Origin of the sequence: Gracilibacillus lacisalsi DSM 19029 (genome assembly GCF_000377765.1) — a bacterium.
Lineage (GTDB): Bacteria > Bacillota > Bacilli > Bacillales > Amphibacillaceae > Gracilibacillus > Gracilibacillus lacisalsi.
The window spans coordinates 57672-288357 of sequence record NZ_KB898665.1 but is presented as its reverse complement, the minus strand read 5'-3'; the positions used below and the strand labels follow the sequence as shown (position 1 = coordinate 288357).

The window sequence follows — 230686 nt, the reverse complement described above, 5'->3', positions numbered from 1 at the left end:
GCCCGTCAATTAATGTTTGATGAAAAGTATGATCAAAACAAAGCGATCATTATGGAGCCGATTGAAGAATTTCAACAAATGATGAATCAACGAGCACAAAACGAAACAACGAGCTCGGAACAAATATTGAATATTTACTTATATGTGACATATAGTCTAATTTTTCTCATGTTTTTATTAGTAATTGCGACGTTTTTTATTTTATTCAAAAAAATACGTCCGTTAACCGAAATTTCTCATTATATGCAACGTTTAGCTAGTAATGAAGGAGACTTAACGGTAAGGTTACCAGTGAAAAGTAAAGATGAAATAGGCATTATATCACGTTCTTTTAATCAAATGATGGAGAATATGCAATCGCTAATAATAAGCATAAATCGAACAATACAGGATACTACAAATGAGTCTCTTGTATTAAATGATAAGACGCGAGAAGTAACAAATAGTACTGCTGAGATCTCATCAGCGATCCAACAAGTAGCTGAAGGATCACAGACCCAGGAAGAAAGTGCAGAGCAAACAGCGAAAGCAACAGAGGAAATGTCAATTGGGGTACAAGATATAGCAAATAGCATGCAATCAGTGAAGGAGTCGTCTAATGTTACAACGGAAGCTGCTATGAGTGGTAACCAATTGATCACTCAAGCGAATCAACAAATGAACGCCATTAATGATATGGTCATCGAATCAACGAAAGTAACCAATTCACTGGGTGAGAGATCACAAGAAATTAGCAATATCATTAATCTTATTCAAGAGATAGCTGAACAAACCAATTTATTAGCATTAAATGCAGCAATTGAGGCTGCAAGAGCTGGAGAACATGGAAAAGGTTTTGCTGTAGTGGCAGATGAGGTAAGAAAATTGGCGGAGCAAACGAATGAGGCAACATTAAATGTTACGTCATTAATTACATCTATTCAAAAAGATTCCCAATCATCTGTTCAATCAATGAATACCATTGAGAAAGAAGTGTCTGAAGGATTGCACGTCATGGAACAAACAGGAGCTTCTTTCCAAGATATTTTAGAAGCTATAAAAGGTGTTTCAAAGCAAGTTGAGGAAGTTTATTCTACTTCAGAGCAAATTTCTGCTAGTACAGAAGAAGTATCAGCATCAGCAGAAGAGATGGCGGGCATTGTTAGTGAATCAGCTAATTATGCAAATAAAGTGTCAGAACAATCGGTAAAACAGCAAGACGTAGTAGAAGAAATGAAGCAAGCGATCCAATCGCAGACTAGTCAATTATCCAATTTAAAACAGCAAATAGCTCAATTTAGAGTTTAGACATTTTCTAATTGGCTAATCGATTGGATTTAGATCACATAGGAGTTGAATCCTGACATAACACAAAATAATCAGCTATTATCGATTTAATGATAATAGCTGATTGATACTCTTAGTCTTTCCAAAGTATATAAAGAAGAAAAAACATGACAATATCTAATCTTGCTTCAAATGCGAATTCAAGTAGCCCTGCTTGTAACACAGGAACCTTCGTAAGGAAAAGTGCAGCGACTATAATGACTAATAGTGGAATAGCTGCCTTTTTTACATAATAATTAAAAACGAATAATACCCCACATATTAATTCTGTAATACCTACAATTAAAACCGCTGCTTGAGGGTACGGTACACCGTAATTAGAAAATGGACCGGTAAAATCAGCAACTACTAATTTCATTAAAGCAGAAGCGATAAATACATAGCCAACAACATATCTAATAAGTTGATAGGATGAAATATTTCTTGGCATAAAAAGCCTCCTTAGTCGTTGATAATCTATATATATGCATGAAAGGAGACAAGCTATGCAAAGAAATTCTTAGGGCAATTTATCAGGATTCACGGTGAGATATATTTCATGAACCTTGTTGTTACTAATATAAAAACTCATGATACTCTGAAGTGCTCCATTCATATAAATCACAATTGCCGGCTGACCATTAACATTCTTAATATCGAGATAAAAGTCTTCTGGAGCTTTTTTGGTTATGCCGTATAATAATGCCAATACGTTGGATAGTGATACAACGGGACGAATAGCAGCATGGACTTTGCCTCCTCCATCAGAATATAGCGTAACATCTTCCGAGATCAGTTCTAATAAGGTATCCATATTCTCTGTTTGAAATGCTTGGATAAAACGGGTGATAATAGATTTGTTTTTCTCATAGTTTAGGCTTTCATCTTCTATGAGTGAGATTTTTTGCTTTGCTCGACTGAAAATTTTCCTGCAGTTTGCTTCCTTCTTTGCAATAACGTTTGCAATTTCTGCGTACGGAAAGCCAAATATTTCTTTTAGAAGAAGGACAGCTCTTTCATCTGGTGTTAAATGTTCCATCATTCGTAAATAAGCAATACTTAACCCTTCTTTTTGTAGCACTACTTCTGTTGGATCAAAGTCAGATGATGGCTCTAGCAATAGAGGCTCGGGGTTCCATGGCCCCACGTATTGCTCTCGTTTATACCGGGCAGATTTCAGTAGATCAAGACAGCGGTTCGTCATCATTTTGCAGAGATATGCTTTCTTATTTTCTATCTCCTGTTCTGTTATTTCGAACGCTTTTAAAAAAGTTTCTTGCACTATATCTTCAGTTTCTGATACGGAACCTAATAATCGATACCCTAATGAAAATAATAATGGTTTAAATTGTTGATAATCTTCATTACTAATTTGCATTATATCATCCCATTTTCTTTTTTTATTATTTCATCAGCTGCTTGTTTCCCACTGCTGATTGCTCCTTCTGACAAAATCGAGTTAGCAGAAGCCCAATCTCCTGCAATGTACAAGCCAGGGATATCCGTTTCAGAACGTTTAAGCTTTTGTTCATCCCCTACCTGAGGTAAGCGTTGGTTTACTGTAATGTTAGGGAGAATGCGTTTGGTTTTCACATATTGCTGCCACCCAGGCTGTAGTTGTTCTAAAAATTGTTCCAGCTCGTTTTTTACCTCTTTCCCATCTATATGCACATTAGGAGAGTGATATTTAAACACATGAAGAATCGTACTTTTTCCATCATCAGAGAGTTGAGCATCATTTGAATGTACAGAATAATAGAGAGGGTTAGTGACTCCCATAGCGAACGATAACTTTGGATTAGGAAGCTGGGTTAAAGCGACATCTAAAGTTGCTCCCTTTACAGGTGTTATTTGGGTAAAAAAACGATGCTGAAGATGATCATCTAGCATGTTATGAAGTTCTTGAGGGTGAGTGGTACAAATCACCTTGTTTGCGAGTATTTCCTCATCATTAGACAAGATTAATGTATGATGATCAACTGATGGGACGATATGTTTTACCACAGAGTTTGACTGTACCTGAATACCTGAAATAACCGCTTGATTGTGGAGCTGATCAATCATCGTCTGCCAACCACCATCTAGATATAGTACGCCGCTCATGCCCACTTTTAAATGGGATACGATTAATTTAGCGCTCACTTTATCAGGTGCATGACAATAAGTCGTAAGTCTCGCTAATAAATAAAGTAATGACACTACTTTTTGCGATGATGTTATTTGTTTAACCCATTGTTGGAATGTGAGGTCTGCTAAATGTTCGGTATTCACTCTATTTACTTTCATCAAAGCGCTGATCCATTCCAAACGATCTTTCCAATTAAGAAATTTTGTAGAAAATAGCCCTGAAGGTGTCAAAGGTGCAACATATTCCGTATTATTTTCGATTATAAAGCCAGTTAATTTCGGTGATTTACCATTAAGACTAATACCTAATTCTTCGAGAATAGGTTTCGCTTTTCCTTTTTTATAAAGAGCATGGGGGCCAAGATTAAAATATTGGCGTTTTACCTTATCTGTTTTTGCCCTTCCACCAACATGCTTACCTCTTTCTAATAGTAATATCGACAAATTCTTTTTAGCTAGATAATTAGCTGCAACATAACCTGCTAACCCCGCACCAATAATGACTACATCCCATTTTTTAGTCATAAGATAGCCTCCTTTTGTTATTTCATAACTCAAGACGAGGGATGTAGCTTATTTGTGACAGAACATCAATGAAAAAAATAGTTGGATGAAATAAACAGATCCATTTCACCAAACAGGGAAATGGATCTGTCTATACGATGCTGTATTGTTTTAAATCGATTTAATCGCTTCTTCAACGGGAGTATTACCTGTCACAACTTGAAATCTCTTGCCGATCGTTGAGTCATTGTTCAAGCTAGCTACAATTACTCTGGCAATGTCTTCTCGCGGAACTTGTCCTCTTTCTACTTTTTCAGCTAGTTGTACTTGGTTTTTGCCCGGCTCATTAGTTAGTCCACCAGGGTGAATGATTGTATAATCTAAATCAGTGGCAGTCAGCCATTCATCCGCATAATGTTTTGCCACTACGTATGGCGCAAAACCTTCTGGAGCTGATTGGATTGCTTCACGACTCGTATCGAAAGAACTGATCATAACATATCGTTTCACATTAGCTTGTTTTGCTGCTTCAATTGTTTTAACAGCACCATCTAGATCGATCATAAGGGTTTTGTCTTTGCCAGTATGTGGGCCAGATCCTGCTGTAAATACAATCGCATCTACTCCTTCAGCAGCCTTAGCGATTACATCAATATCATCTTCCAGATCTACAATCGTCACTTCAGCACCTAAATCTTGAAAGTAAGCGGCTTGTTCTTCTTTTCGAATCACTGCTTTTGCTTCCAAATTGTCATCTTCTTGTATGAATTTTACAAGATGTTTTCCTATCTGACCATTTGCACCTACAACTAATACTTTCATGTACTTCACCCTTTCCAACTTTTCTATATTTTCCATTTTAAAGGTTAAAGGAAGAAAAGTTAAATAATTGATTTATGCCCCTCTGGACACCTCCTGTTTCTAGTATGGATTACTTATTACAAATTCATTAGTGCTATAGACAAGACGTTTATGACATTATTCTTACTTTTTTTCCAACCTTAAATAGTTTATAATTAATAGAAGATAGTAGATATTTAAATAATTTTAATATACTGGCAATAGTTGGATTGGGAAGAAAAGGTTTATTCCTGAATAATGCCTTACTTTTTGTTATATCAAAGCAGGAGAGCCTACTCTTTTTTTTGCAGATAAGAAAGGAAGGTTTTAATGAGCGACATACAGAAAAAATCAGATGTTATCTTAATTGGTGCCGGAGTTATGAGCGCGACTTTAGGATCAATTCTGAAAGAGTTAGCACCAGACTGGGATATTAAAGTATTTGAGAAGCTCGATAAAGCAGGTGAAGAAAGCTCTAACGAATGGAATAACGCGGGTACAGGTCATGCCGCATTGTGCGAGCTTAACTATACAAAGGAAAAGGCAGATGGGTCAATCGACACTACTAAAGCTGTAAAAGTGAATGAACAGTTTCAAGTATCGAGACAGTTTTGGTCTTATCTAGTTAAAAGTAATCTGATTGAGAACCCACAAGATTTTATCATGCCAATTCCTCATATGAGTTTAGTTCAAGGGGAAGAGAATGTGGCCTTTTTGCAAAAACGTTTTGAAGCGTTATCAAATATTCCACTCTTTCAAGATATGGAATATTCTGATGACCCAGAAAAACTGAAGAAATGGATTCCACTTATAATGGAAGACCGTACACAAGATCAACCAATTGCAGCAACCAAAATTGACTCAGGAACGGACGTTAATTTCGGTGCTTTAACACGTAAATTGTTCGATCACTTAGAAGAAACGGACGTGGAAGTGAATTATAAGCATAGTGTGAAAGATATTAAACGAACCAGTGATGGCTCCTGGGAAGTAAAAGTGCATGATCTGGATAACGATAAACTAGAATTTCATACTGCAAAATTCATTTTTATTGGTGGTGGGGGCGGAAGTCTACCTTTACTACAAAAAACTGGCATTCCCGAGTCCAAAAATATTGGAGGATTCCCGGTAAGCGGTCTGTTTATGGTATGTAACAATCCTGAAATCGTAGAAAAGCATCATGGAAAAGTATATGGCAAAGCTAAAGTTGGTGCTCCGCCCATGTCTGTCCCACATCTTGATACCAGGTTTATCGATAACAAAAAATCATTACTGTTCGGACCATATGCCGGTTTCTCACCAAAATTTCTAAAAACCGGTTCCAATTTCGACTTGTTTGGTTCAGTCAAACCGAGTAATGTCTTAACCATGTTATCGGCAGGGGCAAAAGAGCTGGCATTAACGAAATATCTGATCCAACAAGTGTTGTCATCGAAAGAACAGCGCATGGCAGAATTGCGTGAATTTATTCCGAATGCTAAAAGCGAGGACTGGGACATAGTTGTAGCTGGTCAACGTGTGCAAGTTATTAAAGACACCGAAGCAGGCGGTAAAGGAACACTACAATTTGGAACAGAAGTTGTTAGTGCTCAAGATGGATCGATAGCCGCATTGCTCGGTGCATCTCCAGGAGCTTCTACCGCAGTACAAGTTATGCTAGAAGTGTTGGAGAGATGTTTCCCGCAACATACAAAAGAATGGGAACCGAAAATAAAAGAAATGGTTCCATCTTATGGTGTGTCGTTAGCAGAAAATCCTGAAATGTTCCGGAAAATTCATACGGAAACCGAAGAGACACTTGGGTTAACCGTCAATGGCCCGATTAGCGGTGCAAAATCAAAAAGTAGTTAATTGAACATATTGAATGCCGGCTTCTTATGGAGATCACCGGCATTTTTCTTTTGCATAAATAAATTCGTAAAAGTTGCCAGAGAACTAGCCGAAGTTGCCAGTAAATCACAAAACTTGCCAGAAAACTTAGCGGACTACGCGAATAAATCAAAGGGGACTGATGCTATAGCATCAGTCCCTCATTTCATTTACGCTTTTCTTCTCTTATTATAGATGAGGAAGGCTCCACCAACGAATAGGATAATGAATCCCGCTAATAAATAATTAAATGTGCTAGTAGCGGTATCAGGCAATTCATTTCCTTCATATTCCCCAGATTTTTCATTGTTCCCGTTAGTCTCCTCTTCTTCTTCTATCTCAAATACGGCAAATGTACTGAAGTGATCCGTTTCGGCTGTCACTATCCCATCTTTGTATTCTCCACCGATGAGTTCCCATTCTTCCGTATCGGGGTTCCAGTAGAACAATTTTACTTTGTTAGGATCTTTTACTTTGTCCTGATTAACTTTTAATGAAAGGGTAACCTTCGAATCAAACTGACTTATTTCTTCGTCACCTTGGAAAATGGTAAAGTCATAGACTGCACTTAACGCATCTTCTATATCTTTCATTTTTTTAATTTCTAAATCTACAGCTTGATCTCCATTATTAAATATGGAGGCTGGCAATTGGATGGTTACATCTTTCATGTTAATAGTGATGATAGTATTTTGTTGCTTTAACTGTTTCACTTGTTCACTAGTAAATGAAACAGTGATGGAAGAGTCATGATTTCTTAGGTTGATGACTAATTCATCTTCTTGTTTTAATTTGTTAATATCGTCATCTTTAATCGTTGCTTGTTTATCTTCGACTATTGGTTTGGTTACGATTTGTTTTGGTTTTTCAGGTTTTGGATCATCTGAACCTGGATTTTCCGGATCACCTGGTTCTTCTGGTTGCGGTTCCTCTGGATCAGGTGTAGATCCTCTTGAATCTTCTAGTGTTAAAATACCGAACACGGATGTATCCTGATATCCGGCTCCAGTTGTGTCGTTCCATGTTGCAGCACTTTCTCGCGCACCATCTCTTGCATCATTAATTTGTACGTCAAAACCAATGTCTGTATTGTCAGAAGGAGAAATTGTTTTAAACGGTATTTTTACTTCTACCGTGTAGCCATTATCAGAAACATTAGTTGCAGATTCAAATCCGTCAGCAATACTTTCTGGATTGAAGGAGGTTTCATTGTTAAAGTTGACTCGATATTGTCCGTCATCATCTTGATAAAATGATGTCTTTGCGTTGTTTTCGTCAACGAATACTTCAATGGAGTCTTGCTCCCATGCATTTTCGTTTGTATCGTCAAGGTTCGAGTCACTAACTTGAATTAATACATACAGGTTTTCGTCATCCCATAATGTCTTAGCTGTTCCGTTTGCTCCTTGCCAAGCCATTTGATAGCGATTAACTGGTAACTCTGTTGCATCGCTCCAAACCTCGTCTATAGAACCATCGATTTCAGGAGTTCCAAATGAAGCTGTGGACTGCTTTGCTTCTGTCTCCTCAAGCTCATGTTCCTCAATAAATGTATCAGGGTCGATGACAGCATAGTATGCTGGTTTTGCTTGCAAGTCTTTATGAAACAATAATGGGCTTTGTTCAGCTCTCCAGCTTGTCGCATCGTTCAGCCCCCAGAATGTAACACGTGAGATATGTTCAGCATGTTCTTTATAAATTTGGAACAATTGTGCATATAGATAACCTTGGGCAATGGCTTGTTGCTCAGTTAGCTCATTGTCGCTGCCAGCTGTAATATCAAGCTCTGTCACACCAACTTCCACACCAAGAGAGATAAACTTCTCCATGGAGCGTCTTACATTTTCCGGATTAGTATTTAAATTGTAGTGCCCTTGCATGCCAACACCATCAATAAGTAGTTCGCCATCATTTTCTGCAGCATATTCCTCATTAATTTCTTTCACCATCTGGTAAATGGCTTCTGCTTTGTTTTGGTTATCATCATTGTAATCATTGTAATAAAGCTTGATATCCCAGCCATTTTCATCGATGACTTCTTTTGCTGCACGGAAGGATTGTTCTACGTAATCCTCTCCAATCGCATGATACCAACCTGATTGACGTAAAGATGCTTTCCAATCAGATGGGTTTGGCGGATTATCAATCATTGCTTCATTGACAACGTCCCAAGAAATAACGTCATCCCCGAAGTGTTCCACTGTTGTTTGGACATGGTTTCTTAAATTTTCAAGTGCTTCTTCACGACTTAGTGGATCACCATCTTCATCGGAATGTAACCATTCTTCTGATTGTTGGTGCCAGACAAGCACGTGACCATGTACATCAAAGCCTTCTTCTAATGCTCTTCCTACAAGTGCATCTTCTGCTTCGAAGTCAAATTCTCGATCATCGTTATAAGCATAACCTGGTTTCATGGCATTTTCTGCTGTAACGAGATTATGATGCATTTGCAGCAGTTCAAGTCTAGTGCCTTCGAATTCTCCGGAAGAAACCGCATTTCCAATTAAGAAATCATCTTCGTATACATCTTTAATTGGCGTTAAGTCTTTTTCCACTTCTACATCGTCAGAACCTGTTGGCTCAAATGTTATATCATCGATGTAGAATGAAGCTGAACTATTGTTGGAACTTTCTATATAGATGGATAAAAATTCATCCCCAATACTATCATAGCGATAAGTTCCTTCTAAGTGCACCCAGCCGTCTTCTGTTGTAATTGTTTCGCCGTGTAGGTTGTTGTAATTCGCTCCATCTCCCTCACCAACTTGAGTAGACAATTGTAACTGAGAGCTATCCGGTGAGATCAACTTAACCCAAGCAGAAATTCGGTATTCTTTACCTTGGTCTACAAACTCTTCTACACGTAAGGAAGGGCCATGCCAATTTTCAGATCGGTTTTCCACTTTTAACGCGAAAGCTCCGTCATCCGTATGGTTCGCTTCATCGGTTACGGTTAGAACTTCTTCTCCACCTCTAGCTTCAAAACCGCCAGTAGTCTCGTCTTCAAATGTAATAGGTGTGAACTCTTTGGCAGGTGGTCTATCTGCATCTGGCTCATCATTATCATCTGATGATTGTTCCGTAATAACAATTTCACCAACATAAAACGGAACAGTCGCACCATCAGCATTAGATTGAACTCTTAAGCTTGTATCTGCTTCAGTATTAACCGTGAATTGTTCATTCAATGTGAAGCTTTCCCCGGCAACGAAATCAATATTGGATAGCCAAGTATAACTATCGACAGTAGAAAGAACTGCTTGTGCCCCGTCAGGAATAGCTTCGTCACGATCAACATAACCAGTGACAGTAGCTGTATATGTCTTGCCATCTTCTAAACCAAGTTCGTCAAAAGTAAAGTCTACTGCATCGTAATCATTACTACGGTTGCTTACGTATAAAGCAGTACCATCATCATTGCCCTCAAATGCTTTATCTGTCACGGTAGTAAGACTAGCTCCGCCAGATTGTTTTGCTAGACCTTGTCCATCTGCAAAGGATTCCTGGTAAACAATTTCTTCTGGCTGTTCGTCTGATTCTTCAGCAGGGGCTAGTGGCGGACCACCAATCCAATTAGCAATTTCCTCTAAAGTCGTATCCATCATGACATAATGACGCCCCATTGCATAATCTCCATCATTAGGATAGCCTACTTTAAATGCATACTTCATGCCTTGTTCTTCATTTGCTTTTTTTGCCTTGTCGTTATAGCTACCATATGGATAAGCCATAAGTGTCGGATCTTGACCGGTAATACTTTTTAGGTAAATGTTAGCTTCAGCAATTTGATGTTCAGCATCTTCTGTTGTGATCGTACTGTTACTACCAACACCATTTCCCCATAGAGCATCACTGTGATCCAAGGTATGGTTTTGAATACTCACATTAGGTTTATCCACTAAACTAAGTAATTGCTCTTCAGACATGCTGTAGTCGCCATCGATCCAATCGGAGACAACAAATAGAACCGAATTCATATTAAAACTGTCTAGGATGGGAAGTGCGTTGGTGATAAAATCTGGAGTTGCATCATCAAAGGTTAATAAAATGGGATTTGCAGGAGCATCCTCTTCTCCTTCCATGATGCGAACATATTGCTCTGCGGTGAGTGTATTATAACCGTTGTCATGGAGATATCTCATCGTCTGTTCAAACTTATCAATGCTAGTGTCCGTCCATTCTTTAGTAGGATTTTCAACGACACGGTGATAGAGAAGAACTGGAATATCCTCAGTCGTTGCCGCTTCTGTAACCGGTGTAATCCAACCAGATGGAATGACCAAAATCGTTACGAGAAATAATGAAATAAATCTTTTAAAATTCCTGTTCATATTTTGAATTCCTCCATATTTAAAAATTTGTCTCAAAAATAAAACGCTTACAAAACAGTAGTCAACCTCCTTTCCAATTCATATTGTAACTGGATAATGGAAAACCTTTAACCACAAAAGTTAAAGGAAATACTTTAAAAATTAAACATCTTTTTATGGGATTTAGTAGAATTTTCCCATAAATATCATGGGAAAATTGGAAATAATTAATAATATTGTTGTTCTCCGTAAAACCTTTGGTATACTAATAGAAAAGTACCATTTATAGGTAGTTTATATTACCAGAAAGTACTAATGATATATACCATATTGTGAGCAGAAGGAATAATAATAGTTTAAGAGAGGGGGGATCAATGGTGGCTAGCGAAAAGATTTTAATAGTTGATGATGATGCGGATATGCGTAACATATTGGAATTGTATTTGACAGAAAACGGCTACCAAGTGTTATCTGCAGAAGACGGTTTGGAAGCTTTGGCAATGGTTAAGCGAGAAACACCAGATTTAATAATTTTAGACGTAATGATGCCTAAATTAGACGGATATGAGCTTTGCCAGGAAATAAAGAAAATAATAGATATACCTATTATTTTCCTTAGCTCCAAACAAGATGATATGGATAAAATTTTAGGATTAGGTGTTGGCGGTGATGATTTTATTGAGAAAACAACCAGTTCACCAGTTTTAATCGCTAAAATAAAGGCGCATTTACGCCGGTATCGGAAGCTGGCCCATTCTGATAAACAAAATGAAACCATGGAAAAAAAATCTAATATAATTGAGTACCCAGGCTTAGAGATTAATCTTGACAGCGCTGTTGTGAAGTTAACTAACAAAACATTGCGGTTATCGGCAAAGGAGTTTCAGATTTTATGTTTGTTAGCGCAAAATCCTGAAAGAGTATTTAGTGTAGAAAAAATATTTGAGTTAATCTGGGATGAAACCAGTTTAGGAGATTATCGGACAGTTATGGTACATATTAGTAATCTAAGAAAGAAGTTAGAAACGAATACTAATCAACCTAAGTATATTGAAACAGTCCGCGGAATTGGTTATAAATTTAATCGAATCGAAGAACACCACGATATTAAATCGCCTTAATCGGACATCTTCTTTTCTTTTAAGAATTGTTGGACCTGTTGTACAGTATATCCCTTTTGTTTGGCGAAAATAAGTAATACCAACCATTCCTTATCTAACTCCTGTTTATTCTGATGATTTTTTGTCTTTGTATTTTGCAAATGTATTCCCCCTTTCTTACTCGTCATCCAAATTATAAGGATCGAGTTTAAAAAAGAGCTAAAGTCTGGTTAAAATTAACTTAAAATTTTGAAAATAGGATGATAGATGATGAAGAAATTATCGAGTTATCAACTGCAGGATACGGTTATTGCTTCAAAGTCATGGTTTTTATATAAAGCAGTTTCAAGTCTCAATGAGGAACAAGTTTTGATCAAGATTATCCCTAATAAAGTAGATCCCCAATCAAAAGCTGAATTAATTCATGAGTATTATACGCTATCTGATTCAGAGCTTTATGGAGTTCTTAAACCAGTAGCCTTAGAGAAAAGTAAGGAACAACCTTATGTGGTGATGGAGTATTTTGAAGGACAACCTTTAACAGAATGGTTAAGAAATAATCAAATATTTGATATCAGCACATTTCTAAAGATCGCGATTAAATTAACGACTATTCTTGGATCTGTTCATCAAAACAATATTATTCATAAATCGATTCAACCAGATCATATTTTATACGACCCAGATAGCGATCAATTAAAATTAACAGGCTTTCACCAATCGACTATGCTCACTAAAGAAATGCCCCAAGCTGACATAACACCATATCAGATCGAAAAAGTTAGTTATGTATCTCCAGAGCAAACAGGTAGAATGAATCGACCAATTGATTACCGTTCCGATTTATATTCGTTAGGTATTTTGTTCTATCAAATAGCAACCGGTCGTGTTCCATTTCAAGCGAAGGACCCGGTAGAAGTGATTCATGCACATCTGGCGCAAGCGGCGCTCCACCCTCACGAAGTAAATCCTACAATACCTGAAATCATCTCTCAGATCATCATGAAGCTACTTGCTAAAATGCCGGAACAGAGGTATCAAAGTACTTACGGATTAAAAAAAGATTTAGAAAAATGTTCTCATGCTTTTTATTCAAATAATCACTTAGGGTTATTTTCATTAGGAGAGCATGATGCTAGTCCGATGCTGGAGAAGCCAAATAAACTTTATGGCAGAGATCGTGAACTGGAGGAGTTGATCAGCAAGTTTGAGCATGTTCAGCATGGAAAGCCTGCACTAGTATTACTCCCAGGTCCATCTGGAATAGGCAAGACGGCCTTGGTTCATAAACTTCATCGACCATTATTAAACAAACAAGGATATTTTATTTCGGGTAAGTTTGTTCAATATCAGAAGCATATTCCTTATGCACCGATTATTGAAGCTTTTCGGTCGTTAATAAGGCAAATCTTATCGGAGGATGCGGAAAGTATTCAAAGGTGGAGAGCTAAACTGGATCATTCATTGGCTAATAATGCTTGGGTAATCGCGAATTTTATCCCGGAAATTGAATGGTTGATAGGGAAGCAGGAAGAAGGATCTGAACTACCACCGCAAGGCGTCCATAACCGTTTTATGTTAGCGGTCAGAAAGTTTGTTGAGGTGTTTGCTACTGATAAACATCCACTTGTATTGTTTATTGATGATTTACAATGGGCAGATAGTGCGACGATTGATTTAATGAAGCATCTTCTAACAAATCCAGACAGAAGAAATTTACTGATTATTGGTGCTTATCGTGATAATGAAGTGTCAGTTGGGCATCCTTTTGAAGTGTTTATCAATCAAATCAATCAAACAGAAGTACATGTATCTACAATTCCTGTTCATCCCTTAGCAAAGGTCCATATCGAACAATGGATAGAGGAAATCCTTTCACTTGAAGCAATAGATGCGGAACCATTGGTTGAGTTAATTCATCGTGTTACAAAAGGAAATCCTTTTTTTATCATTCAGTTATTACAATTGCTAAATCAAGAAAAAATGATTCATTTTGATTTAAGTACAGCGACTTGGCAGATTAACCTTACCACATTGAAAGAGATTCCGATGACCGATTCCATGATTGATTTTATTATGAAGCAGATCAATACGTTACGAGCGGAAACGAAAAAGCTATTACAATTGGCTGCTTGTATAGGAAGTCAGTTTAATCTTAAATTCTTGGCAACTATCGCTAGGGAAAGTTATGTAACAACCGCAAATCAATTATGGAATGGTTTAGAAGAAGGGGTTATCCTCCCGCTAGATTCCCGTTATAAATGGGTCTATCCTAATGAGAATGAACAGCTATTAGATGAAAACCCTCCAAACTATCGGTTTTTACACGATAAGATTCAACAAGCATTTTATACATCGATGTCTACAGAAGAGCGCGAGCAAAGTCATTTATTGATTGCAGAAGAATTAATTAGTCATTTGACAACGGATGAAATGGAGGAGCACATTTTTTCGATTGTGAACCATTTGAATCTCTGTCAATCTCGGCTAACTAAAGGTCAACAAAGCGATTTAATCAAATGGAATCGAATAGCTGGCGAACAAGCAAAGCGTGCAGCAGCATTTAAATCAGCATTAACATTTTATCAGAATGCTTTTCAATTATTATCTCAGGATAAGTGGGAAAGTGATTATCAGGAGACATATGCTGTTATGGTGGGATACGGTGAATCGTTATATCTTAACCAATTTTTTGAAGAAGCAGAAGACGTTTTTGAAGAAACATTACTAAAAACAAAAACCTCACAAGAAAAATTGTATATTTACAATTTGAAAATAACATTGTACACCCATATACATGAGGTGAAACAAGCGACAAATTCAGGGCTTGATGGTTTGCGGTTATATGGTATTGAAATAAAGGATAACCCGAATAAAGCGCTAGTAGCAAAAGAATATTTGTTAACAAAGCTTGCTTTAGCAAACAAACGGGAAGAAGATTTACTCAAGCTCCCAGCTGTAAAAGATGAAGATCGAAAGTTGATTATGCGAACTCTCATTAATTCCAATGCGCCGGCATATCATTTTGATCAAAATTTAGCCACAATTTTGATGCTAAGGGCACTCCGGTTAATCTTGAAATATGGTGATATGGATTTAGCTGCACTTGTTTACAACAATTATGCATTGACATTAAGCGCTGGATTTAGTGATTACGAAGGAAGCTATCGATTTGGAAGACTTGCGATTCGACATGTAGAAAAGTCTGGAGATAGTGCATTACAAGCACGAGTTTACTTTGTATTTGGCTCTTTTGTTAACCATTGGGTAAAGCCTATCCGCTATAGCTTAGAATATTTAGAGAAATCACAGCAGCTTTGTATCGAATCAGGTAATTTACATTTAGCGGGTGCTACTGGTGCATTCATTGGTCTGACACAGTATCTAAAGGGAGATAATTTAGAACAGGTTAAGGAAGGAATCGAAAGACAGTTAACATTTGCAAAGAAACATGAATATGCGATTTCCAATGATTATTTAAGTGAGTTAGTGGATTGGATTGATGTACTTTCCTCACCGGAAAAACAGCCAACATGGGAGTTTTCCGATTTCACAGATGATAAATCAGCTGCAATTATTCATAAGACGACTCGCTTGCAAATGGCCTATTTATTTAACCACCGTTCTAAAGCAATTTCATTGATTGAGGAGCTAGAACCACTCGTGGATAATACCATGGTTTTAATCGTTGCACCAGACTACTTTTTGTACCATTCACTATGGATTATAAAGTTAATAGAAGAAAAAGAGATCACGAGAAGAAGAGGTTTAAGTAAGTTAAAGGCTAATTTGAAGAAATTACAAAAGTGGGCAAAACAATCTCCAGCTAATTATTTGCATAAGTATTTACTGATTCTCGCTGAATATCAAAAACTGGTTGGTCAAGGTAACCAGGCGATCGTGAATTATCATCAAGCAATAGAAAATGCAGAAGAGAATGGATTCCTCCAAGATGTTGCAATTGCCAATCACTGTGCGGCAAATTTTTATCTAGCAAAGCAATCCCCCAAAACCGCCAAGTCCTTTGTGACAGAGGCCTATAACGGTTATATTAATTGGGGAGCCGTGCATGTCGCGGAACAAGTCAAGCAAACTTATCCAGATTTGTTACTACAAATCAACACGAGTTTCGCAACTAACTATCACATGAAGGAAAGCTTAGATACAAAAGCAGTTTTTGAAGCGGCTCGCGTCATTTCAAGCGAAGTGGTATTAAATCAATTAATTAGCCGATTAATGGAAATAGTTTTAACTTACGCAGGAGCAGAGCATGCATCCTTTCTGTTGCCTAAAGAAAACAAGCTGGAATTGGTAGCCTATAAGCATATGGATGGAGACGTAAAGATATATGATCACCCCCAACCACTGGAGGATCACTCTCGTGTATCTACAGCTATCGTTCATTTTGTAGTGAATAGTAGGGAAGCGGTTGTATTAGACCATGCGGCAGAACAAGGACCTTTTATCGAAAATCATTATATTCAAGAGACACAAGTAAAATCGCTTTTGTGTCTCCCGATTGTCAATCAAGACAGACTTGTAGCTGTTTTATATATGGAAAACAATAAATCTACACATGTTTTTACCTATGAGCGATTAAGTTTATTAACATTTATTACATCCCAAGCGGCAGTATCGATTGTTAATGCTTATCTTTATGCCGATTTAGAAGAAAAGGTGCGTAAACGAACGGCATTATTAAATGAAACCAATCAACAATTAACAGAGGTTAACCAGCAATTGAACAATTCAAAAGAGAAAATGAAACACTTACTCTCAAATGTGTCGCATGATCTTCAGTCACCAGTTGCGGTAGTTCAAGGCTATGTCAGTGCTTTATTAGATGGATTGGTGGATGATCCTGTAAAACAAAAGGAATACTTACACATCATAAAAAATAGAATGGGCGGTTTGGATAAGCTTATTAAAGACTTATTCGACTTATCCAAACTAGAATCAGGAAACATGAACTTTTCGATGGAAGCGATTCCTGTCGACCAATTGTATAAGCATTTCTGTCATATGTTCGAGTTAGAAATCAAGCAGGCTGGTCTTGATTTTAGCCAGCGAATCGTGGCTGATTGTATGGGTGAGTATCCGTTAGTGGAAGTTGATGTGATGCGACTGGAGCAAGTGATGGCGAATTTAGTTTCCAATGCTATTAAACATACCGAAATAGGTACGATTGAAATAACGTTAACCATTTCTGAATCGAATGAAGTAATTTTCGCTGTGAAAGATGAAGGAACCGGTATTTCCCAATCAGATATTCCCTATGTATTTGACCGGTATTATACAAAGAGTAGGGGGCAAGGTAATGGACTAGGTCTTGCTATTAGCGAAGAAATTATTCTTTGCCATAATGGTCGCCTATGGGTGGAAAGTAAGGAGCAGAAAGGGACAACTTTTTATTTTGCTTTACCTGTTTATTCACATCAAGTATTTCAATCACTAGAGAAAGAGGAGACAAGATCATAAAGCAGTACGTTAATTCCTTCAACTATGAGTAATTCTAAGCTTTTTGCAAAAAGTATAAGAAGTACTATGAATAGGGAGGAATGGAACATGCCGATACAAAACGGACATGAAATTGAGCAACTTTCTAAGGTTTCTTATGACTTGGAGGAAGCTACTCGTGATGCGAGAAATTCAGCTGATATCGAAGTAATTAAAGAACTACAACAACAGCTACGAGAAGTACAGGAACAAATTCAAGAGGCACGTGGCAAAGCGATCAATGGAAGTGGTACTTCGACGGAGCCACTATTTAATGCTCAACTACGCGTGGAAGAATGTCAACACGAATTAAAAAGAGTAGTTACAAATCTTGAAACTTTTGAAGATAATGTATCACCATAACATTACTAATGGTATTTCTATCGTTTTTGAAAACAGATGTTAAATAGCATCGAAAAAGATCACTTTAATGAAAAATGTGGTCTTTTTCGTTTATCATCATGTTCGGTCTTTTCATTTTTCTTTACATAAACATTTCAGTTTACAAGTGTACGAATTGTAAACAATAAGTATACAAACACGTTTACTTGTTTACGAAGTTGTTTACAAGTTGATGTAACAATGTGTGTACTTGTATGTAAACAACGTAAACAATTTTGTATACACATTACGACTTATTTCATTGAAATTACAGTTATATATCTTTTTACTCCAACTCATTGATGACAGCAATCATCTGCAATATCCTTTTTAGAAGAATAGATTTTAATAAAAGGATGATTATGAAATGAGCCAATCAAGAATTGCAGCAGTTGATGTAGGAAATGATTCAGTGAAAGCGATATTTGGTGAGTTGGATCAGGAATTCAACATACCGAATATTATTGCCAGAGATATAGAAGACCGTCCTGTCATAGGTATAGAAGAATTAGATCAAAAAGATCCTTTGGAAGGCATACATATTCGCGTGCACTCCCCTGCTCTCCAGGAAAACAATGCGATTTACCGTGTAGGGCACTTAGCGTCCAAATCAAGTAATTCGACAGAGCTTGACCCAGGAAGCAGTAAATCACAGGAAGATCAGACGTTAATTATGCTTTTTGCCTCAATAGCGTTAGATGCAGCGAAAGGAAATAAACAAGGTTCTAATCAAGTGATTGATGCGAATTATATATTAGGAACAGGATTACCACTTCGAGAAGTGAAGGAAGGAAAAGATGCAGGGTATCGTTCGAAACTGCTTGGATCAGTTCACCAGGTAGAATTTTTAGTGACACCGAAATATCAAGGGATTAAAGTAAATATTAAATTTGATGAGGTTAAGGTGTATCCAGAAGGTTTTGCTGCTTATATCAATCTGGTAATGGATCATGATTTAAAAATCATTAATAAGGATTTAATCGATAAACGAATTCTTATTCAAGATATCGGCGGTTTGTCTACTGATATAGCAGTAATCAAGAATCGAACGGTTGACGATGATAAAGCACAAGGCTTTAATCTAGGAGTGTCCGAATCGCTTGAAAATATTCGCGAGGAAATTTTCAGTAACCATGGAGTTGAACTGGACAGTCGTCGCGATGTCGTTGAAATAATTACTCGAAATAACGATCGCAACCATATTATGGTCAAAGGAAGCCGGACAAGTGTACACGATATTACCGACCGAATTTTATTGGAATTAGCAAAAAAGCAATATCGCTTATTAAGAAACGTCTGGCAAAAAAATTCTCAAACCGAAATCTGTTACTTCGTTGGCGGTGGTTCCAACGTTTTGAAGGAGTATCTCAAAACACTTAACAATAATTTAGATGGCTATAACATTGAATTTTTTGAGGATGAAAAGGAAAGTATTTGGATGATGGCAAATGCGTATTATAAGCTTATTTCTGAATTCACAAAAAAAGCTGAGAAGCCAAAGGAAGAGAAAAAGCCAGCGAAAAAGTCTTAAGGTGATGACATGAAAAAATCAACAAACCAAATTAAAAGAGGCCAGACCATTTCATTTCGAATCCCTTCAGATACACCAGATTATCTTTTGAAGGAAATCCAACAACTGAAGGAAACGGAACGACGGAATTTTTCAAGCAAAATGGCTGAATTGGTGTTAAAAGGGATTAATGAAACAAGCTCCAAGGAAAGGGAAACCATTACGATTCCGCTTCCGGGCAGTTTGAACAAGGCACAACGAAATTGGTTGAAGCATGAACATTCAGAAGCACTGTTAGGCAGTATTGTTTACCAGCTCTTAAATGATCCGGTAAGAGCTACTGCTTTATTGGCTTCACTTAATAGTAGTTCTACAGATATTGATGAAGCACTATATTTACAAGAGGAATTGCCGGAAGAAACGAACAATGAAGATGGATTACAGGATGTTAGTGAGACAGAAAAGGAACATGATCCATTAGATGATGATTTAGATTCGTTTGACTGGGAAGAAGCTGTAAAAGAGAATCGAGAATTGGAGGAAGAGGAAAAAGAGTCAGAAGAAGCAGATCTTGATGATTTGCTTGGAGATTTCTTAAATAAAATGAATAAATAATTTGGCGAAATCGTCTAGCTCTTATAACACGGATTGTTATAAGAGCTTTTTTGTTAAGAAAAGAAAGTCTAAAGTTTGCGGCAAGCAATTCTGCTACAGTTTTTTTAACTTTCTAAAATCAGTCTCTCTTGATATTTCTAGCCATGGGCAAGCTAGTAACTGAATAGTATTCGATAGAGGATAGCTTTTCGTTTTCTTCAATACATAAGTGGAAGTTAATTACTAATAAGTTAAATATTATATAAAAACAACTACCGATATGATAAAGTAAATAGGAAGGATAGGATATAGTTTCAGTTATAAAAAAGCACATACATTATTGGGGTGAAATGATGATTGTTTCAAAGAAAAAATGCATTTGTCTGTTCATTGTACTGATTATCCTGTTACAGGCATGTGGTACATCTGATCAAAATGAAGTTCAAAGTGATATTAATCCAAGTTCTTCCGGTGAACAAAATCAAACAGAAGACGAAACGTTTGTCCCGAATGAAACAGATGTTATCTTTCAAAACAACCAGTTAAAAAATAAAGAAGTTCTGGAAACATTTATGGAAACAGCTGGTACGAAAGGCAATGACAATACTTCTGAAATACGGGTAGTGAAATATTTCAGTTCTGATAATTTTATCATTTATGACTTAAAATCAAGATACTCAGAAGAGGCCGATCAGAGATGGATCGAAGTGAATCCAGACACCACTTATTATGATGAAAACAGCAATACACAGGACGTTTTCAATAATGCGCCACAGCAATGTGGAAGGTTGGAAAAAGACACGACTAATCCTAAAGATGCCTATTACAAGTTTTTTGAATGTCGTACAAACTGGGAGTATCGCTTTCTTCCGGCCCAGCGCTAGCAGGAAATAAAGATAATCGAAGTTTGAACTGGTCATATTTTTGAAATATCGTTAGCTTCACACATCTTACCACATTATCGGACTACTATTTTTCATGATCGATATCTCTTTTTAGACTTGGCTGTTCTACCTTTATAAAAAACGTTGCATAAATATACATAGAAATGATATATTATACTTATTCAAAAAAATAATAGAAACAACAAAGAAAAAAATGGAGAGAACATCATGAAATCAGAACAACAACAATTCACAGCAAGTCAATATATGAAATTCTGGCTACCATCCCTGATTGGGGTGTTATTATTCCTCGTCCCGATTTCAGTAGGTGGTAAAGTTACAATTGGGTTAGGTGTGTTAGCAGATGGTTTGCAAGCACTGTTAGCAGATTATATTCCGCTCATTATGACAATTATTTTATGTTTGTCTGCTATTGGTAGTTTAATAGTAAAATGTATAAATTTGCAGATGATAAAGAACAATTCTTTTTTGGATAGTTTATTTAATATCCTGCCACTATGGATAGCTTTACGATTTATCGGTGCCATATTCGCCATCATGACATTAGCAGAAATCGGCCCTGCATTTATTTGGTCGATGGCGACAGGCGGAACAGTATTATTTGATCTGATTCCGGTGTTAATGGTCTGGTTCCTATTTGCATGTCTCTTTATGCCACTGTTGTTACAGTTTGGTTTAATGGATTTTATCGGTACCATCGTAAGAAAAATTATGCACCCTTTATTCAAGCTACCAGGTCGTTCGTCGATTGATGCTTTAGCATCATGGATGGGGAGTGGAACAGTAGGGGTATTATTAACGACACAGCAATACGAATCTGGCTATTATACGAAACGAGAAGCAGCAGTAGTTGCAACTAACTTCTCGATTGCATCGATTGCATTCAGCTTGGTTATTGCTAGATTTTTAAGCATTGATCATATGTTTGTTCAGTTTTATATAACCGTCATAGTTGCAGGTGTTGTTGCGGCAATTATTGTACCGCGAATCCCACCTTTATCTTTAAAAAAAGATACCTATTATGAAGCAGCAGGTAAACAAATAAATGAAGTCGTGCCAGAAGGTGTGTCCAGTTTTAAATGGGGTGTACAAAAAGCAGTAGAAAAAGCGGATCAAGTGAAAAGTTATCGTGGTGTTATCAAAAGCGGTGTATTGAATGTAGTTGATATTTGGTTTGCTTTAATTCCATTGGTGATGGCGTTAGGTACTATCGCACTGATTATTGCCGAGAAGACACCTATTTTTAACTATTTATCTTATCCGTTTATTCCGTTCTTGCAATTATTGCAACTACCAGAGGCAGAGGCTGCTGCTCCTGCAATGATTGTTGGTTTTGCGGATATGTTCTTGCCTGCAGTAGTTGGTAGTGGGATTGAGTCTGAATTAACCCGTTTTGTGATTGGAGTTATGTCACTTGCTCAATTAATTTACATGTCGGAAATAGGTATTTTGTTATTAAAATCAAAAATTCCGATTTCGTTTTTTCAATTATTTATTATTTTCTTACAAAGAACGATTATTACGTTGCCAGTCGCGGCATTAATGGCACACCTTTTATTCTTTTAAATAATCGGTCATAATATAAATAAGAAGCATTGGTGCTTACCAATGCTTCTTATTGTCTCAAGGAAAGGTGAATGATCATCGTGAATGTCGAAAATTTTTATTCAGAAAACATAAAGAATGCATTAAAAAACGACCCACCAGGTGAATGGATGCCGAATATACCAGACAATTGTATTCGGCTTAGTTCAGGGTTTCCAGCACCTGACCTTGTACCCGTTAATGAAGTGAAAGAGGCAGTTGTTCAATTACTGAAACAAGAAAAGGATTTACCACTGCATTATCTTGGTACGCCGAAGATGGATACACTAAAGGAGCAAATTCAAGCTAGGTTGTCAGATCGTGGTATGCGAGTTGCAGATGAAGCACTTCTAGTTACAGCTGGTGCATGTCAGGCAATTGATTTAATTGCTCGAGTATTTGTGGATGAGCAAACCGTTGTGGTAGTTGAAGCACCGACATATATGGAAGCACTAGAAGTATTTCAAAATTATACGAGTCAATTTATTAGTATTCCAATCGATGAACAGGGACTTCAGACAAAAGAACTAGAAAGAGTATTGGCAGAAAGGAAAGAGCAAGGTCTCCCGCTACCTAAAATAGTATATACGATCCCGACTTTTCAAAATCCAACCGGAACAACGATGACAGCAGAACGTCGCAAGCATATTTTGGAGCTAGCTTCTCAATATGACTTCCTTATTTTAGAGGATGATGCCTATGGTGAACTATATTTTGATAAACCGCCTGTAACGTTAAAAGCAATGGATCATGAAAATCGTGTCCTACATGTTGGTTCTTTATCCAAAGTGGTAGCGCCAGGTTTACGAATTGGCTGGGTAGCTGCAACAGAGGAAATAATCACTTCCCTATATTGGTTTAAAAAAGATTTAGATCATCCCTTTGCACAAGCGATTATGGCTACATATCTGGGGAATAATAATTTTGATAATAGACTTAACACGTTACGAATATCCTATCAAGAGAGGTGCGATGCGTTACTTGCTGCATTAAAAAAATATATGCCAAAATTCGTTACCTGGTATGTGCCGGAGGGAGGTTACTTCGTTTGGGTTGAGGTGGCTGGTGTTGATACTGCAAGATTATTACAACAAGCACAAGATCAAGGTGTGTCCTTTTTGCCAGGTAAATATTTCTTCTTAAATGAACAAGATGGTAAAGAATGGCTCCGTCTATCGTTTAGTTATAGTGATAAGAAGGAAATAACGAAAGGGATCGAGATGTTGGGGGAAGTTATTAATAAATAGCCTGTTATGGAGAAACAATGATCAATAAAAAATAACGAAAATAGGTGATAGTATGGAAGATACTTATATTAATGAAACCCTTGCTGTGAAAGTTGGCCATGTATTCCCACCCGATACGAATAATCACGGAACACTTTTTGGTGGGAAATTAATGAGTTATATTGATGATATTGCATCGATTTCTGCAATGAGACATTCGAGGAGTCCTGTCGTAACTGCTTCAACTGACTCTGTCGACTTTTTGGCACCTATTCGCACAGGTGAGTCTGTTTGTTTAGAGTCGATTGTTACTTGGACAGGAACAAGCTCTATGGAGGTGTTTGTCAAAGTTTTGGCAGAAAACCTGATTACAGGGGATCGTAAAATTGCTGCGAATGCTTTTTTAACTTTTGTTGCCGTGGATGAAGAAGGTAAACCAGTTCCTGTTCCCAATGTTATTCCAGTAACAGAGGAAGAGAAATATTTGCACGAAACAGCGAAAGAACGAGTGGAAGCTAGAAAAAAACGAAGGGCTGCTAGCAAAGAGTTAGCGCATGTTATTCAAAAGGGCAAACCGTGGAAATAGAAAAAATTTCGACGGAAGTTTTCTAAGCCATAAGTGAAGGACACTAATATACTTACCTGAGACCATTGGCGAATAACCGAATTGTTAGCCAATGGTTATTTTTCTTTCTTCCCCTATCTATTTTGGTATTTGCTGACATGTAATATAATTAGAATAGCAACTATATAGGGGAGGAAGTACGCAAATGAAAGATATCTTATTCAAGTACATGAGTAAGTTTACAAACCTTACACAAGCAGAACAACAAGTTATTATGGAAGATCTTGTGATCGAGGAATGCAAAAAAGGAACCGTTCTCCTAAGACAAGGAGAGATTCCTACAAGGTGTTATTTCGTCTTGAAGGGATGTATCAGGGAATATGCAATTGATGAAGATGGCAATGAAGTCACATCTAACTTCTATACAGAAGAACAAGCAATTGTCCCTAAAGCGGATCATCCATCTGCATACAGTTTTACATGTTTGGAAGATTGCTTACTTGTTAATGGTGATTTTGATATAGAGAATGACATGTTTGACAAGTATACACAATTAGAATCCATGACACGCAAGATGACAGAAGAAAACTTCATTCAGCTAAAAGATGATTTTGCGGAATTTATTGCTTCTACACCGGAAGAGCGGTTCAAAGCACTTCTACAGAAACGACCAGCTCTAATCAATCGCGTCCCCCAACATCAGTTAGCAAGTTACCTTGGTATTACTCCAGAATCATTAAGCAGAATTAAAAAGCGGGTGATAGATAAGCAGTAGAGATCAAACCTTTATCTTGGTTTTAATTAGTAGCCAAATACCAAATCCTAATTCTCCTACAATCATAGGTAATAGAAATACCAACTCAAGTACCGTGATGACACTTTCGTATTGAGGAAGAAATGTAATCAAAAGGTGATTAACTATATACCCAACAGAGGCTATCAACAACAAAATGCTAATGAATTTAGGTATGCTGTCTGATTTAAACGTAATATATCCGACAACTAAGAGATGCCCGCCAAAAATAACTAACCCCATCGACCAAATCATATGAAATGCATCTAAAAACAACATCACTTTTCCTTGGAGCTGATCGATATGAAACAAAGCTACATAATCAGCGCTATTCGTAAGGAGCATTACCATTATTAGATTAAACACGGCGATGGCTAATATTGCCGTATACATAAGACGAAGCCAAGCACCAAGTAAAGAAAGATTGTTATTAAGTGGTTTCAAGAATATATAGAATCCCCAAGTAACTAATATGTCCGTTATCAAGATGATTAGCCAACCAAAGACCCCGGCTGTGAAAAGTATTTGTGAGTTATTGATGTTGTGAAAAGTAGTACCCGCATCCCCTTGTACGACGAGACTTTCATAGACAAATCCAGAAGAAAAAAATGCAGCAATTGTCATAATAATTAATGAAATACCAGCAGTCAGAGCAGCATTTCGTTGACTTATAGAATTAACCATCTTATCATCCTCCCAAGTTATTGCATTAATAGCATTATATAAGTAAATAAGTTTTGGTTCATTGACTTAAGTCAATGAACAATATCATAAATATTGATATAAACAGATTGACAATATAATGCGCACTTCAAAGAAATAACGAAATAAGGAGGGATTATGTTGAAGGCAATCATGTATAAAAAATATGGTTCTCCTGATGTGCTTAAATTACAAAATATCAACAAGCCAAAACCCACTGACAATCAAGTCTTGGTAAGGATACATGCAGCGTCAGTGAACTATGGTAATTTAGTAGTTCTAAAAGGAAAGCCATTCTTATCTCGTTTTGCATTTGGATTATTTAAGCCTAAATACACGATACCTGGAGGAGATATTGCAGGTCAGGTTGAAGCGGTTGGTAAAAACGTGCAGCAATTTCAATCCGGAGATAAAGTATTTGGAGACCTAGAACCTTTTGGATGGGGTGGGTATGCAGAATATGTTGCTGTTCCGGAGGAAGCTTTAGTGCCAATGCCAGATAATATATCATTCGAAGAAGCGGCTGCAGTCCCGATGGCAGCAGTTACTGCTCTACAAGCACTTAGGGATAAAGGGAACATTCAGTCAGGTCAAAAAGTTCTGATTTACGGCGCATCTGGCGGTGTGGGCACTTTTGCAGTACAAATTGCCAAATACTTTGGCGCAGAGGTAACGGGGGTATGTAGTACGAGAAATATAGAGATTTTACGATCGATCGGAGCTGATCATATAATAGACTATACAAAGGAAGATTTCACCCAAAAAACAAACAAGTATGATCTAATCTTGGCTGTTAATGGTTATCGATCTATTTTTGATTATAAACGGGCATTGAATCCGAATGGAACGTATGTCATGGTCGGTGGTAAAGGTGTGCAAATGGCACAAGCAATGGTGTTCGGACCGTTGCTAACCTTAACAGGAAAGAAGAAAATGAGCTCTTTTTTACAAAGGGCAAATCATGGGGATTTAATCTTTCTCCAAGAACTACTTGAACAAGGCTTGATTAAGCCTGTTTTAGATAGAAGGTTTAAACTAGAAGAGGTTCCTGAGGCCTTTAGGTATTTTGAAGAAGGCCGTGCGAAAGGAAAAATTGTGATTACTGTTTCATGACTATTGGCGGCATGATGTAATCCGTCAGAATTATTTATTTGTTATTTTTGTCGAAAAGTATTGGTTTAAATCAAACCCAATAGGAAATACAATATACTTGAGGTGATCAAATGGAAATAACTATCAATATATTTGTATTTGTTATTGTGATGTTTATTTTATACGTCGTAATCGAAACAGCTGTCAGAAGAGGAATAAATTCATCAGTAATAGGTAAGTATGTAGAACAAAAGCATTCACTGGTTATGAAGCCTGTTAAGAAAGATTTAGATGATTAATGGTAAGTTCTTTTTGTAATCCATACTTATAATCCTGAAGGAGGCTGTCCTTATGCGTTCTAACATGCATATCATTATCCGTTTGGAAATTGAAAAGGCTAAGGCAAATATCGGTCAAATCGCAACACTTATTCATGAAAATGATGCTGATCTGGTAGCAATTGATGTCAAAAAAGAGACACCTGAAAAAACGATTAGGGATATTACGATAAAAGTGAATGATGAACCAGGGCAATTAAGAGTGATTAAAGCTTTAAATGATAGTGACGGAGTATATGTGAAGCACATTTCCGATCGAACGTTCCTTGTCCATTTAGGTGGGAAGATTGATATTAAACCTAAATTGGATTTGAAAAACAGAGAACAACTTTCCCATGTTTATACGCCTGAAGTAGCAAGGGTCTGTAATGCGATCAATACTAACCCTTTATTAGCCTATAACTTAACGATCAAGAGTAATTCTGTTGCGGTTGTGTCAGATGGCACAGCTGTCCTAGGGTTAGGGAAAATAAGTCCGGAAGCAGCAATGCCTGTAATGGAAGGAAAGGCGATGCTGTTTAAACGATTTGCTGATATTAATGCCTATCCCATTTGCCTTGATACGACGGATAAGGATGAAATTATTCAAACCATTAAAGCGATCAGTCCAGGGTTTGGTGGAATTAACCTAGAAGACATTGGATCTCCTCAATGCTTTGAAATAGAAGAAACACTAAAACAGGAGTTAGATATCCCTGTTTTTCACGATGATCAGCATGGAACTGCAATTGTTGTATTAGCAGGTATTTTGAATGCCTTAAAGCTGACAAAGAAAAGCTTGAAAGAGTGTAAAATTGTCGTCTGTGGAATCGGAGCAGCAGGTATTGCCATCACCAAAATGCTTTTAGCGGCAGGTGCCGAAAATATTATTGGGGTAGATAAGGAAGGCAGTATTACCCGTGATCATCAATATGACAATAAGATGTGGGAATGGTATGCGAATCATACTAATCCTGAGAAAGTGGATGCTTCCCTTTCTGAATCGATGACAAATGCGGATATTTTTATCGGTGTTTCTAGAGGAGATATTTTAAAAGAAGAGGATTTGAAGAATATGGCGAAAGATCCGATCGTTTTTGCTTTAGCCAATCCAATTCCAGAGATTTCACCTGACATTGCCCGTGATCATGTTAGAGTCATGGCAACAGGAAGGTCTGATTATCCGAATCAAGTCAACAACCTCCTTTGTTTCCCGGGCATTTTTAGAGGAGCATTGGATGCCAGAGCCTCTTCGATAAATGAACAGATGAAAGTAGCCGCAGCAGAAGCGATCGCAGCTACCATTGGATCAGATGAGTTAAGTGAGGATTACATTATCCCGGGTGTGTTTAATGAAAAAGTCGTAGAACGTGTAAGAGAAGCAGTTGTTCAAGCAGCCATTGATAGTGGTGTGTCAAGAAAAATATAATTTCAGCCGGAAAAACTACTTATCAGCTATGAAGCGGTAAGTAGCTTTTTTGTAATTAAATAAATTTGTTGACGATATATGCGTCCATTGATGAAAGAGGTGATAATATCTCGCCTTGATATCGTTGCAAACAACTTTTTAACAAAACTTAACATTTCTTTTATGGTACTAAGTTATCATTGAATGTAAGATAAAAATCACTTCTATAAGGGGAGGTATAAACAATTGCCAGCAGATATCGAATCAAAAATATTAGATGATCTAATGAAAAAAATAATCGATGAAAAATTTCATGAGAACGAGAAACTTCCTTCAGAAAATGAACTAGCTGAACAATATCGAGTTCCTAGGGCTACTGTTCGAAAGTCATTGGCTAAGCTAGAAGAACGAGGGTTTATTTATTCCCAGCAAGGAGTTGGCAGATATGTGAAAAATGAGTCATTCCGAGTGGAGTTAAACTTAAATGGAAAGGCCAGTTTCACAGAAAAAATGAAACAATCAGGTCACCAACTGATTACCGAGAATCTTGGTTGTGAACAGATTGAATTTGATCAGAAAATCTATGACCGCCTATCAGCAGATCCAGAAGACAATATTTATAAAATTAAAAGACTACGAGTAATTAAAAATGAACCAATTGCGATTCATATTTCTTATCTTAATCAAAAATTGTTTCCAGATATTGAGCAAGATGGTTCATCTATTCAATCAATATTTGCCTACTACAAAGAACGAGGGTATACAGAATTGATCAATGGATATAGCTTGCTTAGTGTTACTTTTCCCACACTTAAAGAACAACAATTACTGGCATGCAAAAGTATGGAACCATTGATTATGGTGGAGAGTAACTGTTTAGACGCCTCATCTGACAAAGTATTAGAACATACAAAGGTTTTATATCGAAGTAATAAATTTAAATATAACATTAGTTGGGATAACTGATCGATTTACAAAATCTTAACAAGACAGCAACTTGGCAACAAGATATGCTGAAGGTGTAAGGAGGTAGAAGACAAATGAAACGAAAACAGCGAACAGAGATATTAATCCAAGATGGAGGCGTTCTTGCGAAGGAATTAGCAGAGATGGTTACGCAAAGCTATAAATTTCGTGAAATAGAAGAACCTCACTATGGTTTGACGATGATCAAAATGAGAGAAACAGCAAAAAAATCTCTGTTTTATCTTGGAGAGGCCTTAGTAACAGAAGCAAAGGTTGAGGTTCATCAATCGATCGGGATCGGAATCGTGATTGGAATGGAAGAGGAACTTGCTAAGCATTTAGCAATCATTGATGCAGCCTATCGTGCAGAATTACCAGAGACTATGGAATGGGAAGAGAAATTAGAAGTAGCGGCAGAAAAAATCTTTCAGCAAAAAGAAAGACAACAAGCAGAAATCTTAAAGACGAAAGTAAATTTTGAAACGATGGAAGTTTAATATAAGTGCCTGAGGTGATCAGAATGGTAGTTGATCAAATTCATGATTTGCAACAAGTTTACCGAAAAATTCTTCACAGTATGTCTAGACCAGGGAACATTTCAAAGTTAAATAGCATTACAGAAAAAATGAATGAAGAATTCCCGTGTAATCATGCTTTTCTTTTGTCTGCCTTAACGTTTATAGATGCCGAAGTAACCTTTCATGTTATCGCAAATCAAGAGAAAAAAGCAAGATTAACAGAGATTATTTCCTCTTATACCATGGCGAAAACAGAAGCGATTGACAAAGCAGATTTTATTTTGATGCTACAGGATGCACCAGAATACCAAATAGAGAAAGCTTTCATAGAATGTAAGACTGGTAATCTTCATGATCCACAATTATCGGCAACATGGATAGTTGAATGTGATCTGTTGTCTAATAGTACTGGTCTGTCTTTGAACGGTCCAGGGATAAACGGTGCTCAACAACTACAGACCGGACTTCATCATTCATTTTGGCAAAAACGAAATGAGAAAGTAAACGAGTATCCGTTGGGTATAGATGTTATATTAGCAGACTTTTCAAGCCAGGTAGCCTGTATACCAAGAACAACATCTGTCACGATAACGGAGGTGAGCTAATGGGATATGTTGCAGTTAAAGGTGGAACAGAAGCAATCGAAGCGTCTTTGGACCGATTGAAATATGATCGATTAAAAGGCGAAGAAATAGTTGAAATCAAGACTATTTTAGCAACAATGCGTCCTTTAGTGGATCAGGTAATGTCGGAGGCAAGCTTGTATGCTCCTTTTTTGGCAGCTCTTGCCATCAAGCAAGCCGGCGGAAGCATGGAAGAAGCTGTATTCTTACTACGAGCTCATCGTTCCACTCTGCCACGTTATTACTATAGTGAAACAGTAGATACAGAGGATATGTTTGTTGAGCGAAGGATCTCTGCTAGTTTCAAGGATATTCCTGGAGGTCAGCTGTTAGGATCAACGAATGATTATACACATCGTTTGTTAGATTTTAATCTGGTAAACGAGAAGAAGGAAGAGAATCAAGCTTGGTTACAAGAATTTCAGGAGCGAATGTGTGATGATGTTGCAGATAAAGAGCTTCAGTTTTTTCCGAAAGTAGTGGATTATCTTCGTGAGGAAGGTCTATTTGAAAGATATCCACTAGATGATACGCCTCCGAAAGATATTACAAAGCAAAGTATACAATTTCCAACTGGACGAAGTGAAAGATTGCAGGTTTTAACGAGAGGTCAAACTGGTGCTGTTACTTCTTTAGGATATGCATCACTACGTGGCTATGGACAGGTGCATCCAACGATTGGGGAAGTAAGAGTGGGTAATGTACCGATTCATGTTCAACATCCATACGAGGAAGAGAGTGATCCAGACGATTTATTTTATATTGGTGACGTGAAATTGACGGAAGTAGAATCATTTGTGCCGGTAAATGTGAAGAAACAAAATCAAAAGGAAGAGCTCGAATTTGAAATAGGTTATGGCATTAGCTTCGGGCAAAATGAAACAAAAGCTATCGCAATGAGTATATTGGATCAATGTTTAGAAAATCCTCACGGTGAATTTCCGACTCATGATGAAGAGTTTGTCTTGTTACATATTGATTCCGTTGAGTCGACTGGCTTTATTTCTCACTTGAAATTGCCACATTACGTTACATTCCAATCCAAATTGGATAGTGCGAGACAAGTGAAGAAAGGAGGAAACAACAAATGATCACGAAACCCCATTTTGCCTTCTTTGATGAAGGATCAAAGAAGGAAATTAGAAGAGCTACATTAAAAGCAGTTGCCATACCTGGTTATCAGGTTCCATTTGCATCAAGAGAGATGCCGATAGCGAGAGGCTGGGGGACGGGTGGTTTACAGTTAACCCTTTCTCTGATTGGGAAAGACGATGTGCTAAAAGTGATCGATCAAGGTGCTGACGAATCTGTCAATGCTGTAAGTATCAAAAAATTGGTCCGGCATACGACGGGTGTTTCAGTAACGGAAGACACAGGAGAAGCTAATATCATTCAATCAAGGCATCGAATCCCTGAAAAACAGTTAAGAGAAGATCAAATTCTCGTTTTACAAGTTCCGAATCCCGAACCACTCCGTAAAGTAGAGGCGAGAGAATATCTGACCAAAAGAATGCATGCGGAGGATGATTACAGCGGTGCCTGGTTGCTTCTGTTTGAGCAGATTATGAAATATGGACGGATGTCTACCGGTGCTGAACATCCTGTATATGTGAATGGACGATATATGATGACACCAAGCCCGATTCCGAGGTTCGATAACCCGAAAATGCATCAATCCAAAGCACTTATTTTACTAGGTGCAGGAAGAGAGAAGAAAATTTTTGCTGTGCCTCCTTATACGGATGTCAAATCATTGGCGTTTGATGACTATCCTTTTGCTGTTGAATCATTTGAAGGAAAGGCATGTAAGCTTTGCGGATCAACCGATGTATTTCTTGATGAAATCATTGATCCTGATACAGGAGAGAGAAGCTATCAATGCAACGATACTAGCTTTTGTATGGAGCATTTGAATGCGAAAGAGAAGGAAGAGGTGGAGAATAGTTATGTCTGAAACCCCAATATTGCAAGTGAAACATTTACAAAAGCAATTTGGAACAGGCTGTCCTCATTGTCTTGATAAAGAAAGTGTTTATGTAGAGAAGAATTATTGCACGTCTTGTGGTACCGTGCATGCTGTTCGAGATGTCTCCTTTGATTTGTATCCAGGAGAAGTACTCGGAATTGTTGGGGAGAGCGGTAGTGGCAAATCAACTATGCTTCAGGGCCTTTATTTTGATAGTGATATGACTGCTGGAGAAGTGTATATTAATCAACCAGGACTAGCAGGTCACAACGTATTAAATCTTTCATCTCAACAAAAACGATATATTCGTAATCATGTTTATGGAATGGTATATCAAAATCCTGTACACGGATTAAAAATGAATTTCTCATCAATTGGCAATATTGCTGAAAAAATGATTGCGGCGGGAAATCGTCATGTTGGTAGCATGGAAAAGCGAGGAGAAGAATTACTGGAAAATGTCCATATTCCGTTAAGAAGAAGGAAAGAAGAACCACAAAATTTTTCGGGTGGGATGCAACAGCGCGTGCAAATTGCAAAGGCACTTTCGAATAATCCACCTATTTTGTTTTTAGATGAAGTTACTACAGGCTTGGATTTATCTGTTCAAGCGAGTGTTTTAGATTTGATTAAGCAAATTCAACGTGAGCTACATATAAGTATGGTCGTTGTTTCCCATGATCTGGCTGTAATTCGCATGCTAGCTGATCGTTCTATTGTTATGTTGAATGGGGAAATTATTGAAAAAGGTTTAACAGATCAAATTCTGGAAGATCCACAACACGAATATACGCAACAGCTTGTTTATTCATTATTATAGGAGGTCGATAAGATTGTACATTATTCATAATGGAAAGGTCATTACAGAGGACTCTATATTAGAAAACCATGCCGTGATAGTGGTAGATGATGTTATTGATGCAATCATTCCTGAAGCAGAAGTGAGTAATTATAAGAATGCAGATTTCATTAACGCGAATGGTGGTTATATTTCACCAGGATTTATTGATATTCATTCTGATTATATTGAGACAGTAGTAGCTCCGAGACCTTCTAGTATGATGGATTTTCAACTTAGTTTGCGAGAAACAGAGAAGATATTGCTTGGTCACGGTATCACCACGATGTTTCATTCTCTTTCTTTTTATCAAGAAGGGAAAATTACCCGTAAACATATTCGTCATCCGGAAAACATGCAACGAATGGTTGATACGATTCACCAAGCACACAACCAACAGCATATGATTCGTCATCGATTACATGCGCGGTTTGAATTGGATAATATTCAAGGAATTGATCAACTGGTAGACAACATCAAAGAAGGGAAGGTTCATTTATTATCCTTTATGGATCATACACCTGGTCAAGGCCAATATCGCAATTTAGAAATATACCGGAATAATATCAAAGTCCACCGTAATCTTTCAGACGAAGAAGTAAGTGTTTTGATTGCGGAAAGAACAAGTACAGAATTATTAACGATGGAAAAAATAACAGAAGTAGCAGCATTAGCACAGTCTAAAGGTATTGCCGTTGCTTCTCATGATGATGATAATGTCCAAAAGTTAGAGTTAGTTAAATCATACGGTACATCGATAAGTGAATTTCCAATTACACTTGATGTAGCACGAGAAGCTAAGCAGCATGGCCTTTATACGATTGTCGGGGCGCCAAATGTTTTAATGGGCGGTTCTCATTCTGGTAATTTATCTGCTGCAGAAGCGATAGAACATGGTTATGCGGATATTTTGTGTAGTGATTATTACCCTGCAGCATTACTGCATGCGATTTTTCAGTTGCATGACAAAGGTGAGAATTTACACCAGATGTTTAGGATGGTGACGTTGAATCCCGCTCGATCTGTTCATATGGATCACGAGATTGGCTCGATTAAGCCGGGTAAAAAAGCAGATTTGCTCGTAATAGATCGTTTGGCTGATGGCTATCCAACGCTTACTCATACAATGGTAAATGGTGAGTTAATGACAACAATGAACTATCGTATGAATGAGAAAGGGGTATAATAATGACTATGTTAGAAGTAAATGGGCTATGTAAAGCTTTTACCATTCATCACTTAAATAAAACGATTCCTGCGGTTGACGAGATTCAATTTTCTGTTCATGCGGGTGAATTTCTTGGGATCATAGGGAAGAGTGGCAGTGGTAAATCTACTATTTTAAAAAGTATTTATCGTACTTATCTTTCCAATGCAGGTCAGATAATATATGATTCGAAACAATTTGGCAAAATCGATTTAATACAAGCATCAGAGCGTGAAATAATTTTTTTACGCAAAAATGAAATTGGTTATGTATCACAATTTTTAAATGTCATGCCTCGAACAACGTGTCGGGAGCTTGTCCAAAACGCATTATTGGAGATGGGGGAAACAAAAGAAACTGCTCGAATAGAAACAGAAAAAGCACTAAGCTATTTTGAAATGGATGAGGGATTGTGGGATAGTTATCCGAATACCTTTTCAGGTGGAGAGAAATTGCGATTGAATATTGCGATGGCCACTGTTAAAAAGCCAAGGTTACTACTACTAGATGAACCAACAGCAAGCTTGGATCAGCAATCAAAATGGAAGGTTCGTGAAATGATTGAAAAATTAAAACAACAAGGTACAACATTAGTTGGGATTTTCCATGACATTGAATTTATGGAAGGTTTGTGTGATAAGGTCTTTGACATGAAAAGCAATGAAATGTCAGTAGTGCTAGAAGGTGTACCACATGAAAGCTGATTTACATGTACATAGTCATTATTCTGATGGTTCAGATTCTGTGGAAGAATTGATAAAGCAAGCGGTAAAGGCAAATGTCACACATGTGAGTATTGTAGATCATGATACTGTTGCAGGATGGCCAGAAGTGGAAGAAATGGGAGAATTATATGGAGTGGAAGTGATTCCGGGGGTGGAGATTTCTGCTTATGATTATAAACGCAATAGGAAAGTACACGTGTTAGGCTATCTTTATCGGAGAGATGCACCACATATTAAGGAGTTATGCACGCCACTACTACAACGAAGACAGAAAAACTCACTTTGGCAAATAGAGCAAATTCGTTCATTAGGTTATCCACTTGATCAAAGTGAAATCTTAGAGACAGCGAAACCATCACAAACAATCTATAAACAACATATTATGCGTCATATCATAAATAAACCATACAGTTCTGCTGATTATCGACATCTATACCGATCGCTTTTTAAAGGAGATGGTGTTGCCAATAGGGATATAACTTACGTCGATGTTTATGATGCGGTAGAAGCAATTATCTTAGATGGTGGTATCGCAGTCGTTGCGCATCCAGGTCAACTAAATTCTTATGATCTCATTCCCGAATTAGTCGAAATCGGCTTAGGTGGAATTGAGTTAACACATCCTGATCATACCAAGGCAGATCATCAACGAATAATAGAGTTAGCTAAACAATATGACCTTCTTATGACAGGTGGGACAGATTATCACGGGAAATTTGGAATAGAAATAGATGTAGGAGATTTAACAAGTCCGGAGATACCGTTTGTTCATAATAGGCTTGTTCGGGGCTAGTAGTTTACTAGGTTATCATAGACAAATCGCAGTCAGTAAAAGATTTGTTATCAAAACAAAGAAAAACAACAAATCTAAGTTTCCTCACAGAGATTTGTTGTTTATAGCATCTTATTTAAAAGCCTCTGGGATCATAGTAAACCCATCAATTACAGTATCTTCTTCTACTTCAATCATCAGGTAACGTCTACCGTCTAATGTTACCTGTCTAACGTGACGTAGTTCCTCGGGGCTGACGGCAATATTAGCGACTTTAGTATTGATTTTAATTGACTTTGATGAGTATTTTGGTACGATATTACGCGCTTTTAACTCATAGCTCGTATCATCGATGACGTTTTTAAAAGCAGCTTCCATTTTTTCTGTATCGACATCTTCTACACCACTGGACTTTAATACTTGTTCGACATCTTTATAATCTAATGTTGGTGTTTCTTCTTCCTCATTATCTTCTGTCATACGATGAATTTCTTCATATACGTTTGCGAGAGTGGATGTATTAATTTGATGACCGACAGCATCACGAACAACCTCTTCAAACACAATTTTATCCTCTTTTGCTGTCATCGTTTCTTCCGCATTTAAGACGTCTTCAACAAATAACTCATCTGGTTCATTGGCTTTCCCAGCCGCATAAAGCACATGGTTCACATCTGCCGCATTATCGGTGAAGCAAGGGAATAAAAAACCTCCGATTGGTGCGTTTAAATTTATCACGGGATCTACTACGACATTGTATTTAAATTCCTTTTCTATATAATCAAAATGCAATTCCTTCTTCGGATCTTGTGTTTTATTGATACTACAAAGAATAAAGGAATGAGAATATACCGAATCCCGATCACTTTCTTCTGTTTCTTCATTGCTACGTTTCATCGGTTTCAAGTATTCACCACGGATAAAGGTAACGACAATATCCATCTCGTATTGTCTATCCTGTAGCATCTTTTCAACGATTTGTAACATCTGGTCCTTCCAGTCTTCACTTTCTGCGGTTAATAATCCTTTATGTAGGATCAGTTGTGTTGGATTATCAACATCAGATTGAAATTTCAATTCAAAGAGCTTTTCATCCAATTGGCCAGTTAATACTTTTTTAAAGTTTGTCATAAATAACTCTTTTTCATCTTCGTCGAGCATATCGAAAATTTGACTTTGCGAATGATAGATATCACTTGATTCTTTCATAATATAAACATTAAAAATCTCATGAATTTTCATTAAGTCATTATCTATTTTGAACTGTTTACGAATATTAGCGATGTCTTTTTTGTTCATTTCTTTGTCTCCCTTACATCAATTCTTCCCATACATCACTATATCACTTTTCCCTTTCTCTTGATACTCTAATAAATTTCATTTTCTGAAAGTTTATAAGAATAATTTTAAATATAAATCTCTATGAAACCGCTTTATAATTTAAGGTGTGAAGTTTGTAAAGAAGGAGGAAATGCATTTGTTTAAAAAAGTAGGAATGTTATGTTTAGCTTTGTTGCTGATCGTCAGTACATTTCCGGTCGGTGGAAATACAAGTACGCAAGCAGCAGCACAGGAAAATCTATTAACAAACGGCGGCTTTGAAACGGATTTGTTTGTCGACAAATCTTGGACGATTGAGGAGATTGACTGGGATTTAGTCTCGGTAGATTCCGCTCATACAGAAGCATATGAAGGAAATCATTCGTTTAATTATTGGATAGACGAGGCGGGAAGTGAGGCGCAGTCTTTCACAATAACGCAGGCTATCTCAGATCTTCCGGCAGGCAATTATGCATTATCCGTTCAATCCATGGGTGGAACGGATGGAGAGGCGGGGGTAGTAGAATTATTTGCTGGTGATCATACTTCCGAAGCTGTTGCCACTACCGGTTGGGACAATTGGGAGGAGCACATCTTAAATTTTGAGATCGAAGAAAATGCTGCTGACTTACAAGTGGGAGCTACTATAACCGGAAAACCATCTGCCTGGGGATATTTAGATAGCTTTCGCTTAGTATCTTTAGATGATAGTGATGAGGAAGTCCCAGAACCAGTGGAAGCAGATATATTTGTGGAGAGAGTCGATGGCTTAGGTGAAGACTTTATCAAAGGTGTTGATGTCTCTAGCATCCTAGCTTTAGAAGATAGTGGGGTTACATTCTATAATGAAGCAGGAGAAGAGCAGGATATATTTACTACACTTGCCGAAGCGGGTGTCAATTATGTGCGTGTTCGCGTATGGAATGATCCTTATGATGGTGATGGTAACGGCTATGGGGGAGGAAATAATGATGTAGACAATGCGGTTGAAATAGGAAAAAGGGCGACAGAAAATGGAATGAAGCTGTTGGTAGACTTTCATTATTCTGACTTTTGGGCAGACCCAGCTAAACAGCAAGCACCAAAAGCATGGGAAGACTTAAACATAGAAGAAAAGAAAACAGCATTATATAACTATACAAAAGATAGTTTGCAAGAAATGATAGATGCTGGCGTAGATATCGGGATGGTACAAATCGGCAATGAAACAAATAATGCTATGGCTGGAGAATATGATTGGGATAATATTACTCAACTTTTTAACGAAGGAAGTAAGGCGGTACGTGAGATTAATTCAGAGATTCTAGTAGCGTTACATTTTACCAATCCAGAATCAGCGGGGCGGTATGATAATCTTGCTTCTATATTAGAAGAAAATGAAGTTGATTATGACGTTTTTGCAAGTTCTTATTATCCTTTCTGGCACGGTACATTGGAAAATTTAACTGCAGAGCTGACTAATATAGCGGACAATTATGATAAACAGGTCATGGTTGCAGAAACATCTTATACGTATACAAGGGAAGACGGGGATGGTCATGGTAATACTGCACCGCAAGACTCTGGACAGACGATTAATTACCCAGTATCTGTACAAGGACAAGCTACAGCCGTACGAGATGTGTTTGAAGCGGTAGCAAATGTCGGAGATGCAGGAATTGGAGTGTTTTATTGGGAGCCGGCGTGGATTCCGGTAGGTGACCCGGATAATATCGACTGGGAACACAATCTGGAACTATGGGAAGAGCATGGTTCTGGCTGGGCAACTAGCTATGCGGCAGAATATGATCCAGAGGATGCTGGTGAATGGTATGGGGGAAGTGCAGTAGATAATCAGGCGTTATTTGACTTTCATGGCCATCCATTATCATCGTTAAATGTGTTCAACTACGTAGATACTGGTGCTGTAGCGCCATTACAAATGGATCAAGTAAAGGACGTATCAGTGACGGTAGCTTTGGGTGAAGAAGTGCTGCTGCCTGACACAGTAACAGCTATTTATAATGATGGAAGTGAGCAGTCTGTAACTGTTACTTGGAATCAGGAACAAATAGATCAAGCTGTCGCAAGCGGCGAAGGCTCCTATACCATAGATGGCGAGATTAATGGAGAATATACTGTGCAAGCAAACTTAACCATTGAACCTGACAATTTTGTATCCAATCCAAGTTTTGAGGAAAAGGACACTAGTATTTGGGAAATTCGTTTTCCTGAAGGTGTAGAACCCCATGCATCTGTAAAAGAGAATCGCTCGAACTCGCGAACTGGTGATTACTCGCTTGATTTCTGGTCAGATGATCCAGTAGATTTTGAAGTAACACAAACGATTACCGATCTGGAGCCTGGATATTATCATTTATCGATGTTTATCCAAGGTGGAGATGCAGGGAAATCTGATATGCAGCTATTTGCAGTTACTTCAGATCAATCATATCAGACGGAAACGCATGTAGATGGTTGGACCAACTGGGTTCAGTCAGAAATTGACGAAATTCTTATTACTGATGGTTCCATCACAATTGGAGCTAGTATTAAAGCTAGTGCTGAAGCATGGGGCACGTTGGATGATTTCAACTTGAAACGAGTTGGAGATTATCAGCAACCAGATCCTGAAGAAGAAGTTGATCAGAAACCGAAACCTGAAAATCCTCAACCTAAAGATCCTAAACCGAAACCAAAGCCTGATTCAGATGACGCAGTAGTATCTGATATAAAGGATTTAGAGAAAGTATCAGAAGACGTCTATGCAGTAAGTAACGATCAAAGAAGTATTGAGATAGCACAGGCACTAATCGAGCAACTAAATGATAATGCGGAAATCGAATTAACCTTTAAAGGTGTAAAAGTAAGACTTCCTGTTGCGATTTTAAAAGGAAAAGGAGATATTGAATTTGAATTTGCAGCAGTACCAAAAGAAATAAAAGATCAGCATCCTGATAGTCTAAGTGAACTGATCGATTTCAGACTAACTGCAGATGGCGAGGAAATAAACTTTGATCAGCCGGTGACGTTACTCTTCACGGTTGATCCGTATAAGGTAACCAATTGGGATGATTTGAAGGTATTCTTAATTGATGAAGATGGCGTGAAGCAAGAAGAAATAGAAGTTATCAGTTATAATGCTGAAACAGGAGAAGTAACAGCTAGTGTAGATCATTTCAGTATTTATGGTGTATTTGAAGTTGCGGATCCAGACACTGACCCAGAAGGAGATAAATTACCAGACACAGCAACAAACGTATCTAACTGGCTAGTACTAGGTATCGGCTTCATCTTAATAGGACTTAGCACCATACTTGTAACCCGAAAAAGAAGATCATATTAATCCCAAAATACCCTTTAGTCTAATGGCTGAAGGGTATTTTTTATTTATAAGGAAAGTATAAAATTTGCGCAGATGTCTAGCTCCGAGCGCCCAAAAACTAGGCTCCTTCACGAATTGCCCTACGATAAGTCATCATCGGTTCGTAAACTCACCGTGATTCCTTTATCTCAGTTGATGCGCTCCAACCGCTACGTTTTTAAGCAGGCGCTCTGCGTTTTTCTCATGGTATGAGAATAATCAAAATACAATCAGAAGCGATTTTTCTCTTTTTGTAAGAAATGATAACAAATGAAAGATTGTATCTGTGCTTGTTAGAAAAGGGTTTATCAGAAAAGAACAAATTCGCTTTGTAATAAATGTCTAAATAACAGGCCTAATTTATTTACAATGACCAATGACACCTATCATGATTTCCCTTAAGATAACCGTAATAATAAATAACGCATAGTGTTAGTTTTTGTAACAATTATCTAATGATTCCTAGGATAATGAATCGAAAGAAATAAATGAATAGGAATATGTAATATTTTATAACAATATGTGTTTTCGAATGAACATGAGTGAACCACTATTGATTATTATTCTATATTTCAAAAAACAGGGGTTGTTCGTATGCAAACTGATCGATATCATGGCGAAGCTTTTGAAAAAAGATTCTTGGCAAGGCTCTCAACAGAGGAAGTGAAACAACTACCGAAAGATGACGCATTAATAGTATTACCTATTGGAGCGGTGGAACAACATGGTCCGCATATGCCGATTTATACAGATACATTAATTGCTGAAGGGGTATTAATGGAAGCATTTGAACATTTTGCAGAGGTAGATAATATCTGGCTGCTTCCACCACTCCCATATGGAAAAAGTACTGAACACTTAGGGATGGCTGGAACAATTACACTTTCTGCTGCAACGTTGCAATCCGTAGTGATGGATATTGCCAAAAGTGTCAGTGATAGTGGTTTTAAAAGATTGGTTCTATTCAATTCCCATGGTGGTAATCATGATTTATTAAACATGATTTCTAGAGAGGTCAGGATAGAAACAGGGATGATGGTCTTCAGATTAAACTCTTCTGATGGGAATTTGCTAACGGATTTGATCCCGGAAAAAGAATGGGTTTTTGGGATACATGGAGGAGATGTTGAAACTTCGATGGTATTAGATATCAAAGGTAATTGGGTGAACATGGAACAAAGTCCTGTGGATTTTGTTTCCTTACCGGAGGATGTCCAGTATTTGTACTTAAAAGGGAGTTGTTATTTTGCGTGGGTGATTAACGATATATCTGCCACGGGGATGGCTGGAGATGCTACCCGAGCTACTGTAGAAAAAGGAAAGGAAATTAATCAGAGAGCAGGTAAATATATTGCGGAAGCATTAAAGGAAATGAGTAGATTTAATATAGACGAATTACAAAAGGGAGGGGAGGATCATGATGACAACTACTGAATTGGAAGAAATGGTAGAAAGGAAAACAGGTCAACATGTTGTAAAAATGAAAGGTGTAAGTAAGATTTTCCCGAATGGGAATGTGGCGGTGGACAACGTAGACATTGATATTGCAGACGGAGAATTTATATCTTTTGTAGGACCATCTGGCTGTGGTAAATCCACCATATTCAAAATGATATCCGGGTTAGTAGAAAATACAACAGGTGAGATTGAAATCTTAGGTTCGCAGGTGCAAACAGCACAACAAAAACGTACGGATGTTGGCTTTGTCTTTCAGGATGCCACTCTCTTGCCTTGGAGGTCTGTGTTGGAAAATGTCATGTTACCTTTAGAATTTCAACGAATGTCAAAAGTGGAAAAACGAGAAGAAGCTGAACGAGCTTTAAAGTTAGTAGGGTTAAAGGATTATGCAAAATCTTTGCCACGTCAATTATCTGGGGGCATGAAAATGCGTGTGTCCATTGCAAGAGCGTTAGTGGCAAAGCCAAAACTGTTGCTCATGGACGAACCTTTTGGTGCTTTGGATGAAATAACAAGACAGAGTCTGCAGTCGGAGTTATTAAGAATATGGGAATCACAAAAGATGACGGTATTGTTTATTACACACAATGTATTTGAAGCAGTGTACTTATCTACCAAAGTAGCAGTGATGACCCCTAGTCCTGGTAAGATTGCTTCTACTGTAAATGTCTCGCTACCATTTCCTCGTGATGATGAAATCAGAACGACACACCAGTTTAGTGATATTGTTGCTAGAGTTTCACGCGATCTTAAATTTTAATGAGGTGATCAAATTGTGGAAAGAACGAATGATGGAACTGATAGGTGAAGAGAATGTAATCGTCAAAGATTCAGCAATTGATCGGCTATCGAAGGATTTTTACTGGTACTCCCCCATTTTGTTTGAGGAATTGAAGGATAAGGTTGCTGACTGTGCTGTGGTCCCCAAGACTATCGATGAATTAACAAAGATAATCCGCTTTGCAGTAAAAAATCGTGTTCCCCTCACACCGCGAGGAGCGGGGACAGGAAATTATGGTCAAGGAATTCCTTTAAACGGCGGGATTATTCTTGATTTAACAAAACTGAATCAAATTGTGCAAATAAATGAAAAGGATGTTCGCGTACAAGCTGGTGTTAAGTTGGGATTATTAGAGAAAACGTTACGAAAGGAGGGGAAGGAGCTTCGTATTTACCCAAGTACCTTTATGAAATCGACCGTCGGCGGCTTTCTATGTGGTGGATCTGGTGGAATTGGGTCAATTCGTTGGGGGAATTTGTGGGATGGTAATGTTCTTGAGGTTACGATTTTGACGGTTGAAGAAAAGCCCCAACTGTTAACCATTAAGGATGAAGAAGTATTGGATTATATTCATAATTACGGTACGACTGGAATTCTGGTTGAAGCTGTATTGCCAATAGAATCAAGAACAGAATGGTCTCAGTACATTATGTCGTTTGATACTTTTCATGAAGCAGTTATGTTCAGTGATGAACTTTCGCGTGATGAAGCTATTACAAAACGTTTAGTTTCTGTTTGTGAATGGCCGATTCCTTCCCACTTTCAGCAGTTAAAAAAATATTTGGTAGAGGATAAATCGATTGTGATGCTTGAAATAGCTGAGGATGCAGAAGGGAAGATGAAGGAATTGTCCGAGAAATATGGAGGCGAGCAATCCTTTTATATTCCGGCATCAAAGTATCACAAAGGGCTAAAAGTTTCTGATTTTGCTTGGAACCATGCAACACTATGGGCTCACAAACACGGTGAGAACATGACTTATTTACAAGCGAGATTTGATACAGAAAAAGTACTTGAACAAATGCGAAGGATAAGAGAGGGGTTCGGGTACGAAGTTCAATTCCACTTCGAATATATCAAAATTGAAGGAAATGTCACCCCGACTTCCTTACCGGTTGTGATCTATAAATCTAAAGAAAGACTCTATGAAATTATCGAGTTTTTTGAAGAGGTTGGTGTAACTGTCAATAATCCTCATACGTATTTACTTGGCTTTGGAGGTTATAACTTACGGATGGAAAAGATCACATCCTTAAAAGAAAAGAATGACCCGTATGATCTTTTGAATAGAGGAAAGATTCCTAAAGAAGAGAATGTGAAACTTGCAAAGTGAGGAGGATGGAAATGGGAAATGTACAGACGGAAAAACTGGAAGTAAACAATGAAATGGCAAATCGGAAGAAAGTAAACTGGAAATTCCTTCATAGCTGGGTTCCGCCGCTTATAGCGTTTCTGATTGTTATGTTGGCTTGGCAATTTGGAACGGCAATGTTACAGATTCCGCCTTATATTTTGCCTAAGCCAACAGATGTCTTTATGGCAACGGTTGACAATTGGAGTCGACTATGGGATTCAGCTTCTACTACTATACTAGAGTCAGTGATCGGATTTTTCTTTAGTGTTGTTATTGGTGTATCTGGTGCAATTATTATGGCTAGCTCGAAAATATTAGAGAGAAGTTTATACCCATATGCGATATTGCTCCAAACGATTCCGATCGTAGCTATAGCTCCCATTATTGTAATTTGGTTCGGTTCGGGGATGAACGCGATTGTCATTATTGCTTTTACAATCGGTTTTTTCCCGATGTTATCCAATACGTTGATAGGATTGAATGCAACTGACAGGGGAATGCTTGATTTGCTAAGTCTTTATCAAGCTTCCAAATGGCAAATTATGTGGAAAATTAGAATTCCGGCTGCTTTACCTTATATTATTGCGGGTTTAAAGATATCTTGTACTTTAGCGATCATTGGTGCCATTGTAGGTGAATATATAGCTGGTATTGGAGGAGGTGATGGCGGTTTAGGCTATGCGATCACCGTGGCATCCACAACTATGGAAATTCCTTATTTATTTGCCTGTGGGATAGCTGCATCAATATTAGGAATTGTATTTTTCTTATTAGTTAGTTTATTGTCTAAGGTCTTATTAGGATCTTGGCATGAATCTGAAATGAAGAAAGATTAACAGTCTTGAGGGGGGAATAAGGATGAAGGGTTCTAGTTGGAATAAGAGAATGTTGGCACTAGTTGCAATGATGTTTTTACTGTTACTTGCAGCGTGTGGAGGCGATAGTAGTTCGGGGGCAGAAGCGGAAAGTGGCGAAGAAACCGATGTGGAGACGTCGGAAAGTGAGGGGGCGACAGATGTTGATGTAGAAGAAGTGGCCGATTTAGGTGAAGCTACATTGGTTACTAACTGGTTTGCCCAGCCTGAACATGGTGGGAATTACGCTGCCTTAGATGAAGGCTATTACGAGGAAGTAGGAATCGATATGACGATTGAGCCTGGTGGACCGCAAATATCTGCTACCCAATTAGTTGCATCCGGAAAGATGGATTTCGGTTATACGTCCGGTGAGGATATTCTTAATTCACGTGATAAAGGTATTCCATTAGTAGCCATCGGGGCCATCTTCCAAGTGAGTCCATATGTATTAATTTCCCATGCCGATGCAGGAGTTGAAAATTTCGAGGACTTAAATGGAATGACCAGTATTACAGCCCCTGGTGTTGGTTATTGGGAATATATAAAAGAAGCGTATGAATTGGGTGATATGAATGAGCTCTCTTATACTGGTCAATTAAGTACGTTTATTGATGATCCAAATGCTGTTACCCAAGGTTACATTACTTCAGAACCTTATGTGCTAGACCAGCAGGGAGTGGAGAATAGTTACTTGCGTATCCATGATTCGGGTTTCCAACCGTACTCTAACGTGCTTTTCACTACGGAGGAAATCATCGAGGAAAAACCAGAATTAGTTGCAGCATTCATGGAAGCGACTGTTAAAGGCTGGGAAGCATACAGAGAAGATCCTGCGAATTATCAAGATATTTTACTGGAGTACAACCCTGATTTAACGGAAGGATTAATGGAATTTGGCGCAGAAGAACAAGAAGAATTAATCTTTGGTGGAGATGCAGAAGAATATGGCTTTGGTTATATGACGGAGGAGCGTTGGTCGACATTACAAGATCAAATGCTAGATCTAGGTATTATTAGCAATGATGAAGATCCCAACAATTACTTTACGACGGAATTCTTGCCTTCGGAGGAATAGATATGGCCCAAACACTAACTTTATATAATGTACAACTGCCGCTGATAGACAAAAGTAAACGGTACAAAATAACGATAAAAGAGGGTAAATATCGATCAATCGATATGCAGCCAGAACATATTGACCAAACGTTGACTCCGTTTAAACAAGCGTTGCAAGACTTACCTAATTGCTCGCAAATAGACCTTGAGGGAAGAATTGTTCTTCCCTCTTTTGTTGATATTCATACCCATCTCGATAAAGCTTTTTCCTTACAAGCAGTGCCTAATAAAACCGGGACATTATTCGAAGCGATTCGCAATTATAGTGAACGCGCACATTTATTTACAAAAGAAGAAATAAAGCAACGAGTGCGACGAGAGGCGATTCAGTCGCTTTCGTTTGGAACAACACATATCCGATCACATGTTAATTTTGAAATGGATACCAGTGTGCAATTGGCAATCGACAATCTCCAAGCGGTAATCGAGGTGAAAGAAGAATTAAAAGATTTTATTGATATACAAATTGTGCCGATGTTTTCTAAACTTATTCAACGAACAGATCAAGAGTTTGCGGTAATCGAAGAAGCAATTCAATTGGGGGTTGATGGTATTGGTGGAGCGCCCCATTTAATAGACTTCCCAGCGGAAAATATTGAGATTGCTATGCAGTTAGCGATAAAGCATGGAAAGTTTGTTGATTTACATGTTGATGAAAATGATGATCCAGCCGTTTGTACGATTGAAGAGCTGATAAGCAAAACTGCTAAATACCAACTTGAAGGATATGTTACGGCTGGACATTTATGTTCGTTAGCTGCTATGGAACAAATGAAGGCTGATCATATCATGGAAGGGATAAGGAGACATCAGATTCATGCTGTCACACTCCCTGGTGCCAATATGTATCTACAAGGCAGACAGGATTCGGGGATTATTCGTAGAGGTGTAACAAGAATAAAAGAGTTAATCGACCATGGTGTCTCGATTGCTACTGCTTCTGATAATGTTAATGACCCTTTTCACCCTTTTGGATGTGGAGATATGGTACAAATCGGTCTTTTAACCGCTTATGCTGCACATTTAGCAAGTGAGGAAGAACTGTTACATGTCTTGAAAATGATGACAACAATCCCCGGGCGCATTTATGGATTGGAGCATCACAATACCAAAGAAAATGCCCCTGCAAATTTTGTGATGACGGATGCGAAGGATATCTATGAACTATTTGGAACCATTGCACCAACCCGATATGTATTTACCAAAAATCGTTGGTTAAATGGTGTAAAGACGGAAATGATGATGTCAGATAAAAAACTAGAAGCACTATGGAATAAGACGACTGAAGATAGTTCACTTCCTATATAAAAAGAGGGTGTTAGCATGTATGATATTACAGTGAAAAATGTGAAATTGTTGGAGGGTGAAATGCGAGTCCATATCGGAATTAACAATGGTAAGTTTGTTTCCATTACGGATCAGGAAATTGCTGGTCATACAGAATGGGATGGGAAAGGTAATTATTTATTACCGCCATTTGTTGAAACACATACGCACATGGACACGGTGTTAACAGCTGGTTTTCCGCGTTACAACCAGTCTGGAACACTATTTGAAGCGATTGATATTTGGCAATCAAGAAAAGATGATTTAACAGTAGATGATGTTGTTAAACGTGCCTCAAAGGCAATAAAACTATTAATCTCATATGGGGTTCTTTTTATTAGGGCGGCAGTTGATATTTCGGATCCAAATTTAACCGCTTTGAAAGCGTTGCTCGAGGTAAGAAAACAATTTAAAGGGAAAGTAGAACTACAAATTATTGCTTTTCCTCAAAGTGGCTTAGTGTCTTGTGTAGAGAATATAGTCAGGATGCGCAAAGCAATAGAATTGGGAGCGGATGCGGTTAGCGCAGTTCCGCATCTGGAGCACACGAGAGAGAAAGGGATAGAATCTTTAGTTTTTTGCTTTCAGATGGCGAAAGAGTATGATACGTTCATTCATGTTTTTTGTGATGAAGTAGATGATGAACATTCTAGGTATCTTGAAGTAGTAGCAAACCTGGTAATCGATTATGATTATCATGGAAAAGTAACAGTGAGTCATGTGAATGCATTAGCCTATTATTCTGATGTATATGCGAACAAGGTAATTCAACTGGTGAAACAAGCAGGAATTACAGTTGTGGCTTGTCCTTTAGTTAACAGTGCCATGCAGGGCAGGTATGACCCACATCCAAAGGGGAGGGGGATTACGAGGGTAAAGCAATTGGAAGAAGCAGGAGTGAATGTTTGCATCGCTCACGATGATATAAGAACTCCTTTTTACCCTCTAGGGGTCGGCAACATGCTGCAGGCAGCTCATCTTGGACTGCATCTTGCGCATATGACAGGAAGGGCTGACTTTTATTCAGTTATCGATATGATCACCAAAAATGGTGCGACCTGCTTTCGGGCTAGTCACCAATATGGAATTGAAGTTGGCAAACCGGCAAATTTCATCATTCTACCGGTAGATAATCTGGAAGACATGCTTAGTGTGCAGCCAAAACCAATCTATGTGGTGCGAGATGGAGAGATGATCGCTGCAACAGAGCCTTCTCAAACACGTTATTTTGAAAAGATCAAAACATAACAAAACGCCTGAAAAATTTACTTTCAGGCGTTTAATAGTTGGTTTTGATTAGTTGATTTTGAGTGTTGAGGTGTTTCTCCAATAAATTCCACTTCATCATATTGAAAAAATGCTTCCAATAACTCTTTTTGATTATCTAGAAACAGCTGATCAGCTACTGCTGAGGCGAGTTTAGGTATAGCAAAACGCAATCCGGAAATAGCGGATGCAGAAAGACCACAGCTAATCAAAGCAGAATAATTAAATGAATATAATCCGTGTAACAACCTTTTTCCTTTTTGTGCTTTACTTTGAAATGCAAAACCAGGACTTAAATAGGGGTGTGCATCTAATAATGGGTTAGCAATATTATTAGGTGCTTGGTAATAATCACGCCATCTAAAAATATATGGTTCCACCATTCGTAGTTCTGGTCGTAGTGCTGGGTCAGTTTTAAGCCCTGTGCTCACAATAATAAAGTCAAAAATGTATTCCTCTCGTTCTGTGATGATCTTTACTTTATCATCCACCTGTTGAACGTCTAACCAAGGTTCGCCAGTGTGTAAACAAAACCCTGGCCAAGCGCTTGCTTTACGGAAGGTGTCATTTGTTGGAGGTTGATTATGATAAAAGAAATGACTCATAATTTTATACTTTGTTGCATCGGCGAAAGAATGAAAGCGATCAATCATCCCAGATTGTTCCATGTGGCGGATAGGATTAATCTTCGGTATATTCTTGCGACGTATAAATACATGTGCTTCTGATATGCCTTGTGATAGTGAGTAATTTGCATTATCAAATGCTGATGCGCCACCTCCTAGGATGGCGATATGCTTATTTTTAAGATTCGTGAAATCTATATTTTCAGAGGTGTGCGCATATAGGTTTTTAGGTAGTTTGTCTTTGATGAAAGGGGGTACATGCCATTCTCCGCCTCCTTGAATTCCGGTAGCTAGTATTACCTTTCGCGACAGTAGCGACTTGCTGGTAGCAGACTCTAAATGTAAACGATAAACCATTCCGTTTTCGACAGGTTCGATTAATGTCAATTTTGTATTGTTCTGCATCGGGAGTGACAGAACTTCACGGAACCATCGAAGGTAATTCATCCATTCTTCTTTCGGAATTTTGTCTAATTCTTCCCATCCTTTTTCTCCGAATTGAGCCTCCCACCAGGCTCGAAAGGTTAAAGATGGTATGCCGGTGTCGATGGCCGTTAGATGCTTAGGTGTGCGCAATGTTGTCATACGTGCATACGTATCCCAAGGGCCCTCCAGACCTTCAGAGTTCTCATCAATAATAAGTATATTAGTGACTTTTTCTCGGATTAATCCTAATGCTGCGCCTAAGCCACTCTGTCCACCTCCGATAATAATAGCATCGTATATATGCTTGCCGTCCAGTTCGCGAGAGGGTACCCAGGTTTTTTCGGGTATATTAAGATATGCGAGATCTTTTTTGACCTGTTTATTAAGTGTTTCGATTGTCATTCTTCTTCCTCCTCTCAAAATATCTGTAAGTTTATTTAACATATAATGTAATTTATTACATGTTATCATGTATGATTAAGTTAAGGTATGTATGAATTGACTAAAAAGATCCCACATTATTGGTGGAATTAGCTATTAAAATGGAGGTTGTTCATCAAACTTGAAAGATTTTCTTACTAAAAACCCCTTGGATTTGGTGAAAACAGATAAGAAGTCAGCCTTTTTTGATGGATTATAACCAATGACATCTATTCTTTCATTTTATAGAATACCTATATACGTTACGTGAATTGTTATATAAATTAACATGAAAGTTGGATCGTCAAAGGAGGAGGGGGAAACATGGATGATATTCATGAGGTATTAACCTCACTTACGAATCAACAAGTAGGATCTATACTCGCGACGATTGTAGATGTGAAAGGATCAGCGTATAAAAAAGAAGGCGCCATGATGTTATTTAAACCAGATGGTTCACAAATAGGTATGTTGAGTGCCGGATGTCTTGAGGTGGATTTGGTTGAACGGATTACTCGTCTAGGGATCGGAAAAGAGCCAGAATTGATAACTTATGATATGCGAGCTGATAATGACTTGTTGTGGGGACAGGGTTCAGGTTGTAACGGGGTGATTCAAGTATTGGTGGAACCTGTCGATCATGTATTGCTACAACATTTATATCGGATCAAAAAAGCATTGGATAACGGTCAAAAAGTACTAATCTATAAGGAGCTTCCAACAGAAAATAAAGCTATGAACTATTGGTTTCAGACGAACGGTGCTCAGTTTGGGAAAGTAAATGAAAATTCTACTTTGAATCAACTGATGCAAAGCAGCAATTCCTTTACAAGAGGTACGCAAAAAATGACTCATTCACAACAGGCGATTTACTTTGATTGTTATCAACCTAAACCTCGACTAATAGTAATTGGAGCGGGTGATGATGCGAAACCTATCGTTCGTTTAGCTTCAGAAACGGGATTTCGAGTGGAAATTGCTGATTGGCGGGAAGAGTTGTGTAATACGATCAATTTTCCAGAAGCTAATAAACATTACCTTGGTTTTCCAAAAGAACTACAACAACAGATATCCTTCCACACAACGGATTATGTAATTTTACTAACCCACAACTTTCAACGCGATAAAGAATTATTATCCTTTTTAATAGAAGAACCATTAAGGTATTTGGGAGTGTTAGGTTCTGCTAGAAGAACTAAAAGATTATTAGCAGGACAACGACCTCCAAAAAATTTGTTTTCTCCAATCGGGATAAATATTAATGCAGAGAGCGCGAACGAAATAGCAGTAAGTGTGATGGCGGAATTAATTCAGGAAAAGAAAAAGATGTTAAAAAGTGAAGAAGTCGTCGATGAAATATGCTAAGGTAGCTGGCATCATGCTTGCTGCCGGAAACAGCCAGAGGATGGGAGAAGACAAATTATCTTTAGCTATTGGTGATACTACTATTGGGAGTGCTTCTTTGCGGAATGCACTAGCCTCTCAGTTAGATCAAGTGTTTATCGTCGTGCAGGAGAATGATCCACTACATTGGATGACGGAAGAGGTGAAGTGGCAAAAAGCTAAATATCAGGTTGTTCGAAATGCACAAGCTTATCAAGGACAATCCTACTCAATCAGAGCGGGGGTTGAGCAAGTGCAAAAATCCTCATTTGATGGAGCTTTGATAATGTTAGCTGATCAACCATTTCTTCAAGTATCTATTATTAATGAATTAATCCATATCTATAATGAAGAAATCCCGTTTATAGCTGCTCAGTATGCAGGTGTTACTCAGCCACCTATTTTATTTAACTCGTTCTTGTTTGAACGTCTCTTGACTCTTCAGGGAGATCAAGGAGCTAAAGCAATAGTAAAAAGTATGAAGAATAATGGTTATATCATGAAGTGTGATGATAGGAAAAGTTTTTATGATATTGATACGAAGGATGATTATCGATGGGCAAAGAAATGGCAGGAGCAACTGTAAAGAAAATGGACGTCGAGAAAGTATGGGAGGCAGCAAGTATTCAAGAAGCAATGAAATGGAAGAAGCAGTTCCAAGAAGACTCGACCTATATTGCGGGCGGGACACTGTTGCAATTAAAAAGAGAACAAGGGACTTCCCTTCCATCAAACTTAATTCGTTTAGATCAGATACCGAAATTGAATGAAGTTACACAAGATGATGGCATGATACACATAGGCGCGTATGTTTCATTAGCAGAATGCGAAGTAAATCTAATAATACGTAAATTTGCTCCATTACTTTCAGAAGCAGTGAAAGATGTTGCTTCTCCTGCGGTAAGAAACAGGGGAAGTATTGGCGGAAATATAGCTTATCGGATTGGGGATACGATACCTGCATTATTAGTATTAGATGCTGATATTTCCTGGGTAATAGAAGATCAATTGCGTACGGCAAAGCTATGGGAATATTTACAGCAAGAAGCAGATCCTAATGCGGTACTTACAACCATTCATATTAAAAAACAAAGCAGCAAGAAACAAATGCAGTATTATCAAAAAGTTGGCCGGAGGGAATCTTTCATCCCTTCACTTGTTACCGTAGCTATCTTCTGTAATTGGAATGAATGGGATGAAGTGGGAGATGTTCGGTTGGCTGTAGCTGGAGGAACTACTACACCAGTAAGGTTAAAAGAATGTGAAGCATATTTGAGTGGTAAGCAATTAACAGAAGTACACATCCGGGAGCTTGTTGAATTAGTCTTGGCAGAATTTCATCCGACGTCTGAACCGTTCGTAACAAAACACTACAAACAACAAGTTGCTACTAATTTAATTGCTTCCAAGTTTATGAAATATCTAGGAGGCTGAGATCGTGTATCAAAATCGTGATAGAGTCAGACCAGATGGAAAAGAAAAAGTAACTGGTTCCTTAAAATATTTGACGGATATATCACTTCCAAACATGCTGTATGGGAAAGTGTTAAGGAGTGAGCATCCACATGCTAGAATTGTATCGATATCAACTAAACAGGCAGAACAATTACCTGGTGTAAAAGCAGTTATCACGCATCAAGATGTTCCCGGTTTAAACCGCTTCGGTATTGTGACACCAGATCAACCTGTCTTATGTGAAGGTGTTGTCCGTTATGTTGGTGATGCGGTCGCAGCGGTTGCTGCAGAATCGATTGAAATAGCTAATCGGGCACTTGATTTGATCGAGGTAAACTATGAGCCTTTACCAATTTTGGATACACCAGAAAAATCCCTCATGCCAGATGCACCTCAACTTCACGCGGATGGCAATATTTTGCATCGAGCAAGCTTTCATTCGGGCGATATCGATGAAGGTTTTGCTAAATCTAATACTATTGTAGAAGAAACCTATCAATTACCAAGGCAAATGCATACTTATATGGAAACAGAAGGTGGTGTGATGGAACCTGATGAACATGGTGGTGTAACAGTCTGTGTAGGAACACAACATGGTTATAAGGATCGTTTCCAATTGTCAAGGATTCTCGATATTCCAGAAGAGAAAATTCGGATCATATCAAGTCCGATGGGGGGATCATTCGGAGGGAAAGATGAATTAAATATTCAGCCATATGGTGTTCTATTAGCATTGAAGTCAGGTTTGCCAGTGAAAATTCACCAAACAAGAAAAGAATCGGTCATTTCCGGATTAAAACGTCATCCTATGAAAATTACAATGAAAACAGGGGCAAATCAACAAGGAAAAATAGTGGCACACAAGGTGGATATAGTCGCTGATACAGGTGCTTATGCCACGTTAGGACCTGCCATTCTTGAATTTGCTGTTGAGCATTCGGTTGGACCATACATGATAGAGCATGTCGCAGTTGAGGGTATTTCCGTTTTTACTAATAACGGAGTAGCGGGAGAATTTAGAGGGTTTGGAGGTAATCAAGTTACTTTTGCTTTAGAAGGGCAGTTAGATCGAATAGCCGAAAAAATGAACATCGATCCAATTGAACTAAGAAGAAGGAATATCCGAAAAACGAATGATACTGGTCCAATGAAACATAGAATTGCGGCTACTAATGGTGCATCACAAGTACTAGAACACATTTACCAGCATCAAAAGAATTTAGTAAAACAAGAAGGTGCAGAAGACAATAAGGTGAGAGGAATGGGTGTTGCCATATCGATGCATGGAGGTGGCTTAGGATATGGTAGATTAGATCCTGCCGGAGGCCAATTGTCTATAACGAAGGATGGTAAGATCGAAATTGCCTTTGGTTTTGAAGAAGCCGGACAAGGGATCTTGAATGTGATCGAGACCATTGTAACGGAAGAATTGAATATTTGCTCTAATGATTTGCAAGTAGTAATCGGTGATACCAAAAAAGTACCTTCTTCCGGCTCGACAACAGCATCGCGAGGAACAAGCATGGTATGGCATGCTGTCAATCGAATGAAGAACGATTTTCAGAAGAAAATATTACAGATTGCGTCGACAATTACCGGACTATCTGTTGATGTATTACGTTTGGGACCAGGTGGCGTGTATCAGTTGAGCCAAGCTAGTAAACTGGTGATAACGTATCGAGAAATTGCTAGGAAATCATCACAGAAACCGATTATTACTTCTACTCAATTTGATTTTCCTACCACTCCCGACGAAGTAGATGGTGGCCACTTTTTATATACATTTTCTGCAGTATTTGCCCAAGTGGAGATTGATCTTTTAACAGGAAAGGTCACCGTCATTGACTTAGATCAAACCATTGCAGCTGGCCCTGTTGTCAGCTTGAAAGGGTATGTTGGACAAATAGAAGGTGGTGGCGTCATGTCATTAGGCTATACATTAATGGAGGAAGCTATGATGAAAGAGAGTAGGTACGTAACAGAGAATCTGGACGGCTATTTAATTCCAAGTATCAAGGATGTACCTACAACTATGCATGTTACGCCAATTGAAGATCTAGACGAGGGTGATGTATATGGTCCACGTGGTGTTGGTGAAATTGGGACGGTAGCTGTTGCCCCAGCTATTGCGAAGGCAATTCATAATGCGATCGGATATATGCCTGCCAAACTGCCAATTTCTTCAGAAGAAATATTAACAGCATTAACCGAGAGGGGGAAGCATACATGGCAGAGAGCAAAGCAACCACAGTAACCAAGAAGACAACAATCAGCTTCACGATTAATAATACCCCTGTAACGATTCAAGTAAATCCAACAGCAAGACTCGTTGATATTATTCGGAATGAACTGGATTATACAGGAACGAAAATATCCTGTGGTATCGGTAGGTGTGGAGCTTGCTCGATTTTGATAAATGGAACCTTAGCAAACTCCTGCTTAGTAATGGCTTATCAAGTAAATGGATCCAGTATAACGACAATTGAAGGAATATTTGATGAAGAAACACTTCACCCTATCCAACAAGCTTTTCTCGAAGAAGGTGGCTTTCAATGCGGTTATTGTACGCCAGGAATGATAATGGCAACAAAAGCATTGCTAGATAAAGAATCCGATCCATCAGATGCCCAAATTAAAACAGCATTATCCGGTAACCTCTGCCGCTGTACAGGATATGGAGGGATTATTAGAGCAGTAAAAAAAGCAGCAATTGATTATCAATAAAAAGGATGCAATTCATTGCGTCCTTTTTTGTTTGGCGAGTTGCCAGTAAACTCAAAAAGTTGATAATAAATAAACAACATTTCACTTTCGCCCTTTATGTAGCCAAAACTAGCATAAAAATTTGTCGCTCATCCTCTGCCTTTCAATTTATGTGTAATAGTTTATCGCCACTTTTTAGGTTTTTAATGGTAAAATACAAATAAATTAATCATAAACTGAAAAGGAAGAGGAAAAATGAATTATTTAATAAGTTTTGTATTATCAGTTGTACTCACAGCTTTATCCTATTTTTTTGGCTCTCAGTTACTCAAGAATGATCTAGCTATCTGGCAAGCCCTTATCATCGGATTTTCAGTAGTTTCTTTAGGTGCACTTACCGAAGCTTTAGGCGCACCTATATGGTTAATTGTGCTAATACCATTTCCAGTAGGTATGCTGTTACTCTATCTATTCTTAAACCAACCATTTCTTACTTGGCTTCTTACATATGTAACGATATTAGCTCTCTATACCGTTATTCACCTCATCATGAGTTACTTTTTTCAATTTCATTCTTTAATTCCAGCCTGGAGATTATCATAAATAAAAATGAATCCTATTATTCTATAAACAGCTACGAGAGTTTTTTGTTCATCGATAAAAATTTTATTTGATCAGGGAGGAGACGGAGGTGAAAGTTGCATTTTTTGACAGAGATGGCACCATCATTGAGGATTATCCGGACCATGAATGGACTAGAATTAAGAATCCAGTTTTTAAAGTGGGAGCAATAAATACTCTAAAAGAAGTTTTAAAGAAGGGTTACCAAATAATAATTATTACCAATCAATACATTATTCATGAAGGGCATATTACGATCGACCAGTATCACGATATAACCAATCAAATGATAAATGGATTAAAATATCAAAATATAGAAATACTTGATATTTTCTATTGCCCACATAGTAAAAGAGAGGGGTGCCATTGTATTAAACCAAATACTGGAATGATTGAGCAGGCAATTCAAAAATACCCGAAAATTAATTTAGAGGATTCTTTTATGATCGGGGATTCAGCTGATGATGTAAATTTAGCTATTAATATCGGAATAAAAGGCTTTGGAATAGGTATTGGTTCTAATGATAACAAAGGAAATATATATCAATTGAATAATATAAAAGATTTAATATCTTTTATCTAGTTAAAGTCTTAATGTTACCTAATCTGTAAAAATAGGAGGTTTTATAGATGAAAATATCAAAAGAATCATTCGACAAGTCGAGTGCCTGGATCAAACGAAATGCCAGACCGTTAGAAGCTGCCAGATGGAGCTATCTTTTTGAAGGAGTAACCAGAGATAAGGTTATTCATTATTTATCTGCTTTTCAAAATAAAGACGGAGGATTTGGTCATGGCATTGAACCTGATTTTTGGACACCGGATTCATCTCCAATGGCTACATGGACAGCAGGTCAAATATTAATGGAAATAGAAGCAAGCGCAAATGAAAAAATTGTACAATCTATGCTTACGTATTTAGTAGACACCTATAATGAAAATATAGGAATGTGGGCGTCCGTGCTGCCTGAAAATAATCAATATCCACACGCACCATGGTGGCATTGGAAAGAGGGAGTTCAGGATAACTGGATGTTTAACCCTAGTGCTGAATTAGCAGGCTTCCTCATTCATTGGTCACCAGACAATAGTGAAGCATCACAGTTAGGGTGGACGGTGATGAAAAAGGCAATAGACCATTTGATGAATAGCAATAAAATGGATAGCCATGAGATCAATAATTACCAGCGATTATTCCAAGTTCTCAAGATGCATGCTGATGAGCCGTTATTAAACGATATCTCGAATAAAATAAATACACTAATTGAACAGACTGTCGATAAAAATGTGCCAGACTGGGCAACGGGATACAAACCTCTACCACTTGATTTTATTGATAGCCCTGATCATCCACTTTATGAAAATATGAGCGATTTAGTAGAGCAAAACTTAAGTTTTTATGTAGACCAATTATCTGAGGAAGGTACTTGGGATATTTCCTGGGAATGGGGGAGTTATCCAGAAGAATTTGTTGTTGCTAGAAGGTATTGGACTGGGGTTTTGCTAGTTAATAGGTACAAAATATTGAAGAAATTTGAGATAATTAAATTTTAATAGAACGGCTTTTGAATATGATATTTTTAATTAAAGTATGAAATAGCACTTTCGTGAAAGTGAGTGATTTAAATGTTAGGTGTTAATAAAGGAGAAGTAAAGCTAGTGAATCACTCGACTGATTGGAAAAACTTATTTCTTGAAGAGAAGAAATTATTGCAATCTATTATTGGGGAAAACATAATAGATATTCAACATTTCGGAAGTACAGCAATTGAAGGTATTAAAGCCAAACCTGTTGTTGATATACTGGTTGGTGTGAAAACTTTAGAAGATGTTAGAAAATTTGATAGAAAAAGATTAAAAGAAATAGGCTATTATCATTTATCGAAAGTGCAACTTGATGGAAAAGTAGTTTTTGCCAGATTTTCTGATCTAGAAAACCTAACCAAAACTCATAATATGCATATAGTTGAATACAATGGCGGTTGGTGGAAAGAACATATTTATTTTAGAGATTATCTGAATGGCAATCTGAAAAAGGCGAACGAATTCGATGTATTAAAACAGAACTTAGCAATGAGATACCCAAAAGATGAAAAATTATACAAAGGAAAAGAAGAGATTTGTAGATGATATTTTAAAGAATAGATAAGATTAGTAATTTTCATAGAAATAAGTTTTCATATTTTCTAAACAATGTTGCATGCTAGATTGATTGGATGCAACTATATATTAGCATCGCGACAGTTCATTGAAAAAAGGGGGATAAACTCTTGAATATCATCATTGAAAAAGCTAGAGAAGAACATGCAGAAGCAATTGCTAATATCTGTTCCACAGGTTGGAAACAAACGGTAGCGGGAAAGCTAAGCGAGGAATATCAAAAGAAAAATATCGCATTTTGGTATAATCATGAGCGTGTTAAAAAGGATATTACACAAGGAACTTATACTCATGTTGCATTAGATAATTCAAAAGTTGTTGGCGTTATCGGCGGCGCTAAGACAAAACCAGACACAGGAGAAGTATTTGTGCTTTATGTAGATGAAAGCTATCGGTATAAAGGCATCGGAAAACAACTACTTACGGCGCTCACCAAGCAGCAAATAGAAAAAGGTGTATCGGAACAATGGGTATCAGTGCAAGAAGATAATTATAGAGCTATTCCGTTTTATGAAGCGACAGGATTTGTCTACAGGGAGAAAAGGACTACAACTACTGAAACCGGGGAAAACCAAGTATCAATTAGGTATTCAAGAATAGTGAAGTAAAAATCAGATTTCAAGGTGGAATTTATTGGGGGTAATATGAAAATTATCGAGTTGCAAGAAAGGAATAATCTTTTTGAGAAAGCACTTCACTTTTGTTATGAATTTAATGACCTCTTATTCAACTAACGCACCCGTTAATTTAAGTACAATCCTTCACAAACTTACAATGGATTAAACAAGAGATTGGCATTATCACCGTACCATTTGTTTAGTATAGGTTGAAAAAGGACAACGAAGAAGAAATTGTGACCATTTATGTTGAAACTCAGGATCATCAGGTTCAAATCCAGTGATCATACTAGTTACTTTACTATACAGGAGTGGATAAATAGTCAGACTAGAAATCATTACAGTAATTAAGGATGGATCCAGTTCTTTTGGCACTAACCGCCTCTCCTGTTTCGCCCTCATATCCTCAACGTAAGATTAAGAATCTTCTTTCTATGTTACCTGAAAGTAGAATTATTAATAGAAGAGGTCGTTCATCACAAACGCCCTCTTCTTTTATATTATATCTAAATATTCTCATTTAAACCAAGAATATTGGAACTCCAGCTCCATAGCTCTTTAGCACGGCCAATGTCATAAGATTCCTTTGAAGAAGGCATTTCTTTTGGTCCATCAAAGTATTGTCCACTACTTGAAAAACGCTGATTCAATATTAAATTTGCAAGATCAGTTCCAGATTGTTGCGTGGTCCGTATACTGGAACGAAAGAAACGCATTAGGGGTAGTACATTATTCCACATGAATTTAAGTATAGGATTGTAATCTCTAGATAAACTAGATCCCCTTCCAGGCATCATTCCTGGATTAAATGCTTTTACAGTAATTAATCGATTGGCTTTCTCAATACGTCGAGCTAGTTCGTAGCTAAAATAGAGATTACATAACTTCGAGGTTGTATAACGCGTTTGCCCCCTACTAAGAGATGAAAGATTTGCTAATGATTCATCCGATTTTTGTGGATTAGCCATAATACTAGGGTGGAGATAAATTGGTGCAGGCATACCTGTTTTCATAAGTGGATCATGGGTATCACTGCTTACAACAACTATAGAGCCACGATCTTGAATCTGGTTAAGTAATAATCTTACAAGTAAAAAATGACCAAGATGATTAACTCCAAATGTCCCTTCTATTCCATCAACAGTAGCTTGAGTTCCTTGTACAAATTGAACACCTGCATTACAAATAATGGAATGCAAAGGTGGAAGATCAGCTTCATTGAATTGATGAACAAAATGATGTATGGATGAGAACGAGGCTAAATCCACTACCATTCCTGAGATATGTTGATTCCCTGTTGTTTGAATCAATTCTTGGGCAGCAGTATTTACCCTTTCTTTATTACGCGAAGCCAAAATTATGTGCCAATCATTATTAGCTTTTGCAATCACTTTAGCACATTCATACCCTAATCCAGTATTCCCTCCAGTTATAATCACAGTCTTTTTTTCTTTACTCATAAAATTTTCCTCCTTATTAATACTTATATATAATACGATACAGTATCGTATCGTATTATGTCAATAAAATAACCTCGCTTTAAATGCAAGGTTAAAATTATTTTTCTTTTATCCCGTTCAAAATCATATCAATTCCAGCCCTTAAATGAGGTTGTAAATCTGTTGTAGATGGCTTGAGTAAAAGTTGATAAATAATAAAACCAATTAAAAATTCGGAAACTAGATCTAAATTTACTTCTTTACGAATATTCTCTTCCTCAAGATATTTTTGAAGCAAATTTGAAATTTCCTTTGTTTTAGGCAGTGAATGGTTTTCCCAATAAGATTCGGAAATCTGTGAATTACTTGATAATGTTGACATTAGTAGGGAGAGCATTTGTTTACCAAGAGGGTTATTCATTTGCTCTGTGAAGTTTCGTGAGAGTTCAAATAAGACATCCTCTAACTTCCCTTTTATAGAGATATTAAATTCTGGTTTCAACTGTTCCAGTGCAGCAAGAATTAACTCATCTTTATTTTTCCATCTCCGATAAATAGAACTCTTACCTACTCCAGCTTTCGTAGCAATAGTTTCCATACTAATTTTTTCAACACCAACTTCTGCAAGAAGAGTTAGTGTTGCATCAAGAATACGTTTATCAACATCACTACTTCTTGGTCTTCCCCGTTGGAATGTGTTTTCAGAATTACCACTATTAGAATTCAATGGTACTTACCTTCTTTCGTAATGCATAATGACACATTATACCATAAGTTACTTATAGATACATTCTTAGCGATATTCTTTTAACTTCAAGATTAATATTGTTTCTTCAACTAACCTGCCCCGTTAGATGAAGAACTTAACTTTCTGAACTATATTTAACGTTTTAACATAAAATTTCCAAATATTCTTCGTATATTCTGTATGAATGAATTCGTTGCATTATCATTCACATTCACCATTAGCGCAGCACATATGTCATAGCAGTAAATAATAAAAGACCAAATCATATGTGATTTGGGCTGCTAAATAGACTGTTTTTTGTAATTTTGTAATCCAAAACCGAACCCGTTACCAAGTAGGTGGGGAGCTATTTAGCAAGAAGTTGTTCTTACTTTCGACTCATCAAAAACAACATTACCCCGATTGTATGTCCTCAACACACTACAAGGAAAACAATGATCCTCATATAAGCTGTGTTTATGTTTCGCATAATAATTATATGGTGAGACGACGGTCTCTTTATCTAAAGAAATAATCGCAAAATCAGCGTCATAACCAATGTCAATTTTCCCTTTTCCATCTAATGAGAATCTTTTTGCTGGATTTAAAGCGGTCCAATCCGCGATTATTTCCAAGGAAATATTGTGTTTTTTGACAAGCTCCAACATGGAAAGTAACGTGAATTGGCCACCACTAATTCCTCCCCAAGCACTAAAAATATCGTGAGTGACAGGATCCTTCAGCGCAAAAGGGGCTGGGGAATGATCAGATGCAATGATGTCAAATTCGTTGTCACATAACAGTTGGATTAGCTGTTTTCGTTCTTTTTCCAAGCGTAACGGTGGTGAACATTTAGCAACAGCACCTTTTGTTTGTAAGGCCGAATGGGAATATAATAAATAATGAGGACAGGTCTCAACGGTTACATCGATCCCTTTTCGTTTTGCTTCACGAATTTTTTCGACAGCCTGTGGACTACTGATATGAACAAAATGTAAAGGACAGCCTGTTACTTCTGCATAAGTAAGTGCTTTATGTACAGCTTCTACTTCTGCAACTATTGGTCTTGATGTTAAATAGTCATCTGCGGATAACTTTTGTTGAGCGATCTTTTCAGCAGTCAGGAAATTTGTGATCGTTCTACTTTCGGCGTGAAGTGCCAGTATTTTATCTAAGCGAGCTATTTCTTTCATGCCTTGAATAAGCGTATCATCATCTACAGCTGAAAATTCTTCGTTTCCAGAATCAGAAATAAAAGCTTTAAACCCTACTACCCCTGCTGAGGCAAGGTTGGATAAATCTTCTATGTTACCGGGAACAAGACCTCCCCATAGGTAGTGATCTATAACTGATTTCTTTTTGGCTAGCTCATTTTTTTCTTGAAAGGCACGAAGGTTAGTCGTTGATGGTATTCCGTTTAATGGCATATCGAAATAGGAAGTATAGCCACCAGCGGCTAACATATAAGAACCAGTTGTGAATCCTTCCCAATCCTCACGTCCGGGCTCATTGAAATGTACATGAACATCGATTGCTCCGGGAAATATATACAGACCTTGGGCATTATCCACTTGCGTAGCAGGTAGATTGATTTGATCATCAATCGCGGTAATTTTTCCAGCTTTTACTCCTATATCTTTCGTTTTTACACCATCAGGGAAGACAACTTTTCCATTTTTGATCACTAAATCTAAATGATTGCTCATAGAAACTCCTCACTTTTCGAAAAAATTAGACAACTGATACAGACGGTTGGATATTTTGTGTGTAAAAATCTAATGCAGCTGTTGTTGCTTTGCCAGGCTTGATATCTGCATGATGATATAATAGAGTAGCTTCCAATGCACCGAGAACAAATAAAACATTTTCTTTACGACAACTATAGCCCATCGTACCAATCCGCCATATTTTACCTTCTAACGGTCCAAAAGATTTGGCGATTTCGATACCGAACTGCTGCAAAAGCATGGAGCGAACCAATTCAGAATCTATCCCAGTTGGAACCTTAATACATGTAACAGTAGGCAGTTTCGCTGATCGATCTCCGAATAATTCCAATCCCATAGCTTCAATGCCAGTAATTAATGCTTGCTCATGAAATAGATGTCTATTAAATCGTTGTTCCAATCCTTCTTCAAGGATAATACGCAAACCTTCACGGAGGGCATATAACATCGAGGTTGCTTCGGTATGATGATTTAACCTGCGTGGGCTCCAGTAATCCTGTAACATACTAATATCTAGATAATTACTTTGTATAAAAGACAGACTTCTATTAAGTTCTCGTTGTTTATCTTCATTGGTTGAAATCCCTAACTCTACTTTTTTTCGTTGCTGAACAATGTCTTCCACTCGATCATTATACGTAATTGGAGCCATTCCAGCAGGTACTGATAAACATTTCTGAGTACCACCAATGACTGCATCGATCATCCATTCATCTACTTTAATGTTGACCCCGCCAATTGATGCGACCGCGTCTACAATCATAAGCGTACCCGCTTCTCGGCAAGCTGGACCAATTTTATCAAGAGGTTGCATACAACCTGTCGAGGTCTCGCCATGTACAAGTGCTAGAATTTTCGGTTCCACTTTATTTATCTCATCAATAATGTCCTGTTGATCAAATACTTCTCCCCATGCACATTCAATTGTGTGAACATCAGCACCATATCGTTCGCAGATTTCTGTCAGCAAGTATCCGAACCTGCCGAAAATTGGGATCAAAACCTTATCACCTTTCTCAATGATACTGCATAATAATGCTTCAATCCCTGATCTTGAGGTTCCATCAACTGGAAAGGCCCATTTGTTGTTCGTTTGGAAAACTTCGCGCAGCATTTCCATTACTTCATTCATGATATTCGTAAAGGCTGGGTCAAATTGACCGACAATAGGAGTACTCATGGCACGTAATACTCTAGGATCAACTTCGACAGGTCCTGGAGTCATAATCGTTCGCATTGGTGTGTTTAAGTCCGTATACTTCATATTGCAACCCTCCCTTAGGTGTAGGCTAATTCATATAAGTAATTGATTAATACATGGACACCATTCTCTAAGTCCTCTTTTTTGGTAAATTCCATAGGTGAATGGCTGATTCCTTTTTGACTTGGTACAAAAAGTAAAGCAGTTGGGCAAAATTCTCCAAACACTTGCGCATCATGTCCTGCACCACTCACAAGAGAACGAACAGAAATATTATGTTGGATTGCAACTTTCTTGGATAATAGGGTCAGCTTTGGATCCATCGCTACTGGTTTGACATTCATCCAAGGATGGATGTCAATGGGCATATCAAGTTCTTCGGAAATGGACGTAAAGTATTGGATTAGATCGTCACAATATTGATCTAACAACGGATCGTTATAATGGCGAACATCGAGTGAAAATTCAACTTCACCAGCAATGACATTTGGTACATTTGGTTTCGCATTTATTTTTCCAACTGTAACAACAAGGTCTTTATCTAGACGTTTCGCTTTCTCTGTCAGATAATAAATATATTGAGATGCTAGACTTATAGCATCTTTCCGGTATGGCATAGGGGTTGTTCCTGCATGATTGCTTTCACCTTTGATACAAATGGAAAACCTTCTTTGACCAACAATGTAGTCGACAGCCCCTATCGATGTGTTACTGTAATCTAATACCAACCCTTGTTCTATATGCATTTCAATAAATGCATCAATATCCTTTCTTTGAGGTGAGCGGTATGTAGCGGGGTCAAAACCTGCTTTTTTCATGGCTGTCGCTAAGGAAATCCCCTCCGTATCTTTTATACTTAATGCATCCTTCAAGGTATACTTTCCTGTTATATTTCCTGACCCCCAAAATGTAAGTGGAAATCGGCTGCCTTCTTCTTCGCATAAGGAAACAATTTCAATAGTTTTATGTGGGCGACCATATTTTTGATACAATATTTTGGTAGCTAAAAAACTAGCGATAATTCCAAAAACACCGTCATATTTTCCACCGTCTATTACTGTATCAATATGAGAACCAGTTAATATCGTCTTATCTTTTTGCTTTGTTCCTTCTAATCTTCCAAATAGATTACCGACACTGTCAAAGTATGCAGTAAAGCCATTAGCCTTCATCATATTCTTTAATGCCAGTTGAGCTTCAAGCCAGGCTTCTGAGTAAAGTAAACGATTGGCACCACCAATATCGGATTGACCGAATGAAGCTAACCAGTTTACTAATGTTTCCACATCTCGTATTTGAAATGGATCAGTTTTTGTTTCTGTTATCAAATCCATGCACCTCAATCCTACTTTGCGTTATCCGTTTAAGTTATACCTAAGTTTACCAATTGCATTCCAAGTGTTCATTAGCAATATTGTCATATTTATTAACAGTTGTTGTGCAAATCCACTAAAGGTCGTGTCATAATTATTCCAAACATCTAAAATAAAAAAGAAGGGAAGAGTTTTACATGAGAGTGTCTGAGTTAATTAATGTACCGTCCTTAGAAGGATGTAAAATAATTGCTGGAGATGAAGGATTGGATCGCGAAGTGCAATATGTCAACATGATGGATGCACCGGATATTGCAAAATTCTTGAAACCGAACGAATTGCTAGTAACTACGGCGTATCACATGAAAGATCATCCAGAATTATTAGGAAAATTAGTGAAGCAAATGCACGAACAGGGATGTGCAGCATTAGGCATCAAAACAAAGAGATTCTTATCAGAAATTCCTCAACAAGTACTTCAATTAGCAAAAGCTTTTTCATTTCCGATTATCGAAATTCCCGTTCAAAGTTCTCTTGGTGATATTGTCAACCAAACATTAAGCAAAATATTGGATAAACGAACTAACGAATTGATATCCGCTATTGATATTCACCGACAATTTTCCAACCACATGATGAGTGGGAAAGGAATTGAAAGTCTATTGAAAAATTTATCGAAAATGGTTCAATATCCTGTTATTCTATTAGATCCATACTTAAAGCCGATTGCTTCTTCCATTTATAACAGGCAAGCAGCCAATATTGTAGAAAAACTCTATGTTAAAGATATTGTGTCATATTTTCCAGATATCAAATTTTTTAGTTTCTCGACTATTCACGATCAACAATCGTATTCTGTCTTTGCAGTATATACTCATAATCGGAAGGCTGGTTATCTTGTAATACTGGGAGAAATAATACCAAGTGATCATGCGACAACATTAACAATAGAACAGGCAACTAATGTTATTTCCTTCGAATTGGTTAAAGAGAATGCGTTAACACAGTATTCTAGACGGGTAAAGAATGAGTTCTTTTATAATTTTACGGAAGGAATGTTTACTTCAGATGAAGAAGTCATCAACCGAGCAAAAGAGTTTTCGATCGAAAATAATAATAATTATATCTGTGCCACAGGTAAATTGGAACAAAGGAACAGAATGATTGGCAGTTATACACAAAGTCAACGAGAAATTGATGAAATGTATGAATATATTGAGGATGAACTGATCAGTTTTTCGTTATCTACTCATTTATTTACGAGAGGTGATAAATGTATTTTTTTATTTGAGAAGGCTCATTATGATGAGGAAGTCCATAACTATATTATTTCATCTTTAGAACTGATTCAAGAAAAGGTGCAATCTAAATTTGCTTGTACTATTTCATTTGGTGTAGGAAATCTTGCTAGAAATTTTCTGAACGTAAAAAATAGTTTTAAAGAAGCAATGGATGCCTTAGAGACTGGACGTATGGCAGGGAAAGTTGGATTTATTCAGAGTTATAAGACAAAAGATGTTATAGAGTTGCTTCGAATTATTCCGGAGGAGGATTTACTGGAGTTCTATCAAAATATATTACATCCATTAGTCCGAATGGAAGAAGATGATGATACATTGCTTCAAACAGTATTTGTGTATCTAGAAACACATAGCCAGATCTCAGAAACAGCTAAACGTCTATTCGTACACAGAAATACAGTAGTTTATCGATTAGAAAAATGTGAGGAGATTCTTGGTCGAAGCCTGAGTGATCCAGACGTAACGATTCAAATTAGACTTGCACTCAGAATTAAGAAGGTGTTAGATCTTTAACCGTATACCGTGATTAATAATCTTGCTCAGAATTATCGAAAATGCTAATTATATAGGAACTTTTTGTATATCTTGCATCATGACATGTTCAGTCTTTCACTTTACAATAAAAGTAATTACTGTAATGAGGGGGCGTCGTGATGAGAATAGAAGATTTGAATGCCATGAGTAAGGAAGAGTTTGTAGAAACCTTAGGTTCAGTTTTTGAACAATCCCCTTGGATAGCTATCAAAGCAGTAGAAGACAGACCATATGATTCGGTAGAGGATTTACATCAACGAATGGTCGAAATCGTACGTGACTCGACGAGAGAAGAAAAGCTGGAGTTGATTCGATCACACCCTAATTTAGGAGAACGTTTAAAAATGAGTGATGATTCTGTAAAAGAGCAGCAAGGAGCAGGTCTGCAAAATTTAGATGAACTAGAATACAAAAAATTCCAAACGCTTAATTACCAATATAGTACGAAGTTTGAGTTTCCCTTTATCATAGCTGTAAAAGGGAGGACAAAGGAAGAAATTTTTAATTATATGTGTGAGCGAATCTTAAAAGATCCAGCCATTGAATTTGAGCAGGCGTTAAAAGAGATATATCAAATTGCCCGGTTCCGCTTAGAGGAACAAATTATAATGTAAAGGAGTTATAAAAAAGATGGCGATAACTACTCATGTTTTAGATTTAACCTATGGAAAACCGGGAAGTCATATAAAAATTGATCTGTATCAGATAACTAAAAATGGAAAGGAGTACTTGAAAACAGTGGTGACCAACCAGGATGGCAGAATTGATGAGGCAATGCTTACGAGAGAAGAAGTAACAACAGGAGAATACGAATTCCTGTTTCATATTGGAGAGTATTTTCGTGTTCAAGGCATAGAACAACAAGAGCCCTATTTTCTCGAATTTGTCCCTGTACGATTCGGAGTACAAAATCTAGAATCCCACTATCATATACCATTACTTATTTCCCCATGGGGTTATCAAGTATATAGAGGAAGTTAGAGAAGACTAGAGCAAAAGTGCTTTAGTCCATTTTTTTGAGGATTTCTCGAACAACTTGATGAGCTAAATATCTAAAATAATCGGGTGAATTATTAACTAATCAATAAATTTTGGAGGGGTGTGGCTGGAGATGCCATATAAGACAAAGACCTTATGTATCTTGAATGTTTTATCTTTTATTATCAGGGGAAGAGGTTTTCTGTAAAGGGTTCTCATCAATTCCACAAGGAGGATTTAAAGTGAAGAGTGATAACAATAAGCAGGAACAGTTAGAACAATTCACAAGAGATGACCGTGGCAAAAAGATGACAACAAATCAAGGTGTAAAAGTTCATGACGATGAATTCTCCATTAAGGCTGGTGAACGTGGTCCAACCTTAATGGAGGATTTTCATTTCAGGGAGAAAATGACACACTTTGACCATGAACGAATTCCCGAAAGAATCGTACATGCAAGAGGGTTTGCTGCTCATGGGGAATTCCAGGTGTATGACTCTATGAAAGAATTTACAAAAGCTGATTTTTTACAGGATCCTTCCAAAAAAACTCCTGTATTTGTAAGGTTTTCAACTGTAGCAGGTAGTAAAGGATCGGGAGAATTAGCGCGTGATGCACGAGGATTTGCGACTAAATTTTATACAGAAGAGGGAAACTATGATTTGGTCGGAAACAACATACCTGTTTTTTTCATTCAAGATGCGATGAAGTTTCCAGATTTAATACATGCCGTAAAGCCTGAACCACATAATGAAATGCCACAAGCAGCTTCTGCTCACGATACATTCTGGGATTTTGTGGCTAATAACCAAGAATCAGCTCATATGGTAATGTGGACAATGTCAGATCGGGCGATTCCAAGAAGCTTCCGAATGATGGAGGGTTTTGGTGTGCATACATTCCGCTTTGTCAATAAAGAGGGAAGATCCCATTTTGTTAAATTTCACTGGAAACCAGTATTAGGTACGCATTCTGTAGTCTGGGATGAAGCGCAAAAAATAAACGGTAAAGATCCAGACTTTCATCGACGTGATCTATGGGAATCCATTGAAAATGGAGACTACCCTGAATATGAGTTAGGGGTTCAAATGATACCGGAAGAAGATGAGTTTAATTTTGACTATGATATATTAGATCCAACCAAGTTGTGGCCGGAAGAAGACGTGCCCGTAAAGATTATCGGGAAAATGACATTGAATCGAAATGTTGATAATGTATTTGCTGAAACGGAACAAGTCGCATTTCATCCTGGTCATGTTGTTCCGGGAATTGATTTTACCAATGATCCATTGTTACAAGGGCGTTTGTTTTCTTATACAGATACACAATTGATTCGTTTAGGTGGCCCAAATTTCCACGAAATCCCAATTAACCGCCCGGTATGTCCGTTTCATAATAACCAACGCGATGGATATGGTAGACAAACAATTAATCAGGGATCAGTCAGCTACCACAACAACTCATTGGCTCGGAATACACCAGAAACATCAACAGAGCTAGAAGGTGGCTATAAGCATTACGAAGAAAAAGTAGATGGATATAAAATACGCGCCCGAAGCAAGAGCTTTAAGGATCATTTTTCACAAGCAACTTTATTTTGGAATAGTATGAGTGACGCTGAAAAACAACATATGATTGATGCGTTTAGTTTTGAATTAGGGAAAGTAGAAAGTAAATCTGTTCAGAAGCAGGTTGTCGAGATGTTTTCCAATGTAAGTACAGAACTATCACAGAATGTTGCAAAAGCAATAGGTGTTAAACTTCCTGAGCTGAAAGAGACTAATCTAAAGAAATCTTCACCAGCTCTTAGCCAAGAAAGTACTGTAAAATCAGTGGCAACAAGAAAAGTAGCTGTGATTATTGGTGAAGGATTTGATGAAACAGAATTAAAGGAAATACTTGGTAAACTAAAAAAACAGAAGATTAAAATAGAATTTATTAGTAATCAGTTAGGATCCATAAAAGGTAAAAATGGTGAAACAATTGAAGTTCATCATACTTTTTTAACAGCAGATTCAGTATTATTTGATGCTGTTTTAATCGCTGGAGGTACCAAAGAAAAGAAAGATTTTTATAAGAAAGCAACTTTATTTGTACATGAAGCTTACTCTCATTTCAAACCGATTGGTGCTATCAAAATCGGAGAGAATCTTTTAGGTGTCGATGATATGAAAGATAGTCCAGGAGTTGTTCTAAGTAAGCATTCATCTGACTTTTCCAAGGATTTGATCAATGCTATAGCAGCACACAGACATTGGAACAGAGACGTGGTTTGAAATTATAAAGTGAAAGCCCAAGGTAGCATTCAATTTACCTTGGGCTTTGTGTGATGGTACTTTTTTATGTCTATACTTTTGATTTTAATCTTTCAAATAAGCCTATTTTTCCACTTCCTTGACATGTTGAGCAAGCCATTTCTCCTTCACCAGCACAAGTTTCGCATTTGTGAATACCATAATCAATTCCTTCACCTGAACATTCCGGACAACGAATTAGCCCTTCACCATTACAACTTTTACACCTCATACAGAATTCCTCCTTAATTTTTTTGGAGCAATAACTATTTAGGGTAGTTGATACTGGTTGTGAGATGCTTCTTATTAAGCTCCACTCGCATAAATAATAACATATTCCATAATGACTGTGTGTAAGATGTGAGGATTATTTGCTCGAATCAGATCAAATCCTCATTAGATCATCTTACAAATTCATCTTATGAATATCTTAATTATTAAATACCACTGAATCTTGGTTTTAATCATGATAAAGGAATTTTTAACCTTTTGTAATGAAACTGTAATATGATGAAAAAAGAAAGCTGAAACACTATCTTTTGTGTTTCAGCTCACAAATAAATCATTCTTCAACTAAGTTAGTAACATCCACTTCAAAGAGTCCTTCTGAACTTTTGGTATATCTCACTAGAGCCTTTTGCGTTTCATCATTGACATCCTCAATATAAACATATTTACCATTATGGACGACATCTTTCATAACCGGATCATCTTTAATTTCTTTTGCTCTCATTACATTCATGGAATATAACCTCCTTTAAAGTTTAGTTGCCTCTATTTGGCGATAACCTTTAGAAACCTTAACTAAACATAAATGGTGAATTTGAAAACTGATTGTAATGTCTATATTGATCAATGGAAAAAGATGTGTTTTAATTAGGTCTTGAGTCAGAGGGGTGTTTTGCTGGAAAGTTTGTAGGTATTGTTAGGCAGTCTTCCAAAAAATCTTAACTATTTGAAAATAATGGGTGAATAGTCCTAATAATCTGTGTATAATAGAATTAACTGGGGTATGACAAAGGTGGGTAAAGAATGGTGGGCACTAGACCGACACGCTTAAATAATAAGCTGTGGACAAAGAAAATCCTTTATATCTATTGGTTAATGGTGATAATGGCATTTTTAGGACAAATAATGGGCTTATGTGTAACCATTTATTATCACCCTGATTATATCAGTTATTTTATTATACATAGAATGATCATCCCTTCCTCTATTCAAGTTGGGATTTTATGGACTATGCATTATTTAATGAATCATAAACAAATATACAGTTCAAAACTATTAACGATTTCCGGAACAGTTGTAGCACTCGTAACCATTGTTAGCCATCCTGAAGTGAATGGATTACAAATTCTTTTTTTATTATCGATGGCAGTTGTTTTAATTTACTTTGACAAAAACAAACTTCGCTTTAGTTTAATGATTAATTTAGTCGCTTTAACCTCTCTAATTGCAATACCATCCATAAGAGAATCAATTACTTTCTATGAGTATTTCTCCTATCATTTCGTATTATTGGCTGGCTACATGACCTATCTCATCATTATTGAAAGAGGAAATGAAGTGTTCCAATTCCTACAGCGGGCAGCAGAAAAAGAAAAAGAATTAATTGTAAAAAGTGCTATGATGGAGAGATTATCAAAGGTTGATGCGTTAACAGGTCTTTATAATCATAAGACATTCCATGAATATTTAGATTTTTTGTATGAACAGAGTGTTTCCCAAGGAATGCCACTACAACTAGCTTTACTTGATATTGATAATTTCAAAATGATAAATGATTTTTATGGTCATAGTAATGGCGATTTAGTGTTGAAACGAGTGGCAGATGCAATATCAGAACAGGTGACGGAAGATGATATTGTGGCACGTTATGGTGGGGAGGAGTTTGCCATTCTTCTTACAAATAAAGGCTTAGAACAAGCATATGAAATGGTTGAAAGTCTTCGCTTGTACATAGCTAATCAATACCATGAAGAATTAGATGAAAATATTACTGTAAGTATCGGGTTGAAAAATTTAACAGCGGATATTTCAAAAGAGCTCTTCTTTCAACAAGCAGATGAATTACTGTACAAGGCAAAACGAAATGGCAAAAATCAAGTCATGTATGAACAAGAGGAACAGCAGTTAGTTGTACAAAAGAATTAAAAGATGTCTATGTCGGCTTTTAGGCCGGAACCATCAACAAAAGCCCACTATGTCATGTGGGCTTTTAATGTTGAATGGGAGGTATCTCGTTAAACTGATCTTCATAAGTCGAAATTTCAATCTCATTTAAGAGGTTTATGGAAGCAAAAAACACATCTTTTGGGTTTGTTATACCTTTGTTTCGGAGTTCTGCCTGCAGCCACTCTTCATTAAGGTTTCTTGCTTCTAACACTTTACTATGAACGACTCCCTCCACTATCACTGGATAGGAAATTTTAGAAGTTGGTTGGTTAATTTGTAAATCTTCAGCAGTTACAGGATTTTTCTCAGGTTTTTTTAACACACTTAATGAACCATTTGCCTCGATAATCGCAATTTCAACCTCATTGACATCAAAAACACCTTTATCTCTTAGCATTTGTAATATGTTATCGATGGAAAAGCCGGTATCCTTTAGATTTCGTTGAAGAAATGTACCATCATATACCACGATGGTTGGTTCAAATGTTATTAATCTGCCAACCTGTCTGTTCGCAAGTTTGACATAGGATACGATTTTTTGTAAAAGGCCAATCAAAATCACAGCGATGATAGTTGGGAAATGATCAATGTTTGGATCGGCAATGTCTGCTCCGACAACAGAGGCTAATGTAATGATTACAAGGAAATCGAATACGGGAAGCTCTCCAATTGCCCTTTTTCCCATGAAGAGAGTGACGATGAGTAGTAAAGGGAGAATGGTAAGCACTCTGCCAACGATAATCAGAAGATCAGACATATACAAACACCTCAAATAAGTAAGATTTAAGGTTATCTTTTCCATGCTTTATCAATAAATACATGTTGTGGGATGCAAAAACAGAGTAAACACCAAATAAGTGCTTACTCTGTTAGATCAGAATTGATTGGATGTTTAGCTTATTTTTGTTTGTCTGCGAATTCGGTCATAGCTTCGCTCATAAATTGAGCTAGACCTTCACCAAATTGATCGATATTTTTGGTGAAACGTTCATCTTGAACATACATCTGGCCCAAAACTTCAAAAGCTTCAGGTGTATAGGTAGTGAAATGGTCATTTAAGAAATCATACCACTTCTTAATAGTTTGCTGTGCTTCTTTTGAAGTGGGATCTAAATGGCGGATGTCCGCTAAGTCTTTGTAGATCTGATTCATTTCATCTTGCAGTTCCTTCGTCATAGTTTTTACTTGTTGATTTGCTTCATCTACCTTTTTATCTCCCCAGCGTTTTCTTGCCTCTTCTTTATAGGGATTGTAGCTGAAATCAAAGCCTTGAAATTTTTCCTCTTGACTCATGTGGTAAACTCCTTTCTCATTTTCAATCGTTTTTTCAATGGTTTCGAGCATAGTCGTAATATTTTTTTGTTTATCCAATAACATATTTCGTTGCATTTCTAGTGCTTCTAATCGGTTATAATGAGAACTAGACATGATTTCTTTGATTTTCTTTAATGGAAAATCTAATGCTCGAAAAAATAAAATTTGTTGAAGGGTTGCCAGATCTTCATCGGAATAGATCCGATAGCCATTTTCCGCGGATTTAGTTGGCGATAATAGTCCGATTTCATCATAATGATGTAAGGTGCGCACACTTACACCAGTTAATGCAGCGACTTCTTTCACTTGCATACTGATCACCCTTTCAAATAAAGCTTAAGCTATAACGTAACGTGAGGGTCAAGAGGTTTTTGAAACTTTTTGAGCATCTGTGCGTATGAATGACTAAGAATAAAAATGGAGAGATGCGACATGAATCAATATGAACAACAAGCATACCAAGAAATGCTTGATTGGGAATTAAAAATTTTAAAGAAAAAAAGTACCTTTCAACAATTATCGAAAAAAGCCCAAAATAAAATCAACAGTTATATACCGGAGAAAGCACATCAAATCATGACAGAAGCGATTAAGCATATGGTTCAAACAACATTGGTTGGTTCTGATTTTACCACAAGAAAGAGCCAGGATTCTGGGATTTTGTTAGAGGATAAGGAAAAATTAATGCAACAGAAACTAGAGAACTACCGTAAGACCGCTATGATTGAAGGTGCTGGAACTGGAGCAGGTGGTATCTTTTTAGGTTTGGCAGATTTTCCACTATTACTATCCATTAAGATGAAATTTTTATTTGAAGTAGCGACAATTTATGGCTTTGATACATCGAATTATGAGGAAAGGCTGTTTATCTTACATGTATTTCAACTAGCTTTTTCCAATGATGATAAAAGGAGAGAGGTATATCATTTGATTAAGCATTGGGAGGAAGAGAAAGACCGTTTGGCAGATATGGATTGGCGTGTCTTTCAGCAGGAATACCGAGACTACATCGACCTCGTTAAATTGCTGCAAATGGTACCAGGTTTAGGAGCCATCGTTGGGGCTTACGCCAATTATAATCTTCTCGATCAACTCGGGCAAACCGCTAAAAATAGTTATCGGCTGAGAGTGTTGGATGGAACTGGGGTAGAGGAGATATAATCAACTCTACCTTTTTATATTTTTTGCAGGAATTTGCAAGATTACCTCGAATAATATATGTGTGCATAAAAATATCAAAAGAGAGGATTGATGAAATGCCTGATAAAAATGAAAAAGATGGCATCCAGTTTTCACAATCGCGAGCAAGGACTGTTAAGTTCCGGCATAACAAAGGAATGTCAGAAGAACTTCGGGGAGAATTACTAACGAATGTTTATCTGAAGTTTGTGAAATACGCGTATGAAAAATATTTGCCAGACCTTATCCCAGCTTTCGAAGAATTTGCTAATGATTATCATGTCCCCTTCCATAAGCAAGATCCTATTATAGAAAATTTATTTTGGTGGCGCCTCGCCTATGAAGTAAAGTTAAATCCTTCCTTTAATTGTATCCAAGACTTTGTCAATGAAAATAAGCGATACTTTCAAAAATGGCCCATTTTAAGATCTTGGTTTCAGGAGTGGCGAACGGTAATGCCAAAATATTACTTTATCGGTAATCAATTTGGTGCAAATGCCTTTGTTGCAGTCGATATTGAGACAGAGAAAACATTAGAAATTTTCCTTCCACTACCCACATTTCCTGCTCCAAAGCCAGGTTCCATCGCAGTTAGTACGTTACTACCCTTTTGTGATTCTTTATATTTCCCGATTGGATTGTTTTATCAATTTGATATGAGTGCTAGAGAAGATGTTGCCCAACATTTAAGACATTACCAGGAACAACTCCATGATGAAGAAGATCGTTATGAGGTCTTTATGCGGATATTCTCTTCGTTGCTTCAGGTAGAAGAAATATCTTTGTACAACAGGCAATGAGAAAAAAGCATGCCATCTTATATTGCGAGCATGCTTGGATGAAAAACAGATAGCTAACCTTGTCTCTCTGACCTTCTTCTATATTTCCACATCATGTACCGGTAACGGATCGTACACCCAATACAGTATCCAGCAAGGGCGAGCCCAGATGCTATAGCAACCATTATGCTGGAGGTGTAAGCTAGCCAGTTGATCTGCAAGATGAAGAATACTAGCGACAAGCCGATACAAACTGTAGCAATCCACTGATTGAAAAGTTGTTGTGCTTTATCTTCAGGTGGATAAGAACTGGCTGGCTTCTTTAAAAAGTTTTTTCCTATTCGTATTATTGGATTGTTTTTCGTTATTAATGTAAGGACACCGGTGATAAAGGGCAGTATGAGAATGACTGGGTGAACGAACAACCCTAACAAAACAGTGGTCAGTATAAATACTTGATTCATTTGGACGAGTGGTTTTGGGATAGACATTTGAATCCCTCCTTACGATAACTCTTATTATACATTAATTGGACTTAAGTTGAATACACAAAAAAAGCATGTAATCCTTTCAGATAACATGCTTTCCGTATTATGCGTGTCCTTCTAGAGCATTTGTACGATTCATATAAAGATAATAAATACCTAGAGCAAGGACGGATAAAATGATTCCAGATACGTATGGCATAAAAATCGCAATGCCGTACAACATTCCGCCAAGTGGTGGTCCAATAATTCGACCTAAAGAATCGAAGGACGATAATAGACCAGTAACTTGCCCATAGCCAGATGTTGCTTTTTTTGTTAATAAGGAAGATACACTTGGGCGAATCAATCCATTTCCTAAACCGAAAACTGTTAGGAATATTGCTGCGGTAAGGAAATCCTGTACAAATAAAATAAGGGTGAAACCGACAGCAGAGCCTATAATACCGATTTGAATAACCTTTCCTTCGCCTAATCTTTTCGTCATTTGACCAACTAAACCGCCTTGAACAATTGCGCCTGCCAAACCCATAATCATAAAGATATAGCCAAGTTCCACAGTGCCAAGACCGGCGCGGTCATATGCGAAGTAGGCAAATGTCGCTTCAAGCCCTGCTAGCGATACGGATACAAACCACTGCAAAATAAAAAGATTCGCATTTGGTGATTTGAATGCTTCCAGTAAGGATGGACGCTTTTTCTCCTGAGAAGCGCCTTTTTCCGTTAAGGATTCTTTTAACACAACTGCAACTAGTAAAAAGGTGATTAAGGAAGATATCCCGGATAAATAAAACGGAATAGCTAAATTGCCAGAAGAAAAGACTCCTCCGATTGCAGGTCCGAAGATGAAACCAAGCCCTACAGCTGCACCGATAATTCCCATTCCTTTTCCACGATCTTCTTCACTAGTTATATCTGCCACATATGCTGTTACTGTCGGCATGTTGGCAGCGGATAATAAGCCACCAATAATACGAGCAGCAAATAACATCCATAATTGAGTTGCTAAAGCAAGTAAGAAAAAGGACAAGCCTAAACCGGCGATTCCAATCATTAATACCGGCTTGCGCCCAATTTTATCAGAAATTCTCCCCCACATCGGGGCAAACAAAAATTGCATGACAGAATAAGTTGCCATTAATAAACCTAACTCAAATGGTGATGCGCCAAGTTCCTCTGCATAGAAAGGCAAGACAGGAATAATAATCCCAAATCCAACCATCACAAAGAACATGACGGCAAACAATATACCTAATACTTTTTTTGAATTCAACAATCTCACTCCAAAAATGAAAGCCACCAATCATGATGTTTCACGATATTTTACACGCTTTTAATTTTGCCACTCACTGGCAATTGTTAAAATGTCATCTGGCCTTTCCACGATATAATCAGGCTTTATATCCTGTTGTGGTACATTTCGTTTTCGATGGTTCATCCAAACGGTTTTCCACCCTGCTCGTTTTGCGCCATAGATGTCATTTTCAAATGAATCGCCAATATACAGTGTTTTTTGTTTATTTAAATGTAGTTTTCTTTCAATATGTTCAAAAACTTCAATACTCGGTTTCGAGTGCCCGATATCTCCTGAGACAAAAATATGTTCAGCAGGAATCCAGTTGGTGAGTTGCAGTTGCTTGACTTTCATCATCTGGTGATTAAGCTCACCATTGGTTAAAACTGCTAACTGTTTATCTTGCTCGCACAATTGTTCTAACAGTTGTCTCATGGGCTCCAATAATTGTATGTTTCTCTGTTCCGCCAAATAAACCTCTTGAAACCGAACCGCTTGCTCATAACTAAGGTTTATTCCAAAATCTTCACATGCTTTCGTAATGCGATAGGTTTGTAATTCAAGTACAGTGATTTCACCGTTCATATATGGTTCAAAGACCTCATCACTATACATTCTACTAGCTTTATATAAAGGTCCGATTTCGGACTCTGTGAAAGATGTGCTTAATTGTTGATAAACAGCATTACGAAAAGACTGTAACTGGTCGTATAATGTGTCATCGACATCAAAGATAATTGTCTGCATGTTATCATTCCTAGCGTTTTTTCTCCTTTAGCCATTTTATCACACTTTTCAAACGGAAACTGTTACGATTTTCTTACTTATTTTTTGATAAGAGCATTAGCGAAGTATTATTTTGAAAATTTACGAAAAATTTAATTGAAAAATTGTGTGAATATTGTTATAATTTTCACAAAGTTAAAGGCTGCGTGTAACTGGCGAGGGTGCGGATCAACCGCAAGGGAGCACGTAGTATCGATAGCCGCTCGCCTGGGCAAAGGTAAGGAATTATTCCTTACCTCTTTCTATTTAATTTTAATTAGGAGTGTGGTTAAAGATGAAACGAGTACACAATTTCTCAGCAGGGCCTTCCATGTTACCATTAGAAGTTTTAGAAAAAGCTCAAGCAGAATTGCCAAATTACAAAGACTCTGGCATGTCTGTGATGGAATTAAGTCACCGGTCAGGTCTTTTTACCGATATTATTACCGAAGCAGAGAAGCTTTTGCGTGAATTAATGAATATCCCTGACAATTACAAAGTACTGTTTGTCCAAGGTGGTGCTTCTCAGCAATTTGCTGCAGTTCCATTGAATTTAAAGAAAAATGGTAAGGCAGATTATGTGAATACTGGTTCTTGGTCTAAAAAAGCAATGAAAGAAGCGAAGAAATTTATTGAAGTAAATGAGATTGCCTCTTCTGAGGACGAGAACTTCACTTATATTCCTGAAGTTAGTACAAGCACCATTGATCCAGAAGCGGATTATGTGCATATTACAACCAATAACACGATTGAAGGTACAGCATTCTGCGAGATTCCTAATACTGGTAATGTGCCATTAGTTGCGGATATGTCTTCTAATATTTTATCTGAAGAGATCGATGTTTCTAAATTTAGTGTAATCTATGCTGGTGCACAAAAAAATATCGGTCCTGCTGGTTTGACTGTCGTGATCATTCGTGATGATTTAATCGGCAACGCTTCTGAACAGTGTCCAACTATGCTGGATTATCAGACACATAGTGAGAGTGGCTCACTTTATAATACACCACCTACATTTGGCGTTTATATAGCAAAGCTTGTTTTCGAATGGTTGAAAGAACTAGGTGGGTTAAAAGAAATGCAAGCTCGTAACGAAAAGAAAGCGGGATTACTTTATGATTATCTTGCCCAATCTGATTTTTACCGTTCACCAGTAAAAGAAGATAGTCGTTCACTTATGAACATTCCTTTTGTCATTCCAGATCATGACCTAGATGCTGCATTTATTAAAGCAGCACAAGCTGAGGGGCTAGAAACGTTGAAAGGCCACCGTTCTGTAGGTGGTATGCGTGCTAGTATTTACAATGCGATGCCTGTACAAGGGGTAGAAGATTTGATTACTTTTATGCAAAAATTTGAAAAAGAACATCAGTAAAAGTAAATTGCTATAGCGTAGTAGAGATTCCTCCAAGAATTAGATGGTAATGGTCAGATTGGCAATTCCCATAAGTTCTGCTATAATGCTTCTTTAGACTAATTTAAGCAGTTCGCAACCATCCTGCTTTAACAAAACTAGGAGGAATCTAAATGTCAGAGAATTATTACTTACCAAGGTCAGGTCCAATGCCTAGACCAAGTAGCGTCGAAGAAGGAAAAGAAGTTTTAAAACAAGAAGCATTTGATGCACCAAATGTACAAAATATAACGTTTCGCGCCTTAGAATTTACTGCCGTTTGTCCGAAGACAGGTCAGCCAGATTTCGGAAAAGTAGAAATTTCCTATACACCACGTCACAAGTGTATAGAGTCAAAATCGATGAAATTTTATTTGTGGTCTTTCCGTGATCACGGTGCTTTTTGTGAATCATTAGCAGCTCAAATAGCGGATGATATAGTGTGGGCAATCGAACCTGCCTCCCTAAAAGTTACCGTTTATCAGACAGCGCGCGGTGGAATTGAGTTAACAACAGAAGCACATAGAGAATATACAGAATAAATATAAAACAAGCACTTAAGATAGGTCTTAAGTGCTTGTTTTATTAGTTACTTTCTTCTTTGGTAGGCCCCATTACACCTGGCACCTTTAATCCTGCTTGACGAAGCAGTACCGTCATTTGCCCGCGATGGTGTGTTTGATGATCAATTAACGTACGCAGCATAGCGCCACGAGTCGTTTTATTGCCGAAGCTTTCGATTTCTTCGGCTAATTGCTCATCTGTTAAAAGTTCAGCTTCTTTTTGTACATCATCTACAATTGTTTTATACGCTTGGACAATCGTTTCAGCTTTTGTTGGAACTTCACTTGGGTTACCGGAAGTTTTCACGTTTAAACCGACAATTCCCGCGAAAAAGGCAGGTGCGGTTGCTAAATGCCAGCCTATCCAGCCAAGTGTACTGTGTCCCTCTACAATGGCTTGGTCCAGTTTCTCATCTGTTAATGATTCGAGTACTTGGATAGTACCTTGTGCCCCATTGTTCCAATCAGTAATAAAATCATCTACTTTACGATACACCGTTCATCAACTCCTATTTAATAGTACGTACTATATTAAAAATAACAAATTATCTCCCATTTTTCATTAAATGACGATTAAGATTTCATTAAAAGATAGACGAAATAACTGCCACCTATTAGAGAAACGATTAACCCAACAGGTATTTCAGAAGGTGCAAGGATATTTCGACCTAATGTATCCGCTACGAGTAATACCAGTGCCCCTAATAATGCAGAAGTAATAAGCATATATTTATGTTGAGCTCCGACTAATTTTCGTGCCAGATGTGGAATGACTAAACCGAGAAATGCGATTGCTCCTCCTACAGCAACACTTGCACCGGCAAGCGCTACAGCAATAAAAAGTAGCAGTAACCTTTCTCTCTCCACATGTGTTCCAAGACCTTGTGCGGTTTCATCACCAAGGTGTAACGTATCTAATGTTCCTGATTTATAAAAGGTAACCGGCAGAAGAATTAAAATCCATGGTAATAAAGCCAGAGTATATGTCCAATCCGTTCCTGCGATATTACCCGATAGCCAAATCTGTGCCTGCGTAAAATTATTCGGGTCCATTTTCAATTGAAAGACAATAATTAAAGCCGAAAAAGCAGCATTAATACCAATACCAACTAATATTAATCGAATTGGAGAGACGCCATTTTTCCAGGATATCAAATAAATTAATATCGCAGCCAGCACCGCTCCTGCAAGTGCAGCTAATGGAAGTATAAATACTTGGGAGGTTGTACTTCCTTGTGATAAATAGATAAATAATACAACAGCAAACCCTGCCCCACTATTAATGCCTAAAATACCCGGATCGGCTAATTCATTATGGGTTACTCCTTGTAGAATCGCTCCGGATATTGCCATGCCAGCCCCAATTAGAAGTGCAATCACCATTCGTGGCAAACGAAAATCAAATAAGACAAGTTCATTCTGGTCACTGCCTTGCCCTATTAATGTTTTCCATACATCTAAAGGGCCGATTGTCATTGTTCCGGTGTTAAGTGAAATTAATAGGGTTACCATAATCGCAAGGAGAAGCCCGCTCACTAATAATACTGTTTTTCTTTTTGGTGATACCATTACAATCCTCTCCCTTCACGTCTAGCAAGATAGAGGAAGAAGGGAACCCCTACTAATGCCGTCATTGTTCCTACTGGTGTTTCGAATGGAGGATTGACCATGCGTGAAGCAGTGTCAGCAAGGACAAGTAATAGAGCTCCTAAGACAGCTGCTGCCGGAATAATCCAGCGATAATTGACTCCGACAAGAAAACGGGTAATGTGTGGAATGACAAGCCCGATAAATCCAATCGTTCCTGCGACAGCAACAGCGGCTCCTGTTAATAACAGCACAACCATCATTGCCGTAATCTTTAGAATAGCCGTTCGTTGTCCAAGCCCTTTCGCAACATCTTCCCCTAAATTTAATACAGTAATCGATTTGGCTAGTAGAAGAGCGATAATCAGTCCGATCATAACAATTGGTGCCAGTAATTTAACATGAATCCATTGAACACTAGCCACACCACCTGCATACCAGAAGCTCATATCCTTCGCAATATTAAAATGAATTGCAATTCCTGAAGAAAGTGCACTTAACATCGATGTCACAGCAGTCCCAGCCAATGCTAGTTTTACAGGGGTAAGCCCGCTTTTTGAAATAGAACCTACACCAAAGACAATACCAGCACCTAATCCAGCACCGGCAAATGCCCAAATCATCATGGCTAAGGAGGTAACTTGTGGCGTGATCGCCATGGCGACAGCGATCATAAAACTAGCTCCAGCGGTAACTCCCATAATAGATGGGGATGCTAAGGCATTCCTAGTCATTCCTTGCATAATCGCACCTGAGACTGCAAGTGCTGCACCAATTAGGGCAGCAGCTAATCCACGTGGGATACGTAAATTACGGATAATTTGATGTGCCGTTTCATTTGGATCAAATTGCGTTAATGCTTCCCAAGTTGTTGGTAGATCGACTTCTGCCGCACCATATATAATGGAAAGCACTAATGAGAGTAGTAGTATAATGAAACCACCGATTATGACGGAAGATGCCATTAGTGGTCGGGACGTTCGTGTGTTGTTTCCTGAAAAAGACATGCGTAAGATGCTCCTTAATAAACTTGAGAACTATTATCATTCTAGTATAAGGGAAAAAACAAGAGATTGGTAGTATCGTTATTTTTATTTGCCAAAAAATAATACTTGTAAGTGAAAATGAAAATTGTTATCATTTAAAAGAATAAATCGTGTTACATAGCATAAGGAGGAAATGGTCAGTGAAAGCATATAGAAAAAGTTGGTTAATATGTTTAGCTGCTGCATTTTTGTTTCTGTTAGCGGCTTGTGGTAATAGTGAAGATACAGAATCTTCTGAACAAGAAGGGGAAGCAGCAGATAATCAAAATACTGATGATACGCAATCAGCTGAGGAAGATACAAGAACTGTAACAGATGCAATGGGGCATGAAGTAGAGGTTCCAGCAAATCCGGAACGAGTGATCGGATCTTATCTAGAAGATTATTTAGTCGCTTTAGGTATAGAGCCAGTTGCACAATGGTCTGTTCGCGATGGTGAGGATATTCAAGAGTATTTGCAGGATGATTTAGACGGCATCCCTACCATTCCCAGTGAGTTACCATATGAAGCAGTTACTTCATTTGAACCAGACTTGTTATTAATGGATTCTGCCGGAATGGTGGAAGATAATAAATATGATCAATATAATAAAATAGCGCCAACTTTTGTTGTTGGAACAGAAGAAATCAACGACTGGCGAGAAAAATTTCAAATTATAGCTGAAGTCTTTGGCATGGAAGAGAAAGCAGATGAAGTATTAGCGGAATATGATGCAAAAGCAGAGGATGCCAAAGAGCAAATTCAAGAAGCTATTGGTGATGAATCGGTTGCTGCTTTATGGCTATTTGCCGATACTTTTTATATTGTAAGTGAGAATTTGTCGAGTGGCGATTTATTATATAATGAGTTAGGATTAACAGCACCAAGTGTTGTATCGGAAATTTCAGAAACATCAGCACAAAACTGGACAGAAATCTCCATGGAGAAACTAGCAGAGTTAGAAGCGGATCATATCATCTTAGTCAATAGTGATGGTGAATCAAGTGCATTAGAAGATTCGATCTGGCAAAACATTCCGGCTGTCCAAAATGATAATATTTATGAATTTGGTCAGGATTCCAGCTGGTTGTACACAGGTCCGATTGCGAACAGTCAAATGATTGATGATGCGTTGGAGAGTTTTGTTGAATAAGAATGCGAAGAGGCGCTGGGTAATTACTCAGCGTCTTTTCTTATTCCATTTGAGGATCAATCATCGAAAGACTTCGGTAAGTTACGGATCCACATTTTATTTGAATGATGCTGCATGATTGAAAATAAAATGAACATAAGTGGCCTCATAAATTTTATCTCAATATAAGTAGAATTTATAAGGTAGTATATAAAATCGAATACCCAAGATGCAAACATTCCCAAAAAGATAACACCGAATAATTGGAACATGATAATAAAGACTTTTTTAATTTTAGATTGCAAGACAATCGTTTCTTTTAACGATAAACCGAGGTTTATCAAATATAAATAAAGCATCACGGAAATCATAAAGGGTTGATGATTCCAAAAATGAAATGTGAAGTTTGAATGGGTGAATTGAAAGTAAATTTGATTTAATAAGGTCACTAAAAGCATGTGCAATATTAATTGAATAAATCGTAGCGTAATTTTGGCTTTATAAAAATTAAAAGCGTCTGCATACTTTGACCAAAAAACTTGTGCGTAAGGTTTTGGTAAGCGTACGGGATGTATACATAATAACGCAGGATAAACATATAAAAGGAAATATATCATTAGCGAATCCGTTCTTAAGATAAAGAAATACAGCGAGAGTACAATTGCCCCCACAAAACCTATGATGTATGACCTTTTTTCATTTTTCCATTCCTTCTTTAATATATCAGCATAAGACATAAAAAAACTCCTTTTTAACGTATAATCTAATTGCTTACATGTTTTCTGATTGGTCGATGAATGTTTTGACAAAGTAATAGTTTAAAATAACCAATATAATATTCAAAAAAGTCCCCAATAAGGTAAAGGAAGCAGTTGTATCAAATATGATATCAGTTATCTTTGATACTATCATTGTCAGAATAATTGGGGCTATTAAACGGAGCAACCCTAGCGAGAGTTTTTGGATTCTCTTTAGCGAAAGTTTAGCTTGCCGAATGGATGTACTTGCACCAACAGTAAAGCCGTATAAAAGAAAGGTAGCAAGATAAATTTGAAGTCCCCAAAAATTGCTCGTAAAATCAGATTCAAAAACAAAAATATGTGCTTGATTCAGTATATTTAGAAATAACATATGTACTAAAGCGTGTACCATTCGAAAGAGAAATAGGATTCTAAAGTATATTAGTGTATGATTAGCATATTTTGACCAATAAACTTTTGCTGCATCCTCTGAAGCAGCAAAATGTATGAATGTATCACACAATGGTATCATCCATAAAAAATAATATAACAAATATAATTCCGGTTCAGACGGTCGAATCAGAAAAAAAGAAGAAGCAATTATTGCACCAGCAAAACCACTCCCATACAATTTAAATTCTGTTTTTAATTGATTTTTTATCATTAGTTTGTAGATAATAAGCACTCCTAAAACATTTAACTTTTGTTAATGAGTTAATAATATTTTCCAGGTTTTTGATATGATTTGTTTAATAAGAGAGACACCTCTTCGGATTAGTATCAGTCTATTATCTATTTTTGAGAGTCTCTTTTGTTTTTTTCATTTTCATGAATTCTTCTTCTAATTACTCCCCTTCTGACCATGTGATACCCGATGTTCTATTAATATAGGAACTCCCCCTATTACCGTTATCCTGTACTTTTTGAGTTTATTCTATGAGTCGTAATTTTTGATTAAGATAGATATATATTAAAAAGCTTCTTAATTGTCATAGTATTTTTATGTACAAGAAATAAAAAAGTAAAAATTAATGTTTAATAGAGCTGAAGTTGTAAAATGAATTAAAAAAATATTATAAAATGTGACCAAAATAAAACATGCTGAGGATAAAAGCATGTTAAGGCTACTTTTTAATTGGTGATATGTAAGAAGATTCATGTAGTGATTATAAGACAAATTATCTGCTGTGCTCTCTCGAATTCTTCTTTACTTTAACTTTATTCCGTTAGTATTTCGAGAAATGATTTTTTTAAATGCATGCAAGTCATCATTCGAATTGAAAAACCTTTTAGGTATAATGATAGCCTTATTTTTAGAAACGTAGATAAGGAACATATCGTCAAGTTCATACCCCTTTAAAATATAGTCCCATTCCAGATAATTATTAACCCTCTTTGATATTTGTTGAGTAATTCCATTTTCGTTTATTATGTATCTGATTTCACTTTTGATAAAGGGATCACTATTAAATTCTCTACGAGCTCGAATGCGAACAGCAGTAGTTATAATTAAAGTAGCAAGCCCTGTTACTATGATAGAAAAAATCATAAAAAGAGGAAGTATAAGAAATAAAAGTTCATCGATATTATACAGCACCAAAAATAAACTAAAGAGAACGCCGAAAATAAAGAATCCGCTTCTTCCCTTTTTTGTATGATAGAGGTTATATTTCTTGAAATCTTGATAAGTTATAGTTCCCTTTATATATACATCATTTGGTTCGATATCCATCATGTGGTAAAACCCTCCTGAAATTATCATAACACCTTTCATCTTGCATTATATAGTCTTTATTTAAATCAACAAATAGGAAAGAATAATCCCAATCACACCAAACACAAAAGAATAGCTCAAATTATAATAGGTAATATAATAAGGGCTTTGCTTCAAACTCATTGATGTGATCGTGACGACAAGTCCATATGTCCCAATTGGTACAGTGGAGACCCCACCAATAATTAAACTCACAGCAAGACTTAACGGGCTTAAAATTTCCATTAACATCGGGCTGATCCCGCTTAAAATTCCCATTGTTGCAACAGGGTGAACACCAAACATACTCAATACGACGAAAAGCAATTGAATCATGATTAAAATTAAAATTGGATAATCAGCAACTAATAACATCGGATCCTGTAACATCAATAGGGCAGGTGATTCATTTAATGTATTAGTAAATAGTGCTAAAGTGACAAATAACACAATAAAATTATCCATATTATTCATACTGTTCTTCCAGCGATTCCAGCCGATTGTCCAAAAGCTTTTCCACCTGCCGATCGCAAGTGCCCATAAACAGGCGAAAGGAAATACTAATAACGTTACAGTCAAGATAAATTCTAAGTTAAATACATTACCAATCATGATTACTAATAGGAGAAAAGAACATAGTGCAATCACCAATTGAATGATTTTTGACCGATTTTGATTGTTTTGTTGGTGAAGGGCAGTATGATTGTCTTCGGGATAAGGATATTGCTTAAAATATAATCGCCCCCACAAGCTATCGAGACCATACATGAGAACGGTGATAAGAATCATCCACGGTAATAATGTCGCGTAATTGACTCCGGTAATAAAAATCCCCATAGCCAGTAACACTTCTAAAGGACTCCAAGGTAATGCCAGCGAATACCCTCTCAACGTTGCCATCATAATAATTTTATTAGCAATTTTCTTTTGAATCGGCTTTAAATTATCGACTAAAACATCCTGGGCAATCGTTGCAGAAGATACATTTAAAAAAGCTGTTAATGACATCATCGCTGTAGTGCTTCGTTGATACAATTGGCCCAAATTACGCACATTTCCTTTTAACAAATGCTGCATTAGTTTATCAAAACGTCCCGCTGCAACGGCACTATTCATCCAAGGTAATACGGCTAGCAATGTTAATAAAGATAAGTTCCCCGCAAGCATAGGAACAACTTCCCAAACTGTTAAATTAGTAGAGAAAAATAACATTATCCCCACAATAGAAAAGCCTAAACCTAAAATTTGAAACAAGCGAGAGGCTCTTCCATAACTGATAGCAAGCATGGCGATGGACAGAGTTCCTAATACGTATGATAGATAAGGGTTTGGATAAAATACCGAAAAGATGTGTAAGAGAAAAATAAAAGCAAAAAAGATGTAAAGATTCTTCATGAGATGAACCTTCTTTCTTATGTACTGTACTCATCATAACATATGGTGCAATAGAGGTAGTGACTGTTATTGATTGTTTATGATCAAAAGTGATTGACAATGATTGTTTATGGTTGTAAAATGATTGTAAGCGATTAACCTATTAATAGGAGAAGTGACTTATGTTGACGATTGAACGGCAAGAAATCATATTATCTTTATTAAGAGAAAAAGATGTCGTAACAGTGAAAGAAATGTGTGAAGTTACCAATGCTTCGGAATCAACTATTCGTAGAGATTTAACAGAGCTAGAAAAGCTTCAATATATTAAACGCGTTCATGGCGGCGCATCATTATTAAAGAAAAAACGAGAAGAACCAACACTACTCGAAAAGTCGACGATCAATCAACAAGAAAAAAGCGTGATTGCGCAAAAAGCTGCCTCTTTTATAGAAGAAGGTGACTCCATTTATTTGGATGCTGGTTCATCCACTATAGAATTAATTCCTTTTTTAAAGGATAAATCGGTCATGGTTGTTACCAATGGAATCCCTCATGTGCAATTCCTTATTGAATATGGGGTTGAAACGTATTGTATTTCCGGGAAGGCTAAAAAGGGGACTGCTGCGCTTGTAGGAACGAAAGCTGTCGAAGCCATCAAAGAATATCGACTTGATAAATGCTTTCTAGGTATTAACGGTATCCATCCTGAACAAGGCTTAACAACACCGGATCCGGAAGAGGCAAGTGTCAAACAAGCAGCATTGTCACAATCCCAATCAAAATATGTATTAGCAGATCCATCTAAGTTTGGAGAAGTATCTTTCACTAATGTAGCCGATTTAGCAAGTGTTCATATCATTACGACAAACGGTTTATCAGACGAACAACAAGAAATGATTAGTAAGCAAACAACTTTGGAGGTGGTGCCGTTATGATTTATACCGTGACATTCAATCCAGCCATTGATTATGTAGTTAGTCTTGATGCCTTCCATCCGGGAGAAGTGAATCGAAGTCAGTCAGACTATAAGGAAGCTGGTGGTAAAGGGATCAACGTTTCTCGTGTCTTGGATCGCTTTGGTGTTCAATCGACAGCATTAGGTTTTGTTGGTGGTTTTACTGGGAAATTTATTACGGATTATTTAACAGAGATGAAGATTAAACATGATTTTGTTTCCCTAAAACAAGATACAAGAATAAATGTAAAACTTAAAGCTGATGGGGAAGAATCGGAAGTAAATGGTGTCTCTCCAACGATAGATGAGGAAGCATACAAGCAATTTCTCACTAAGTTTGACCTATTACGAAGTGGGGACATCGTGGTATTGGCAGGAAGTTTACCAAGTTCGTTATCAACAAGCGTATACAAAGAAATTGTCGCGATGCTGAAACAAAAAGGAGTTATGACAATCTTAGATACGAGTGGAGCACCTTTAGAAGAAGCAATTCATGCAAGTCCTGCATTTATTAAGCCGAACCATCATGAATTAGCGGAACTATTTGATACAGAGGTAAAGGATGATCAAGATGTAGTTCAATTAGCTAGCAGGCTTCATCAAGAGCAGCAGATTGATCATGTGTTAGTATCGATGGCGAAAGAAGGAGCTATTTATGTTGGTAAAGAAGGTGTAATGAAATTAAGTGCACCAAAAGGAACAGCCATACACTCAGTTGGTGCTGGTGACTCTGCAGTTGCTGGATTTATTTACAGTTGGCAAAAATCAGATAATGCTGAAGAAGCCGCTAAATATGCAGTTGCGGCAGGGAGTGCTACCGCATTTTCTAAAACATTGTGTACGAAAGAAGAAGTAGAATTATTGCTCTCACAGGTTCAGGTAACACATCTATAAATATAAAAAGAAGGGAAGAGGGGCTATGAAAATAACGGAACTTTTGAAGCGTGACATTATTATTTTAGAAGCAAACGCTCAGTCAAAAGAAGAAATCATAGATGAAATGACAAATAAATTAGCAGAAGGCAATTATGTTCATGATAAAAAACAATTTACCAAAGCGATTTGGGACCGCGAGAATCAAAGCAGTACAGGAGTAGGAGAGAACGTAGCGATTCCACATGCGAAAACAAGTGCTGTCTCCACTCCGGCTATTTGTTTCGCAAGATCAAAAGAAGGTGTAGACTATGATTCGTTAGATGGTCAGCTGGCACATTTATTTTTCATGATTGCTGCCAGTGAAGGTGCGAACAATGATCATTTACAAACACTGTCAAGATTATCGACATTGTTGATGGATGAAGACTTTCGCAACCAATTAATGAAGGCGAATTCCGATACAGAAATTTTAAATATTATTGATGCAAAAGAGCAGGATAAACTGGGACAAGCAGAGGAAGAAGAAAAAGGAAACAACCAAGCTTCAGGACCGGAAATTTTAGCTGTAACAGGTTGTCCAACAGGTATCGCCCATACTTATATGGCAGCAGATGCTTTAAAGGATAAGGCTAAAGAATTAGGTGTATCCATTAAAGTGGAAACAAACGGTTCAGATGGCGTGAAAAACCGTTTAACTGATGAAGAAATTAAAAATGCTAAAGCAATTATTGTTGCGGCAGACACAAAGGTAGAGTTAGACCGATTTGCAGGTAAGCAAGTGTTGCGCCGCGGGGTAACAGATGGTATTCGTAAGCCTGAAGAGTTAATCAATACAGCATTAAGTGGTAACGCACCACTTTATGAAAGTGATGGTAGTGGTGAAGGGTCTAGTTCAAGTGGGGGACGTACAGGATTCTATAAACACTTAATGAATGGTGTATCCAATATGTTGCCATTTGTTGTAGGTGGCGGAGTTTTAATCGCTATTTCATTCTTTTTTGGGATTAACTCTGCAGATCCTGAAAGTGCAGATTATAATGAATTTGCTGCAGCATTAATGAATATTGGTGGGGATCATGCCTTTGGTCTAATGGTTGCGGTATTAGCAGGTTTCATTGGAATGAGTATCGCTGATCGACCAGGTTTTGCACCTGCGATGATTGGTGGCTTTATGGCTTCTACTGGTGGAGCAGGTTTTCTTGGTGGTTTAATAGCAGGTTTCTTAGGTGGTTATGTTGCAGTTGGTGTAAAGAAACTCTTAGCAGGTTTACCGAAAGCGTTTGATGGTATTAAGACAATCTTATTTTATCCGGTTATTAACATATTTGTTACTGGTCTTGTCATGTATGTAATCATCGAACCGATCTCTACGATTATGTCAGGTCTGGAATCATGGCTCGGTGGTTTGACTGGAACTAACGCATTATTATTAGGACTTATTTTAGGCGGTATGATGGCAGTTGATATGGGAGGTCCTATTAATAAAACAGCCTTCACATTTGGTATTGCGATGATCGAGGCTGGAAATTTAGGACCACATGCAGCAGTAATGGCAGGAGGTATGGTGCCACCATTAGCGTTGGCACTTGCTACTACATTCTTCCGTAATAAGTTTACGAGAGAAGAGCGTGATGCAGGTAAGACAAACTATGCTTTGGGGGCATTCTTTATTACAGAAGGTGCGATTCCATTTGCAGCAGCTGACCCTGGTCGTGTTATTCCTTCGATTGTTGTCGGTTCTGCGGTAGCAGGAGGACTCTCATTCTTATTCGGTGTTGGTTTACCAGCACCACATGGTGGGGTATTTGTTATTCCAACGGTTGAAGGAAGCTGGTTGATGTATCTCGTCTCCATTTTTATTGGTGCCATTATTTCGGCATTAATGATTGGTTTTTGGAAGAAACCGTTGGATAAAAAATAACTAGAAGCTAAACAGCTATTTCGCTAATGAGTGGAATAGCTGTTTTTAGTATGTGTATGGATGATGAGTTCTTGGAAAAAAGCGGGGGTGACTCTTCCGTGGAAGGGAGGCAATTATCTCCGGAAGAGCCCGCTTTCTTCCGGGGAAAAGGCATTCTCTACCGAGGATAATCGATGATATCCATGGAAGAGAGGCAAATATCCCCGGAAGAGCCCATCTTCTTTCGGGGAAAAGTCATTCCCTTCCGAGGATAACTGATGATATCCATGGAAGAGAGGCAAATATCCCCGGAAGAGCCCATCTCCTTCCGGGGAAAGTCACTCTCTTTCAAGGATAACCGATGATATCCATGGAAGAGAGGCAAATATCCCCGAAAGAGCCAACCTACTTCCGGGGAAAGGTCATTCTCATCCGAGGATAACCGATGTTATTTTTGCCCTCACTTTTTGTTGTCAAATTAGTTATTCATAAATCGCAGCTTGAATCTCATCATCATCGATATTATCCGCATCATACCAGAAGAACCCGGTGTCAATGTTTTCGGGTACTTCTTCACCGTTTAATGCATCTACAGCAGCTTTGACAGTTTCACATCCGATGCCCTCTGGATTTTGCGTGATCGCACCAGCCATTATACCTTCATTTATTGCATCGATTTGTTGTTTACCAGAGTCAAAACCAACTACAGTAACTTCTCCTTCTTTACCTAACTCTCTGACAGCATTGACGACACCGATCGCTGATCCTTCATTGGATCCATAAATTCCGGCGATATCAGGATGTGCTTGCATCATTGTTTTTGCGAGGTTAGTAGATTCTAAATGGTCCCCACCGCCGTACTGTGTATCTACAATTTCAATATCAGGATATTTTTCTTCTATTGTTTCCACAAAGCCATCACGGCGTTGTACACCAGTAACTGATACTTGATCATGTATAACTAATGCCACTTTCCCTTCTTCCCCAATTAATTCAGCCATTTTATCTGCAGCTAAAGCAGCTGCTTCATAGTTGTTCGTTGATGCAGTTGTAAGTGGAATATCACTATCAACCCCAGAGTCAAATGCGATAACAGGAATATCTGATTCTTCAGCGTTTTCGAGAAGTGGTGATGCTGCTTGCGAATCTAATGCTGCAAAACCAATCGCGTCAGGATTTTTATCAAGAGCTGCTTGTAACATTTCTATTTGCTTATCTACTTGTGATTCGTTTTCCGGGCCTTCAAACGTTATTTCTACATCAAATTCTTCTGCTGCTTGTTCAGCCCCTCTTTGGACAGCTTGCCAGAACTGATGCTGAAAACCTTTAGAAACAATCGCTACATAAGGTTTATCGCCAGATACTTCGTCATTTGCAGGTGTCTCTTCTGTACCAGATACTTCTGCATCACCACTGTCAGATGCTTCTTCAGATTCGCTACCACAGGCCGACAAGACAAATAAAACGGAGACAAAGACAACTAAAAATGCTAACCATTTTTTCTTCATTGATAACTCCCCTTTAAAAAATTTAATTTTTCACAGTGCTAATCGTCGGCAAATCCCCACTTCAAGGTGTGAGAGCATGGACGTTAACACCCTGATAAGTTTTGCTAACCATTAGTAGGGGTTACCCCACTGATGGAAATTTCACTTTATGAAATAACTTACATGAGTTACATCCAAGAGAAAAAGAAATTAACTATCTTTTTTGCGTAACATATCAAAATAAACTGCTAGTAATATAACAAAACCTATAACAACTGTTTGCCACTCTTGGGGGATGGACATAATCCGCAGCCCATTCGTAAGGACACTCATAATTAATGCACCAATCATCGTCCCGATAAGCGATCCTTTACCGCCACTTAAAGAAGTACCACCGATTACAACTGCTGCAATCGCTTCCAATTCATATCCCATACCTAAGGCAGGCTGAGCAGAATTTAATCGTGATGCCATAATGACTCCTGCTACACCGGTAAAACATCCAGCGATGGTGTAGATGATCATCTTCCATTTTTTTACGTTGATCCCTGATAGCCTGGTTGCTTCTTCATTACTCCCGATTGAAAAAGTGTAGCGGCCAACAATCGTTTTAGATAACAAGATCCATCCAATTAAAACCATGATAAAGAAAATAACCACTGCATTGGGGATTGCTCCAGGAAATATCGAACCTAGGGCAATGTTATTAAACCCTTCTACATCACTAAAATAAATAGGTGATGCACCTGATATGACCAGGGATAAACCTTCGGCGATCATCATCATTGCTAGAGTTGCAATGAATGGTGGGATTCTTAAGATGGATACCGAAAATCCAGAGATAAAACCAATTAATGCACCTGTAACAATTCCACCGATAATACCTACAAGGACTGGTAAACCAAGAAATACGATAAATACCCCTGTCATAACTGAAGTAAGTGTCATCCCTGTACCAATAGATAAGTCGATTCCGCCTGTAATGATCACAAATGTAGTCCCTAAGGCAAGAATACCAATAACGGTAGTGGATAATAATATACCTTCAATATTAGACCATTGTAAAAAGTTCTCTGAAGCAATCGAGAAAAAAATAACTAAAATAATAAGGCTGGCAAATGCTAATATTTGTTGCAGCGCCCCAGAACTTACAAGTCTTTTCTTTTGATCGCTTGCTGATGGATTGCTTGTTAATGTCGACATCTTTTTCTCACTCCTTTAAACACTTTAGTTATGCTGTGTAGCAAGCTCCATTATGTTCTCTTGATTAGCATCCTGATTTAATAACTCTCCAGTGACTCGTCCCTCGTTCATTACCATAATACGGTCACTAAGCCTTAATATCTCGGTTAATTCTGAAGAAATCATGATAATTGATTTGCCTTGATTAGCTAACATTTCTAATAAATCGTAAATTTCTTGTTTTGCCCCCACATCAATACCTCTGGTAGGTTCGTCGAAGATTAAAATATCGCAATCCTTGAGTAACCATTTAGCAATGACGATCTTTTGTTGATTACCACCAGATAATAGTTTTACTCGTTGATTAACACTAGGTGTCTTTACTTTTAATCTGCGAGCATATTCCTCAGCATCTGTTTTAATGTTTGTAGGTTTAACAAAAGCAGCTGTTGAATAATTAGCTAAAGAGGAAATGATAATGTTTTCCTTTACTGTCATTTCGAGCATAAGACCAAAGCGTTTACGATCTTCAGATAAATAACCTATCCCATGCTTAACGGCATCAACTGGCTGTTTAATTGTGACGGTTTTTCCGTTTACTTTAATTTCACCTGAAAAGGGATCTGCTCCGAAGATTGCCCTTGCTACTTCTGTTCTTCCAGCACCAACTAACCCGGCAAATCCCAATATTTCACCCTTTTTGAGGTGAAATGAAACATCTTTTATATAGTGATTAGTTAAATGGTTTACTTCAAGGACCGTATCAGTAAATTTGTTTGGGTCAGATACTTTCTGTTCGATTGTTACTTCTCTGCCTACCATTAATGAAACAACTTGGCGTATTTCCGTTGTTTCGGTGGGCAGTGTAGCAACGTATTCGCCGTCTCTCATAACAGTGATGCGATCAGAGATGCGTTTTAATTCTTCCATTCGGTGTGAGATATAGATAATAGCAACACCTTCATTTTTTAGCCAAGTAATAATATCAAATAATGTATTGATTTCTTTATCTGTTAAAGCTGCAGTGGGTTCGTCCATAATAAGTATTTTTGCGTTAAATGATAGTGCCTTGGCGATTTCCACCATCTGTTGTTTGGCAACAGTTAGTTTGGAAATTTTGGTGCGCGGATTTAATGTAATATTTAACTTTTGAAACAATTCGTCTGCTTGTTGATTTAATTCTTTATTTTTTAGAAAGAATTTCAGCTTATCTCTAGGCTCACGACCAATGAATATATTTTCGGCAACAGTTAAATCTGGCATCAGGTTTAGTTCCTGATGAATAATGTTGATCCCGAGTTCCTGGGCTTCTTTTGTATTAGAAGGTGCTATTTCTTTTCCATCATAAATAATACTGCCTTCATCCTTCTGATAGATACCGGTGAGTATCTTCATCAATGTTGATTTGCCAGCACCGTTTTCACCGATCAATGCTAAAACTTCACCACGGTGTAAGTCCAATTGCACATCAGATAATGCCTTGACACCGGGAAATGACTTGTTAATGTTTTGCATCTCAAGTATTTTATTGGACATCTGCTTGCTCCTTCCCTTTTGATACCGATAACATAGAATAAAGTTAGAGATATTTTATAAATTACATAAAAAGAAAATGTTCCGGTTGCTTACGATGGATATATAAGATTTGTTTATGCAGAGTCTTGAGGAAAGAGTACAATAAAAACCAAGTATCAAAGCTATAAGAAGAGGTAACTTGAGCAATCACGACTTCTATTTTTGAGATATTATAAATGGTAGCGCTTTCGGTTACCGGTAACATAAAATTATCACAAGGGTTAAAACATGTCAATAATTATTTTTGACATGTTTTATTTGCTGTTATCTTGTAATTGTAGAATAATACAATAGATTCAAAGGGTTTGGCAACTTGTGAATAATAAATGTTTAATCATACAATAAAAAACTCTTGCATTAAATAAATGATACCGGTATCATTATAAAAAACAAAGCTATAAAAAGAGGTATGCAATTATGGTAACAATCTATGATATCGCAAAAAAAGCAAATGTTTCTCCGATGACAGTTTCCAGAGTCATTAATAATTCTGGCAATATTCGATTGACAACAAGGGAAAAAGTGGAAAAAGCAATAAAAGAATTAGGATATGTACCTAACTCTGCAGCTAGAAGTCTAACATCCAATCAAACGAAAACATTGGGTTTGATCTTAACAGATATATCTAACCCTTTTTTCTCTAAAATTGCAAGAGGTGCAGAAGATGCTGCTGTAGAAGTGGGTTACCGGGTATTAATGAGTAATACGGATGAAGATAGTGAAAAGGAGATCAATTACATTGATATGATGCTCTCGGCAAGAGTTGATGGTGTCTTAATTGCTCCGACAAGTGATAAATCATTAGATCAAATTAAACGGCTAAGAGACCATAATATTCCGGCTGTTTTAATTGACAGAACGATTGAAGGGTTTATGGGAGACTATGTCTTAGGTGATAGTTATGAAGGTAGTCGTAAGCTTGTAGAACATTTAATTGATTATGGTCACCGAAACATTGCACTTATCAATGGTCCATCCAATGTTTCAACAGCAAGAGAACGACAGAGAGGTTATTTGGAGACACTGAAGCTTAATGATTTACCTGTACACGAAAACTATATTTCTGAAATTGATTTTAAAAGTGTTCAAGCTGGAAATACACAAAGTATTGTAGAACAGCTTATGCAATTAAATGAAAAGAAGCGACCAACCGCGATCTTCGCTGCGAACAACTTTATTGCAATCAGTGTGATGAAAGCATTGAAAGAATTAGGGTTACATGTGCCGGAAGATATTTCGGTGGTGTGTTTTGATGAGGTAGAGCCAGTTGTGTATTTTGATCCATTTTTCACTGTTGCTGCTCAACCAGCGTCTGAACTTGGCCGAATTGGAATTCAATTTCTAATTGAAAGGGTCGAACAGAAGAATGTAGATCAAGAAAGGAAGATAATATTGCCTCCCGATATTCATATCAGGAAGTCAACAAGGAGGATGAAATAAAAATAATAGACAGGAGGGGTATGCATGTTAAAAGGAATACCCAATATCTTGTCACCTGACTTATTGAAAACGCTTCACGAGATGGGGCATGGTGATGAGATCGTGATAGGTGATGGCAACTTTCCAGCTGCAAATTATGCTAATCGGCTAATCCGTTGTGATGGACATCAGGTTCCAGACTTATTAGAGGCTATTTTGGAATTATTCCCACTTGATACTTTCGTGGATAAGCCGGTTACGTTGATGCAAGTAGTCGATAAACAAAAGGAGCCAACACCAGAGATTTGGCAAACATACAAAGCTATTTTAAGCAAACATCAAGTGGGAAAAAGGCAAATTGGTCATGAAGAACGGTTTGCTTTTTATGAAAGATCAAAGCGAGCATATACCATTATAGCAACAACTGAGCAAGCTTTGTATGCCAACATTATTTTAAAAAAAGGTGTTATTTCTTAATTTCCGTATAGGAGGGTTGTTCCATGCTAAAGGTTAAACAACAATTGGGAGAGTATGCGAAGAAATTAGTTCACTCAGGGTTAGTAGTAGGTGCTGGTGGTAATTTAAGTATGCGAGACGGAGAATACATGTATATTTCGCCAAGTGGTTTTGATTTGCAGGAAATTGAAGAAGAGCAATGGGTGAAAGTGCATATTGAAACAGGTGAGGTACTAACCAATTTGAAACCATCTTCAGAATTATTGATGCACCTCGAGTGTTTTAGGAAAAGATCCGATATTGATTCAGTATTACATGCTCATCCAAGTTATTCTGTCGCTGTTTCGTCTGCTGATAAAGATATACCGAGCATGTTCCCTGATTTTCCAGCAATGATTAGAAATGTGAAGTATTTAGATTACATGATTCCAACAACACATGTATTAGCAGATGCTGTAGGTGAGGTAATTGAAGAAACAGATGTGGTGGTTATGCGAAACCATGGGGTGTTAACCGTGGGGAAATCCATGAAAGAAGCCTACTTTTTTATGCAGCTAATAGAGGAAGCAGCAAAAGTTTATACGCTTTCAAGTATGGTCGGTAGTCCAAAATTGTTAACAGAAAAAGAATGCCAAGATTTGCGCAATTTATCCAGTGAAAAATATCGCGCAAAATTATTAGAAGATTCGTAAGGGAGGAGTTGGATGAAGAAAGTCTGGGCATTTGATATAGGTGCCTCTAATGGAAGGTTAATGTTAAATAGCTTTGATGGAGAGAAGATGTATTTAGAAGAAATATATCGATTTCCAAACCATCCTATCCACGTAATTAATCATTATTACTGGAATATTTTAAGTATTTTTTCTGAAATGAAGAAGGGCATACAAGTAAGTGTTCAACAAGGTCATGACAAAGTCGAAAGTCTGGGAATTGACACTTGGGGAGTTGATTTCGGCTTACTATCAAAAACAGGAGAACTACTAGCAAATCCCTATAGTTATCGGAATCCTCAGAATGCAAAAGGGATGGAGGATGCCTTACAACTTATTACATCAGAAGAGTTATTTAGACAGACTGGTGTGGAGACAGCGCCAATTAATACCGTCTTCCAATTATATACGATAAAACAGCAGAATCCGGCGTTATTAGAAACTGCAGACACGTTACTATTAACACCGAATCTATTAGCCTATTTATTTTGTGGGGAAAAAAATAATGAATTTACCATTAGTTCTACCACCCAAATGCTGAGAACAGGAACAACAGAGTGGGAAACGGATATTTTAAAGAGATTAGGCATATCCAGTAATTTATTGGCACCTGTTAAACAGCCGCTAACGATTGCTGGTGATACATTGCCATCCATTCATAAAGAATTACAAATCGAACCTGTAAAAGTAATCAATGTAGCAGGTCATGATACTGCAAGTGCATTAGCAGCACTTCCGTTAGAAGACGATCAGTCCGTGTTTATGAGCTGTGGTACATGGGTGTTAATCGGTGTTCCAGTTAATCAGCCAGTGACAGAAGATAAGGCAATGCAATGGGGTTTTACCAATGAAGGGACGATAGAAGGGAAGTATCGATTGCAAAAAAATAATATGGGCATGTGGTTATTGCAACAGTGTCGTGCCATATGGGAACGAGAAGGGATCGATACAGATTTTGAAAAAGAAAACTATCTGTTTGAAGAAGCAGAACCCTTTCGTTCCGTTATTAACCCAGATGATCCAAGGTTCTTTAATCCAGAAAATATGATTATGGAAATTCAACTCTATTGCCAAGAGACATCCCAACCAATCCCGACAACGCAAGGTGAAATGATTAGATGCATTTTAGAGAGTTTAGCAATGAAATACAATTGGGTGATTAATAGATTAGAAAAATTAACTTCAAAAAAATTAAAGCGCATTCATATGGGAGGCGGTGCCATTCGCAACAAAAAATTATGTCAGTTAACGGCAAATGCGACAAATCGAGAAGTTGTTGCAGGGCCTGTTGAGGCTAGTTCCATTGGCAATGCGATTGGCCAATGGATTGCTTTAGGAGAGATAGAAAACATGAAGCAAGCAAGAGAAATTGTCCAACATTCATTTTCTGTCCAACATTATCAACCGATTAAGTCATCAAGCTGGCAATCAGCTTATGAACGCTTTGTGCAGTTGGTTGACGAGACATCATCTTAACAAGGAGGAATATACATGACAAGACAAAGATTATTCGGAGATATGCCAAAGATAGGAATTCGCCCGACAATTGATGGCCGAAGAAAAGGTGTGCGCGAGTCATTAGAAGAAAAAACAATGAACATGGCAAAGGCTGTGGCACAGTTGTTATCTGAAAACATGAACTATAATAATGGTGCGCCGATTGAGACGGTTATTGCAGATACTTGCATTGGTGGTGTGGCAGAAGCAGCCCAAGCAAAAGCAAAATTTGATAAAGAAAATGTTGGCGTGACGATTACCGTTACACCTTGTTGGTGCTATGGATCTGAAACAATGGATATGGATCCGAGACGGCCAAATGCGATATGGGGATTTAATGGCACAGAGCGTCCGGGCGCAGTTTATTTAGCAGCTGTGTTGGCGGCACATAATCAGAAAGGGATTCCTGCCTTCGGTATTTATGGAAGAGACGTTCAAGATATTGATGACAATACCATTCCAGAGGATGTTCAGGAAAAGATTCTTCGCTTTGCTAAGGCAGGTATTGCGGTAGCTATGCTCAAAGATAAATCCTATTTATCTATTGGATCTGTTTCTATGGGTATTGCAGGCAGTATGGTAGATGAGAACTTTTTCCAGGATTACTTAGGTATGCGTAATGAATATGTCGATATGAGCGAGCTTACCCGCCGTATCAATGAAGAAATTTATGATAATGAAGAATTTGAGAAAGCATATAACTGGGTGAAGCAAAATTGTAAAATCGGTTCTGATACAAATGCGGAAGAAAATCAGCGGACAGCAGAACAAAAAGAAGAAGATTTAAAGAAGAATATTAAAATGACTATCATCACAAGAGACTTGATGGAAGGTAATCCGAAATTGGCAGAATTAGGATATGAAGAAGAAGCAATGGGAAGAAATGCGATTGCATCTGGTTTTCAAGGTCAACGTCAATGGACAGACCACTTTCCAAATGGTGATTTTATGGAAGCGATTCTTAATTCCTCGTTTGACTGGAATGGTATTCGCGCTCCGTATATAGTAGCGACAGAAAACGACACCTTAAATGCAGTTACCATGCTATTTGGACACTTATTAACTAATACGGCTCAAGTTTTTGCCGATGTAAGAACGTATTGGAGTCCTGATGCAGTGCAAAGAGTGGCGAATCATCAACTGGAAGGAAGGGCAAGCAAAGGAATAATTCACTTGTTAAACTCAGGGTCTGCTGCCTTAGATGGTACTGGGGAGCAGGAAATCGACGGTAAACCTGCCATGAAACGGTTCTGGGAGATTACAGACGAAGAAGTAAACAAATGCTTGCAAGCAACACAATGGCGACCGGCTAATACAGAGTATTTCAGAGGTGGAGGATTCTCGAGTAATTTTAAATCAAAAGGAGCTATGCCAGTCACCATTGCACGTGTAAACCTTGTGAAGGGATTAGGACCTGTACTACAAATTGCTGAGGGTTATACCGTGGATTTACCGGATAACGTTCATGAAATATTAAACAATCGTACAGACCCAACATGGCCAACTACCTGGTTTGTTCCGAATCTGACAGGAGAAGGTGCATTTCGCGATGTGTACACGGTGATGAATAACTGGGGTGCTAACCATTGTTCGATGAGTTACGGCCATATTGGAGCGGATTTAATAACACTTGCTTCGATGCTACGTATTCCAGTCAATATGCATAATGTTGCGGAAGAAAAGCTATTTAGACCAAGTGCATGGAATATGTTTGGTACAAATGACATAGAGGGAGCGGATTACCGGGCGTGTCAAACATATGGGCCGTTATATAAGTAGGTAACTATTAAAAAATATAGGTTTGAATCGTTTATTTAAAGATTGCCGTTTTGGTTAAAGTTATGTTGTTTAAACCCCCCTTTGGAAGTCTCAAAGGGGGGTAAACTTTATATTCATGGTAAAATAAATATAAAATTTTCGAAATAATAATTTAACTAAAAGTGAAAGGTTAGCTTAATTTAACATTAAGAAAGGTAAGTTCTACTTCGTGGGTAGGTTAACTTGGATGACTTATTAATATTAAGGTGAGAGTGCATTTAATTAAATGATGCACTTTTTTACTTGTTAGATTCTGAAGCTTATATTTCAATAAGTTATTAACTGACTGTACTTGAAATGTTTTATTGGATATAAATATATAAGATTTATACAACCAATTGTACACAGCATCGTCTAAATAGTTAAAAGGATATAGAGATTGAAGAAGGGAGTACCTATGAATCAAGATGATCAAGGAGTAGATGAATTATTAGAGTGGTTAATGAATGAATATGGCCAGAGTATAACACGACTGGCATTTACTTACACTAAGCAGAATCATACAGCTGAAGATATTGCCCAAGAAGTATTCATAAAGTGTTACCGTAAGTTGAATGAGTTTCGTCATGAATCCTCTTATAAAACATGGCTATATAGTATAACCGTTAATCTTTGTAAGGATAAACTTAAAAGTTGGTCATTTCGAAATATAATATTTTCAGATCTATTACCAAATAAGGCGAAACTCATGGAAACACCAGAATCACAGCTTATAAATTTCGAAAATAATAGAATGCTAGCTGATCAGATTTTTTCACTACCATTAAAGTATAGAGAAGTAATTATTCTATACTACTATGAGGAACTATCTTATAACGAAGTTTCTGACTTGTTAAAAATAAAGATTTCTACTGTTAAGTCCAGATTACATAGAGCTCGGCTCTTATTGAAACATAAGCTAGAAAGGAGCATATCTAATGGATAATATGTTCAGCAATCTAAAGGAGAAGATGAATGGAACCATTTTAAAAGATGTTGAATTTAGTGAAAAAAGTAAGGATAAAGTTAGAAAGGCCATAAGAAGTTCAAAAAGCAGGAAAAAATATATTATACATCCAAAGTTGAATTATATTTTAAGTTTATCAGTAAGTTGTATACTAATTCTTGGTTTAGGTTATTTTAGTCTAAGTAAGTTGGACGATGTAGGTGATAAACAAATAACTGAAAACAGCGAACGCAGTCTTACAACTAAATCCGAAAACAATGAAAAAGCTCCTAACAACTTAAATGAAGGTATTTATACACCTCCTGAAAAAAAAGAATATTACGATGATATGACGAAAGAAGAAATACTGACCAAAATGTTAAATACGCCCGATTACTTTCAGACTGTCGTTGGTAAGTTTGAACAACGTAATATCTATAATGATGGAACCGGTACTGATGAGTATGTTGATTATGAAATAAGTATTGAAAATGAGATTGGAGGACATGTATCATTTGTGAATAAATCATTAGAAGGAGAAACTGTCCAGGAAAATATTAGTGTGTACAATGATCGTCAACAATGGGATATTGACCTTATTACTAATAGTTATCTAGAAAGAAACTACAATCAGAAAGAATTTCAACCTGTCTCCATTGAAGAAGTATTACCATTAGACTCTAATCAACTTTATGACAAACTTTTAGATATATATGATTGGCAAGAGCCACCAGTTTGGATAGCGGGTGTATCATTATTCCCTTTTTATAAGACGGTTCAATATTTGGGAGACGTAGAGCAATGGGATATTGAAAAACAAAATGAAGAACTGTTAGGACATAATACAGTTGTCTTATATGGGAGTGTTGGAGACAAAGTTGACCGAATGAAGAATGTTGATACTTTTAGGTTTTGGGTTGATAAAGATACAGGGATCTTAGCTAAATATGAGGAATATGATTCAAATGGGAATATTACGGGTTACTTATATCCGGAAAAACTAGAAGTAAACGCTTCTATTAACCTCGATGAATTCAGTCCGAATTTAGATGGACTTTCGAAAGAGGAACAGCCAGAAACAATTGATGAAGATTCGGGAGAAGAGGATATTGAAATCTTGGAACAGTCTGATTATTATAAGGACGAAGTAAATGAAGTGCTACAAACATTAAGACAAAATATTGATTTCCTTTATGAATTTACGGGTCAAGATTTTGATTTATACGCAACAAGCTTTGAAAGATATAAGGATTTTAATCATGCCTATTTAACCTATAGTTATAAGAAAGATCCAAATGAAGATGGCTCTGGAACTAGACTTTTATATGTACGTTCCTACCACAAAGATTCGGTTACTCGATCATGGGGGGAATTTGACACAAATAAAGGAGAGCGATTAGACACGTTTACTACTAATGATATAGATTGGAAAATGTACGAGTTGGACCGTCCAAAAGGTGCTCATTTTGTTGGTTCTTCAAATGATTATAAATATGAGGTAGTTAGTCAAGATATTTCTGCAGAAGAAACTAAGACCCTTCTAGAGTCTTTTAAAAAAAGTGTGATAGATTAATTCCTAGAGTTAGAAGAGGGTCAAAAAGTAAACAAGATTCTCACCTTTTTCTTTGTTTTATACGTTAGTATTGAAGAGTAGAGATTATTGGATTAAAAAGCTAGTGAGAGGTATGTAGGGGGATAATATGGAATCAAAGCTAATTATTATACGAGGAAATTCTGGGAGTGGAAAAACAACGGCTGCCAAAAATCTTCAAAGTCATTTGGGGCGTGGAACGCTCTTGGTTTCTCAGGATACTGTTCGTCGTGAAATGCTGAAGGTTCACGATAAAGATGGGAACCTTTCCATTGATTTGATTCGACAGATCGCTGAATATGGTAAAAATAACTGTAAATTTGTTATTGTGGAAGGAATCTTGTATAAACATCGTTATGGTGAAAAGTTGTATAACTTAATCGAGTTCTTTAACCACAAGACATATACTTATTATTTTGATTTATCCTTTAAAGAAACAGTCAAGCGTCACAATTCTAGTTCAAAAAAGATGGAATTCGGAGAAGAATCTTTGTGCTCCTGGTTGAAGCCAAATGATTATCTTGGCGTGGACAGAGAAATGATGCTGACTAATGATATGTCACAAGACGATGTATTGGAACTGATTTTAAATCAACTGCAGAATTAATTATCCCCAAAATGGATAGGTTAAACAGCAAAAAAAGAGTAGGTTGCTTGGGCGTTTCTTCCAATGAAGAAACGCCTTTTAATATGAAGTGAAAAGGAATTTTGTTGGAAATCTTGGAAAGCCAAGAGGCTATAAGTATAAATTCATCAGAATTTCAAAAGCTATCATGACAAAGGGGGATTATTGATGGCGCAAATGATTCTATGGCTTATGATGGTTTTACCGTGGATATCATTATTATTTATTAACAAACATTCTTTAAAGCGGTTTATGCCTGTCGCTCTATTTGCTTCTCTTTTAGTGACTATCGTTTTTGAAATGGGATATGTGTTTGAGTGGTGGATTGTGCACGAGAACATTGTACCATGGGGACATATCACCAGTTTTCCGTTAACATATGGTGTGTTTATAGTGGGTACTATATGGATTTTTCATTTTACTTTTGATAAGTCTTTTTGGATTTATTTCCTTTCTAATGTAATCATAGATGCTTTTTATGCTTTTATTGGTCTCCGTTTATTACTATTCTTAGAAATTTATGAATTGAGGAACATGGGTAATTTTGGAATATTTATCATCATGGTTATGCTAGCTGTTATCATTTATATGTATCAAAAATGGCAAGACAAAATGATGAAACAGGATTAGGCTTGCACAACTATAGTTAGTTCAACATTTATCATCATTTGGTGATGTACATAGAGTATGTAAATATCTGTTTTTTCAGTAAATGGTATATAAGTATGGAGTCGGAGGGAGAATAAATAGCCATTGCTGATAGGAGGAAAACCATGAATTATCCATCTTTTGAAAAAATTTTGGATTTGCAGTACAAATTAGCTGATTATAGAAAACAATATTGGATTGAGCATGATTTATTTACATGGCAATGGTGGCTATTACTTTTGGTGTTTATTATTCCGTGGGTAATTTGGTACAAGGTCATTCCCAAGGAAAAGAAAGCCGAGTGTTTATCGTATGGTCTTTTATTAGGTTTATTAGCCAGTCAATTAGATGAAATAGGAATTAATTCAGGAGCATGGGCTTATTCATACCAGCTAACACAATTAAACAGAGGATTAAATCCGTATAATTTCTCGTTTATTCCAGTAGCTTATATGATTGCTTATTACTATTTCCCGAAGTGGAAGCATTTTATCCTTGCTAACGTAGCTATTGCCATATTAGCTGCATTTATAACAGAGCCTATTTTAACCAAAATGGGCATTTATAAAACATTTTATTGGAAATCGCTTTACTCATTTCCTATTTATATTCTTCTCCCGATCATTTTTCGATTTCTCGTGTTTTATATACTCGAAAATAACAAAAGTAAAAACGCAATATAAATATAAAAAAGAGGCAGGTTTTAAAAGGAAAGAACCTCTTTATCTGCCTCTTGTAATAGGTTTTTATAAAAGGAATCTTCACCAATCGTAATTACTCGATCACACAGTTCTTGTATTTCATCCATATCGTGTGATGTATAAATAATCGTTTTGTTATGATCAGTTGCTTGCTTTCGTAAATAAGCGCCGATTTCTTTACGGGACTTTAAATCTATCCCTACTGTCGGTTCATCCAGCAACAATAAGGATGGATCATGAATTAAACTTATTGCTAAATTGAGCTTCCGTTTCATGCCACCTGACAAATTCTTCACAGGTTCTTTCCACCGGTCTAAATTCATATCCTGACAGATTTCCTTTAATTGAGCGTTAGATTTCTTTATCCATGATAATTTTTCAAAGAAAGTCATATTTTCTTCTACTGTAAGCTGTTCCCAAACAGCAATATCCTGTGGGACAAAGCCAATTTGTTTGCGTATCTTTGCTTTATCTTTTTGGTAATTCCGTTGGCCTAAAAGGATTTCTCCCGAAGTCGGCTTCATCGTTGTAGCCAATATTTGAAGCAACGTAGATTTACCAGCTCCGTTTTCACCAACTAATCCTACTATTTCACCATGATTGATGTTGAAAGATAAATTGTCTAGTATCGTTTTTTTATGAAAACTTTTATTTAATCCTTCTACCTTAAGCATATTTTCTCTCCTCTCGTACATACCAAATCGCCATACCAATGATACAAAAGCCGAGCCAGCCAATGGTCCAATCGCCAGTTAAGAAGCGATATAACGGGTTGAAGAGATTGATCCAGCCTCCGATATTCCCTAGGTCTCCAAATGGTAATACTGTACCACTGATCACAATCAGTACAAGTGTCCATATAATGGCGGCAACATAACTGAAATAGGCATTCCTTATTATGCTTACCAATAAGAAAGCCAACAAGCAGACCATAATTCGGAATGATACGAGTGATAAGATATCGATCGTTTCCTGATAAAGTAAGTAAAAAATACCCGCGGTTACCAAATCAATAATGAGTAGCACGATCATATAAACCAATACATTTACAAGCATATATGTTGGGTATTTTATTTTCATAAACGGAAAGCGAACAGCGACACTTGCTTTTCTTTCTTTGATCACCCAATCGAAAATGAAGATCGTGATTAGTAGGCTTGCAAATGCCCATACCATCCAGGGATCCCATTGGACACCTGAGTTATATGTCAGGTCTGAATCACCATGATAACGAAATTGGTTTTGCAATAAATCTTCTTCTATTTGAATTTCTCTGGACTTTGCAATAATCTCCTCGATTGTCCAATTTTGATCACTGCTTAATTGCGTTTCTAAGTTAATAATGGTGTTGGCCGCTTTAATCCGTCCTGTTTCTTGTTGAATGATCGATACTATCATCTCTTTCACAGGATTATAGGCGAAAGAACGGTCTGAATAATAACTTTCTAACAGGTTTCTTCTGTTTCCGCTCTGTAAATTGTCCTGATAACCTTGTCGAATAATAAATACACTATCTAGTTCATGTTGCTCTAATTTCCGTATTGCTTCTCTTTCTGATAGTTGGAAAGCAGAAACAAGAGAGGAGTCGTTGATTTCTTCCAATAGCGCAAAGGCTGACTCTGACTCTTCCTCTAACACCATTCCGACTGGAACACTGAAATCATCTTGTACCGTTTCAGCAGTGGAAAGAAATCCAATTGCGATCAGTATCGGAAGTAAGATCCAGCAAATAAGGCTGAGCCATTGTTTTTTTAGTAATAGGAAGCGTGTGTAAATAATTTCTTTCACTTATGAACACGCTCCTTTCCGAATGAAAATATAGCCAGTAGTAACCCGCCAATAATCGCTGTCAAGATTAATGGTTGTAATTCCGCATAGAAACGTCCATTTAAGATAATCTGTTCCATCCAATAAAAAGATTGATGAGAAAAACTAGCGGAAAAATAATCTTCCAAGTAGATAGGAAAATATATTTTGGGAATAATGGCGCCACTGAATATGATGGTGATTCCGGTGAATAATGTCTGCACCAAGACTGTTAATTTGGAAGATGAAATCAACCAATCTATGAGAATGATACATTGTAAAAAGATGATACTGTGTAACAGTAGTAACAAACTAATGCGGATATAGTTCTCCCCAGTAATGATTACTTCGTCAAAGAAATATGGAAGAAAAGCGAAGGAGAGGACAGTCAAAACTGCCGTTACTAAAAGGGTCACAACACCACTTGCTATAGCTTGCTGTAGATTGGTAACACCATAGAGCTTCATCCGCTGTCTCATTTTTAAGCTGTTATCTTGGTGTAACATCGTATAAATCATAAATAACCAGATTGTTACTAGAGTAAACCAGCCTGCTAAACTAAAATAAAGAATTGGCGAAGCGGTTGCGTTATTTGTAACTTGATCCTCTCTTACTACTTGGTCACTGCCTAGTACATAAAAGAAATAATCGGTGAATTGTTCAAATAATAAGGTGTTTCTTTCTTCATTATCCATATTTAATTGCTTTGCATAATGATTTATCGTCAGAATGTTTGCCTGGGAACCTCGAATATGTCGGGTAACAGTCTCGACTAACTCATTAATAAGCTGGCTCTCAACTGGTTGCTTGGGATTGCCTATAATGGAAAGTTGAGACCGTTCCCCGTCCATTAGTTTTTGAAAGAAATGATTTGGAAACATAATATAGGAACTGAGTTGGTTGTTTTCGATACCTTCGATAGCTTGGTTTTCTTCAACTTTCTCCATAGCAATATGATTGCCGAGTTGTGAAGATTCTTCTAGTAATTCGACAATCATTTCTGTTTCCTCTGATTGGTCAAGGTCGACAAGTCCGACTTCTATAGTATTTGTGCTTGACACATCTAACATGGAAATCACAGTGAGTGCTAACAATCCGATGAGTATAATCGGAGACAGCAAAAGAAGAGGAAGTGATAACCACTTCCTCCCAAGTTGGATCAGATTATTTTTTGTAAACAAGGCTATATGTTTAAGAGATTGCATGTATGCCACCTACTTTATTTACAAAATCAATTAGAAACCACCAGGTCCCATCATATTACCCATCCATAATTCAAACTGATTCACTACATCCGTTTCAAAGTACTCGATAATTTCATCTCCGCTCATATCGCTTAAATTCTGTACTTGTTCAGGGCTAGGAATCTCTACCTGATCAATCGTTGAACCTTCTTCTGTAACATAAATGGATAATGCCTCTTGATTAAGAGTATATCCATCTTCTGCATAGAAGGTATGGTCTACGGTCATTTGGTCTTCTTGGTATTGAGCTTCACCTAGCCAATGAATAGTAAACATTTGCAAACCTTGCTCTTCAAAAGAAAGGCTGTGTTCAAAGTTTTTACTACCTTCCTCTTGAGTACTTTGGTTTGATTCAATAGTAAAAGCTACGTCAGCAGCGGTAAGTGTAATCGTGTCATTTGTTTCTCCGTCATTTTCAGCTAAATCCGCATGAATATTAACGGTTTCTTCGGAAGAGCCATCATTTGCTGTAAATATATAGTCAATGACTTGCTCTCCGTCCGTTATCTCATTCGTTCCATCGATGTTGAACGCTGCTGTTTCTCCCTCATGTTCCACTGCTAAGGATAGTTCTCTTTTGACAATGATATCATCATCAACCCAGATCGTAGAGTTAAAACCATCTGGAAGTGTTAAGTCATCTACATTAGCAGATGCTTCCTCCATAGCTGTTACAAACTCTTCTTCAAAATTAGCGATATCATCTTCTGCTAATTCCATTTCAGCAAAACTCATATAAGAAGCTTGATCAATGATAATTTCTCTTAATCTTTCATCGTCCGCCATTTTATCAAACACGTTTTTCAGGAGTGATTTGGTTTCTTCTTCAGATAAGCTAAAGGAAATTTTGTCGGCATTTACACTGTTGCCGCCTACTGTTACTTCTTCTGATGTTGCTTCAAATGCATCCTCTGGAAGTTCATCATATAGATATTCTGCATATTCTTCTTTCATGTAGTCGATATCTTCTGTTGGGATTGGGTTTTCATTGAAAAGTGTACTGAAATCAAAGTTTTCTTCTCCGGAAAATGTAACAGGGTCAATCTCCTGTAAGATTCTTCCGAGATCATCACCATTTAGTTGAATGATATTATCTAAGAATGGTAAACCAACATATAAGTCATTGTTATCAATATATGCTTCAAGTCCACTTATTTCAACACCAGCCATTCCAGCGGAAATATTTGCCGATGATACTTTGTTTTCTTTATCCAAGGCTGCTTCCACCGTAATATTAGCATTGTTGATCATTTGGTCAAATCCCATTCCAGCCATGCTCGGATCATTCATTTGTCCTGTTATTTCATAAACCGATTCAATCGCATGTTCATCGGTATGGTCTTTCCAAGCAAGTTCCTCTTCAAATCTTGATTCGAACGTTTCTTGTAGCTGTTCTATTGTGTTCTTCTCAGCTAAGAAATAGTCTTCTTTAGCAGAAGTATTTAGAAAAGCTTGAACTGTCACAATGCCTGCTATCAGTATAATCACAACACCTGCGATTATTGGTATCCATTTGCTTTTCTTCTGTTTCACTTCTTCTTGTTGTACTGCTTCCTGCATTAAATGTTCCCCCTCAATGAATGAATCTACAATTTTATATCTATAACTCATCGTTATTTGTTTAAAAAATATTCATAGAGACCTAGAATGAAAGTGCCAGAGTCATAGAAAAAATTGCATACAAATTATAAAATACCATGTCATTACATAATTATCCATACTTTCGACATTAATAGACATTAAAGGGTAATATAGTTTCAACTCTGATTACTGCTGGAAAAGTATTATTGATTGTAAATACCTAAACCAACCGTTAGACATAGGTATTTCGGATTAAACAATGAAGCACAACATTCAAATATATAGGGGATAACCCTCATACTCGCCACTATTGCTAACAGTCTGTTTTTCCCCACTTCAAGCTTCAAGTACACAAGGAAGTTAAGTGGGGAAAACAGACGCGCTCACCCAGAACTTAATTCACTTTATTATTCTTTTTGGCGAATATCCAAGCTCTTCTATAGCATTGGATAAATCCCAAGGTTTGTCAGGGTTATTGGATACTCCGTAGTAAGTACCAAAGTTTACTTTAGCTTCAATTGCAGCCGAAAAAAGCTCGACCAGATCCTCTTTTGATAACAAGGTTCGTGTTAAACGATCATTCTCTTTTAAAGCATCTTTTTCATTTTGGGCTGGTACAGAGCCAATCCTAATATTAATAATAGATAAGTCGGAATGCAGAGAAAAGATAAAGCCAGCTTGTTCCGAAGCGATTTTCAATACACCATATAATCCCTTAGGATATGGATAATCATTCGTTGTGATTTCACGTTGCAGTTTGGAGTAGCCATTTTCCTCATAATAATCCGTAACATGATTACTGCTGGCAAAAATGACCTTAGGTATCCGGAATTCTTTTGCAATTAACATAATATAATAGGTTGCTTTAAAAAAGACGTCTGTCATTTGGTCAAACACTTCAACGGGTTCAATGGCATGAGCAGTATCTATTCGGAGTAGGTTGATAATAACATCTGTATCCTTGGGGATTGTAGAACGTAGCTCGTCATAATGAGTAGCATCCACGTAGTGATTTGTTGCTGTATTATTCTGAATATGTTTGTCCAAAACTAGAACATCATAGCTATGCTGTAGCCCTTCAACAAGGATATCACCAACTGTACCTGATCCTCCGATAATGGTAATTTTCTTCAACCTCATCATATCCTTTCTGATCTTTCTTATCAGTAGTCTAGCTCTTTTTTTAGCGAAGATACATGTTCTTGATCAAAATTGTTGTTTATTTCATTCAAGATATGGCTACCCCTGCGCTAGATTAAGGGATAGCGTTATTTACCTTGATCATAAAAAGCAATTTCAGACAAAAAGCAATCAATCATATTATAGAAGGATGAAAAGGTAAGTGTTATGATTAGTATACGAATTTAGTAAAGAGCATTTTAATATTCATATACTAAGGGTGATTAATCATGAAGTTATCTGTTTTTACGGTAATGGCACCGGATTTTGAACCAGAAGAGTTGATTGAGGAGTTAAAACAACAAGGTTTTGATGGTGTAGAGTGGCGTTATAAAGACATTCCAGTTGAACTAATGAAAGAGCCGATCAGCTTTTGGGGAAATAACAAATGTACACTCACTCCAGAGATTTCTGAAGAGCAAATCAATCAGCTAAAAAGTAAAAGTGAAACGGCTAATATTGAAACTGTAAGTATCACACCGTATTTAACTTCAGGTGATTTAGCAGGTACAGAACAAGTTCTCAAAGTTGCAAAAGCATTTGGTGCAAGTTTTATTCGACTAGGGGTACCAAGATATGATCGCTCCGAGAATTTCCATACTTCATTCGAAAGTTGTAAGCGTTATCTAAAAGAGTGTGAAGCATTGTGCAAAAGCTATGGTGTAAAAGGTCTTGTTGAAACACATCATCAAACCATTGCAGCAAGTGCAAGTGCTGCTTATCGATTAGTTCAAGACCTTGACCCTGAAGCAATTGGTGTATTATATGATCCTGGCAATATGGTTCATGAAGGATATGAAAATCATCGTATGGGGATGGAATTATTAGGTCCTTATTTAGCACATGTTCATGTGAAGAATGCGAAATGGGTGCAAGATTCAGCAAGCAAAAAGTGGAAAGTAGTCTGGGAGCTAGTAGACGAAGGGATTGTAGATTGGGAGCAGGTGATCGAAGATTTGCAGGCTGTTCATTATGAAGGCTACATCGGTCTAGAAGATTTTAGTGGAAAGAAGGATACAAAAGAAATATTGCAATACAATATCGACTGGCTTAAAAGCAGACTATAGGAGGGGACTATGAAAATAGGATGTTGCATCAGTATCGATCAGGTTGATAATGCTGGTCAAGCAGGTTTTGATTTTCTGGAATGTACCGTAGTTTCTCTTGTCCCAGACAATGATGCGGACTATGAAGCAATTCGTCAAAAGTATCAAGATAGTCATTTGCCGATAGAAGTGTGCAATGTCTTTTTGCCAGGTCACCTACAGATTACAGGAAACGATGTAGATGAAACAGCAATCGAGACGTATCTGGCGAAAGCAGTTCCGCGGGTGAAAGAAATCGGTGCAGATACCATTGTTTTTGGCAGTGGTGAGGCTAGGTCATATCCAAAGCATTTTTCCAAAAAAGAAGCGGAAAAACAAGTCATCCGATTTTTGCAAAAGGCAGCAGAATATGCAGAACAACATGCTATTACAATTGTGATTGAGCCGTTAAACAAAAAAGAGAGTAACATCATTAACAGTGTCCCAGAAGCAGTGGATTTAGCGAAACAAGTAAATCATCCATCTATTCAAGTATTAGCTGACTTTTATCATATGGAGGCCGAGCGGGAGCCATTACAACATATTGTCGATGCAGGTCCATTCTTAGGACATATTCATGTAGCTGACTCCGGTCGGCTAGCACCAGGAACGGGAACTTATCCTTATGAAACATTTGTACATTATTTGAAGGATGTGAACTATCGTAAGCGGGTATCGATTGAATGTGAATGGAGGAATTTTGAAAAAGAAGCGATGGACAGTTATTCATTTTTAAATAAATATTTTAGGAGTGACGATGATGAATAAATCAATTGAAAATCTATATTTCTACTACAGGAATATAGATGTAGATTTTCGAAAAAGCGATTTTTTTGTTCACTCACATGATTATTTTGAAATTTATATGTTCCATAAGGGAGAATGTAAATATTTAATTAATGACCATGTCATTCAATTGCATGAGAACGATATTATTGTGATGAATGGATCCGCATTACATGGTCCGACACCTACAGAGGGCAAGCCGTATGAAAGAACGGTCATTGAATTCTCTCCTGAATGGATGCGGTCGATTATTCATCAGTTGAATGTCCCTGAAATATTAACTCCTTTTGATCAACTAGGTAATATATTATTACGTGATATCGAGCCACAGAAATTTGAAGAAATTCAGTCATTGCTGCAAAAACTATATTTAAAGCAATTAAATTTGAAGAATTCAGCGAAACAGTCAATAGAGAAGCGCATGCTCAAAGGAGAAACTACCACTTTATTGATTGAACTATTATTTATTATCTATGATTTAAGTAAATCTAAATTAACAAGCACGCCGATAGGTAATACGAGCAAAATGAAGCATGTAAATAAAATTATTACGTGGATTGACTATCATTACCATCAAAATTTAACATTAGACGAAATAGCAGAGCAATTGCATATTAGCAAATATTATATGTCGCGAATCTTTAAAGACGTTACGGGTGTAACAGTCATGCAGTACATGATGCAACGCAGGTTGTTACGAGCAAAGTACTTACTGGAAATGCATCCGGAAAAGTCGATTCTTGATATTGCATTAGAGTCAGGGTTTGAAAGTGCTTCTCATTTTAGCAGAAAATTCCGTAAGCATTATCAAATTACACCTACTGAATATCGGAATCGAGATGATAATGATCAACATACATTGATTAATCATTTTTTCTAAATGAGATCGTAATAGGCATCTCAGCTAGTTCTGACAAAATGTAAACGCTATCATGGTGGTGAGAAGGAGGGAGAGAAATGGTTAAAGGTAAGATTAGCCTTAATGAGAATGGCGTAGAGGATACGGTGAATATTCATGATGATGTTGAAACAATCAAAAGTAAAAAAAGAAAAGCAGCATTGACTTGGTATATATTTTTGTTACCTAGTTTTCTCGGTATTTTGTTATTTATGGTCTATCCGATTGTGGAGTCATTTCGTTTGAGTTTCTTTCGATCAAATGGAACGATTGAAACGTTTATCGGTTTCAGTAACTTTCAATTGGTCTTAACTTCTAAGACTTTTTGGAATACGGTATGGAACACCTTTTTTATCGGGTTCTTTCAAATTTTTCTAACCATACCACTAGGGTTCATTTTTGCTTCCTTAATCAATTCTATTAGACGTGGTCAAAACTTCTTCAAAGTAGTTTATTTCTTACCGAATGTAACATCTATTGTTGCAGCAGCTATGATTTTCCAATTCGTACTACATCCTGAAATGGGTGTTGTCAATTATGCATTAGATGCGATTGGCTTACCTACTTCTACATGGTTTTCTGATCCTTCTACTTCCAAATGGGGCGTGATTCTACTAGCAGTCTGGCATTGGATCGGTTTCGTCATCATTATTTGTCTAGCAAATTTACAAGCTATTTCCCCGGAAATGTATGAAGCGGCTAAAATTGACGGGGCTAGCGGACTTCAACAATGGTTATTTATTACGATTCCTAACATGTCTGGTACATTTGCCTTCTTACTAATTACTGGTTGGATTGGGAGCTTGCAACGCTTTAACGAAGTGTATGTATTAGGTGGCCCTAATGGTAGTCCGGCAAGATCGATCCAAACAATGGGGGCGTTTATCTATGAAAGAGGTTTTACAGGCTTTGAATTCGGGATAGCCTCAGCAGCAACGTACATTATGTTTGTCATTATTTTAATATTTACTTTCATTAATTTGAAAGTTTCAAAGATGCAATTATAGTGTTTGAGCAAGAAGGAGGGGTAAATATGGATCAGAAAACAAGTGAAAGAATATCGAACAGTGTAAAGTTTATTGTCTTGTTAGTGTGTGGGATATTACTGATGATGCCGTTTATTTGGATGGTAAGTGTTGGATTTGATCGAACAGCAAATATTACGATGCCCTTTCCACCACGTCTAATACCGGAAACGATCTCAAGCTTTAATTTTGGCATCGTTTTTGAGAATGGTAGATTGATTCAATCTTATATTAACTCTGGTATCGTGACGACTTGTTCAGTCTTTTTACAAGTATCCGCCTCATTATTAGCTGGATACGCCTTCTCAAAAGGTACTTTCAAGTATAAACGACTGCTTTTTGTTTTAGTATTGTGTACCTTAATGATCCCAATGGAACCGAGACTCATTCCGTTATACACGTTGTTTAATAGTGTTGGCTTATTAAATTCGTTTTGGCCATTGATTTTGCCAACTGTTATTAATGGTATGCTGATCTTTCTCTGTAAACAATTCTTTGATCAATTGCCTGGAACGTTACGAGAAGCAGCACAAATTGATGGAGCAGGGGAATTTAGAATATTTTTCACCGTGTATTTACCACTAGCTGGCCCGATTGCCGCAACAATGGTTATTCTTTCTTTTATTTGGAGCTGGAATGATTTCATGTGGCCGTTAGTTGTATTAAATAATCAAGATCTCCATACGGTTCCGTTATACCTCGCAAGCTTCTCTCTTGAAAACGGAACAAGCCTAGGTGGATTAACGATGGCACTTGCTACTGTCAGTATCCTGCCGATTGTTGTGTTGTATCTCTTTTTGCAAAGATACATTATTCAAAGCATTGCATTAAGTGGTGTCAAAGGTGAATGATTTTTAAATCTATAAGGGGGTAAGAACTATGGAAAAGGTTAAACATTTCTGGTTGATGTTATTGTTTTTACTAATGGTGGTTATCGTTACAGTAGGTTGCAGTCCTGATGATACAGCCGGTGACGGGGATGGTAGTGAATCGAATGATGATGTTGTGGAAGGGGATTGGGAAGGGCAAACCATCAATGTACAATTAATTGGTGACTTTGATATGGAGGATTCCACTGATCCTATTACAGGTGAAAAGACGCAAGGTCTTCAAGTAATTAAAGATGAATTTGAGAGTCAGCATCCAGGTGCTACGGTTGAATTTACGATCATGCCTTGGGAAGGTTACACGGAAAAAACTCAGGCAATGATTACTTCTGGTGAAGCGGACGTCTATCAAATGCCAGGTATTGCTGATTTTGCAGCACAAGGAGTTTTAGAACCATTAGAACCGTATATTGAAGAAGACCCAGATTTCGATTTGGATCGATTTATTGATAATCAAGTGGAAGGTTGGAAAGCGCTTGGTCCTGATAGTGATGAATTGGGGATATGGGGCTTACCTTTCTTAGGTGATGCTCGCTTTATTGCATATGATAAGCAATTATTTGATGAATGGGGAGTAGAATACCTTTCAGAATATCCTACGATGGAAGAAGTAGCGGAAAAAGCAAAGCAGATGACAGGAACGAACCCTGAAACAGGTGAACAAAACTATGGTATCTGGTTCCGTGGTGATTGGTCTTCTGCTTTTACATTAATTAATCTTGCTGAAGGTCAAAATGGCAGCTGGGGTTCTGGCTTTGCTTGGGATGAAATTGAATTTAATTTTGATAGTCCTGAAATGGAATCCGGCTTAGAATGGCTATTAGAGATGCAAGAGTATGCACCGGAAGGATTAGTAAGTGATCAAGGCAGTGAAAAATGGTTAACGCAAGATAACGATATTGCGATTATGCTTAATCAAGGTCCAGGTGACACCATTATGCCGGCATATGCTCAAGGGCTAGGGGAAAGAATTGGAATTGTCCAAGAGTTTAAAAACGATGAAGGTGTAGGAGGTATGTTCGCAGGAAGTCCGATCACAATGGCAAAGGATAGCGACAATAAAGAATTAGCTTGGGAATGGATGAAGTTTGCAACGAGCGAAACGGTTCAACAATATGTGTTTGAAGAAGCGAATGGCATGCCGGCAATCCAAGCAGCAGAATCGTGGGAAAGTTATGCAGAGGTAGAAAACTTAATGGCACCGACCATGGAAGCGATGAGTACACCATGGACACCTAGGTATCCATGGGCATCGTCACAACCACGCTTTATATTAACATCTGAAGTGGAAGCTGCTCTAACTGGTGAAAGGTCAGCGAAAGAGGCAGTGGAAAAAGCACAAAAAGAGAGTGAAGAATGGTTAGAAAACAGAAATTAAAAGTGATTTTGGCGGAAAAGGAGGAGAAGCCTCCTTTTTCGTATGGAAAGAAAGCAAAAAATAGAATTTGGGAATTAGTCTAACTCCGACTAATTACTTCGCTTCCGCGAGCATGGCCTCAACTAACTTTGCAAAGAGGTTTTCGGATCGTGCTATTTCCGCAGGAGTCTTCGCTATGAGAAGTTGCAACAATTCATGTCGTAAGTAATAGGCAAGTTGAAAATCGCTATTTGTGAGTAAAAAAATCGTGTTACCTCCTGCTTGCGTTGTAGAGCAGATCCTAGCGAAGGCCGCCCACTTTCACTCCTGTGGAATCGTTTGGCCTGAAGATCCACTTTTTCGAGCGGGTTTGGCTCGAAAAAGTTAGCTGAAGGGAAAACCCCACGGAAAGGGAAGTGGGCAGCCGGAGTGGTGGCTAAAGAGTCGATATATTTCAAAATGGCTATTAGAGGAATAGTAAATCGACTTAGCATTTTTTATCCTAAGTCGCTAAATAGTACTTAAGAAAAAGCAAATCAACTGAAAGAGGGGTGAACGAAAAATGTATTATGAGGGGCTGTTATACAAGACGATGGTATGGATTTCGCGTCTTGCTTATCTAAATATATTGTGGCTACTCTTTAGTATGATAGGGTTATTGTTTTTGGGCGTTTTTCCTTCGGTAGTTGCTGCACTGTCCATTGAGAGGAAGTGGATTCGTGGTAATCAAGATTTTCCTTTATTCAAACAATTTTGGTCGGAGTTTAAAGATCATTTCATACAGGCAAATGTAATTGGCTATTTTTTCACCTTTTTGCTAATGTTATTATATGTCAATATAACACTTGTTCAATCGTTGGATCATTGGCTCCGGTTGTTACTGTTGTTTTTGTTATTTGGTTTAGCATTTTTAGTATCCATTATTTTTGTGTATATCTTCCCAACATTTGTTCATTTTAGAGCTACATTCTTTGATTATTTAACCTATGCGTTTGTCGTTGCGCTTGTATCCCCATTAAATACGTTACTAATTTTGATCAATATAGGAGCCTTTTTCTTTATTGGTTATTACTTTCCTGGTGTTGTATTTGTGTTTGCAGGAAGTGGATTAACTTTTATCACGATGTGGTTTTCCTATCAATCTTTGAAAAAAATCGAAAATAAAATTTCTTTTTATATGGAAGGTGAGTATGAATGACGGATGATCGATCTTATTGGCTCCAAACGATGTTAGCAATTGCAGAGCCTCTCCTTTTCGCATTGGAGAATGAACAACTCAAGAAACAAATGCCTGTCGAACAACAAAAAAACACTAACCGTGAAGCATATTCTCATTTAGAAGCTTTTGCTCGCTTAGTAAATGGGATGGCTCCATGGTTAGAAACGTATGCTGAAAATGAAGCAGAGGAGAAATGTAGAAGAGAATATGTCCAAAGAGTAAGAACATGCATGGATCATGCCACAAACCCTGAATCAAAAGATTATATGAATTTTTCTGAGGGTGATCAACCGATTGTGGATACAGCTTTTTTGGCGCAAGCAATATTAAGAGCTCCTCAGACTTTATGGTATGAGTTGGAGGATAATGTTAAACAGAATGTGATCAACGCATTGAAAGCTACAAGAAGTAGAAAACCTTACTTTTCTAATTGGTTACTATTCTCCGCTATTATTGAGACAGCTTTATACAAGTTAGGTGAGGAAGACTGGGATCCAATGCGCATTGATTATGCCGTTAACCAATTTGAACAATGGTATGTCGGTGATGGCTTGTACAGCGATGGTAAGTCTTTTCATGCCGATTATTACAATAGTTACGTCATTCATCCAATGTTGTTGGACATCGTAGAAACAAGCGGACATACATACAGTGATTGGTCGGATAAATCTGAAAAAATCCGAAAAAGAGCTGTTCAATATGCTCGAATTCAAGAACGGATGATTTCCCCTGAAGGAACATTTCCGCCGATTGGTCGATCTTTGGCATATCGCTTTGGTGCTTTTCATCATTTAGCCAATCAAGTACTGCGACATGAACTACCGTCTGAGTTAGCTGTTGGGCAAGTGAGAGCAGCATTAACAGCTGTTATAAAAAGAACGTTATCATCTAATACAGTTTTTGATAACAGTGGCTGGTTAAAAATTGGGTTTACAGGTCACCAGCCAGAAGTAGGAGAAGGATATATATCGACTGGAAGTTTGTATTTGTGTGCAGTTATATTTTTGCCATTAGGACTAAAAGAAAGTGATCCTTTCTGGCAGGAAGATGAGAAGCATTGGACTAGTAAAAAAGCTTGGTCTCAAGAAGTTTTTCCTGTATATCGGTCAATGGAGTAATGATTTAAAAGAATGGAGGAAGGCCTCCATTCTTTTAAATATAATTCCTTGTTTCTAAATACGCAATGATCTCAGCTACTGCTTCGTCAACAGATTTATTTTCGGTATCGATTACTAACTCTGGGTGCTCTGGTTCTTCATATGGTGCATCAATACCAGTAAACCCTTTAATTTCACCTGCACGTGCTTTTTGGTAAAGTCCTTTAGGATCACGTGCCTCACATTTTTCCAGACTACATTTCACATATACTTCGATAAATTCTCCGTCAGCTAGAAGCTTTCTGACATTATCACGATCTTGGCGATATGGCGAAATAAATGCAGTAAGTGTGATTAAACCAGCATCATTTAATAATTTTGCAACTTCACCAATCCGTCTAATATTTTCTTTGCGATCCTCCGGGCTAAATCCTAAGTTATTATTTAAACCGTGACGAATATTATCGCCGTCTAAGCGATAGGATCGAATTCCTTTTTCAAACAGTGCTTTTTCTAATTCAACGGTAATGGTCGATTTACCTGAACCTGAAAGTCCGGTGAACCATAATACCGGACTTTGGTGGTTGTTTTGTTTGCTTCTATCCTGCTTCGTTACTACTGAGTCATGCCATACGATGTTTTTCGTTTGTGTCATTCGTTTGAACCCCTTTGCAATCCTTTGATTAACACTTCAGCAACCTCTGGTCTTGAGAATTGTCGCGGTAGTGACTCTCCGTTGCGAAGTTTTTCTCTTACCTTTGTTCCGCTTAAATGAACATGCTCGGATTTATCATGTGGACAGGTTTTCTGTGTAGCCATATTCTCACATTTTTTGCAAAAGAAGGCATGCTCGAATTTGAAAATTTGAATACCAAGCTCAGCTTCATATTGTGAAATTAATTCTTGTGCTTCATACGTACCATAATAATCACCAACACCTGCATGATCACGTCCAACAATGAAATGTGTACAACCATAATTTTTACGGACGATAGCATGTAATATCGCTTCACGTGGGCCCGCATAACGCATGGCAGCCGGATAAATAACAAGCCGAGTGCGGTCTTGCGGATAATAATGCTTCAAGATTACTTGATAGCTTTCCATGCGAATATCTGCTGGAATATCATCGGATTTTGTTTCGCCAACCAATGGATTCAGTAATAGACCATCAACAGATTCCAATGCACTCTTTTGAATATACTCATGGGCACGGTGGACAGGATTTCTTGTTTGGAAACCGACTACCGTTTTCCAGCCTAAATCTTGAAAAAGCTGTCTCGTTTCAGCAGGATCCAGATAAAAGTCTTTAAACTGATCATGTTTTGGACGATTGAGTAACGTAATAGGCCCAGCTAAATAGATATTGCCTTTTTCGTAAAGCTTTTTGACACCAGGGTGGGCATCTTCTGTTGTGCCATAAACAGATTGTGCTTCTTTTGCTTTGTCATACGTGTATTTTTCTTCTAGATCCAGGGTGCCGTATAGAATACCATCTTCACCATAAAGTGCGATTTTTTCACCGATGTCTAAGTTGTCCGCTTCCGCTTCAGTTACTGCTAATGTGATTGGGATACTCCAAACAGTACCATCAGCTAAATGTAGATTTTCGACTACTTCCAGATAGTCTTTTTTACCGAGGAAACCGGTTAGAGGACTAAATCCGCCGATCGCTATCAATTCCAAGTCTGAAATACTCCACGCGTTGATTGTTATTGTTTTCAATGCTTCTGCTTCTTTTAATAATTGTTCTCGCTCTGCACCTTTTGCTTCACGGTTAATTAAGGTGCCTCCATGCGCTTCAATTGTTTCTTGTGTATGTTCTTTAATTGCAACCACTATAAAACTCCTTTCATATCACGGTGGAAATTCTGCCCGTCATAAACTTCATCCACATAGCCTTTACGGACAACAAAGTCACCAAAATGTTCTTTATCTGTACGATTTTGCGCAAAGTCATGAAATATTTCTTTCAATGTTGCCAGGATTTCTTCTTCATCAATATTTTCACGGTACAGCTGATTTAAACGGTCGCCAATGAAACTTCCGCCTAGATAAAGGTTGTATTTTCCGGGAGCTTTACCGATAAAGGCGATCTCAGCTAGAGCAGGACGTGAACAACCATTTGGACACCCTGACATGCGAATCACAATTTCTTCATCCTGTAAGCCTTCTGCGGCTAAAAGACCTTCGATTTTGTCGATAAGAGAAGGTAAGTAACGCTCAGATTCCGCCATTGCTAATCCACATGTAGGCATTGCTACACAGGCGATGGAATTGCGACGCAAGCCGGAATATTGCTTTCCATCTCTGATTCCATACATATCGAGGATTTCGTTGATTTTTTTCTTTTTCGGTGCGGTAACATTTGCGATGACTAGATTCTGGTTCGGTGTTAAGCGGAAATCACCAGTGTGAATGTTGGCAATTTCTCGTAGAGCTGTCATCAGTTTATAATCATCAGCATCTTTTACTCTACCATTCTCAACAAAAAGGGTAAGGTGCCATCTGTTACTTCCTTTGATCCAGCCATATCTATCACCATTATGATCGAAATGGTAGTCTTTTGCTTCTTCTAATTCCCATCCGAGTCGTTCAGCAAGTTCTTGTTTGAACCAATCAAGTCCATAACGATCAATCGTATATTTAAATCTTGCATTTTTACGATCAGATCGATTACCGTAATCGCGTTGAATCGTGACGATTTTCTCCGCAACATCCACGACATCCTCTTTCGCACAGTATCCAGCCATCTTTCCGAGTTGTGGGTAGGTATTGGTATTTCCATGGGTGGATCCCATTCCACCACCGACTACGACGTTAAAGCCTTGTACTTGATCATTTTCAATGATGGCAATTAATCCGATATCTTGTGAGAATACATCGACATCATTAGAAGGTGGTGCTGCAATACCGATTTTAAATTTCCTTGGCAAATAGGTTTTGCCGTAAATCGGTTCTTCTTCCTCTTTAGAATCGATAATTTTTTCTTGGTCTAACCATATTTCATGATAAGCACCAGTTTTTGGTGAGAGATGATCGCTGATTTTTTGTGCCCAATCTTGAATTTCCTGATGGATTTCAGATTGATAAGGGTTCGGATTACACATAACGTTACGATTAACATCTCCACATGCAGCAATCGTTGTCATTAATGCTTCATTAATCGTTTTAATCGTGTCTTTTAAGTTCCATTTTAATATTCCGTGTAATTGAAAAGCTTGGCGGGTCGTCAGTTTTATCGTTTGATCGCCATATTTTTGTGCTAAATCATCTGTTGCAAGCCATTGCTTAGGAGTTGCGACACCACCCGGAATGGCAACACGAAGCATAAATTGATAAGCAGGCTCTAGTTTTTGTTTTCGTCGTTCATCTCTAATGTCGCGGTCATCCTGTTGGTAGCTTCCATGAAACTTCAACAGTTTGGTATCATCTTCCGAAATCGAAGCGGTAATCGGGTCTTGTAGCCCTTCTACAATCGTTCCTCTTAAAAAACGGCTTTCTTCTTTTAGCTTTTCCATCGGGTCTAGTTTATTAGGATCGTTTACCATTTTTGTTCCCCCTTAATACACATCACGTTGGTATCTCTTTTCCTGTTTTAATTTATTGATATACTCTTTTGCAGCTTCTTCGCTAAGGCTTCCTTGCTCGCTAATAATCGAGATTAAGGTTTCGTGTACATCCTTTGCCATTCGTTTTTCATCCCCACACACATATAGATGTGCACCTGTTTCAATCCATTCGAATAATTCTTTTGCTTTTTCTTGCATGCGATGCTGTACATATACCTTTTTCTCACTATCTCTTGAGAAGGCTACATCCATTTTGGTTAGGTAACCTTGTTTTAACCAATTTTGCCAATCTACTTGATACAAGAAGTCTGTGCGGAAATGCTGATCACCAAAGAAAAGCCATGTTTTTCCTTTCAGTTCAAGTTCCTCTCGTTCCTCGATGTAGCCTCTAAACGGTGCTACACCAGTACCTGGTCCAATCATAATCACAGGAGTTTTTTCATCCATTGGAAATTTGAAATTTGGGTTTTTGTGAACATAGACATTCAGTTGATCACCTGGTTTAATTCTGTCAGCGATTTCCCCTGTACATACGCCACATCGATCACGACCATGTGTATGATATCTTACAGTTGCCAAAGTTAAATGCACTTCATCAGGGTTTGCTTGATAACTACTAGCGATTGAGTATTGCCTTGCTGGTATTTTTCTTAAAAAGTGCATAATCGATGTTGGATCCAGTTGCTTTGGTGGATAGTCAATAATTAAGTCTAATAAATCTCGACCATCGATATAAGCTTTTACCTGCTCAGGATCTGTTACTAATTGTTGAAGTTTTTCATGATGAAAATAAGTGCTAGCTTTTTCTAATAAGCCTTTTGTAAGTCTTGTAATCTCAAAAATGGAGGTTAGAGCCTCCTGAACGGAGCGAATTTCCCCTTGTTTATTAATGGGAATTGTCTGTTCTGGATTCCATTTAAGCTCTTCAATAATAGCTTGAACCAGAGCAGGGTCATTCTTTGGATAAATCGCTAAACAATCTCCCGGTTCATAATTGAGGTTAGAGCCTTCCAATGAAATTTCAATGTGTCTTGTTTCTTTGTTTGACCCTTTACCACTAAGGACGATGTTATCTAATACTTCAGCAGAATAAGGATTGCTCTTCGAGTAAATCGGCTGCTCCGCAGGGGTTGGCTGCGTATCGACGGTTTCTGCGTTGTTTCCGGCATCTTTTTTCAGAATGCCGATTACTTCTGATATCCATTCGTCAGCAAGTTCTTCGTAATCGACGTCACAGTCAACACGTGGATGAATTCTAGTTGCACCCAATTCTTCTAGCCGTTTATCAAAATCTTTACCAGTCTGACAGAAATGCTCATAGGACTCATCACCAAGTGACAAAACGGAGAAATTAACATTCTCCAGTTTAGGAGCTTTGCGGCTGTGTAAAAATTCATGGAATTGAATCGCGTTGTCAGGTGGATCTCCTTCGCCATGAGTAGCCGTAATAATGAGTAAATCTTCTGCTTCTTTTAGTTTCTTCGGTTTAAAGTCATCCATGGCAGAAACTGTTACGTCTCTTTGCATATCCTTTAGCTGTTTGGCTAATTGCTCTGCTAGTTCTTGACTGTTACCCGTTTCCGATCCGTATAAAATGGTGACGGTTCGGGTTTTAACCTGTGTAGGCGCTGGTTGTTCAACCGATGTAACACTTTGTGATGATTGAGACTGAGAAGCGGCCAAATATCCAGCTAGCCAATTTTTTTGTGCGTCTGTCAGTGTTGGCAAAATTTGATTCAATATTTCCGTCTGTTTTTCATCAAACGGACTGTTTACTACTTGTAATGTCAACATTTTCACCTCTTTTAATTAATCCGATAGATTTACTTGAGTTTGGCTATAAAAAATAATCACTTCGTTGATTGTGGAGTAGCATGTAGTCCACATTCAGTTTTTTGAAAGTTTGCCCACCGTCCTGAACGTTCATCATCCGCATCTGTAACTTGTGTAGTACATGGTATACAACCAATGCTAGGGTAATTTTGGTCATGCAGCTTGTTATAAGGTAATTGATGTTGCTCAATATAGGCCCACACATCATCCCAGGACCAATAAATTAGTGGACAAATCTTAATGGACTGAAAACGGTCATCCTTGTTAATAAAGTTGGTATTGGCTCTTGTTGGAGATTGTGACCTTCTTAATCCTGAAATCCAGGCGGTTGCTCCACTCAGTGCGTCTTCCAATGGTTTAACTTTTCTAATGTAACAACATTGATCAGGGTTCCTGCTCCACAACGCTGATCCATATTGTTCTCGTTGTTCATCAACAGTGAGGGAAGGCTTCTGCATAACGATATCTAATGACGGATAACGTTCTTTAACCTCTTCAATCAGGTCATATGTTTCTTGGAAATGTAAACCAGTATCTAAAAATACTAATCTAGCATCTGGTTGGACTGTTGCAATCATGTCAATTAATACCATACTCTCTGCTCCAAAACTACAGGCATAGACTAAAGAATTGCCATACGTTTGATAAGCCCATTCGAGGATCTTTAGAGCTCCTTTGGTAGGATCTTGTTGGTCGGGAGTCTCATTGTTCAACGGGCTGTCATAAAAATTTTCATAAGTCAGCATGTGTTGCTTCCTCCTCATTAAAAAACCTTCTTATCGTTTGATAAGAAGGTAAGCAATGTGTAATCATTCCTTCTTATCTTTCGGGTTCAGTTTATGCTGTCCCGCAGGATTTGGCACAGTGTTATCTTTCTAACCTGTTGCCGAGGTTTCTTAGGGCCTGCCCCTCCACCTCTCTGGATAAGAATTCCATTTATTGTCCGTTTAATAACATAGTATACATTATTAATGTAAAAGTCAATGATTCTATTGTAAAAATTGTAAAAAATAATACCAAGTAACTAGGAATTACTTGGTATAGGTACTTTTACTGATTTAAAATATCCTCGACCTTAGCAATCGTCTCTTGGGAGAGTTTAACACCAGAAGCTTTGGCGTTCTCTTCAATTTGTTCTGGTTTACTTGCACCGATAAGTGCACTAGATACGTTGTCTTGACGCAGGATCCAAGCAATCGCTAATTGTGCTAATGACAAGTTTTCGTTCGTTGCAATTGCTTTTAATGCTTCTACCCGTTCTAGATTCTTCTCGGTTAATACACGAGATAAATCTAAGTTTTTTTGAGCGGCGCGACTATCTTCAGGAATTGCTTCTCCTTTTTTATATTTTCCTGTTAATACACCTTGGGCAAGAGGGGAGAAGACAACCTGGCCGATGCCGTGCTTATCGCTTACAGGGATGACTTCTTTCTCGATATAGCGATGAAGCATACTGTAATTTGGCTGGTTGACAACAATGCGATCTAACAACTTTTTGTCAGCAAGGTGAACGGCTTCTGTCATTTGCTCGGCTGTCCATTCACTGACACCGATGTATAATACTTTTCCTTGACGTACAAGGTCATCCAATGCGCGTAACGTTTCTTCTAGTGGTGTATCAGCGTGATAACGGTGGCAATAATAAACATCGACGTAATCAAGTCCTAACCGCTGCAAGCTGGCATCACATTGCTCCATAATATGCTTACGGGAAAGACCTTGATCATTGGGGCCATCGCCCATTTTGCCAAATACTTTTGTGGCAAGGACATAGGAACTGCGTGGATATTTTCTTAAAGCTTTTCCTACAATTTTCTCTGCTTCCCCACGCATGTAGACATTGGCTGTATCAAAAAAGTTAATCCCGAGGTCGTATGCTTTATCGATGGAAGCCTCAGCATTCCTTTCCTCGACATACCCACCATATGTAAGCCAGCTGCCTAAACTAATTTCGCTTACTTTCAGACCGGTTTTTCCTAACTGACGATATTGCATGAACTATAACCTCCTGTTATTAAGCGTTTACAATATTATAAAGGAATGAGAGAAGAGAAGCGAATAATCTGTTTGAAATGAAATTATCTGTGTCACCCTGATAAGTTTTGCTAATGATCAGAGGCGGTAAACTTTCGGTGGTCATACGGTACAGTTATTTTATCATTTCTACCAAAGTAATCACTTATCTACTTAACATTAAGATTTTCGCAAAATTTTCTCCATTGCTTTTCCTTTTGCTAATTCATCGATCAGCTTATCCAAATAGCGAATTTCCTGCATCGTTGGTTCTTCGATGTCTTCTACTCGGACACCACAAACCACACCTTTGATCATTGCCCGCGAAGGGTTCAATTGGGGAGCTTCCGCAAAAAAGGTCTCAAAGTCTGTCTGTTTTTCCAGTTGTTCTTCTAACTCTTCCTGGCTATATCCTGTCAACCAACGGATGATTTCATCGACTTCTGTTTTCGTTCGTCCTTTTTTCTCTGCCTTTTTAACATAATGGGGATAGACACTTGCGAAGCTCATTGTATAGATTTTATGTTTGGTCATAATACACATCCTCTTTTTTATGGTTTTCTTTATTTTATCATGAAAAATAATCGGACAAAACCTAACACAGTGACTAACTAAGCTATTAATTGTTCCGCTGTATTAAATGCTTGGACATCGTAAATAAACCGCATGCATTCAATCAATTTTTATGCATGCGGTCATTATTCTAATTCTGAATATATTTATCAAATATGTCTCCAAAGTCTTTTCTTGTGTTTTCATTATAGGTTGAATTAAACCAATCAAATGCGAATTTAGTTGCTTTTTCAAATTCACTAGAAACATTGCCATCATGGAATCGATTATCTGTAAACAAGGACTGTGAAGTTTGCAAGCTATCTTTGGAAAATTCTTTTATTCTGTCATTTTCCTCTTGGATTTGTGAAATAGTTACTAACGATTTATACAAGTCCGCAATCGCTTCGCCTTCTTTTTTGTCAATATCAACAGAAATCGGCTGGCCTCCAAGTGAAAATTTGATCTCAAGGTCTAAGTCGATCGTACCAGCAGTTTCAACGGAAACATTTTTAATAGGGTAAAGATAATAGTCATACCGAAAAATATTGCGCTTACTACTAGTCGCTTTTTCACCATCAAGATGAATTAAGGCACGATTGGTGAAACAGTATTCATCTGACTTTGACTTGATCAAAAAGTGAATCCGCTCGTTTTCTTCGTGTAATACATAATCATCAGACTCGGTCTTGTCAAAGTCCTCTGGGGCGATGATTTTTCCTATGTCACTTAAACCTAATGCATCACTAGCAATTTTTTTAAACATGGAAATCTACCTCCTAATATGTTTACTTCTCTTATTATATCTCATGAACAACGAAACTAGCACTTTATTTGTCATCTTAGCACGTCTAGTCGTTTTTTCTTACACGCCATAACAATCCAGCTAATAATGCAGCGAAATAAGATACTAATGCAATCATTGTGTAAAGATACATAATTGGTCGATCTTGAACATAACCGACAACCGGTATATTTAAGATCAACAATAAAGGAAATCCAAATAATAGTGCCGTTCCACTACCCATTACAAGATTATCGGTCGTATTGGATTGGAATTTCGGGTCAACCGCTTTGACTAATGCCATGCCGGTTGAAATCGTACCAGTCTGCATCCCGTAAAAACCTAAGATGTTTGGTAAAGCATCAGCTGGAAATACTTTTGGAATGATCCATACAAAGAAAAGAATCGTCACCAGACCGCCAGCGGTTGTGACTAGTAATACCGGAACAAAGTAATCTTGTAAAGTATATATCGAAATGGCGGTAATAGCAGCTGCGATCATATAATCGAATGAGAATCCAGCGATCCGCTGTAACAAATAATTATTCGGTGTATGTTCAAGTTTAATGCCCTTACCCTTGAGTTTATTTAATATCATTCGAAATAGTACGGCATACAAGCTGCCGATAATAAAATGAAAACCAATCAAGAGCTGCCCTAATGTTTCACCAAAAGTGCCAATTGGTTGAAGTAAGTCGTTAAGTCCATAAATAGTAAGATACGTGATAAAATAAATCGTACCTATTAAAGCGATCTGGAACGTCAGTTTATCGATAGCATCTCCTAATGGAATTTCATCTGGCTCGATTTTCTCTATTAATTTAGTATTTTCCTTCACTGACATCTCCTTAGATTGGAAGGAAAATCTTTTGGCTAATAGATTCATCATGATAATTCCGATTACAGTAGCCCAGATGAAACCAATCCCGGCTATTGTCAGTCCGAGATTACCTCCGCCTGTAACCCCTAATTCTTCCCATTGGGTCCCGATTGAATATGCCTGGCCAGGACCTTGTCCAAAGCCAAGGGGCAATAAGAGACCGATACCTGGAAAAAAGTCCGGGAAAAATAGATGGACTAAAAATAAAAAGATGCCAAAACCAACAATACCTTGAATCACATAGCCGGAAACAATTAAGATCCCAGCATTCATAATGGCAGGGCTGTTTGCTATGTTCCGTTCTTTAAGTGAGATCGCAATAAATCCTATCGCCATGAAGTGATAGACTAGGTTACCCAACATATCTTGATTAAAAGGAATAATTCCTAAAAATTCTGTTCCTAGCAGTAATCCGAGAAAACCAGCAATCATAGAAGTAGGAATAATAACCTTGCTGAGATATGGAATTCGCGTTTTAAGTACGGTGGCTATAGCTAAAATTACCGATAAAAAAATAAAATCCATTACAAAATTCCAAGTACCGATCATGAGGATTGCTCCTTTATAGCGAGTTTTGCTTTTAAGTGTTGAATCAATTGTATCCACATATAAGCAGATGCTCTTGGATTGGAGAAAGTGATTCGGAAAAGTGTGTCATTGACAAAGAAATCTAGTTTATGGTGGAAAAGAATGTTTATCCCTTCCATATCTTCAAAAGAGAAGGACTTTGAACTGCCATCAGCCGAGTGAATATGGATTTGTTTGTAATCTAATCGAATCGTTCCTTTCATTACTCTTTTGAGAGGTTTTTGATTAATAGATTGATAGAATTCGACCTGCTCCTGCATTTCAGAAAGGGTATCTGTTGTCAGAGATAATTGATCAAGGTGCTGTTGTTGCCACTGTTTCCATTCAAAAGGTGTAGCAAAATAAAGGGCATCCTCACAATGGAAATATCCTTGTTCCGTCAATAGAACTTGGTAGTTGCAGTTATCACACTGAAATGTGTCATGATCAGAACGCATATTGCCGATTGTGTGACATGACGGACAAGTAAAAAGTAACCTTTCTAAATAATGAGCGATATGTTTGCTGTGATAGCTATAGCCTTTTTTCTTTTGCCAGTCCATTTCATCGTGATATAACGACTTGGTTAGCTGTTCATGGATAGTGGAAACAGATAAGTCTGCTATATCTTCGCCGTCCCAGATTTTGTTGAAAGTGAGTTCAATCATGCCTTTTCTGTCACCATCACCCCATCTTGGATGTGTTAAATAACCGCCTTTTATTTGTACGGCTACAACAGGGATTTTCAGTAGCTTTACTAATTTAGCAGTGGAATAAATGATTGGCTCTGTTACACCATCCCAGTTGCGACCTCCTTCAGGAAACAAGCCGATGACGCGGTTGTGTTGCTTAGCTTTTAAGACATTGCGTATAGTGCTCGTATCATTTTTGAATTTTGTTTTAGGAATTGCACCGGTATAATTTAATATTTTTTTCAGTAAAGGATTGCGAAATAATGGTTCACCTGCGACAAAAGCGATAGGTTCATCGACAAATAGGTTGATATATAATGGATCCCAATTGTTCACATGATTGCTGACAATTAAATATGGAGGTTTTAAATCTTTTGTATCATTCTTTGTAACATGGAATGTAGTAATTCTATGTAAATGGAGTCGAATAGCTGATAATAATAGATGTTTCACCCATTTGTTAGGCTTTTTCTCTATGCTCATTTTACTACCTCTCTCTGTTCTTTCATTAGTGACACATTATTATTATACTATTATTCGAAGTGTAAAGTGAATATACGATTGAAGGAATATCAAGATGGAGGGAACGTTTTTTAAAATGAAAGAAAGTATAAAATCAGCACAATGACTGCTCGAAAAAGTTAGCTGAAGGGCAAACCTCGTGGAAAGCGAAGTGGGTAGCCGGAGTGGTGGTAAGCTGTTCAAGTATTTCATAATGGGTGCTAGAGAAATGGTAAATCTGTAGCTGTTATTCCTAAGGACTGAGAGGTTTGCTTAGTTTTCCTTAAAAAATATACACTTGTTCCGTTTGGACAAGTGTATACTTCACATCAGTTATTATATTCCTAATTAGAATGATTTAGATAACACCTTGTGCGACCATTGCATCGGCAACTTTAATGAAACCGGCAATATTGGCCCCGACAACAAGGTTACCAGGCTGACCATATTCTTCTGCAGCTTCTATACTGTTTTTATAAATGTTAGCCATGATTTCCTGCAGCTTTTCATCGACTTCTTCAAATTTCCAGGAAAGACGTGCACTATTTTGTGCCATTTCTAATGCAGATACGGCAACTCCACCAGCATTTGCAGCTTTTGCAGGGCCGAATAGTACATTATTTTCTAAGAATACATCGATTGCTTTTAGTGTTGAAGGCATATTCGCACCTTCACCAACAGCTTTTACACCGTTAGCTAGAAGTGTTTTTGCAGCTTCTTCATTTAATTCGTTTTGTGTTGCACATGGAAGAGCGATGTCACAAGGGATGTTCCAAATGCCTTCAAAGCCAGCAGTATACTCTGCTTCAGGGTGCTCGTTGACATATTCTTTAATACGCTTTCTTTCTACTTCTTTTAGGCGTTTTACTGTTGCTAAATTAATACCATTTTTGTCATATATATAACCACTGGAATCACTACATGCAACTACCTTAGCACCAAGTTCATTTGCTTTTTCAATAGCATATGTAGAAACATTACCGGAACCAGAAACAACGACTGTTTTACCTTCGAAGCTGTTGCCTTTGTCTTTTAACATTTCTTGTACGAAGTAAACTGTTCCATAACCGGTCGCTTCCGTACGTGCTAGGCTTCCACCGAAATTAAGGCCTTTACCAGTTAGTACCCCAGCTTCATAACCACCACGCATTTTTTTGTATTGACCGAATAAGTAACCAACTTCACGTGCGCCTACACCGATATCCCCAGCAGGAACATCAACATCTGGACCGATATGTTTAGAAAGTTCACTCATGAAGCTTTGGCAGAATCGCATAATTTCGCCATCGGATTTACCTTTCGGATCGAAGTCAGATCCACCTTTACCTCCACCGATAGGTTGTCCGGTTAAAGAGTTTTTAAAAATCTGCTCAAACCCTAAGAATTTAATAATACTAGCGTTTACAGATGGGTGGAAACGAAGTCCGCCTTTGTATGGACCAATGGCACTATTGAATTGTACACGAAAACCGCGGTTAACTTGTACTTTTCCTTCATCATCAACCCATGGTACACGGAAGGATATAATTCTTTCGGGTTCAACGATTCTTTCCAGAATATTGTGCTCCATATATACAGGTTGTTTTTCGAATACCGGAACTAAGGAATCAAATATTTCCTTTACTGCTTGATGGAATTCATTTTCGTTTGGGTTACGTTTTTTGACCGTTTCGAATACGTCATCCACGTAATGTTGAGCAACTTGGTTTGCATTTGTCATATCTTATTTGTTCTCTCCTTACTTTTTTATTTTTATCAAGATGCCAATCGTCCGCAAGCCCCCCATATCTAGATCTCGGTCGTAGGGGGTCACACGGACGGTAGCACCCTGATAAGTTTCGCTGCCCATCAGTGGAAAGCCACTGATGGAAGTCTTACTTTATATAGTAAGCATAAGCGTGACACCATTTTTTGTTCTACCTGTTTTATTTTGTCTAATTATTTTGAAAATAACTCGTTAATAAAGAGTGTATTATATCAATTTGGGCTAAACAATGCTCAGGTGAGATACAATTGATATCAATTTGAGATAGGTTGTGTTGGTGTCGTTAATTTCTTGTCGGAAGGAACAAAATACAGAATGACCATACCGATAACAAATAAAACGATAAGACTCAAAATACCTGCGTTTGAACGGCCAGTAATTTGTGCAGTGAAACCTAAAAGTAGCGGTCCGGTAATCGAAGCAAACTTACCAAAAATATTATAGAAACCAAAGAATTCATTGGCGTTATTTTTAGGAATCAGTTTAGCGAAGTAGGAACGACTTAATGCCTGAATTCCCCCTTGTGAAGAAGCGACAAGCATGGCAAGAATCCAGAAGTCAATTGCTGTTTCGAGAAAATAACCATAAATACAAACAATAATATAAACAACAATACCAACATTTAACATCGATTTGGCTGAGAATCGATTTGCTAATTTACCATATATAATAGAAAAAGGAGCGGCGACTACTTGTGTGACTAATAAAACTACTAGTAGTACAGTTGAGCTAAGACCAACATCTGTTCCATAGGCTGTAGACATGGAAATAATCGTGCCTACTCCGTCGATGTAGAAAAAATAAGCAATTAAAAAAATAGTTAAGTATTTATATTCATTTACATGTTTAACTGTTTGAATTAATCTTTTAAAGCTTTGGCGAATTGGTTGAGAATCACGCTCTACGAAATGTATCTGTTTCACATTTCTAATCATAGGAATGGCAAAAGCTGCCCACCATATACAAGTGATGAGAAACGCTATTTTACTGGCGGTAGTGCTACTAATAGGTAGTATACCCTGTTGAGCTAGTAGTATAATGGCAATACTGATGACAAAAGGAATAGCACTACCAATATAACCAAGTCCAAAGCCGCGGGCAGATACTTGATTCATGCGGTTATCATCGGTGACATCCACAAGGAAACCGTCATAAAACACATTAGCTCCGGTAGAACCGAGTGATGCTAAAGTAAAGACAATCAGTAGAAGTAACCATTGGCCTTCTGGTACGAAAATAAGTGCGAAGGTCGAAAAAATACCCAGCCCCATAAAGCTTAAAAAGAATTTCTTTTTCAATCCTTTGTAATCCGCTATTGTTCCTAGAATTGGTCCAAGCATAGCCAAAATAAATGTAAACACAGAAATGGTGTAACCTAGATATGCAGTAGAATCTGCTCCAGAAATACCTGCATCGGTTGCTTGTGCTTTGTAATAAATAGGAAAAATAGCCGTGGTAATGATAACGGAAAATGCGGAGCTTCCCCAATCGTAAAACATCCAACTATTCTCTTGCTTTGTAAACTTTTTCATAACCTCACCCATCCTTTTCCTTTGTAACGGACGCTAATTTGCTGATGACTAACCATCAGTGGGGTTTTAGTCCGCTGATGGAGGTCTCACTTTATTTTACTAGATTCTACAAAGAAAGACACATAAATACTGGTCAAAATTTACAGAAGTTTAATATTGATGAAAACGGGAACATTAAGAACAACAAAATATTAAAAACGAAAGGATGATGATCATGTATAAAACGATTCAAGCGTTTTTTAAGACGGAAGATGATGCGGAAACCGTACGAGCCGAGCTCAATAAGTTGAAAACGAATGATATTATAGTTGACCAATTACAAGATCAAGATCAAACTATATTACTAGCTCCGATAACATTCTCAGGTAATTATTCTACAGGTATGGGTTCAGGTGGTGGTATTGTTCCTGGATTCATAGTGAGAGACGAAGTTGGTGATGATGCTCCTAGAGAACATACGGTTGAATGTGAAGTGTCAGAAGATGATTACCCCGAAGCATTAAAAATAATTATGGAAAATGATGGACACGTGGATAAAAACACATTTGAAGGATAAGATAAACAAAGAGACTAACTATTGACTCGATATAGTTAGTCTCTCTTTCTATTTAGTATGAAACTAATATTTTCGTTGACAATCTTGTATATACAAGTTATCATGAAAACGTAATCACTTGTATATACAAGAATAACTTTTCATCGAGGAGGAAGAATAGTGAGCAAGTTTACAGATCCTGCAAAAGAATTGTTGGATAAAATCGGTGGTAGTGAGAATATCTCTGTTGTTACACATTGTGCGACGAGAATGCGTTTTGTTTTAAATGATCCAAGCAAAGCAGATGTGGATGCAATAGAAGATATTGATATAGTCAAAGGAACTTTTACACAGGCAGGTCAATTTCAAGTTATTGTTGGAAATGAAGTGGCTTCTTTTTATAATGAGTTTACCAAAATAGCGGGAGTAGGAGATACTTCCAAAGAAGATGCCAAAGAAGCAGCCAAGCAAAATATGAATATTATCCAACGTTTAGTAGCGCATTTTGCTGATATCTTTACACCTATTATCCCTGCATTAGTTGTTGGTGGTCTTATTTTAGGTTTTCGTAATGTTATTGGGGATATTGAAATGGTTAACAACGGTACACAGACGTTGGCAGAATCTTCTCAGTTTTGGACTGGTTTATATGACTTCTTATGGTTGATTGGCGAAGCGATATTCCACTTCTTACCGGTCGCCATCACTTGGTCTATTTCAAGAAAAATGGGTACAACCCAAGTATTAGGTATTGTTTTAGGTATTACGCTAGTTTCTCCGCAGCTGTTAAATGCTTATGGAGTCGCTGGTGCCGAAGAGATTCCGGTATGGGACTTCGGTTTTGCACAGATTGATATGATTGGTTATCAAGCACAAGTTATTCCGGCGATTTTAGCTGGCTTCGTATTAGCGTATTTAGAGATTTGGTTGCGTAAAGTAATTCCGCAAGTAGTTTCAATGATTTTTGTACCATTCTTTGCATTAATTCCGGCTGTTCTAGTAGCTCATGTTGTATTAGGACCAATCGGTTGGGAAATTGGTTCATGGATCTCCAATATTGTATATAACGGTTTAACTTCAGCATTTGGCTGGTTGTTTGCTGCCGTATTTGGTTTTGCCTATGCACCATTAGTAATCACAGGTTTACATCATATGACGAATGCGATTGATTTACAGTTGATGAGTGAATTTGATGGAACGAACCTTTGGCCAATGATTGCATTATCAAATATCGCACAAGGTTCAGCGGTTGTTGCCATGATCTACTTGAACCGTAAAGATAAGAAGGAACAACAAGTCTCTGTTCCCGCGGCCATTTCCTGTTATTTAGGTGTCACCGAACCAGCATTATTTGGTATTAACTTACGTTACCTCTTCCCATTTATTGCAGGTATGACGGGTTCAGCGATTGCAGCAGTAGTATCAGTTGGGTCTGGCGTTATGGCGAATTCCATCGGTGTAGGTGGTATACCTGGAATTTTATCGATTCAAGTGCCACACATGCTCATGTTTACCGTAGCCATGCTGATAGCGATTGTTGTTCCATTTATCCTAACCGTTATTCTGGCAAGAACAAAAATGGGTAAAGACGCTTACGATCGTCTAGGAAAAACAAGATCATAATAAAAGAGGAGGAAACTCCTCTTTTTAGTGGTTAAGTGTAAAAAGAGTGAACATAATCCATAAACTGCGCAGTAACGTGAGTAAGGATATGCTCTCTTCCGTTCTTCCTTGGAGAATGTTGAAAACCGCTTCGGCAGAATACTGCGCTTTCCGTGGGCACGGCCTCAGCTAACTTGGTAAAGAAAAACACTTTACCAAGTGGATCTTCGGCTCGCGCTGTTCCCACAGGAGTCTCCGTATTCTGCCTACGCTATTTGTTCTCTGATTATAGTAAGAAATGAATTCATGGAACTAAACTTTTCTGTTTTATTACAGTGCTAATCGGCTGTGAATGCCCCTTAGCATAGTCGTACCCTCTATGCTACAAATGGGGGAGAAATCGACGGTTGTTTTCGCATTAGTGTTGTGGAGCATATCTTAACGAAGGCCGCCCACTTTCACTCCTGTGGGAATAGTTTGACCTGAAGATCCACTTTTTCGAGCGGTTTTGGCTCGAAAAAGTTAGCTGAAGGGCAAACCCCACGGAAAGGGAAGTGGGCAGCCGGAGTGGTAGTTATCATCACGATATATTTCAAAATAGGTCTTAGGTGCCCGAACATCTAATTACCACATTACTTCGCATCAGGATTGGTCGCGATCTGTATTCATATTTGGAAATCAAAAGCTGATACAATAAAAATTTCATCAGAGATCAACAGGAGGGTAAATGTATGGACGAGAAATGGTGGCAAAAATCTGTTGTCTATCAGATATATCCGAAAAGCTTCAATGATACTACAGGGAACGGTGTTGGAGATATCCCGGGTATTATTGAAAAATTAGATTACTTGAAAAAGTTAGGCATCGATGTAATTTGGCTTACACCTATTTATGCATCACCGCAAAAGGATAATGGATACGACATATCTGACTACTATTCCATTCACCCTGAATATGGCACAATGGAGGACTTTGAAAAATTATTAGATGAAGCACATCATCGTGAAATCAAAATTATTATGGATATTGTCGTAAACCATACGTCAACGGAACACCAATGGTTCAAAGAAGCGAGTCGATCAAAGGATAATCAGTATCGAGATTATTATATTTGGAAAGAAGGCGAAGCCGGTAACCCACCAACCAATTGGCAATCCAAGTTTGGCGGTTCTGCATGGCAATATGACGAAAAAACTAGTGAATATTATTTACATTTATTTGACGTTACGCAAGCAGACTTAAATTGGGAAAATAAAGCGGTACGGGACGATGTTTATCAAATGATGAATTTTTGGCTTGATAAGGGAGTGGACGGATTCCGCTTAGATGTTATCAACCTTATATCCAAAGATCAACGCTTCCCTGATGATGATGGCAGTGTACCACCAGGAGACGGAAGAAAGTTTTATACGGATGGGCCGAGAGTGCATGAGTTTTTACATGAAATGAATCAACAAGTATTTAAGAACCGTGAAACGATGACCGTTGGTGAAATGTCATCAACAACGATGGATGATTGTATTCAATATTCTAATCCTAACAGTGAGGAGTTAGATATGACTTTTAATTTTCACCATTTAAAAGTCGATTATCCCAATGGAGAGAAATGGACTAAAGCACCGTTTGATTTCCTAGAGTTAAAGCAAATCCTGTCCAAATGGCAAATAGGAATGCAGCAAGGTGGAGGTTGGAATGCATTGTTCTGGTGTAATCATGACCAGCCAAGGATAGTGTCGCGGTTTGGGGATGATAAACACTATCACCATGAATCAGCAAAAATGTTAGCAACAACCATACATTTGATGCAAGGGACTCCATATATTTATCAAGGGGAGGAGTTTGGTATGACAAATCCCGACTTTGAAAGCATCGATCAATACCGTGATGTAGAGTCCATTAATATCTATACCATCAAAAAAGAAGATGGTGTACCAGAAGAAGAGATTATGGCAATTTTAAAAGAAAAATCACGTGATAATGCTCGGACGCCGGTACAATGGAATGCTACAGAGAATGCAGGGTTTTCAGAGGTAGGACCATGGATAGGTCTGGCAAATAATGTTACCACTATTAATGCTGAACGAGCTATTGCGGATAAAGAATCAATTTTTTATCATTACCAACGATTAATTCAAATGAGAAAAGAATATCAGGTCATAACGGATGGAAGCTATCGACTAATTTTACCAGATGATCTTGCCATTTTTGCTTATTTAAGAGAAAATGATCAAGAAAGCATGTTAGTAGTCAACAATTTTTATGCTGAGGAAGTAACGTTAGACTTACCTAGAGAAGTGATAGAGCAATTCGAAAGAGGAGAGGCTATTCTTTCTAATTATCAACAGCCACCAACTCAATTGGAGAACGTTACGTTGCGTCCTTATGAATCATTTGTTTTCTATATTAAGTAATAGATGGGGATAATGAAATGCGTAATAAATATTTAGTGATCTATCAGGAAATGGTACAGCAAATTGAACAAGGGAAGTTTAAGGCCAACCAATTCTTGCCTTCTGAGAACGAGCTGACAGATCAATATGAAACATCGAGAGAAACGATTAGAAAAGCTTTGAACCTGTTAGCTCAAAATGGCTATATACAAAAAATCAGGGGAAAAGGTTCGATGGTCATTGATCGTAGTAAATTTGATTTCCCTGTTTCAGGGCTTGTCAGCTTTAAAGAGTTAGCCGATAAAATGGGAGAAAGACCGGAAACTACGGTCCACGATTGTCAGCTTATCAAACCTGATCGCTATTTAAAAGAGCAATTAAAGCTGAGAGGCAAGAATCAGGTGTGGGAAGTGATTCGTTCCCGAGAATTCTCTGGACAGCGTATCATCCTAGATAAAGATTATCTGGTGGATAATTATGTTCCCCACATGTCAGAAGAAATTGCAAAGGAATCGATATATGCTTACCTAGAGGATGAATTAGGTTTAGTGATCAGTTTTGCTAAGAAAGAAATTGTCGTAGAGGAGCCAACAAAAGAAGATCGGAATTTATTAGATTTGGAAGGATTCCATAATATTGTGGTTATCAAGAATTATGTTTATTTAGATGATGCCAGTTTGTTTCAGTATACGGAATCAAGGCACCGACCAGATAAATTTCGCTTTGTGGACTTTGCTAGAAGAAATCATTAATTAGATGACGGAGTATAGAAATCTAAGGCTATCATGTTAAGTGATTGCCTTAGATTTCTTATGCCAGTTGTTATGATAGGAGAAGAGTAAAAAAATAGACCAGGTAAGACAGTTTGGCTGTTTAGTACTTTGGTTAAGCAATTACTATAATGGGGTAATAATTACCAAAAGAAAAATGGTAGAAATGCTATTGTTGCGATTGCGCCGAGCGCAATGCCAAGACCTAGACCTCTCCCGTATCCAAAGAAACCATAGCCGTAGCCACCAACTCCTCGTCGTGCATCAAATGGATCTATAAATACTTTGGAGGGACTAACCCTTCTAATGATCCCTCTATGGACTAACCCGTCGTGTGTTACAATTTTTACAGGACGTCCTACGTTTTTTCGACAAAAATCATAATGTGACATCAAAACCCTCCTTCCTCCATATCCAAGCAGTTCATTGGATAACTACTAGTAGACTATGCAAGAAAGAGATAAAATTGTGGTCACCTGTTCATCGGCAGTTGCACTATTTATTTGCCAAGTAATGTATCAATGGCTGCCAAAATGTGCTGATTGGTGGTCTGTAATAATGTGGTGATCGAACAAGGTTGTTTAGTCATATAACGTTGAATGATGTTGTAACCGATAATATAGCCGACATTTTTAGGGACACCGTTAAATCCATACATAATCATGTCGTGCTTAGGGTGATCTCTAGTCATCTTCTGCTGGGAGGCAATCCATGTTTGCCATAAATCTGCTAACAATTCGTCGGATATCATTTCTATTCTTTTGTTTCCGTACGTGCTTCCAACCTTTTTCCGCACAATCCATTCAGCAATGCCTTCTAGTATAATTGCGTCCAACAGTGTATATTCCATTTCTTTCTTCGGAAAATAATTCAGTCTGCAAATGTGACTGTATTCATGAAGGAACAAAGCAATTATTTCTCGATTTCCGGCTTTCTTTTGTAAGAATAAGAACAGTTTGTCAGGGTAACTTAAGCCTGTATTACCGTTATACCATTCTTTCAGTTCTCTAATTTCTTCGTTAGAGGGAAAGACAAATATAGCAGGTTCAGGTCCATTCCATGCCTTTTTGCAGTTTTGGTAGATCTTGTTTACCTTAGATAAATAATTTTGTTCCATCCATTGCTCCGAGTCCTCTTTATTTAAATTTGGTGAAAAAAGCCCATGGCGTAATAAGTGTTCTTGGATAAACGCTGGTTGAATATCTTCAAAAAAATGGCTTAGTGGTTCGCAAATAATGGATTGATGTAGTAAATACTGTTCTTTTCGGCTTTTGCCATTTTTTTTATCCGTAAATTTCTTAATCCACTTATCAGTTGCATGTATGGTCATCGTTCTTTCCTCGCTTTTTAGCTATAAATAAGTAAGTATGAAGATCATTAGCATATGAGGTATTTAATTGATAATGTTCATTTAATGTTTGTAACATTTCCATTGATAGATGTTGAGGAAGAGTGCTGGGTGTTTTGGGTTCTTTCTCGATTTTCTCTAGATAGACCGTTTCATACCCATAGTCTAATAATTGCTTTAACCAGTCTTCTTTGGATAGTAATTGCGGCAACTGATAAAACGTTTTAATTATTTCTTCATCTGAATGGGTTAAGAGGCTGGATGTTGCCATTTCTAGAAGTACGATTTGTCCATTTGGCTTAAGTAGATTCGTAAGTTTCGGCAGGCTGTAATGGATAGGGGTAAAAGCTAACACAGATTCAGAAATAATTAGGTCAAAGAAATGATGGGTGAACGAAAGATCTTCTATATTTTGTTGCATAATCTCAATGTGATGAAGATGACTCGTTTTGTTTTTTGCCTTTGTAACCATATTTGCAGAGCTGTCGATACCATATAAAAATGCAGCTGTCTGATCGCGCAATTGCCTAAGAGTCTCTCCTGTTCCACACCCAACTTCTAATACTTTCTTCGGATTTTTCGGTATTTGCTTTAACCACTTATCCGTTGCCGTTTTTCCTCCAGGATGTGTATAGTCCATCCCGATTTGTGTTATCAGTTCCTGATAGCTCACCACTTTGAAACCTTCCTTCCTCGGATTCGAAGTTTTTCTATTGTTTATCGAGGTGCTAATTGTCGATGCACTCCCCCTAAGTTGAAGAAGCTACGCGGGGAATAATCGCACTTTATATTTGGGATTAATTGTAGTATGATTGAATATTAGTAAGAATAATTAACAAGTTGTAAATAGTGTATACACAACATCTAAAGAAGGTGAATGGATTGGAACAAAAAGAGATTGAATTATTGAAATTATTAGAAAAAAACGGTCGAATGGATAATGATACCATTAGTAAAATGTTAGATGTAGCCCCTGTTGAAGTGGAAGAAATGATAAAAAAATTAGAAAAAGAACATGCCATTCTTGGTTATTCTACACTTGTAGATTGGTCTACTGTTTATGAGTATGAAGGAGTGGCGGCGTTAATAGATGTAAAGGTAACGCCAGTAAGGGGTGTTGGCTTTGATAAAATCGCTTCCAGAATCTATCGGTTCCCAGAAGTCAAAGCTGTCTATTTAATGTCGGGCTCTTATGATTTAAGTGTTTCTGTCGAAGGAAAAACAATGATGGAAGTGAGTCGTTTTGTTTCGGATAAGTTGTCTACCTTGGATACTGTACTGTCCACCACGACCCATTTCATCCTGAAGAAATATAAGCATGATGGTATTATTTTTGATGAAGGTGACGATGATGACAAACGAATCATGGTGACACCATGAGTAAATCATATTTAGCAAACCACGTGAAAGAGCTGCAGCCGTCTGGAATTCGGAAGTTTTTTGATCTTGCTTCTCAAATGGAGAATGTTATCTCACTAGGGGTTGGTGAGCCCGATTTTGTTACTCCTTGGAATGTCATCGAAGCGAGTTATCATTCCTTGGAACAAGGATATACTGCATATACAGCTAACGCAGGTTTATTTGAATTAAGAGAAGAGATTAGTAAATATTTGCAAGATACATTTTCTATTTCGTATAATCCCGAAGATCAACTCCTAGTAACGGTAGGTGCAAGTCAAGCAATTGATTTAGCACTACGAGCGATTGTAGATGCTGGCGATGAAGTAATTGTTGTGGAGCCTTGCTTTGTTTCTTATAGTCCTGCTATTTCTCTGGCAGGTGGTGTGCCGGTATCCGTAAGTGCTACAGCGGATAATGAGTTTAAAGTGACACCAGAGCAAATCGAAGCAGCGATCACTCCACGTACAAAAGCAATTGTTCTGTGTAGCCCAAATAATCCGACTGGAGCGGTATTAAGTAAGCAAGAATTGTACGGCATTGCACAAGTTGTAAGAAAGCATGATTTGATTGTGCTATCTGATGAAATTTACGCAGAACTAGCTTATGATGAGGCAGCAACTAGTATCGCCTCTGTTGATGGAATGAAGGAACGTACCATTTTAATTTCTGGTTTCTCGAAATCTTTTGCTATGACAGGCTGGCGACTTGGTTATGCTGCGGGACCTGTAGCTATCATGCAAGCTATGACAAAAATTCATCAATACACGATGATGTGTGCACCAACTATGGCGCAACATGGTGCATTAGAAGCATTACGCCATGGAAATGAAAGTGTAAGAGAAATGAAAACAAGCTATCGACAACGGCGGAATTTTGTTGTAAAGGCATTGAATGAGATGGGCTTATCCTGTCATTTGCCGGGTGGTGCTTTTTATGTATTCCCTTCGATCAAAGAAACTGGCTATACCTCAGAGGAATTTGCCCAAAAGTTATTAGAAGAAGAAAGAGTAGCCGTTGTACCGGGGCATGTTTTCGGTGAAAGTGGAGAAGGGTATATTCGTTGTTCCTATGCAACATCCATTAAACAATTAGATGAAGCCATGAAAAGAATGGATCGATTTATTAAACAAAATAGTAAAATGTAAAAACCAACAGCGTAATATACTGTTGGTTTTTGTTTTTTAGTATAAGTTTTATTCTTATAAAATAAACTAAATAGTTGTAAGTACAAGTTGACTCGTTTATAATAGTAGTTAATGAGAATGGAAAGGATGTCATAAATGGATATTAAGCGTATACATGATGTGGAAATCGATGTTTCCAGAGGTGAAGACATTCGATTACCTGAACGAGTACTTGTAGATTTAGATGATAATATTACGGCAGAGTTTAATGTGAATTGGGATTCTGTTGATAAAAATGAACTTTTAGATAAAGGAACAATTGAGGTAGAGGGTGAAGTAGAACATAAAGATTATCCTAAGCCTTTTATTGAACAGAGAGCTGATCCATATTTATATAAGCATACCGATGGTTACTATTATTTTACGGGATCTTACCCATTATATGACAGAGTTGTCTTAAGAAGAGCTAAAACAATTGATGAACTACCACAAGCAGAAGAAAAAGTGATTTGGTGGAAGCATGAATCAGGAATTATGTCTGAACATATTTGGGCACCAGAGATTCATTTCATTGATGGAAAGTGGTATGTTCATGTCGCAGCTGGTGACAAAGATGATGTTTGGGCAATTCGTCCGTATGTCTTAGAATGTGATGCAGAAAACCCATTAGAGGGCGAATGGATAGAGAAAGGTCAAATCAATACGGAGTTTCAAAGTTTTTCATTAGATGCAACAACTTTTGAACATCAAGGTAAACGTTATCTTGTGTGGTCACAGAAGGTAGATAATGATACGATCGCAAACCTTTATATTGCAGAAATGGAGAATCCTTGGACAATTAAGAAACAGGTTCTCTTATCGACTCCAGAATATGATTGGGAAGTCATTGGATTTGATGTAAACGAGGGTCCGTCGATGATAAAAAATGATGAGAAAATTTTCATCGCTTTTTCAGCGAGCGCAACAGATGAAAATTATGCCATGGGATTATTACATGCTGATGTAGATAGTGATTTATTAGATCCAAACGCTTGGACAAAAGAAAAAGAACCAGTGTTGGTTTCCAGTGATAACACGAGTGAATATGGGCCAGGACATAATAGTTTTAGCGTTGATGAAGATGGCTTTGAGTTACTCATTTACCATGCTCGCCCATATAAAGGGTTTAATACAGAGAATCCTTTATATGACCATAACCGACATGCGCGTATTCAACGTCTGTTCTGGACAAAAGACGGTTTTCCTTATTTCGGTGAACCAGGCTATCAATTAGATTTTTCTAACCGGAAAGCAAAAGCAAAAATTACGTTGAAATAGCAGGAAAGCCGAGTGCCATGAAGAACGAGCACTCGGTTTTTTATCTGTGAATAGAAACTGTTTCGAATGTACTTTACTCGATGACATATTCAATTTCGTCATATTTTCTCGAGTATTTGATATGAAAGTTCTTATTATCGAAGTACCAGATGTCGGATTCTTCTACAAAAAAACGAATACCCTCTTCCGTCACTTCTGCTCCGGGGTTGTTTGATACGGCTTTTTCTAGTGCCAAAGAAAAACCTTTATGTACACCACCGAAACCGCCATATCTGGCCAAGAAACGGATAGCATCTCCTTCTTCTAAATCTAATTCTTTGATAAACCATTTTGCTGCTGGTTTTGTAATGGACATTTCCATTGTGTTCAGCCTCCTTATCATCTATATACTAACGAAAATATCGTTACGACGCTAGTAGTAGCAATTGTCAGAAAATTTACTGTCAGATTATCTGACAAAACTTTGTGCAACTATGGGTTATCATTGTATACTTTTATTAAGGTTAGCTTATAACGGTATACGTAATTAGGTGGTGTATTGCATGGCGGAAAGTCCTTCCTATAAAGAACGGAAAGTGATAACTATTGGTGTCGTAAGTGAACTAACCGGATTATCAGAACGGCAAATTCGTTATTATGAAGAAAGAAAACTAGTATTTCCTGAACGTTCTCCAAAAGGAAACCGTAAATACTCTTTTGCTGATGTGGAATTATTAATTGATATTGCGAACAAACGAGAAGAGGGCGTTCAAACATACGAAATTAGACAAGACATGATTCGAGAAGAGAAGAAGAAAGAAAAGAGAATGCGCAAACAACTATTACGTGGCGAAATTAACGCGCGATTTGGTATCCAAAAAGAACTATAAAGAAAAAAGGGGACGTATAATACAGGCATCCCCCTTTTTTACGTCTGGAAGGAAAGTATAAATTTACGCAACAACCGTGTTAAGCGAAGTAATTATTTTGAAATACTTGATGTATATTGGCAACGCTAACTTTGCAAGGTGGATTCTCGCCCCGCGCTATTCCCGCAGGAGTCTCCATAATTTGTCTCTGTTATGAGAAGGTGCAACAACTCTTTTCATAAGTAAGAGGTTGCCTTTTTTACAATGGACCGCGAAAGCAGCTGTGTTACTTCCTACTAGTATTGTAGAGCAGATCTTAACCAAGGCCGTCCACTTCCACTCCTGTGGAAATCGTTTGACCTAAAGATCCACTTTTTTGAGCGGTTTTGGCTCGAAAAGGTTAGCTGAAGGGTAAACCCCACGGAAAGGGAAGTGGGCAGCCGGAGTGGCGGTTAAGTGTTTGATATCTTTCAAAATCGCCACTAAAACAATCGCAGATCCAGGGATAAGGACTGAGCGAATTTTGCTTAGTTTTTTTAAAAAAGCATAAAAAGAAGAGAAGCTTAGTGAAAACCGGGCTTCTCTTCTTTTCTTTCGGGATTATACCGAGTGAACTTTATGGAGTTTTGTCTCTCAAATTCCAGGCAGAATTTCTCGTAATCATTGACAATTTCACTAATAGGTTTGTTATAGAGCTCTTGATCATTCTTATCCACAATTCCATTGGCCATCAACTGTTGAATCAAGTACACTTTTTGTTTTTCAACTGCTTCCCGTAAAAAAGCCATTTGACTAGCCTCCTATTTTATTTATGTCACGAAGTCTTGCATTTTAAGAAAAGTATTGCCCATTTTGTTATATGTTATACAGAAAAGGTTCATGTCATTTTGTGTGAATTGTAAAAAGTTTGAAATATATAAGATAAGATCAATGATTTCGCTAGGATAATAAATTGATATATAATTGAGTAAATAGTAGAAGGAATAGTAGGATATGCCTTTACTATATGCCATAATTTTAACTTTGTCATGGCTAATGTCAACAAAGTTTACATACTTTTAATCAATTTTATTGAGGAGTTTACAAATGCCTAAACCATATGTGTCAATTATCATTACAACTTTTAATCGCAGAGTAGCACTAGCAGAATTATTAGCAGCACTTGTCGAGCAAACGTATCAAGACTTTGAAGTGATTATTATTAATGATGCCGGAGAAAAGGTCAACGATGTGGCGGCATTATATACTGAATTAAATATAACTGTCATCGATTTACCTGAAAACCGTTATCACGTGTACGCAAGAAATAAAGGATTAGAGAAGGCAACAGGCGAGCTAATTATGTTAATGGATGATGATGATTTGCCGTTACCAACACATTTAGAAACAATGATCGAGCAAATGGGAGGCGCTGATCTCGTTTATTCAGATGTAGAGATTGTTAATTATCAAGAAACCAATGAGAAAAGAACGCCCATTAATCATCATTTATTTGCTTATCATTTTGATGTCGATGCCATGAGAAAGTTCTCCACTTATGTACCATCCGGCAGTGTTTATCGTAAATCGATACATGATGAGATTGGTGTTTTTGATGAAAGTGTACGTAATTACTGGGACTGGGATTTCTTTCTGCGGGTAGCGGAAAAACACCGTATTAAAAGAGTTTCCGTAGCAAGTGTCTTATACGAATTTTCCGAATCAGGAAATAATCAATCAAAAAAACTAAAAAACATGCGTTTTTATTTGGATCGGCTTATTACTAAACATCAATTAGGAAATTTACCTACCAAAAATTTTTATTTATTATTAGAAGAACCTGATGTGAAGCAAAGAGAGGCACCAAGTAATCGGATTTGGGACGGTGTGACAATGCCCCAATCAAGATTATAAATATAATGTGCTAAGCTTAGTTTGTTTAAGAATGTAGGAGGATGTTTCTTGAGTAGACACCGTGATTTTACCAATGGGAATATATGGATTGACTTATTTTATTTCTCTTCTCCAATTATGTTGGCCCAACTCTTGCAAGTCTCTTATCAATTTATTGATAGCTTGTGGGTAGGGAATCTGATTGGAGCCAATGCGTTAGGTGCTGTCAATATATCTGGGACTGTTATTTTTACTGTACTATCGTTTATTATCGGAATTAATAATACGACGTTAACTGTACTTTCCCAACAAAAAGGAAAGGGAAATGAAGAAGGAGTTCAGACATATGTCAATGCTTTCGTTGTGACATTGTCAGCTTTAGCAATTGTGATGGGAATATTGGGCTTTCTATTTGCGCGGCCAATATTACTATTGCTAGGAACACCAGAAACAATGATGGCCGAAGCAATGACTTACTTGCGCATTAATGCGATAGGAATTCTTTTCTTAGTAGGTTATAACTTCATTAGTACTGCTTTACGTGCTGTAGGGGATAGTAAAACACCACTTCTATTTGTAGCGATCGCCGTTCTGTTAAATATCGTACTTGATCCCCTGTTTATCTCAGTGCTTGATCTAGGTGTACAAGGCGCGGCAGTAGCGACGATTTTATCACAAGGTTTTTCCTTTATTTATGGTGTTATTTTTGTAATCAGAAAGAAAATTATACCGTTGAAATGGCCGACATTACCATTATGGTCAGAAGTAAAGTTGATTCTTAATCTCGGAATTCCGTCTGGTTTACAAATGGCGGTTATTTCTGCTGGTGCTGCAGCTATTATGAGTGTTGTTACATCGCACGGAGAAGCGGCTGTTGCTGGTTATAGTGCAGCACAACGTTTAGATAGTCTGTTTTTATTACCGGCACATGCGCTTGGTGCTACTGTCAATAGTATGGCTGGTCAGAATATTGGTGTTGGTAAATGGGGACGTGTCAAACAAATCGCAACGTATGGTGTTGTCTATAATACCGTGATTATGTTTCTGTTTGCCGGTATCATAGTATTATTTGCCGAATTTGGTATTAGCTTATTTATTCAGGAACAAGCAGCTGTTCAGTTTGGTGCTACATACTTAATGATTATTGCTTTCTTTTATCCATTCTTAGGTATTAATTTCGTCTTGAACGGGATTGTCAGGGCATCTGGGGCGATGTATCAGGTTTTAATTTTGAACCTGCTTTCCTTTTGGGCACTTCGTTATCCATTAGCTTATCTTTTCTCTGAAATAATAGGGGAAGATGGCATTGCTTATGGAATTGGTGTAAGCTTTATGCTAAGTAGTGTCATTGCCTTTTTATATTATCGTTTTGGAAAGTGGCGTGAAAAACGTATCTTTACCTAACGCTCCTCCATTGTGGAGGTTGCGTATAAAATGTAATCGCTTAATTCAAGAAAGGGAGTGAATGTCAATGATTCGAGTTGGCTTTATCGGTACAGGAGGATTTACAAGGCATCATGTCGAGATTTTACAGGAAATCGAAAATGTGAAAGTCGTAGGATTTGTAGGATCCAGCCAGGAAAAGGCAGAGGATTTTGCTGAGGGGTATTATCAAACAACAGGTTATCAAGATTTGGAAACGATGATTGCTCATGAACAATTAGACGCAGTATATATTTGTGTCCCTCCGATGGCACACGAAAATTATGAGGAAATGCTAATTGAACACAGGATTCCTTTTTTAGTAGAAAAGCCATTAGGAGTCGAGGAAGATAAAGTACGTCAAGTAAGGCGAAAAGTGATCGAAAATAATCATCTTACAGCGGTCGGTTACCATTTTCGTTACGCGGATACGGTAATGAGATTTCAAGAAATGTTAGAGGAAGCGGATGTTGGTACAATATTGGGAAAATGGATGGGTTCTATGCCAGGAGCTTACTGGTGGAAAAACCAAGAACAATCAGGTGGGCAATTTAATGAGCAGACGACACATATTGTCGATTTAATTCGCTTTTTATTTGGTGAAGTGAAGTCTGTTTATGCCCAAGAAACTAATGCAGTCACAGCAAAACAAGATTCGTCTGTAACCGTAGCAGATGTCGGGTTATTTACATTAACATTAGAAAATGGTTTATTAGTGCAAATAGCTAATACATCTGTTTTACCCGGAGGGACAGGTGATGTTGGCATTACAGCTTATACAGATCAAGGGATTATCGAGTGGCAAATGGGTCATATAGAAAGTAAAATGCCTGAAAAGCTAGAGAAGTATATCGCAAGACAAAATCCTTATAAACGAGAAAATGAAGCCTTTCTCCATGCTGTAAAAACTGGTGATCGTTCAAAAATATTGTCCAATTATGAGGATGGTTGGCATTCCTTTAAAGTCGCATTTGCAGCACGAAAATCGATTCGTGAAAAAAGGCTCGTTAATCTCGATGAATGGGATGAATAAATAAATTTGTTTCGTACATAGTAAACCTACAGGGCAAAAAAATTCCTTGAGGTGATATCTATGTACAAACATATAGTTTATGTATTCATGTTTTTAATGGTTAGTCTCATGGTTGGCTGTAACGAGTCTTCCTTAGAACCGGAAGATCAAAATATTCAACCAGAGAATGTCGGTTTTGGTGGTCAAAATGACGGTGGAAATCAAGGAGAAATACCGGTTAACCCGGGAAGAGAGCAAAATATTTTTGAAAATGCTAATCCAAATGAGTGGTACCGCCAGGAAGATCGTAATTATGGCGCAGATAGTAAACAAAGGCAAACAACACAAGAAAAACAGCAAACAACGGAGCAAAACCAACAAACAGAACAGCAAGATGATGACTATATAGATCAAAATGAAGAGCCGGAGTCTTTTGACAGAGAGTCTTTAGATGGTGTCATACAAAAAGTGGTCGAGTTAACCAATCAAGCACGTAGCGAAAATGGTGCTGATTCCTTAAAATTCGATCATGAATTGGCGAATGTAGCACAGACCAAATCAGAAGATATGGCAGAAAGAGATTATTTTTCTCATACATCTCCACAGTATGGTTCTCCTTTTGATATGTTGCAGGAATTTGGTGTTGATTATACAAAGGCTTCCGAGAATATTGCGGCAGGTCAAGAATCAGCAGAAGAGGTGGTCCAAGCCTGGCTCGATAGTGAAGGGCATCGCAAAAATTTGTTGGACCCAGAAGTCACCCATATCGGAGTGGGATTTGCTACAGATGGGAACTATTGGACGCAGCTTTTTATTAAAAAATAGGATTTGATTTTGGGAAAAACACGACTTTAATGTCGTGTTTTTTCATGGTTTATAATAGGAAATCGGCTACTCAGTTCACATTCAGCAATATTCGCTTTCTAAGCTTGAATTTAAGTACCAAATTACACACGTTAAGCCAAAATGGTACTTCAAACAAGCTTTAGTACCCAAATACCTCCTCATAAGCACTAATTTGGTACTAAAATACGCTTTATAAAAAATCTAATATTTCTTAAGTAGTTAAAAATAATAGGAATGTAACATTATAATTATGACAATATTCAGAATTGTTTTAACATTAGAATTTCTGACAAAAGTATTGAATTTACCACCTGAATACTATATGATAATCGTTATAAAATGTATAAATAAAAAACGGAGTGAATATTTATGAATAAATGGATGATCAAGGGATTCGCTGTTTTATTGTTAGCGATCCTTGTAGCTTGTGGTACTGATGACAGTTCAGATCAAACAGACGGAACGAATGGTTCAGATGATAAACAAACCTTGTCTATTGTAACAGAAGCAGGATTTATGCCTTTTTCTTATTTAGATAAAGGGGAAGTAGTTGGGTTTGATATAGATTTACTAGCTGCCGTTATGGAAGAGGCAGGCTATGATTATGAATTAGAGAACGTAGGCTGGGATGCCATGTTACTTTCTGTAGAAGAAGGTGACGCTGACCTTGCTATTGCAGGAATCACGGTAAATGAAGAGCGTGAACAAACATATGATTTCTCCTCACCTTATTTTGAATCTACACATAAGGTAGTGTTCCGTGAAGGAGAAGGTATTACAAGTGGGGAAGATATTAAAGAATTAAAAGTTGGTGTCCAATCAGGGACAACTGGTGCAGAAGCTGTTGAAAAGATTTTAGGAAAAAATCACGAAAATATTTCAAAATATGATTCTAATACATTAGCATTAATGTCCCTGCAATCAGGTGATGTGGATGCAGTTGTTACAGACAATGTAGTAGCGGATGAATATGTGGCGAATAATCCAGATGCAAACGTTGAAATGATCACAGATCCTGATACGTTTGAATCAGAATTTTACGGTATCATGTTCCCGAAAGGAAGCGAAATTCAGGAAGATGTGAATGAAGCTCTTCAAACTGTAATCGATAATGGGACATATGCAGAAATCTATGAGGAATGGTTTGGAGTAGAACCAAACACAGAAGCGCTAACCCAATAATTCACTAATCAAAAAGCGTAGCGACCCCGTTACGCTTTTCCTTTGTGTAAGGGAAGAAGAGCGGATCTGTTTTACTAGGAATAAAAAAGGGAAACAAAAAGCAAAGTAATAAGAGAGAAAGGAGCAAACAACATGGACTTTAGGTTTGATATTATTGTCGAGTACTTCCCATTTTTTATGGAAGGTATGGGCTTAACCATCCTTATGTCAGTAGTCGGTGTTTTAATGGGTTGTATACTCGGTTTTTTTATTGCATTAGGGAAAATGTCACCTATTCTGATCGTTCGATTGCCATTTGTTTGGTATATTAACTTTTTAAGAGGTACTCCTCTGCTTGTGCAATTATTTTTATTTCATTATGCTGCTTTACCAGCAATACTAGGGTCTACAACCCCTGTCATCTCCGTCATGGTGACATTATCACTGAATTCTTCCGCATATGTAGCAGAGATATTCCGTGCAGGATTACAGTCAATTGACAAAGGACAGGCAGAAGCGGCGCATTCTTTAGGTATGAATAAGTTCCAAGTGATGCGTCATGTTCTTCTACCACAAGCATTTAAACGTTCCATTCCACCATTAGGGAATGAATTTATCGTTTTATTAAAAGATTCATCACTAGGTGCAATGATCGCAGCACAAGATATATTATACTGGGGAAGAGCAGCATCCGGACAATATTTAAGAGTATGGGAACCGTACTTAATGGTTGCGTTAATCTACTTAGTGTTAACACTTAGCCTAACATACTTATTAAATTATCTAGAAAGAAGGTTGGATGTAAAATGATCTCTGTCAAGCACTTAAAAAAATCCTTTGGCGACTTAGAAGTGCTGAAGGATATTAATGTAGATATCAAGCAAAAGGAAGTTGTTGTTGTAATTGGGCCTTCTGGTTCAGGTAAGTCAACATTTCTACGCTGTCTTAACTTAATAGAATCGGTAACTGATGGAACAGTAACGATTGATGGTGAGGAATTAACAGATAAAAAAGTAGACATCAATAAACTAAGAGCAGAGGTTGGAATGGTATTTCAACAGTTCAACCTTTTTCCACATAAAAGCGTTTTGGAAAACATTACATTGCCAATCGTCACAGTAAAAAAATGGAGTAAACAAGATGCAGAAAAAAAGGCAAAAGATTTACTTCAAAAAGTCGGCCTCTTAGATAAAGCGAATGTATATCCAGAATCACTTTCAGGTGGTCAGAAACAACGTGTAGCGATTGCGAGAGCTTTAGGTATGGAGCCGAAAGTGATGTTATTTGATGAGCCTACTTCAGCATTAGACCCAGAGATGGTTGGAGAAGTGCTAGGCGTTATGAAGCAACTTGCTGAAGAAGGAATGACGATGGTCGTTGTTACTCATGAAATGGGCTTTGCTAAAGAAGTTGGCGACCGTGTTATTTTCATGGATGAGGGTTATGTGGTAGAAGAAAACGAACCAAAACAACTATTTGACAATCCACAACATGAACGAACAAAAGCATTCTTGAGTAAAGTGTTATAACCATAACTTTAATAAGCATGAACCCGTTTCGTTAATTGATGAAACGGGTTTTTGTTTTAGTGCAATCGAGTCGTTACGGTAGGAAAGCCAAATAAGATCGGAAAAGGTTGGCCATGGAAACGTCAAGCGCAATCTCTATTCAAGCTAAGATCGCTTTAGCATCCTTGTGAGCAAATAAAGCTTATTCTATGATAAAATGATCTTAAACTAGAGGAGGGGTCCAGTATGAAACTTGTTCATTATCAGTTAAAACATCCTTATGCACAAAGCCGAATTGGCGTAGTCGAAGATAATAAGGTTATTGATTTACATGCTGCACAACAAGAGTTGATCGACCAACATAAAATTTTGGCAGATAGTATTATCCCAGCAGATCCAAATGCATTTTATCAACAGGCAAATATACATATTAAACATGCTGAGAATCTTTTGGAACAAATCAAGCACTATTCTACAACACATGTTTTTGAACGCGATGAAGTTGTCCTGCATACACCAAACCCTACCCCGTCAAAAATTATATGCATCGGAACAAATTATAGAGATCATGTAAAAGAAATGGGCGGTGAATTGCCGGAGTACCCAGTTTTATTCTCTAAATTTAACAACGCCTTAATTGGTCCTGAAGATAAGATTCATAAATCAGAAGCTACAGATAAATTAGATTATGAAGTGGAACTTGCCGTTGTTATTGGTGAAAAGGCAACAAAAGTAGCAAAGGAAGAAGCGTTAAATTACGTAGCAGGGTATACAATTGGAAACGATATTTCAGCACGTGACTTACAGAAGCGTACACCACAATGGTTGCAAGGTAAATCATTAGATCATACTACACCAGTAGGACCTTGGCTAGTAACGACTTCTGCATTAAACGATCCTAGTCATTTAGCAATCAAATCCTATGTTAATGGTGAATTACGCCAATCTTCTAATACAGAACATTTAATTTTTGATATCCCATATTTAATTAGTTTTATTTCCAATTTAATAACATTAGATCCAGGCGATATCATTTTAACAGGAACACCAGATGGAGTAGGGTTTGCGATGAATCCGCCTAAAATGCTTCAACCAGGGGATGTTGTTACGCTGGAAATTGACCAAATTGGTACGTTAGAGAACAAAGTCATCAAGAAGTAGTGCTGAAAATTGTCCACAGGTCAACACGCTGTGGACAATTTTTCAATACGTCAGTCCACATGTTAACAAAGCTATATCTGATTTTAATGACTGTACACGTACGGACGAATTTAAATTGACTATTACATAGGCTGGATGGTATGATGTTTGAAGAGATCAATAACATGAATTATTTGTGCAGATAAGTTGAAGTCGTTTTTAGATAAAGGGTAACTAGCTGTAAAGAAGGAAAATCCTCTACCTAATACGAATTTCGATGAAAGCGCTAATATCCAAAGCTATATACTTAACTTTTAAAATATTGGGGGAAAATGATATGAATGATGTGAATAATGCAATTCAAAGTGGTAAGACAATACTTGGTATTGAACTTGGTTCAACTCGGATTAAAGCAGTTCTAGTCGGAGAAAATAATGAAGTCATTGCATCTGGTAGTCATGACTGGGAAAACAGTTATATTGACAATATTTGGACTTATAGTATTGATGAAGTATGGGAAGGGCTCCAAGACAGTTATCAGAAGATGGCGGCTGACGTGAAAAGGCAGTACGGCATTACGCTCAAAAAAGTAGGTGCTATCGGCTTTAGTGCAATGATGCATGGCTACATGGTTTTCGATAAAGAGGAGCAGCTACTTGTTCCTTTCCGTACATGGCGAAACAATATTACAGAACAGGCTGCAACAGAACTGACCAAACAGTTTAATTATAATATTCCACAGAGATGGAGTATTGCCCATTTATATCAAGCTATTTTAAATCAGGAAGATCATATTCAGGATATCCACTTTCAAACAACATTGGCCGGGTATGTTCATTGGAAGCTAACAGGGAAGAAAGTGCTTGGTGTTGGGGAAGCATCTGGTGTCTTTCCGATCAACCTAGAAACCAAAAGTTATAATCAAAACATGGTTGATCAGTTCAATCAATTGATTGCTCCACAAAATCTCTCATGGAAGCTGGAAGACATTTTACCTGAGGTTTTAGTAGCTGGTGAAAACGCAGGAACGCTTACAGAAGAGGGTGCGAAATTATTAGATGTTAGCGGCGAATTGAAGGCAGGTATTCCACTTTGCCCGCCAGAAGGTGATGCGGGGACTGGCATGGTTGCAACAAACAGTGTGGCACAGCGTACGGGTAACGTTTCTGCCGGTACTTCTGCATTTGCAATGGTGGTATTGGAGAAGGATTTATCGCAGGTACACCCGGAGATTGATCTAGTGACAACACCTTCAGGTGACCTCGTAGCAATGGCACACTCTAATAATTGTACATCTGACTTAAATGCATGGATTGGTTTATTTGAAGAATTTACCCAAGCTATCGGTTTCGAAGTGGATAAAAATAAGTTGTTTGAAACCCTATTTACAAAGGCGCTAGAAGGAGATGCTGACGGAGGAGGGTTATTATCCTACGGCTATCTTTCTGGTGAACATATGACCCATTTTGAAGAAGGGCGTCCGTTGTTTACTCGTACTTCTGAAAGTAATTTCAACCTTGCTAATTTCATGCGTACGCATTTATATACATCATTTGGCGCAATGAAAATCGGAATGGACATTCTAACCAAAGAAGAAGGTGTAAAGCTAGATGAAGTTTTAGGGCATGGTGGTATTTTCAAGACCGAAGGCGTGGCGCAAAGCATGTTAGCAGCTGCTTTTAATGTTCCTGTTTCTGTTATGGAAACAGCAGGAGAAGGTGGAGCATGGGGCATCGCATTACTCGGTTCTTATATGTTGAATAAAGAAGAGAACGAAACCTTGGAAGCTTATTTAAATGAAAAAGTATTCGCTGGTCAAGACGTGAAGACTGTGTCACCAAATGCTAATGATGTAAAAGGTTACGAACAGTTTATGGAACGTTATAAGAATGGACTTGCAATTGAAAGAGCGGCAGTAGATAATCTTAGATAAGAGATAGGAAGGTAGGGGATCGCCATCTCCTATCTTTTTTGTATGTAAGAGAACATGAAATCAGCGCAATGACCGTGTTAAACGAAGGATTTATTTTGAAATATTTTATGGTAACACTCCCCGATTAATTACTTCGCTATGAAAAAGTGCAACAAGAACTTGCTCCTTCTATGACAGTAACCTTTGTTCCTTTTCAACTATAATTAACTTCTCATATAGAGGACAGTTGTAGATTTTGTGATTGAAAACTTGTTATTCCCTCTTACTTTGGTAAAATGAAACTAAATCAATTGTCACACTTATAAGACTATTTAGTAGGAGAAGAGGGTATTATGATGGATAACTTTATTGACAAAAAAATGCCACGGGCTATCCTTATCACATTGCTGATAATGGCTCCTTTATTTTCCTTTGACGAGCAATCAAGGTTACCGGAATTATATCTTTGTATCACGATTTATATTTTGTTGCAATATTTCAGAGATTTTATTTTTAAGCTGAACTTAGACAATCGCAAAGGTTTGTTTTTCCTTGTAGGCCAATTGGTATTACTTAGTGTGATTATTAGTTTAGATCAATCCTTTATTTCGCAAGTATTTTTGCTTATATTAATTGGTGAAATGGTATATCATCATACACTAAATTACAGTATTCCATTTGCGGTTGCTGCTTACCTGTTTTTTGTTGCTGGTAAATGGATTGCATTTGGTTTTCCTCCTCTTTCCAACATGTCATTCATCATCCCTAGAATTACAGAGTTTCTAGTAGTATTTGTTTTTAGTTATCTTGTCAAAATATCTATGTTTCAAAAAAAGCAACTTGAAAAAGCATATGACAAAATGAAAACAGCGTCTTTAAAACTAGAAGAAAATATCATTATGCAAGAACGTAAACGTTTTGCTCGTGAAATGCATGATTCGATTGGTCACTCTTTTTCCACTTCACTAATCGGATTAAATGCGGTGAAAACGTTGATCCACCAAGATCCAAATGAAGCTCAACAATTACTTAATCAGGTATACCAAAACCTAGAGAGTGGATTACATGAAGTTCGTAAATCCGTTCGGGAATTGCAGGGCAACCATTTTTTTATAGATTTCCAAAATGCAGTGGAAGCTTTATTAGAGGAAACGAAGCAGCAAACAGATGTTGATATTCATGTAGAAATGAATGTGGCAGAGGGTTGGTTGAATCCCCGTCAGGAAATCGTTATATATCGAGCATTGCAAGAAGGATTAACAAATGGTTTGCGACACGGAAAAGCAAGCCTTTTTTCATTCCAATTATCGATAGTGGATGATACCTTACAATTTTCTTTAAGCGATAATGGCAGAGGCTCCAAAAATATAGAGCAGGAATTAGGATTTGGCCTTATTGCCATGAAAGAAAGGGTAGAAGAGACAGGTGGAACAATAATCTTTCAATCTAACAACACACGACTGGGTGGAATAGATATTTTGATAGAATTACCGAAAGATAAAAACGTTCATAAAATTCGAAGTGTAGGGTGAAAACGATGAGTAAGATAAAAATTATCATAGCGGATGATCAAAAAATTATATGTGAAGGCCTTGCTGTAATGTTAAATCAGCAATCGGACTTAGAAGTCATTGCGACAGCTAATTCGGGTGAGGACGTGATCAATAAAACAATAGAAAGTAAACCGGATGTTATATTGATGGATATACGTATGCCAAGTATGGGTGGGATTACAGCTGCTAAGATATTAAAAGAGAAATATCCTAATATAAAAATAATTATGCTGACAACTTTTTCTCAAAATGATTATATATTAAAAGCGTTAAAAAATGGTGCTAGTGGGTACCTACTAAAAGATACTGATGTTCATCAGTTAGTTGATGCGATCTACCAATCGTTAAAAGGTCAAATATTAATCCCCGAATCCATACAACCACTGTTAATGCAACAATTAGAAACGAGTGGTGAGAACGACTCTCGGTCATCTTTTGAGACTGTTCTAGATGCTTTAAAGGAGCGGAATATTCGCTTTACCGACACAGAAACCAATATCTTGAAAAGATTACTAAACGGATATTCAAACCAGGAAATTGCTGATTCTATGTATCTATCCATAGGTACAGTAAAAAACTATGTTAGTAAAGTTTATCGGAAATTAGGAGTATCCGGTCGAACAGAAGCTATTTTGCTGTTAAAAAGTTTATAACGATTTCGTATGTGCTACTTCCGGTAGATCACGGAAAAAGTGTCTCACATCTTCTTTGCTCATACCTAATTGTTTTGCTAAATATAGTAATCTTAACCATTCTGGATCGAAACGCTGTTTTTGATTAGTCATAACGTGTTTGCTCACCTTTTTCATTACATATTTAGTACCTTAATAATAACGGAAATTCAGATTTTTGAGAAGGTAACTTGAGTCATCACTTTACAGCTTTTAAGTCATAAAAGTCATAAGCTTAAAGTACTTATTATCATTAGGAGTGCACACTTTTTGTCATTGTTCATGTATATTTGGATATTTATACAGGTGAATGAATGTTTGCAACTTCGACACTGTCAAAGGATGTAGCAATCTATATAATAATTACTGCGAGAACCGTAAGAGTAGGGAGCAAAAACCTGCTGATACATGACGAACTATATGAAATTGCGAAAAAAAGAAATAAATTTCTGAAATTTTTATAAACATTATTGCATGAAAATACAAAATGCAGTATAATTATAAATTAATCACACACGGAATTTAGGGGGAAATATGGTGGATGTAGCAATTATAGGTGGAACTGGTTATGGTGCGGTTGAGTTATTACGATTTTTGCATAACCATCCATATGTTCAAGTGAAAAAAGTTATCTCACATTCAAATAGTGGAACGGAATTAGCAGAAGTATATCCGCATGTTGTCGATATGATCGATATCAAAATGGCAGAGCTAAATGTAGATGCCTTAGCACAAGAGGTAGAACTCGCCTTTTTTGCAACACCGTCTAATGTTAGCAAAAACGTTATTCCAGCATTAGTTGATAAAGGAGTGCGATGTATTGATTTGTCAGGGGATTTTCGTTTGCGAGATGGGGAGAAATACCAGACGTATTACGGCGAGGAAATCGCATCACAGGAATATATTGAAAAAGCAGTTTATGGCTTGCCAGAGGTAAATAATGAAGCTATCAAGCAAGCTAGTATTCTTGCAAATCCAGGCTGTTATCCAACAGCAACGACTTTAGGGTTAATACCAGCAATCGAAAAAGAGTTGGTTGATCGATCATCGATCATTATTGATGCGAAAACAGGAGTATCTGGAGCGGGACGAAGTTTATCATTGAATGTTCATTTTTCAGAAATGAATGAAAACTTTAAAGCATACAAAATTGGGGTGCATAAACATATTCCGGAAATCGAACAAATGCTATCAGAACGAGCAAATGAAGAGATGCAAGTCATTTTTACCCCGCATATTGTTCCGATGACAAGAGGAATCATGAGCACGATGTATGTGGATATGAAAGGCAACTATTCTACGAAACAACTGGTTGACACCTATCAAACTTACTATCAAGACCACCCTTTCGTTCGTGTACGTAAAGAAGGGGTATTGCCTTCAACGAAAGAGGTCTATGGCAGTAACTATTGTGATATCGGATTGTATGCAGATGAAAGGACAGGAAAACTAATTATTGTTTCTGTCATTGACAATTTAGTTAAAGGAGCATCTGGTCAAGCAATTCAAAATATGAATATTATGTACGGCTGGGAAGAGACAACAGGCTTGGATCAATTACCTATTTATCCTTAAGGAGTGAAAAACAGACATGGAAGTTCAGCTAGAACAATTCAAATTAATGAAAGATGGAAATATTGCCTCTGCAAAGGGGTTTCAAGCAGGCGGTTTACATTGTGGACTACGAAAAAAGAAAATGGATTTAGGCTGGGTGTATTCAGAAGTGCCAGCACAAGCAGCAGGAGTATATACGACAAATGTCTTTCAAGCAGCACCACTTAAAGTAACACAAGAAAGTATCGAAAAGGAACAGCAGTTACAAGCAATTATTGTCAATTCAGCTATTGCCAATGCTTGTACAGGTGAACAGGGGCTGCAAGATGCTTATGATATGCGCAAATTATTCGCTGAAACAGTCGGAGTGGAAGAACATCTGGCGGCTGTAGCATCAACAGGGCTTATTGGTGAATTATTACCAATGGATAAACTGCAAAAAGGTATTAGTCAAATACCTGACCATAAACATATTGGTGCTAGCAAATTTGAATCAGCCATTTTAACAACCGATACAAAAGAAAAAGGAATTGCAATCGAATTAGAAATAGATGGTCAAACCGTTACGATCGGTGGAGCTGCCAAAGGTTCAGGCATGATTCATCCGAATATGGCAACAATGCTTGGTTTTGTTACAACAGATGCTAATATTTCTTCTTCCTATTTATCTGATGTATTAAAATCGATTACGAACCAGTCGTTCAATATGATTACGGTTGACGGAGATACTAGTACGAATGATATGGTATTAGTTTTAGCAAATGGAAAAGCAGAAAATCAAGCGTTAACACCAGAACATAGAGAGTGGCAAAAGTTTTACGACGCTTTACAATTTGTTTGTGAATACTTAGCAAAAGAAATTGCCCGTGATGGAGAAGGTGCTACCAGATTAGTAGAAGTACAAGTGGAAGGTGCGTTTACGGATGAATCGGCAACAGCCATTGCTAAATCCATTATCTCTTCTAACTTAGTAAAAACAGCTATTCATGGTGCTGATGCGAATTGGGGACGTATTATTACGGCCATTGGCTATAGTGGCGAATCTTTAGATCCTGATAAAGTTAGCATTTATTTAGGTGATATTTTAGTAGTCGAAAATGGAGTACCACATCGATTTGATGAAGATGCGGCAAAAGAATACTTATTAGAAGATGAAATAACCATACTTGCCAAATTGGGTGATGCAAACGGAAAGGCAACCGCATGGGGTTGTGACCTCTCCTATGAATATGTCAGAATAAACGCTTCTTATCGAACGTAAGGAGGAACGAATGTGAATTATGTTGTGATTAAATGTGGTGGTAGTGTATTTGAACAGCTGCCTCCTTCTTTTTATCAAGATATTGTGACGATTCAACAAAAAGGAAAATGGCAGCCAATTATTGTTCATGGTGGTGGACCGTTAATTTCACAATTGTTAGAGCAAACAGGTGTGAAGACTACGTTTATTAACGGATTGCGTGTAACCACAAATGAAGTATTAGATGTCGTCGAAATGGCCCTTAGTGGTTCTATGAATAAAGCCATTGTCCGTAAAATTGCAGAAGCGGAAGGTAAGGCCATTGGTGTAAGTGGAATTGATGGAAACTTATTAGAAGCAAAGCCGGTGAAGGATGATACCACTCTTGGTTATGTAGGAGAAGTGATACAAGTGAATACAAATTTAGTACAAAGCTTTGTCGAGCAAGGTCTCATCCCAGTAGTTTCACCAATTGGTAAGGATAGAACAGGACAACGCTATAATATAAATGCTGATATGGCGGCATCAGCAGTTGCGCAAGCATTAGAAGCAAAGTTATGTTTTATTAGTGATATTCCCGGGATTTATCATGAAGTAAATGGGGAGAAGCAAGTATTCCATCAGTTAAATGAAACGAAAATCGATGAATTGATCCAACAAGAAGTAATTTTCGGTGGAATGATTCCTAAAGTAAAATCTGCATTATCTGCTTTGCGTAAAAATGTACGGGAAGTATCAATTGTGGATGGTACAGCAGACCATGGTTTGGAAGAGTTTATGCAAGGGAAACAAGTTGGAACGAGAATTGCTTTAGAACAGGAGGTGCCGCATGTATAAACAAACTGTAAGTCCTGTTATGTCTACATACGGACGTTTTCCGATTACTTTGGTTGAAGGGAAAGGAAGTCACGTATGGGATGATCAAGGAACAAAATATTTAGATTTTTCTTCTGGTATTGCAACGTGTAACTTAGGACATGTGCCAGATGTGGTGGAGCGTGCTGTCCAGGAACAACTGTCGAAGCTATGGCATTGTTCCAATCTTTATCATATACCCTCTCAGGAAAAATTAGCACAGGCCTTAACGGAAAATAGTTGTGGTGATCAAGTGTTTTTCTGTAATAGTGGTGCTGAAGCGAATGAAGCAGCAATCAAAATTGCCAAAAAATACGGGCATGATGTACTAGAACAGGATAATCCACTCATCATCACTTTTAACAATTCGTTTCATGGCCGGACAATGGCTACATTATCGGCAACAGGGCAAAAGAAAATCCAAGACGGATTTACCCCTTTAACACCCGGTTTTGCGTATTTACCTTTTAATGACGATCGTTTACTTGATGAGCTAGCAAAACAGAAACCAGCTGCGGTATTATTAGAACTCGTTCAAGGTGAAGGAGGGGTCATCCCAGCTGATCCTGCATGGCTAAGCAAACTATCTGCAATCTGTAAAGAACATCATATTTTATTGATGATTGATGAAATTCAGACAGGTATGGGCCGGACAGGTAAACTTTTTGCCTATCAGCATTACGGTATTGAGCCAGATGTAATCAGTGTGGCAAAAGGTCTGGGATCTGGTTTTCCAATTGGTGCTATCATCGCTAAAGAACATGTCGCAAAAGTATTTTCCCCAGGTACACACGGAAGTACATTTGGGGGGAATCCAATCGTAACAACAGCAGGGCTGGCAACCATTAACCACCTTACCCAAACAGATATATTAGCGCATGCTAATCAAATATCGGACGATTTATGGAATGGATTGCAACAATTAGTAGAAGATAAGAAGGAAGTAAAGTCTGTTAGAGGTAAAGGTTTGTTAATCGGTCTTGAAGTCGAAGGTAATGCGATTGACTATGTCAACAAAGCAAGAGAGGAACATCAATTATTAATTTTAGTTGCAGGGCCACAAATCGTTCGTTTACTGCCACCTTTAACGGCAAAACAAGAAGAAGTAGAACAGTTTATAGCCATTATGGATAAATTATTTTCATAAGACTCTTGACCATCATCTGTAACGTGGTAAAGTAGTAAAGAACGATTATAGTAAAGAGGGATCAAGATGAAAAGTTATATAGATGAAAAGATAGAAGCATTTAAGAAAACAAATAAAAACAGAGCGCGTTTATTAATAAACTGTGCCGATCAACCTGGTATTGTGGCAGCCGTGTCTCAGTTTTTATATGAGCATAACGCTAATATTATTGAATCCAATCAATACTCTACTGACCCACATGGTGGTGAGTTCTTTATTCGAATTGAATTTGAAATGGATGATTTAAAAGCTCAAGCTGAAAAATTAGAAGCGGATTTTCAACGAGTTAAAGAAGCATTTAATATGGAAGCAACATTTAAATATGTCGATCAAATAAAGAAGATGGCAATCTTTGTTTCCAAGGAGCCTCATTGCTTGTTAGAGTTGCTTTGGGAGTGGCAAAGCGGAGACTTAATGGCAGATATTAGCCTTGTGATCAGTAATCATGAAACATCACGTGAGTTTGTCGAACGGCTCGGTATTCCCTATTATTATATCCCAGCTAATAAGGATATCCGTAAACAGGTAGAGGAAAAGCAAATTCAATTACTACAAGAATATGAAATAGATGTGATTGTGTTAGCACGCTATATGCAAATTTTGACACCTCATTTTGTGGAGACATTCAAAAATAAAATTATCAATATTCACCATTCCTTTTTACCAGCATTTATTGGTGCGAAGCCATATGAACGTGCCTACCACCGTGGGGTAAAATTGATCGGTGCTACCTCCCATTACGTTACCAACGATCTCGATGAAGGGCCGATTATCGAGCAGGATATCAGTCGAGTTGATCATCGCGACAATGTCGAAGCAATGAAAAAAATTGGTCAATCTGTAGAGCGTAGTGTGCTAGCAAGAGCAATTAAATGGCACCTCGAAGACCGTATTATCGTGTATGGAAATAAAACAATCGTATTTTAATTGATCAAAGCATTCTTATCGTGGAGAGCGGTAAGAGTGCTTTTTAATTTTTTATGCTAGTTGATAGTAAATCCCAAAAGTTGATAGAGAAGCCCCCGAAGTTGATAGAGAAGTCCCTGAAGTTGATAGTAAATCCCAAAAGTTGATAGAGAAGTCCTCGAAGTTGATAGTAAATCTTAAAAGTTGATAGAAAAAGTCTCCTCAGTTGCTAGTGCTTTATAACAAAATGGGCGCTTTCTGCAGTGCCCTTGACCTGGTTTTGTCATATCCTATGGTGAGGTGGTTTGTAATGGGGTTTTTTGATGTGTGGATTTGTAATGGTTTATTGTATGTGAAACCATGTTTAGAAAGTGTTCGGTTTAAGGTGTATGAAAATGATATATTGCTGGCTAGCGGGCTTGATGATGATGGTGTATTGATTCGATTACGTGATCGGAAGCCTAATACGATAATAACGATAGAGTACTTGTTTGATAATAAATTAGCAAAAGAACAATATCCATTAAAAACTTATTATGCAACGAGAGAGCGTAACTATCAAGCTGGCGACATTTTAGTGGCCAGTGATAATGTAAAATCAGAATTAACTGGATACATGGGGCATTCCGCACTTGCCATTAATGAAAATGAATTAATTGAATCACCGGGCTTGGAGCCTGCGATTGTACGTAAATCAATCCAGCAGTTTCTAGATAAGCATCCAGTACACGCTCAATTTCGCCCGGTAAAAACTGAATTAGGGGAAAAGGCGGCACAATATGCAATAGATTATTACCAGGAATACAAAAGTAATTTGGAAAAAGGTATTCACAAGCCTACCTTTTCTTTTGACCTTTCTCAGGAACTAGATGAACCATGGGAAAAAATCTATTGTTCGAAGTTAGTATGGATTTGTTATCATTTTGGAGCAGATTATACTTTTGAAAATGACCATTTATGGTTCTCACCAGAGGATTTATACCATCAGTTGTTGGAAAATCAGGATTTTGAGCTAGTGTATCAGCATCAGGACGTCAAGTTTTTGATTGATACCTAAAGAAACATAAAATCCAGTAATGCGATGTAAAAAATTACTGGAATCATTCAATGATTCAGGTGAATATATAATCTATAACATGACATCAGGAATAATGCCGATCCTGGTGTCTTTTATTTGGTTGTAAGCAATCAGGCACCTTTGTATAACCCAAGTGATATAGTTAATTCGCGATTATCTTTGAAATGGAAAAGTAAGTACTTTATATTAAAATAGATAAAATTAAAAGTTTTTTATTGAATGTACGTACGAATTGTATTATGATAGAAATAATTACTTTTACACATACGTACAAGGAAAGAATATTAAGAAAAGGGTGGATGTAAGCATGCTTGAAGAATTAAAACAGCAAGTATTGGAAGCAAACCTGGATCTACCTAAGTATGGTTTAGTTACATTTACTTGGGGTAATGTAAGCGGATACGACAAAGAATCTGGTTTGATGGTCATTAAGCCTAGTGGTGTACCATATGAAGAACTAAAGGCTGATAATTTAGTTGTATTAGATTTAGAGGGGAATATTGTCGAAGGTGACTTGAAGCCATCTTCAGATACTCCAACCCATCGCTTGTTGTATCAAAAATTCCCGGGAATAGGTGGTGTTGTGCATACACATTCACCATGGGCGACGAGTTGGGCTCAGGCAGGTAAAGGTATCCCGGCGCTTGGTACAACGCAAGCAGATTACTTTTATGGCACTATCCCGTGTACACGTCGTATGACGAAAGAAGAAGTAACGGGTGACTATGAATGGGAAACAGGTAATGTGATTGTAGAAACATTCAAGGACATCGATCCGTTGCAAATCCCAAGTGTGTTAGTACACAGTCATGCACCATTTAATTGGGGAAAAGACCCACATGAGGCACTTCATAATGCAGTAGTGTTAGAAGAAGTTGCCAAGATGGCATTGCATACGTATCAAATTAATCCGCATGCACAAGACATGGACCAATTTTTGTTAGATAAACATTATTTAAGAAAACATGGTGCCAATGCGTACTATGGTCAGGATAAAAAGTAAAAAATATTCAAGAATTTGAACACAATAGAGGAGGAAATATCATGTTAGAAGTACGTCCTTATACATTTTGGTTCGTAACAGGTAGTCAACATTTATATGGAGAAGAAACGCTGCAAGAAGTAGCAAATAATTCAAAAGAGGTAGTAGCTGGATTAAATAAAGAAGGTAACTTACCTTTTGAAGTAGAATTTAAAGAGGTACTTACAACAGCACCAGATATTCACAGCTTAATGCAGAAAGCAAATGCAGATGAAAATTGTGCAGGTGTGATCACTTGGATGCACACATTCTCTCCAGCAAAAATGTGGATCGCTGGCCTAAAGGCGTTGCAAAAACCTTTGTTACACTTGCATACACAGTTTAATCGCGATATTCCATGGGAAAGCATTGATATGGATTTCATGAACTTAAACCAAGCAGCACATGGTGACAGAGAATATGGTTTTATTGGTACTCGAATGGATGTTTCTCGAAAAGTAGTAGTAGGTCATTGGCAAAGCAAAGATGTGACAACAAAAGTTTCAGATTGGATGAAGACAGCTGTTGCAGTTGCTGAAGGAAGCAATATACGTGTTGCTCGCTTTGGTGACAATATGCGCAATGTTGCTGTAACAGACGGGGATAAAATCGAAGCTCAAATCAAATTTGGCTGGACCGTTGATTACTATGGTATTGGTGACCTAGTTGAAGAGATGGATCAAGTAACAGATGAAGAATTAAATGCATTATACAAAGAATACGAAGAGCTTTATGAATTACCTGCAGAAGCAAGTGAACCAGGTCCAATCCGTGACTCTATTTTATACCAAGGAAAAATTGAGTTAGGATTAAAATCGTTCTTGAAAAAAGGGAATTATACAGCATTCACGACAAACTTTGAAGACTTACATGGTATGAAACAATTACCTGGTCTTGCAGCACAACGTTTAATGGCAGAAGGTTACGGCTTTGCTGGGGAAGGTGACTGGAGAACAGCTGCTTTACTTCGTTTCATGAAAATTATTGCTGGTAATGAAGGTACATCCTTTATGGAGGATTATACGTATCACCTTGAACCAGGTAATGAGATGATTTTAGGCTCTCATATGTTGGAAATCTGCCCAACTGTATCTGCAACAAAACCTAAAATCGTTGTTAACCCATTAGGTATTGGTGGTAAAGAAGATCCAGCTCGTCTTGTATTTGATGGACGTGGTGGCGATGCTGTTAACGCATCTCTTATTGAAATGGGAGGTCGTTATCGTCTAGTAATTAATGAAGTGAAAGCAGAACAACCTGAGATTGAAACACCAAACTTACCTGTTGCGAAAGTGTTGTGGAAGCCTGAACCATCACTAAGTGAGGCAACAGAAGCATGGATTTACGCAGGTGGAGCACACCATACCGTATTCTCGTTTGATGTGACAACCGAACAATTATATGATTTTGCTAACATGGCAAAAATCGAATGTGTAGTCATTGATAAAGACACGAAACTTCGTCAATTCCGTAATGAACTAAAATGGAATGAAGCAGTTTATCGCTAAGATCATATGAGATAGCTTGAAAATATACACGCGTTTCCACCACATTAAGTGAAACGCGTGTATACTTTTAGTTTTTGTATCACCACAGATTACATAAACTGCGAAGTAACGTTGCCGTTGATTTGCTCTCTTCCATTCTTCCCTTTGGGAGTGCTGACAAACCGCTCCGGCAGAATACTGCGCTTTCCATGGGCACGGCCTCAGCCTCCTCGGAAAGCAAAAATCGCTTTCCTGCGGGGTCTTCAGCTCGCGTGAGTTCCCATAGGAGTCTCCGTATTCTGCCTACGCTGATTTTAGTGCTCTGATTATTGTAAGAATAGAACTTAGGGAACTGTTTCCTTTGGATTTCCTGTTATTTTATTAGAACACTATTCTAAGCTGCGGAAAAATGCGACACTCCTAGGGGAATAGCACGAGCCTCAGCTAACTTGGTAAAGTGATTTTCTTACCAAGTTAGCTGAGGCTGTGCCCCTGGAAAGGGAGTATTTTTCCGCAGCGTCGATCGAGCACTCATCATTAATCAGAATGGGAGAAAGCTTCCCTTTTCTAAATTTTCACAACTTCGCAGTTTGTATCAACTGCCTGCCTATTTGCTTTTTATGGGAATATAGGTCTATTTGATCGAGCTGATGATCATACTGTTATTCCGAAAGAACTTGACACAGTTAGTTAAACCTTTATCCTTATAGTAGATAAGGTAAAAAATGAGGTGCGAGCAATGCAGACAAAATACAGTATAGTAAAAGAAGCAATTAAGTCCCGAATATTAGATGGTACATATCAACCACATCAGAAAATCAGTTCCGAAAGCGAACTAATGAAGGAATTTGGTGTAAGCAGACATACAGTACGATTAGCAATTGGTGATCTCGTTAACCAAGGATGGCTATACCGGGAACAGGGTGCGGGTACTTTTTGTGCTGATCGTTCAAAGAATAATTCACAATCGATGGTTGATCAGAAAAATATTGCACTTATTACAACGTATTTATCCGATTATATTTTCCCATCAATTATTAGAGGAGCTGAATCATATTTAAGTAAGCATGGCTATCAAGTAAGTCTGTTTAGTACAAATAATGATCATGATAACGAAAGGAAGTTTTTGGAAAAAATCCTCATGCAACATTTCGATGGTGTTATTATTGAACCAACCCGAAGTGCGATAAGCAATCCTAATATTAATTATTACTTAAATCTTGAACGAGAAAATATTCCTTATTTAATGATCAATGCATACTATGACGAATTAGAGCCTTTTCATATTGTAGTGGATGATGAAAAGGGTGGGTTTATGCAGACAGAGCACTTAATTGAACTTGGTCACCAGAATATTGTTGGCTTTTTTAAGAATGATGATATCCAAGGAACGAAACGAATGAAAGGGTATTTAAAAGCACATCGTAAGCATCATATCGAAATATTTCCTCACAATATTGTGACTTATAATACCGAAGAAAAGTCAGTCAAACCAGTTGAGGTGTTAAAACAGATATTAAGTGAACCAGAAGAAAAACGTCCAACAGCAATTGTATGTTATAACGATGAGTTGGCTATTAATTTATTGGATGTTTTAAGAGAATCACAATTAAAAGTACCAGAAGATATTTCTATTGTAGGATTTGATGATTCATTTATGGCTGAAATAACGGAAGTGAAATTAACTACTGTAAGCCATCCAAAAAGTGAAATGGGTGAATTAGCAGCAAAAGTTATTCTAGACATGGTGAAGCGAAATAAAAGTTCCAAGAAACAACAAAACATGGAAAACGATCTAATCCGTTTTGATCCTGAGCTGATTATCCGTAACTCAACCAAGCCACTTACAAAAAAGTAAAAGACTTTTTTATACTGGATTATTACCGAATGTATACACGCATTTTAAGAAGTTGGTGCGTGTGTGCATATGTTAAAAATTGAAGTGTAACCGTTTGCTAAACAAAAATAATTGGTTTCTATAATAAAGGAAGTTTTTAAATGGTGCTATCATCAGTAAACTTTCATTGTTGGGAGAAGTAAGTAGTTGTTTGTGTACTGAAGATTAGGGGGATCCGAAAATATGGAGGCTAAATATAAAAAGATTAAACAATTGATAAAATCAAAGATTCTGGAAGGGTTAATTCAGCCACATGAGAAAATTAGTTCTGAAAGTGAACTTATGCGACAGTTCGATGTTAGTAGACACACAGTCAGAGTGGCGATAGGGGAATTGGTGAATGACGGATGGTTATATCGTGAGCAAGGAGCAGGTACTTTCTGTGCGGATCGTTCGCAGAGAGAAAAAAGTTCTTCAACTATACTACCAAACAAAAATATTGCAATTGTAACTACATATATTTCTGATTATATCTTTCCTTCGATCATTCGCGGAGCTGAAGCCTATTTAAGTGAACAAGGGTATCACGTTAGTATTTTTAATACAAACAACAAGTATGAACAGGAACAAAAGATCTTAAGTAAATTGTTAACAGGTAATTATGATGGAGTAATTATTGAGCCTACACATAGTGCTTCAGCAACTCCTAATCTAAAATATTATTTGAATTTAGAAAGAGCTAACATTCCATATGTGATGATTAACGCCATTTATGAAGAGTTGGAACCAGTTTACTTTATGGTGGATGATGTAATAGGTGGCTATTTACAAGCTCGACATTTAATGGATTTAGGTCATCAAAAGATAGCTTGTATGTACAAGACTGATGATGCACAAGGTCAAAAAAGATTAAAAGGTTTCATTAAGGCCCATAGAGAATTAAATATTCCTTTGGACACTAGAAATATTGTGACGTACAACTCAGAAGACCAATTGACAAAACCGAAAAAGGAATTACAACGATTGTTTAAGTTAAAAGAAGAAAAACCAACGGCAATTGTCTGTTACAATGACCAATTAGTACTGCAATTAATGGATGAAGTAAGAGAAGCAGGTATTAAAATTCCTGATCAATTATCCTTGATCGGATTCGATGATTCTTTGCTAGTTGAAATTTCAGAGGTTAAACTGACGTCTGTTAAGCATCCCAAAAATCAATTAGGTCTAGATGCTGCAAAAGCAATTATCCAAATGATTAAGGGGAAAGAAGTGAATCAAACCTTTGATCCATTATCCAAACTATATAAGCCTGAGTTGGTTGTAAGGCAGTCTACTACAAATCCAAAGATAACGACTTAAGTATGGAGATAAACGTTTGCACTAATGTACAATCAATATGTTGATAGATAGGAGTGTTAGCATGATTAACGCCACTAATATACCAAAAGATTCCTTATACAATGAATCAGTTCTTAATGATGAATCAAAATGGACGACTAATAATGTTCATGACCCTGCCATTATTAGAGTGGGTGATTGGTACTATGTTTTTTCAACAGATGCTCAATTTGGTGGTGAATTTAAAGCTGGCATTCAAATACGGAAATCGGAAGACTTAATTAATTGGCAATGGGTCGGCAGGGCTTTCTCAGAAGGGGTCCCGGAAGAAGCTAAACAATGGACAGGTGCTAAAGGTTTATGGGCGCCAGAAGTTGTCAAATATGACGATACATATTTTATGTATTATGCTGCAAGTCAGTTTGGCAAGACGCAATCTTTTATCGGCGTTGCAACAAGTAAGGATATCGAGGGTCCTTATCAAGATCTAGGAGAAGTATATAAATCAGAACAGGGTACAGACGGTCCTAATGCTATTGATCCTAATATTACATTTGATGAGGACGGTACACCATGGATGGTTTATGGTTCTTTCTTTGGAGGATTATATGTTGCAGAAATCAATCCTAAAACTGGTAAGCTAAAACACTCTGGTCGAGGTAGATTAATTGCCCAGCGTAATAAAAGTGTCGATAGGGCTCTAGAAGGCCCTTATATTTTATATCACCCTGTGTTTCAATATTATTATTTATTTGTATCTTATGATTCGTTGTTTTCTAATTACAATATTCGTGTCGCCCGTTCGAAATTAATAGAAGGTCCTTACTATGATTTTATGGGGAATAAGATGACGGATCTTGAATCTCCGCAGTACGAGATAGGGATGAAGCTTCTAGGAGGATACCAATTTCTTGGGGATGATGGTTGGGTTGCTCCAGGACATAATTCGGTGTTAACAGACGAAGGTCAACATTATATTTGCCACCATATTCGTGCACCCAAAGATAAACGTTGGCATTATTTACACATTAGAAAAATTGGTTGGACGAATGATGGTTGGCCACTTGTCTCTCCGGAAAGGTTTGCAGGTGAAGAATCTGATCAACCTGATGTAGTAGACCTTGAGGGAGAATGGGAATGGATGACTGTCGATCCTTATAATGATGGTCAAGATCATGCATCTCTTTTCTTATTAACAAGGAAACATTGGATTTCTTTAAGTGAAGATAATTATACTGTACAACTTAAAGATGAAGTCGTTAATGGTCTGGTAATGAAAGCTTGGGATTGGGAAAATTGGAATGAAACGGTTGTTTTCATGGGGAAAAACAAGGAAGGTATCGTTTCAATAGCGAAAAAAATAAAATGAATAGAAATTATCAAGGAGCAAAAGGTAATGAACCTGTACTGGTTATTGCCTTTTTTTATATATAAGGAAAGCATAAAATTTGCGCAGATGTCTAGCTCCGTGCGCCCAAAAACTAGGCGACTTCACGAATCGCCCTACGATAAGTCATCATTGGTTCGCTTTTCTTATAAGTTAAAAAGTGCAATGACTGCGTTAAGCGAAGTAGTTATTTGGAAATGTTTAATGTATTTGCAACGCTCCAACTAATACTTCGCTTTTCAAGGAGTGTCCCTAAGGTTAGCCACGTTCAGTGATGAACATTGATCTAAAATCCTACCTTCTTCATATCATCTGTTCTCCGGTATAAACTGTGTATGCTAAATAAAAATCTTACCTTGTCATAAGTATCTATTTTATTCATTTTATTTAACAATTATGTTGAATAACACCAAAAAATAATTATTTACATTAATAAAAAAGTATTGAAAAAACAATAGGCATCGGATATACTGAAGTCAAGTTATCTCATACGTACAATTTTTTGAAAGTGCCCAATACGTCCGCGTATACGGCAATAAAACTGTTGGTATGAGCAAGTTTAACTGGTGTCTTTTTTGAATATTGCAAAGGAGGCGAAAAATGTAAGCGCTTGATTATGCGGGTTATGAGATGAATGTTTTTGTTAATCATTCGATAAATGGAGGGGTAAATGTGAAGAAATTATTAATGGTGATGTTAACTTTAGTGGCGGTATTCTTAGCGGCGTGTGGAGGAAATGATGAAAATACTATTCAATTTTGGACACCATTAACAGGGGATGATGGTGCATATATGGACCAACTTGTTGAAGATTATAATGCAACAGAACCTGAAATAGAAGTGAAACACATTATCACATCAGATATGTACACGAAGATGTATACTGTATTGAACTCAGGAAATGGTATTCCGGATTTATCTATTATACATGCGGACCGTGTACCGAGCTTTGTGAAACAAGATTTGTTAGAGCCTGTGACAGAAATAATGGAAGCGCAACCAGAATTGAACGCAGATAATTATATTGAAGAAGCTTGGTCTGCTGGAGAAGTGGACGGTACACAGTATACTATCCCGTTAGATATTCACGGTAGTGCAATGTATTATAATCAAGACTTATTAGAAAAGTATGATGTCGAACATTGGCTTGACGACAACGTAGTAACATTTGACGAAATGCTTTCCTTACAAGGTCAATTAGAGGAAGGTGACTATGTATTAAATGATGCACTATTAAGCTGGGTTTTATTAGCTCAAATACAAAATTTAGGTGGAGACATTCAAGAAAACGGTGAGCCGGCAGTTAATACGGATGCAATGCGGGAATCTATAGAAGCGGTGAAAGAGCTAAATGATGCAGGATTAATGACACCATACGGGGAAGATGGGTATTTAATGTTCCAATCAGGTAATGTCTTATTCTCCACTGACGGTACTTGGAGTTCAACAGGGCATGCACAAGTAGAAGATCTCAACTTTGGTGTAACAAATATATATGCTTTTGAACCGGATACTTTCCATAATCGATCTTCAGCTCACTTGTTTGCCATGTTAAGTAATGAAGAGAGATCAGAAGAGAAAGAGCAGGGAATTGCAGACTTTTTAGAGTTTGTCCGTGAAAATTCAATTGAATGGGCAGAAGCAGGACAGATTGTAGCGAGTCAAGATGTAATTGAAAGTCCTGAATATGAAAATTACATGCAATCATTCTTTACTTCAACTCAGGAACAAGAGGATTCCCTTTATATTTATACCTACGAGCACTACCCCTATGTACAAGAAGCTATGGACAACTATGTAGCAGACCTTGTACATGGTGAAATGGATATTAATACAGGGCTAGAAGAAATGCAAAAATTTGTAGAAGACAAAGTAGCTGAAGGTTCGTTGGATATGGAGAATACAGAACTCTTAGACGAAGATGAACTAGAAGAAGAATTATCTGAAGAATAATCCAAATAAGTAATGTGTCAGCTTTTTGACACATTACTTTTAACAAAGGAGGTCATATGAATGAAAGAACATGGTAAATTTGCTCCGCTGTTCTTTGTTGGGCCACACATTATCTTGTTTATCGTATTTATTTTAATACCATCCATCTATGGTATATATGCTTCATTTACGAATTGGAATTTGGTTGGCAGTCCTGAATGGGTAGGACTGGATAATTATAAAACAATATTAGCGAACAGTGATTCTACTTTTTACAGTCAATTTTTCAACGGGATGAAGAACACCTTGATTTTTGTTGGATTAAGTGTTCCATTAATGATTGTTATACCTTTAATGATTGCTGTAGCTTTAGAACATAAGGAAGTGAAATTTACAAGTCTATTCCAAACATTGATTTATATTCCGGGATTAGTTTCTATCTCAGCAGCAGCCTTAATATGGTCATTAATCTTTAATAAGCAACTAGGTGTAGTTAACAATATGTTTGGTTCGGAGCAAGTATGGACGGCAACTCAACCATATGCTTGGATAACAATCATTATTATTACTGTTTGGGCTGGTATTGGTGGAAATATGATTATTTATCGAGCTGGTATTAATGGAGTCTCTAAGGATCTATATGAATCGGCTGAAATTGATGGTGCGGGGCCAATCCGTAAGTTTTGGAATGTTACGTTACCATCCATTAAATTTCCACTAATTTACACAATGGTCATGACTACTGCCGGCGCTTTCAATGTATTTGCCCAACCATTAATGATGACAGATGGCGGACCGCGTCAAAGCACTACAGTGTTAATGATGTATATACGTGATTTAGCATTTAGTCATGGTGAATCAATTGCAGGTGTGGCTTCTGCAATGGCGGTAATGCTAGGGCTGGTACTACTTGTTATTTCAGCTATTCAATATTACATCATGAATAAAAATGCAACGACATAATAAAGGATTAATGGAATTTAAAGGGTAGGGGTGGTAATATGTTTGAAAAGATAAAAGTTTCGAAATATTTAGCGTACCTTTTCTTAATCATTGTCAGTGCTATTTGGGCGATACCTGTATTATTTGGTATTGTAACTTCCTTTAGGTCGCAGACAGAAGTAGTTAATGAAGGGTTTAGATTATTACCTGTAAACTGGATTGTTGAGAATTATGTAAACATATTAGAAAATACATCCACAGCTCCAATTATGCAATGGCTTTGGAATTCTATATTTATTGCGACGATGCATACGCTGCTTGTGGTTGTTGTTATTTCCATTACAGGATACGGTTATTCTCGTATGAAATTTAAGGGAAGAGATTTGTTATTTTTCACATTGTTAGGAATTTCTTTCTTTCCTAATGTTGTAAATTTAATCCCTTCTTATAAAATTATTGATATACTAGGATGGGTAAATACTCCTTGGGCAATGATTGTCCCTGGACTAGCAGGTATGGGGAATATCTTTCTAGTTAGACAATTCATGAAAGGGATTCCAATGGAATTGGATGAATCAGCCAGAGTGGATGGAGCAAGTGACTTTAAAATCTTTTCCAGGATTATCTTACCATTAATTCGACCAGTGTTAATTGTTTGTGGTTTGTTTTCTTTTACTGGTTCATGGAACGATTTTTTGTGGCCTGTAATCGTATATACAGATGTTAATAAGATGCCGGTTACAGCTGGTTTATTGTTATTACAGGATGTATATGGCAACTATCGTATGATAGGGCAATTAATGGGGTCGGCCATCTTGGCGATCATACCAACCTTGTTATTATTTTTCTTTGCGCAGAAATATTTTGTTTCAGCAATTAACTTAAATTCCGGTATTAAAGGGTAAACAAAAACCAAGATAGAAATGAGGCGAGAAAATGAAAAGAGGATTAGAAAGAAAGTTGTTAATAACAGGTGCTATTTGGAATCTAATTACAGCATTGTTAACCATTTTTAGCTATAATTCCTGGTTTAATCGTCAAGGTGAACAACAATTAAAAAACGCTGATATGGAAACGATGATAGCCGGTTCACAGATGGTTAATAATATTTCTAGCATTATTTTTATCTTTGGTTTGTTTACATTAATAGGTGCCTTAATAAGTTTTTTTGTTGCTGTAAAGTTAAGAGATAACGAGATTCAGAAGAAAGTGATGATATGGGTTGGAATTTGGACTGTTATACAGCTTTTATCCATGGATATACTCGGATTTTTAGTATATATGATTGCCTTTATAATTTATGTGGCAAAAAATAAAGCTATTAGACTTTCTAATCCCAAAGTCGAAGAAGCAATAAACAATTAAAGAGAATATATTAGTTACTACAAAGATTTTAACAGTTAAATTAAATCGTACTTATTTAAACATGACTCATAATACATAAGTGGATGAAAGAGATGCTACAAGAACAGTAAAAACCAAAATGGCTGTAGACAACAAAGAATTTTACTTTTCGCAAATTATCCATCAGCGTTTACAAATCAATTATCGATCGCGTAAGAAGAACTGGAAAGTGTCTCAGTCAGTTGAATAGAAGATATTACCGTGATGTGATAGCTTAGTTTTTCCCTATTTAATATATTGATTCATTCTGCTTGTTCTTAACTTGACAAACTATTAAATATACCATAATCTAAATGTACGTACATGTTTAGCAAGAATTCTAAATTATGTGCGTGCAATATTTTGTGTAAGCGTATTAATTAAAGAGAATATAGAAATTGTCTAAGAAAGGATGAAAGAGATGGTAAATGAAACAGTAAAAGCAAAAATGGTTATAGACAAAGAGTTTCAAATCTCTGAGATTGACCCTAGAGTCTATGGATCATTCATCGAGCACCTAGGAAGAGCTGTATATGGGGGAATCTATGAACCTGAACATCCAACAGCAGACGAAAATGGTTTCCGTCAAGATGTTATGGATTTAGTTAAGGAATTACAAGTACCCATTGTCAGATACCCAGGGGGAAATATGGTCTCTGCCTACAACTGGGAAGATGGAGTTGGTCCAAAGGAAGACCGTCCAAAACGTTTGGAGCTGGCATGGAGAGTGACAGAAACAAATCAGGTTGGTACGAACGAGTTTGTGGATTGGGCAAAAGCAGCTAATACAGATGTAATGATGGCAGTTAATTTAGGTACACGAGGAATCGATGCTGCCCGAAATCTATTAGAGTATTGTAACCACCCTGGTGGAACATACTGGAGTGATTTGCGTAAATCTCACGGTTATGAAAACCCTCACAATATTAAAACATGGTGTCTTGGGAATGAAATGGACGGGCCTTGGCAGGTAGGTCAAAAAACAGCCTACGAATACGGTCGTTTAGCTTCCGAAACAGCTAAAGCTATGAGACTAGTAGATCCGGAAATCGAATTGGTAAGCTGTGGCAGCTCTAATTCTAATATGCCAACATTCCCTAGCTGGGAAGCAGAAACACTTGAGCATACCTATGAAGTAGCTGATTATATTTCATTACACCAATACTATGGTAATCGTAGTGGTGATACGGCTAACTATTTAGCGAAATCGATGGATATGGAAGACTTTATTCAAACTGTAATCGCTACATGTGATTATATTAAAGCGAAAAAACGCAGCAAAAAGAAAATGTACTTAAGTTTTGACGAATGGAATGTTTGGTTCCATTCCAATGAGCAGGATAAAGAAATTGAACCATGGACAGTAGCACCGCCTCAACTAGAAGATGTGTATACGTTCGAAGATGCTTTATTAGTAGGCAGTATGTTAAATACAATGCTCCGTCATTCTGACCGTGTGAAAATTGCTTGTATGGCTCAACTTGTAAACGTTATAGCACCAATCATGACAGAAAATGGTGGGGCTGCATGGAAACAGACGATTTTCTATCCATATTACTATACTTCAGTATATGGTCGTGGTGTAGCGCTTAATCCAGTAGTAAGCTCACCTAAATATGATAGTAAAGACTTTACAGATGTTCCTTACCTCGATTCATCTGTTGTATACAATGAGGAAAAAGAAGAGTTAGTTGTATTTGCTACAAATCGTCACTTAGAAAAACCATTAGAAGTGGATATCGATGTCCGTTCATTTGAAGGTTTTGATGTAGTAGAACATGTAGTACTTGAAAATGAAGATGCGAAAGCTGTAAACCTTGCTGGTCAAGAGAATGTCAAACCACATGCGAACGGAGAGTCTTACGTGGATGATGGAAAACTGACAGCTGTTTTCCCTAAATTCTCATGGAACATGATTCGTCTACAAAAGAAAGCTTAACAGAGTTGTGACATCCTTTCCTACTGTGGGTTAGTGATTTACTTGAACCTTGAAGTGGGGATTTCAAGGAACAGTAGCACCGTCTTAAAGAAATACGATTAAATTTATAATGAGGTGATAAGTATGACGAAAAAAGTAATTGTCAACGCTGATGTCGGAAAAGGCACAATTAACAAAAATATTTATGGACACTTTGCAGAACATTTAGGTCGATGTATTTATGAAGGTTTCTGGGTTGGTGAAGATTCTGATATCCCAAACACAAATGGGATTCGCAATGATGTTGTCGAAGCATTGCGTAATCTAAATATTCCAGTACTTCGTTGGCCTGGTGGCTGTTTTGCTGATGAATACCATTGGAAAGATGGTATTGGTCCGAGAGAAAATCGGAAGCGTATGGTTAATACACACTGGGGTGGTGTAATCGAAAATAACCATTTCGGTACTCATGAATTTTATATGCTATGTGATATGCTCGACACAGAACCATATATTAATGGAAATGTCGGAAGTGGTACTGTTCAAGAGATGTCAGAATGGGTAGAATATATGACATTCAACGGTGAGTCTCCAATGGCTAACTGGCGTAAAGAAAATGGCAAAGAAGAGCCTTGGAAGTTAAAATACTTTGGCGTAGGTAATGAAAACTGGGGTTGTGGCGGTAACATGCGCCCACAATATTATGCTGATTTATACCGACGCTTCCAGACATATGTAAGGGATTACGGAGATAATAAAATCTTCCGTATCGCTGGTGGTGCCAATGTAGATGACTATAATTGGACAGAAGTGTTAATGCGTGAAGCTGCTCCATTTATGGACGGTTTAAGTCTTCACTATTACGTACATCCAGGCGGTTTCTGGAACAAAGGACCAGCAACTGGTTTTTCCGAAGAGGTTTGGGATATTACGATGCAAAAAACAGTATATACGGAAGAGCTTATAGAAAAGCATAGTACAATTATGGATAAATACGATCCTGAAAAACGTATTGCGATCATTTTTGATGAATGGGGTGCGTGGTATGATGTAGAACCAGGCACAAATCCAGGTTTCTTATATCAGCAAAACACGATCCGTGATGCATTAGTTGCAGGTATTTCACTTAATATCTTTAATGAACACAATGATCGTGTTCAAATGGCAAATATTGCGCAAACGATCAACGTTATTCAATCAATGATCTTAACAGATAAGGAAAAAATGATTTTAACTCCTACTTATCATGTGTTTGAAATGTATAAAGCACACCAAGATGCAGAACGTTTAGATCTTAACATCGAAAGTGATTCTATTAAAGTCGGAGATAAGGAAATCCCACAGGTTTCCGCTTCTGCTTCGAAAGCGGCAGATGGCTCTGTTACCATTACTTTATGTAACTTAGATAAAGCGAAAACTGCAGATTTAGCAGTAGATTTACGTGGTAAAGATCTTGCCAATGTGTCCGGTCGTATCATTACTGCGGATGAAATGGATGCTCATAATACGTTTGAGAATCCAGACAATGTAAAACCAGTCGCGTTTGATGACTTTCAGACAAGTGGCAGTGAACTAACACTAACATTACCATCGAAATCAGTTTTAAGTATTACAATTAAATAATAGAACTATTAAAGTCGGTAAGGTTAACCTTATCGGCTTTTTTCTTGAGAAAGAATAAAACTTTGGTATTAGTCTAGCTTTCCACGGGCATGCCCTCAACTAACATTGCGAAGTGGATTTTCGACTCGCGCTATTTCCGAAGGAGTCTCTGTAATTAGTCTCCGCTATTAGCGGGTCCAACAATTCTGTCATAAGAATAGGTTGCCCTTTTTTACTAATATAGGAAAGTATATAATCCGCGGTATCAACGTATTTGTAAGCAGAGTAGCCATTTTGAAATAGCTTGTACAGGAAACCATCGCTGCGGCTGTCCACTTCCCTTTCCACGGGATTTTCGCCTAAGCTAACTTTGGTAAGCAAAGAGCGCTTATCAAAGTGGATCTTAGTCGAAAATCATCCCGTAGGAGTGGAAGTGGACGGCCTCCGCTATGAAACTGTTCTACAACGTTTGTGACTGCTAACTGCTCGAGCTTTCTTAACCTGTTTAATAAAATTGGAATGTCAGCGAGTACATTCATTGTAGAGCATGAATGAGCGTAGGCGTCCACTTCGACTCCTGTGGGATCAGCGTGATCTGAAGATCCACTTTTGTAAAGCGATCTTCTTTACAAAAGTTAGCTGAAGACCCGCCCCACGGAAAGCGAAGTGGGCAAGCCGTAGCGGTTGTTACGCCCAATATCTATCTCAAAATAATTACTTTATACTATCGATATATTATTTTGGCCAATGAAAAGGACCGGGTGGCCTTTCCCGGTTTTTCTTAATTGGACCGCTATCCGTGAGTATAAAAGCAGCTGTGTTACTTCTTGCTAGTGTTGTAGAGAAGATCTTAACGAAGGCTGTTCAAATATTTCAAAATGGATGCTAGAGAAATGGTAAACCTTTAGCATTTTAGTCACAAGGGCTGAGCGAATTTTGCTCAGTTTTTCATAATAAATGATTATGTGTTGTGTTAATTAATATACGTAGGATAAAATGCAAATAAGAAGACAAAAAATGGAGGAGAAAAAGGATGACAAAAACGTTGTATTTTGACTGTTTTTCCGGGATAAGTGGGGATATGACCATTGCCTCTTTATTGGATACAGGTATATCTTTAGAGTGGTTGGAGAAACAGCTTAAAGCCTTACATTTAGAAAAAGAGTATCAATTACAGCTTAGTAAAACTGTGAAAAACGGTATACATAGTAATAAGTTTGATGTGATATATGAAGAGGAGCATCATCACGACCATCGCCATGATGATAGTCATCATCACGGTCATTCTCATCATCATCGACATTATAAAGATATTGTCCATCTTATTGAGAATAGTGAACTAAACGCATCGGTAAAAAAAATGTCTTTAGAAATGTTCCGTGTGATCGGTGAAGCGGAAGCAAAAATACATGGAATGAATCTGGAAAATGTTCATTTTCATGAAGTTGGTGCCATAGATTCAATTATTGATATTGTTGGTACTGCCATATTAATAGATAAATTAGAGATTGATCGAATTATATCTTCTCCAATTCCAGTTGGATCTGGTCACATTCATATTGATCATGGAGTTTATCCGGTGCCTGCCCCAGCTACATTAGAAGTATTAAAGGGTATTCCATTAAAAGAAAGCGCTGTAAAGGGGGAATTAACAACCCCTACTGGAGCTGCCATCATTAAGACATTAGCAACGGATTTCTCGGCGATGCCAAACATCACAGTAGATACAATTGGCTATGGTGCTGGTACGAAAACATTTGAAAATCACCCAAATGTATTAAGAGTCATCATCGGTGAAAGTGAACAGTGACCTCGTTCATCTAATTCAGAGAACCTGCAAAACTGTAAATAGTGGTAGCCCCCGTAAAAAGTGTTATAGAAAAAAGACTGCCCATAAGTTCTTTGCGTTAACTTATGGGACAGTCTCTCATGCTTCTTTACTTTTATATTGTGCCCGGTATTTACCAGGGGTGATTTCTTCCATTTTTCTAAATGACCGAATAAAGTTTTGAGAATTGTTATATTGCAGCTTTTCAGCAATCTCCTTTACAGACATATTAGTTGTCGTGAGCCATTCTTTTGCTTTGTTGAGACGGTAACGAAGTAAATATTCACTAAAAGAGTATCCTGTTTCCTTTTGAAAAATACTGCTTAAATAATTCGGGTTATAGTGTAACTCAGCAGCGATCACATCTAGTGAAATGTCTTTATCATAATCTTCATGGATAATCCGAATCATTTTATCAGAGATTTTCTTATTCTTTGAATCGTCTTTGGCATCGATACTATCGATTAATGGAATGATAATTTGCTGGCTTACCCAATCATGGATCGCTTCAATTGAGTTCAAGTTTTGATAATAGGTAATCATATCCGTTGATTGAAAGTCTTCTACATTTGCCCCAAGCAATTCTTTTAATTCATATAATTCATATAAGAACCTTGATAAGATAATTTCCAGCTGTTGATGATGAATATCGTTTCTATCCAAATAATCAAAAAACTTCGAGAGCTCAGATAACGCTTGTTCCTTATCACTTAATTTAATCGCATCAAAAATCTTATTCTTAATTGCTGTCGGGTAAGGAGCAACACTAGAGTAGCGTCTGTTTAAGTTTTCGTAAAAAATGATCGAAGACTCGCCCATTTTCAGACGATATTTTAGTGCTTCCTTACTTTCTTTAAAAGCAATATTGGAATCTTCTAATTCATAGTAACGGTTACTGATACCAATGCTGACTGATAAGTGAAATAACTCCATCACTTTTGTTTGGATTAGTTTTACCTTCTGATTTATGATATGTGTATAATCTGATTGATTGTTGCACTTTGTAATAACTAAAGTGGATTGGGCATCGTTAATTACTACTGGAGTAAATCGCTCTTCGCTTGGAATAAGATCCTCAATTAAATTGTTGATAGCAAAAAGAATCAGATCTTGATCATTTTCATTAAATTTCTTTTGGTCTATTTCATCTAATTTTAATGAAAATACCGTTAATTCGGTCCAATCCTGGTTATAATTGAATGACTTCACTTTTAGTGGTAATTCACTGCTTGTTACTTTCCCCTGTAATAATCGAATCATGAAAAGCTGTTTTAACTGTGTAACTTGGCTTTGAACCCGTTTTTCCAACAGATGATTTTGATTTAACAATTTTTCGATATGTGTCTCGATTAAATCGAATTCATTTGTGGCTTTTTCCGCTGCGGACTTACCGTCATCTGAAGAAGCTATCACACTTTTTAATTTTTTGACAGGTTTATATAAAATCTTGCTACCAATAAAAGCAATACATAATGAAAGAATTAATAATATCGAAACAATTAAGACGGTTAACCAACCGATAGAGCTTGATTTCATATGCAAGTCACTTAATTTCACTAATGAAAGATAAGTCCAGTCATTATATTCTGAAGTTTGATAGGAGACTTTGAAATCCGTATTATTAATTTGATACTCGAATTGACCCTCTAATTCGTCTCGGTCAATCCTCTCAAATAAATTATTGGGGATATACCCGTCTTCACCTGTGTATTCCGTATTACTATGGGCAATTGTTTGATTATTTTCATCTAAAATAATAAATGACTCACTATCATTGCTCTGTGCCATGATTTCAGTTAATTCACAAGTAGGAACGATAACAGATATAAGACCATCCGGTTGAGACGATAAGAGCGGCAATTTCTTCACTAAATTAATATAATGAGAACAGCTCTTTTTCGTCGCATTCGGTAAATTTATTTGGCTTGCTTCTTCCATCAACCAAACAGATTTCTCAGGTATCCGTAAATAATTGGTGTTTATTTGTTCATAGGCTTGATTATCAAGGTGTACTAAACCATCGTTATTAATTAGCCATCTTTTATCGAAACTTACTAATATCACATCTTCTATGCCAGTCTCAATGGTTTGTAAATGGTTTAAATCTTTTCTTAATTTATGAAAATCATTAAAGGATCTCCCGTTCATATCTTCTTTTAAAAATTCTTGTGTTTGAGCTGAGCGTACAAAATAAGTTGTAGATAAATCAATGTACCTTAATACTTGCTCTACGTTGGTTTGTATTTGATAAATATTTTGCTTTTTTTCATCATTGGAATAATCCACAATTGCATTAGACGATTGCCAATAAGATAATCCACCAGTAATAATAACAGGTACGGTGCTTAAAATAACTAAAAATGCGATCAGTTTAAAATAGTGTTGAGTAGATAATTTTTTCATAGACATACTTCCTTAATCGTTATATTTTAAACAAATGTATAGCGCTAGGAAGTGGATATAGGTGCTTGTTCCAATTGTTCTTGTTGTTTTTTTAGCAATTGACTAAAACCGATGTGAATAATAAACATCGCTACGTAAGCGCTAACACTAAAGCTAAAAAAAAGTGTAATACCAGGGAATTTCAAAGATGCAAAATATATCCCGGCTAAAACTGTAATAGCACATATAGAGTAGTGCAAGTTCACGGCACCAATTGATACCGCATAACGAATATATTGCCAAAAACGAAGTTGATAGTGAACATAAACTGGTGCAATGTACAATACTAGCATTACGTAAAGGAATGCTGCTATAACAAAAATTCCGAGCAATACCGGGTATAAACTTGAATGATTCATTAGTCCTGTATACTTTAAAAAGACAGATAAAAAATAACCGATAATGTAAATGACTAAGCCGAATAGGTTAGCACGAAGGAAATTAGATTTATATTGTTTGAAGAAGGTTTCAAAAACAGGGATATCATATTCTTTTAAAACCCATTTTCGAACGACGGCAAACATCGCGATTGTTGCTGGCATGATTCCGAAGAAAATTAAACCTAGTAAGGTAAAGGCGATCCATAGCATATTCAACCATGCAAATCGGGTAACCCATACACTTATACGGTAAAATCCAGCCCAGATTCCTGAAAGTTCCATCATAAAAACCACCTAATTCTGTAAAATGAATGCTAATATATATAGGATACCTTGTTATTGCTCTGCCGTAAATAGTGAATGTAAAGCGCTTACACGTTATAATCATCTTGTAAGGAGGTATAAACCTATGTCCATAAAGGGATTTGGACGGTTACAATCAGTAAAATAATCATTTTTTAATATTATTTTACTCGGCACGAAAAGATGATCATTTTTCAAGAAAGTCAATATTTTTTTCTTTTTACAGTAAGCGTTTCCAACAGCTGTGAAGAAGTGATTATATACAAATACTTATTTGTTTCTTACTATTAGATTGTACACGGCAAACATTGCTGTACAAAATTAGATTCTGGAGGGTGGTTAATTTGAGTAATTGGAAAAAACTTATGGGCATCATGTTATTACTATTATTTGTTTTATTAGCAGCATGTAGTAGTGATAGTACAACAGAAGGTGGAGACAATAGCGGTGGAGATGATGACTCTTCTGAAGAAACAAATGAAGAAGAAGGGGCAGATTCTGATGAGCCGTATGCCTTCACGATTATGGCAAACTTACACACACCAGAAGTACCTAATGAAAAAGTATTAGAACAAATTGAGGAAGCAACTAATACGGATATTGAAATTCAATGGGTACCGGATAATAACTATGAGGATCGATTAAACACAGCTTTTGCGACTAATTCTTTACCTGAGGCAGTATTCTTAAAAAACCAGACAACATTCATTCAATTCCGTGATGCGATGGAAGATGAACAATTCTGGGAAGTGGGACAGTATTTAGATCAATTTGAGAATTTGTCTAACTTAAAAGACAATGTACTGGATAATACGAGAGTTAATGGGAATTTATACACATTGTATCAAGGTCGTCCACTATCAAGACAAGGTTTGATATATCGTAAAGATTGGGCAGATAATCTTGGATTAGAAGCGCCGACTACAACAGACGAGTTTATGGAAATGGCTAGAGCCTTTACCGAAGATGATCCAGATGGCAATGGGGAAGATGATACATTTGGTGTAACAGACCGTAGTGACTTAGTTTATGGCGCATTCAAAACAGTATCGTCTTGGTTCGGAACTCCGAATGAATGGGGCGAACAAGATGGTCAGCTATTACCGGAGTTTATGTTTGACGAATATAAACAAACAATGGATTTCTTTAAGGAAATGCATGAAAACGGATACATTAATCAAGACTTTCCTGTAACTAGTAAACCAGATCAACAAGAATTCTTTAAGAATGGTACTGCAGGTATGTATGTAGGTTCTATGGGTGATGTTGGCAGTCTTTATAATGATGCAGAAGCAATTAATCCAGATGTAGAATTTGATGTGCATAACCATATTGAAGGTCCAGACGGAGAATTTGGTGTATGGGCAATTCCTGGTTATGGTAGTTTAGTAATGTTTCCGAAAAGTTCTGTTGAAACAGAAGAAGATCTACTTAAAATTTTAGGATTCTTTGATCAATTAATGACACCAGAAGTAATGAATTATGCTTACTGGGGTATCGAAGGTGAGCATTATGAAGTAGTAGAGGATCGTGCATTACCAACAGATGATCAATCCTTGTTTGATCGAGAAGTAAAACCTTACCAAGCTATTGAAATTGGTGAGCCGGAAACAAACGGCCGTTATGAAGGTTATTTCGATTATGAAGTAAAAGCTAAATCGGAAGAATTGTTTAAAGACAATGAAAACTATTTAATTGAAAATCCTACGGTACCTCTTTATTCTGAGACATACGTTGATGACGGTGCTAGACTTCAAGAGATTATTACAGATGCAACCTATAACTATATCATTGGTCAAATTGATGAAGCAGGTTTTGATGATGCGGTGGAAAACTGGAAATCGCAAGGTGGAGATGCGATTATCGAAGAATTTAACGCATCAGAGTAATCATAGTAAAGGGGCTCTTAAAATGGATATTTTAAGAGCCCGATCTATATCTCAACGACGCATAACCTCGGAGATGATCATTATGTTATGTTAGTTGCTTTAGCTAAACAAGTATAATAAGAAAGTCCTTTCTATCAGTGCAGAAAGTAACTCGTAAGATAATGATTATTTACGTTATCGAATCATTGAAGTAAGATTTCTTTCAAGGCAACAATGCTTGGTCAAACAAAAAAAGATAAGAGCACTGTTCGAGACATTGTTGTACAACAAGACTCATAGTAAAGGGTGGTTTACTTGCTAAATCGGAAAAAATGGAAGCTAACTACGATAATACTTTTATCGCTTTTAGTTTTTGTTGGTTGTAGTGGTGATAGTGCATCAAGTGAAGGTGCTGGTGGTTCGGGGTCTGGTGACTCATTTGCCATTATGGCTAACTTGCATACACCAGAAGTACCAAACGATAAAATCTTAGAGAAAATAGAAGAGGAAACAAATAAGGAAATTGAAATTCAATGGGTACCAGATAACAACTACGAAGATCGATTAAATACTGCGTTTGCTACTAACTCCTTACCTGAAGCAGTTTTCTTAAAAAATCAATCATCATTCATTCAATTCCGTGATGCAATTGAAGATGAACAGTTCTGGGAAGTTGGACAGTATTTAGATCAATTTGAAAACTTGTCGAAATTAAAGGACACGGTCTTAGATAACACGCGGATAAATGGAAAATTGTATACGTTATACCAAGGTCGCCCATTATCAAGTCAAGGTCTAATCTATCGCAAGGATTGGGCAAATAATCTCGGGTTAGAGGAACCTACTACAACGGATGAATTTATGGAAATGGCAAGAGCATTTACAGAAGATGATCCAGATGGAAATGGAGAAGACGATACTTTTGGTTTAACAGACCGTAGTGATTTGATTTATGGTGCCTTTAAAACAGTTTCTTCCTGGTTTGGTACGCCGAATAACTGGGGCGAACAAGATGGCCAACTGCAGCCAGAGTTTATGTTTGATGAATATAAACAAACCATGGATTTCTTTAAGGAAATGTATGACAACGGTTATATTAATCAGGATTTTCCGGTAACAAGTAAAACAGATCAGCAAGAGTTCTTTAAAAATGGTACAGCTGGTATGTATGTCGGGTCCATGGGCGATGTAGTTAGTATTAACAATGACGCAGTAGCCATTAACCCAGATGTGGAGTTTGATGTACAAAACAAAATCAAAGGGCCTGATGGGGAATACGGAGTTTGGTCGATTCCTGGTTATGGAAGTTTAGTAATGTTCCCAAAAAGCGCTGTTGAAACAGAAGAAGATTTACTGAATATTTTAGACTTCTTCGACCAAATGATGACACCTGAAATAGCAAACCTATCATATTGGGGTATTGAAGGAGAACATTATGAAGTAGAAGATGACCGTGCTTTACCGTCTGATGATAAAGCATTAACAGATAGAGAAGTGAAACCATATATGTCTATCGGGATAGGCGAGCCAGAAACAAATGGTCGATATGAATCTAAATTTGACTATGATATCAAAGAAAAAGCAGAAGAGTTAACCAAAGAAAATGAAGAATATTTAATTGAAGACCCTACGGTGCCACTATATTCAGAGACATATGTTGATGATGGTGCTAGACTTCAGGAAATTATTACGGACGCAACCTATAATTATATAATTGGCCAAATTGATGAAGCAGGATTTGCTGATGCAATAGAAGATTGGAAATCACAAGGTGGAGAAGCGATTATCGAAGAGTTTAACGCATCTGAGTAATCGTAGTATAGGGGCTCTTAAAGAGAAACATTTAAGAGCCCAACTATATCTATCAGGTTATAGGAATAGGAGATGATCATTATGTTATGTTAGTTGCTTATGTGAAACATTTATATGGGAAAGATCTGTTCACCATGATAGATAGTAACTCGTAAGATAATGATTATTTACGTTATATAACCAATAACGTAGTCTTTTGTTAAAGACAATTATTCATAATCGAATTTTAAAAGAAAGGATTCTGCTTATGGAAACGACGACACTAACTGCAAAAGAAGAAGCGAAACAAGTTAAAAAAATGAAACGTTCCGAAACATGGCGAAGAGTCAAACGGAACAAGATGATCTATTTAATGATTCTTCCAGGCTTAATTTACTTCCTTATTTATAAATATTTACCGATGTACGGATTAATTATTTCCTTTCAAGACTATAAGCCATATCTAGGGATTTTTGGAAGTGAATGGGTCGGGCTCGAACACTTCAATCGCTTATTTACGAGTTCAGAATTTTGGATGATTTTTAAGAATACACTCGTTTTATTTGGATTACAAATATTTATTTATTTTCCGATTCCGATTATTATTTCGCTTATGCTTAATGAAGTAAGACATAGCTTCTTTAAACGAGGTGTTCAAACGCTTATCTATATCCCGCACTTTATGTCATGGGTAGTTATCGTATCGATTAGTTATGTAATGTTAACTTTAGATGGCGGTATTGTAAACGCTATCTTAGAAACACTTGGCTTTCAAAAGGTTAATTTCCTTCTAAATGATGACTGGTTCCGCCCGATGTATATTTTACAAGTAATCTGGCGGGAAGCTGGCTGGGGAACGATTATCTTCTTAGCAGCGATCACAGCGGTTGATCCGCAATTATATGAAGCTGCCAGAATGGATGGTGCCAACCGTTTCCGTCAAATGTGGCATATTACGTTGCCGGCGATCCGTAATGTAATTATTGTCCTGCTCATTTTGAAAATCGGGGATGTTTTAGAGTTAGGTTTCGAACATGTTTATCTATTACTGAACTCATCAAACCGGAATGTAGCTGAAATTTTTGATACGTATGTATATGTTGCCGGTCTGCAACAAGGACAATTTAGTTACAGTACCGCAGTCGGTTTCTTTAAAGGGGCGGTAGGACTTGTAATGGTTGTCTTTGCTAACTGGTTAGCGAAAAGATTCAATGAAGAAGGTATTTATTAAGATAGACAACAATAGGTGAGGTGAAAAAAATGGCACAACAACGAATTTCTGCAGGTAGCAGGGTCTTTGATTTTTTTAATTATTTTTTATTAGCACTTTTAGCATTAATTACCGTACTTCCATTTATTCACGTTGTCGGTAGTTCCTTTGCCACAAGTGCGGAAATTGCTAGAACGAAATTTTTACTTTTTCCAACTGAGTTTTCATTACAAGCGTATAAATATATTTTCTCCACCGATACCATTTTTAGAGCTTTAGGAGTATCTGTCATTGTAACGGTAGGAGGAACATTGTGGAGTATGTTCTTCTCCACTTTAACAGCATATGGTCTATCACGTAGAGATCTTGTTGGACGACGGGTAATTAACTTCTTAATCGTATTTACCCTTCTGTTCAATGGTGGGATGATCCCGACATTCTTAGTTGTTCAACAAACTGGTTTATTAGATTCCTTATGGGCGCTTATTGTTCCGGTAACGATTAATGCTTTTAACATGATCATTTTACGAAGCTTCTTCCTAAACTTACCGCAAGGTTTAGAAGAATCGGCGAAAATTGATGGTGCCAATGATTTTAGTATTCTGTTTCGTATCGTCATCCCGATTTCGTTACCAGCAATTGCGACAATTTCCCTATTCTATGCGGTAACATACTGGAATACTTATATGCATGCGATTCTTTATTTAGCAGATGCAGATAAATGGCCGGTACAAGTACTACTGAGACAAATTGTAGTATTAGCTAGTGGTATGAACTATGATGCCGAAGCATACACAGATGTTCCGCCGCCAGAAGTAACGGTGAAAATGGCAACGATCGTCGTTGCAACGGTTCCAGTTCTATTAGTATACCCGTTCTTACAGAAGTACTTTGCTAAAGGTGCGCTGTTAGGTTCTGTAAAGGGATAATTCTATTCAAGAGGGGTAGTTTTCATGAAGAATTGGCGTGAGACAGAAAGCGATAGGCTGGATGATTTGTTTGATGGTGTATTCTCCTGGTTATTAGAACAATTTGATCCACTTACAGGCGGATTTTATTATGCAAGAAGTTCTGTGCTCGATGATCGGTTTACACCGGACATCGAGTCTACTTCCCAAGCAATCAATATTTTACGCAGACATCTGCTCTTACATAATATGCCGCAAACGATGAAAGAAAAAATGATTGCTTTTTATCAAATGAGGCAAGATCCTGCCACAGGTTATTTTTATGATCATGATCCCAAGATGAAAAAAGATGAAGTGATGGTGCACCGAGCACTCTATTATTCATGGAATAGCCTCAAGCGATTGGGGGCATCACCATTTTATCCATTGCCTGTAGAAAATCAGGTGGCTCCTGATTACACCCAATCCTTATCTTCTTACCGGGAAAAATGGGACAGCATTGACTTACGTAATAGCTGGAGGGGCTGTGACTTGCTTGCTTCTTCGACCGTATATTTTGCACAAATGGATGAAGTAACACAACGAAAATATGTTGATGCTTTCACTGAGTATCTAGCAGAAAAGCAAAATCCGGAAACAGGTTTATGGGGTGAGGGATCTTTATATGTACAAATATCTGGTACGTTTAAATTACATACCTTTTACCGGAGATATCAAATCTCGATGCCGAATCAAGACCGGATTTACCAGACTATCTTAAAGTGCTTAAGAACAGAAGAAGCGGTAGATATGTGCTATATCCGCAACCCGATTGACCTGTTAAGTTATATCGAGCCGAATTTTTTAGAGACAGAACTGAGAGAAATATCAGAAATAACCATTAACAATATGAAGAGATTAAAACAGGAAGATGGTGCCTTTTCACGAGAGTTAACTACTTCACCGAAGGCACCAAATGTCGCTCAGGTTAAGCAAGGAGAATCTTATCCGAATATGCCTGAGGCAGTGGAACTAGGACTTGGATTAAAAGAAGGCGATATGAATGCAACGACACAAGCAACACTTATTCGAAAACAGCTACACCACCTTTGGCAAATAAAACCGAAACCTATTCCCACTAATTTCTGGGAAGGTGAGGCAGAAGGCAAAATATGCGAACAGAAAGAAGTGTAAAGCTTGATTCGATCGATGAAACTTAACAAGGAAAAGCGTTTATCATCACATGCTATCAATATTTTAATTAATCATGCGATCTTTCAATTTGGTGGATCACTATCGATTATCTTTGTGAACTTATATTTATGGAGGCTGACCAACAGTCTGTGGGTAAATGGTCTATATAATTTAGTTGCTATTCTATCACAAGCGGCAACAACCTTCTTTATTGGAAAAATATCAAAGAAAAAAGGCAGAACAACAATATATCGTTACGGGATATTGATGACTGCTATTTTTTATTTACTGATTGTTATTGTACAAGAAGAGATTGTTCATTACTTTTATTTATTTGCGCTTTTGCGTGGAATAGCACAGGGCCTTTATTGGGTAGCTTATTTTACCATAGTCCATGAAGTATCATCAGATCAAAATCGACATCGCTATTTAGGTTGGAATCAGATCGTGATGGGGTCTGCTAACCTTACAGCACCAGCTTTAGCAGGTTTTATTATTGGCTCATTTACAGGGTTGTCGGGATATCTCATTGTATTCTCAATCGCTTTTCTAATGTTTTTAGCTGCGACGGTTGGCAGTTTTCGAATCAAGAAAGAATCCATTCGTCATCGCAATTATTATATGAAATATTTAGGTCAGATTATCGAGCGGAGAAAAGCATTCCGAAATGCTTTAGCAGGGTGGTTTATTATTGGTTTTCCCCAGGGAATTTTGATGTATATCCCGCCGATTTTAATCTATAGCATTTTTGAAGATGAAGGTGTTGTTGGATACTTAAATGCAGGTTTTCTCGCTGTATCGATACTAGCAAGTTATGTCATTTCCCGATTTGCCAATATTGAACAAACGAAAAAATACCTATGGGTAGCTGCTATTGGCTTCTTTGTATCTGGCTCCTTTTTAACTTGGGAAATTGCGATGTGGAGTGTCATCTTGTTTATGGTAACGCAAAATATGTTTAAACCGCTACAAGCAAATGCTTATGCAGCCTACTATTTTCAATGGATTGATCGGATTCCATTAGGATCAGAGTTTCGTGTTGAGTCAGTCGTTTTGAGAGAAACCATTATTAATATTGGTCGAGGGCTAGGAATTGTGGTGTTTATGTTATTTTCTAATGAAATTGATACGAACACGGTTGCCTATGTCATTATGTTAGCGATGGCAATTCAGTTCATATTACCAATTATAACAAAATTAAAGGAGGAATCATGATGGCTGTTAACAAGTGGGAACAAGCAGAGCCAGGAGTAACAAGAAAAATACATGAACCAGGTGATCAGTTAATGATGATGGAAGTTTCATTTGAAGAGGGAGCAGAAGGTTCAGCACATAGTCATCCACATGAACAATTAACGTATTGTTTAGCTGGTAAACTAGCTTTTCATGTCGATGGAAAAGAAGTCATCGTCGAACAAGGAGAGTCGTTAAGGATACCTTCCGATGCAGTACACGGTGTTAAAGCATTAACGAAAAGTAAACTATTAGATGTATTTACTCCGTTAAGAGAAGATTTACTAGATTAGAGGTGTGAGACAATGAGTTTATTCAATGTCAAAGATTATCAAGTACAAGAAGATACCGATAGTACGAGAGCAATTCAACAAGCCGTTGATGATTGTGAAAACGCTGGTGGTGGTACTGTATATCTTCCATCAGGAACCTATCATACAGGTCCAATTGAATTAAAAAGTAACATGACATTGTACCTTGATGCTGGTACAGTTCTAAGTTTCACCGATGATTTTGAACGTTATCCAGTCGTAAAAACCCGTTGGTCCGGCTATGTATGTCAGGGCTTTATGCCACTAATTTTTGCTTCCAATGTAACAAATGTAGCCATTAAAGGTGACGGAATAATCGATGGAAATGGGAGTGCATGGTGGCAGGTAAATAAGCAATTAAGAAACGGAGAAACATATCAATCTCCTATAACAGCAGAAATAGCCGAAGCAAACAAAGATTTCACGGAACCGGCAGATACTAATTTAGTAGAATGGTCATCACAATTTTTACGACCACCACTTATTCAATTTTTTGAAGCAGAGCATATTACCATTTCGGGAGTTACTGTGAAGAATTCGCCATTCTGGAATACACACTTGGTGTTTTGTCATAATGTCTCGATTCAAAATGTGACATTTCAGAATCCTTCTGATACACCGAATGGCGATGGTTTGGATATTGACTCCTGTCAGAACGTCAGAGTAACAGATTGTCATTTTGATGTCGGAGATGATTGTGTCGTTTTAAAGTCAGGGATTAATCAAGATGGTCGAAATTATGGTGTGCCTACTAAAAATGTGACAGTAGCTAACTGTACGATGCATCATGGACATGGCGGTGTTGTATTTGGTAGTGAAAATTCTGGTGGAATTGAAAATATTACTGTTTCCAATTGTATATTTGATGGTACCGATCGTGGGATCAGGATTAAAACGAACCGCGAGCGAGGAAGTTATATCCGCAATATTTTGGTGCAAAATATTATGATGGACAACGTTCTATGCCCGATAGCCATCAATTCGTTTTATCGTCATGGTGTAAGTAAAAGCAACCCAGAGTTACTCGATGCTGCACCGATAGCTGTGACAGAAAAAACACCTGTAGTGGAACAGATTAACATCAGTCATATTACGGCAAGAAACTGTCGTGCCGCAGCAGGATTTATCTACGGATTACCAGAAATGCCAGTTAGAAAAGTAAGCTTAGAACATGTCACATTAGAGATGACTCAGGACGAAGCTGTTCCAGGTGGTGAGCCTGATATGGTCCGTGAGGTGATTGAAATGGCTGGTGAAGGTATTTATACAAAGTATGTCGAGGATCTTCGTCTCCACCATGTAGAAGTGAAGGCTAGAAAAGGACCAGCACTTCAATTATATAATGCGAAGCGGATTAAGATTGAGGAATTAACCTCCACAAACCAAAGTGAACATGAATCGGTTCTTGTATATAAAGATACAGAAGAACTGCACATTGTTGGAAATGAAAGTAATCTACAAAAAGTAGGTGAAAGATAGTGAAAATATTTAAAAATCCAATTATTCCAGGGTTTTATCCGGACCCTTCTGTCTGTCGGGTAGGGGAAGATTATTACCTTGTCACTTCAAGTTTTGAATATTTTCCCGGTGTTCCGATTTTTCATAGTAAAGACCTTGTAAATTGGAAGCAAATCGGTCATGTACTCGAACGACCGGAACAACTTAACTTAGATCAAACACCCAATTCAAGAGGTATTTATGCACCAACCATTCGTTATCATGATGGAGTCTTTTATATGATTACAACCTTTGTGGTAAGTAAGACTGGGGCAAGGCGTAATTTTTATGTAACCGCTACAGATCCAAGAGGGCCATGGTCTGATCCCAATTGGTTAGAAGATGCACCAGGAATTGATCCATCCCTACTATTTGATGATGATGGCAAAGTCTATTACACAGGAAATCGGAAGCCGCCGTCAGGTCAACAGTATAAAAAGCATAATGAAATTTGGCTACAAGAATTAGATTCAGAGAAGAAACAATTAGTTGGTCCGAAGTACAGCTTGTGGGATGGTGCGTTAAAGAATGCCCATGCACAAGAAGCTCCACATTTATATAAAATCGATGGCTGGTATTACTTAATCATAGCAGAAGGTGGAACCGGCCATACACATGCCGTTACGATTGCTAGAAGTAAAGAGGTAACAGGGCCATACGAAATGACGGAAACCAATCCGATCCTAACCCATCGCCATTTAGGTAACAATCATCCGATCGTAAATGTTGGCCATGCTGATATCGTAGAAACACAAAATGGTGATTGGTGGATGGTTGCACTGGCTTCTCGTCCATACGGCGGCTATTACCGTAATCTTGGTCGTGAAACATTCCTTGTGCCATTTATATGGGAAGATGGCTGGCCGATTGTTAATCCTGGAAAAGGCATCATCGAACAAGAAATGAAATTTCCCAATTTACCAGAACATAAATGGCCTGCACTGCCTCATGCCGATTCGTTTGAATCTGAGCAATTAGATGATAGATGGAACTTTATCCGAACACCACGAGGGGATTTCTGGTCTTTAAGCGAACGTCCTGGCTTCTTACGGCTTAAAGCAAAACCGGAAACAATCATGGAAGAAGAAAATCCTGCTTTTGTCGGCAGAAGGCAGCAGCACCTTAACTTCTTCGCTCAGACAGTTATCGAATTTGAAGCGAAAACGGAACATGAAACGGCAGGGCTGGTTCTACTACAAAATCATCATTATCAATTCCGTGTAGAAGTTTTGTTAGAAGGAAGTCAAACCTTTGTACGCTTAGTAAGAAGAGAAGCAGGTGAAGATAAAGTCATTGCAAAAGAAGAGGTTGATAAGCATACGGTGTATTTAAAAGTAGAAGCTTATGGTCAAGACTACTCATTCTTCTATACGACTAAGCCGTTTGATTGGCAGATTTTAGCGGAAAATGCCGATGGCAGAATTCTAAGTACAGATATTGCTGGTGGATTTGTTGGGGCATATATCGGTATGTATTGTTCTGGAAATGGAAAGGAATCAACAAATTATGCAGATTTTGATTGGTTTGAATATCATGGGTTAGAGGAGTAAGTAGTATGCAACTTAAAATAGGAGAAGAGGAAAGTTAATGCCAACACATTTATTTTTAGCAGGAGACTCTACAATGGCTACTTTTGATGAGTCAAGATATCCACAAATGGGTTGGGGACAAATTCTCGATCAATATTTCTCTAAAGACCTCGTTGTTCGTAATCATGCGGCATCGGGTCGTAGCACCAAATCATTTATAGCAGAAGGGCGATGGGATGCGATCGAAAAGGAGTTTCAAGAAGGGGATTATGTTCTCATCCAGTTTGGTCATAATGATCAAAAACCAGATGAGGAACGCGCAACGAAACCTTTTACAAGTTACCAGGATAATTTACGATTTTTTATTCAGCGTTCACAAGCTTTCGGTGTTACCCCAATTCTTTTAACATCGATAGCTCGTAGGCATTTTGATGATTATGGTGGATTAAAAGAAACGCATGGTGATTATCCGCAAGCTGTAAGAGAACTTGCAGAAAAAGAGGATGTTGTCTGTGTCGATATGCTCGCACTAACTAGAGAAGCGTTGCAAGAACTGGGAAAAGATCAAACAAAAAAATGGTTTATGAGGCTAGAACCTGGTGAATATTCGACTTATCCTGATGGTCTAAAAGATGATACTCATTTGCATGAAAGAGGTGCCCACCAGCATTGTCTTTTATTTGTGAAAGCATTAATTAGCTTGAATCATCCTTTAGCTTCTTATGTAAAATCAGAATTTAGTCTATTTGCTGAGTAATTGGAACCACTTAGTAAATGTGTGAATGAAGAAATTAGCTGATAACATTACGAGGGGGAATACAAATGGAAGTACGTTATGCCAACCACCCGAATGAAATTAGAAGATACAATACCGACGAGTTACGTGAAAAGTTTCTAGTCGAGAAATTATTCGAACCAGGAAAAGTTCACTTAACCTATACACATGTGGACCGAATGATCTTTGGTGGTGTAACACCTGCATCTGACGAGTTGACGATTAATCTTGATAAGCAATTGGGTGTTAGCTATTTCCTAGAACGCCGAGAACTAGGAATAATCAATATCGGTAATGACGGCTATGTCATATTAGACGGTGAGCGTTATGACATGAAGCGCCATGATGGATTGTATGTAAGCCGGGGGACGAAGGAAGTATGGTTCGGTTCCAATGATCCAGTCACCCCAGCGAAATTTTATATGTTATCATCACCAGCACACAATACTTATCCAACAGTAAAAATTGATATGAAAGACATTAAGCCATTGGAGCTTGGTCAATTAGAGACTTTAAATGAAAGAAAAATCCATCAATATATTCACCCTAATGTATGTGAAAGCTGCCAGCTACAGATGGGCTTAACGATGTTGCAACCTGGTAGCGTATGGAATACAATGCCAGCACATACTCATGACCGCCGTAGTGAAGTGTATCTGTATTTTGATATGGAAGAAGATACTCGTGTCTTTCATTTTATGGGTGAGCCAAGTGAAACAAGACATTTAGTATTGAAGAATGAACAAGCTGTGATTTCTCCAAGTTGGTCGATTCACTCTGGAACGGCTACAAGTAATTATACATTTATTTGGGGGATGTGCGGCGAGAACATTACGTATAGTGATATGGATCATATCAGCATGGATCAATTACGCTAGGAGGAAGCGTCATGGGTGAAGGTTTACAAGATTTTTCACTAGATTATTTCTCATTGAAAGGTAAAACTGCGCTTATTACCGGTGGGAACACTGGTCTTGGCCAGGCATATACCGTTGCGTTGGCTAAGGCTGGTGCCGATGTATTTGTCGTAACACATGGTACCAATTGGGATGAAACAAAAGGATTTCTGAATAATATGGAAGGAAATGCTGAATTCTTCCAAGCTGATCTATCGGACCGTGAACAATTACAAAAGGTTGTTCCAGCTTGTGTTGATGCTTTTGGTACAGTCGATATACTCGTCAATAATGCTGGTACCATTCGCCGGAATCCCCTTCTTGAATTTAAAGATCAGGATTGGGATGACGTTATCGCATTAAATCTTGATGCTGTTTACTTCTTAAGTCAGGCCGCAGCAAAAGTGATGGTCGACAAAGGATCTGGAAAGATTATTAATATTGCATCCATGCTTTCCTTCCAAGGTGGAAAATTTATTCCGCCATATACCGCTAGTAAGCATGCTGTGGCTGGGTTAACCAAATCTTTTGCGAATGAGTTGGCGGAACATGGGGTACAAGTAAATGCCATTGCACCAGGTTATTTTGCAACGAAGAATACTGCGCCAATCCGTTCCGATGAAAAGCGCAACGCAGAAATCTTATCGAGAATTCCAGCTGGTTATTGGGCAGATCCGAGTGATTTGATGGGAACAATAGTATATCTAGCAAGCAAAGCATCAGACTACATGAACGGCCATATCTTAGCAGTAGACGGCGGCTGGTTAGCAAGATAAGTAAACAACAGTGACAGTCTTGATTGGAGTAAGTATTATAATGTAATGAAACGGTGTTTAGGAAATTCTCGTTGGATGATAGCACGGAGTATCTACAGCCAAAATATTAGTAAGCCTAAGCATATTTAATAGGAAAGAGAAGAGACTAATATATTGATTCGTCTCTTCTCTTTTGTTTTACTTTAAATAAGGCGTCATGTATAATCAGCAAAGAAAGTTTAAAACCGACAACATTACTGGGGGTTATCAATATGAAAAAAATACAACTTTTTACTCTGATCATTGGTTTATTTGCTGTACTGTCAGCATGTGGAGCTGCTGATCAAGAAGAACAAAATACAGAAGATGAGCAAGATGCAACAAATGAGGATACGCAGGAAGATGCAAACACGAATTTATATGAACAAATTCAAGAAGATGGTGTGATTACAGTAGGTACGGAAGGGACATATGCACCATTTACTTTCCATGATGAAGAAGATAATTTAACAGGTTATGATGTGGAAGTAATGCGCGAAGTTGCGTCTCGTCTTGGAGTGGAAGTAGAATTTAATGAAACACAATGGGATTCCATGTTTGCTGGTTTAAATGCAGAACGATTCGATGTGATTGCTAACCAGGTGGGGATTAATGAAGAGCGTTTAGAGAATTATGACTTCTCAGAACCATATACTTATACAGGTGCAGTAGTAGTAGTCCCTGCAGATAATGAAGAAGTTACATCATTTGAAGATATTGAAGGTAAACAATCTGCACAATCTTTAACAAGTAACTTTAATGATATTGCCGAAGAAAATGGAGCAGAAGTTATCGGTGTAGAAGGACTGGCTCAAGCGATTGAAAATATTAAATTGGGTCGTGTTGACTTAACAGTGAATGACAGGTTAGCAGTATTGGAATATATCAATCAAACGGAAGACGAATCAGTCAAAATTGCAGCAGAAGAAGATAATGTTTCCAAGACAGCATTTGCATTCCGTAAAGGAAATGAAGAGCTGGTAGAAGCGTTTAACGAAGCATTAGCAGAAATGAAAGAAGACGGTACATTAGCGGAAATTTCCGAGGAATGGTTTGGTGAAGATGTTTCTAGTCAGTAACCTGCTATTTACTGTCACAAATGGTTCAGGTAATTGGGATTTAATTGTGCGAGCACTCTGGCCAATGGTGGAAGGGGCAATCAAATATACGATTCCCCTTGCACTTGTTTCATTTTTGATTGGTCTCATGATTGCTCTACTTACAGCCGTTATGCGCTTGTCTTCAGTTGCGATTGTACGTGCACCTGCTGTTTTTTATGTATCAGCAATTAGAGGTACACCATTATTAGTACAATTATTTATCGTGTTTTACGGGTTACCATCGATTGGATTAACAATTGATCCATTACCAAGTGCAGTCATAGCTTTCTCATTAAACGTCGGGGCATATGCATCAGAAGTGATTCGTGCGTCGATTTCTTCGATTCCAAAAGGACAATGGGAAGCTGGCTATACAGTTGGTATGACATATGGGACCACTTTGCGTCGAATTATCTTGCCGCAAGCAACAAGGGTTTCCATCCCACCTCTATCAAACACGTTTATTAGTTTAGTCAAGGATACATCACTAGCCTCATTGATTTTAGTAACGGAATTATTTCGAAAAGCACAGGAAATTGCAGCAAATACGTTTGATTTTCTGCTTTTATATACAGAAGCTGCGGTCTTATATTGGATTATTTGCTTTTTATTATCGATTGTACAAGAAATCATTGAGCGTAGACTGGAACGTTATATAGCGAAGTAGAGGGGGGATATCATGCTTTTATCAATTCAAGGACTTCAAAAAAGCTTTGGTGAATTAGCTGTTCTAAAAGATATTGACTTAGATGTAGGAAAAGGTAAAGTCGTGACGATTATGGGGCCATCAGGTTCCGGTAAGACGACATTATTGCGGTGCTTAAATGGACTAGAAATCCCTAATCAAGGCTACTATCAATTTCACGACGGCTTTACATTAGATTTTAACCAGAAGCTGAGCAAGAAAGAGATGCTTCAATTAAGAAGGAAATCAGGAATGGTTTTTCAATCCTATAATCTATTCCCGCATAAAACGGCATTGGAAAACGTAATTGAAGGTCCTGTTATTGTACAGAAAAAAGATAAGCAATCGGCAATTAGCCATGCGAAACAATTACTATCAAAAGTAGGATTAGAGGATAAGATGGATTTATATCCACATCAGCTATCAGGTGGTCAACAACAGCGAGTTGGTATTGCACGTGCCCTTGCGATCGAGCCGGAATTAATGTTGTTTGATGAACCGACGTCTGCACTAGATCCGGAGTTGATTGGCGACGTGCTGGGGGTTATTAAAGATTTAGCAAATGAAGGTTGGACAATGGTCGTCGTAACCCATGAGGTCTCGTTCGCTAAGCATGTTTCCGACCATGTCATTTTTATGGACGGTGGCTATATTGTGGAACAAGGTAATCCTAAAGACGTACTGGAGCAACCGCAAGAACCGAGAACAAAGCAATTCTTAAAACGAATTTTACCAGAAGTATAAAGCGAGACGATGATCAGTCTCATTTTCTAAATGACGTTCTTCAACATAGAGTGCTAGGATATGGCGATAGCCTTTTCTTAGTGGACATTTAGTGTGCTATTTAAAGGAAATATACCGATTTTTCGCAGATAGCGGACATTTAATCCCTTATTCGCTTACTTTCGGTAAAAAAATAGTACTTTTTGCGATCAATAACGGAATAGATGTCCTAAGGGACAAAAATTCGCCGCTTTTGGTCATAATTAACGGAACAAATGTCCGGTCTCAGTCCGTCTTACCTGAGTGGGATATCTAGACTTCTGCTAAAAAGAGTTAAAAACAGTAAACTATACTAAGATTTCTTCACTGTAGTGGTTACTGTAAAAGAAAAATTCTGAGGTGAAGGTAATGAGCAAACACCCGCCAGATTACGAACATACGGATCAAAATATGATGAAGATAGAAGTGAATTTGGATGATACGCCGGGTGAATGGCTTGGCTATGTGATGGACAAGTTGTTCGATGCAGGGGCAAACGATGTGTATTACACACCGATTTATATGAAAAAGAATCGTCCAGCCGTTCAATTACAACTTTTATGCAGTGAAGCTTTGCTTTCAGCTATGAAGGATATCCTTTTGTCTGAAACGACCACCTTAGGATTTCGCTATTATCCGTTGACCGTTTATCGGATGGAACGGAGCATAAGAATAATCGAAACAGAGTGGGGACCTGTCACTGTGAAAGAAGGATTACAGGAAGGTAAAGTTGTCAAAGCTTCTCCTGAATATGAGGATTGTAAAAAGATTGCGGAGCTGCACAACATACCACTTAAAAATGTATATCAATCGGTTTGGAAACTATTAAACTAAATAAGAGTTGCCATAGTATCCTTTTTGATACTATGGCACTTTAAAGTGCGTACTATCGATTATACCTATTATCGAGTATAATTAGCGTAAGTGTGAGGACAACATTAACATGCTCACAAATGAGCATATCAACCTATGAAAATAGCAACAAAGGAGCGTTATAACATGAATGTATTAGTAGTAAAAGCAAATAATCGTCCTTCAACAGAAGCAATTTCCAGTAAAATGTATGAAACTTTCATGGCTGAATTGGAAGGTAAAGACTTAAATTTAACTACCTATGATGTGTACGAAGAAGATACACCGTTCTTTGGACAGGACCTGTTCAATGCTTTCGGTAAAGTAGAAAATGAAGAGGAATTAACAGATGTGGAATCACGACTGTTAGCTGCAAAGCAAAAAGCAATGGATGCTTTTTCTGCTGCAGATGTAGTTGTATTCACTTTCCCACTATGGAATTTGACCATTCCAGCAAAATTACAAACATTTATTGATTATGTATATGCTGCAGGGTTCTCATTTAAATATGGTGCTGAAGGTAACTTAATTCCCTTAATGACAGACAAAAAGGCTATTTTCCTAAACGCTCGCGGAGGGGTTTACTCCACACCTGAGGCGGCTCCTATGGAAATGGCTGTGAACTATATGCGCAATGTATTCGGAGGAATATTCGGTATGGAAATAATCGATGAAGTAATTATCGAAGGACATAACGCGATGCCAGATAAAAGGGACGAAATCATTGCTAAAGGAATAGAAGAAGTAAAAGCATCTGCACACCGTTTAGCAGATCTTACTATAAAAGTGTAACAATATGATATAAATCAGCCCGCTTCGGAAAGGTTTCGAAGCGGGTTTTTAGTTGTGTGAAAATGTAGCTAACTTTTTCTCACTGTTTTCTCATTTTTCTCTCAGGGTATCCTCATCTTCCTTGGCTATGATAGAAGTAACAACAACAAGGAGGAATAAAAAATGAAAAACAAAACTTTTTTTATTATTGTATCAGGATTGATTACAACTGGAGTGGTGCTAGCAGCATTACAGTTCTCACCAACTTCAGCCAGTGCTGAACTTTCAAAAGAAGAGGCAAAGGATAAAGTCGCTGCTAAGTTCTCAGGAGAAATTGTAGAGTTTGAATTGGATGATAATGAGAAAATTTACGAAGTGGAATTAGAGGAAACAGATCGCGAATATGAATTGAAAGTAGATGCTGAAACTGGTGAAATCATTAGTTTGGAAGAGTCCGAACGAAAAAATGATAAGGATCAAGAAGTTACAACAGTATCACTTTCTGATAACCAGACAGATAGTAAACATGATGCCGAAAACCAAGAAAGTTCTTTCGTTACAATGGAAGAAGCAAAAACAATCGCTACGGAAAAATACTCTGGCACTGTTGTAGAAGCGGAGCTTGATGAAGACGATGGAAGTTATTATTATGAAATGGAAATATGGACTGATAAAGGGGAAGTGGACTTAAAAATAAATGCAAGATCAGGAGAAATGGTTTATATTTCAGTAGATGAAGACAACAAACTCTCATCAGAAGTTACGATTTCAGCAGATGAAGCGCGCTCCATTGCAAAAGAAAAATACGAAGGAACCATTCAAGAGTTTGAATTAGATGAAGATGATGGCCGATATATGTATGAACTTGAAATGAGAACAGATAAAGGGGAATTAGAATTAGAGATAGATGCAAGTAATGGAGAGATCATGAAAGTAGAATATGACGATTAATCTTGCAGAACCAGTGGGGATGAATCTCCACTGTTTTTTTGTAAGAAAAGCCAGCAACCATCAAAAAATTATAATTCTATCGAATATTAATTTATAAGCTGCTAGGGAGGATGTCATCAACGCGATGCTAAACTAAGTTTAACTTACCTTTCATGAAACAGTTAGCGCTGAGTCCTATACAGTTCAACAAGAAGATACCTTAGTAAAATCGGGCAAAAAGTTCGACACAATACTTGAGAAAATCGCGAATCTGAATCAATTATTTTCTGCTGAACTTAAGCTTGGTCAATATCTAAAAGTACCCGTTCCATACATAGTCTAGGAAGGTGACACACTTTTTAAAGTGAGTTTTTGACAGTGCCAGCATTATTATCAAATTATTGTCACAATAAGTTTTTCTGTTTTATGAACATGGTAATCAATTTCCATAAGACCCCCACTTAGTGTATGGAAAAATCAAAGATTATAAATGATTCTTTTATTATAGGTGTAAGGAGAGGCAATAATGATAATGACCAAAAAGAAAGAACGATATAAAATTGAAACTTTTTTCGAGGAAGGTATGCAGCAACGTTCCATTCGAGTGTTGGATAGATTGGTTGGTAAAACGTTTGTATATTATCAAGATGAAGTAGAATTAATCAACAACGAAGCCCTAATACCACTGAAACACTATCTTGAGAAACGAATGCATTTTATTTGTTCAGGTGCATTTGATTTGGAATAAGTGATTATCCAAGCCATTGAGGCCCAGGACAAAAGAGTAATGAGATAGGAAAAAGCCGAACATTTAAACATGAGCTGACTTAACGCTCCGTCAAAATGCTTCGCTTTCCGCGGGCACTTCAGCTAACTGTGTGAAGAAAACCACTTCAAACAGTGTATCTTCAGCTCGTGCTTTTCTGTAGGAGTCTGCTTATTTTGCCTCCGCTAGTTTAAATTGTTCGGATTCTCCTTTATTCTATTTAGTTTTGTCCCTGTCCTTTTTTAAAAAAACTAGAAGTCAACCTTCCAGTACTGGTCCAGTACTTTGCCGTTCTGTTAGGGATGGATTTAACTTCCTTACAACAGGTTGTTCTTCTGACTCAATCCGTTGAATAACCGCCTGGACAATTTCTTCGGCAAGCTCATCAACTGGTACCCCGATACATGTCATCGGAATTTCTGTTGTTTCCATTTGCGGAATATTATCATAGCTGATTAAAGAGATGTCATCTGGTACACCTAATCCTTTTTCTTGTAAGGATCGTAATATACCACCACTAATATCATAACTGCTACCTATGATAGCTGTTGGTCGTTTTCCTAATTGTAATACATCATCTACTGCTAAGTAACCGTCAAACCAATCTAATCCATTTGTTGCAATACTTTGCTCCGTAAGCCCTATTTTTTTCATGGCTTTTTGATACCCTTCCACTTTCTCATTTTGTAAGGCATCATCTGTATTCATTAACCCGACATAAGCAATATTTCGGTGTCCTAAATCATATAAATATTGTACTGCTTTTTCCATCGCCTGTTCATGATTGGCATCAATGATTGGATACGTTACCTCACGTTTTCCTGATACACCATAGGCAACAAGCGGAATATTTTCCTCAGGAATCATTTGCTCTGATTCGGCGAAAACAATCATGCCATCCACTTGGAATTTTTTAAAGGTTTCCATCGCTGTATCTGTTGAGTCGACAGATAAAATCATCGAATAGCGAGTGGATTCAAATGCTTTACTAATATTGGTTACTAATGTTGCGAGTACAATTCTTTCAATGGTAGGCCAAATTAAGCCGACCACTTCGGTCTTTTTTCGGACTAATTGTTTGGCGGCTAAATTTGGTTCATAGCCCATTTCTTTTGCGACACGCAGTATTTTTTGTTTTGTCACTTCTTTTACAAGCGGACTGTTATTTAATGCTTTGGAGACAGTGGAGTAGCTAACATTCGCTTCTTTTGCAATATCTTTAATGGTCACATTCATCATAATCACCTTTATCTTTCTGAAAAATTTATCATTTATAGTTGTGTTCTATTTTTAAATAGTATATCATAAAAATAACAACGTTGTTATTAATTTTATTAAAACAATGGAACCGTTAACAAAAAAGGAGTGGAGATAATGGAACAATTTCAATCAGTAGTGGAAGCATTGCAGGCGGGAGAATTACCGAAGTCATCGGAAGCAATACAAGTATATGATCAGTCATTTGAGAAGAAAGAAAATACTTCTGTTGTGATGGTAAAGGCGGATACAACGAAATACTTGATAGCAGCAGGGGAAGGTCCTTTATATGATGCTTTACAAGGGGCCGTAGTAGCAAACGGAAAAGTGTGTTCCTTAACACACGCCAATAGTAAAGTATTGAACCAGTTCTTCGACTATACGAAACCACAAGCTTTTGGTACAGAAATTGCGACAATGGGACTTGGTGATCGTTTAGGTATAGCTTCACCTGGACATATTGAAACCGTCAAAGGGAGAAAAGTAAAGCCAATTCTCGCGCAGCAAAGTGTTCGTGAATTAACCCTACTAAACCGAACCATGACAGATATTTTAGATGCGGCAACTTTTGCTGTTTTCCAAGAAGGCTATAAAGATGGGTATGGTGCAGATGCCGATCATATTAAATTAGAAAAGGATATTGAGTATGCGTTAGATTTAGGTTTCTCTTTCATTACATTGGACTGTTCTGAACAGATTCGCAATGATGTCGAAGGTATGGTAGAAGATGATATTAATAAAGAATATGCTGATTTACCTGTAGATCGTAAAGAATACTTTAACAGCCATTATCTAAACAAAACATTTACCGTACAAGGGTTGGATATATCATTTGATGAAGCAAGTCTTCATAAGAATGTACTTGTTTATGGTGAAGCGATTGATTTTATGGAGCATGTGTATAACGAGTATATTTCCAAAGCTGAGAAAGCGATCGATTTTGAAATCTCCATTGATGAAACAGAAACCGTTACGGCTCCGGAAGCTCACTTTTTCGTAGCAGAAGAACTCCGCAGAAGAGGTGTTACAGTTCAAAGTTTAGCTCCAAGATTCTGTGGTGAGTTCCAAAAAGGAATTGATTACATCGGTGACCTTACACAATTTGAGAAAGAATTGCAGGAGCATGCGGAAATCGCTAAATACTTTAGTTACAAGTTAAGTATCCACTCTGGTAGTGATAAATTCAGTGTCTTCCCGATTATTGGAAAGTATACAGAAGGATTACTGCATATTAAAACAGCAGGTACGAACTGGCTAGAAGCAGTCCGCGTCATTGCACAGGTAAACCCAGACCTTTATCGTCGTATGCATGTCTATGCGGAGGAGCATTTTGAAGAAACATTGAAGTATTATCACGTTACGCCAGACTTAGAAAGTGTAGCTCCATTAAATGAAACAGAAGGTGCGAATCTACCAACATATATGGATCATGATGCGTCACGTCAATTATTCCATGTTACTTATGGCATTTTACTAACTGCTAAAGATGACGCTGGTGCAGATTTGTTTAGAACAGAATTCTTCGAAACATTAATGAAGAATGAAGACGCGTATCGACAAGCATTAGTAAAACATATCGGACGACACTTGGATTTACTAGGTTTATAATATCTGTAAACTATGAAGCTATGATAATATGATAATAGCACCTGAAAATTTAAGGAAAGTGGGGATATGATGAAGTCCTTTATGGATGATAATTTTGTATTGACGAATAAGACTGCTGAAACATTGTATCACAAGTATGCGAAAGATTTACCTATTATCGATTACCACTGTCATTTAAGCCCGCAAGAAATTTATGAGAATACGCAATTTGAAAACATTACTAAAGTATGGTTATACGGAGATCATTATAAATGGCGGGCAATGAGAGCAAACGGTATAGAAGAAAAATATGTGACAGGCGATGCAAGTGATTACGATAAGTTCTTAGCATGGGCAAAAACAGTACCTCAGCTGATCGGAAATCCACTTTATCATTGGACACATTTAGAATTAAAACGCTATTTCGGTGTGGAAGAAACACTCAATGAAAATACAGCACCTGCTATTTGGGAAAAGGTTAATAAGCTTTTGAACAGCGGAGAATGGAATGTTCGAGACTTCATCGTGAAATCTGGAGTAGAAGTTATTTGCACAACAGATGATCCAACTGACTCTTTGGAATATCATGAAAAAATTAAAGCGGATTCTGATTTTAATGTAAAAGTATTGCCGAGCTACCGTCCAGATAAAGGGTTGGAGATTAACCGCGACGGTTTTACAAGCTGGGTAGAAAAACTAGCGGATGTTTCAGGTGTTGCAATTGAATCTTATGATGCTTTCTTGCAAGCGCTACAAAAACGAATTGACTTCTTCCATGAAATTGGTGGCAGAGTTTCCGATCATGCATTAGACGAAATGATGTATGAAGAGGCAACAGAAGAAGAAGTTAGTAGCATCTTTGCTAAGGCATTAAAAGGTGAAAAAGTATCTATCGAAGAAGAGAAAAAATATAAGTCATTCACACTTACCTTTTTAGGAAAAGCATATCATGAAAAAGGCTGGGCGATGCAATATCATATTAACGCTCACCGTAACAATAACGCTCGTATGTTTAATGAGCTTGGTCCAGATACTGGATTTGACTCGATGAATGATAGTTTATTAGCACAACCATTGGTAAAATTACTGGATTCATTAGATAAAGCAGATGCTTTACCGAAAACGATTTTGTATTCATTAAATCCAAGAGATAATGTAACGATTGCCACGATTATTGGTAGCTTCCAAGGTGGAGGCATACCAGGAAAAATGCAATTCGGTACAGCATGGTGGTTTAATGATACGAAGCTAGGTATGATCAATCAAATGGAGACACTCGCTGATATTGGTGTGTTTAGTCGTTTTATTGGTATGCTTACGGATTCACGTAGCTTTTTATCCTACACACGTCATGAATACTTCCGCCGTATTATGTGTAACCTAGTCGGCGAGTGGGTAGAAAATGGTGAATATCCAAATGATGAAGAAACACTAGCGGAGATTGTACAAAACATCTCCTATTACAACGCAAAAGAATACTTTGACTTTTAAAATGGAGCGCTAATTAGCGGGGCTATCATAGACTAACATCTTACGCGGAATACCGGTCATTTTATTTGATGGATTTCCCGGTAATTATATGTTTACGGGGAAAACTGTTCATTTTCATTGTAAGATTTCCTTGTTAATCTAACTTTACAAGGAAATCTTACAATTTTATTTAGCAGTTTTTCTCGTGAAACTCAGTTCGCTACATTTCTAGTCGGGCGCACTAAGTTTTTCTTATGATTAAATATGTCTTATTAGACGGCTGGTTCAACGAGCATTTCATCAACAGCTCTGCACATCACATTAGTCTTGTAATAAATGCCGTTGCAATGCCGAAGTAAATCAATAAGGAAAAAATATCGTTAATGGTTGTAATGAGCGGGCCAGAAGCAACAGCAGGATCTATCTTCAGTTTATATAGAATTAATGGAATGATCGTACCAGCCAATGTCCCAATAATTAAGGTAATCAATAAGGAACTGCCTACGACTAATCCTAGCGTCATATTCCCTCTCCATAAATAAGCAATCACCGCAATCATAAGACCACAGGTCACCCCGATAATAATGCCGACCCATAGTTCACGGAGAATCAGCTTCAGTACTTGTTTGAAATTCAAGTCTTCCGATACTAATCCACGAACAACCACTGCTAATGATTGTGTCCCGGTATTTCCCGTCATGCCGGCAATGAGTGGCATAAAAAATGCTAAGGCAACAACAGATTCTAAAGTTTCTTCAAAGCTACTAATAATACTGCCTGATATAAGTCCAATAAATAGTAATAAGATTAACCAAGGAAGCCTTTTATAAGCTGCAACAAAAGGTTTTGTGTTGAAACCGATCGCTTTACCGGAAGCTGATAATTTTTCAATGTCTTCATTCGCTTCCTGCATAACAACATCGATGACGTCATCAACAGTAACCACACCGACTAATGTATTATCACTTTCAACAATAGGTAAGGATACGAAATCATAGCGGCTAATCAGTTTGGCAACCTCTTCCTGATCTGTATGTACATCCGCCTTTACCACTCTGCGATACATAACCTCTTTTACTTTATCTTGTAAATCAGCTAAAAGCAGGTCTTTATACGATACGACACCTACTAGCTTTTTATCTTCATCAATGACGTAGAGATAGTTCAAATATTCAGCTAACTCTGCAAAGTGTTTTAATTTATCAACAGCCTCACGAATGGTGTAATGCTGCGGAATCCACACATAGCGGTTGTTCATGAGTCTACCAGCTGTTTCGAGCGGATAATTCATCAGACCTTGGACTATTTTTGATTCTTCCTCTTGCATTTCCGATAACAATTCTTCTATCTTTTCTGGTTCTAAATCGGTAAGAAGAGAGGCTAAGTCATCGTTTTGCATCAGGTCTAACACTTTGGAGGATTTTTCGATCCCTAATTTATAGATAACTTCTAACTGCTCTTCTTTATCTAGCTCCTGTAAAAGGTCTGTTAGTTGTTCGATCGACAAATAGAGAAGAAATTTATTTCGATGTTTTACCGGAAGGTTGTGATATTGTTGTGCCATATCGTATGGCTGTAGTTCATCGATCAATTCTTGGAATACTGCTTTCTTTCCATCTTTTATTGCTTGAATAATTGCCAATGAGATCTCATTTTCAGTCATGTTTAACGACATTTAAAAACCCTCCCTTTCCTTTAGGATTCCACCGAGAATAGCAGATATGTAAACAATTTGTTGATAGCAAGTTCGCACTTTCTCGAACAACTTAGCGGGGTAAAAACCCTAAGGGAGTTTCACTTTATCCTTCCATCACTTTGACGTGGAATTTCCGATGACGCGGTCCATCGAATTCACAGAAATAAATTCCTTGCCATGTTCCCAAGACAAGCCTTCCATTGGAAACAACCATTGTTTGATTATGACCAACAGTGCTCACCTTCAAATGTGCAGCGGTATTTCCCTCCATATGTAAATCCTCCGGGTGCTCCCATGGATAAACTTCACGTAACCTACGCAAAAAGTCCGTTTTTACGTCTGGATCAGCATTTTCATTTACGGTAATTCCTGCTGTTGTGTGCAAAGATGAAACAATTACAATACCATCTGAAACATTTTGCTCACGAAGGTATTGGGCAACCTCTGAGGTAATATCAACCATTTGATCATGGTGAATCGTTTTTAAAGAAAACGTCTTTTCCATTATCATCATCCTTCCTAAAAATATTGTGTTATAAATATTCTACTAAAAATTAATTATATGTTAAAATTTTCTGTAAATACAAGTATGGAAAGGATGTAGTGAAAATGGTTAAAGCAATACATACAAATAAAGCACCACAAGCAATTGGTCCTTATTCACAAGCGATTGATGCGGAAGACTTAGTCTTCGTTTCAGGACAAATCCCGCTTAATCCGGAAACAATGGAAGTAGTAGAGGGGGATATTGCCGCTCAGACAAATCAAGTAATGAATAATTTAGCGGCAATTTTAACAGAAGCAGGCTTAACGTTTGCCAATGTTGTAAAGTTCACGATTTATATTACCAATATGGATGACTTCGCTACTATAAATGAAGCGTATGCGAAATTTTTAGAGGAACCATATCCCGCAAGAGCTACTGTAGAGGTTAGCAAGTTACCTAAAGGTGTCGGCGTCGAAATGGATGTTATTGCAAAAAAATAACCGAAAGAAACTTCCAGTCCTTCTATTAGGCTGGGAGTTTTTAATTTCCAGGGAAGAAACCGTGATACCAAAGTATTGTGAAGTGATGATAGGTACCACTGGATAATAACCCAGCTACTAGCTCTGACATACATATGTTGTCGTGTAGGTCGCCCACTTCAACTCTTATGGAAATTGTTTGACCTGATATACACTTTTCCGAGTGTTTTTTGCTTAGTTATTCTTATAACACGTTGCTAAATCTTTTGTAATCCCCACTATCAAAGAAATTGTTTAGCTAACCCCTAGAGAGGGAAAACACATTTTATAGGTTTAACCGCTTTCGTTTTAGGAAAAAGTATAGAAAAAGGCATAAATTTCTTTCCATAATTATAAAAATCTATCATAATATAAGAGTAAGTACTTTGGTGAAAAGGAGTTAATCTATGAAAAGAATAACATGGATGCTTATTGTAGTGACCTTCATTGGACTAGCTATCGCGCCTTTTGCTTTTGCAAGTGATGGCGATGATAATGTCATTGATGAGAAATATGGTAAACCGAAATTAGTGCTTGGTGAGGCTCTGTCAGATTCACAACAAGATACAGTCAGAAATTTATTGAATGCAACAAATCCTGATCAAGTAGATGAATACACTGTTACGGCTGAGGATCTCGTCAATTTTATCGGTGGCGATCCAGGTTCTAATATGTACTCCTCTGCCAAAATTACTCGGAAAGATGATGGCGGAGTAGTTGTTAATGTTGTCAATCCGGAAAACATTACAGAAGTAACGAATGAAATGTACGCTAATGCCTTATTAACAGCGGGCGTGGAAAATGCAGTGATTGAAGTAGCGTCTCCAATAAAGGTTACAGGACATTCAGCTTTAACTGGTATCTATAAGGCTTTTAATGTCGATGGTGAATCACTAGATCAAGACCGAATGGAAGTAGCAAATGAAGAATTAGATGTAGCTACAGATTTAGCAGAAGATGCAGGCATTGATAAAGAAAAAGTAAGTGAGCTTTTAAGTGAAATAAAACGAGAAATCTCGGAACAAAACCCAGCAACAAAAGAAGATGTCGAACGTATTGTCAGTGAGCAACTGGATCAATTAAACATTGAATTGAGTCCTGAAGACAGAGAGATGCTAACCAATCTTTTCGAGAAAATGCGTGACTTGAATATCGATTTTGGAAAAGTTACCGACCAACTGGAATCAATTGTTGGTGATTTGAAAGGTAAGTTAGATGAAGTTACTGGAGGCGACACGGAAGGATTTTGGCAGTCAGTCAAGGACTTCTTCCAAAACCTTCTTGACTCGATCAGAGGCTTATTCAATTAAAATTAGTGAAGATCAATAGAACTAAACCGTCATTGTTTTTACGATGGCGGTTTAGTTCGTATGGAAAGAAAAAGTAGGCAGTTGGATTGGAGGTATTTACTGCGCATTTTTTATGTTTGATAAATTCAAAAAGAGTGAGCCCACTGAGCTCACTCTAATAAACCAAAGTTATAGACTCTAAACCAATCTTTTACGAATAAACCCTGATATTTGATCAATAATGGTAACTGTAATAATAATTACTAACAGAATCATCCCAACTTCTTCCCAATTTCGATTCATATAGGCAAAGGTAATCAATGTACCAATACCACCCGCACCTACTATCCCTAAGACGGATGAAGCACGAACGTCGATTTCGAATCGATAGATCGCATAAGACATAAATTCAGGTAATACTTGTGGAAAGATCCCGTAAAATAAAATTTGAAATTTATTTGCACCACTGGCTTCCAAAGCTTCAATAACATTCATATCAATCGATTCAATGACTTCGGAATATAATTTTCCAAGCATCCCGGTTGAGCCAATCGCAATCGCTAAGACACCTGCAAAAGGATTCGGTCCAACAGCTGCCACAAAAATAATCGCAAGCACAATTTCAGGAAAGGCACGAACCGCACCTAAAATCCACATGCCGATATTATTAAGAAATTTGTTGCGCACCATATTCGACGCACATAAAAACGCAAGTGGTATGGCAATGATGGCTGCTGCTAAGGACCCGGTATAGGCGATAAACAGTGTTTCGAACATCTTCTCCATTATACTTCCAGTTTCTTCAACTGCTGGCTGGAAGAATTTCGGTATGATCCGATCGAAATTAGCCAATGTTCGTTCACTGAAGATATTATCCCAACGTATTTCAATACTTGTAAATGTCCAAATATAAATCAGCACAATGATGATAAAAATGAAAATTCGTTTAACTAATGTAAGCTTACTTTTTGGTTTTTCTGGAAGGGTCAATTGTTCTGCCATTATACGAGTCCCTCCCTTAACTTACCACTAATAATATCAATCACAACTACAACGGCAAATACAATAATAATAATGGTGCTAACAGCCGGGTAGTTCATGAAGTTGATCTGTGTGTTTAACAATTGCCCGATACCACCGGCACCAACCAATCCTAATACGAGTGAGGCACGGATGTTAATTTCAAAAACATATAGACTGAATGAAATAAATTGCGGCAGTACTTGTGGCACAATCGCAAAACTAATCGTCTGCAGCCCGTTCCCACCTGATGCCCGAATTGCCTCGGTTGGGTTCATATCAATTGTTTCAATGACTTCACTCATCAGTTTTACTAGAATCCCGACAGCGAAAATAATTAAGGCAATAATCCCGGAAAAAGCACCGATACCAAACAATCCGACAAACACAACTGCTAAAATAATATCTGGAATAGTACGGATGATGTTTAAGATCAAGCGCATCCCTTGATAGATCCAGGAATTGGTTGTCACATTATTAGCAGTTAATAATGAGAAAGGTATACTGATAATCACTGCAACAGTAGTTGCAATAATAGCGATATGTATCGTTTCAAACAGTTTCGGCCAAACTTGGTTGACATAACCCCAATCAGGAGGAAAGAAATCACCAATTAACCCGAAAACATTCGGTATCTTTACAAAAAAGTGGACAATAAATGATTCCGTTTTGATCGAGCTAAGTAAATAAAAGCCGAGGACTACAATTAAAGAGATCGTAATGATCAACTTAGTCTTAAAAGGATATAATCCTCTTGGAACGAAGGAAGATTCTTTACTCATCCTCCACCCCTCCTCGACGGTCTTCATCTCGAATCGAACGACCATAGATTTCTTCAAATGTTTGTTCCGTTACTTCACTTGCAGGTCCATCAAAAACCACCTCACCAGCGCGCATACCAATAATTCGGTCGGCATATTCCATTGCCATATCAATGAAGTGAAGATTTACAATCGTAGTGATTTTATCTTCACGATTAATCTGTTTTAAATACTTCATTACCTGATGAGAAGTTGGTGGGTCAAGGCTTGCTACCGGTTCATCTGCTAAGATTAACTTCGGTTGTTGTGTCAGTACACGAGCGATACTAACACGTTGTTGCTGCCCGCCACTTAATTCATCAGCACGGTTATATAATTTATCTTCTATGTTGACACGTTTCAAATTTTCATAAGCTAATAATTTATCTTCTTTAGAAAAAAGGTTCATGATACTTTTAAATGTACCTGTATAACCTAAGCGACCTGAAATAACATTTTTGATCACGGTCGATCGCTTAACAAGGTTATAGCTTTGGAAAATCATCCCGATTTTAGTACGGAGTTTTCGTAAACCTTTGCCTTTTGCTTTTAATATATCCTCATCATCTACTATTAAAGAACCACTAGTAGGTGTTACAAGTCGGTTAATACTACGGATAAAAGTAGATTTACCTGCACCGGAAAGACCGACAATAACAACAAATTCTCCTTCATTGATTTTTACATTTATATTTTTTAATCCTTCTGTCCCATTTGGATAGACAAGTGAGACATCATTAAACTCAATCATGCTCTAGCCCCTTTCCTTCATATCGAAACAGGAGAGAGCAAGCTCTCTCCTGTTCAACTTGTCTTATTCATCTAAGCTAATATCGTCACCGAATTTCTCGTAAGTACTGCGGACAACGTCATATTCGCTGTCTTCAGCTTCAATGATTGCATCCCAGCTGTACACTTCATTCATGATTTGAATCATATCCTCATCATCGTTAAATGAAAGAAAAGAATCTTTAATCGTTTGTACAAGCTCATCACTTAATTCTTTCGTTACAGAAATAGTATCGTTAGGAATTTCGTCTGTGTATCCAAGTACTCTTGTTTTTTCCATGATATCCGGATATTCTTCTTCTAAATTGGTACGAACATCATCGAATGTTGTTGCTACATCAGCATTTCCTTGGTAAACTTCAATCGCTGAGTTGTCGTGTCCACCAGTTTGATATGCTTCAGAGAAAAATTCTGTTTGTGGATCATCTACACCAAACTCATCCATAATTTGTGCTGCCGGGAATAAGTATCCACTCGTAGATGTTGGGTCACCATAAGCCCAAACGGCACCTTCTAAATCAGCTAATTCTTCGTAATCAGAGTCAGCGCTGACAAGATATTGTGCTACATATGTTCCGCTGCCATAACGTTCAGATTTTAAGAGAACTTCCACACCATGTTTTTCGTTCGCTAATACATAAGCAAAGGCAGGAATAAATCCGATTTGAACTTCATTTGTCCCCATCGCTTCTACTAATGCTGTGTAGTTTGTCATAACTTTTCCTTCGACAGGAATGCCTAGTTCTTCAGATAGCCTGTCCGCTAAAGGTTCAACGGTATCTGCAATAGTGTCAGAATCTTGTGATGGAACAAACCCCATAACAAGTTGATCTGGAGTGTCTCCTTCTTCACTAGCTTCAGCTTCATTACCTTCTGTTTCTTCTGCATCCTCGTTCGAATTCTCTTCTGTGTTCTCACTGTCTTCATCGCTGCTTCCATTTGTATCATCACTAGACCCACAAGCAGAGATGACAAACATTGTTAACAATGCAACTAACAATAAAAGCCATTTTTTCATCTCTAATTCCCCCTTAAAAATCTTAATATTACAAGAATATTGTCTATGGATTAACCAATAAAATCTATTGTAGTGGTAAAAAAACTGACAGTATCTTTGTATTCCATAGTACTTCTTGCAATGTCATTATCTATCGAAAGCTGTAAAAAATCTATATGATTTACCGAAATATAACAATTTTATCGATAGCTTTACAAAATTTACACTTTCTTAATCAGTATCAATGGAGGAAGCGCTTTATCTTCGTTATAATATAGAGATAGAGAGATAATGGAGGCAAACGATGAAAATTATTTTCAAATATGCAGATACATATAGAAAAGCAATGATTCTAGCACTTTTCCTAATGATCGTAGAGTTAATCGTAGAACTTGTGCAGCCGATCATTATGGCAAAAATAATTGACGAAGGCATTGTCGCTGAAGATATGTCGATTATCTATTTTTATGGAGCTATACTATTGGCAATGACCTTATTAGCATTTGCAGCAGGTATTACAAGTTCTTTCTTTGCGGCAGAAGTGAGTCAAGGTGTAGGACATGATATGCGGAATGATATGTTTCGTAATATTCAAATGTTTTCTGCGATGAAGATACAGCAATTCGCCACATCAGCTTTATTGACTAGAATGACGAATGACGTCATACAAGTCCAAAATTTATTATTCGCCTTTATGCGGATTATGTTGCGCGCACCTTTGTTTATCATCTTTGGAATTGTGATGTCCTTTACATTAAACATACCTTTAGCTTTGATTTTACTAGCTACGATTCCGGTCTTATTTGTAGTTATGTTTTGGTTGATGATAAAAGGAATGCGGTTGTTTCGACATGTTCAGGAACGAATTGATCAAATTAATAATGTAATCGGCGAAAACTTGTTGGCGATCAAACTAGTGAAAGCTTTTCATCGTCTGACGTTTGAAAATAACCGATTCTCAAAAGTGAATAAAAGTCTGAAGGATAAAAATAGACAAGCGTTATGGGTAATGGAAGTTGTCATGCCGATTGTCATGCTCATTATGAATATCGCAATGATCGGCTTGTTATGGTTTGGTTTTATACAACTTGAAACCGGGTCTGCTAGAGCTGGTGAAGTAGTAGGGGTAATTAACTATGCCACAAGAATGCTGGCTTCCTTTGGTGTATTCTCCTTTTTACTTATGAACCTGTCAAGAGGTCGAGCTTCCGCAAAGCGCATTGATGATATTCTTGGACAGACTGCAGATGATGAGGTTATCGAACAGCAAGAAAGAGCTCGTATTAAAGGGGAGATTAGCTTTGAACATGTTTCCTTTACCTATCCTGATACAAGTCAGGAAATACTACGGAATATTCATTTTCATGTTAAGCCAGGAGAGAAGGTAGGTATTTTAGGTGAAACTGGATCAGGAAAGACAACATTATTACATCTAATTCCATATCTGTATCATCCTTCAGCAGGGACTATTTATCTGGATGGTCAACCGATCGAACAATTAGGCAATCAAGTAAGGTACGATATAACATTAGTTCCACAGGAAGGGTTTCTATTTTCAGGGACGATTCTCGATAATATCACATGGGGAAATGAACACCTCACGCAAGAACAAGCGGAAAAAGTAGCGAAAGAAGCCCAACTTCATGACTTTATCATGACTTTGCCAGATACTTATCAGACACTGATTGGTCAACGAGGTGTAAATCTGTCAGGAGGTCAAAAACAAAGGTTATCGATTGCTAGGGCACTAGCAGATACCCCACGTGTATTACTGCTTGATGATAGTACAAGTGCACTAGATGCCACAACAGAATCACGTGTTTTAGAGGCGATTAGAAAGAGACGATGTACTACGTTTATCGTTTCGCAAAAAATCAGCTCTGTCAAAGATGCTGATCAGATTATTTTGTTAGAAAAAGGAAGTATTGCCGGACTAGGAACACATCAGCAATTACTACAAACGAATGCTTTGTATCAAACTATGTGGCGTACGCAGCGAAGGGAAGGGGTGACATTGGATGGCTAACAAAAAGATAGAAGTTCAGCCCCCCTCAAGGCATCACCCAATGGTAGGAAAAAAACCAAAAGTAAAAAACTTGCCTGCAACTTTGTCACGAATTTGGAGCTATATGAAAGTGGATAAGCTGATGTTTTGGCTTGTTTTAGTAATGGTGTTTTTAGGCGCTCTATTGTCCTTGCTCGGTCCATATTTGATTGGAGTGGCAGTAGATGTAATGACAGGTGCAGCATTCGTTCTGTCATTTGAAATGCTGCTTATTCTGCTAGCACTAATATTTGTTTTGCAATCTGTAGCGTTGGCATTACAAAATTATTGGATGATTGATATTTCACAAAATACCGTTTTTGCAATGCGGAAAGATCTTTTTGAGCATGTACTACGTTTGCCAATCATGCAATTTCAAGAGTCCCAAAGTGGGGATTTAATGAGTCGGCTGACAAATGATATTGAAAATGTCAGCAGAACACTAAATACAGCTGTTATCCAAGTGACGACAAGCCTATTAACACTTGTTGGTACATTAATTGTAATGCTTTTACTTAGTCCCTTACTGACATTGATGACCGTAACGATCGTTCCATTGATGTATCTTGGGATGAAATGGATTACGAATAGAACGGGTTATTATTTTAAGGAACAACAGCGCGAACTTGGTGAAATGACTGGTTTTTTAGAAGAAACATTTTCAGGCCATTCGATGGTAAAACTATTTCACCAAGAGCACCGTGTAATTGAGCAGTATCGAAAACATAATGAACAATTAAGAAAAGTAGGGTATTGGGCGCAAGTCTATTCTGGCTTCATTCCGAAGTTAATGAATGGCTTAAATAACTTTGGTTTTGCCATTATCGTTGGAGTTGGTGGCTGGATAGTCCTTGCTACCAATGCAACTGCTATTACAATTGGGGTTATCGTAACATTTACGACATATGCACGCCAATTTACTCGTCCATTGAATGATTTAGCCAATCAATTTAATACGATTCTGTCTGCTGTTGCAGGTGCCGAGCGAGCATTTGAAGTAATCGATCAGGAGCAAGAAGAAACAAACCAACAAAAGCAAGATATTGACAAGGTAAAAGGAGATGTGGTCTTTCGTGATGTTTCATTTTCTTATCATACAGACGAACATGTCCTGCACAATATTTCCTTTCATGTAAAGCCAGGTCAAACGGTAGCATTAGTTGGCCCCACAGGAGCGGGAAAAACAACGATCATTTCTTTGTTGGCCAGATTTTTTGAAGAACAAGCGGGAGATATTTTATTAGATGGCTATTCGATGAAGAATCTAACTAATAAAAGTATTCGAAGTCAATTAGGTATGGTGTTACAGGATGCTTATTTATTTGATACGACGATTAGAGAAAATATTAGGTACGGAAAGTTAAATACTACGGATCAGGAAGTGGAAGAGGCTGCAAAAATGGCAAATGCTCATACTTTTATTGAACAACTGCCAAACCAATATGATACGGTGCTTGAAGGCAATGGACAAGGAATAAGCCAGGGTCAACGGCAACTAATTGTAATAGCAAGAGCAATATTGGCTAACCCTTCGATTTTAATATTAGATGAGGCGACAAGTAGTATTGATACGATAACCGAATTAAAAATAACAGATGCATTAGAAACCTTAATGGAAGGGAAAACTAGTTTTGTGATTGCACATCGCTTGAATACGATCGAGAAGGCTGATATGATACTTGTTCTAAAGGAAGGAAAAATAATTGAAAAAGGTACCCATTCATCTTTAATGAAAGAAAAAGGTTTTTATGCTAATCTAGTCACAACACAAACTGTTTATGATTGATACAAGTTTAGTTGGAATATAATATAGTGAGACCTCCATCAGTGGGTAGTTTTTACCCATGAGGGATAACGAAACTTATCAGGGTGTTAGCGTCCGTTCCCCCTGCTTAACTTCTAAACAATGGTTCAAGATGGAAGAGGGGGTCTTACGAACGCGATAAAAAAGATGACAAAATCAACGTCACGGAGGTGGAATCAGTGGCAGCAGACGAGCGAGATGATCAAGAATGGCAACAGGAAAAGCAAAGAGTAACAGATGTAGTGGAAGAAATTGATAAGAAAATCACAACCTTACAATCGAGAGTCAAAGGTTTAAAAGAAGATGTCATTGATATCAGACGTGATTTTTGGGAAGACGTAACAGTTAATATAGAAGAAATGGACGATAAAATTGAAACAGAAGCGAGTATTAAGCAGCAAGCGGAATTTCTGTCGGAACGTGAAAGAAGCCATGGACAGGTAAGTGAACGTTTAGACATCCTGCACCGATTAAAGGATAAACCTTATTTTGGGCGGATTGACTTTCAAGAAGATGGGCAAACCGACGAACAGTCCATTTATATAGGTTTAGCTTCTGTGATGGATGAAGCGGAAGAGAATTTTCTAGTATATGACTGGAGAGCACCTATTTCGAGCATGTACTATGATTATCCACCAGGTCCGGCAAGTTATGACACCGTTCAAGGAAATATTTCCGGGGAAATAACGTTAAAACGACAATATATGATTCGTAATGGCGAACTACAGGGAATGTTCGACACGGGGCTGACAATAGGTGATCATTTATTGCAATCTGTACTCGGAAATCAGGCAAGCACGAAAATGAAAAGTATTGTCTCAACCATTCAAAAAGAACAGAACCAAATTATCCGGAATGAAAAAGCAAGAGTGCTAATTGTGCAAGGTGTTGCTGGTAGTGGCAAAACGTCAGCAGCATTACAGCGTGTAGCCTATTTATTGTATCGTTACCGCGAAACATTAACGTCAGAGCAAATTGTACTATTTTCACCAAATCCATTATTCAACAGTTATGTAGCAACCGTACTGCCGGAGCTTGGTGAAGATAATATGCAGCAGATGACCTTTTATCAATATTTACACCGTCAATTAGATGATAGCTTTCAATTGGAAACACCTTTCGAACAAATGGAGTTTTATTTACAAAAAAGAGCAGAAAATTACGAGGCAAGAGTTGAAGCTATGCATTACAAAGCAAGCCTAGATTATAAAGAGTTAATTGATCGCTTTTTAGACCGATTGGCTAATCAAGGACTTGTTTTTCGCAATATTACATTTAGAGGGCAAACCGTTATTCCAAAACAAATGGTTGAAAAATACTTTTATCAAACAGAAAGTTCTTTAGCCATACCAGACCGTTTAGAAAAAGTAGCCAATTGGATTTTGTACCAATTGAAAAAACTGGAGAAGATTGAACGAGAGAAAGATTGGGTACTAGAGGAAAGCGAACTATTGGAAAAGGCTGATTATGTCGATGTTCATCAAACATTACAAGAAGAAAATCGATTTTCAGAAGATACATTTGATGATTATGACCGTGAAGAGGAAATGTTACGCAAACGAGTAGTTGCTTGGCGATTACGTCCACTACGAAAAAAAGTAAAGCAACTCGCGTTTGTTGATCCGCTTAAATCGTTTCGTCAGTTGTTTACAAGCAAAGGACGAATTGCAGATACAGAAGTTACACTTCCAAATCAGTGGCAGGAAATATGTAGAATTACGGAAGACTATTTAAAACACAGATATTTAACATGGGAAGATGCACCTGCTTATATTTATTTTGAAAAAAGCTTGTTAGGATTTGATGCGCAGCGTGCAATTCAACACTTGTTTATCGATGAAGCGCAGGACTATACACCGTTTCAGTTTGCATTGATGAAGAAGATGTTCCCGGTTAGTCGCATGACTTTGTTAGGTGATATAAATCAAGCGATTTATGCACATGCATTAAGAGAAGAGACTTTATTATCTGAGAAATGGCAGGAAAAACATGAAAGAATCGTATTGACGAGAAGCTATCGTTCTACAGCACCGATTGTTGAATTCACTAAATCATTTATGCCAAATGGTGATCTAATTGAACCGTTTGAACGTGATGGAGAGACACCGGTCGTGATGGAATTGGAGCAACGTGATGTTTTAATTGAAAAAGTGCTCGATCAAATAAATGAATATGAACATGAAGGCCATGAAACCATTGCATTAATCGGAAAAACGATGCAAGAATGTGTGGACATATATGAGCGATTAAAAAATCGTATCGACATTCATTTAATGACACAGGAAGCACATATTTTTGAAAAAGGTATTGTCGTCATTCCTGCTTACTTGGCTAAAGGAATTGAATTCGATGCGGTTATCATTGCCGATGCATCTAATAACAATTTTTATGATGAATTAGAACGAAACTTATTTTATACAGCTTGCACGCGAGCGATGCACCAACTAGCTCTATTTACGATCGGCAAGCCCACTCACTTTATCGAAAATATTCCTAAACAGAAATATCGCCATTATAAAGTCCATCAAATTTGGGACAAAGGGACAGGGTGAACGAGAGAAATTCACCTTGTTCTTCTTATGAGCACAATATTTTTCATTTTTTGTAGATTGTGGCAAGATAGTATAGACAATGAACAAAGGAGGAATTTGAGATGGTAAATAGTTTGCAAGCAACTACTACACTACATAATGGTGTAAAGATGCCATGGTTTGGTCTAGGTGTTTTCTTAGTGGAAGAAGGAGAAGAAGTTTATAATTCTGTTAAGTGGGCACTTGAACACGGCTATAAAAGTATCGATACAGCAGCCGTTTATGGTAATGAAGAAGGTGTAGGAAAAGCAATCAAAGATTCTGGTATTCCTCGTAAAGAATTATTTATTACTTCTAAGCTTTGGAATGGAGATCAAGGCTACGATGAAACTCTTCAAGCTTTCGAAACAAGCTTAAATAAACTGGGGCTGGAATATTTAGATTTATATTTAATTCATTGGCCAGTTCCAGAACTAAATAAATATAAAGAGTCCTGGAAGGCGATGGAGAAATTATATAACGATGGAAAAATCCGCGCGATCGGTGTAAGTAACTTTAAGGAGCACCATCTAGAAGATTTGATGAGTGAAGCACAAGTAGCACCAATGGTAAACCAGGTTGAATATCATCCACATTTACAACAACGTAGTTTACATGAATTCTGTAAACAACATAATATTCAGCTAGAAGCGTGGTCTCCACTGAAACAAGGGAAAATATTAGATGATCCAACATTAACAGATATTGCAAAACGTCATGGTAAATCAACAGCTCAAGTTATTTTGCGTTGGGATCTACAACAAGAGGTTGTGACTATTCCAAAATCAGTAAAACAACATCGTATTCAAGATAATGCAGATGTATTTGATTTTGAATTAACAGAAGAGGAAATGAAGTTAATTCAAGATATGAATAAAGATGAGCATGTCGGTCCAGACCCGGACGAATTTAATAAGCGATAATTTTTAAAATGAGAACCCGTTTCTAAGTGAAGCGGGTTCTTGTTTAATGGGGACGAGAAAACTTGCTCTTCTATTATTTAAAATGCAATGGTTGATCAACGTTTTTTTATTATAAAGAAGCAGTGTTTCGCAATAAACAAGTCCCATTTCGCAATAGACAGCTGCATAATAAAAAACTATCTCTTTAAAAGAGGTACGGACTATCACACGGTAACTTCTTACGCGGAAAACCTCTTATTCTAATTGTTAGATTCGCTCTTGTTTTAAGCGGACGCTTTGCGCTTTTCTTATCAGACACTTGCAATTTTAGTCGGACATGATGTATCGTAAATAACAGATTGATAAACATCTAGGAGGATGCAAGATGGCATTTGTAATAACAGAACCATGTGAAACAGAAAAATCTGGCGAATGTACAACAGTGTGTCCGGTAGACTGTATTGTTGAAGGACCAGATCAATTTTATATAGATCCAGATATTTGTATCGATTGTGGAGCGTGTAAAGCAGTATGCCCGGTAGATGCAATTGAAGAGGAGTATGATCTTACTCCAGATCAAGAATTATATTTAGAAAAAGCAGAAGCCTTTTTTGCAAAAGATTAAAGACAGCGACCATTTTGGAAGTGGTCGCTGTTTTTTTCTAACGGATAAGTAACAGATCTTAAAAAAAAGTCCAGTTAAACATTTTCACTTTTACTTACTCGAAGCAGGTTGCTGCATCAAAGTAGTATGTTTTACTTTGGATAAAATCAAGAGACCGATAATAGCCCCTGTTACACTGCTAACAAGGAATCCTGGTAAAAATGCTAGAGCACCAACTGAACTTCCCATCAGTATTTTGGCAAATGGAACAGATAGTAAAGCACCTATCACACCAGTACCGATTATTTCCCCTACACCTGCCATGACTCTTTTTCTCGTCCATCGATATAAATAACCAGCAAGTAATGCTCCAATCATTCCACCTGGAAATGCAAGCAATGTTCCTATCCCTAATAAATTACGCAAAAGTCCGATAGTAAAAGCTATGATAACAGCTGGAACAGGGCCAAGAGTTACAGCTGCCATCACATTAACGGCATGTTGCACAGGATATGCTTTGGCAATTCCGGTTGGGAACCATAAAAATTGGGAACCTAATGTACCGATCGCAATAAAAACAGCCATAGTGGTTAATAATAACGTACGATTCATGCAAACCCTCCTAAAAATAGAAAGTGCATCACTAAGTAAAAAAACCAGATTCCTAATCAGAACCTGGCTATACCATGCAAATAGTTTAGCTACTTCCCTACGCTGGTATAAACCAGATCAGGTTCTTAGAGTTAAAAAGCTGTAAATGCTTTTTTCTCAGCTTGTACAAAACAAGCACCCCTAGTAGTGATAACACTTATGTAATTACCAAGATTGTAGCAAAAAAAAGCTAATTGTCAAGATGTCATTACTTTGAAATCGAGATAGTAAAAGGTTTATAATGATTCTAACAATAATAAAGGAGGCATCTTATGGAACTCAAAGGAATTCACCATGTGTCAGCTATTACAGCTAGTGCTAAAGACAATTATCATTTTTATACAGATATTTTAGGAATGCGTTTAGTTAAAAAAACAGTAAATCAGGATGATCCAAGTATGTATCATTTATTTTACGCAGATGAAATCGGACGACCTGGAACAGATTTAACCTTTTTTGAAATAACGAATGCGGGTCATACGTATCCAGGTAATAATAGTATATCTTATACTTCTTTACGAGTTGCTAGTGATGAGGCGTTACACTATTGGGAAGAGCGCTTGGACGAATATGATATTGTCCACGACGGAATTGGAGAAAAATCCGGGCGTAAAATATTACCTTTTCAAGACCATGAAGGACAGCGTCTTGTTCTTGTATCTGACGAAAATAACAAAGGGGTAGCAGCAGGTAAACCATGGGATAAAAGTTCAGTACCAAAGGAATATGGTATTACGGGATTAGGACCTGTTCGATTTACTGTCCCAGATTTAGCAGCAACTAAAAGGATTTTAACAGAGGTGCTCGGATTCCGTGATGCCGGGTCCTACACTAGTTCTGATGACAAAGTAAACATACAAATGTTTGAAACAGGCGAAGGTGGTACAGGTGCAGAAGTGCATATCGAAGTTCGCCCGGAATTACAGAAGGAGCGTCCTGGAAGGGGTAGTGTACATCATGTCGCATTTCGTGTAGCCGATTATCAAGAACTTGAAAAATGGCATAACAGAATTACTAAGGAACGATTGCCAAACTCAGGGCTTGTCGATCGATATTATTTTCAATCGTTATATTTTCGTGAACCAAATGGTATATTGATTGAATTAGCGACAGATGGGCCAGGTTTTGATACAGATGAAAAAGTTGAACAACTAGGGGAAAGCATTGCCTTGCCACCATTTCTGGAAGATAAGCGAAACGAAATCGAATCTAATCTTCTTCCTTTAGAAACAAAAATAGATAAGTGAGTCTAAGCTCATTCATCGGTATTAGTCGATGGTGAGCTTAAATCTCATGTGCTATACTAGTTATCGGCTAGTTTAAAGGGGGACGTAACATGACATTTTCACCAAAAGCCATTTGTTTAGATATGGATGGCACATTGCTAAATAATTATAATCAATTAACGGAAAACACACTCGATATTATTCAAAAGATAAGAAAAACAGGAATACGAGTGTTTATCGTGACAGGTCGTTCTTATAATGAGGTGTTTGACTCTGCACCATCTGACTTAGAATTGGACGGCTTTGTTACAGCAAATGGTATGATTACATATGTTGATGGAGAAAAACTGCTAGAACATAGCTTATCCACAGAACTTGTGGATAAAGTTATAGAATCTGCAAGAACTAACCATATCTATTATGAAGTGCACCCCAATGACGGGGAGCGACTTTCCTTAAAAGCGGATCGAGGATATATGGAGTCGATGATCAGCGGAGACAAGCCTGATGAAGTAGGAATCAATGAATGGCTTGAAAGAGAAGCCGCAATCGAGCATGACATTCGTTGGCATGACCATTTACCAGAACAGAAGTATGCGAAAATGTACTGCTTTACGAAAGACCATGAAAAAATGAAAGCTTGGATTGAAGAGCTGAGGAAGTTGAAAAGGGAGACGAATTTTACCACTTCAACCTCTTCTCGCCATAACGTCGAAGTGATGGTAGAGGGGGTAAACAAAGCAACTGGAATTGAAGCGTTGTTGAAACATTATCAGATCAGTCCGAAAGATGCCATGGCAATCGGAGATAGTAATAACGATATCCCAATGATGAAATATGTAGGTTATCCGGTGGCCATGTTCAATGCGACTGATCAAATTAAATCGTTAGTAAAGGAAATCACAGAGTTTACAAACGATAAAGAAGGCGTTTATCACTTTTTAAAAGACTACTTCCAACACAAGCTATAATCAGCTTGTGTTTTTCATCACAAAAACGTGTGCTTACAAGTAAATCTGGGCTGAGTGCGGACATTTGTTCCGCTATTTGTGACAAAAGTACCGTTTTTAGAGTGGTCGCGGACATCTATTCCGCTATTCATCGAAAATAGTGCTAATGGAGCCCGAAATGAGCCAAATAAGGGAATCAATGTCCGCTCAATAAATTGGAACGAATAACTGCATAAGACTAGATGCTCGTTTTTGTTTGTATTTGTTTTGATCTGTGATAGAATAGTAAACAAACATAAATAAAAGAAAACAATAATTGAATGCGGTTACAAAAAGGAGGATATGAATGGCGCGTTATATGTTTGTTATGGAGTGTAAGGAAGGTTCACAAGAGGAATATAAGAAAAGACATCAAGCTGTACACCCAGAATTATTGGAAGCATTGAAAGAAGTAGGCATTAGCAATTATAGTATATTTATGGACGGTACGAAGTTGTATGCTTACATGGAAGTGGATGATTACCACCGTGCAATGAAAGAGTTGGAAACCAATCCAGCCAATCGGAAATGGCAAGCATTTATGAGCGATATATTGGCAATGGATGAAAAAGGGGATCCCAAAATGTATTTAATTGATCAAGAAGTCTTCCACCTTGACTAATCAGTTGAATTTCAAGCAAAATTTCCCTATAGTCAATAATAGACATGTTTGAAGAACGAGAAGGTAGGAGAATTAGATGTTAGTTGCAGAAAGACATCAGCGAATCGTAGAAGTCGTTAATCAGAAGAAAAGTATTAGAGTTTCTGAACTCGCCAATCTTTTTTCCGTGACAGATGAAACGATTCGTCGAGACTTAGAAAAATTAGAAAAAGAAAAGAAATTAGCCCGGAGTCACGGAGGAGCAGTCAGCATTGCAGCTTCTCAGGATGGACCGGAAATACCTTTTCAAGAACGAGAAGTAATGTATGTAGAAGAGAAAAAAGAAATTGCTCAGGAAGCGGTAAAACATATTGTTGAAACCGATAAAATCCTACTTGATGCAAGTACGACAGCTTGGTATGTTGCGAAAAACTTACCCAATATGCCGATTACTGTTTTAACGAATTCTGTTAATGTTGTGTTGGAATTAAGTAAAAAAAGTAAGGTTACTGTAATTTCAACTGGAGGCACGTTACTTGCCAGGTCCCTTTCGTATGTTGGTCCTTTAGCAGAACGATCACTTGATTTATATCATGTTAATAAAGCATTTTTATCCTGTAAAGGAATTCACTTCGAAAGAGGAATTAGCGAATCAAATGAACAACAAGCGCGAGTCAAGCAAAAAATGATTGAAATAGCCGACACTACA

Annotated in this window: 206 protein-coding genes and 3 riboswitches (2 of these 209 only partly in view); of the genes, 142 read left to right on the top strand and 64 right to left on the bottom strand. The window is 37.5% G+C overall.

The features are described from left to right. On the top strand, window positions 1–1287 hold the 3' portion of the coding sequence (locus D569_RS22690; protein WP_018931924.1) for a methyl-accepting chemotaxis protein. The gene continues 408 nt to the left of window position 1, outside the view; 1287 of the gene's 1695 nt are visible here — the last part of the coding sequence; its start codon lies beyond the left edge, outside the window; it ends in the stop codon at window positions 1285–1287. A gap of 112 nt (window positions 1288–1399) precedes the next feature. Here the strand turns inward: D569_RS22690 and D569_RS0108135 are convergent, their stop codons facing one another. From D569_RS0108135 to D569_RS0108120, 4 genes are all read right to left on the bottom strand, one after another. Further along, window positions 1400–1756: a DoxX family protein gene (locus tag D569_RS0108135; RefSeq protein WP_018931923.1), complete on the bottom strand. Its 357-nt coding sequence runs from the start codon at window positions 1754–1756 to the stop codon at window positions 1400–1402. 69 nt (window positions 1757–1825) lie between these two features. Continuing rightward, window positions 1826–2683 (bottom strand): RNA polymerase sigma-70 factor, encoded by an 858-nt coding sequence (locus D569_RS0108130; protein ID WP_018931922.1) that lies wholly within the window; start codon window positions 2681–2683, stop codon window positions 1826–1828. Beyond that, the gene (locus D569_RS0108125; protein WP_018931921.1) at window positions 2683–3957 is read right to left on the bottom strand and encodes a phytoene desaturase family protein; all 1275 of its coding nucleotides are present in this window, start codon (window positions 3955–3957) and stop codon (window positions 2683–2685) included. The genes D569_RS0108130 and D569_RS0108125 overlap by 1 nt, the downstream gene beginning before the upstream one ends. Before the next feature lie 150 nt (window positions 3958–4107). Then, window positions 4108–4758 carry an SDR family oxidoreductase gene (locus D569_RS0108120; RefSeq protein ID WP_018931920.1) on the bottom strand — a complete coding sequence of 217 codons (651 nt, stop codon included), beginning with the start codon at window positions 4756–4758 and terminating at the stop codon, window positions 4108–4110. Window positions 4759–5106: 348 nt separating this feature from the next. Between D569_RS0108120 and D569_RS0108115 the strand changes: the two genes are divergently transcribed. Next, window positions 5107–6627 (top strand): malate:quinone oxidoreductase, encoded by a 1521-nt coding sequence (locus tag D569_RS0108115; RefSeq protein WP_018931919.1) that lies wholly within the window; start codon window positions 5107–5109, stop codon window positions 6625–6627. A gap of 188 nt (window positions 6628–6815) precedes the next feature. Here D569_RS0108115 and D569_RS0108110 read toward each other — a convergent pair whose 3' ends face one another. After that, the gene (locus tag D569_RS0108110; protein ID WP_018931918.1) at window positions 6816–10979 is read right to left on the bottom strand and encodes an endo-1,4-beta-xylanase; all 4164 of its coding nucleotides are present in this window, start codon (window positions 10977–10979) and stop codon (window positions 6816–6818) included. A gap of 353 nt (window positions 10980–11332) precedes the next feature. Here D569_RS0108110 and D569_RS0108105 point away from each other — a divergent pair, with 353 nt between their 5' ends. Continuing rightward, complete coding sequence (locus D569_RS0108105) at window positions 11333–12079, top strand: response regulator transcription factor (protein WP_018931917.1); 747 nt, start codon at window positions 11333–11335, stop codon at window positions 12077–12079. Here the strand turns inward: D569_RS0108105 and D569_RS24620 are convergent. Beyond that, entirely contained in the window at window positions 12076–12219 is a 144-nt protein-coding gene (locus D569_RS24620) for a hypothetical protein (RefSeq protein WP_018931916.1), read from the bottom strand. The two genes, D569_RS0108105 and D569_RS24620, sit on opposite strands and share 4 nt — an antisense overlap. A gap of 106 nt (window positions 12220–12325) precedes the next feature. Here D569_RS24620 and D569_RS0108095 point away from each other — a divergent pair, with 106 nt between their 5' ends. From D569_RS0108095 to D569_RS0108055, 9 genes are all read left to right on the top strand, one after another. Next, window positions 12326–17536, top strand: a complete 5211-nt coding sequence (locus D569_RS0108095) for an ATP-binding sensor histidine kinase (RefSeq protein WP_083939014.1) — start codon at window positions 12326–12328, stop codon at window positions 17534–17536. 87 nt (window positions 17537–17623) lie between these two features. Next, window positions 17624–17917 (top strand): hypothetical protein, encoded by a 294-nt coding sequence (locus tag D569_RS0108090; protein ID WP_018931914.1) that lies wholly within the window; start codon window positions 17624–17626, stop codon window positions 17915–17917. Window positions 17918–18302: 385 nt separating this feature from the next. After that, a complete protein-coding gene (locus D569_RS0108085) occupies window positions 18303–19466 on the top strand; it encodes a ParM/StbA family protein (RefSeq protein WP_018931913.1) in 1164 nt (387 codons plus the stop codon). A 9-nt stretch (window positions 19467–19475) separates the two neighbouring features. Continuing rightward, complete coding sequence (locus tag D569_RS0108080) at window positions 19476–20060, top strand: hypothetical protein (protein WP_018931912.1); 585 nt, start codon at window positions 19476–19478, stop codon at window positions 20058–20060. A 329-nt stretch (window positions 20061–20389) separates the two neighbouring features. Beyond that, entirely contained in the window at window positions 20390–20923 is a 534-nt protein-coding gene (locus D569_RS0108075; RefSeq protein WP_156822912.1) for a hypothetical protein, read from the top strand. A gap of 228 nt (window positions 20924–21151) precedes the next feature. After that, on the top strand, window positions 21152–22510 hold the full coding sequence (locus tag D569_RS0108070) for a YjiH family protein (protein WP_018931910.1): 1359 nt from the start codon (window positions 21152–21154) through the stop codon (window positions 22508–22510). Window positions 22511–22590: 80 nt separating this feature from the next. Continuing rightward, on the top strand, window positions 22591–23775 hold the full coding sequence (locus D569_RS0108065) for an aminotransferase-like domain-containing protein (protein ID WP_018931909.1): 1185 nt from the start codon (window positions 22591–22593) through the stop codon (window positions 23773–23775). A gap of 52 nt (window positions 23776–23827) precedes the next feature. Continuing rightward, window positions 23828–24340, top strand: a complete 513-nt coding sequence (locus D569_RS0108060; protein WP_018931908.1) for an acyl-CoA thioesterase — start codon at window positions 23828–23830, stop codon at window positions 24338–24340. A 184-nt stretch (window positions 24341–24524) separates the two neighbouring features. Then, window positions 24525–25094, top strand: coding sequence for a Crp/Fnr family transcriptional regulator (locus D569_RS0108055; protein WP_018931907.1), 570 nt, complete (start codon window positions 24525–24527; stop codon window positions 25092–25094). Window positions 25095–25097: 3 nt separating this feature from the next. Here the strand turns inward: D569_RS0108055 and D569_RS0108050 are convergent, their stop codons facing one another. Next, window positions 25098–25784, bottom strand: a complete 687-nt coding sequence (locus D569_RS0108050) for a DUF4386 domain-containing protein (protein ID WP_026287262.1) — start codon at window positions 25782–25784, stop codon at window positions 25098–25100. Window positions 25785–25952: 168 nt separating this feature from the next. Here D569_RS0108050 and D569_RS0108045 point away from each other — a divergent pair, with 168 nt between their 5' ends. The 12 genes from D569_RS0108045 to D569_RS0107990 all read left to right on the top strand — a co-directional run bounded on the left by D569_RS0108045 (window position 25953) and on the right by D569_RS0107990 (window position 36267). Then, a complete protein-coding gene (locus D569_RS0108045) occupies window positions 25953–26927 on the top strand; it encodes an NAD(P)-dependent alcohol dehydrogenase (RefSeq protein ID WP_018931905.1) in 975 nt (324 codons plus the stop codon). Window positions 26928–27037: 110 nt separating this feature from the next. After that, window positions 27038–27205, top strand: a complete 168-nt coding sequence (locus D569_RS24615) for a hypothetical protein (protein WP_018931904.1) — start codon at window positions 27038–27040, stop codon at window positions 27203–27205. 52 nt (window positions 27206–27257) lie between these two features. After that, a complete protein-coding gene (locus D569_RS0108035) occupies window positions 27258–28652 on the top strand; it encodes an NAD-dependent malic enzyme (protein WP_018931903.1) in 1395 nt (464 codons plus the stop codon). Window positions 28653–28877: 225 nt separating this feature from the next. Then, the gene (locus D569_RS0108030) at window positions 28878–29597 is read left to right on the top strand and encodes a GntR family transcriptional regulator (RefSeq protein WP_018931902.1); all 720 of its coding nucleotides are present in this window, start codon (window positions 28878–28880) and stop codon (window positions 29595–29597) included. Window positions 29598–29671: 74 nt separating this feature from the next. Beyond that, entirely contained in the window at window positions 29672–30094 is a 423-nt protein-coding gene (gene phnG / locus D569_RS0108025) for a phosphonate C-P lyase system protein PhnG (RefSeq protein WP_018931901.1), read from the top strand. A 23-nt stretch (window positions 30095–30117) separates the two neighbouring features. Next, window positions 30118–30720, top strand: a complete 603-nt coding sequence (phnH, locus tag D569_RS0108020) for a phosphonate C-P lyase system protein PhnH (RefSeq protein WP_018931900.1) — start codon at window positions 30118–30120, stop codon at window positions 30718–30720. Beyond that, entirely contained in the window at window positions 30720–31829 is a 1110-nt protein-coding gene (locus D569_RS0108015) for a carbon-phosphorus lyase complex subunit PhnI (RefSeq protein ID WP_018931899.1), read from the top strand. The genes phnH and D569_RS0108015 overlap by 1 nt, the downstream gene beginning before the upstream one ends. Continuing rightward, complete coding sequence (locus tag D569_RS0108010; RefSeq protein ID WP_018931898.1) at window positions 31826–32692, top strand: alpha-D-ribose 1-methylphosphonate 5-phosphate C-P-lyase PhnJ; 867 nt, start codon at window positions 31826–31828, stop codon at window positions 32690–32692. The genes D569_RS0108015 and D569_RS0108010 overlap by 4 nt, the downstream gene beginning before the upstream one ends. Then, entirely contained in the window at window positions 32685–33524 is an 840-nt protein-coding gene (locus D569_RS0108005) for an ATP-binding cassette domain-containing protein (RefSeq protein WP_018931897.1), read from the top strand. The genes D569_RS0108010 and D569_RS0108005 overlap by 8 nt, the downstream gene beginning before the upstream one ends. A gap of 13 nt (window positions 33525–33537) precedes the next feature. Continuing rightward, window positions 33538–34728, top strand: a complete 1191-nt coding sequence (gene phnM / locus D569_RS0108000) for a phosphonate metabolism protein PhnM (RefSeq protein ID WP_018931896.1) — start codon at window positions 33538–33540, stop codon at window positions 34726–34728. Window positions 34729–34730: 2 nt separating this feature from the next. Further along, window positions 34731–35453 (top strand): phosphonate C-P lyase system protein PhnL, encoded by a 723-nt coding sequence (gene phnL, locus D569_RS0107995; protein WP_018931895.1) that lies wholly within the window; start codon window positions 34731–34733, stop codon window positions 35451–35453. After that, a complete protein-coding gene (locus D569_RS0107990; RefSeq protein ID WP_018931894.1) occupies window positions 35443–36267 on the top strand; it encodes a PHP domain-containing protein in 825 nt (274 codons plus the stop codon). Before phnL ends, D569_RS0107990 begins: the two co-directional genes overlap by 11 nt. 111 nt (window positions 36268–36378) lie before the next feature. Here the strand turns inward: D569_RS0107990 and D569_RS0107985 are convergent, their stop codons facing one another. Beyond that, window positions 36379–37545 carry a DUF4317 domain-containing protein gene (locus D569_RS0107985; RefSeq protein ID WP_018931893.1) on the bottom strand — a complete coding sequence of 389 codons (1167 nt, stop codon included), beginning with the start codon at window positions 37543–37545 and terminating at the stop codon, window positions 36379–36381. Between the two features lie 178 nt (window positions 37546–37723). Here D569_RS0107985 and D569_RS25000 point away from each other — a divergent pair, with 178 nt between their 5' ends. The 8 genes from D569_RS25000 (at window position 37724) to D569_RS0107945 (ending at window position 49049) form a co-directional block, all read left to right on the top strand. After that, on the top strand, window positions 37724–40891 hold the full coding sequence (locus tag D569_RS25000; protein ID WP_018931892.1) for a glycosyl hydrolase 53 family protein: 3168 nt from the start codon (window positions 37724–37726) through the stop codon (window positions 40889–40891). A gap of 612 nt (window positions 40892–41503) precedes the next feature. Further along, window positions 41504–42343, top strand: coding sequence for a creatininase family protein (locus tag D569_RS0107975; protein ID WP_018931891.1), 840 nt, complete (start codon window positions 41504–41506; stop codon window positions 42341–42343). After that, a complete protein-coding gene (locus tag D569_RS0107970; protein WP_018931890.1) occupies window positions 42327–43127 on the top strand; it encodes an ABC transporter ATP-binding protein in 801 nt (266 codons plus the stop codon). Before D569_RS0107975 ends, D569_RS0107970 begins: the two co-directional genes overlap by 17 nt. A gap of 4 nt (window positions 43128–43131) precedes the next feature. Further along, the gene (locus D569_RS0107965) at window positions 43132–44481 is read left to right on the top strand and encodes an FAD-binding oxidoreductase (protein WP_425401986.1); all 1350 of its coding nucleotides are present in this window, start codon (window positions 43132–43134) and stop codon (window positions 44479–44481) included. A gap of 11 nt (window positions 44482–44492) precedes the next feature. Then, complete coding sequence (locus D569_RS0107960) at window positions 44493–45338, top strand: ABC transporter permease (protein WP_018931888.1); 846 nt, start codon at window positions 44493–44495, stop codon at window positions 45336–45338. Between the two features lie 22 nt (window positions 45339–45360). After that, entirely contained in the window at window positions 45361–46434 is a 1074-nt protein-coding gene (locus tag D569_RS0107955) for an ABC transporter substrate-binding protein (protein WP_018931887.1), read from the top strand. 2 nt (window positions 46435–46436) lie between these two features. After that, window positions 46437–47783: an amidohydrolase family protein gene (locus tag D569_RS0107950; protein ID WP_018931886.1), complete on the top strand. Its 1347-nt coding sequence runs from the start codon at window positions 46437–46439 to the stop codon at window positions 47781–47783. Between the two features lie 15 nt (window positions 47784–47798). Continuing rightward, complete coding sequence (locus D569_RS0107945; RefSeq protein WP_018931885.1) at window positions 47799–49049, top strand: amidohydrolase family protein; 1251 nt, start codon at window positions 47799–47801, stop codon at window positions 49047–49049. 23 nt (window positions 49050–49072) lie between these two features. Here the strand turns inward: D569_RS0107945 and D569_RS0107940 are convergent, their stop codons facing one another. Next, the gene (locus tag D569_RS0107940) at window positions 49073–50521 is read right to left on the bottom strand and encodes a flavin-containing monooxygenase (protein ID WP_018931884.1); all 1449 of its coding nucleotides are present in this window, start codon (window positions 50519–50521) and stop codon (window positions 49073–49075) included. Window positions 50522–50863: 342 nt separating this feature from the next. On the opposite strand from D569_RS0107940, the gene D569_RS0107935 reads away from it, so the two are divergent. The 10 genes from D569_RS0107935 (at window position 50864) to D569_RS0107890 (ending at window position 59469) form a co-directional block, all read left to right on the top strand. Beyond that, window positions 50864–51904, top strand: a complete 1041-nt coding sequence (locus D569_RS0107935; protein ID WP_018931883.1) for an XdhC family protein — start codon at window positions 50864–50866, stop codon at window positions 51902–51904. After that, complete coding sequence (locus D569_RS0107930) at window positions 51891–52508, top strand: nucleotidyltransferase family protein (RefSeq protein ID WP_018931882.1); 618 nt, start codon at window positions 51891–51893, stop codon at window positions 52506–52508. Before D569_RS0107935 ends, D569_RS0107930 begins: the two co-directional genes overlap by 14 nt. Next, window positions 52478–53356, top strand: a complete 879-nt coding sequence (locus D569_RS0107925) for an FAD binding domain-containing protein (protein WP_018931881.1) — start codon at window positions 52478–52480, stop codon at window positions 53354–53356. Before D569_RS0107930 ends, D569_RS0107925 begins: the two co-directional genes overlap by 31 nt. Before the next feature lies 1 nt (window position 53357). Then, entirely contained in the window at window positions 53358–55631 is a 2274-nt protein-coding gene (pucD, locus tag D569_RS0107920) for a xanthine dehydrogenase subunit D (RefSeq protein WP_425401985.1), read from the top strand. Then, complete coding sequence (locus D569_RS0107915; protein ID WP_018931879.1) at window positions 55604–56101, top strand: (2Fe-2S)-binding protein; 498 nt, start codon at window positions 55604–55606, stop codon at window positions 56099–56101. The genes pucD and D569_RS0107915 overlap by 28 nt, the downstream gene beginning before the upstream one ends. A 234-nt stretch (window positions 56102–56335) precedes the next feature. After that, window positions 56336–56683 (top strand): hypothetical protein, encoded by a 348-nt coding sequence (locus tag D569_RS0107910; RefSeq protein WP_018931878.1) that lies wholly within the window; start codon window positions 56336–56338, stop codon window positions 56681–56683. 88 nt (window positions 56684–56771) lie between these two features. Further along, window positions 56772–57284, top strand: a complete 513-nt coding sequence (locus D569_RS0107905) for an HAD-IIIA family hydrolase (RefSeq protein ID WP_018931877.1) — start codon at window positions 56772–56774, stop codon at window positions 57282–57284. 47 nt (window positions 57285–57331) lie between these two features. Continuing rightward, a complete protein-coding gene (locus tag D569_RS0107900; protein ID WP_018931876.1) occupies window positions 57332–58255 on the top strand; it encodes a hypothetical protein in 924 nt (307 codons plus the stop codon). A 72-nt stretch (window positions 58256–58327) separates the two neighbouring features. Beyond that, window positions 58328–58831, top strand: coding sequence for a GrpB family protein (locus D569_RS23430; RefSeq protein WP_083939013.1), 504 nt, complete (start codon window positions 58328–58330; stop codon window positions 58829–58831). A 140-nt stretch (window positions 58832–58971) separates the two neighbouring features. Continuing rightward, window positions 58972–59469, top strand: a complete 498-nt coding sequence (locus tag D569_RS0107890; RefSeq protein ID WP_018931875.1) for a GNAT family N-acetyltransferase — start codon at window positions 58972–58974, stop codon at window positions 59467–59469. Between the two features lie 192 nt (window positions 59470–59661). On the opposite strand, the gene D569_RS0107885 is transcribed toward D569_RS0107890, so the two are convergent. The 6 genes from D569_RS0107885 to allC form a co-directional block, all read right to left on the bottom strand. Then, on the bottom strand, window positions 59662–59853 hold the full coding sequence (locus D569_RS0107885; RefSeq protein WP_018931874.1) for a hypothetical protein: 192 nt from the start codon (window positions 59851–59853) through the stop codon (window positions 59662–59664). A 131-nt stretch (window positions 59854–59984) separates the two neighbouring features. Continuing rightward, the gene (locus D569_RS0107880; protein WP_018931873.1) at window positions 59985–60938 is read right to left on the bottom strand and encodes an SDR family NAD(P)-dependent oxidoreductase; all 954 of its coding nucleotides are present in this window, start codon (window positions 60936–60938) and stop codon (window positions 59985–59987) included. A gap of 97 nt (window positions 60939–61035) precedes the next feature. Continuing rightward, on the bottom strand, window positions 61036–61644 hold the full coding sequence (locus D569_RS0107875; protein ID WP_018931872.1) for a TetR/AcrR family transcriptional regulator: 609 nt from the start codon (window positions 61642–61644) through the stop codon (window positions 61036–61038). Between the two features lie 371 nt (window positions 61645–62015). After that, on the bottom strand, window positions 62016–63350 hold the full coding sequence (allB, locus tag D569_RS0107870; RefSeq protein ID WP_018931871.1) for an allantoinase AllB: 1335 nt from the start codon (window positions 63348–63350) through the stop codon (window positions 62016–62018). Window positions 63351–63375: 25 nt separating this feature from the next. Then, window positions 63376–64635 carry a pyridoxal-phosphate-dependent aminotransferase family protein gene (locus tag D569_RS0107865; RefSeq protein WP_018931870.1) on the bottom strand — a complete coding sequence of 420 codons (1260 nt, stop codon included), beginning with the start codon at window positions 64633–64635 and terminating at the stop codon, window positions 63376–63378. Window positions 64636–64649: 14 nt separating this feature from the next. Continuing rightward, entirely contained in the window at window positions 64650–65906 is a 1257-nt protein-coding gene (gene allC, locus D569_RS0107860; RefSeq protein WP_018931869.1) for an allantoate deiminase, read from the bottom strand. A 176-nt stretch (window positions 65907–66082) separates the two neighbouring features. On the opposite strand from allC, the gene D569_RS0107855 reads away from it, so the two are divergent. From D569_RS0107855 to D569_RS0107840, 4 genes are all read left to right on the top strand, one after another. Beyond that, the gene (locus tag D569_RS0107855; protein ID WP_018931868.1) at window positions 66083–67699 is read left to right on the top strand and encodes a PucR family transcriptional regulator; all 1617 of its coding nucleotides are present in this window, start codon (window positions 66083–66085) and stop codon (window positions 67697–67699) included. A 140-nt stretch (window positions 67700–67839) separates the two neighbouring features. After that, window positions 67840–68334: a 2-oxo-4-hydroxy-4-carboxy-5-ureidoimidazoline decarboxylase gene (gene uraD, locus D569_RS0107850; RefSeq protein WP_018931867.1), complete on the top strand. Its 495-nt coding sequence runs from the start codon at window positions 67840–67842 to the stop codon at window positions 68332–68334. 16 nt (window positions 68335–68350) lie between these two features. After that, window positions 68351–68701, top strand: coding sequence for a hydroxyisourate hydrolase (gene uraH / locus D569_RS0107845; RefSeq protein WP_018931866.1), 351 nt, complete (start codon window positions 68351–68353; stop codon window positions 68699–68701). 239 nt (window positions 68702–68940) lie between these two features. Further along, window positions 68941–70974, top strand: a complete 2034-nt coding sequence (locus D569_RS0107840) for a catalase (RefSeq protein WP_018931865.1) — start codon at window positions 68941–68943, stop codon at window positions 70972–70974. A gap of 70 nt (window positions 70975–71044) precedes the next feature. On the opposite strand, the gene D569_RS22680 is transcribed toward D569_RS0107840, so the two are convergent. Both D569_RS22680 and D569_RS0107830 read right to left on the bottom strand, forming a co-directional pair. Continuing rightward, on the bottom strand, window positions 71045–71224 hold the full coding sequence (locus tag D569_RS22680; protein WP_018931864.1) for a hypothetical protein: 180 nt from the start codon (window positions 71222–71224) through the stop codon (window positions 71045–71047). A 330-nt stretch (window positions 71225–71554) separates the two neighbouring features. After that, window positions 71555–71734, bottom strand: coding sequence for a small, acid-soluble spore protein, H family (locus D569_RS0107830; RefSeq protein ID WP_018931863.1), 180 nt, complete (start codon window positions 71732–71734; stop codon window positions 71555–71557). A gap of 290 nt (window positions 71735–72024) precedes the next feature. Between D569_RS0107830 and D569_RS0107825 the strand changes: the two genes are divergently transcribed. Then, window positions 72025–73146 (top strand): GGDEF domain-containing protein, encoded by a 1122-nt coding sequence (locus D569_RS0107825; RefSeq protein ID WP_018931862.1) that lies wholly within the window; start codon window positions 72025–72027, stop codon window positions 73144–73146. 64 nt (window positions 73147–73210) lie between these two features. Here the strand turns inward: D569_RS0107825 and D569_RS0107820 are convergent, their stop codons facing one another. Beyond that, window positions 73211–73924: a DUF421 domain-containing protein gene (locus D569_RS0107820; RefSeq protein WP_018931861.1), complete on the bottom strand. Its 714-nt coding sequence runs from the start codon at window positions 73922–73924 to the stop codon at window positions 73211–73213. Window positions 73925–74064: 140 nt separating this feature from the next. Next, a complete protein-coding gene (locus D569_RS0107815) occupies window positions 74065–74793 on the bottom strand; it encodes a MerR family transcriptional regulator (RefSeq protein WP_018931860.1) in 729 nt (242 codons plus the stop codon). Window positions 74794–74913: 120 nt separating this feature from the next. On the opposite strand from D569_RS0107815, the gene D569_RS0107810 reads away from it, so the two are divergent. Continuing rightward, complete coding sequence (locus D569_RS0107810) at window positions 74914–75642, top strand: EcsC family protein (protein WP_018931859.1); 729 nt, start codon at window positions 74914–74916, stop codon at window positions 75640–75642. A gap of 95 nt (window positions 75643–75737) precedes the next feature. Beyond that, window positions 75738–76460 (top strand): hypothetical protein, encoded by a 723-nt coding sequence (locus tag D569_RS0107805; RefSeq protein ID WP_018931858.1) that lies wholly within the window; start codon window positions 75738–75740, stop codon window positions 76458–76460. Between the two features lie 53 nt (window positions 76461–76513). Here the strand turns inward: D569_RS0107805 and D569_RS0107800 are convergent, their stop codons facing one another. The 3 genes from D569_RS0107800 to D569_RS0107790 all read right to left on the bottom strand — a co-directional run bounded on the left by D569_RS0107800 (window position 76514) and on the right by D569_RS0107790 (window position 78965). Continuing rightward, window positions 76514–76930 carry a DUF4395 domain-containing protein gene (locus D569_RS0107800; protein ID WP_018931857.1) on the bottom strand — a complete coding sequence of 139 codons (417 nt, stop codon included), beginning with the start codon at window positions 76928–76930 and terminating at the stop codon, window positions 76514–76516. A gap of 100 nt (window positions 76931–77030) precedes the next feature. Continuing rightward, a complete protein-coding gene (locus D569_RS0107795) occupies window positions 77031–78197 on the bottom strand; it encodes an MFS transporter (protein ID WP_018931856.1) in 1167 nt (388 codons plus the stop codon). Between the two features lie 60 nt (window positions 78198–78257). Beyond that, window positions 78258–78965: an HAD family hydrolase gene (locus tag D569_RS0107790; protein ID WP_018931855.1), complete on the bottom strand. Its 708-nt coding sequence runs from the start codon at window positions 78963–78965 to the stop codon at window positions 78258–78260. A gap of 177 nt (window positions 78966–79142) precedes the next feature. Further along, window positions 79143–79224, top strand: a riboswitch (ZMP/ZTP riboswitch). 54 nt (window positions 79225–79278) lie between these two features. Here D569_RS0107790 and serC point away from each other — a divergent pair. Next, on the top strand, window positions 79279–80358 hold the full coding sequence (gene serC / locus D569_RS0107785) for a 3-phosphoserine/phosphohydroxythreonine transaminase (protein WP_018931854.1): 1080 nt from the start codon (window positions 79279–79281) through the stop codon (window positions 80356–80358). A 152-nt stretch (window positions 80359–80510) separates the two neighbouring features. Further along, window positions 80511–80918: a preQ(1) synthase gene (queF, locus tag D569_RS0107780; RefSeq protein ID WP_018931853.1), complete on the top strand. Its 408-nt coding sequence runs from the start codon at window positions 80511–80513 to the stop codon at window positions 80916–80918. A 43-nt stretch (window positions 80919–80961) separates the two neighbouring features. Here queF and D569_RS0107775 read toward each other — a convergent pair whose 3' ends face one another. From D569_RS0107775 to D569_RS0107765, 3 genes are all read right to left on the bottom strand, one after another. After that, entirely contained in the window at window positions 80962–81435 is a 474-nt protein-coding gene (locus tag D569_RS0107775; protein WP_018931852.1) for a DinB family protein, read from the bottom strand. 77 nt (window positions 81436–81512) lie between these two features. After that, complete coding sequence (locus D569_RS0107770; protein ID WP_018931851.1) at window positions 81513–82508, bottom strand: FecCD family ABC transporter permease; 996 nt, start codon at window positions 82506–82508, stop codon at window positions 81513–81515. Continuing rightward, window positions 82508–83533 (bottom strand): FecCD family ABC transporter permease, encoded by a 1026-nt coding sequence (locus D569_RS0107765; RefSeq protein WP_018931850.1) that lies wholly within the window; start codon window positions 83531–83533, stop codon window positions 82508–82510. The genes D569_RS0107770 and D569_RS0107765 overlap by 1 nt, the downstream gene beginning before the upstream one ends. A gap of 179 nt (window positions 83534–83712) precedes the next feature. On the opposite strand from D569_RS0107765, the gene D569_RS0107760 reads away from it, so the two are divergent. Then, window positions 83713–84705 carry an ABC transporter substrate-binding protein gene (locus D569_RS0107760; RefSeq protein ID WP_018931849.1) on the top strand — a complete coding sequence of 331 codons (993 nt, stop codon included), beginning with the start codon at window positions 83713–83715 and terminating at the stop codon, window positions 84703–84705. Window positions 84706–85455: 750 nt separating this feature from the next. Here the strand turns inward: D569_RS0107760 and D569_RS0107750 are convergent. The 3 genes from D569_RS0107750 to D569_RS0107740 form a co-directional block, all read right to left on the bottom strand. Next, a complete protein-coding gene (locus D569_RS0107750) occupies window positions 85456–86109 on the bottom strand; it encodes a hypothetical protein (RefSeq protein WP_156822910.1) in 654 nt (217 codons plus the stop codon). A gap of 522 nt (window positions 86110–86631) precedes the next feature. Next, complete coding sequence (locus D569_RS0107745) at window positions 86632–87159, bottom strand: YcxB family protein (RefSeq protein WP_018931846.1); 528 nt, start codon at window positions 87157–87159, stop codon at window positions 86632–86634. Window positions 87160–87219: 60 nt separating this feature from the next. Then, window positions 87220–88572 (bottom strand): hypothetical protein, encoded by a 1353-nt coding sequence (locus D569_RS0107740; RefSeq protein WP_018931845.1) that lies wholly within the window; start codon window positions 88570–88572, stop codon window positions 87220–87222. 161 nt (window positions 88573–88733) lie between these two features. Between D569_RS0107740 and D569_RS0107735 the strand changes: the two genes are divergently transcribed. Genes D569_RS0107735 through D569_RS0107725 form a run of 3 tightly spaced genes read left to right on the top strand, consistent with a single transcriptional unit; the run spans window position 88734 to window position 92306 of the window. Next, complete coding sequence (locus D569_RS0107735; RefSeq protein WP_018931844.1) at window positions 88734–89489, top strand: DeoR/GlpR family DNA-binding transcription regulator; 756 nt, start codon at window positions 88734–88736, stop codon at window positions 89487–89489. Further along, on the top strand, window positions 89486–90403 hold the full coding sequence (gene pfkB, locus D569_RS0107730; RefSeq protein ID WP_018931843.1) for a 1-phosphofructokinase: 918 nt from the start codon (window positions 89486–89488) through the stop codon (window positions 90401–90403). Before D569_RS0107735 ends, pfkB begins: the two co-directional genes overlap by 4 nt. A 25-nt stretch (window positions 90404–90428) precedes the next feature. Then, a complete protein-coding gene (locus tag D569_RS0107725) occupies window positions 90429–92306 on the top strand; it encodes a PTS fructose transporter subunit IIABC (protein WP_018931842.1) in 1878 nt (625 codons plus the stop codon). A 461-nt stretch (window positions 92307–92767) separates the two neighbouring features. Here D569_RS0107725 and D569_RS0107720 read toward each other — a convergent pair whose 3' ends face one another. The 3 genes from D569_RS0107720 to D569_RS0107710 form a co-directional block, all read right to left on the bottom strand. Continuing rightward, a complete protein-coding gene (locus tag D569_RS0107720; RefSeq protein WP_018931841.1) occupies window positions 92768–93793 on the bottom strand; it encodes an ABC transporter substrate-binding protein in 1026 nt (341 codons plus the stop codon). Window positions 93794–93982: 189 nt separating this feature from the next. Further along, on the bottom strand, window positions 93983–94975 hold the full coding sequence (locus D569_RS0107715; RefSeq protein ID WP_018931840.1) for an ABC transporter permease: 993 nt from the start codon (window positions 94973–94975) through the stop codon (window positions 93983–93985). Between the two features lie 24 nt (window positions 94976–94999). Beyond that, on the bottom strand, window positions 95000–96490 hold the full coding sequence (locus tag D569_RS0107710; protein WP_018931839.1) for a sugar ABC transporter ATP-binding protein: 1491 nt from the start codon (window positions 96488–96490) through the stop codon (window positions 95000–95002). A 456-nt stretch (window positions 96491–96946) separates the two neighbouring features. Here D569_RS0107710 and D569_RS0107705 point away from each other — a divergent pair, with 456 nt between their 5' ends. From D569_RS0107705 to D569_RS0107660, 10 genes are all read left to right on the top strand, one after another. After that, entirely contained in the window at window positions 96947–97969 is a 1023-nt protein-coding gene (locus D569_RS0107705; RefSeq protein WP_018931838.1) for a LacI family DNA-binding transcriptional regulator, read from the top strand. Between the two features lie 24 nt (window positions 97970–97993). Continuing rightward, on the top strand, window positions 97994–98425 hold the full coding sequence (locus D569_RS0107700; protein WP_018931837.1) for an RbsD/FucU family protein: 432 nt from the start codon (window positions 97994–97996) through the stop codon (window positions 98423–98425). A gap of 23 nt (window positions 98426–98448) precedes the next feature. Beyond that, on the top strand, window positions 98449–99096 hold the full coding sequence (locus D569_RS0107695; protein ID WP_018931836.1) for a class II aldolase/adducin family protein: 648 nt from the start codon (window positions 98449–98451) through the stop codon (window positions 99094–99096). Window positions 99097–99108: 12 nt separating this feature from the next. Further along, complete coding sequence (locus D569_RS0107690; RefSeq protein WP_018931835.1) at window positions 99109–100590, top strand: rhamnulokinase; 1482 nt, start codon at window positions 99109–99111, stop codon at window positions 100588–100590. A 15-nt stretch (window positions 100591–100605) separates the two neighbouring features. Then, window positions 100606–102390: an L-fucose isomerase gene (locus D569_RS0107685; protein WP_018931834.1), complete on the top strand. Its 1785-nt coding sequence runs from the start codon at window positions 100606–100608 to the stop codon at window positions 102388–102390. Between the two features lie 436 nt (window positions 102391–102826). Further along, the gene (locus D569_RS0107680) at window positions 102827–103354 is read left to right on the top strand and encodes a sigma-70 family RNA polymerase sigma factor (RefSeq protein WP_018931833.1); all 528 of its coding nucleotides are present in this window, start codon (window positions 102827–102829) and stop codon (window positions 103352–103354) included. Beyond that, on the top strand, window positions 103347–104927 hold the full coding sequence (locus D569_RS0107675) for a helix-turn-helix domain-containing protein (RefSeq protein WP_018931832.1): 1581 nt from the start codon (window positions 103347–103349) through the stop codon (window positions 104925–104927). Before D569_RS0107680 ends, D569_RS0107675 begins: the two co-directional genes overlap by 8 nt. Before the next feature lie 127 nt (window positions 104928–105054). Beyond that, window positions 105055–105552 carry a kinase gene (locus tag D569_RS0107670; RefSeq protein ID WP_018931831.1) on the top strand — a complete coding sequence of 166 codons (498 nt, stop codon included), beginning with the start codon at window positions 105055–105057 and terminating at the stop codon, window positions 105550–105552. Between the two features lie 186 nt (window positions 105553–105738). Then, window positions 105739–106200 carry a hypothetical protein gene (locus D569_RS0107665; RefSeq protein ID WP_018931830.1) on the top strand — a complete coding sequence of 154 codons (462 nt, stop codon included), beginning with the start codon at window positions 105739–105741 and terminating at the stop codon, window positions 106198–106200. Between the two features lie 143 nt (window positions 106201–106343). Then, entirely contained in the window at window positions 106344–106901 is a 558-nt protein-coding gene (locus D569_RS0107660) for a CBO0543 family protein (protein ID WP_018931829.1), read from the top strand. A 20-nt stretch (window positions 106902–106921) separates the two neighbouring features. Here the strand turns inward: D569_RS0107660 and D569_RS0107655 are convergent, their stop codons facing one another. The 5 genes from D569_RS0107655 to D569_RS0107635 form a co-directional block, all read right to left on the bottom strand. Continuing rightward, window positions 106922–107593, bottom strand: a complete 672-nt coding sequence (locus tag D569_RS0107655; protein ID WP_018931828.1) for an ABC transporter ATP-binding protein — start codon at window positions 107591–107593, stop codon at window positions 106922–106924. Next, window positions 107586–108707, bottom strand: a complete 1122-nt coding sequence (locus D569_RS0107650) for an ABC transporter permease (protein ID WP_018931827.1) — start codon at window positions 108705–108707, stop codon at window positions 107586–107588. The genes D569_RS0107655 and D569_RS0107650 overlap by 8 nt, the downstream gene beginning before the upstream one ends. Further along, window positions 108704–109930 carry an ABC transporter permease gene (locus tag D569_RS0107645; protein WP_018931826.1) on the bottom strand — a complete coding sequence of 409 codons (1227 nt, stop codon included), beginning with the start codon at window positions 109928–109930 and terminating at the stop codon, window positions 108704–108706. The genes D569_RS0107650 and D569_RS0107645 overlap by 4 nt, the downstream gene beginning before the upstream one ends. A gap of 30 nt (window positions 109931–109960) precedes the next feature. Beyond that, window positions 109961–111529, bottom strand: a complete 1569-nt coding sequence (locus D569_RS0107640; protein ID WP_018931825.1) for a DUF6583 family protein — start codon at window positions 111527–111529, stop codon at window positions 109961–109963. Window positions 111530–111949: 420 nt separating this feature from the next. Beyond that, window positions 111950–112684, bottom strand: a complete 735-nt coding sequence (locus tag D569_RS0107635; RefSeq protein WP_018931824.1) for an NAD-dependent epimerase/dehydratase family protein — start codon at window positions 112682–112684, stop codon at window positions 111950–111952. A gap of 275 nt (window positions 112685–112959) precedes the next feature. Between D569_RS0107635 and D569_RS0107630 the strand changes: the two genes are divergently transcribed. From D569_RS0107630 to D569_RS0107590, 8 genes are all read left to right on the top strand, one after another. Next, entirely contained in the window at window positions 112960–113796 is an 837-nt protein-coding gene (locus D569_RS0107630) for a sugar phosphate isomerase/epimerase family protein (protein ID WP_018931823.1), read from the top strand. A 9-nt stretch (window positions 113797–113805) separates the two neighbouring features. Beyond that, the gene (locus D569_RS0107625) at window positions 113806–114582 is read left to right on the top strand and encodes a sugar phosphate isomerase/epimerase family protein (RefSeq protein WP_018931822.1); all 777 of its coding nucleotides are present in this window, start codon (window positions 113806–113808) and stop codon (window positions 114580–114582) included. Beyond that, window positions 114572–115480: an AraC family transcriptional regulator gene (locus tag D569_RS0107620; protein WP_156822909.1), complete on the top strand. Its 909-nt coding sequence runs from the start codon at window positions 114572–114574 to the stop codon at window positions 115478–115480. Before D569_RS0107625 ends, D569_RS0107620 begins: the two co-directional genes overlap by 11 nt. Window positions 115481–115557: 77 nt before the next feature. Continuing rightward, the gene (locus D569_RS0107615) at window positions 115558–116505 is read left to right on the top strand and encodes a carbohydrate ABC transporter permease (protein WP_018931820.1); all 948 of its coding nucleotides are present in this window, start codon (window positions 115558–115560) and stop codon (window positions 116503–116505) included. Between the two features lie 26 nt (window positions 116506–116531). Further along, complete coding sequence (locus tag D569_RS0107610) at window positions 116532–117374, top strand: carbohydrate ABC transporter permease (protein WP_018931819.1); 843 nt, start codon at window positions 116532–116534, stop codon at window positions 117372–117374. A 28-nt stretch (window positions 117375–117402) separates the two neighbouring features. Then, window positions 117403–118788 carry an extracellular solute-binding protein gene (locus D569_RS0107605; protein ID WP_018931818.1) on the top strand — a complete coding sequence of 462 codons (1386 nt, stop codon included), beginning with the start codon at window positions 117403–117405 and terminating at the stop codon, window positions 118786–118788. 541 nt (window positions 118789–119329) lie between these two features. Then, on the top strand, window positions 119330–119965 hold the full coding sequence (locus D569_RS0107595; protein ID WP_018931816.1) for a YesL family protein: 636 nt from the start codon (window positions 119330–119332) through the stop codon (window positions 119963–119965). Beyond that, window positions 119962–121104 carry a DUF2264 domain-containing protein gene (locus D569_RS0107590; RefSeq protein WP_018931815.1) on the top strand — a complete coding sequence of 381 codons (1143 nt, stop codon included), beginning with the start codon at window positions 119962–119964 and terminating at the stop codon, window positions 121102–121104. Before D569_RS0107595 ends, D569_RS0107590 begins: the two co-directional genes overlap by 4 nt. A gap of 34 nt (window positions 121105–121138) precedes the next feature. On the opposite strand, the gene cysC is transcribed toward D569_RS0107590, so the two are convergent. From cysC to D569_RS0107530, 12 genes are all read right to left on the bottom strand, one after another. Next, window positions 121139–121738, bottom strand: a complete 600-nt coding sequence (gene cysC / locus D569_RS0107585) for an adenylyl-sulfate kinase (RefSeq protein ID WP_018931814.1) — start codon at window positions 121736–121738, stop codon at window positions 121139–121141. After that, on the bottom strand, window positions 121735–122922 hold the full coding sequence (sat, locus tag D569_RS0107580) for a sulfate adenylyltransferase (RefSeq protein ID WP_018931813.1): 1188 nt from the start codon (window positions 122920–122922) through the stop codon (window positions 121735–121737). The genes cysC and sat overlap by 4 nt, the downstream gene beginning before the upstream one ends. Further along, a complete protein-coding gene (gene cysI, locus D569_RS0107575) occupies window positions 122922–124634 on the bottom strand; it encodes an assimilatory sulfite reductase (NADPH) hemoprotein subunit (protein WP_018931812.1) in 1713 nt (570 codons plus the stop codon). Before cysI ends, sat begins: the two co-directional genes overlap by 1 nt. 12 nt (window positions 124635–124646) lie before the next feature. After that, a complete protein-coding gene (locus tag D569_RS0107570) occupies window positions 124647–126446 on the bottom strand; it encodes an assimilatory sulfite reductase (NADPH) flavoprotein subunit (RefSeq protein ID WP_026287254.1) in 1800 nt (599 codons plus the stop codon). A gap of 59 nt (window positions 126447–126505) precedes the next feature. Beyond that, window positions 126506–127234: a phosphoadenylyl-sulfate reductase gene (locus D569_RS0107565; protein ID WP_018931810.1), complete on the bottom strand. Its 729-nt coding sequence runs from the start codon at window positions 127232–127234 to the stop codon at window positions 126506–126508. 70 nt (window positions 127235–127304) lie between these two features. Further along, window positions 127305–127418: riboswitch (SAM riboswitch) on the bottom strand. Window positions 127419–127538: 120 nt separating this feature from the next. After that, window positions 127539–128483, bottom strand: coding sequence for an aldo/keto reductase family protein (locus D569_RS0107560; protein ID WP_018931809.1), 945 nt, complete (start codon window positions 128481–128483; stop codon window positions 127539–127541). 198 nt (window positions 128484–128681) lie between these two features. Beyond that, window positions 128682–129035 (bottom strand): DUF2200 domain-containing protein, encoded by a 354-nt coding sequence (locus D569_RS0107555; protein ID WP_018931808.1) that lies wholly within the window; start codon window positions 129033–129035, stop codon window positions 128682–128684. Between the two features lie 169 nt (window positions 129036–129204). Further along, window positions 129205–129819, bottom strand: a complete 615-nt coding sequence (locus D569_RS0107550) for a PH domain-containing protein (protein WP_018931807.1) — start codon at window positions 129817–129819, stop codon at window positions 129205–129207. Window positions 129820–129904: 85 nt separating this feature from the next. Beyond that, window positions 129905–131266 carry a sodium/glutamate symporter family protein gene (locus D569_RS0107545; RefSeq protein ID WP_018931806.1) on the bottom strand — a complete coding sequence of 454 codons (1362 nt, stop codon included), beginning with the start codon at window positions 131264–131266 and terminating at the stop codon, window positions 129905–129907. Then, window positions 131263–132459, bottom strand: coding sequence for a lysophospholipid acyltransferase family protein (locus D569_RS23610; protein WP_018931805.1), 1197 nt, complete (start codon window positions 132457–132459; stop codon window positions 131263–131265). The genes D569_RS0107545 and D569_RS23610 overlap by 4 nt, the downstream gene beginning before the upstream one ends. Before the next feature lie 376 nt (window positions 132460–132835). Then, window positions 132836–134197 (bottom strand): NADP-specific glutamate dehydrogenase, encoded by a 1362-nt coding sequence (gene gdhA, locus D569_RS0107535; protein WP_018931804.1) that lies wholly within the window; start codon window positions 134195–134197, stop codon window positions 132836–132838. Window positions 134198–134496: 299 nt separating this feature from the next. After that, the gene (locus D569_RS0107530) at window positions 134497–135774 is read right to left on the bottom strand and encodes an MFS transporter (protein WP_018931803.1); all 1278 of its coding nucleotides are present in this window, start codon (window positions 135772–135774) and stop codon (window positions 134497–134499) included. 214 nt (window positions 135775–135988) lie between these two features. Here D569_RS0107530 and D569_RS22670 point away from each other — a divergent pair, with 214 nt between their 5' ends. The 4 genes from D569_RS22670 to treR all read left to right on the top strand — a co-directional run bounded on the left by D569_RS22670 (window position 135989) and on the right by treR (window position 141053). Continuing rightward, window positions 135989–136330: a hypothetical protein gene (locus D569_RS22670; RefSeq protein ID WP_018931801.1), complete on the top strand. Its 342-nt coding sequence runs from the start codon at window positions 135989–135991 to the stop codon at window positions 136328–136330. 159 nt (window positions 136331–136489) lie between these two features. Continuing rightward, on the top strand, window positions 136490–137932 hold the full coding sequence (gene treP, locus D569_RS0107515; protein ID WP_018931800.1) for a PTS system trehalose-specific EIIBC component: 1443 nt from the start codon (window positions 136490–136492) through the stop codon (window positions 137930–137932). Window positions 137933–138642: 710 nt separating this feature from the next. Continuing rightward, a complete protein-coding gene (gene treC / locus D569_RS0107510; RefSeq protein WP_018931799.1) occupies window positions 138643–140322 on the top strand; it encodes an alpha,alpha-phosphotrehalase in 1680 nt (559 codons plus the stop codon). A 17-nt stretch (window positions 140323–140339) separates the two neighbouring features. Next, window positions 140340–141053, top strand: coding sequence for a trehalose operon repressor (gene treR / locus D569_RS0107505; RefSeq protein ID WP_018931798.1), 714 nt, complete (start codon window positions 140340–140342; stop codon window positions 141051–141053). Window positions 141054–141214: 161 nt separating this feature from the next. Here treR and D569_RS0107500 read toward each other — a convergent pair whose 3' ends face one another. The 3 genes from D569_RS0107500 to D569_RS0107490 all read right to left on the bottom strand — a co-directional run bounded on the left by D569_RS0107500 (window position 141215) and on the right by D569_RS0107490 (window position 143095). Continuing rightward, a complete protein-coding gene (locus D569_RS0107500) occupies window positions 141215–141463 on the bottom strand; it encodes a hypothetical protein (RefSeq protein WP_018931797.1) in 249 nt (82 codons plus the stop codon). Between the two features lie 107 nt (window positions 141464–141570). Continuing rightward, window positions 141571–142401 (bottom strand): DUF2268 domain-containing putative Zn-dependent protease, encoded by an 831-nt coding sequence (locus tag D569_RS0107495; RefSeq protein ID WP_018931796.1) that lies wholly within the window; start codon window positions 142399–142401, stop codon window positions 141571–141573. After that, entirely contained in the window at window positions 142382–143095 is a 714-nt protein-coding gene (locus tag D569_RS0107490) for a class I SAM-dependent methyltransferase (RefSeq protein ID WP_018931795.1), read from the bottom strand. Before D569_RS0107490 ends, D569_RS0107495 begins: the two co-directional genes overlap by 20 nt. A gap of 206 nt (window positions 143096–143301) precedes the next feature. On the opposite strand from D569_RS0107490, the gene D569_RS0107485 reads away from it, so the two are divergent. The 3 genes from D569_RS0107485 to D569_RS0107475 all read left to right on the top strand — a co-directional run bounded on the left by D569_RS0107485 (window position 143302) and on the right by D569_RS0107475 (window position 146261). Next, entirely contained in the window at window positions 143302–143799 is a 498-nt protein-coding gene (locus tag D569_RS0107485; RefSeq protein WP_018931794.1) for an Lrp/AsnC family transcriptional regulator, read from the top strand. Continuing rightward, window positions 143796–144965, top strand: coding sequence for an aminotransferase (locus D569_RS0107480; RefSeq protein ID WP_018931793.1), 1170 nt, complete (start codon window positions 143796–143798; stop codon window positions 144963–144965). Before D569_RS0107485 ends, D569_RS0107480 begins: the two co-directional genes overlap by 4 nt. Before the next feature lie 135 nt (window positions 144966–145100). Then, window positions 145101–146261 (top strand): family 43 glycosylhydrolase, encoded by a 1161-nt coding sequence (locus D569_RS0107475; protein ID WP_018931792.1) that lies wholly within the window; start codon window positions 145101–145103, stop codon window positions 146259–146261. A 73-nt stretch (window positions 146262–146334) separates the two neighbouring features. Here the strand turns inward: D569_RS0107475 and D569_RS0107470 are convergent, their stop codons facing one another. Further along, complete coding sequence (locus D569_RS0107470; RefSeq protein ID WP_018931791.1) at window positions 146335–146622, bottom strand: HesB/YadR/YfhF family protein; 288 nt, start codon at window positions 146620–146622, stop codon at window positions 146335–146337. A 181-nt stretch (window positions 146623–146803) separates the two neighbouring features. On the opposite strand from D569_RS0107470, the gene D569_RS0107465 reads away from it, so the two are divergent. Beyond that, entirely contained in the window at window positions 146804–147130 is a 327-nt protein-coding gene (locus D569_RS0107465) for a MerR family transcriptional regulator (RefSeq protein ID WP_018931790.1), read from the top strand. A gap of 542 nt (window positions 147131–147672) precedes the next feature. Here the strand turns inward: D569_RS0107465 and fbpA are convergent. After that, complete coding sequence (fbpA, locus tag D569_RS0107460) at window positions 147673–147897, bottom strand: Fur-regulated basic protein FbpA (protein ID WP_018931789.1); 225 nt, start codon at window positions 147895–147897, stop codon at window positions 147673–147675. A gap of 298 nt (window positions 147898–148195) precedes the next feature. Between fbpA and D569_RS0107455 the strand changes: the two genes are divergently transcribed. From D569_RS0107455 to D569_RS0107405, 11 genes are all read left to right on the top strand, one after another. Then, the gene (locus D569_RS0107455) at window positions 148196–149002 is read left to right on the top strand and encodes a glycosyltransferase family 2 protein (RefSeq protein WP_018931788.1); all 807 of its coding nucleotides are present in this window, start codon (window positions 148196–148198) and stop codon (window positions 149000–149002) included. Between the two features lie 48 nt (window positions 149003–149050). Continuing rightward, window positions 149051–150385 (top strand): MATE family efflux transporter, encoded by a 1335-nt coding sequence (locus D569_RS0107450; protein ID WP_018931787.1) that lies wholly within the window; start codon window positions 149051–149053, stop codon window positions 150383–150385. A 67-nt stretch (window positions 150386–150452) separates the two neighbouring features. Continuing rightward, window positions 150453–151436, top strand: a complete 984-nt coding sequence (locus D569_RS0107445; protein ID WP_018931786.1) for a Gfo/Idh/MocA family protein — start codon at window positions 150453–150455, stop codon at window positions 151434–151436. 60 nt (window positions 151437–151496) lie between these two features. Then, window positions 151497–152240 (top strand): CAP domain-containing protein, encoded by a 744-nt coding sequence (locus D569_RS0107440; protein WP_018931785.1) that lies wholly within the window; start codon window positions 151497–151499, stop codon window positions 152238–152240. Window positions 152241–152630: 390 nt separating this feature from the next. Next, on the top strand, window positions 152631–153443 hold the full coding sequence (locus tag D569_RS0107435; RefSeq protein ID WP_018931784.1) for a basic amino acid ABC transporter substrate-binding protein: 813 nt from the start codon (window positions 152631–152633) through the stop codon (window positions 153441–153443). Window positions 153444–153575: 132 nt separating this feature from the next. Then, entirely contained in the window at window positions 153576–154232 is a 657-nt protein-coding gene (locus tag D569_RS0107430; RefSeq protein WP_018931783.1) for an amino acid ABC transporter permease, read from the top strand. Continuing rightward, entirely contained in the window at window positions 154229–154951 is a 723-nt protein-coding gene (locus tag D569_RS0107425; protein ID WP_018931782.1) for an amino acid ABC transporter ATP-binding protein, read from the top strand. Before D569_RS0107430 ends, D569_RS0107425 begins: the two co-directional genes overlap by 4 nt. Before the next feature lie 225 nt (window positions 154952–155176). Further along, window positions 155177–156091 carry a fumarylacetoacetate hydrolase family protein gene (locus D569_RS0107420; protein WP_018931781.1) on the top strand — a complete coding sequence of 305 codons (915 nt, stop codon included), beginning with the start codon at window positions 155177–155179 and terminating at the stop codon, window positions 156089–156091. A gap of 316 nt (window positions 156092–156407) precedes the next feature. Beyond that, window positions 156408–158003 (top strand): xylulokinase, encoded by a 1596-nt coding sequence (locus D569_RS0107415; RefSeq protein ID WP_018931780.1) that lies wholly within the window; start codon window positions 156408–156410, stop codon window positions 158001–158003. Between the two features lie 332 nt (window positions 158004–158335). Then, on the top strand, window positions 158336–159514 hold the full coding sequence (locus tag D569_RS0107410) for a sensor histidine kinase (protein WP_018931779.1): 1179 nt from the start codon (window positions 158336–158338) through the stop codon (window positions 159512–159514). A gap of 5 nt (window positions 159515–159519) precedes the next feature. Next, a complete protein-coding gene (locus D569_RS0107405; protein WP_018931778.1) occupies window positions 159520–160188 on the top strand; it encodes a response regulator transcription factor in 669 nt (222 codons plus the stop codon). On the opposite strand, the gene sinI is transcribed toward D569_RS0107405, so the two are convergent. Then, on the bottom strand, window positions 160183–160320 hold the full coding sequence (gene sinI / locus D569_RS24330; protein ID WP_018931777.1) for a DNA-binding anti-repressor SinI: 138 nt from the start codon (window positions 160318–160320) through the stop codon (window positions 160183–160185). The genes D569_RS0107405 and sinI overlap by 6 nt on opposite strands. A 420-nt stretch (window positions 160321–160740) precedes the next feature. On the opposite strand from sinI, the gene argC reads away from it, so the two are divergent. The 18 genes from argC to larC all read left to right on the top strand — a co-directional run bounded on the left by argC (window position 160741) and on the right by larC (window position 183682). After that, window positions 160741–161781 carry an N-acetyl-gamma-glutamyl-phosphate reductase gene (gene argC / locus D569_RS0107390; RefSeq protein WP_033404741.1) on the top strand — a complete coding sequence of 347 codons (1041 nt, stop codon included), beginning with the start codon at window positions 160741–160743 and terminating at the stop codon, window positions 161779–161781. A 16-nt stretch (window positions 161782–161797) separates the two neighbouring features. After that, a complete protein-coding gene (argJ, locus tag D569_RS0107385; protein WP_018931774.1) occupies window positions 161798–163021 on the top strand; it encodes a bifunctional ornithine acetyltransferase/N-acetylglutamate synthase in 1224 nt (407 codons plus the stop codon). Window positions 163022–163033: 12 nt separating this feature from the next. Then, a complete protein-coding gene (argB, locus tag D569_RS0107380; protein ID WP_018931773.1) occupies window positions 163034–163837 on the top strand; it encodes an acetylglutamate kinase in 804 nt (267 codons plus the stop codon). Further along, complete coding sequence (locus tag D569_RS0107375; RefSeq protein ID WP_018931772.1) at window positions 163830–165002, top strand: aspartate aminotransferase family protein; 1173 nt, start codon at window positions 163830–163832, stop codon at window positions 165000–165002. The genes argB and D569_RS0107375 overlap by 8 nt, the downstream gene beginning before the upstream one ends. A gap of 66 nt (window positions 165003–165068) precedes the next feature. Then, entirely contained in the window at window positions 165069–165968 is a 900-nt protein-coding gene (purU, locus tag D569_RS0107370; RefSeq protein ID WP_018931771.1) for a formyltetrahydrofolate deformylase, read from the top strand. Between the two features lie 289 nt (window positions 165969–166257). Then, window positions 166258–167004, top strand: coding sequence for a C40 family peptidase (locus tag D569_RS22665; protein ID WP_018931770.1), 747 nt, complete (start codon window positions 166258–166260; stop codon window positions 167002–167004). A 328-nt stretch (window positions 167005–167332) separates the two neighbouring features. Continuing rightward, a complete protein-coding gene (gene araD / locus D569_RS0107360) occupies window positions 167333–168028 on the top strand; it encodes an L-ribulose-5-phosphate 4-epimerase (RefSeq protein WP_018931769.1) in 696 nt (231 codons plus the stop codon). A 41-nt stretch (window positions 168029–168069) separates the two neighbouring features. Further along, window positions 168070–169554 carry an L-arabinose isomerase gene (gene araA, locus D569_RS0107355; protein WP_018931768.1) on the top strand — a complete coding sequence of 495 codons (1485 nt, stop codon included), beginning with the start codon at window positions 168070–168072 and terminating at the stop codon, window positions 169552–169554. 718 nt (window positions 169555–170272) lie between these two features. Then, a complete protein-coding gene (locus D569_RS0107350; protein WP_018931767.1) occupies window positions 170273–171391 on the top strand; it encodes a GntR family transcriptional regulator in 1119 nt (372 codons plus the stop codon). 222 nt (window positions 171392–171613) lie between these two features. After that, window positions 171614–172729: a GntR family transcriptional regulator gene (locus tag D569_RS0107345; RefSeq protein ID WP_018931766.1), complete on the top strand. Its 1116-nt coding sequence runs from the start codon at window positions 171614–171616 to the stop codon at window positions 172727–172729. 61 nt (window positions 172730–172790) lie between these two features. Continuing rightward, complete coding sequence (locus D569_RS22660) at window positions 172791–174077, top strand: arabinan endo-1,5-alpha-L-arabinosidase (RefSeq protein ID WP_018931765.1); 1287 nt, start codon at window positions 172791–172793, stop codon at window positions 174075–174077. A gap of 705 nt (window positions 174078–174782) precedes the next feature. Further along, the gene (locus D569_RS0107335; protein ID WP_156822914.1) at window positions 174783–176048 is read left to right on the top strand and encodes an extracellular solute-binding protein; all 1266 of its coding nucleotides are present in this window, start codon (window positions 174783–174785) and stop codon (window positions 176046–176048) included. A 60-nt stretch (window positions 176049–176108) separates the two neighbouring features. Next, window positions 176109–176990 carry a carbohydrate ABC transporter permease gene (locus tag D569_RS0107330; protein ID WP_018931763.1) on the top strand — a complete coding sequence of 294 codons (882 nt, stop codon included), beginning with the start codon at window positions 176109–176111 and terminating at the stop codon, window positions 176988–176990. A gap of 38 nt (window positions 176991–177028) precedes the next feature. Beyond that, a complete protein-coding gene (locus D569_RS0107325) occupies window positions 177029–177874 on the top strand; it encodes a carbohydrate ABC transporter permease (RefSeq protein WP_018931762.1) in 846 nt (281 codons plus the stop codon). Window positions 177875–177905: 31 nt separating this feature from the next. Then, window positions 177906–178334 carry a DUF4064 domain-containing protein gene (locus D569_RS0107320; RefSeq protein ID WP_018931761.1) on the top strand — a complete coding sequence of 143 codons (429 nt, stop codon included), beginning with the start codon at window positions 177906–177908 and terminating at the stop codon, window positions 178332–178334. A 439-nt stretch (window positions 178335–178773) separates the two neighbouring features. Continuing rightward, window positions 178774–180291: an arabinosylfuranosidase ArfA gene (arfA, locus tag D569_RS0107315; protein ID WP_018931760.1), complete on the top strand. Its 1518-nt coding sequence runs from the start codon at window positions 178774–178776 to the stop codon at window positions 180289–180291. A 123-nt stretch (window positions 180292–180414) separates the two neighbouring features. Beyond that, window positions 180415–181893, top strand: coding sequence for an alpha-N-arabinofuranosidase (locus D569_RS0107310; protein ID WP_018931759.1), 1479 nt, complete (start codon window positions 180415–180417; stop codon window positions 181891–181893). A gap of 1012 nt (window positions 181894–182905) precedes the next feature. Beyond that, window positions 182906–183682 (top strand): nickel pincer cofactor biosynthesis protein LarC, encoded by a 777-nt coding sequence (gene larC, locus D569_RS0107305; RefSeq protein WP_018931758.1) that lies wholly within the window; start codon window positions 182906–182908, stop codon window positions 183680–183682. A 117-nt stretch (window positions 183683–183799) separates the two neighbouring features. Here the strand turns inward: larC and D569_RS0107300 are convergent, their stop codons facing one another. Next, complete coding sequence (locus D569_RS0107300; protein ID WP_018931757.1) at window positions 183800–186103, bottom strand: AraC family transcriptional regulator; 2304 nt, start codon at window positions 186101–186103, stop codon at window positions 183800–183802. Between the two features lie 44 nt (window positions 186104–186147). Beyond that, window positions 186148–186807, bottom strand: a complete 660-nt coding sequence (locus D569_RS0107295) for a YesL family protein (RefSeq protein WP_245548491.1) — start codon at window positions 186805–186807, stop codon at window positions 186148–186150. Between the two features lie 362 nt (window positions 186808–187169). Between D569_RS0107295 and D569_RS0107290 the strand changes: the two genes are divergently transcribed. The 19 genes from D569_RS0107290 to D569_RS0107200 all read left to right on the top strand — a co-directional run bounded on the left by D569_RS0107290 (window position 187170) and on the right by D569_RS0107200 (window position 206658). Next, window positions 187170–188714 carry an extracellular solute-binding protein gene (locus tag D569_RS0107290; RefSeq protein ID WP_018931755.1) on the top strand — a complete coding sequence of 515 codons (1545 nt, stop codon included), beginning with the start codon at window positions 187170–187172 and terminating at the stop codon, window positions 188712–188714. A 294-nt stretch (window positions 188715–189008) separates the two neighbouring features. Then, the gene (locus tag D569_RS0107285) at window positions 189009–190505 is read left to right on the top strand and encodes an extracellular solute-binding protein (RefSeq protein WP_018931754.1); all 1497 of its coding nucleotides are present in this window, start codon (window positions 189009–189011) and stop codon (window positions 190503–190505) included. A 247-nt stretch (window positions 190506–190752) separates the two neighbouring features. Beyond that, window positions 190753–191715 (top strand): ABC transporter permease, encoded by a 963-nt coding sequence (locus tag D569_RS0107280; RefSeq protein WP_018931753.1) that lies wholly within the window; start codon window positions 190753–190755, stop codon window positions 191713–191715. Between the two features lie 29 nt (window positions 191716–191744). Continuing rightward, window positions 191745–192623 (top strand): carbohydrate ABC transporter permease, encoded by an 879-nt coding sequence (locus D569_RS0107275; RefSeq protein ID WP_018931752.1) that lies wholly within the window; start codon window positions 191745–191747, stop codon window positions 192621–192623. A gap of 24 nt (window positions 192624–192647) precedes the next feature. After that, window positions 192648–193775 (top strand): hypothetical protein, encoded by a 1128-nt coding sequence (locus D569_RS0107270; RefSeq protein ID WP_018931751.1) that lies wholly within the window; start codon window positions 192648–192650, stop codon window positions 193773–193775. 3 nt (window positions 193776–193778) lie between these two features. Beyond that, complete coding sequence (locus D569_RS0107265; protein ID WP_018931750.1) at window positions 193779–194990, top strand: MFS transporter; 1212 nt, start codon at window positions 193779–193781, stop codon at window positions 194988–194990. Continuing rightward, window positions 194987–195301 (top strand): cupin domain-containing protein, encoded by a 315-nt coding sequence (locus tag D569_RS0107260; protein WP_026287252.1) that lies wholly within the window; start codon window positions 194987–194989, stop codon window positions 195299–195301. Before D569_RS0107265 ends, D569_RS0107260 begins: the two co-directional genes overlap by 4 nt. 12 nt (window positions 195302–195313) lie before the next feature. Further along, entirely contained in the window at window positions 195314–196798 is a 1485-nt protein-coding gene (locus tag D569_RS0107255) for a glycoside hydrolase family 28 protein (protein ID WP_018931748.1), read from the top strand. Continuing rightward, a complete protein-coding gene (locus D569_RS0107250; protein WP_018931747.1) occupies window positions 196798–198366 on the top strand; it encodes a glycoside hydrolase family 43 protein in 1569 nt (522 codons plus the stop codon). The genes D569_RS0107255 and D569_RS0107250 overlap by 1 nt, the downstream gene beginning before the upstream one ends. Window positions 198367–198403: 37 nt before the next feature. Further along, complete coding sequence (locus D569_RS0107245; protein WP_018931746.1) at window positions 198404–199102, top strand: rhamnogalacturonan acetylesterase; 699 nt, start codon at window positions 198404–198406, stop codon at window positions 199100–199102. Between the two features lie 65 nt (window positions 199103–199167). Next, window positions 199168–199998, top strand: coding sequence for a 5-dehydro-4-deoxy-D-glucuronate isomerase (kduI, locus tag D569_RS0107240; protein WP_018931745.1), 831 nt, complete (start codon window positions 199168–199170; stop codon window positions 199996–199998). Window positions 199999–200009: 11 nt separating this feature from the next. Continuing rightward, window positions 200010–200792: a 2-dehydro-3-deoxy-D-gluconate 5-dehydrogenase KduD gene (gene kduD, locus D569_RS0107235; protein ID WP_018931744.1), complete on the top strand. Its 783-nt coding sequence runs from the start codon at window positions 200010–200012 to the stop codon at window positions 200790–200792. 251 nt (window positions 200793–201043) lie between these two features. Then, on the top strand, window positions 201044–201889 hold the full coding sequence (locus tag D569_RS0107230; protein WP_018931743.1) for an amino acid ABC transporter substrate-binding protein: 846 nt from the start codon (window positions 201044–201046) through the stop codon (window positions 201887–201889). Continuing rightward, window positions 201873–202577 (top strand): amino acid ABC transporter permease, encoded by a 705-nt coding sequence (locus tag D569_RS0107225; protein WP_018931742.1) that lies wholly within the window; start codon window positions 201873–201875, stop codon window positions 202575–202577. The genes D569_RS0107230 and D569_RS0107225 overlap by 17 nt, the downstream gene beginning before the upstream one ends. Window positions 202578–202589: 12 nt before the next feature. Beyond that, the gene (locus D569_RS0107220; RefSeq protein WP_018931741.1) at window positions 202590–203339 is read left to right on the top strand and encodes an amino acid ABC transporter ATP-binding protein; all 750 of its coding nucleotides are present in this window, start codon (window positions 202590–202592) and stop codon (window positions 203337–203339) included. A 387-nt stretch (window positions 203340–203726) separates the two neighbouring features. Then, window positions 203727–204191 carry a nickel pincer cofactor biosynthesis protein LarC2 gene (gene larC2, locus D569_RS0107215; protein WP_018931740.1) on the top strand — a complete coding sequence of 155 codons (465 nt, stop codon included), beginning with the start codon at window positions 203727–203729 and terminating at the stop codon, window positions 204189–204191. Between the two features lie 165 nt (window positions 204192–204356). Beyond that, window positions 204357–205001, top strand: a complete 645-nt coding sequence (locus D569_RS0107210) for an FMN-dependent NADH-azoreductase (RefSeq protein WP_018931739.1) — start codon at window positions 204357–204359, stop codon at window positions 204999–205001. 162 nt (window positions 205002–205163) lie between these two features. Then, window positions 205164–205931: a PepSY domain-containing protein gene (locus D569_RS23605; protein WP_018931738.1), complete on the top strand. Its 768-nt coding sequence runs from the start codon at window positions 205164–205166 to the stop codon at window positions 205929–205931. A gap of 505 nt (window positions 205932–206436) precedes the next feature. Next, window positions 206437–206658: a hypothetical protein gene (locus D569_RS0107200; RefSeq protein WP_018931737.1), complete on the top strand. Its 222-nt coding sequence runs from the start codon at window positions 206437–206439 to the stop codon at window positions 206656–206658. Window positions 206659–206934: 276 nt separating this feature from the next. On the opposite strand, the gene D569_RS0107195 is transcribed toward D569_RS0107200, so the two are convergent. Continuing rightward, window positions 206935–207915 carry a LacI family DNA-binding transcriptional regulator gene (locus D569_RS0107195; protein WP_245548490.1) on the bottom strand — a complete coding sequence of 327 codons (981 nt, stop codon included), beginning with the start codon at window positions 207913–207915 and terminating at the stop codon, window positions 206935–206937. Between the two features lie 135 nt (window positions 207916–208050). On the opposite strand from D569_RS0107195, the gene D569_RS0107190 reads away from it, so the two are divergent. Next, on the top strand, window positions 208051–209541 hold the full coding sequence (locus D569_RS0107190; protein WP_018931735.1) for a tagaturonate epimerase family protein: 1491 nt from the start codon (window positions 208051–208053) through the stop codon (window positions 209539–209541). A gap of 69 nt (window positions 209542–209610) precedes the next feature. After that, window positions 209611–211011, top strand: a complete 1401-nt coding sequence (gene uxaC, locus D569_RS0107185) for a glucuronate isomerase (protein ID WP_018931734.1) — start codon at window positions 209611–209613, stop codon at window positions 211009–211011. A 295-nt stretch (window positions 211012–211306) separates the two neighbouring features. Here uxaC and mgtE read toward each other — a convergent pair whose 3' ends face one another. Beyond that, the gene (mgtE, locus tag D569_RS0107180; protein ID WP_018931733.1) at window positions 211307–212665 is read right to left on the bottom strand and encodes a magnesium transporter; all 1359 of its coding nucleotides are present in this window, start codon (window positions 212663–212665) and stop codon (window positions 211307–211309) included. A gap of 124 nt (window positions 212666–212789) precedes the next feature. After that, on the bottom strand, window positions 212790–213191 hold the full coding sequence (locus D569_RS0107175; RefSeq protein WP_018931732.1) for a secondary thiamine-phosphate synthase enzyme YjbQ: 402 nt from the start codon (window positions 213189–213191) through the stop codon (window positions 212790–212792). 104 nt (window positions 213192–213295) lie between these two features. Here D569_RS0107175 and D569_RS0107170 point away from each other — a divergent pair, with 104 nt between their 5' ends. Both D569_RS0107170 and D569_RS0107165 read left to right on the top strand, forming a co-directional pair. Beyond that, complete coding sequence (locus D569_RS0107170; RefSeq protein WP_018931731.1) at window positions 213296–213673, top strand: RidA family protein; 378 nt, start codon at window positions 213296–213298, stop codon at window positions 213671–213673. A gap of 425 nt (window positions 213674–214098) precedes the next feature. Then, window positions 214099–215001: a DUF1002 domain-containing protein gene (locus tag D569_RS0107165; protein WP_018931730.1), complete on the top strand. Its 903-nt coding sequence runs from the start codon at window positions 214099–214101 to the stop codon at window positions 214999–215001. 177 nt (window positions 215002–215178) lie between these two features. Here the strand turns inward: D569_RS0107165 and phnE (D569_RS0107160) are convergent, their stop codons facing one another. The 4 genes from phnE (D569_RS0107160) to D569_RS0107145 all read right to left on the bottom strand — a co-directional run bounded on the left by phnE (D569_RS0107160) (window position 215179) and on the right by D569_RS0107145 (window position 218607). Continuing rightward, a complete protein-coding gene (gene phnE / locus D569_RS0107160; RefSeq protein ID WP_018931729.1) occupies window positions 215179–215982 on the bottom strand; it encodes a phosphonate ABC transporter, permease protein PhnE in 804 nt (267 codons plus the stop codon). Further along, window positions 215982–216782: a phosphonate ABC transporter, permease protein PhnE gene (phnE, locus tag D569_RS0107155; protein WP_018931728.1), complete on the bottom strand. Its 801-nt coding sequence runs from the start codon at window positions 216780–216782 to the stop codon at window positions 215982–215984. The genes phnE (D569_RS0107160) and phnE (D569_RS0107155) overlap by 1 nt, the downstream gene beginning before the upstream one ends. Continuing rightward, a complete protein-coding gene (gene phnC / locus D569_RS0107150) occupies window positions 216775–217551 on the bottom strand; it encodes a phosphonate ABC transporter ATP-binding protein (protein WP_018931727.1) in 777 nt (258 codons plus the stop codon). The genes phnE (D569_RS0107155) and phnC overlap by 8 nt, the downstream gene beginning before the upstream one ends. Before the next feature lie 63 nt (window positions 217552–217614). Next, a complete protein-coding gene (locus D569_RS0107145) occupies window positions 217615–218607 on the bottom strand; it encodes a phosphate/phosphite/phosphonate ABC transporter substrate-binding protein (protein WP_018931726.1) in 993 nt (330 codons plus the stop codon). A gap of 283 nt (window positions 218608–218890) precedes the next feature. Here D569_RS0107145 and D569_RS0107140 point away from each other — a divergent pair, with 283 nt between their 5' ends. The 5 genes from D569_RS0107140 to D569_RS0107120 all read left to right on the top strand — a co-directional run bounded on the left by D569_RS0107140 (window position 218891) and on the right by D569_RS0107120 (window position 226531). Further along, window positions 218891–220612, top strand: a complete 1722-nt coding sequence (locus D569_RS0107140; RefSeq protein WP_018931725.1) for an ABC transporter ATP-binding protein — start codon at window positions 218891–218893, stop codon at window positions 220610–220612. After that, window positions 220605–222416, top strand: a complete 1812-nt coding sequence (locus D569_RS0107135; protein ID WP_018931724.1) for an ABC transporter ATP-binding protein — start codon at window positions 220605–220607, stop codon at window positions 222414–222416. The genes D569_RS0107140 and D569_RS0107135 overlap by 8 nt, the downstream gene beginning before the upstream one ends. Before the next feature lie 197 nt (window positions 222417–222613). Further along, window positions 222614–224986 carry an RNA polymerase recycling motor HelD gene (helD, locus tag D569_RS0107130; protein WP_018931723.1) on the top strand — a complete coding sequence of 791 codons (2373 nt, stop codon included), beginning with the start codon at window positions 222614–222616 and terminating at the stop codon, window positions 224984–224986. A gap of 101 nt (window positions 224987–225087) precedes the next feature. Continuing rightward, entirely contained in the window at window positions 225088–225927 is an 840-nt protein-coding gene (locus D569_RS0107125) for an aldo/keto reductase (RefSeq protein WP_018931722.1), read from the top strand. A gap of 364 nt (window positions 225928–226291) precedes the next feature. Continuing rightward, on the top strand, window positions 226292–226531 hold the full coding sequence (locus tag D569_RS0107120; protein ID WP_018931721.1) for a ferredoxin family protein: 240 nt from the start codon (window positions 226292–226294) through the stop codon (window positions 226529–226531). A 90-nt stretch (window positions 226532–226621) separates the two neighbouring features. Here D569_RS0107120 and thiW read toward each other — a convergent pair whose 3' ends face one another. After that, window positions 226622–227122 (bottom strand): energy coupling factor transporter S component ThiW, encoded by a 501-nt coding sequence (thiW, locus tag D569_RS0107115; protein WP_018931720.1) that lies wholly within the window; start codon window positions 227120–227122, stop codon window positions 226622–226624. A gap of 77 nt (window positions 227123–227199) precedes the next feature. Next, window positions 227200–227314, bottom strand: a riboswitch (TPP riboswitch). Between the two features lie 119 nt (window positions 227315–227433). Between thiW and D569_RS0107110 the strand changes: the two genes are divergently transcribed. The 4 genes from D569_RS0107110 to D569_RS0107095 form a co-directional block, all read left to right on the top strand. Next, window positions 227434–228408 carry a ring-cleaving dioxygenase gene (locus D569_RS0107110; RefSeq protein ID WP_018931719.1) on the top strand — a complete coding sequence of 325 codons (975 nt, stop codon included), beginning with the start codon at window positions 227434–227436 and terminating at the stop codon, window positions 228406–228408. An 89-nt stretch (window positions 228409–228497) separates the two neighbouring features. Beyond that, window positions 228498–229358: a Cof-type HAD-IIB family hydrolase gene (locus D569_RS0107105; RefSeq protein WP_018931718.1), complete on the top strand. Its 861-nt coding sequence runs from the start codon at window positions 228498–228500 to the stop codon at window positions 229356–229358. Window positions 229359–229683: 325 nt separating this feature from the next. After that, entirely contained in the window at window positions 229684–229998 is a 315-nt protein-coding gene (locus tag D569_RS0107100) for an L-rhamnose mutarotase (protein WP_018931717.1), read from the top strand. 76 nt (window positions 229999–230074) lie between these two features. After that, window positions 230075–230686, top strand: partial view of a DeoR/GlpR family DNA-binding transcription regulator gene (locus D569_RS0107095; RefSeq protein ID WP_018931716.1) — the 5' portion only. It continues 159 nt past the right edge of the window; the window shows 612 of its 771 coding nt (coding positions 1–612); the start codon lies at window positions 230075–230077; the stop codon falls past the right edge of the window.

Coding starts and splice junctions, on each gene's coding strand:
- D569_RS0108135 (WP_018931923.1), bottom strand. CDS start 1,756: ATGCCAAGAAATATTTCATCCTATCAACTTATTAGATATGTTGTTGGC.
- D569_RS0108130 (WP_018931922.1), bottom strand. CDS start 2,683: ATGCAAATTAGTAATGAAGATTATCAACAATTTAAACCATTATTATTT.
- D569_RS0108125 (WP_018931921.1), bottom strand. CDS start 3,957: ATGACTAAAAAATGGGATGTAGTCATTATTGGTGCGGGGTTAGCAGGT.
- D569_RS0108120 (WP_018931920.1), bottom strand. CDS start 4,758: ATGAAAGTATTAGTTGTAGGTGCAAATGGTCAGATAGGAAAACATCTT.
- D569_RS0108115 (WP_018931919.1), top strand. CDS start 5,107: ATGAGCGACATACAGAAAAAATCAGATGTTATCTTAATTGGTGCCGGA.
- D569_RS0108110 (WP_018931918.1), bottom strand. CDS start 10,979: ATGAACAGGAATTTTAAAAGATTTATTTCATTATTTCTCGTAACGATT.
- D569_RS0108105 (WP_018931917.1), top strand. CDS start 11,333: ATGGTGGCTAGCGAAAAGATTTTAATAGTTGATGATGATGCGGATATG.
- D569_RS0108095 (WP_083939014.1), top strand. CDS start 12,326: ATGATGAAGAAATTATCGAGTTATCAACTGCAGGATACGGTTATTGCT.
- D569_RS0108090 (WP_018931914.1), top strand. CDS start 17,624: ATGCCGATACAAAACGGACATGAAATTGAGCAACTTTCTAAGGTTTCT.
- D569_RS0108085 (WP_018931913.1), top strand. CDS start 18,303: ATGAGCCAATCAAGAATTGCAGCAGTTGATGTAGGAAATGATTCAGTG.
- D569_RS0108080 (WP_018931912.1), top strand. CDS start 19,476: ATGAAAAAATCAACAAACCAAATTAAAAGAGGCCAGACCATTTCATTT.
- D569_RS0108075 (WP_156822912.1), top strand. CDS start 20,390: ATGATGATTGTTTCAAAGAAAAAATGCATTTGTCTGTTCATTGTACTG.
- D569_RS0108070 (WP_018931910.1), top strand. CDS start 21,152: ATGAAATCAGAACAACAACAATTCACAGCAAGTCAATATATGAAATTC.
- D569_RS0108060 (WP_018931908.1), top strand. CDS start 23,828: ATGGAAGATACTTATATTAATGAAACCCTTGCTGTGAAAGTTGGCCAT.
- D569_RS0108055 (WP_018931907.1), top strand. CDS start 24,525: ATGAAAGATATCTTATTCAAGTACATGAGTAAGTTTACAAACCTTACA.
- D569_RS0108045 (WP_018931905.1), top strand. CDS start 25,953: ATGTTGAAGGCAATCATGTATAAAAAATATGGTTCTCCTGATGTGCTT.
- D569_RS24615 (WP_018931904.1), top strand. CDS start 27,038: ATGGAAATAACTATCAATATATTTGTATTTGTTATTGTGATGTTTATT.
- D569_RS0108035 (WP_018931903.1), top strand. CDS start 27,258: ATGCGTTCTAACATGCATATCATTATCCGTTTGGAAATTGAAAAGGCT.
- phnG (WP_018931901.1), top strand. CDS start 29,672: ATGAAACGAAAACAGCGAACAGAGATATTAATCCAAGATGGAGGCGTT.
- phnH (WP_018931900.1), top strand. CDS start 30,118: ATGGTAGTTGATCAAATTCATGATTTGCAACAAGTTTACCGAAAAATT.
- D569_RS0108015 (WP_018931899.1), top strand. CDS start 30,720: ATGGGATATGTTGCAGTTAAAGGTGGAACAGAAGCAATCGAAGCGTCT.
- D569_RS0108010 (WP_018931898.1), top strand. CDS start 31,826: ATGATCACGAAACCCCATTTTGCCTTCTTTGATGAAGGATCAAAGAAG.
- D569_RS0108005 (WP_018931897.1), top strand. CDS start 32,685: ATGTCTGAAACCCCAATATTGCAAGTGAAACATTTACAAAAGCAATTT.
- phnL (WP_018931895.1), top strand. CDS start 34,731: ATGACTATGTTAGAAGTAAATGGGCTATGTAAAGCTTTTACCATTCAT.
- D569_RS0107990 (WP_018931894.1), top strand. CDS start 35,443: ATGAAAGCTGATTTACATGTACATAGTCATTATTCTGATGGTTCAGAT.
- D569_RS0107985 (WP_018931893.1), bottom strand. CDS start 37,545: ATGAACAAAAAAGACATCGCTAATATTCGTAAACAGTTCAAAATAGAT.
- D569_RS0107975 (WP_018931891.1), top strand. CDS start 41,504: ATGCAAACTGATCGATATCATGGCGAAGCTTTTGAAAAAAGATTCTTG.
- D569_RS0107970 (WP_018931890.1), top strand. CDS start 42,327: ATGATGACAACTACTGAATTGGAAGAAATGGTAGAAAGGAAAACAGGT.
- D569_RS0107960 (WP_018931888.1), top strand. CDS start 44,493: ATGGGAAATGTACAGACGGAAAAACTGGAAGTAAACAATGAAATGGCA.
- D569_RS0107955 (WP_018931887.1), top strand. CDS start 45,361: ATGAAGGGTTCTAGTTGGAATAAGAGAATGTTGGCACTAGTTGCAATG.
- D569_RS0107950 (WP_018931886.1), top strand. CDS start 46,437: ATGGCCCAAACACTAACTTTATATAATGTACAACTGCCGCTGATAGAC.
- D569_RS0107945 (WP_018931885.1), top strand. CDS start 47,799: ATGTATGATATTACAGTGAAAAATGTGAAATTGTTGGAGGGTGAAATG.
- D569_RS0107940 (WP_018931884.1), bottom strand. CDS start 50,521: ATGACAATCGAAACACTTAATAAACAGGTCAAAAAAGATCTCGCATAT.
- D569_RS0107935 (WP_018931883.1), top strand. CDS start 50,864: ATGGATGATATTCATGAGGTATTAACCTCACTTACGAATCAACAAGTA.
- D569_RS0107930 (WP_018931882.1), top strand. CDS start 51,891: ATGAAATATGCTAAGGTAGCTGGCATCATGCTTGCTGCCGGAAACAGC.
- D569_RS0107925 (WP_018931881.1), top strand. CDS start 52,478: ATGGGCAAAGAAATGGCAGGAGCAACTGTAAAGAAAATGGACGTCGAG.
- D569_RS0107915 (WP_018931879.1), top strand. CDS start 55,604: ATGGCAGAGAGCAAAGCAACCACAGTAACCAAGAAGACAACAATCAGC.
- D569_RS0107910 (WP_018931878.1), top strand. CDS start 56,336: ATGAATTATTTAATAAGTTTTGTATTATCAGTTGTACTCACAGCTTTA.
- D569_RS0107900 (WP_018931876.1), top strand. CDS start 57,332: ATGAAAATATCAAAAGAATCATTCGACAAGTCGAGTGCCTGGATCAAA.
- D569_RS23430 (WP_083939013.1), top strand. CDS start 58,328: ATGTTAGGTGTTAATAAAGGAGAAGTAAAGCTAGTGAATCACTCGACT.
- D569_RS0107880 (WP_018931873.1), bottom strand. CDS start 60,938: ATGAGTAAAGAAAAAAAGACTGTGATTATAACTGGAGGGAATACTGGA.
- allB (WP_018931871.1), bottom strand. CDS start 63,350: ATGAGCAATCATTTAGATTTAGTGATCAAAAATGGAAAAGTTGTCTTC.
- D569_RS0107865 (WP_018931870.1), bottom strand. CDS start 64,635: ATGAAGTATACGGACTTAAACACACCAATGCGAACGATTATGACTCCA.
- allC (WP_018931869.1), bottom strand. CDS start 65,906: ATGGATTTGATAACAGAAACAAAAACTGATCCATTTCAAATACGAGAT.
- D569_RS0107855 (WP_018931868.1), top strand. CDS start 66,083: ATGAGAGTGTCTGAGTTAATTAATGTACCGTCCTTAGAAGGATGTAAA.
- uraD (WP_018931867.1), top strand. CDS start 67,840: ATGAGAATAGAAGATTTGAATGCCATGAGTAAGGAAGAGTTTGTAGAA.
- uraH (WP_018931866.1), top strand. CDS start 68,351: ATGGCGATAACTACTCATGTTTTAGATTTAACCTATGGAAAACCGGGA.
- D569_RS22680 (WP_018931864.1), bottom strand. CDS start 71,224: ATGAGGTGTAAAAGTTGTAATGGTGAAGGGCTAATTCGTTGTCCGGAA.
- D569_RS0107830 (WP_018931863.1), bottom strand. CDS start 71,734: ATGAATGTAATGAGAGCAAAAGAAATTAAAGATGATCCGGTTATGAAA.
- D569_RS0107825 (WP_018931862.1), top strand. CDS start 72,025: ATGGTGGGCACTAGACCGACACGCTTAAATAATAAGCTGTGGACAAAG.
- D569_RS0107820 (WP_018931861.1), bottom strand. CDS start 73,924: ATGTCTGATCTTCTGATTATCGTTGGCAGAGTGCTTACCATTCTCCCT.
- D569_RS0107815 (WP_018931860.1), bottom strand. CDS start 74,793: ATGCAAGTGAAAGAAGTCGCTGCATTAACTGGTGTAAGTGTGCGCACC.
- D569_RS0107810 (WP_018931859.1), top strand. CDS start 74,914: ATGAATCAATATGAACAACAAGCATACCAAGAAATGCTTGATTGGGAA.
- D569_RS0107805 (WP_018931858.1), top strand. CDS start 75,738: ATGCCTGATAAAAATGAAAAAGATGGCATCCAGTTTTCACAATCGCGA.
- D569_RS0107800 (WP_018931857.1), bottom strand. CDS start 76,930: ATGTCTATCCCAAAACCACTCGTCCAAATGAATCAAGTATTTATACTG.
- D569_RS0107790 (WP_018931855.1), bottom strand. CDS start 78,965: ATGCAGACAATTATCTTTGATGTCGATGACACATTATACGACCAGTTA.
- serC (WP_018931854.1), top strand. CDS start 79,279: ATGAAACGAGTACACAATTTCTCAGCAGGGCCTTCCATGTTACCATTA.
- queF (WP_018931853.1), top strand. CDS start 80,511: ATGTCAGAGAATTATTACTTACCAAGGTCAGGTCCAATGCCTAGACCA.
- D569_RS0107770 (WP_018931851.1), bottom strand. CDS start 82,508: ATGGTATCACCAAAAAGAAAAACAGTATTATTAGTGAGCGGGCTTCTC.
- D569_RS0107765 (WP_018931850.1), bottom strand. CDS start 83,533: ATGTCTTTTTCAGGAAACAACACACGAACGTCCCGACCACTAATGGCA.
- D569_RS0107745 (WP_018931846.1), bottom strand. CDS start 87,159: ATGATGGATATCGAACCAAATGATGTATATATAAAGGGAACTATAACT.
- D569_RS0107740 (WP_018931845.1), bottom strand. CDS start 88,572: ATGAAGAATCTTTACATCTTTTTTGCTTTTATTTTTCTCTTACACATC.
- D569_RS0107735 (WP_018931844.1), top strand. CDS start 88,734: ATGTTGACGATTGAACGGCAAGAAATCATATTATCTTTATTAAGAGAA.
- pfkB (WP_018931843.1), top strand. CDS start 89,486: ATGATTTATACCGTGACATTCAATCCAGCCATTGATTATGTAGTTAGT.
- D569_RS0107725 (WP_018931842.1), top strand. CDS start 90,429: ATGAAAATAACGGAACTTTTGAAGCGTGACATTATTATTTTAGAAGCA.
- D569_RS0107720 (WP_018931841.1), bottom strand. CDS start 93,793: ATGAAGAAAAAATGGTTAGCATTTTTAGTTGTCTTTGTCTCCGTTTTA.
- D569_RS0107715 (WP_018931840.1), bottom strand. CDS start 94,975: ATGTCGACATTAACAAGCAATCCATCAGCAAGCGATCAAAAGAAAAGA.
- D569_RS0107710 (WP_018931839.1), bottom strand. CDS start 96,490: ATGTCCAATAAAATACTTGAGATGCAAAACATTAACAAGTCATTTCCC.
- D569_RS0107705 (WP_018931838.1), top strand. CDS start 96,947: ATGGTAACAATCTATGATATCGCAAAAAAAGCAAATGTTTCTCCGATG.
- D569_RS0107700 (WP_018931837.1), top strand. CDS start 97,994: ATGTTAAAAGGAATACCCAATATCTTGTCACCTGACTTATTGAAAACG.
- D569_RS0107695 (WP_018931836.1), top strand. CDS start 98,449: ATGCTAAAGGTTAAACAACAATTGGGAGAGTATGCGAAGAAATTAGTT.
- D569_RS0107690 (WP_018931835.1), top strand. CDS start 99,109: ATGAAGAAAGTCTGGGCATTTGATATAGGTGCCTCTAATGGAAGGTTA.
- D569_RS0107685 (WP_018931834.1), top strand. CDS start 100,606: ATGACAAGACAAAGATTATTCGGAGATATGCCAAAGATAGGAATTCGC.
- D569_RS0107680 (WP_018931833.1), top strand. CDS start 102,827: ATGAATCAAGATGATCAAGGAGTAGATGAATTATTAGAGTGGTTAATG.
- D569_RS0107675 (WP_018931832.1), top strand. CDS start 103,347: ATGGATAATATGTTCAGCAATCTAAAGGAGAAGATGAATGGAACCATT.
- D569_RS0107670 (WP_018931831.1), top strand. CDS start 105,055: ATGGAATCAAAGCTAATTATTATACGAGGAAATTCTGGGAGTGGAAAA.
- D569_RS0107665 (WP_018931830.1), top strand. CDS start 105,739: ATGGCGCAAATGATTCTATGGCTTATGATGGTTTTACCGTGGATATCA.
- D569_RS0107660 (WP_018931829.1), top strand. CDS start 106,344: ATGAATTATCCATCTTTTGAAAAAATTTTGGATTTGCAGTACAAATTA.
- D569_RS0107655 (WP_018931828.1), bottom strand. CDS start 107,593: ATGCTTAAGGTAGAAGGATTAAATAAAAGTTTTCATAAAAAAACGATA.
- D569_RS0107645 (WP_018931826.1), bottom strand. CDS start 109,930: ATGCAATCTCTTAAACATATAGCCTTGTTTACAAAAAATAATCTGATC.
- D569_RS0107640 (WP_018931825.1), bottom strand. CDS start 111,529: ATGCAGGAAGCAGTACAACAAGAAGAAGTGAAACAGAAGAAAAGCAAA.
- D569_RS0107630 (WP_018931823.1), top strand. CDS start 112,960: ATGAAGTTATCTGTTTTTACGGTAATGGCACCGGATTTTGAACCAGAA.
- D569_RS0107625 (WP_018931822.1), top strand. CDS start 113,806: ATGAAAATAGGATGTTGCATCAGTATCGATCAGGTTGATAATGCTGGT.
- D569_RS0107620 (WP_156822909.1), top strand. CDS start 114,572: ATGATGAATAAATCAATTGAAAATCTATATTTCTACTACAGGAATATA.
- D569_RS0107615 (WP_018931820.1), top strand. CDS start 115,558: ATGGTTAAAGGTAAGATTAGCCTTAATGAGAATGGCGTAGAGGATACG.
- D569_RS0107610 (WP_018931819.1), top strand. CDS start 116,532: ATGGATCAGAAAACAAGTGAAAGAATATCGAACAGTGTAAAGTTTATT.
- D569_RS0107605 (WP_018931818.1), top strand. CDS start 117,403: ATGGAAAAGGTTAAACATTTCTGGTTGATGTTATTGTTTTTACTAATG.
- D569_RS0107595 (WP_018931816.1), top strand. CDS start 119,330: ATGTATTATGAGGGGCTGTTATACAAGACGATGGTATGGATTTCGCGT.
- D569_RS0107590 (WP_018931815.1), top strand. CDS start 119,962: ATGACGGATGATCGATCTTATTGGCTCCAAACGATGTTAGCAATTGCA.
- cysC (WP_018931814.1), bottom strand. CDS start 121,738: ATGACACAAACGAAAAACATCGTATGGCATGACTCAGTAGTAACGAAG.
- cysI (WP_018931812.1), bottom strand. CDS start 124,634: ATGGTAAACGATCCTAATAAACTAGACCCGATGGAAAAGCTAAAAGAA.
- D569_RS0107565 (WP_018931810.1), bottom strand. CDS start 127,234: ATGCTGACTTATGAAAATTTTTATGACAGCCCGTTGAACAATGAGACT.
- D569_RS0107560 (WP_018931809.1), bottom strand. CDS start 128,483: ATGCAATATCGTCAGTTAGGAAAAACCGGTCTGAAAGTAAGCGAAATT.
- D569_RS0107555 (WP_018931808.1), bottom strand. CDS start 129,035: ATGACCAAACATAAAATCTATACAATGAGCTTCGCAAGTGTCTATCCC.
- D569_RS0107550 (WP_018931807.1), bottom strand. CDS start 129,819: ATGTTTAAAAAAATTGCTAGTGATGCATTAGGTTTAAGTGACATAGGA.
- D569_RS0107545 (WP_018931806.1), bottom strand. CDS start 131,266: ATGATCGGTACTTGGAATTTTGTAATGGATTTTATTTTTTTATCGGTA.
- D569_RS23610 (WP_018931805.1), bottom strand. CDS start 132,459: ATGAGCATAGAGAAAAAGCCTAACAAATGGGTGAAACATCTATTATTA.
- gdhA (WP_018931804.1), bottom strand. CDS start 134,197: ATGACAAATGCAAACCAAGTTGCTCAACATTACGTGGATGACGTATTC.
- D569_RS0107530 (WP_018931803.1), bottom strand. CDS start 135,774: ATGAAAAAGTTTACAAAGCAAGAGAATAGTTGGATGTTTTACGATTGG.
- D569_RS22670 (WP_018931801.1), top strand. CDS start 135,989: ATGTATAAAACGATTCAAGCGTTTTTTAAGACGGAAGATGATGCGGAA.
- treC (WP_018931799.1), top strand. CDS start 138,643: ATGGACGAGAAATGGTGGCAAAAATCTGTTGTCTATCAGATATATCCG.
- treR (WP_018931798.1), top strand. CDS start 140,340: ATGCGTAATAAATATTTAGTGATCTATCAGGAAATGGTACAGCAAATT.
- D569_RS0107500 (WP_018931797.1), bottom strand. CDS start 141,463: ATGTCACATTATGATTTTTGTCGAAAAAACGTAGGACGTCCTGTAAAA.
- D569_RS0107495 (WP_018931796.1), bottom strand. CDS start 142,401: ATGACCATACATGCAACTGATAAGTGGATTAAGAAATTTACGGATAAA.
- D569_RS0107480 (WP_018931793.1), top strand. CDS start 143,796: ATGAGTAAATCATATTTAGCAAACCACGTGAAAGAGCTGCAGCCGTCT.
- D569_RS0107475 (WP_018931792.1), top strand. CDS start 145,101: ATGGATATTAAGCGTATACATGATGTGGAAATCGATGTTTCCAGAGGT.
- D569_RS0107470 (WP_018931791.1), bottom strand. CDS start 146,622: ATGGAAATGTCCATTACAAAACCAGCAGCAAAATGGTTTATCAAAGAA.
- D569_RS0107465 (WP_018931790.1), top strand. CDS start 146,804: ATGGCGGAAAGTCCTTCCTATAAAGAACGGAAAGTGATAACTATTGGT.
- fbpA (WP_018931789.1), bottom strand. CDS start 147,897: ATGGCTTTTTTACGGGAAGCAGTTGAAAAACAAAAAGTGTACTTGATT.
- D569_RS0107455 (WP_018931788.1), top strand. CDS start 148,196: ATGCCTAAACCATATGTGTCAATTATCATTACAACTTTTAATCGCAGA.
- D569_RS0107445 (WP_018931786.1), top strand. CDS start 150,453: ATGATTCGAGTTGGCTTTATCGGTACAGGAGGATTTACAAGGCATCAT.
- D569_RS0107440 (WP_018931785.1), top strand. CDS start 151,497: ATGTACAAACATATAGTTTATGTATTCATGTTTTTAATGGTTAGTCTC.
- D569_RS0107435 (WP_018931784.1), top strand. CDS start 152,631: ATGAATAAATGGATGATCAAGGGATTCGCTGTTTTATTGTTAGCGATC.
- D569_RS0107430 (WP_018931783.1), top strand. CDS start 153,576: ATGGACTTTAGGTTTGATATTATTGTCGAGTACTTCCCATTTTTTATG.
- D569_RS0107425 (WP_018931782.1), top strand. CDS start 154,229: ATGATCTCTGTCAAGCACTTAAAAAAATCCTTTGGCGACTTAGAAGTG.
- D569_RS0107420 (WP_018931781.1), top strand. CDS start 155,177: ATGAAACTTGTTCATTATCAGTTAAAACATCCTTATGCACAAAGCCGA.
- D569_RS0107415 (WP_018931780.1), top strand. CDS start 156,408: ATGAATGATGTGAATAATGCAATTCAAAGTGGTAAGACAATACTTGGT.
- D569_RS0107410 (WP_018931779.1), top strand. CDS start 158,336: ATGATGGATAACTTTATTGACAAAAAAATGCCACGGGCTATCCTTATC.
- D569_RS0107405 (WP_018931778.1), top strand. CDS start 159,520: ATGAGTAAGATAAAAATTATCATAGCGGATGATCAAAAAATTATATGT.
- sinI (WP_018931777.1), bottom strand. CDS start 160,320: ATGACTAATCAAAAACAGCGTTTCGATCCAGAATGGTTAAGATTACTA.
- argC (WP_033404741.1), top strand. CDS start 160,741: ATGGTGGATGTAGCAATTATAGGTGGAACTGGTTATGGTGCGGTTGAG.
- argJ (WP_018931774.1), top strand. CDS start 161,798: ATGGAAGTTCAGCTAGAACAATTCAAATTAATGAAAGATGGAAATATT.
- D569_RS0107375 (WP_018931772.1), top strand. CDS start 163,830: ATGTATAAACAAACTGTAAGTCCTGTTATGTCTACATACGGACGTTTT.
- purU (WP_018931771.1), top strand. CDS start 165,069: ATGAAAAGTTATATAGATGAAAAGATAGAAGCATTTAAGAAAACAAAT.
- D569_RS22665 (WP_018931770.1), top strand. CDS start 166,258: ATGGGGTTTTTTGATGTGTGGATTTGTAATGGTTTATTGTATGTGAAA.
- araD (WP_018931769.1), top strand. CDS start 167,333: ATGCTTGAAGAATTAAAACAGCAAGTATTGGAAGCAAACCTGGATCTA.
- araA (WP_018931768.1), top strand. CDS start 168,070: ATGTTAGAAGTACGTCCTTATACATTTTGGTTCGTAACAGGTAGTCAA.
- D569_RS0107350 (WP_018931767.1), top strand. CDS start 170,273: ATGCAGACAAAATACAGTATAGTAAAAGAAGCAATTAAGTCCCGAATA.
- D569_RS0107345 (WP_018931766.1), top strand. CDS start 171,614: ATGGAGGCTAAATATAAAAAGATTAAACAATTGATAAAATCAAAGATT.
- D569_RS22660 (WP_018931765.1), top strand. CDS start 172,791: ATGATTAACGCCACTAATATACCAAAAGATTCCTTATACAATGAATCA.
- D569_RS0107335 (WP_156822914.1), top strand. CDS start 174,783: ATGGTGATGTTAACTTTAGTGGCGGTATTCTTAGCGGCGTGTGGAGGA.
- D569_RS0107330 (WP_018931763.1), top strand. CDS start 176,109: ATGAAAGAACATGGTAAATTTGCTCCGCTGTTCTTTGTTGGGCCACAC.
- D569_RS0107325 (WP_018931762.1), top strand. CDS start 177,029: ATGTTTGAAAAGATAAAAGTTTCGAAATATTTAGCGTACCTTTTCTTA.
- D569_RS0107320 (WP_018931761.1), top strand. CDS start 177,906: ATGAAAAGAGGATTAGAAAGAAAGTTGTTAATAACAGGTGCTATTTGG.
- arfA (WP_018931760.1), top strand. CDS start 178,774: ATGGTAAATGAAACAGTAAAAGCAAAAATGGTTATAGACAAAGAGTTT.
- D569_RS0107310 (WP_018931759.1), top strand. CDS start 180,415: ATGACGAAAAAAGTAATTGTCAACGCTGATGTCGGAAAAGGCACAATT.
- larC (WP_018931758.1), top strand. CDS start 182,906: ATGACAAAAACGTTGTATTTTGACTGTTTTTCCGGGATAAGTGGGGAT.
- D569_RS0107300 (WP_018931757.1), bottom strand. CDS start 186,103: ATGAAAAAATTATCTACTCAACACTATTTTAAACTGATCGCATTTTTA.
- D569_RS0107295 (WP_245548491.1), bottom strand. CDS start 186,807: ATGATGGAACTTTCAGGAATCTGGGCTGGATTTTACCGTATAAGTGTA.
- D569_RS0107280 (WP_018931753.1), top strand. CDS start 190,753: ATGGAAACGACGACACTAACTGCAAAAGAAGAAGCGAAACAAGTTAAA.
- D569_RS0107275 (WP_018931752.1), top strand. CDS start 191,745: ATGGCACAACAACGAATTTCTGCAGGTAGCAGGGTCTTTGATTTTTTT.
- D569_RS0107270 (WP_018931751.1), top strand. CDS start 192,648: ATGAAGAATTGGCGTGAGACAGAAAGCGATAGGCTGGATGATTTGTTT.
- D569_RS0107260 (WP_026287252.1), top strand. CDS start 194,987: ATGATGGCTGTTAACAAGTGGGAACAAGCAGAGCCAGGAGTAACAAGA.
- D569_RS0107255 (WP_018931748.1), top strand. CDS start 195,314: ATGAGTTTATTCAATGTCAAAGATTATCAAGTACAAGAAGATACCGAT.
- D569_RS0107245 (WP_018931746.1), top strand. CDS start 198,404: ATGCCAACACATTTATTTTTAGCAGGAGACTCTACAATGGCTACTTTT.
- kduI (WP_018931745.1), top strand. CDS start 199,168: ATGGAAGTACGTTATGCCAACCACCCGAATGAAATTAGAAGATACAAT.
- kduD (WP_018931744.1), top strand. CDS start 200,010: ATGGGTGAAGGTTTACAAGATTTTTCACTAGATTATTTCTCATTGAAA.
- D569_RS0107230 (WP_018931743.1), top strand. CDS start 201,044: ATGAAAAAAATACAACTTTTTACTCTGATCATTGGTTTATTTGCTGTA.
- D569_RS0107225 (WP_018931742.1), top strand. CDS start 201,873: ATGTTTCTAGTCAGTAACCTGCTATTTACTGTCACAAATGGTTCAGGT.
- D569_RS0107220 (WP_018931741.1), top strand. CDS start 202,590: ATGCTTTTATCAATTCAAGGACTTCAAAAAAGCTTTGGTGAATTAGCT.
- larC2 (WP_018931740.1), top strand. CDS start 203,727: ATGAGCAAACACCCGCCAGATTACGAACATACGGATCAAAATATGATG.
- D569_RS0107210 (WP_018931739.1), top strand. CDS start 204,357: ATGAATGTATTAGTAGTAAAAGCAAATAATCGTCCTTCAACAGAAGCA.
- D569_RS23605 (WP_018931738.1), top strand. CDS start 205,164: ATGAAAAACAAAACTTTTTTTATTATTGTATCAGGATTGATTACAACT.
- D569_RS0107200 (WP_018931737.1), top strand. CDS start 206,437: ATGATAATGACCAAAAAGAAAGAACGATATAAAATTGAAACTTTTTTC.
- D569_RS0107195 (WP_245548490.1), bottom strand. CDS start 207,915: ATGATGAATGTGACCATTAAAGATATTGCAAAAGAAGCGAATGTTAGC.
- D569_RS0107190 (WP_018931735.1), top strand. CDS start 208,051: ATGGAACAATTTCAATCAGTAGTGGAAGCATTGCAGGCGGGAGAATTA.
- uxaC (WP_018931734.1), top strand. CDS start 209,611: ATGAAGTCCTTTATGGATGATAATTTTGTATTGACGAATAAGACTGCT.
- mgtE (WP_018931733.1), bottom strand. CDS start 212,665: ATGTCGTTAAACATGACTGAAAATGAGATCTCATTGGCAATTATTCAA.
- D569_RS0107175 (WP_018931732.1), bottom strand. CDS start 213,191: ATGGAAAAGACGTTTTCTTTAAAAACGATTCACCATGATCAAATGGTT.
- D569_RS0107170 (WP_018931731.1), top strand. CDS start 213,296: ATGGTTAAAGCAATACATACAAATAAAGCACCACAAGCAATTGGTCCT.
- D569_RS0107165 (WP_018931730.1), top strand. CDS start 214,099: ATGAAAAGAATAACATGGATGCTTATTGTAGTGACCTTCATTGGACTA.
- phnE (WP_018931729.1), bottom strand. CDS start 215,982: ATGGCAGAACAATTGACCCTTCCAGAAAAACCAAAAAGTAAGCTTACA.
- phnE (WP_018931728.1), bottom strand. CDS start 216,782: ATGAGTAAAGAATCTTCCTTCGTTCCAAGAGGATTATATCCTTTTAAG.
- phnC (WP_018931727.1), bottom strand. CDS start 217,551: ATGATTGAGTTTAATGATGTCTCACTTGTCTATCCAAATGGGACAGAA.
- D569_RS0107145 (WP_018931726.1), bottom strand. CDS start 218,607: ATGAAAAAATGGCTTTTATTGTTAGTTGCATTGTTAACAATGTTTGTC.
- D569_RS0107140 (WP_018931725.1), top strand. CDS start 218,891: ATGAAAATTATTTTCAAATATGCAGATACATATAGAAAAGCAATGATT.
- D569_RS0107135 (WP_018931724.1), top strand. CDS start 220,605: ATGGCTAACAAAAAGATAGAAGTTCAGCCCCCCTCAAGGCATCACCCA.
- D569_RS0107125 (WP_018931722.1), top strand. CDS start 225,088: ATGGTAAATAGTTTGCAAGCAACTACTACACTACATAATGGTGTAAAG.
- D569_RS0107120 (WP_018931721.1), top strand. CDS start 226,292: ATGGCATTTGTAATAACAGAACCATGTGAAACAGAAAAATCTGGCGAA.
- thiW (WP_018931720.1), bottom strand. CDS start 227,122: ATGAATCGTACGTTATTATTAACCACTATGGCTGTTTTTATTGCGATC.
- D569_RS0107110 (WP_018931719.1), top strand. CDS start 227,434: ATGGAACTCAAAGGAATTCACCATGTGTCAGCTATTACAGCTAGTGCT.
- D569_RS0107105 (WP_018931718.1), top strand. CDS start 228,498: ATGACATTTTCACCAAAAGCCATTTGTTTAGATATGGATGGCACATTG.
- D569_RS0107100 (WP_018931717.1), top strand. CDS start 229,684: ATGGCGCGTTATATGTTTGTTATGGAGTGTAAGGAAGGTTCACAAGAG.